We start from the raw sequence: 177,825 nt of genomic DNA on the forward strand, positions 1-177,825 counted from the left end.
GGCGGAACCCACAGGAGAAGGTGGCTCACCAGCGCAGATGCAGTCAAAGGGTGCGAAGAAAGGAGAGCCTGGTAAAGGAGAGGATGAAAGTACGCTCCCGGGTTATGAGGGAGAGGCAGATGACTATAAGTAGTCCCGAAAGGGCGGGGGGCATCTAGCGGCTTTATGATCAGTGCCTTTTGTATCCGGCGGCCCCGTTTCGCTTTTGTAATATCCATACTGATCTCCCTTGCGGGGATTTTATCCCTGCCCTTATTACCAGTAGCCCAGTTCCCTGAAATTACTCCTGCGACTATTAATGTCACTACCAACTATGCAGGCGCCAGCGCGGAGGTGATGCGCGATAGTGTCGCTGTGCCAATTGAGTCACAGGTCAATGGGGTGGAAGGCATGGATTATATGTCTTCTACCAGTGGCAATGATGGCTCCTATAGCCTGACGGTCACTTTTAAATCCGGTTACGACGACGATATTGCTCAGGTAAATGTTCAGAATCGGGTAGAGCAGGCAATGCCTCAACTACCAGAGGATGTAAAACGGGATGGTGTAGTGGTTTCCAAGAAGAGTACTACGCTACTGCTTGTCGTTAATTTATTTTCGCCAGACCAGAAATTCGACGAGCTGTTCCTGGCCAACTATGCGGAAATTTACCTAAAAGATGAGCTGGCCCGTGTTTCGGGAGTGAGCAGTGTTGTTATTTTTGGTTCGCGTAATTATGCCATGCGGTTGTGGTTGGACCCCAATCGTATGGCAGCACTGGATGTTACTGCCCAGGATGTAATCAGTGCGGTGCAGGCCCAGAACGTTCAGGTAGCGGCAGGGCAGATTGGCTCGCCACCTATCCGCAAGGATCAGCAATTTCAGTACAATATTCTGGTGCAGGGACGTCTGGTTAGCCCTCAGGAATTTGAAGATATTACTATCCGCGCCAAGCCCGATGGCGCCATGGTTAAGGTTAAGGATATAGCCAGGGTCGAACTTGGGAGTCAATCCTACTCGTCCTATGGTCAGTTGGATAACGAGCCTTCGGCAGTGATGGGGGTCTATCAATTACCTGATGCAAATGCCTTGGATGTGGCTGAGGGCATTAAAGAGAAGGTGGCGCAGCTCTCTCAACGTTTCCCTGAAGGGCTCACTGCAGAAGTTCTTTATGACACCACTCTCTTTGTGGAGGCCTCGATTAAGGAAGTGGTGCAGACACTGTTTATTGCCTTGATTTTGGTAATACTGGTGGTGTTCCTGTTTTTACAGGACTGGCGCTCCACTCTGATTCCCGCTATCGCCATCCCGGTATCTCTGGTCGGTACCTTCGCTCTGATGCTGGCATTTGGTATGACCATCAATACCATCACCCTGTTTGCGCTGATCCTGGCCATTGGTATTGTGGTGGACGATGCAATTATTGTGGTGGAAAACACCCAACGCCTGATGGGGGAGGGGTTGCCTCCCAAAGAAGCGGCACTGGAATCTATGCGAGAAGTTACCGGGCCGGTGATCGCTACCACCTTGGTGTTGTTTGCCGTATTTGTGCCGGTAATGTTGATGCCGGGTATTACCGGAAAAATGTATCAACAATTTGCCATTACTATTTCTATGGCGGTGGCTATTTCCTCATTAAATGCGCTTACGCTGAGCCCGGCACTGTGTGCCAGTATTCTTAAACCTGGTAAAGATGGAGAAGTTGCCGGAATTAAAGAGACCGGAGCATTTGGTTTCTTTAATAAACTGCTCCATCGCTCCACCAATTTCTATGTGGGCATGGTTAAGGCCTGTGTGAAAATTCCACTGATTGGTATCCTTTCTGTTATCGGGCTTTTTCTTTTTACCGCCTGGTTATTTACCAGTATTCCCACCGGATTTATTCCCGATGAGGACCAGGGCACTTTTATGTTGCATGTGCAGCTGCCGGATGGTTCATCCCTGGAAAGGACTGGACCAGTGGTTGATCAGGTCACGGATATTCTGTTGGAAGAGCCGGCCATGGCCCATGTGGTAGGGGTGCCGGGTTACAACCTGCTCACCAACAGTGCCTCCTCCAATACGGCCATGATGTTTGCGGTGCTGAAACCCTGGGACGAACGAACAAACGAAGAAGATCATCAGTTTGCCCTGATGGATCGCCTGCAGAAAAAACTGGCAGCGATACCCAATGCGCAGATTATGCCTTTCGCAATTCCGCCGTTACCGGGTATAGGTACCGTGGGTGGATTCGAATTTGTACTTGAGGATTTACAGGGGCGCAGTATTCTGGAACTCACCCAGGTTTTATTTGACCTGCTGGGTAACGCTAACCAGCGTCCGGAAATTGCTCAGGCCTTTACCAGCTTCCAGGCCAGCACTCCCCAACTGGAATTAAAACTGGACAAAGAAAAAGCCCATGTGCTCGGAGTGCCCCTGCCGGAAGTCTATTCCACTTTGCAGACATTTCTTGGTGGCTATTACATCAATGATTTCAATCTGTACGGCAAAGTATTCCGGGTGATTGCCCAAGCTGATGCGCAATTTCGCGATGAGGAAGAAAACCTGGCGGGCTTCTACGTGCGTGCCAATAGCGGTGGCCTGGTGCCGGTGACTTCAGTTGCCACTATCACCCCGATCGTCGCTCCGCAAACAATCACCCGCTATAACTTGTACAACAGTATCACTATCAACGGTGCCCCTTCGACCGGTTACTCCAGTGGACAGGCTATGGATGCAATGGAGGAGTTGGCCGAAAACCTGCCAGAAGGGTATGGCTATGAGTGGACAGGGATCAGTTTGCAGGAAATAACTTCGGGTAATCTGGCTCCAATCCTGTTCAGTCTGGCCATTGTGTTTGTATACCTGTTCTTGGTCGCCCAGTATGAAAGCTGGAGTATTCCGATCGCAGTGCTCTTGTGCGTGCCAATCGCTATATGCGGCGCCATGCTGGTGGTTTGGTTGGCTGGCTCTATCAACAACCTCTATACCCAGATTGGTTTGGTCTTACTTATTGGCATGGCGGCTAAAAGTGCCATCCTGATTGTGGAGTTCGCCTGTGTAGAACGGGATAAAGGGAAGTCGATTGCTGATGCGGCTCTCTCTGCCACGCGTCTGCGTTTTCGAGCGGTTCTGATGACGGCTATGTCATTTATCCTCGGAGTGATACCGTTACTGGTGGCCACTGGGGCCGGCGCGGTCAGCCGGGTTTCCCTGGGGTTGGTGGTGTTTGGTGGCATGTTGGCCGCCAGCTTGTTCGCCACCCTGCTGGTTCCGGTCTATTACGCCTTGGTGCAGACAGTGCGGGAGAAGCTAAAAGGCGGTTATACCCCGCAGACTGAACGAAGTGTTGCGGCGGAAAAGTAGGGATGTAGAGGTGTTCGAGCTATATGCGACAAATGGATTATGTGGCAGATAGCTCGGTGTTAACGCCAGAAATGAGTATGATGAAAGTTAGGGAGTACCCAGGTCTTCTGGGGCAGGACAGTGATTTATGCTATCAACGATTGAAAAAAATATATTTCAGCAGATTGAGGAGCTTGAGGCTGGAGTTCCAATAGGGCCGGACCTGTCCGGTCACGCTGCGGTTCTGGTTGCCCTGACCGATGAGCCTGACCCACAGGTAATTCTTACCAAGCGCTCCGCCAATTTGTCCACCCATTCCGGAGAGGTCTCCCTGCCTGGGGGACGTTGGGATGCCACCGACCCGTCGTTGCAATATACCGCTTTGCGCGAGGCAGAGGAGGAAGTTGCCCTGCCGATGAATGCGGTGCGTATGCTCGGTCCCCTGTGGCCGCGTAGAACCAGGTGGCAGGTAAATGTAACCCCATGGGTGGGAGTAATCTCCCCTGATATCGAACTTTCCCCTAATCCGGGTGAGCTGGATGCCGTGTTCCGTGTTCCCCTTTCTTTTTTTATGGCTGATCCCCGTATCCGTACCGATAGAGTGACCATTGATGATCAAGCTATTTATTTGCCGGCTTATCAATACGAGAGTTATGAAATCTGGGGTTTTACTGCTGGGGTGCTTACGGAATTTCTGGTAAGAATACTGGGGGTATCAATTGGGCGTCGCGATGATGTGCCATTGCGTGCATTAAATTAGTCCTGGTTGGTGGGAATAATTTTATAATTTATTTTGGCCTGTTTTATTACTATGTTGGGAGTTTAACCCGGTATCAGCTCACCCTGGTTGTTCCATGCATCCAACAACAAATTTATATGATCGCAGGGTATCCGGATCAGTAATGATAATTGGAAAAACAGGATCTTCCGGCAGGACAACTTCCCTCCCTCGCCGACATTGAAAAAGCCAGTGACCTGCTACCTTGACTAATTGATTCCGGTATTCGGCGGCTACGGCAACAGGATAACCGGATCGAGTCGCTACGATAAACATGGTAGTTGCTTTGCCCGAGGCAGATTGCCCATCTTCTGAACTTTGATGTCAGGGAGAGTATGTAATATGCCGCCCCCCACCTTGTTGTGTATCACTGTGTAGCATTTCAGTTTTTTTCTTCCCGGGGGCATAGGATTGCCGTGTTTGAAGCGACCTTCAGGCGTAAACACTGATGCTTAGCCATGTGTATCATAGCTACTTATCGTTAATGTGTGGCGAGCAAGTAGATCACTCATTGCGAACTTATCTTTGAATAATTGAAGATCATTCATTTTAATAATCGGATGCCTAAAAAAATGGACACCAATGAAAATAACCTGTGTGTCTAATTTTACTGGGATTAACTTTTATAAAGGACATAGTACAAATCAAGGAATAGTGTCGGCCTCCAAGCCAAATTGATAGAGTTCGTTTCCGAAGGAATTTTTCCGTTCACCTTTTCTTCATTTTTTGATTACACCTGATGCTCTAACCAGCTAAATGACTATCAATAACAAAGCTGTTATCTACCCGCCTGAAAGCCTAAGAATTATAGGGTTTTCTGATCAGGGCGCCAACAGAATTACTGGCCGGGTACTGTTAGCCATAGTCAACAGTAGAATGCTGTGCCAATGAGGGGCAAGGATTGGCCGAGTAATACCCGGGACTCGAAAAACGCGTCTTTATGAGCTCTGAGCTGGAATATGCTGTCTCAATATTCTCTATATTGGTGAGCAGTTGTTCCAAATTGGTTTATTCTTGCCTATTGCCAGCAATGAGACAGCTTAAGGATAAGCGAATCATGCGTAAGGATTTTCTAAAAGAAAAGAAAAAAAAACCGTTTATACAAAAAAGTATCAATACTGGAATTTGGCCGATAGAGGAGCGTTGGTCGCGCTGGAAGCAACATCTGGAGGAAATATTACCTTACAACTGCGAGCTAATTCTCAAGCCCCATCACTGCCAGGAGTATGAGGGGGAATTCTCTGGCACCATAAACCCCCTTACTGGAGACTCTTTTGCCCGCGCAATCTTCTCTGGAAACTCTTTTCATCGCAACAATCATCATCTTAGTGATGGCTACGCAGATTACACCGTGGTGTATATACTGTCTGGTCGTGGTGCCATACAGCGTGGTAATCACTTTATTCCAATGAATTCTGGTGGGATTTATCTGGTGGACTTGGGGCAGACTATTATCCATGACTTGATACAGCAAAGTCATGTACTGCTATGTCGTATCCCTAGAAAAAAAATCGAAAAATTTCGAAAGGGCCCTGGTGATAATCAGCCTCTAGTGATTGATAGCAATAGTGGCCCAGGCCTATTACTCAGAAACTATCTTTTGCTCTTGCCAAGAGCCAGACAGCAAAGTTCTTTTGTCTCTCCTGAGACACTATTTAACCCGGTAGCGGAGTTGGCTATTGCCTGTATAGAGGAGAGCCGCGGAAAGGCGGCGGCTGAAGTGGAAACACCGCAACGCTTGAATGTGGTATTTCGCCAGACTTGTCAGCTTATCCAGAAGTACTGTTGTGATGTAGATCTTTCAGCCCAGCAGCTGGCCATATCCTTGAATATTTCCCCTTCCTATCTACACCGTGCCTTGCGTTATCACAATACATCCTACAATAGCTTATTGCGTCGTGCCAGGGTGGAGTCTGCCTCAGCACAACTGGTGGGCTCTGGGCGCAATGCAAGTATGTTGCAGGTTGCCTTAAACAGCGGTTTTAATGGCACCAGCCAGTTTTCACGGGCTTTTAAAGAGGAGATGGGGATCACGGCGTCTGAGTTCGTAAAACAAACTTTCGCTGAGAAGAATGATTTACTCGTATTGGAAGAGTAGCTTTAGAATTTGGGGATTACATCCCAGCGCTATCATAATCTTATCTTAGGTCCCTTGGAGTGCTTTAAGACGGAAGCAAGGGGGGCATCAGCTACCTTTAAGTATGTGAAATATTCCTATGGAAGAAAGCGCAGGCATGCCGGTTCAGAGGACTCAGCTGTATTGTTACCCCACTCATTGGCAAGATTAAGGCATGTTGGGTCGGCACCTGGTGAACTTAGGTCATAGTTCATATTACCCAGTGCGGTGTTTCCTCTAATGATGTTGCTCTCACTACTGGTTTCTTCTATAAGTATGCCAACAGTTTGGTTGCTATTGGCGGTATTTCCCCTAACAATATTATTGGAGCTGTCATCGGCTATTTCTATGCCTTCAGCACCATTATAATTGGCAGTGTTTTGGCTTACTGAGGCATTGTTAGTATCGATTAATATTCCATCCCCGGAATTGTGCTCAGAAGTGTTAAATGAAACTACGCCTCTGGTTCCATCCAGGTCAATACCATCATCACCACTGTATGATATGTAGTTATGTAGTACTGTTGAGTCCTCTCCATCAATTAGTATCCCTTCATCTCCGGCATATTTTATCGTATTGTGTGTAATTAAATTGTAATTTCCATTTGAGTCTATGCCATCATCACCACTATATAACGGGTTTCCAGTGATCGTATTACCTTTGATGATATTGTTGTCACTATTGATCTTTATACCGTCATCCAGGTAGTAATTTTTTATTTCCATATTCAAAATGGAGTGCGAGCCGGAGCCAGAAACAAGGATACCCCCGGGGCAGTTTTCTATAATTCCTCCGCGTACCTGCCGGCCAGTTCCCTCGATTAGTAAGCCAAACTGGTCTTCCATATCTGAATTGCCGGTGCAAGTTATTCCTCCATCCCCCTGTATTTGTAAGTTGCCGGAAGGTCCGCTGACAATTATCGCGTAAGGATTTTCTGATGTTAATTCACAGTGGAGGTTTTCAGTGAGGAAGGCTGTAGTTGTGACGGTTTCATAGCACTCTACAGCGAATGCAGGGGAGACTGAAAGCGCATTGGCTACAACTATGGTAATAGATGAAGGTATGGTATTTAAGTCTATAAGTTTCATCATAATCCCCCTTTAAGTCAAAGTTAAAGTCAATCTATAAGCTGTTGTTCTGGAGTGCTTGTTAAAGCTGAGCTTTAAACCAATTTGGTTTTTGTTGCTTAAGATGTCTTAAATGGTTTTATAAGGCTATGGTCTGGCAATTTTTGTTAATAAACAAATTATATTTTTGAGTATAAGAGGTATTTTAATTATTTTTAATAATATGGGTTGTTTTGAATCTTTGGTGGTATTTTGTGCTCGTTGCTCTTGATGACTTTTATACTATAGGTTCTCCCAATTTATCCCATGCGTCGAGTAAAATATTAATTAATTTTTTTGTATGGTGATCTGCGGTTAGCACTGAAAAATCAGGAGCTTCCGGCAAGCCAAAAGCTTCAGCACGCCTGCATTGAAATAACCAGTTGTTATTGATTTTTATTAACTTGTCATCGTATTGTCCGGCCATGATGGTGCGATAGCCATGACGTGTGGCGGCGATTACGAGGGTGGTTGCTTTCCCTGTAGCGCTTTGCCCATCAGAAGAAATGGTATATAGAGGCGAGGAGGTTATATGTCGAGTTCCAAGCTGGCTGTGTATAATCAGATATTGACGCAGTTTTTCTCGCCCTCTTATCATCAGGTTTCCATTCTCAAAGCGCCCATTTTCTGTAAAGAGCGATGCCCACCCCTCAGCATCATGGTTGTCGGCTGTGAGGGTGTACTGGGCCAGCAAATCTAAGATTGCTAGTTTCTCAATATTTTTCTGTAGATTATCCATCGCAGATGCCAGTTCAAAATTTATCTGTTGGGGTCAGAAGTATATCTTGGGATTAGTTGGTTATTTTTTCGTGAGTTTAATTGATTTTTTACTTGAGTAATTACTGCTGCGTAATTTCTCGTTAAAGTGCAATTCCGATTTTTTTGATTATCGGTTCTCGGGTTTTTGTTAAGCCTTCAAGTGGAGTATATCAGGTAGTTTCTGTTGGGCTATCCGGTATACGTTTTTAGTTTATTAAAATAAAATTGTGTTTGTTATAAATTGGATGTCTGTAATTCTGGATGTGCAACAATTCCGATGTCTTGAAGTCTAAAAGTATATGATTCTCACTGTAACGCTATTTTTGGCGTTAAAAAAGGCTTTTCTGCCTGGTTAGATGAAATTAATTTAATTGACTTTAATTATTAATAGAGGGGATTTTGCTATGAGTCGTGCTACAGATATTGCTGATGATGCAGAAGTAGATGCAAATAATCACCAACAATATACTTGGGGTCCCACCGATAGAAATATTACTACCTGGGGAGGAGGTACGGGACCTCATGCCCTGTTAGGAAGTCCTGCCCAGCCTATCAACTGTTGGAGTTATCCAATACTGCTTGCAATAAGGCGCGGCTACCTCAATAGGCAAGGAGCTTTAAATCTAGTTCAGGATCTCAATCTAAAGTCACCATCACTTAAGCCCTATGCTTTTAATACTAGTGACCTGACAACCATGTGGACTGACTGGAAAGATTTTCCAGGTTCTTTGTGGCGCCCAAGAAGGGGGGACCTTGTATTTTTCCGGTCCTTTATGGGCGGATTACTAAATCACGTAGCTATATCAACTGGGAGAATACACCCAATGCTGGGTCATAGTGAGATTATTAGTTTTGGTGAAGGTAGAAGTACAGGGGGGCTCGCGACAGTAAATCGAACATCAATTGAGCTGGTTATGCAAACCCATCATACAGAGGTAAAATTTATTGCTCCTAGCTGGGATCATTAGCCTGGCTAATGTTGTTGTCTAGTATTTATACGATTGATGATTTCGTTTGAATAAATGGCGACTGAGGAACAAAATTATAAATGTTTCTTGGCTTTGAATCTGGTTAGACTATTAAATAGAGTATAAGCAGAGGTTGTTTGTTTTGAGCAAGCAACCTTTGCTTTTGTTATTCATTTTTATTTTTGAGATCTTTCTGTTGGGCGTATTCCCTTAGGTTGTTCTCAAATTTTTTTGAATGTCAGCCTACAGGTAATGGCGGCGTTTACGAATGATTTATTATGGCAGGTTAAAATAAACCAGTAAGTTGATCATGAGGCAGCCTAAAGCTGATGATTATCTTTATCTGAATATTTCAGTTGGTCTTTCACCGATTTTATAAATCTCTGGACTTTAACAGGAGGCTTCTTTGGGTAAAGGTGCATATAATGTATAGGGGTTGAGCCGACTTCAATCACCCGCTTCAATAGACCTTTTTCGATACTTTGTGATGCAGTAATATCTGGAATTCTGGCAATCCCTAACCCCATCTCCGTCATTTTTAAAATATCATGTAAAGAGTTGCAGCGAATTTTTGGTATGACTCGTATTTTTCTTTTGCTGCCTAACTCATATTTAATCGGGATACCCTGCCAATCATTAGCGATATGTCGCCAATGGATCAATGTGGAGAGGTCCTCTGGTAAACCACCCTGCTCATCCATATAAGTTTTGCTTGCATAGAGACTTTCCCGAAGTATGCCTAGCTTGGATACTTTGGCTGATTGCATATCGAGGCTGCCCACTCGGATTGCAAGGTCTACTTGAGACTCAATCAGGTCTATGGGGGCATCGTTCGCCAGTAATCGTATTCCAAGCTGTGGATGCTGTTCCGCGAATTGTGCAATTGCCGGAACAATAACTGGCTCACAGAGTGCGTGAGGTGCAGTAATCGTCAGCGTGCCTGATAACTTTTCATTGGTGCTTTTTAAGTCTGCCAAGGCGGAGTTATAGATATCCCGGATTTCGCGGCAGTGAGTGTAGAACTGGGTGCCTGCTTCCGTTAAAGAGAGTGCCCGTGTACTTCGGTAGAGCAGCCTTGTACCAAGATCTCCCTCCAGCCGGGTAACCGCTTGGCTAATTGCCGACTTGGTACGGGCAAGGTTATCTGCCGCAGCCGTAAAACTACGGGCTTCTACTACGGCCAGGAATACTTGCATATCCTCAAGATTAGGCTTCATTGTTTAATTTTACTAAACAGTTATTTGATTGAATACCTGTTTATCATAAGGTGGTAGCTGGGGCAATATGCTTGCAGAAACTCAATACTTAGTTTTTGTGAAGAGGAGTCTGATATGAGTAAGGTGCTAATCGAAAAAACTGTAGTAGCCAGCGAGCAATGGAAGTTGTTTTTCAATCAGGGTAATGCTGAAGGCTGTGCGTCTATGTATGAAAAGGATGCCCAAATGGTGGCCAAACCGTTCGGCCTGTTTCAGGGAAGGGAGCAGATACAGGCCTTTTGGGAAAATCTGGTAGCCCAGGGATTCTCAGAAGTGTCCTATCTGGATACTAAAATTGAGGTCGTAGATGATGCTTCAACTGTACTTTCTAGCAATTGGAAAATGAACAAGGCGCAAGGGGTGATCACGCGGGAACTCTGGGTTCTACAGGAGGATGGCACTATGCGCCTGCGCGAGGATCATTTTGAAGCTTTAGACCCGAGTGTGAAGTAAAGGAATATAAGATGAACGAATACTGGAATAGTTTTACACGGGAAAAAACAGACGAACAATACAACCCAACGCTGTGGACCCATCGGTTGCCTACAGAGGAGTTACTACCAGCCCATGTGGCATTCACCGAGAGTCATAGCTCCATTTACCGTCAAAAGGTAAAAGATGGGTTGCAAACTGTTCACTTTGGAGAGGGAGAGTTATTGGGTTCTATGGATGTCTTCAGGCCTGGGAATGTTCCTGAAGATGCCCCCATAGTAATTTATATTCATGGTGGTTGGTGGCAGTGGTTCTCAAAGGAACAGTTTTCCTTTCTAGCTGAATCTTTTAATAAAAAGGGGTTTGCTGTCTACATGCCTGGATACCGTATGGCCCAGGATTGGAATAATGGCCAGCCAATGGAATCCATTGTAAAACAGATGCAGTGTGCGATGGCTACGGTACTTATAGAAGCTGAACAGAGAGGCTCATCGGCAGTTTACCTGGTAGGGCACTCGGCGGGTGGTCAGCTTGTAGCGATGCTTCACCAGACCGATTGGGAACAGTTTGGTGTTTCAAAATCCGCACAGAGCAAATTCAAGGCTGCATTTTCCTTAGCCGGGCTTTTTGATATCCGCCCCCTGGTAAAGAGCTTCGTCAATGACACAATTAAGATGTCGATGGACTCAGCGGAGAGGGTAAGTCCACAGTTAATCCCGCTTAGAGAGGGGAGAAAACTCTGCCCGCTACATCTAATAGTGCCTGAGTTTGATACTCCTGAGTTTTTTCGCCAGACAAAGGAGTATCAGGAAAAACTGCTTAAGTCAGGAATCAACTGCTCTTTTTCTCTGGCTAATAACCGAGATCATCTTAATATTCTTGAACGATTGAATAATGTTGATGACAAAGTTTTAAAATATATGTTAGAAAATATGGATTGCCATGGTTGATTACTTTCAATTGGTTTGGGGTTGATCCAACAGGATAGTTTTAAAGCTTCGAGATCTCTGAGTTATTTTTAAGCGCTTAAATGCCTTTATTAGGTCGATTTATTTTTGGGGAGTATTGATTTCTAAGATGTGATTTGAGTACAACAACCATTCAAGGAGAGAGAAATGCCTTTTACTATGCATCAAAGCAGAAGGTTTGTCCGTGAATTTGAAGCTTGTAATGCTTATAGACAGCAAACAGGTGGGGTGAATGAGTACTTGATTTACAGATTTGACAGTGATGACAGCACCCTCAGTAACATATTCTCGATTGACTACAAAACCCCTGTTCGAAGCTCACCTTTACCTGGAGGAATTTACCCTGCTCAAAGGGGTAGGCTTAATAGCAGTAAGACAAAAGTGACCAAGCCACAAAATTATCAAGGTGGTGGGCATGCTGAAGAAATTTTCTTACGGTCACTGGATAAGTTTACTAGTTATGGGCCGGTAGGGAGAATAGAAATGTATATTTCAAAGATTCCATGTAATTATTCATCTGCAATGATGGTGAATGTAAATGGGTCAAATCATCACGTCCCATCTGGTTGTGGGAATAAGCTTCAAATGATGATCGAAGCCTTTACCAATATAAATTGGTATATTTGTTTTGATAGAGAGTATTCAGGTGCGACTCAAGGGCGTGAAACCAAGCAGAAAATGCTGGTGTTAGATGCAAAGATGAATTGTGAAGTTTACCGCTACAATAATGGCGCGCTGAATCGAGTTTCGGCGAATTAGGAGGGGGAAGCTGTATCACGTTAACTTAAGAGAGTTATCTGTCAATCCAGATGACTTTCTTGGGTGTGCCGAGTGAGTTTATGACTTTTCCTGACCTGTAATATTATATTTTTTATGAGATTCTTACTCTAAAAATATGTATTGGTTATTGGCTTGGCGAAAGTCAAATCTGATAATTAAAATATTATCTGTTTATTGGTAATAGGCAGAGCCTCTCTTTCTCACTAGATAAACACTATTTGCTGCAGGGTAATGTCGTTATAGTCGTTGGTAGCAATATAGAGGTATCGCTAAGCGCCGCTTGCCGCTTTGTGGAGGCGGGCTAAGGGTAGCTATTCTGATGAATTGTGAGCTGGAGGACGAAAATTCGAATAAGCCTTCTTATACTTCCACCGATGCTGACCAGGTTGGGTGTTTGCCGCTGTTTCCAGTGCCTGCTGTCTCCCTGGCATCTGATAACCCCCTCTTTATGCTGCGGATATGATTAATCTGAATATTGGTTGGGTAACCAAGGTATGTGATGCCGCAGTAGGGCGTTCACCCTGCATATCTGGCTGAGCGTCTATATAAGTCTTTCAGTCTATTTATAATAGGCGCCTAATTTTCCTTCCGGAACCAATTATGCCGAGACCTAAGTCCACAGTTCCATTGGATGAGGTGCATTGGGGCGCACTTAAGACCCTGTTTCCCTACCTGCTGGAGTTTCGTAGAGCTGTTGTCCTGGCAATCCTGTGCCTGATTGGAGCCAAGGTCGCAGGGGTTACTCTTCCATTTATTCTTAAGCACATAGTCGATAATTTGGATAAAGCTGGTGGTGTAGCCGAGGCTATTGCGTTGCCGTTGGGGCTTTTGCTGGCCTATGGTGCAGTGCGTTTTTCCAGCACCTTGTTCGGTGAGTTGAGGGATACCATTTTTGGCCGTGTGACCGAGCGTGCCCAGCGCCGGGTAGGGCTGGAGGTATTTCAGCATCTGCACAAGCTGGATTTGGATTTTCACCTGGATAGGCGCACCGGCGGTTTGTCCCGGGATATTGAGCGTGGTAATAGCGGCATCGGCTTTCTGATGCGTTTTATGGTGTTCAATATCGTGCCTACCCTGGTGGAGATTGCTATGGTGGCGGGGCTTCTTTGGTGGAATTACAGCGGTGTGTTCGCCCTGGTAGTTTTGGCGGCGGTCATTATTTATATCGGCTTCTCCGTAGTGGCCACAGAATGGCGCACCCGCTTTGTACGAGCGCTTAATGAGGCGGAGTCACAGGCCAGTAGTCGTGCCGTGGACAGCCTGCTGAATTACGAGACGGTTAAGTACTTTGCCAACGAGCGGCACGAATCCAGCCATTATGATAAGGAGCTTGCAACTTGGGAGCAGGCCCGGCGTAAGAACCGCTTATCCTTGTTTAGTCTGAATACCGGTCAGGCTCTGATTATTGCCAGCGCCATGTGTGCCGCGATGGTGCTGGCAGCGGTTGGGGTAACGAACGGACAGATGACCATCGGTGATTTTGTCCTGGTTAATGCCTTTATGATGCAGATCTTTATCCCGCTTAATTTCCTCGGGTTTGTCTACCGCGAAATGAAGGGAGCCCTGGCAAATATTGAGAAAATGTTCTCGTTGCTGACGGTAAAGCCGGCGGTAGCAGATAAGCTGGAGGCGTCCAAACTACAGGTATTCGAAGGGCGTATCGACTTCGAGCAAGTACGGTTCGGCTACAAGGACAATCGCGAAATTTTGCGTGGAGTAAGCTTCTCAGTGCTGCCACGTCAGAAAGTAGCTATTGTCGGTGCTAGTGGTGCCGGTAAATCAACATTGTTTAAGTTGCTGTTCCGTTTCTATGATGCCGAGGGTGGCAGAGTCTGTATTGATGGCCAGGATATCCGCACTGTTACCCAGGAATCCCTGCGCCGCGCTATTGGCGTGGTGCCACAGGATGCGGTGCTGTTCAACCAGTCAATCAAAGAGAATGTGCGCTACGGCAAGGTAGGTGCCACTGATGAGGAGGTAATGGAGGCGATCCAACACGCGCACCTATCAGACTTTGTCGAGCAATTGCCTAACGGAATGGATACCTTGGTGGGAGAACGCGGCCTGAAACTTTCCGGAGGGGAGAAGCAGCGGGTTGCGATTGCCCGGGCACTGCTCAAAAAACCACCAATCATGATTTTTGATGAAGCGACCTCCTCCCTGGATAGCCGATCAGAGCGTAGCATTGTTGCCTCACTACAGGAGATTGCCCGGGAGCAGACCACTCTCGTCATTGCTCACCGCCTCTCTACGGTTGTAGATGCGGACACCATCCTGGTAATGGATCAGGGCAAGGTTGTTGAGCAGGGTTCCCACAGCCAGTTGCTGGAACAAGGGGGGCATTATGCGATGCTCTGGCAGATGCAGCAGCAGGAGCGTACCGATGAGGTAGAGATTGTCACGCCCTAGGCTCCTATCTTGATAATTGTGCCCAGCCCGACTAATGTGGCGCCGACACAAAAAAACGATAGGCAGAGCGATATGACCATTCCTTTTCAGTCCTCCAAGATCGCTGCCGCACTGTTGGCGATAGCGCTGGTGGGCGGCTGTAGCAAAAACAAAGAGGCCGAAGAAGTCAAAAAAGATGAGGCCGAAGCCCAGATTGTTGAATCTGAGACTGTGAGCCCGCCTCCTGGCCAGACTGTGGAGAATGCAGATAAGCGTTTTGATATCTATGTGCCTGTAGAGCTTACTGCTAACCTCAGCAGCTTGAGCAATAACCAGCGCAAGATGATTGGTTTGCTGATCGACGCCAGCCAGATTATGGATCGCCTGTTTTGGCTGCAGTCCTACGGCCCCGCAGAAGTACTGCTGCCGGAAATCGAAGATAGCCGCGCGCGCAAGTTCGCCGATATTAACTATGGCCCCTGGGATCGTCTAAACGACAACAAACCGTTTATTGTTGGCTATGGCTCTAAACCCCTCGGTGCGAACTTCTATCCAGCGGATATGACGCGTGAGGAGTTTGAGGACTGGGATCAGCCTGGCAAAGATGGCCTCTATTCCCTGGTCCGTCGCAATGATGCCGGCAAGCTGGAGCTGATTCCTTACAACAAAGCGTATAACGCGGAATTGAAAAAAGCCGCTGATATCCTGCGCCAGGCTGCCGCACTGGCTGAGAGCAAGGAGTTTGCACACTACCTGACCATGCGCGCCGATGCGCTGTTGACGGATAATTTCCGCCCCAGTGATATGGCCTGGATGGACATGAAGGAAAATGAGATCGACGTAGTCATCGGTCCCATTGAGAACTACGAAGACCAGATGTTTGCTTACCGCACCGCTTATGAGTCCTATGTATTGTTGAAGGATAAGGAGTGGAGTGAAAAGCTGGCTAAGTTTGCCGCACTGCTGCCTGAGCTTCAGAAAGGCCTGCCAGTTGAAGAGAAGTACAAATCGGAAGAGCCGGGCACTGATTCTGACCTGAATGCTTACGATGTACTTTTCTATGCAGGGCATAGCAATGCTGGTTCCAAGACCATTGCCATCAACTTGCCCAATGATGAAGAAGTGCAGCTGGCCAAGGGCACCCGTCGTTTACAGTTGAAAAATGCCATGCGCGCTAAGTTCGACAAGATTCTGGTGCCTATCAGCGATGTACTGATTGCTCCTGAGCAGCGCAAGCATATTACTTTCCCAGCTTTCTTCGCCAATACCATGTTCCATGAAGTGGCCCATGGCCTCGGGATCAAGAAAACCGTTGATGGTGGTGCGAATGTACGCACTGCATTGAAGGAAACCTCCTCCTCCCTGGAGGAAGGCAAGGCGGATATTCTGGGTCTGTATATGGTCACCCGCCTGCATGAGAAAGGTGAAATCGAAGATGGCGAGCTGATGGATAATTACGTTACCTTCCTCGCCGGGATCTTCCGCAGCGTACGCTTTGGTGCGGCAAGTGCGCATGGTAAGGCGAATATGATGCGCTTCAACTTCTTCAAGGAGCAGGGCGCTTTTACCCGTGATCCTGAGACTGGGCAATACAGTGTAGACTTCGAGAAGATGCAGCAGGCAATGACTAATTTGTCTCGCCTGATCCTTACCATCCAGGGTGACGGTAACTATGAAGAAGCTAAAGCGCTATTGGCCAAGCAGGGCGTGATTGGTCCCGAATTGCAAGGTGACCTGGATCGGTTGTCTGAAGCGAACATTCCTGTAGATGTTACTTTTATCCAGGGGAAAGAGGTACTAGGCCTTAAATAACAGAGTTTTAGGACTGGAATTAAAAGCCCGGCATCGCCGGGCTTTTTTATTCTTTCTTAAAGCAGATCATTGATTTTGAAGTAAAAGCTATTAAATAATTTTTTCTACTTTGATAACAAATGTTATCTAGAGCTTTCAGTGATTCTCTTCTCCCCCAGGCTTTACTTGTAGTTCTCATTAAGCTTGCTCAATCAAGTCAAACCTGTTGCACTTTGGCTTAAATTTGTTGGTACGTTTGTGCCCTTAAACTGATAGAAAATAAATAGCTTTTTGCATTCTTTCGTTGCTAAATAAGCGCCGGTTATTATGAGGTGGAAATTACTAGTCTTCAGTTAGGTGGAGAGAAAGGATGCGCCGTATTTTATACACCGGTACAAAAAATGCCTCTTCTTGGGCATTCCGCGCTTGGCTCGCTATGCGGGAGCTTGGTATTCAATTTGAAGAGCGAGTGGTGGATATAAGAAAGCCCCAGAGGTTCGAAAATCTGCGGCGAATTGGAGAAATATCACCATCTACATCCGTACCAGTGTTGGTTGATGGCGATAACATCATCTTTGACTCTTTGGCAATTATGGAATATGCCAATGAAATAGGTGGGGATGCCCTGCTCCCCGCTGAGCCTTTAGCCAGGGCAAGGGTCCGCTCATTTCTGAGCTGGCAACATGCCGGGTTATCGGGGCTCTGTCCCCGCCTGTCATTTGAAAGTGCTTTTTATCCCAATAAGCGTGAGATGACCTCGGATGAGCATAAGGATACGGAGAGATTATTTTCTGTGTGGGAGTCGGAACTGAAATCCAGTGGTGGCCCTTATCTATGTGGGGAGCTTTCTCTGGCCGATCTGGTACTGGTGCCTACAGTTATTCGGATTTACTCACATTCTCCCCAACTGAATACCTGGCCCCTAACTCACCAATGGATAGTGAAACTGCTGGCAAGAGAGTGTGTGGAAGAGTGGGTGTCCCAAGCCAGGTCTTTACCGCCCGTGATTTTGGACAATTATTGACTGCCAGCACATTGATTAACGAGTTTGGAGCTGGGCTGGCGTTGTTTATTTCGTCAATAACTGGTCACTATTGGAACTGATGCTGGCCTTCCTTTACTGCCCCTTTATATTTTTAGGTACTGATGAACTGGCAGTTACTACCTTTTATCTGTTTATGGCGTTTATAGCTTGTAAAAAGAGGGACGCCGCGTACATTTTGCAGGAAATTCCTCAAATGTGAACCTATAGAAACTCGGTTGTAAAAAGGCGACTAAAATGTCCCTGGGGTAAAGGAAGGTTTGCCCGCTGGAATTGGGCGGCCAATATAAAAATGTTAAGGATAAACATTGGAACAATGAAAATACCAGCCTTGATTCTCGCCTTTGTATTCTGCCAAAGTGTGCAGGCCTCTTGCCAACTGGAGGAGTATGAACGTTTCCTGAATACGCAAAGCCTGGTGATGTTGGAAGCTTCCGTTAAATTGTTCGAAGAAGATAAAGATAAGTTCAAAACAATAAAACCATTCGTGAAGCTGGAAGTCAGGAATAACAAGCTGAAGGTATATATTGCCAGAAAACTGAGTGAGCTGAATCCAGAGGTACTCAATCTAACCGGGCCAATTGCCAATCTGGTTCCCAGTGTGTCGGTGCAAATTATGCCTGACGGGTCCATAAGGGATAAGGTGGATTTGGCGATGTCTGCAGATTCCCACTACCGACAAGAAAAGGCAGCAATGAAGCCTGTAGAACAGTTATATCTGTATCATGAAGGAATGACAGAGTCAGAAAAAAAGCGTTTTCTTGTCGCCAGAAGCTCATTGAGTAAACTTATGGAGACCAATGAGCAATTTGAATTTATGAAGCGTGCATTTACTACTTCGCTTGAAAGTCTTTGTCCCGTTGATTAGTAATCGCTAGTGAACTTTTGGTGATAAGGAAAGCGGTAAATCTCCGGTAATGTTTGAATTAAAAACAATAGCTTTGTTTTTTGTAACTGCACTTGCTGAAATTGCCGGCTGTTATCTTCCTTATCTCTGGATCAAGCAGGGAATGAGTGCTTGGCTTTTGCTACCTGGCGGCATTAGTCTCGCGCTATTTGTCTGGCTGTTAACACTTCACCCGACCGCAGCAGGGCGGGTTTACGCAGCTTATGGCGGTATTTATATCTTTACGTCCATTATGTGGCTATGGTTGGTGAATGGAGTTAAGCCAACTGTCTGGGATATAACCGGTGCCAGTGTGGCAGTGGTGGGGATGAGCATTATTATGTTCTCCCCGCGACAAATGCATTAATATAATGGATTTGCTGTGATAGTATCCGATTTTTTCTTCATAAGAATAAATTTTATATATAAATCAAGTTTCGTTTGTATTCTGGTTAACATATAAATCTTTAAGGAGTTGACGCTTTAGCTGTTTTATGGTTTTCAGTGCTTCTGTTTTTTGCTGTAAAATGGTGCGCTTATCTTTTTATGGTTGTCGTGTTGTTTTGCGTTTTATGCCCGGAATAAAAGTTTTTCTCATAGGCTTATAATTTTTTTAATCTTCCTAATTTACCTGGGGTCGGGCATTCTACTTACCTGGGCCAATTGAAAAATAGTAAATGGTTATAACAGTATCTGTTGGGGATATTGATTGTTTTGGCTGTTGATAATCCAGGTTGTTTTGCTATCTATTTAGGAAAAATTTCCTATGGCCCTTTCTCAAACCTAGGTCAAACTCTCCTTGGCTTTGGGTGTACTCTCCTTTGAAACAATCAATAAATGAAGGGAATCTAATATGAAAAATGTAAGTGTTAATCCTTTAAAAGCAGTACTGCTCACCGTTGCCGGAGCCGCCAGTATTTCGGTGTCGGGTATAGCTTCAGCTGTCAGCTGTGGTGATGTTCTTACATCCGCAACTGTTCTGTCTGAGGATATTCTTTCATGCGCGATAAATCCTGCATTAACATTAAAAGAAGGTGCAAGTCTGGATTTAAATGGTTATACCATTAGTTGTGATACTCCCGTTGGAATAGGAGTAAGGTTAGTTGGAGCAGGCAGGGTTCTTGAGGATACTGCAGGCGGTGGAAGCATTGAGAGTTGTGCCACTGGGGTATCTGCAGAGGGTGATGGTGGCCATTTTATTATGGGAGTAAGTACCACTCTTAATAGTTTGTCCGGAGTTACCCTTTGGAGCACTGGCAACACCTTGGAGGCTTCTTACGCGAATGGCAATACAGGCATGGGTATTCGTCTGATGGGTGACGGAAGCCAGGTGAGAACTACTGAGGCGACAGGAAATACCCTGATGGGAGTAAAAATTGTCGGTAACAATTCATTGTTGAGAGATAATGATACCAGCTCTAATGGGGCGAGTGGCATCGTAGTTGCCGAGGGAAATGGCGGTATTATTGCAGAGAACTTATCAACAGATAATGGTGTAAATGGAATCATGATGCAGCCATTTGCTCAGACAGGATGGCTTATTATCGGGAATGATGCCGCAGGTAATACAGGAAATGATCTTATGGATCAGAATGTTCCTGCCTGCACTGGCAGTGTTTGGGTACTTAATACTTTTGATAATGCAAACGACGCCTGTATTCAGTAGATGTAAAATCTAATCTTTGGATGGGCCTATGTATTGAGATCGTATTTGATATGTAGGTCCATTATACCTAAATTTGACTTTTCATTCGTTAGTGGTTTGACTTGAGATGGCCAGGCCGCGACATTTGACTGCATTTTATGCTTGGTAAATAGTCAGTCTATATTGCACATCCTTTTGTTACGCTCTAAATCTCCACACTTTTATTTTGTAAGCTGGCTGGGTGATTGCGCCATCGTGTTGTATTTTGCCTGATTTTGATAATTCTCTTCAAGGTCTGAATCTACCTGGGTATTTTTTCCTATATTTTCGGTACTTATCTCCTATTGCGCAAGCACGGCCTGGCTACAAAACTCATCACAGCATCAAGCTGTGGCCTTATATAAGAAGTAACTCGTTGTGTGTTTCTACTGTGAGGAAATTTACAAGGATAGTTGCCAGAGTATCGGTACAACTTTTGTTGAGTATTACGCAGGAAACCCCTTTAAGCATTTGGCGTTTGCTTTTGTGCTAGGGCGTGATGTTGATTAGATTCATCTTTAAAGCAGTAACAAGAAGTTTAAGTTTGCTAATTTCATTTCCTAAGGAGATAAACGTGAAAAGATGTACCCCCATAGCAGCCGCTGTTTTGTTCGCTATTGGCAGTCAAGGTGTTTTTGCTGACAATAACACTGCTATTGTTAACCAAAGTGGCAATGCGCACACTAGTGTTGTGGATCAGGTGGACCCAACAGTTACCCATAGCTTGATTTCCCAAACCCAGATTGGCACCAGTAACAGTGCCTTTGGCCAGCAGATAAATAGCACCTCATTTGCTTCTATATTTCAGCTTCAGGATGGGCAGTCAAATACAGCTAATTCTGTTCAGGATTTTGCCACTCTTGGAACGACTGCCGGTATTGCGCAAGTTGGTAACAACAATACCGCAACAACATCTCAGATTACTGCAGAAGCCACTGTAGCGACGATCAACCAGTTTCAGCAAAGTAATACAGCGACAATTATTCAAGCAAATACTTTCGGTGGTACTACTGCGGTAGCTACTCAAGTAGGCACTTCCAATGTAGCCACGATTGGGCAGTTTGTTGTTGTAAGTAGCTCTGCGGATTCAAGTCAAGTTGGTAATACCAATACAGTAAATATCAATCAGTCCAACCTTACAGGTGGATTTATTGATGCGGATCAGTTAGGAAATAATAACTTGTTGAATGCCTCACAGGTTGGCATTGGCCATATTGCCTTTGTTAGACAGGAGCAGGAGTCGAACACTCTGAATCTCTTGCAAACTGGTACTTCTAACTTTGCAAACTCCTTCCAGCTTGGAACCAGTAATACGGGACTCTTAGCCCAGTTTGGAATGATGAATGTTGCAGTTGCTTCGCAGAATGGGCAAAGTAATAATTTTAGTGTGACTCAAACCGGCACTATGGATACTGCAACAGTCGGACAAATTGGTAATAACCATAACAGTACAATAGTACAATAGTTAATCCTTGCCTCAAGAAGTCCCTGGCAATTTTTAGTTTAATTGTTAGGGATTTCTTATTGTTGTGATCTATATTTGATAGCCCATTTCTTGTTGGGCTATTTTTTTACCTGAAAGTAAAGGTTAAGGTTGATTTGGGAAGTTGAGCTCTTTGCTATTTCCTTAAATCCTGGTTGATATGGTTTCTTTAATGTTAGGGTTGAGGGTTTATTTGCTAATGCTTATTGATAGTTGGAAGAAGAGGTTTTAAGAAACAGCTTTGTAGTATATTTTTCTAATCGGGAGGGAGTTCTCTTATAAGGCCTAAAAGGGTAATTTTTTCTGATCATAAACCGAGAATCTGGTTTTTTAATTTCAGTTAATTGTTGAAGCTATTGTTGCTTCATATACTGAATAGGGGGTGAGGCCAGAATGGTGATCTATATTTATAGTTTCCGACACTCACCGTAGTGCTTGCTGTATACTCCTAAGAACAACCTACATTATAAATTGAAGACTGCTACTTAAAGAGATAGTTATACTATTGTGTGCTTGTTTGTAGCCCTGAGGCGGCTTCGAAGAGTTTAGTTATGAGTTTGTTGACTTTGATTTTGTTGGCGTTCTCAAGGTTGCTATTAGCCAGTAAAACTACTCCAATTTTATCAGCTGGGTTATAGAGTAAGTAAGAAAAAGAGCCTGGATCCCTACCATTGTGGCCATTAAGTTTGTGATTTTTTCCATTGTAATTCCATAGAAAATCAAGACCCCAGAAAATGCCGAAACCATCTTCAATTGGTGTCAACATATTAGAAACAGTTTTAGCCTCTAGAATTCTACTGCCCTGTTTTCTTGATACTAATTCACCACCATTCATAATAGTGGCGAGGAATAGTGCCATATCATAGGCGCTACTCCTTAATCCTCCATCTGGCCAGGTTGCAAGGTCGTAGTGTGGTATAGGTGTTAAATTATTTTCGATTGCATAGTGTGGGCTGGCGATATTTCCTGGGATAAAGTCGGGGAGCTTCCAGCTTGTGTTAATCATACCTAAAGGGGTAAATATTTCTCTATCCGCATAGTCAGCGAGAGAAAATCCGCTGGCGAGTTCCACAGTATATCCAGCTAAGGCTGCTCCTATATTAGAATATTCATATGCTTCTCCAGGTGTCTGCGAGAGAAAGTTGTGCTCTGAATCATAAAACTCTCCCTCGCTGTCGAGGTACGCTCCTAAAAAACCGGCCAAGGTGATTGGGCTGTCTTCTGGACAGATTCCAGGCTCTTTGAGGTTCATCAGTTTTGAGTGGGTACCATCTCCATGATTGATATAGTAACTACATTGATATGTGGGGCCATCATTAATGCCAGATCTATGGGTGACAAGATGTTGGAGTGTAATAGGTTGTGAGCCTGGGTTATCAATGTTGAAATAGCCCCCAGCAAGAAGGTTTTGTACTTCCTGATCCAGGCTCAGGATTCCGTCTTCTTGCGCTTTTGCAATCGCTGTTCCCATAACAACTTTACTCACTGATGCTAGCCAAAAGGCCGTATTCCGGGTAACCAGACCACCCTCTTCCAGGCTTTTTACTCCATATCCTTTAGACCATATGATTGGCATTTCAGGCCTGGCAACCAAGGCAATAGCCATGCCGGGAATTTCGATATCCCGCATGGTGTTTTTAACGGCTTCATCAACCTTGGTGTGGTCAAAAATGCGAGGTTTATTTGTATAAGTTACTGTGGAATCAGCTTTAGTGTATTCAGTGTAGTTGCTGGTATCACTAGCATCCATTGCATTTGTAAGCACGGTTATAGATAGACTTGCACAAATAAAAAGATTAGACAGAATTGAAGTTGTCTGTTTTCCTTTCATGGTAAAACCTCCTTGATTTACTTTTCGTTTGGTTACTCCAGTTTTTTACGTCCGCTGTCTATTTTCCTATATTTTTGTTGAAAAAATTGGAATCAAAACAGCGGTTTAATGCTTCGGAAGATTGTTTCTTTCCTGCTATAGAAGAGGTAGCTCTTCCAGGAAGGGTGTTGCCAGTATGTGAATCGCTGACTTAACCTGTGCTGAATAAGATAGGTTTGAAATTATTCTGGCGGATTTATCTATTAATTAGGCGTGACTGCAGGCTTAATAGTAATCGGCGATTAAATTAAGCTAATACCTTGAAGGGGCTGTGTAGAAAAAATGAAAGGTACTTTTTATGGTGATAGTGAAAGCAGCAGCCCTTTTTAGGGCTGCTGCTTCGATGATTAATAAGCTTATGGTTGCTGGTCAATCGGTACCGCGCAGGCTAGATAAACATCCAGCTTGTTATTAATAGAGTTCAGGCCTTTCAGGCTTAGGCGAACCTGATCAAAGTCAGCCTGGGTATTTGCAAGGAGTAGACGGTGATAGTGCGCTCCGTTCACTTTGAAGGGGGCGAGCATATAACCACTTGTAGTCTCGCCAGTGGCTATGCCATCCAGGTAAGTACCGATAACAATGCTGTTCAGTTCGATCTCATCGAGCGGTGAATTGCCATTTTCCACCAGGAAGCCAATCATGTAGCGGCCGCTCTTAATATTGTCGTGATTTATCTGGATATAGGCGCTGCCTCCAGCACCGCTAACTACCTCTATTCTGGCTGCATCGGAGAGTATTCCGTTGGTTACCTTGTCGATAGATGTTACTGAACATCCATCGCAAGGTGAGGTTATGCCGTTGACCAACTCAGCACTCACACCATCCATAACTTCAAGACCTTCGAAAGAGGTACAGGAAAGTACACTATCGAAATCACAGGCATCTCCTACGCCATCATTATCTGAGTCTTCCTGGTGAGGGTTGATGGTTTGTGGACAGTTATCGATATCATTTTCTACACCGTCATAATCCACATCCGGGTCGCAGGCATCTCCCAGACCGTCACCGTCAGTGTCAGTCTGGTTTGGGTTGGGAATAGTGGGGCAGTTATCTGCGCCGTCATCTGAGCCGTCGTTATCCTGGTCATGATCACAGGCATCACCGACACCATCGTTGTCGCTATCTTCCTGCCCACCATTTGGTACTGCTGGACAGTTGTCGACATTATCTTCAATGCCATCTCCATCAACGTCATCATCGCAGGCATCACCAGTACCGTCGTTGTCACTGTCGGTTTGGTCATTTGGAGTCAGAGGGCAGTTATCGAGATCGTTGATTACTCCGTCGCCGTCGCGATCGTTATCACAAACGTCGCCGATATTGTCTCCATCTTGGTCTGCTTGATCGGGATTTGCATCTGCCGGGCAATTGTCCTCACCATCGTCATGGCCATCGTTGTCGCTATCACTGTCCAAGTCACAAGCATCACCAATACCATCGCCGTCCTGGTCCTCCTGCAGTGTATTGCTGACAAGGGGACAGTTATCGACCTCATTTAATATGCCGTCGCCATCTAGGTCGGAATCACAGGCGTCACCAATGCTATCGCCATCGGTATCTGTTTGATCGGAGTTGGGAACAAGCTGGCAGTTATCGGTGAGGTCATCTACGCCGTCATTGTCATCGTCGGAATCGCAAATGTCTCCCTGGCCATCACTATCATTATCCGCTTGATCCTGGTTGGGAATATAGACGCAGTTATCGCTATTGTTGTCGACGGTATCTCCATCGAGATCGCTATCACAGGCGTCGCCTACGGTGTCACCATCCAGGTCTAGCTGGTCGGGGTTGGGTACATTAACGCAGTTGTCGATACTATCTGGAATTAGGTCCCCGTCGCTATCGGTATTGTCGTCACAGGCATCACCGTAGCCATCTCCGTCTGTGTCGGTCTGGTCTTCATTGGGTTCCAGCGGACAGTTATCATTGCTGTTTTCTACACCGTCATTATCGCGGTCGCTGTCACAGATATCTCCGGTGCCGTCATTGTCGGTGTCGGTCTGGTCCTCATTGGCATCTGCGGGGCAGTTGTCGGAGTCATCTTCAATACCGTCAGCATCATCGTCGCTGTCACAGGCATCCCCTTCGCCGTCAGAGTCGATATCACTTTGGTCGGGGTTGCTAATAGAAGGGCAGTTGTCGGTATCATTTTCAGTACCATCATTGTCGAGGTCGGAGTCGCAAGTGTCACCAATACCATCGTTATCCTGGTCATCCTGCGAAGCGTTGGGGACATTTGGACAGTTGTCAGAGTCGTTATCAAAGCCGTCGCCGTCTCTATCGCTATCGCAGGCATCGCCTATGCCGTCTCCATCGGCGTCTTTCTGGTCGGGGTTTGGTGTATGTGGACAATTGTCGGCGCCATCGTCCAGGCCGTCATTGTCACTATCACTATCGGCGTCACAGAGGTCGCCAATGCCATCATTATCCTGATCCGCTTGGTCGGGATTGGCTGTATCCGGACAGTTGTCCAGGCTATTGGTGTAATCGTCGCCATCACGGTCATTATCGCAGGCATCACCGACGCCATCATTGTCTATATCGCCCTGCTCATGATTTGCGTCAGCGGGGCAATTATCGCTGTCATTATTAATTTCATCGCCGTCAAGATCTTCATCACAGGCATTGCCAATGCCATCGCCATCACTATCTGCTTGGTCAGAATTGGCTGTTAGCGGGCAGTTGTCGTCGGAGTCTGAATGGGTATCACCGTCGTCATCGCTATCGCATGCGTCACCATTGCTGTCTTTATCGGTGTCATCCTGGCTGGAATTGCTGATGCTTGGGCAGTTATCCCTGCTGTCTTCAATCCCGTCTCCGTCAGTGTCCACAATACTGGCGCCTGGCAATAGATCTTCGGCAGCATCTCCCCGGCCACCGTCGGATCCACAGGCACTTAAAAATAATATTGAGAGAAAAAATATAATTAGCGGTATTTGGGGCATGGTTAAAGTCTCCGAAAACAAATTTTATTTTTGTTATCTGTCGGAGAAGAAGAGATGGATCTCGTCGGTTAACGTCGGAAAAGTATAAAAATTATTTTCACTAGTTTCCCGGTCTCTACTTCCCTGTAGATAGTTCCGGGGTCGTGCAGATAAATCGCTAATACTTTTGTATGTAACTACGGCACCGGACTTTGTGCCGTTTAATATGCGTTGTTTTGGTGTTGGATGTGTGAAGGTCGATGAAAAAATGGCGGGCTATTTTCTGGTTTATATCTCTTGTAATTTTAAAAAATAAAACTCCGCCATTTGGTTGGGAATGTTCGCGCAGATGTTGTGTTAAACATGTTTAGGCAAAAGTGTCAGGCAGATATAAGAAAAGGACTATGAGTCGAAGATACTTTTAAATTCATGCTTGTATTGTTATTTATGCTTTAGCCTGATTTTTTCCAGTAAGCGAAAAAATTTATGCATTCTCTGCGCAAGTGTTACTGCCGTTATTGCTACTGATATATAAGCCCGCTTCCAATTGAGTGAGACCAGTTAGTCAGCTTTTTAAAAATGGCCAGTTCCGTTTTTGACTAGTTCCATGGGCGTGGAATCCATACACTGGTAGTCAGAAACGGGAGGGGTTTATGAAAATTGATGCTGCAGTTTGCTCCAGTGCGCGACTGGCTCGCGATCGTCGTTTCGATGGACGTTTTTTTACAGCGGTGAAAACCACCGGGATTTTTTGCCGTCCCATCTGCCCCGCACGCCCCCCCCTCGAGCAGAACGTTACTTACTTTGCCACTGCGGCAGAGGCCGCGAGTGCTGGCTTCAGGCCCTGTTTACGCTGCCGGCCAGACTCTGCCCCAGGCAGTCCGGCCTGGGAACTGGTCTCTACCACCGTACAGCGGGCACTGAAGTTGATGCGCAGCGAACGGGAGCCTCATTCAGTGGAACGGCTGGCGGAGCGCCTTGGGGTCAGCAGCCGTTACCTTCGACGTTTGTTTGCTGAGCACTTGGGTGTGAGCCCTTTGTCGGTATGGCAGACTGAGCGGGCGCTTTTTGCCTTTCGTTTATTGCGTGATACCAATTTGCCGGTAGCAGAAATTGCTTATGAATCGGGATTTAACAGCTTGCGTCGATTTAATGGTGTGTTTAAACAGATTTACCAACGCACACCATCCGAGGTGCGCAGGGAGGGCCATAATAGGCGGCTGAAATGTGGTGTTTCTACAAAAGTACGGCTCTATCTCGATTACCGCCCACCATTGGATTGGCAGCAATTGCTGGCATTCCTCCGTACCAGAGCCCTGACGGGGGTAGAGCAGGTAAGGGACTGCGAGTATTTACGCAGTTTTGCGTTGGAGGGGGGGCGTGGAGTGATGCGGGTGACCCACGATCCAGAGAGAAACCGCTTGGTAGTGGAGGTATCCGGGCAGGAGGGTGGTACCGGCTTGTACCTGCTTAATCAGCGTCTTCGTCGATTGTTTGACCTGGATGCTGATACAGCGGAGATCCAGGCAGTGTTAAATGAAGACCCCTTGCTGAAGAGACAGCTGGCACAGCGACCGGGCCTGCGCTTACCCGGAGCCTGGGACCCATTTGAATACGCTTTGCGGGCAATACTTGGGCAGCAAATCAGTGTGGCAGCGGCTACCACGATTGCGGGGCGCCTGGTGGCTCGCTATGGGGAGTCCTTTGTGGATGACTCTGGAGTTGAGAGGTTCCTGTTTCCCACTGCAAAACAACTTGCTGAGGCGGATTTTACCGGCTTGGGGCTGACACGTACCCGGGCCAATACTTTGCGAGAGTTTGTTGACGCAACACTTGATGGCCGGGTTAATTTTGGCGAGCAGTCCTTGGAGGATTGGTGTACGCAGGTCACTGCATTGCCGGGTATCGGCGATTGGACAGCACAATACATTGCCATGCGCGGGCTATCCATGCCGGATGCCTTCCCATCTTCAGACCTGGGAATTTTGCAAGCACTGGGCAGTAAAGGTCTAAAGGCAAAACCAAAAGAAGCCCTGGCGAGGGCTGAAAAGTGGAGGCCCTGGCGGGCTTACGGGGCAATCCTGCTGTGGCAGTCCCTGAAATCTGGAGAGCAGAAATGATTTTTTATGAGAGTTACACCACAGAACTGGGTGAAGTTGCCATAGCGGCCTCTGGTCAGGTAAATGAGGGTGAAGCCAGGGGTATTGTTTCGTTGCAGTTTTACGATAGTGAGCGCCCGCTTCGCGCTGGGCCGGGTTGGAAAAGAGAAACCTCTGATCTTATCGAAAAAGCTGCTCAGCAGTTGCGAGAATATATTGCCGGGAAGCGGAAAAATTTCGATCTGCCCCTGGCCCCGCGGGGGACCGAATTCCAACGGCGAGTATGGGACGCCCTGTTGCAGATTCCCTTTGGTGAGACCCGCAGTTATAGCCAGCAGGCACAGCTCTTAGGGCAGCCTCGTGCTATTCGCGCGGTAGCGCGGGCCAATGGTGCCAACCCGGTAGCGGTGATAATTCCCTGTCACCGGGTAATTGGTGCGAATGGCAGCCTTACCGGTTATGCCGGAGGCCTGCCACTGAAGGCTCGGCTTTTGAAGCTGGAAGGAGCCAACTTTGTAAGTCAGGGTGAGTTGCTTTAGTGCTCGGAAAGTGAAAAGCACAAGTGCCACCTGCTAGCCATAGACCCTTTGGCGCGGGATAATAAGCGGTTCATAATCATATTGAGCCGGAGGCCAAATGCTGTACAGATTGGGGGATAAACAGCCGCAACTGGAAGGTAAGGGCCACTATATCGCGCCTGGTGCCCATGTGATTGGCGATGTGCGTATGCTTGCGAACAGCTCTGTGTGGTTTAATGCGGTGGTGCGTGGTGACTGTGCGCAGATCACCATCGGTGAAAATAGTAATGTGCAGGATGGCTCTGTGCTGCACGCCGATCCGGGTACGCCGTTGACAATCGGTACCGGTGTCACCGTAGGCCATAAAGTGATGCTGCACGGCTGTGATATTGGTGATTACAGCTTGATAGGTATCAACGCCGTGATCTTAAACCGGGCCAAAATCGGTAAGTGCTGTATTATCGGCGCCAATGCGCTGGTGACCGAGGGCACGGTGATTCCCGACTATTCGATGGTTGTGGGTACTCCCGGTAAGGTGATAAAAACTCTCGATCCCGCTGCCTATGCGCTGCTGAAAGCCAGCAGCGATCACTATGCGGCCAACGGTAAATATTTTGCCAGCGAGTTGGCTCTGCTCGAGGCTGAGGATGTCTGAACAATCTGTAAAAACTGCGGTGCCTGAAGAGCACCCGGTTAAGTCCCCCTGTATTTCCGTATGTGCACTCAACGACCAAGATGTTTGCGAGGGTTGCTTTCGCAGTGGTATGGAGATCAGTCGTTGGGGCTCCATGAGCAACGATGAGCGCCGTGCAGTTCTGAAGCTCTGCACCGAGCGAGCGCGGCAAATGGGCCGACTCTGGTAAATCATTGAATGCGCTTTGCGCGGGCCTAGCTCCGCAGGGCCTGGAATCAAACGCGAATATGACCCAACCTTTTGTCCATTTAAGAATCCACTCTGAATTCTCTCTGATTGATGGCCTGGTACGTATTAAGCCGGCAGTTGCACGAGCGCAGGAGCTCGAAATGCCTGCCCTGGCTCTTACCGATCAGTGCAATCTGTATGGCCAGATAAAATTCTACCGGGCCTGCCTCGGGACCGGCATTAAACCTATAACTGCTGCAGATTTCTGGCTCAGTGAGGGCGGCGAGGGTAAGCCTACGCTGATCACCCTCTATGCCATGAACGGCGATGGCTATCGCAATATCACTGAACTGATTTCCCGCGCCTGGATGGAAGGGCAGTACCACGGCAATGCCTATATCAAACGTGAATGGGTGAAAGAGTACAGCGAAGGGGTGCTCATGTTGTCCGGGGCCAAGTACGGCGATGTGGGCCGCGCCCTGGTTGCCGGACGCCGTGCTCAGGCTGAGGAACTGGCCAGTGAATGGGCGGAACTATTCCCTGGTCGCTATTACCTGGAGCTGCAGCGCACTGGTCGCGCCGGGGATGAAGATTACCTGCACGCTGCAGTGGAATTGGCCCGGGCCCTGAATTTACCTGTGGTTGCCACTAACGACGTGCGCTTTATGGAAGAGAGCGAGTTTGAGGCCCATGAAGTGCGTGTATGCATCCATGAAGGCCGTGCTCTTGATGATCCACGCCGTGAGCGCCGTTATTCCGCCGAGCAGTATTTCCGCACATCGGAAGAAATGTGCGAGCTGTTCAGCGATATTCCCGAAGCTTTGCAAAATACTGTAGAGATCGCTAAACGCTGTTCCGCACCGATTCAGCTGGGTAAGTACTTCCTGCCTGAGTACCCGATTCCCGAGGGTATGACTGAAGACCAGTTCTTTGAGAAGGTGTCCTATGAGGGGATGGAGCGGCGACTGGAGAAGATCCTGGATAAGACCGCTGCCGATTACGCCCAGCGGCGCCAAGTGTATGAGGATCGCCTGCGTTTTGAACTGGATATCATCATCCAGATGGGATTCCCCGGCTATTTCCTGATCGTGATGGACTTTATCCAGTGGGCCAAGGACCACGATATCCCGGTGGGGCCGGGGCGTGGTTCCGGTGCAGGCTCCCTGGTGGCCTACTCTCTGGATATTACCGATCTTGACCCGCTGCAATACGATCTGCTGTTTGAGCGATTCCTCAACCCGGAACGGGTTTCGATGCCCGACTTCGATATCGACTTCTGTATGGAGAAGCGCGACCGGGTTATTGGTTATGTAGCGGATAACTACGGCCGCCAGGCGGTGAGCCAGATTATTACTTTCGGCACCATGGCTGCAAAGGCAGTGGTGCGTGATGTGGCGAGGGTGCAGGGCAAGTCCTACGGCCTAGCCGACAAGCTGTCTAAGATGATCCCCCCCGATGTGGGTATGACATTGCAGAAGGCCTACGATCAGGAGGATGTACTCAGGGAGTTCCTGGAAAGTGACGATGAGGGCCAGGAAATCTGGGAGATGGCCCTGCAGCTGGAAGGGGTTTCGCGCAATGTGGGCAAGCACGCCGGTGGTGTGGTTATCGCCCCCACCAAGCTCACTGATTTTGCTCCGCTTTATTGTGATGAGACCGGCGCTGGCCTGGTAACCCAGTTCGATAAAAACGATGTGGAAGATGCCGGCCTGGTGAAGTTCGACTTCCTCGGCCTGCGGACACTGACCATTATCGACTGGGCCAAGCGCATGGTGGATGAGACGCGCGCGCGCGAGGGGTTGGAACCTCTGGATATCGCCGCGCTGCCGCTGGACGATGATGAAACCTTCAAGATGCTCAAGCGGGCAGAAACTACAGCGGTGTTCCAGTTGGAATCCCGGGGTATGAAGGATCTGATCAAGCGCCTACAGCCGGACAACCTGGAAGATATGATCGCCCTGGTGGCCCTGTTCCGTCCGGGTCCGCTGCAATCGGGCATGGTGGACGACTTTATTAACCGGAAGCACGGTCGCGCCCAGGTGGCCTACCCGGATGCCAAATACCAGCATGAAAAGTTAAAGCCGATCCTGGAGCCCACATACGGGGTAATCGTTTACCAGGAACAGGTCATGCAGATCGCCCAGGAGTTGGCGGGGTATACCCTTGGTGGCGCTGACCTGCTGCGCCGGGCAATGGGTAAAAAGAAACCGGAGGAAATGGCCAAACAGAGGGCCACTTTTGAAAATGGGGCAAAAGAGCAAGGAATTGACCCCGAACTTGCGATTAAGATCTTCGACCTGGTAGAGAAGTTCGCGGGTTACGGTTTTAACAAGTCTCACTCGGCAGCTTACGCCTTGGTGTCTTATCAGACTGCCTGGCTGAAAGCGCACTACCCAGCCCAGTTTATGGCTGCGACCATGTCTTCGGATATGGATAAGACCGATAAGGTGGTGACCTTTATCGAAGAGTGCCGTGCCATGGAGCTGGTGTTGGTGCCGCCCGATGTGAACCTGGGTAGCTTCCAGTTCTCGGTGGATATCGACAACCGAATTATCTACGGTCTTGGTGCCATTAAAGGGCTTGGAGAGGGGCCTATCGAGAATATTATCGCGGCGCGGGAGGAGGGTGGGCCCTTTAGTGATCTGTTCGACTTCTGCTCGCGGGTTGATCCTCGCAAGGTAAACAAGCGTGCTCTGGAGGCGTTGGTTCGCTCTGGTGCTCTAGACAGTATTGGGCCGGATACCGGCGGCAATGATGGTCTGGATTATTCTCGTGCGGTGCTGTTTAACGCCCTGGACGAGGCAGTGAAGGCTGCTGAACAGCAAAAGGCCAATGCCAATGCAGGCATGATGGACCTTTTTGGTGAAGTGGTACCCCAGGCATCCGATGGTGATGTTTACGAAGATTTTCGTCGCACCCGTTGCTGGAGTATTCGTGAGCGCCTGGAGGGTGAAAAAAATACTCTGGGACTTTACCTGACGGGCCACCCTATTGATGAGTACGCTGATGAGCTGCAGCACTTGGTTAAGGCGCGCATTGCCGACCTGAAGCCGGGGCGCGAATCGCAAAAAGTGGCGGGGTTGGTTGTCGCTTTGCGAGTGATGAAGACCAAGCGTGGCGACTCCATGGCAATTGTCACCCTGGACGACCGCAGTGGTCGTATTGAGGCGGCTATGTTCAGCGAGGCTTTTGGTGAGCATCGGGAAAAGTTGGCCAAGGATGCGCTTCTGGTGCTGGACGGGCCTGTGGCGAATGATGATTACAGTGGCGGTCTGAAAATGACGGTCAATGGAGTGTCAACTCTGGATGAATTGCGCCAGAGCAGCGTGAGTGGTTTGCGTTTACAGGTTGTCAGTGGCACTGCGACGCCGGGTTTGGCAAAACGATTGGCCTCCTGCTTGCAGCCTTATACCGGTGGTAAATGCAGGGTCAGCCTGGAAGTCGTGCGTCACGATGCGCGAGGTCTCTACCGCCTTCCACCCGAGTGGAATGTTGAGCCGAATGACCAGATGGTTCAGTCCCTGCGAGAGTTGTTGGGAAGAGAGCAGGTGGCGCTTCAATACGCTGAAAGGCGTTAAAGTCCACCGGACTCGACTGGTCGGTTCTGTACAGTTAAGCTATGCCGCTGTGAATGCCCGGTGGCGTTGGAAAGAGTTAAAGGCGCAGATTTCATGAATTTCAACTTTCTCGAGTTTGAGCAGCCAATTGCAGAGCTGGAAAGCAAAATTAAAGAGTTGCAGCTGGTCGGTGACGACAACGAACTGAATATTGCCGAAGAGGTTACCCGGCTGAGGGAAAAAAGCAGAAACCTGACTGAGTCTATCTACTCTGAGCTCACCCCCTGGCAGGTTGTGCAGGTAGCGCGTCACCCACAGCGTCCCTATTCCAAGGACTATATAGAGCGCTTATTTACCGACTGGGATGAGCTGCATGGCGATCGCCACTTTGGCGACGATAAGGCAATTATTGCCGGTATCGCCCGCCTAAACGGCAAACCGGTGGCGGTGATTGGGGAAGAGAAAGGCCGCTCCGTCAATGAAAAAGTTGCGCGCAATTTTGGTATGCCGAAACCAGAGGGTTACCGCAAGGCTCTGCGTATCATGGAAATGGCCGAGCGCTTCAAAATGCCGGTGCTCACCCTGATTGATACCCCGGGAGCTTACCCCGGTATTGATAGTGAAGAGCGCGGTATTAGTGAAGCCATCGCCCAGAATTTAGCTGTGATGTCCCGTTTGCGCACGCCGATTATTTGTACCGTGATTGGTGAAGGCTCTTCAGGTGGTGCATTGGCTATTGGCGTGGGAGACCAGCTCAATATGCTGCAATACTCCACTTACTTTGTGATCTCCCCGGAGGGCTGCGCCAATATTATCTGGAAAACGGTGGAAAAAGCCCCGTTAGCTGCTGAGGCTATGGGGGTGACCTCCAGTGTGCTGGAAGAGCTGGGTATCGTAGATGAAACAATTCCCGAGCCCCTCGGTGGTGCACACCGCGACCCCGATGCCATGGCTTTGAGTCTGAGAGAGCGTCTCGGTGAACAGCTGGATCAGCTGAGCAGTATTCCAATTGATGAATTGTTGGAGAAACGTTATCAGCGCCTGATGAGCTACGGTAATATCGTTTCCTAACCCCTTAAGAAAAGAGTTTTGTGGCCGGCGTCTTACTGGAGAATCGAGGGCCGGCTACAGACCTTCCCCTTCTTTTTTTCCTCTGTTAATGACCCTTAGCTAGCTTCTCAGCTTGCAACTGGGCGTTGTCTTTTGATTGTTTCCCAAGACATTAAGCCGCTGGTTTTGTCTTCCTCCAAACGATCTGCTCCTTAACTTGCTGGTTTCAATTGCTTTTGAGCGCTTTTCTTAAGCAGCTGGGTATGGCTAGCGGAATAGTTACCTGCGTGTCCACATTGCCCCTGTTTTGACCCCCCTTATCGAAAAGACCTGCGGAGTTGATGTAGCTCCATGTTAGAAAGCTGGAAGAATAATGAGTGGTTTGATTGGCAATGATCTCCAGCTATGGGTGGGCGATATTGCTGAGGTCTGTGGAACAATAATTATGGCAATTTTGCAGAGTAATACAGCAACGGATACCGAGCAGTTGCAAACTGGTGAAAAACCTGGAAATAGTTTTGCGTTGGTGGCTTTAACCTCCCTGTTTTTTTTGTGGGGGTTTATTACCTGTTTGAATGATATTCTGATTCCCTACCTCAAAGAAATATTTAGTCTGAGTTATACCCAGGCAATGTTGGTGCAGTTCTGTTTCTTTGGGGCCTATTTCCTGGTTTCCTTACCTGCTGGTTTTTTACTTTCTCGTATCGGTTACCAAAAAGGGATAGTAACTGGGTTAGCTGTTTCGGTAATTGGATGTCTAATATTTATTCCCGCTGGGCGTATGGAAACCTATGCGCTATTTCTGGGGGCGCTTTTTATTTTGGCCTCTGGTATTACCATTTTGCAGGTGTCGGCAAACCCTTATGTCGCTGTGCTAGGTAAAGAGAGTACTGCTGCCAGTCGTTTAACAATGACCCAGGCATTTAATTCTTTGGGAACAACTGTGGCTCCACAATTTGGGGCGCTGTTAATTCTTCCCGCTGCAGGTGTTGCTGCTGGTGCCGTCGGCGCCACTTCCGTAGAAATCCCCTATTTGATATTGGCCGTGGCCCTGGCATTGTTGGCAATTGTATTTGGATACCTGAAACTACCTAATATCGTCAGTGCCAACAGGCTGCCCGAATCTGAAGAGATTTCCGGGTCGGCTTGGAGCCATCGCCACTTGGTACTTGGTGCTGTAGCCATATTTCTTTACGTGGGTGCAGAGGTATCCATTGGTAGCTTTCTGGTGAATTTTATAGCGGAGGACTCTATTGCCGGGTTGGAAGAGTCCGAAGCCGCATTTTATATTTCCCTTTATTGGGGCGGTGCAATGGTGGGACGTTTTGCTGGTGCGCTGGTGATGCACTATATATCTGCCGGAAAAGTGCTGGCTATCTGTTCTATTGGCTCTTGTTTACTTCTAATGATCACGATTACCGGCAGTGGGCATCTCGCAATGTATGCTGTGTTGGCGGTTGGTTTGTGTAACTCCATTATGTTCCCGACAATATTTAGCCTGGCCCTGGCGAAACTGGGCACGGCTACCAGTCAAGGGTCTGGTATTTTATGTCAGGCGATAGTTGGCGGGGCTGTTGTGCCATTGTTGCAAGGAGTACTTGCCGATCAAGTGGGTGTGCAGCTTGCGTTTGTCCTACCGGTTTTTTGTTATCTGTATATCCTTTACTACGGTGTGATCGGACACCATCCAAATAAGTGCGCTTAAGTTGTTTTTATACTCTCATCTGAGCTCGTTTTGCCGGCATTTTATGTCGGCTTTTTTCTGTTCCTAAGAAAAATATTAGGCTTAAGGTTGATTTAGATAAGCGAGCTTAAGCTCCTTGATAAGGTAGGTTTAATGATGTCCATTCGGGTGCATTGATTGGCGGGATTTATCTTTATGTGACATTGATTTTTTATTGAACTCTTGTGCCTCCCTTGACACTAAGCTGGATTAAATTTTTGAGTGAAGCTTCTGGATAAATTTTTTGGTTCCGTGTGGCCGCTTTCTTTCGTGAGAGCTTTGTGAAAAATTTCTTTTTTTTTGATATTTCGTAGGTTGAAGTTCCAATATAAGAGTAAGTCAAGAGTAATTAACCGGGAAGGAAAGATAATTATGAATATCTATGATGCTCGGAAGGCTAGAGTGCAATACCTTTCAACCAAACTGTTTTTCAAGTACTTAAACCAATTGCGCAAGCCGGTTAAGGTGGGTGTTATTTTTTGTGCTGTGTTTTTTCTCGCTGCTAACCATGCCGTGGGTTTGCAGGCGATACAAAATGGAATTGGCGGTATTCAATTTACAGATGAGGGCTCAGCTGAATTTTTTGTTAATGTCGGTAGCTGGGCCGATGTGCATTACCAAGTAAACGGTGGTGTGCAACAAAATGTACGGATGCAACAATCCGGTAACCGCCAAACACTCTTTCTGGATGATTTACATCTGGGTGCCACGGTGAGGTACAGCTTCACCTATTTTGATCAAGAGTGTAATTGTGCTATCGATAGTGATTTACGAGATTATGTTCATGGCGATGGCGATGGCGATGGCGATGGCGATGGCGATGGCGATGAAACTGATGGGCAAAATAGTGATACAGGTATACAAGCCCAAGATGTCAACAGTGCACGGTTTTTTGTAAATGGCCAGGGCTGGGCCGATGTGCACTATACACTCAGTGGCGCTGGTCAATTAAATCACCGTATGACCCAGGCGGGAGGCATAAATAAATTTGATATTACCGGCCTCTCAAATGGTGATGTTGTCCGCTATCGTTTCACCTACTGGGATGTAGATTGTAATTGTGCCAAAGTTACTGAGTGGGCAACTTATACTCACAACGGTGACGGTGACGGTGACGGTGACGGTGACGGTGACGGTGACGGTGACGGTGACGGTGACGGTGACGGCGTAGTTGATAGTGTCGATCTCTGCCCTAATACGCCACAGGAAACATCTGTAGATATCCACGGCTGTCCGCTGGCGGTTGATGTAGCTGAAGTCAGCATAATGAATGGCTTCCTGGTTGGGGGTAGAGGCAGTGAATTTCCCGGCTATGCGCTCTATTTTTTTGATGGCGATTTAGGGTCACCAAATAGTAATTGTAGTATTGAGTGCTCTGATAGCTGGCCTCCATTGTTAGTAAATGATGCGGCAGCTTCAGGTATTTCTGGCCTAGACGTTATTGTACGTGATGATGGTCGTCAACAGGCTGCTTACAATGGCCGTCCTTTATATTTCTTTTCTGGTGATTCCCAACAGGGTGATCAAAATGGTCATGGTGTAGGTGGAACTTGGTGGCTTGCAGAGTTGTTTGATCGCAGTGACATTGTTCCCCTGTTTAACGGTGATACCCCCCTTGAACCTGATACGGTTATCGAAACGGGAGATGCGATCATTACTCGTTTTGCTGATAGAGCCCGGGATAGACATGCCAGGGAAGATCAATTCCAGGCCTATGACCATTACCTTACTTTTTATTGGGAGCACCGCACAGCGCAAGTTGAGATTATCGACCGGGTTGCAAAGGGTGGTAATGATATTACCATCAACGTGATCACAGAGTGGGAGTTGGGCCAACCCGAGTTCCGCGCTTTTTATCGGGGAATCAATACCGTTGCTGAGTACTACCACAATGTCTTTTTAGACCGCGATCCTGAGGATGTAACCCGATATAGCACAACGATCCATTTTAACAGTAAAGAAGGTCGCCCCCTTCAAGCTGGCGATCGTATGGAAATGGAGGTGAGTCAGTTTTTACTTAATCCACCCAATGGCCGGGCCAATTATTATGGATCTACCGTGCTTTATATTGTGGGGCAAGGAGGGTTGGTGCCTTGGGAAGCAAAGGGCACCTTTGGTGACCCCGCCACAGAACATGAGGATTCCTACCCTATCCCTACTAAGGGGTGGTTGGGAGGGGGCACTACTCTCCCCTATCAATATTCAGGTGAAGCAGATAACCATTTTATGCAAATGGCTTCGAATCTTGCTCCGCAAAACGGCCAAATCTTTGTGCGGGGTCGTCGAATTCATCATAGCGATTTTGGTGATGGATCCCACAATGAGAGTAGTGAAAATCCTGGGCTCATTGAGGTTGCCAATAAATTAGGCCCTCAATATATAAACCGATCCTGCGTTAGCTGTCATGAAAAAAATGGCCGGGCCCCATCTGCAACTACCGGCTCTGATCTATCCCAGTATGTAGTCAAAGTGGGTTCTGTTAGCGGAGAAGCGGATCCACTTTTAGGTCATGTATTACAGCCTAAAAATATCAATGGTAGCCCGGAGGCCACAGTTACTCTCAGCGCGTGGGTGGAAAATAACGGCTTACGCCGCCCCGTCTACAAGTTTAGTGGAAATAGCCCTGCGTATTATTCCGTCCGTATTGCTCCACAATTAGTAGGCATGGGTCTATTGGAAGCAATTCCTGAAAGCGCTATCGTGGCCCAAGCGGATCCAGACGATAGTAATGGCGATGGTATTAGTGGTCGTTTGCAGGTTGTCAGTGACCCGCAGAGTGGGGAGCAGCGAATTGGTCGTTTTGGCTGGAAAGCGGCTCAAGCCAGTGTTGCTTCGCAAGTTGCCGCAGCTCTCAATACCGATATGGGAGTAATGACTTCGATATTTCCGCTACCTGATTGCGGTAGCGCCCAATCAGGCTGTGGCGCTGCTGGTAGTGAATTAAATGAACAGAATCTTAGTGACTTAGTCGACTATGTATCACTATTGGGCGTTAGTGCACGCCGAAACCTGAACAACAATACTGTGCTGAAGGGTGAAGAGTTGTTTACTAATGCTGGCTGTAGCAGTTGCCATACGCCTACCGTGGTTACCAGCGCTTATCATCCAAAGGCGGAACTTCGTAACCAAATAATTCACCCTTATACGGATTTATTGCTCCATGATATGGGTCCAGAGTTAGCAGATAATCTTCCGGAGGGGGTAGCTTCAGGTTCTGAGTGGCGAACCCCTCCACTTTGGGGGATTGGGCTGGGAGTCGATGTTAGTGGAGATGAGAGTTATCTTCATGATGGTCGTGCCCGCACCCTTGACGAGGCAATTTTGTGGCATGGGGGAGAGGGGAATAATTCGAGACAAGCTTATGAGCGAATGTCGGCGGATGAGAAGAATGCGTTAATTATGTTCTTGCAATCACTCTAATAAAAATAGCCCCTCTCAAGTAAGAGAGGGGCTATTTTTAGAATATTGCCGGCCCCTATGCTGCTTACCAAGTACTAGAGAGTGCTAGCATACTGTAGTAAGGGAAACCCATATGAATTTGATAATCCTTATATGGCAGTTAACATTGACACCTGGAATGTAAGTTTTTCGAATGATTCGTTTTATAGGTGCGTGTAATCGGAAGTGCTGGAAACTTGACTATATGTGAAAAAGAAATTATTTGTCGTAAAGATATTTCGATTTTATTAACAGATAGAAATACCAGCTAATCCCTGTCGGTATTTCTCGGACTCGAATTATCTTTTGTCAAAAGAATACTAGGAAGCTTGGGGGGCGGCTAAATTTTTGTGCCGATTGGACTCCAGGAACTCTTTGATTGGCAAGCGATAGTTTCTGCTAACCTTTACTTTCGCGCCACTGGTCAAGGTGAGAAAATATTCTCCTTTGGTAAGAACCTTAATGTGCTCAATAAAGTTAAGGTTTACCAGTGTGGAGCGGTGAATACGTTTGAAGTTCTTAGGACACAATTTTTTCTGTAAGTCTTTAATAGTGCTACGCATAACATGTGTCTCTCCTTTTACATGTACGCACATATAATCCCCGGCGGCATCAATCCACTCAATATCCTGCTGGCTCACCATAGTGATACTACCGCGGTCTTTGATGGCCAACCGGTTGGAAGCGTTTTGAGGCAGAGTAGCCCCTCTGTGGGCGTTACCCTGGTTTACAGTATCGTCAATGGAGCGCATCAGCCGGTTTTTCTCTGTCTGATGGCTATGTTTAGTAGAGGTATTCACCAGTTGTAGACGTTGCCGAGCCCGTTCCAGGGCTGTGCGGAGACGCTTACCATCTAACGGCTTGAGTATATAATCTACTGCGTGGACTTCGAAGGCTTTGAGAGCGTATTGATCAAAAGCAGTGGCGAATATAATTTGGGGCATAATGTCTCCCTGCAGGTTATAAACTACATCGAAGCCATTCATTCCCGGCATTTGCACATCCAGCACCAGCAAGTCGGGAGTGTGATCGGATACTGCTTGCAGCGCTTCTCTGCCATTTCGGCAGCAGGCAACAATTTTTATATCGGAAAACTCCTCAAGCATGCTTTTTAACAGCCGGAGGGCCAGGGGTTCATCATCCACTAGCACGACGGTGTAATTATTCATAGGGCTTCTCCCTGTGTCTGGTTTATGGGGGAGGTGGAAATTTCCAGCGGGATATCAATATGCACCATCATCCCGCAACCGGTCTTTTGGAACTGCTTTATTTGGAAGTCTTGTGGATAGAGGCTGGAGAGTCTCTCGCGCACGTTCTTTAATCCAACGCCGGTAGAGGTTGTGTGGCCGTTCTGCTGCTCTGGAGAATCATTCGAGCAGCCTGAATCATTGACTTTCAGTACTAGGCGGTTACCCGACCGGTGGGCGCGAATTGCTATAGTTCCACCTTTTTCATTGGGGGCAATAGCGTATTTAACTGAGTTTTCGACCAAAGGCTGCAGTAGCATACTGGGAACCCGGGCTTTGCGGACTTCTTCATCAATAGCGATATCTACACTGAGCCGATCGACAAACCGGGTCTTCTCAATTTCCAGGTAGAGTAGAACGGCTTCAATTTCCCTTTCTAATTCTACTTTTTGCATTGGCCCTTCTTTTAGGGATAGGCGCAGGAAGTCGCTTAGCCGGATTACCATCTCCCGGGCTTCGTCGGCTTGCTGAAAGCGAATTAAGGCATTAATGGAGTTCAGGGTGTTAAAAAGGAAGTGAGGGTTCAATTGATAACGTAGCATCGTCAGTTGGGCTTCGTTGGCAATAGCTTCCGCCCGGAGTCTACGCAGCTGCTCGCGTTCGTTGACTGCAGCTACATCAAGCATTTTCCTGTGCTCATCCTGCAGGAGCATATAGTATTTCACTCCACAGTACAGGGCGCTCCAGAATAAAAACACAAAGAGTGAGGCGTAATACCAACCCCCGAATTCGGACCAGATAGAATGCTCACCGCTCAGTCGGATATAAGCCTCCATTCGTACCAGTGTCCATATGCCTGAAATTACCGCTACAGCGAGCAGGTAGATGACGGTTCGTACCGCGAGCTCCGAGTCCCAAGCTATATCAAAAATGGGCCTGAGAAATAGCGACAATACAAAAGCAACTGCGCATTGGAACACGGTGTTTGCTGGTTCAAATTTCGGCCATTCAGAAGGGGAGTGCCATAATGTGAGTGAGAGAAATGTAACCAGCAGGATGCCGGCCCAGCTGACCAACTGTAACTTCCAAAACCAGCGAGTCGACTGAACATCAGCGTTAAGTTCTATAGTTTGACGGGGGGAGTACTGCATGATGTCCCGTTTATTTAGTATTGTGAAAATGACGGGATAGGCGCTGATTATTGCGCTTATTATTATCCAATAGATACTACCTTGGCTTGGCGGGCCCCGCCATAGCTGGTGAGCGCCAGCTTTCCGGCTTACCTTTTAATTGGTCCTACTTGTCGCTTTTTGGGGTGATTAGTCAAGTAACTTTCGGCAATCTGGGTCCATAAGGCAAATATACGTGTTGAATGATATTTTTACTGGTTAATACCCTAAGCCCGTTAACCATTTTTAATGGTGATGCGATATTTTAGATTGGAATCAAGGACAAAAGAAGAAAGTCGATGACTGGAATAGGCCATTCTGCTGCATTAATTTTCCCTGTTTATCCTTAAGCGACTAAAAAGGGTTTAGGATAAACAGTTTCATTGCCGATATATAAAGAAGAGATTTGGGGATTGGTTTCTAATGAGCCAGATGTTGCCCGGGTCGAGGCTTCCCTCGAACGATATGGCTGTAAATGGTATTGGTGCTTCGGAACAATCTGCCGTGGCTCCAGGTCCTTTCAATTTGGCCGCCTTGACTTCACTGTTTTTACTTTGGGGCTTTATCACTGGTCTAAATGATGTACTGGTGCCCCACTTCAAAAATGTTTTTGAGCTGAGCTATACCCGCGCAGTACTGGTTCAATTTTATTTTTTTGCTGCCTATTTCCTGGTATCCGTTCCAGCAGGCCTACTATTACGGCGGGTAGGTTACCAGTTAGGGTTAGTACTGGGCTTGTTAGTAGCTTGCGCGGGTTGCCTGATATTTATTCCTGCTGCGCGCCTCCAGATCTATGAAGTTTTCCTGCTGGGATTATTTGTGCTGGCTTCAGGCATTACAGTACTTCAGGTGTCGGCAAATCCCTATGTTATTGCCCTCGGACACAGTAGCACGGCACCCAGTCGATTAAACCTTACCCAGGCATTCAACTCTTTGGGTACCACGTTGGCACCTATAGTTGGCGGAGCTGTTTTTTTTACCGCTTTTTCCATCACTTCTGATCCGGATACAGTGGTTACTCTGACTGACTTCCGTGCGCGGGAGGCAGCCCTGGTAGAGAAGCCATATTTTTGGCTGGCAGTTATCTTGTTGCTGCTTGTGGCTTTCTTTTCCTGGATACGCCTGCCCGTTATTCCAGGGCATCAATTAGCTCCCGGGGCTGAGGCTAATAAAAGTGATGTTTTCTCTATATGGCGCTTTCCGAGATTGACGTTGGGTGCGGTGGCGATTTTTGCCTATGTTGGAGCTGAGGTGGCTATAGGCAGTTTCCTGGTCAGTTTTTTTGGCGAGCCCTCAGTTGCGGAAATGCGCCCCTTAGAGGCTGCACACTTTGTCTCCTATTACTGGGGAGGTGCCATGTTAGGTCGTTTTGCCGGCGCTTTGTTATTGCGATATATACCCGCGAACAAAATGCTTGCAGTCTGTGGGTTAGGGTCGGTTGTTCTGATTGTAGCGGCAATGCTTTTCTCCGGGCTGGTGGCAGTTTGGGCGATTGTTGCTGTAGGTCTGTGTAACTCTATTATGTTTCCAACCATTTTCAGCCTCGCTCTTCGTGGTTTAGGTAGGCATACCAGCCAGGGCAGTGGTGTGTTGTGTATGGCCATTGTCGGAGGAGCGATGATTCCGCTTATGCAGGGTGTCCTGGCTGATAATGCTGGTATTCAACTTTCATTTTTAGTGCCGATGTTGTGCTATTGCTACATCGTTTACTACGGTGCTTTTTCTCCAACTTTACGTGGCGCGGCAGTGGAATAGGGTATGTCTATATTTCCACTTTGTCCGTATTTTGAACCAGTCCATCGGATTTCTATTGGCGCTTCAGGTCAAGTATTGCACTTTGGTTGAATTCATCCTTTTCAGGCGGTTTCTGGTTAGAGTGGGTTGTTAAAAGTTGTCAGATATTTACCTGTTTGTATTTTGGACATTCTGTAATTATCCAGAGCCGATAAATTTATAAAAGTAATAAAATTAGCCTGTTTCCAATTTTCTAAAATTGAGCTTGAAGCCCGCAATACCAGTGGGTAGCTGGAAAATAGTAGCTGGTTAACAAGATAGGAAAACTTGGGAGTTATCTGTGAAATTTAGTAAAAATTTTTCACTGGGTATTGTGCTCTGTGCGTCAGTATTTGCTGGTTGCCAACAGCAGAATAATGAGAGCCAGGCAAGAAAAGGTGAATCCCTGGTAAGTGATGGCGGTGGCAATCTCGAGAACTGGCCTGTACTTGCACCAGCGTTCATACGTGATGAAAAACTGGAAGCGCGTATTAATGAAATAATGTCTCGCATGTCTCTGGAGGAAAAAGTAGGCCAGTTAATTCAGGCGGAAATTCGCCATGTAACCCCAGAAGATGTGAAGAACTATCACTTGGGCTCGGTACTCAATGGTGGCGGTGCCTTCCCGAACAATGACAAGTTTGCTACTCCCCAGGATTGGCTGGCACTCTCGGATGCTTTCTTTGAGGCGTCTATGGACACCTCCGATGGCGGTGTCGCTATTCCTCTGATTTGGGGTTCCGATGCGGTTCACGGTCACAATAATGTAATTGGCGCTACCCTGTTTCCTCACAATATTGGCTTAGGTGCTGCCCGGGATCCAGATTTGATCGAGCGTATCGGTCGTGCGACAGCTCGCGAGGTCGCTGTTACTGGAATTGACTGGACCTTTGCACCAACAGTTGCAGTTGTTCGCGATGATCGCTGGGGACGAACTTACGAAAGCTACTCTGAAGATCCTGTGCTAGTTGCCGATTATGCGAAAGCTATGGTTAATGGGCTACAAGGAATAAAAAGCAGCGTGGGTTTTTTGCGCGGTGAGAACCTGGTAGCCACTGCCAAGCACTTTGTCGGTGATGGTGGTACTACCCGAGGAATAGACCGGGGTGATAATGCGGTACCCGAGCGTGAACTGGCTGAGGTGCACGCGGCTGGTTACCTGACGGCGCTCCCCGCGGGTGTGCAGACTGTGATGGCTTCTTTTAACAGTTGGAATGGTGAGAAGTTGCATGGCCACAAGTATCTGCTGACAGATGTCCTGAAAGGGCGTTTGGGCTTTGATGGCTTTGTTGTAGGCGACTGGAATGGCCACAGCTTTGTGCCAGGTTGTACCTTGGAGAGCTGTGCCGCAGCAATTAATGCCGGTCTGGATATGTTTATGGTTCCGGCAGACTGGAAAGCGCTCTACAAGAATACGCTTACTCAAGCCAAGAGCGGTGAAATTCAGCCTGAGCGTCTAGAAGATGCGGTGCGTCGTATCTTGCGAGTGAAGCTTCGCGCAGGCCTATTTGAGCGTAACATGCCGTTGGCTGGTAAAGGTGGCATTTTAGGAAATAATGAGCATCGCGCGATTGCCCGGGAGGCGGTGCGCAAATCTCTGGTGTTGTTAAAAAACAATGAACAGCTACTGCCGTTGGCTGCCAACCAGAATGTGCTCGTGGTGGGAGACGGGGCGGACAACCTTTCCAAGCAAAGTGGTGGTTGGACTATCTCCTGGCAGGGAACTGGAAATACCCGAGCTGATTTTCCCGGAGCAACCTCGATTTATGAAGGGATTGCTTTGGCAGTAAAAGCGGCTGGTGGTGAAGCTATCCTGAGTGTGGATGGATCTTTCGGGGCTGATACCTTTGCAAATGGCAAGCCACCTGGAGTAGCGATCGTCGTTTATGGTGAGGATCCCTATGCAGAGTGGCACGGAGATATCACCAATATTGAATACCAGCGCGGCGGTAAAAAAGATTTGGCACTACTGAAAAAACTTCGTGAGCAAGAAGTGTCGATAGTCAGTGTTTTCTTGTCTGGACGTCCACTATGGGTGAATAAGGAGCTAAATGTGTCAGATGCCTTTGTAGCGGCGTGGTTGCCGGGCTCAGAGGGCGCGGGTGTAGCAGATGTATTGTTCAGGGGAGAAAATGGTGAGGTGCGCTATGACTTTACTGGCAAACTACCTTTTAGCTGGCCTGTGTATATTAACCAAGCCGTTCTCAATCCTTACCAGGAACACTATGAGCCACTTTTCTCGTTGGGTTATGGTTTAACAGCTAGAGAGGAGTCTCTGGTGAGTAATGAATTGCCTGAAGTCAGTGAAAATTTTGCTGGGGGAGTCCTTGAAGATGCCTGGTTAATGGTTTCCCGTCCCAGGGCTCCCTGGGTATTGAATATCGTTGAAAGGGATTCCAAGACAGTTCCAGTCACGGGTAATTACGCAGCTAGTGACGATGATGAAAATGTCGTTGTTACCTCAATTGACATGTCCTCTCAGGAGGATGCCCGTCTGATCAAGTGGAAAGGTTTACGTCCTGGAGCCGTAGAGTTGTCTGCAGAATATATGCAGAACCTGAATATTTACCTGGAGGAAAAATCTGCTCTTAGCCTAAATATCCGGGTTGACCGGGAGGTGAAAAAGCCGGTATTTGCCGGGATGACTTGTGGTGAGGGCTGTATTGCCAAGGTACCTTTACATTCTGCCTTGAAAACCATGCCTCTGAAAGACTGGACTCGTATCTCTGTGGACCTGCAGTGTTTTGCTAATGCGGGCGCTGACTTTGGAAAAATTTTCAGTGTTTTCCGCTTGGAAAGTGAAGGCGCTATGGAAATTGCGGTGGCCAATGTGAAATTGATTCCAGAAGCGGCAAAAACTGCAACTGTTCAGTGTAAAAGTTAATAGCGAGATATTTGAGGGGGTCAAGTAGGTTCAATAAAATGGACTGGTTCAGGCCAAATCTGAACTACTACAAATAAAAGCTTGATTCCCTTCAGAGATTTTGAAAGCCCGCATTCAACTCTGAGGTGCATCACCCTCTAGGCCGCTGTAGCACTCGCATTGTCTTCCATAATCTGTCGAGGAGTTTTATAACCTCAGTGGTTCAACCATGGAAGATGCACTTTACGAAATTGAATCAACAATTAAATTTGTCAAAGTAACCTTGGGGAGCCGATCCCCAGAGTAAACAACCATCCTTGACAATTTTTCCTGCTAGCCCATTAACCTCCTAAATGCCGTCAAGGCTTTCAGGAAAGCTTTTTCATGTTCTCCAGCTACAAGGAGTATCAGTAAGTCCCTGAGTCAGGGGCGCGTCAGCGCCCCAGGAACATCGGGTTACCACCCTGTGAGAGTGATCAATTGCAGGTTGCAGGACCAATTTCCTCCCAAACTGTGGATGCACCAGGTTCGTCACCCTGGGTCCACCACTTGGCACGGTAACGGGCATCGCCGTGATTTACTTCGTCCCCACCGTTGTAACTGGTCGTTGCATTCCATGGCATTTCGACTTCACTGACCAGTATCCAGTCAGCTGCAGTTATCCCCGGCTCCATCTGGGTCCAGTACTTGGCCTGCCAAACGAGATTCTGATGGCTTACCTGGTCACCGCCCAGGTAAGTGCCCCCCATTTGCCAGGCAGGGTAATTATCTGCGTTGGGGTCGGACTGGTTGCAGCTATCCCCTGTATCGGTCACATTCACCTGCACTGCGGCAGAGACACTGGTGAAGCCATCGCTGACGGTCACTGTCGCGGTGAAAGCAGTATTCGCTTGAACCTGGGGTGCAGTGAAGGTAGCACTGGCACTATCGCCATTGGCTACAGTAAGACCCGGTGCATTCCAGTTGTAAGTAAGCGTATCGCCATTGGGGTCACTAGCATTGGCAGTAACACTGACACTCCCTCCTTCAGCAACAGAGACACTGCCTGGGACGGAAACGACGGGGGGCGCATTATCTCCCTCTGGTAGCAGAGTCACTAAGACATTATCGGTATTCGATAACTCACCATCGCTCACAGTGAGTTCAAATTCCAACTGCGTCTCCATAGTAACCTGCGGAGCGGTAAACTCTGGAGAAGCACTATCCGTACCCTGTAGGGGTACTGTGGGGGTACCGATCTGAGTCCAGGAGTAGGTCAAAACATCACCATCTGGATCACTGGAAGCACTACCATTCAAAGTCACTGAAGTACCGCTCACCACAGACTGATCAACTCCCGCATTGGCTGACGGTGCTCGATTGGCCATGCCATCATCGTGGCCCAGGCTCTCATGCATGGCATTGAGTATGTCACCGTTGTCTGCATCAATTTCCCAGGCAAACAAACCTGCGAGACCATTGCTTCGTGCGTAAGTACCTTTTTGCATGACGGAGGTGACATTGTCATAGGTAATCAGGTCACCGGTATCAGCCTTGAAGATATAGGCGCCCTGAGCAGTACTGTCGTAGTGCTCCTGCCACTCACCGCTGGCAATCTTCCCGGCAATATCACGGTAGTCCACAATGCCGGCTTCCCAGGTGCCTGGAGTCGCTCCGGTCGCTGTTCCTGTCAGGTGATCAGCACCCGTCCAACCGGTAACCCCGGTCCAACCGCGACCATACATTGCAGTACCCAACACCAGCTTTGACGGTGGTACACCTGCGCCGATCAATGTCTGGATACCGGAATGAGCATTGTAGTCATCTGTCGGATTCCAGCTCGGAGCATAAATCGCCGTCTGATGCCCAAGAGTCTCGTTACTCCAGGCTCCGTAGAAGTCATAGGCCATCAAAAACAGATAATCCATGTACTGTTCGACATTCGAGTAATCGACATCTTCGATCTTGTCAGCCCCAGCACCAATAGCAGAAGTGAGCTCGTACTCACGGCCGGTTTCCTGCTCGAGCTGGTCCAGCATTGCGCGCAGTTCTTTCATCAGTAAGCGGTAAGTTTCACCATCGGTATTGGGATCGCCAAGATTAGGGTTCGCGCCCTGGCCACCAGGGTACTCCCAATCAATGTCCACACCGTCAAAGAATTTCCAGGTACGCAGAAACTCCTCTACTGAATCCACAAAGCGGGTACGAAGTTCAGGATCATCAAAGAAGTAGAATGGATCGGATAGGGTCCATCCACCGATCGACGGTAGTACCTTGATATCTGGATAGGCCTGCTTCAACGCCATCAACTGGCCGAAGTTACCCTTGTAGGGATCGGACCAGCTGTGCCCTGCTTGTGATTTCTGCAGTGCCGCAAATGGGTCGTGAATAGCAACTTTGAAATCTTCCCGCCCAGAACAAGAGCGCTGTAGTGCCTGGAAGCTGCCTTCAATGTCCTTGAGGCTGTCGTTGATGCCGTCGCCGCCGCAAATAGGAATAAAGCCGTACAAGATATGGGTGAGGTTATAGGCTGGGATTTTGTCAACCGGGAACTTTCGACCGTACACACCCCACTCTACAAAGTAAGCACCCACAACAGATCCGCTGGTATTAGTGTAAGGCTGGTTATTCTCTCCATCATTGAGCACGATTGGGTCCAAGTGGCTCCCGTCAGTATCAGCTACGACGATGTCAGTTACTTCTGAACTGCTGCAACCGGAGAAGTTACATAGGGCGACCTGCAGTTCGTATCGGCCTCCTTCAGTGATCTGCAATGTGGCAGTTCCGCTCTGGTTGCCGGCGCCATTTACTGGCTGCTCGAATACAACTTGTCCATCGAGCAGATACTGTGCAGTGTCGGCATCGTCGCCTGAAAATTTGGACCAGGACACAGGTATTTCAGCCTGGTCTTTGATGGTCACCAGCTGCTCGTAGGCGGTAGCTGTGTCGTCAACTTCAATAATGGCAAAGCGGGTTTCCATATTGTTAATGGCGGGTACACCGGGGACTGCGAGTGCGGTCGAACTGACTAAAGCAAATATCAATGGAGTTTGCGACCAGGTCAGGAATTTAGGCGTTTGCATAGGGTTTACCTTGAGCAAGTTATTTTTATTGTTGGCCATCGGCAGTTAGGTGATGCGATTGCCAAAATGACACCGCTGTCAAAATATCATCGCTTATGGGGAGTCGCAATGCAGAAAGGGATGAATTGCCACGGGGTAAAGAGAATTCGAATGAAAGTGCCGCCATTGGAGGTGATATGAGACCTGTATCACGAAAAAAACGGAACTTTACGAGAAGATGACTGAGGCAAGACATTGCGCCTTTTCCCAGGGGGGGAGGTTTGATCAACCCGGATCAAGGGGAGAAAACGAGGAGTACTGGTGGGCGACTTTTCTGCATCGAGCAGGAGCTTTACCGGTGGTGATCGTTACGGTTCACCGACCAGCTTGCCAGCCGGTAAGGGAGGTGCAGGAATAACAAAGTTAAGGAACCTCTGATTAACGAAGCATTTTTCTAGAATTAAGCTGAATCACTTATAAAACTCACTTTTTTACGCGCAAACGCTTAATTTTCGCGTACTAGCTCCCTGATTTTTCACCAGAAGTCCTCAATAGGCGAATCACGGGCGCCCCCCCTAGGCAGCCAAGTATTTTTTCCCTATTAGTAAGTAAGTGAAGCCTGCGAACAAGCACAGCCGCTCAGTATTTTTTACCAGTCCTCGATAGCGGACCTTGTCATAACCCAATACCCGCTTGATGTAGCGAAAGGGGTGCTCGACCTTCGCTCTTATCTGCGCCTTGATCTTTTCCGCAAGGCGCGACTGTGGAACTAAAGTGTCCATTTCTTCAAGGAATTTTTCCCTACGGGTCTTGCGGCGCTTATTCAGAGGTTCCTTAAATCAATATCTAATATGGCATAACAACGTCAGTTCGAACTGTTTACGAATATCTTAAGCTCTGTGGAGGGGGTACGCTAAAGAAATCTGCCTAACAGGCCTGTGAGCAAAACACAATTCCTGCATGAATTAATTTAATATGTAGTGTAAATGCTCATAAAAAATAAAAGCATGATTATGTTGGAGGTTGGTAATCTTCTGTTTGTGTATGTTAATCGTTCCTACTCAAACCATTACTTTCCAAGCAGAAGATTACACCTGATTTTGTGATCGGACACCGGGTAACAGCGGGGGTGCCTATAAAAACGATCACGTAGATATAGAAATTACTAAAGATCGTGGCGACGGCTTCAATGTTGGCTGGATTGATCAGGGAGAGTGGCTTGCCTACAAAAATTTACAAATACCCAGCACAGGAAACTACAAAGTTCATATGCGTGTTTCCAGTCCCTCAGGTGCCACAGTATCTGTTGATTTAAACGGTGTGCAATGTATTGGATCGAGCCGTCACCCCCAATACCGGCCGTTGGCTGGCAGAAATGGCTGACTATCGAATTCACCGCCAAAATAGAGGCGGGTAATTATAATTTACGCGTTTATGCAGAGTTTGGAGGTTGGAGTTTCAATTGGATCGAAATAATTGCCATAGACTTTAAGAGTCTTGTGTCGGCCGACGAGCTCAATAGTACCGATAGCAGCAGCTGGAGTTTCTAAACCAATTATGGTGGTTGCGAGATACAGTATTACACTAACGGGCAGAATGTGACGATTCAATATGATCGCGCTGTGGGTTGTAAGGTACTGGCAATCGAAGCCGGATAAGAGGAGCACAACAATTAGAATTGCTGATAGGGGCCGTGACCTTCAACTCCTTTTCCAGTGGAATGGTGGGGGTGGCGACGACGGAATATCGTCGGCTTAATGAAGGTGAAGTCAGTAAAGGAATTTGCTTCTGTTGAGGTGGGTTAGTGGTTTAACGGTTATGGTGGGTCCTCACTTTCTGCCCGGGTAGGTATACTGTTGCGGATTTTACTTCCAGGCTTTCCTGTCAGTGACAATTTCAACTTACCAAAAACGGCTACCAGAGCTTATCCAAGCTTCGCTGCAGTGCTATCCCGCACAGGGGCGTCTTTGGGTGGGGTTCTCTGGTGGCCTCGACTCCACTGTGCTTCTTCACGTATTGCATAAATGTGAGATTCCGGTGCTGGCTGTGCATGTACACCATGGTCTTAGTGAAAGCGCGGACAGCTGGCAGGCCCATTGTCAGGCATTTTCCAATGGGCTAAATATCCCTTTTACAGCGCTTCGCGTGGCAGTAGATAAGAAGGGTGGTGGGCTTGAGCAGGGCGCACGCCTGGCCCGTTATCGTGCCTTTGGCGATGTCATGTCCCCAGGTGATCAAATTTTGCTCGGTCATCATGGGGATGATCAGGCGGAGACCTTCTTGCTTCGCTTACTGCGAGGTGCCGGTGTGCTCGGGCTTGCTGGTATGGCCAAATGGCGCCCATTGGGGAGTGGCGCATCCCTGCTTAGACCTCTGCTTAAGGTTGGTCGGGCTGAACTGGAGGATTGGGCCCGGGAGCATAACCTCAGTTGGATTGATGATGAAAGCAACAGTGATGAAGGCCTGGATCGCAATTTCTTACGTCATCGCATCATGGCTCCGCTTGGTGAGCGCTGGTCGGTTAGGCAGAGGGTTGCTCAGGCTGTGGATAACCTCAGGGAATCCGTCGAGCTGTTACAGGAGTTGGCACTTGCTGACCTGAATACATGTGACCTAAAGCGAGAGCGTTTAGGCGAAAGCCTGTCCCTGAAAGTATTTTCCGCCTTGAGTATGGCGAGACGTAAGAACCTGTTGCGATACTGGGTTCAACGCCAGGGGGGGATGCCACCAGAATCTGTCTCGCTGCAAGAGGCTCTGGCGCAAGTGAGTGGTGCAGCACAGGACGCCCAGTTGGTTGTGCATTTGGGGGGGCAGGTAGTGAGGCGATATCAAGACCGGCTTTACCTGACCCCGAAGCTGGCTCCTCTATCTTCCTGTAAGAATACTCTTTTGGCTTGGGATGGTATTTCCAGCCTTGCGCTGCCAGGAGGGACGGTATTGGAGCCGGTGACAGGGTGGCCGCAGGCAGATTACCTGGTGCGCTATCGCAGCGGTGGAGAACGCGCACTGCCAATAGATCGTACCCATTCCCAAACTCTCAAAAAGATTCTGCAAGAGCGGGGCTTGGAACCCTGGCTGCGCGACAGGGTGCCACTGGTATACAGGGGAGAGGAGTTGGTGGCTGTTGCCGGGCTCTTTTCCTGTAAAGTAAATAGCGATATCCCCGATCGGCCTCCAAGCTGGCGGTTTTTCGATTGAGTGGGAAGGGGTTTTCTGCTACTCTGGCGCCCCGTCTCAAAGGCACCGGGAGAAGCTGGATTATCCGCCCGGGCCAGCCCTGTAAGCTCGACATTCATCGAGCGCTCAACTGACCAAGGTTTTGCATGACGCGCTATATTTTTGTAACTGGTGGCGTGGTTTCCTCGTTGGGGAAAGGTATCGCCTCCGCCTCTCTGGCCGCCATTCTCGAGGCCCGCGGCCTCAAGGTTACCATCCTAAAACTGGACCCTTACATCAACGTAGACCCAGGTACCATGAGCCCCTTCCAGCACGGTGAGGTGTATGTCACCGAGGATGGTGCCGAGACTGACCTGGACCTGGGTCACTATGAACGCTTTATCCGTACCCGGATGTCCAAGCGTAACAACTTCACCACCGGCCGTGTGTACGAGACCGTACTGCGTAAAGAACGTCGTGGTGACTACCTGGGTGGTACCGTACAGGTGATCCCCCACATTACCGACGAGATCAAACGCCGCGTCGTGGAAGGTGGCCGCGATGTCGACGTCGCTATTGTTGAAATCGGTGGCACCGTAGGTGATATCGAATCCCAACCGTTCCTGGAATCTGTGCGTCAGCTGCGTGTGGAAATGGGCACCAACCGCGCCCTGTTGATCCACCTGAGCTATGTGCCTTTTCTTGCCACTGCTGGTGAAACCAAGACCAAGCCGACCCAGCACTCTGTTAAAGAGTTGCGTTCTATCGGCTTGCAGCCGGATATTCTGCTGTGCCGTTCCGAGCGCGAGATCGATGAGGACTCCCGCCGCAAGATTGCACTGTTCACCAATGTTGAAGAGCGCGCTGTGGTACCGCTGCCCGATGCCAAGACCATCTATGGCGTACCGCGTCTTCTGCACAGTTACGGCCTCGACGATATCGTTGTGGAAAAGCTGCAGCTGGAATGCCAGGCTCCAGACCTGTCCGAGTGGGACCAAGTGGTCGATGGCAAGCTGAACCCACAGCACGAAGTGAAAATTGCCATGGTTGGCAAATACATGGAGTTGCTGGATGCCTATAAGTCCCTGATCGAGTCCCTGACCCATGCGGGTATCAAGCATCGCTGCAAAGTGGATATCGACTTTATCAACGCTGAAGACGTTGAGGGCGAGAACGGTATTGACCTGATCAAGGGTGCCGATGCAATCCTGGTTCCCGGTGGATTTGGTGAGCGCGGTTTAGAGGGCAAGCTTGAATCTGTTCGCTACGCCCGTGAAAACAATATTCCTTACCTGGGCATCTGCCTCGGTTTACAATCTGTGGTTATCGAGTTCGCGCGCAATGTGCTCGGCCTCGAAGGTGCCAACAGTACTGAATTCAATACTAAAACCCCGCACCCTGTTATCGGCCTGATCACAGAGTGGATCGATAGCGAAGGCAATATCGAGACGCGCGATGAGCAGTCCGATCTGGGCGGCACCATGCGCCTGGGCGGCCAGGAATGTCGCCTGGCTAAAGACACCAAGGCCCGCGATATCTACGGTGCAGACGTCATCGTAGAGCGCCACCGCCACCGCTACGAAGTGAACAACAACTACGTTGATCGCCTGCAGCAAGCCGGTTTGAAAATTGGCGGCTGGTCTGCAGACGATACCCTGGTAGAAATGGTTGAATTGCCGAACCATCCCTGGTTCGTTGCTTGCCAGTTCCACCCGGAATTTACTTCAACCCCGCGCGACGGCCATCCGCTGTTCGAAAGCTTTGTTGCCGCGGCAATGAAGCAGCGTGAAAACCAGGGTTAATCAGTAATTCCATCCCCGGCGCCTGTGGCTGGGGGTGAGATGACAGGGAGCTGACAGTGAAAACCATTGAAGTCGGAAATATTCAGGTCGCCAACGATAAGCCTTTTGTGCTGTTTGGCGGTATGAATGTACTGGAATCCCGCGACCTGGCGATGCAGGTGGCAGAGCACTATGTAAAAGTCACTGAAAAACTGGGTATTCCCTATGTTTTTAAAGCGTCTTTTGACAAGGCCAATCGCTCTTCCATCAACTCTTATCGCGGACCGGGAATGGAAGAAGGCCTGAAGATTTTTCAGGAAATCAAAGACACCTTTAAGGTCCCCTTGATTACCGATGTCCACGAAGTACACCAGGCTGCTCCGGTTGCCGAAGTCGTGGATATTATCCAGCTGCCGGCCTTCCTGGCCCGTCAGACTGACTTGGTCGCCGCTATGGCAGCGACTGGTGCAGTGATCAACGTCAAAAAGCCCCAGTTTATGAGCCCGCCGCAAGTTAAAAATGTGGTGGAGAAATTTGCTGAGTGCGGCAACGAAAATATTCTTTTGTGTGAGCGCGGTGCCTGCTTTGGCTACGACAACCTGGTTGTCGATATGCTGGGCTTTAGCACCATGATCAATGCCTCCGGCGGTGCGCCGCTGATTTTTGATGTTACCCACTCACTGCAAATGCGCGATCCTTCCGGCGCAGCCTCCGGTGGTCGCCGTGCACAGGTCACTGAGCTGGGCCGCGCAGGTTTGGCTATCGGGATTGCCGGCCTGTTCCTGGAAGCACATCCGAATCCAGACAAAGCATTGTGTGATGGCCCCAGTGCATTGCCATTAGAGAAGCTGGAGCCATTCCTGGCGCAGATGAAAGCGGTAGATGACCTGATCAAAGGTTTTGAGCCGCTGGATACGAAATAAAAAAGAGAGTTTTTTGCGCGCCCTGATCGGGCGCGCGGCACTTTCCCCTCTGCTATTTAGCTTTAGTGCTGTAGCAAAAGTGCATAACGTCTGATTTACGAAAACCTATTTTCAGTAAGTACCAATACGGAGCCCATTGTAAATGAGCAAGATTGTCGCTGTTAAAGCCTTTGAAGTAATGGATTCTCGCGGTAACCCTACCGTTGAAGCCGATGTAATCCTGGAAGACGGTTCCATTGGCTCCGCCTGTGCTCCTTCTGGTGCCTCTACTGGTTCTCGTGAAGCTCTGGAATTACGCGATGGTGATAAGAGCCGTTACCTGGGCAAAGGTGTATTAAAGGCGGTTGAAAATATCAACACCACTATCGCCGATCTGCTCAAAGGTATGGACGCAACTGATCAGCGCACCCTGGATAAAGCGATGATCGATGCCGATGGTACTGAAAACAAAGCCAAGCTGGGTGCCAATGCTATCCTGGCTGTTTCCCTGGCGGCAGCCAAGGCCGCTGCAGCCTCCAAGAAAATTCCACTGTATCAGCATATTGCTGAGGTGAACGGCACCCCCGGTCAATACTCTATGCCGGTGCCGATGATGAATATTCTCAACGGTGGTGAGCACGCTGATAACAATGTGGATATCCAGGAATTTATGGTTCAGCCCGTTAAAGCTGAATCTTTTGCCGAAGCCCTGCGTCAAGGTGCTGAGATCTTCCACTCCCTGAAAAAAGTACTGTCTAGCAACAGCCTGAATACGGCAGTTGGCGATGAAGGTGGCTTTGCTCCGAATCTGCCTTCCAACGAAGCAGCTTTGAAAGTCATTGCTGAAGCGGTAGAAAAAGCCGGTTACACCCTGGGCGATGACATCACCCTGGCTTTGGACTGCGCTTCTTCCGAGTTCTACAAAGATGGCAAGTACGACCTGTCCGGTGAAGGTAAGCAATTCGATAGCGAAGGTTTTGCCAGCTACTTGGCCGAGCTTTCCGCAAACTACCCAATCCTGTCTATTGAAGACGGTATGGACGAAAGCGATTGGGACGGCTGGAAAGTGCTCACCGACAAAATTGGTGACAAAGTACAGCTGGTAGGCGACGATCTGTTCGTAACCAACACCAAGATCCTGAAAGAAGGTATCGAGAAAGGCGTGGGTAACTCTATCCTGATCAAGTTCAACCAGATCGGCTCCCTATCTGAGACTCTGGACGCGATCAAAATGGCAAAAGATGCCGGCTACACCGCAGTGATATCCCACCGTTCCGGTGAAACCGAAGATACCACCATCGCCGACCTGGCTGTTGCTACTGCTGCTGGCCAAATCAAGACGGGCTCCCTGTGTCGCTCCGACCGCGTAGCCAAGTACAACCGTCTGCTGCGTATTGAAGCTGAGCTGAACGGTGCCGCTCCTTACCGTGGCCGTGCTGAATTTAAATAATCAATATTTGAATCGCACATTGATATTGCAGAGGACTTCCTCTGCAATATCTATAATACGAACAAGCGAAATATCGTAATCTCGTATGAAATGGCTGCTGGCAATTCTCACTATCATTCTGCTTACCACCCAATATCGACTTTGGGTTGGTGGAGGCAGTCTCGCCGAAGTTACCCGTCTTAAACGACAACTCGACCAGCAACAGGAAAAAAATGCTGCTCTCGCTCGGGAAAATCGTCAGCTATTGAGGGAAGTAAGGAGCCTCAAAGTGGGCACCGATGGTGTTGAGGCTAAAGCACGCTATGACCTGGGACTCATAAAAGAGGGGGAAACCCTTTTTATCTTCCTGGATTCGGAAGAGGGTAAAAAGTGATTACAGATTATTGGGTGATTGTACCCGCTGCGGGAATTGGCAAACGCATGGGCGCGGATCGGCCAAAGCAATATCTGCCTTTGCTTGGGCAACCCCTGTTATCCCTAACCTTACGTAATATTTTAAGTTGGCCCGGGCTCGCTGGAATTGTCGTAGCCCTTTCTGGTGATGATCAACTCTTCCAGCACTTGAGGGAAGCGGAGCATCCATTCGTGCACACTGTTACCGGTGGTGCTGAGCGTTCTGATTCTGTTCTTGCTGCATTAGAGTTTCTTTCTGAACGGGAATTGGCTGATACCCCTGTGCTGGTTCACGATGCTGCACGCCCCTGCGTGACCCTGGATGACATTAGCGCACTTCTGGATGAGAGTGTTTCCCCTATGGCTCTCCTGGCAAGACCTGCCAGTGATACGGTAAAGCGCGGTCATGAATCCAGTGGTGTGCCCTGTGTGGAGCAAACTCTTGACCGCACACAGATATGGTTGGCACAGACACCCCAGCGCGCCCCATTGGGAGTGTTGTATTCCTGTCTTAATCGCGCGCTGGAGCAAGGTGAAGCGGTGACGGATGAGGCGAGTGCACTTGAGACTTTTGGCCACTCGCCGCAACTTGTTGAGGGGCAGGGCGATAACATTAAAGTGACCCATCCTTCGGACATCATGGTAGCTGAGGCCATACTCCGCCTGCGTTATGCACCCACTGAGGATAAACGATAGTGAGTTTTCGAATTGGTCAGGGCTTTGATGTACATGCATTCTGCCCTGGCGATCATGTTGTGCTTGGTGGGGTAAAAATTCCCCATACGTTTGGCTTACAGGCCCATTCAGATGGGGATGTGCTTTTACACGCCCTAGCAGATGCTCTACTTGGAGCTCTGGCCCTTGGAGATATTGGTTACCACTTTCCTGATACGGATAAACGCTATGCGGGTGCTGATAGTCGCACATTGCTGCGGCATGTCCTGTCCTTGGTTAATAGTAAGGGTTATCGTTTGGTGAATGTGGATACCACCCTGATTGCCCAGGCCCCCAAGATGGCACCATATATCCAGTCCATGCGAGAAAATATTGCCGGGGATTGTGATGTGGATGTTGAGAGCATCAGTGTAAAAGCCACAACCACTGAAAAGCTTGGTTTCACTGGGCGTGGAGAGGGAATTGCTGCTCAGGCTGTGGTATTGCTAGAGAATAGCCATGCCTGAGGCCTGGAACCTAAATTGGCCCCGGGCTTTGGGAGGGGCAGAAATCTCCGCAGATTTCCGTACTGAGCCGGAAGACTTTGTTGTCGATGAGTTGGCCTTTCCAGAACCCTGTGATGATGGCGAGCACGTATACCTGCACATCCGGAAGCGAGGTGCCAACACTGCCTGGGTTTCGAAACAATTGGCCAAACTCGCCGGCGTACGTCAACTGGATGTCAGCTATTTTGGTTTGAAAGATCGGCATGCAGTTACCACCCAGTGGTTTAGCGTGTGGCTTGGACAAAAACCTGAGGCCGATTGGTTGCAGATTAATGGTGATGAGGTTTCTTTACTGCAGACATTTCGCGGTGCCCGCAAGCTACGTCGCGGCGAACATGCCGGTAACCGATTCAAAATTCGCCTGCGCAATATTCGGGGAGATCGCCAAGCTGCAGACAAGGTTCTGGAGCAGGTTAGGGAGGGTATACCGAATTATTTTGGTGAACAGCGCTTTGGTGTTTCTGGCGGTAACCTGGATCTGGCGCGCCAATTGGCGGAAGAAGAAGGTCGATGCCGCAAAAGTGAGAAAGTCTTTGCCATGTCGGCAGCGCGCAGTTGGTTGTTCAACCAGGTTCTGGCGGAGAGGGTTAATTCAAAAAGCTGGTTCAAGTGCCTTGATGGGGAGCCAGAGGCCACTCCCAGTGGTCCCTTGTGGGGGCGCGGACGCAACCCAACTGTAGGTATTGCAGGTGAGCTTGAGGAAAGGGTTCTTGGAGAATGGCAACCCTGGTGCAACTGGCTGGAACATTGTGGCCTAAAGCAGGAGCGTAGACCGCTGGTATTACGTCCGGAGGCTTTTCGCTACCAGTGGTGTGGCGATAACCTGGAACTTGAATTTGCTCTTCCACCAGGCGCGTTCGCAACCGCCTTGCTGAGGGAAGTCGCCAATCTGGTCAATGTGAACTCGGGCACATAAAATTCAGTAATGGAAGCGACGGCTGCGATACAGGGGATGGAATCAAACAGCTTATGGACCGCTTGAGACACGAAGGTTTGGGAATGACTTCCCAGCGTACCCGCAATCGCCTGATACAGCGATTGCGTGAAGAGGGCATCAGTAATGAAGAAGTCCTCAATGTAATGGCATCAACACCGCGACACCTGTTCCTGGATGAGGCTCTGGCCATTCGCGCCTATGAGGATACGGCCCTGCCGATTGGTTACGGGCAGACTATTTCTCAGCCTTACATTGTTGCGCGAATGACAGAGCTACTCTTGAGCCGAGCCAAGTCTTTGCATAGCGTTTTGGAAGTGGGGACGGGTTCCGGGTACCAAACAGCGATTCTCTCTCGTTTGGTGGAACAACTTTATTCTGTAGAGCGTGTCGAACCATTGCTGGAGAAGGCACGTAAGTGTTTGACAGAGCTGGGTCACCATAATGTTGAATACAAACTTAGCAATGGCGGCTTTGGTTGGCCAGAAAAAGGTCCATATGATGCAATCCTGGCTGCGGCAGCACCGGCAGTAGTTCCCGATGAGCTGAAGCAACAGTTGGCACCTGATGGTGTGTTGGTGATTCCTGTTGGTTCAGAGCATCAGTATTTGACGATGGTGACCCGTCGCCAGGATAGTGATCAATTTGATGTGGAAAAATTGGAGGCGGTTCGCTTTGTACCGCTGCTCAGTGGTGTTGTTCGATGAAGTTATATGAAACCCTCAGAGGTCGCTATCCTGGGGTGGTGTTACGAGGTATGGCGATGGGGGCTGCAGATGTGGTCCCCGGGGTTTCTGGGGGAACTATCGCCTTTATTACGGGGATTTACCAGGAGTTACTGGACTCTCTCAGCCGAATAGGCCCACACTGTATCACTCTCCTAAGGAAGGAGGGCGTTGCAGCAACCTGGAAATATATAAACGGTGGTTTCCTGTTGTCCCTGTTTTTGGGAGTGCTGATTAGTATTTTTAGTCTTGCCCGATTAATAAGTGGACTGCTGGAGAATTACCCGATTGTTGTCTGGTCTTTCTTTTTTGGTTTGGTTCTGGCATCCACTGTTCCGGTTATACGAAATATTCCGCGGTGGTCCCCTTCAGTTATAGTTTTTTTGTTCCTGGGCATAGCTTTGGCGGTTACAGTCAGTGAGCTACGTCCGGGAGAAATCCCGGCAACGCCTCTGACATTATTTTTATCTGGAGCTTTGGCTATTTGTGCAATGGCACTTCCGGGTATTTCCGGCGCCTTTATTTTGTTGATGATTGGGATTTACCCCAAGGTGCTTTCCGCCGTTCATGAGTTACAGATAACAAATTTAATTTGTTTTGCCGCAGGTGCAGCCATTGGGTTGATGTTATTTAGTCGATTACTTTCGTGGTTGATGCATAGGTTTGTCGCTCGTACACTGGCTTTTCTTGCTGGAATCTTGCTGGGAAGTTTGAAAATAATTTGGCCTTGGAAACTGCCTATGCCCGGAGAGGCAGAAACGTCCAGTAAGCTGGCACCGCTGTTAACAAATACCACTCCGGCAGATTTTGTGACTCAAACAGGGGATTCGGCACAACTTGGTGGGGCTATTACAGCTGCCCTGGCGGCCATGGTGTTGGTTCTCACAATAGACTTTTTGGGAGGGGCTCATCGGGGAACATCTAGCGCCACACCGCAATAAGATCTGGAAAATCTCGGTATGGCAGCGTTTTATGAAGCGTTCACCGGAATTTTTGGAGCTTTTCTTTAGACACTTTTTCCATAAATGCCGTGGTCTGATGTAAAAAGAGAATAATGGAATGTCATCTTTTGCTACGCTCTAAAGGCCTGTTTTGGCGGAACAATTCCCCCATTTCTGGTCATTTTTTGTTTGGGGTGTTAAAAATATTAGGCATCAGTATCCTGTTATTGCTTCTGGTTTCCTGTGGTAGCCATATGGCTCCCACCAGTTCCCTGAAGCAACCCCCCAGTATCAGGCTCAACTATCACACAGTGAGTAAGGGCGACACCCTCTATTCAATTGCCTGGCGATACGGCAAGGATTTTCGGCAGCTGGCGGCGCTTAATGGCATTAGATCTCCCTATAATATCTATCCTGGTCAGCGGCTTAAACTGACGGGAAAAGTACCTCCAAGTGCCTCCTCAAAGGCTCCCATCGCCGCAAAGAAAACTGTGAGTAAACCGGTTTCCTCAAAGAAGCCAGTCGCGACAGCAAGTAAAAAATCCTTAACGAAAGCTCCTCGACGCCAAATGGCTCAAACCAAGCGCGCAGGCTCTATTCGCTGGCGCTGGCCTGTACAAGGCCAACTGATCAGCCGCTTCCGCTCAGGGGATCCTTTGCGTAAGGGTGTTGATATCGCAGGAGAAAAGGGTGAGTCTGTATTGGCAGCAGCCGATGGCACCGTTATCTACGCGGGAAGTGCATTGAGAGGTTATGGAAAGCTGCTGATCGTTAAGCACAGTGAAGTTTACCTGAGTGCTTATGCCCACAATCACCGTTTGTTGGTGAAAGAGGGCAGCAAAGTCAAAGCTGGGCAACGGATAGCGGAACTGGGTTCGAGTGGTACCGACCGCAACAAGCTCCACTTTGAGATTCGCAAAAACGGTCAGCCAGTAGACCCTCTTGCTTACTTGCCGTAAGCCGGATGGGTGCAGTAAAGCTCTGTAAATAAAAATGGACTTTTAACTAATACCACTTGAGGTAGTCACTGTAATCGTGACGACTGAAGGGTCTGGCCGATTCAGTGGCTGTCGCCATACACTCATGGTGCCTGATTGTATTTTGATCAGCTTCTTGAGTGTTTGGGCGGCTGATATTGGCAAAGTACAAGGAGCAGGGGAAATGGAAGCACAACGGCAAGACCAGTCTTTGGCTGGCCAGGCAGAAGACTTTCCTCCTGAGTTGGCGGTAGAGAATGAAGAGCAGAAACTAAGTAGCAGCGAAGAGAGAGGTAAAGGCCGTACCCGGAGAAATGCGGCAAAAAATAACTCCGTCTCCTCCCCCGGAGAGAAGAGTAGGGTCACCAGATTGGATGGCGACAGCCATTTGCAGAAGAATTTGGATGCTACTCAACTCTATCTGAATGAAATTGGTTTTTCCCCCTTATTGACCGCTGAAGAAGAGGTGTATTACGCACGTAAGGCTCTGCGTGGTGACGCTGCGGCGAGAAAGCGCATGATTGAGAGTAATTTGCGCTTGGTAGTAAAGATTGCTCGTCGTTATGTCAGCCGTGGCCTGGCGCTGCTAGACCTGATCGAAGAGGGTAATTTGGGGCTTATCCGCGCTGTTGAGAAGTTCGACCCTGAGCGGGGTTTCCGCTTTTCTACCTACGCTACCTGGTGGATACGTCAGACAATAGAACGAGCCATTATGAATCAGACTCGGACTATTCGCCTGCCAATTCACGTTGTAAAGGAATTAAATGTGTACCTCCGGGCATCCCGTGAGCTGGCGCAGAAGCTGGATCACGAGCCGTCCGCAGAAGAGATCGCTAATTTATTGGAGAAGCCGGTTGAAGACGTTGAGCGGATGTTAGGGCTCAATGAGCGGGTAACTTCAGTAGATACTCCGATAGGTCCCTCTTCGGAAAAGACACTGGTGGATACGATTCCCGACCAGCAGGAGTCTGATCCGGCTGAGTTACTTCAGGACAGTGATCTCTTTGATAGCATTAATCGCTGGCTCGGGGAGCTTCCCGACAAACAGTGTGAGGTTGTTTCCCGGCGATTTGGGTTGCGTGGCTTTGAAGCGAGCACCCTGGAAGAAGTTGGTAGGGAAATCGGCCTAACGCGTGAGAGGGTGCGCCAGATCCAGGTTGATGCACTTAAGCGCCTGCGTGAAGTCATGGAAAAACAAGGACTTGATGGACTGTCTTTGTTTGGAAACCTATAAACTTGGTCCTTAACCGAGGAAACCCCACGAAGACAATGTATCCGTGGGGTTTCCGTTAGCGATTCAATTTGAGGTTAATAGATTGGGTCTGATCTATTTCCTGACCCAGCGCCCAAGATTGTCCTGGTAATACTCCCCAGGAGAAAGGCGAGCTTCCAGTTTTTCCGCGGCACGGGCCGCTACTTGAGCAATATCGACATTATTGCGTTTGGCAATTTGCGCATAAGAAGTTTTGCGCTTTGCATTGATCTCTTTGACTAACTTCTCAAGCTCCGGGGAGCTAGCGTCTACGATAGCGATATAGCCGCTATTTGCCTCTCCAACCAACCCTTGACTCTTGGCTTCATTGAGTGAGATCGCCATTGCTGGAAGTGCGATGACGAAGCCTACGAGTAACAGGGCCTTCTTTAACATATGCATACGTTGCCTCCTCAAAAAATGCCTTCTTTGTCTTCAAACAAGGTATCTAGGTCCCGATCTACTTTTACCCGGATTTCGTGTTCAATCTTTACGTTTAAGTTTACAGTGATTGGCTCACTGGGAGCCTTTACCGCCACAGTAGGGGTGCACCCTGTGGCAACCATAGCGAACAATAGCCCTATGGAAATCAGCCGGCTGGCTCTCATCTGCTACTCCTTTCCGTACCTTCAGGTACCTTCTATTTGTTGCTGTTACAGCAGTTATCTCAATGTCTGGGCCAGGTTTGCCAACCATATTGGGAGTTACCATATTCCCCATATAGTATTCGCTTAACCTTAACCGGCTCTGAATTAGCCAGTCCCCAATTTCGAAGAGCCTACTTTAATCCAGACCTATTGGTCCAGCTGCTTTTCCAAGGCTTCTGTCAGATCGCGGCTGGCCTGAAGAGAGCGAAGCATGGCTGGAATATTATTCTCAAGATTGAGGTTAATAATCAGATCCCGCTCTGAATCCACGGAATCACTGCGCCCTACAAGCTTTAAGCTTAGCTGCAGGTCACCACTGGGAGGGTACTCCATACTGCCTTCCAGGGTACGGAAATCGTAATCTTCGAGCGCATTCGCAATCAGCTTAAGTTGCGGGTTACCCGCCAGTATCTGAGGGGAAAAAGCTCCGTAATATCTCAGTCGTCCTCCCGGCTCGACTGCTTCCAAATGGCCGTGCTTTACTGTGATGCCGTCGGGGCCAGTTATAATAGGAATCACCAAATCTAGATGTCCGCCAGCTTCAAAGTTTTCTGACTCAGTTTCCTGAGCCAATTGTTCCAAGGACACATTCTTGGCAGACAGGATACTGCTCCGAGTTTTATCGGCCAGATTCCAGGTGAGCGCTTCTGAACGCAGCTCCCCGTCAAGAAATTCAGCTGAGAAATCCCTCAGCGACAGATCCTGCTCCCTGTCCAGAGACAAAGAAAAAAGGACTTTATCCAAAGTGAGTCCTGCATTGATAGATCGTATTGATAGCGGCTGAGGCTTCGGCGTAAACCAATGTTCCTCATCGTTTTCCAGTAGAATTGTCCCTTCTACTCCAGTAGCAAAACTTTCCCCGTAGACTGCAGCAATATTGGTAAGTATTAACTTGAAGGAATTTTTTGGTTGTAAAGGCCAGGATACATTGCCATTGGCAGAAAATGCCCCTGAAACTATATCTAAGGGCAAACCTTGAACTGCCTTGCTGAGGGGGTTATTTGTGGTGAATTCAACCTCTGGTAAGGAAAAATGAATATTACCGGTGGCCTGCTCGATATTATGATACCAATTCGAATCAAGCCTCAAAGCCCCAGCATTGAGCTGGCTTTTTCCCTCAATCTTATCTCCGTTCAGGGAGAAAACCCCAGTGAGGGTTGGTGTCATTGAATAATTTTCAGGAGTAATAACTTTGAGGTTTTTGCTGGAGAAGTTGGCACTTAGCTCAGTGTTTCTTTTGGTAGTTTTTAGGTTAAAATCACTTAAGACCAAATCTCCAGATAACGAAATAGATTCACTGTTAAATGCATCAAGTTGATTTTTCCATTTCGGACTAATACAGCTTGTAGAGAGTGTTTTTATCTCACAGTTCATTAGGGGTTGTTGAATAACACCCTTCTTTAGCTTGAATTCTCCCCCTGTAATTTCTTCAAATGTGGTATTTATCTGCTCAAGTTTAACTTTTCGAATGTCACCGTCCGTTTGGATTTTGATTTTTGCAGAAGAATGAAGCTCCTTTACGACGGTATTTATCGTTTTGTTAATAATGGTTGGTGCCATTAAGTCCAGGTTGAAATCGCATTCAGAAGTCCTATTATAACTGCAATTAAGCTGTCTAATTTGTAAAACAGCTGAGGTGGTTGAACCAGATGCTTGTAATTTTGAATTAACCCCACCATTGCTGATAGAGGCCGCAAAAGTGTTGGTGGCAGATGGCTCCAATATAAGTTGTACCGTATCTACAATCTCTACATCTGCTTGGCTTTGGTCCAATCCGGTGGACTTTAAAAGGGAATTTTTTTCCTGGTTTGATATTGAAGTGTTGAGGTGTATCTCACTGCCAGGGAGAAAGTTGATGCCAATCCTTTCTAGCCAGCTTTGCCACGCCGAGGTTGAGTTGACAGGCTTAAAGAAAATCTCACTCTGAAACTTCAGCTTGCCCCCCAAGTTGGTTACTGTAAATGAGGGAGCAAATATCTTCCGGTGAAGCGATTGTAGTATAGGCTCTGCTGCATCGAGATAAGCAGAACCCTCCGCGTGTAGTTTGGGGCTTTGTGCTTCGTCAGTAGCGGACTCAAATTTCAAGTTGAGCAGGGGTTTATCAGCTTCGTTATCATGTTTAGATGAAACTTCAAATGCACCGGAACCCGTGATGTACTCGAGTAGTAGGGGAGAAAATGATTTAAACTCGATCTCAATAGGCGTTGTGGTTGATAGCCTGGCCGTCGTATTTATGATTGATTTGTCGTTGAAACCTGAAATTTCCAGTGCTTTGCTCTTCACCTGTAGATTGATATTCTGGTAATCCGAAAGGGAAAAGATATTATCAGGGATAAGTGCATTTGCATTTACAGTAAGTCGTCCGCTGGAGTCAATTTCACTTTCTGGAAATAGGTTTAGTAGCCGAGTAGCCCTGATAATTGGAGTAATTACTTCCAGGTTCGAAGTTGCTTCACCATTCAACTGCCAATAGTTACTGCCCTCTTTCGAGATACTCAGTGTCGTATAGGATATTAATTCAGAAGAACCTGGAGTGATACTAGCATTCACAGAAATCTTGTCTGGGGTTAGGTCTAGCTCTAAAGAGATGTGATAGTTATCAAATCCAATAGTCTTATAGGGTAATTCTGCGAGGATGTTGCTGTCTTCTCGGACAATGCTGAGTGGGCCAGCAATAAAGCTGTTATTAATTTCGATTTCCTTCACTAGCACTTTTCCGGGTATATTTTGAGTGATATCCCGGGCGATCTTTTCTAGGGAAAAAATAATTTCTTCTGCGAGCAGATGAGACGTCGGATTCTGTGTGTCCGGTTTGCTTTCCTGATGAGTTAACTTGTCAACTGATAATTCTATTCTCTGGATGTTATCCCGGCTGATAAGTACATGGAATGGGTAGAGTACTTGAACATTATCTAGAGTCAGGTTTTTGCCACTGGTGGATGTCAGTTGAATCCGCTCAATGGAAACTTCCCTGAAACTGATGTTCAGCCCGGATAGTTGCTTGATGACGACTTCACCGGAAAATAAATTGATAAGTTGAGGGGCGACGATATCCTTCTTCCACCAGCTGCCGAATAGCAGCATAGCCAGGATAGTTAAAAACGTAAAAATAAGAATACGGGGCTTTCGCACGCTAAACCTCAAGCTCCAGGAAAGGAGGTAACTTTGTTATCTCGCTTATGGACTGCAGTAGGTGGCATACAATGCAGGACAACTGCTCCCATAAAGTTGGTAAAAGGCTATTTTATCAAACTGGCCGGATAATCATTGGTGCAAACGTTGGATTATTCGTGAATAGGATGGTTCACTCATTCATGGCTGAAAAAATGTGAACAAGCAGTCATGGTGCTTCTACTATGGTCTCCTGCAGTAGCTTCAGGCGCCATAGGCCCTGTTCCTTGACCCAGAGGCTGGATGTAAACAGCCAGGCGGAAACTGGCTTATCTTCGAAGCTGCCCTCAAAAGATGTATACATGGTCATAAGTGCAGTCTTTGCGCTCAGAGGTGTTATTGAGACCTTATAAGAGGAGTGTTTCTTAATATCCAAGGTTCTGAACTTTTCAACAACCTGTCCGGGACCGAGGGCTTCCTTGTAATAGGGAGTAACTATCAATCCGTCTTTAGTCATTATTTCTCTGATGGCATTACCATCATGTTGCATAAAGGCCATTTTGAGAGCTTCCATGCGGGAGTTCAGCTCATCGTCCAGCTTTGCTGCCGAAGCTGGCGTAGCAATGAAAAGCAAAATGCCAACGATAAACAGTAAAGCGATAAGCTTGTTACCCATAATGACCACCTGAGTGAGAAGCAGCCCACCGACCGTTTGTTGCTTTAAAGATAACTGTGAAAGTAAATGGCCGCAAAATTGCTGAATGCTAGTGTCAGGGTGAGAGGCTTCCAAACCAGCCGGCATGGAGAAGGTCTTGTTATTCTGATCTACTGAGTGATAAGTGGGAATACAAGCCCATAAGAAATGCTAATAGTTAGGCTTATTATTTCAACTTGTAATACTGCTTTTTACCCCAATTTATTTATCCCCTTACCGTTCCGATAGGAACATACTTATTGAGGATGTTTCAACAATGCAAGATGCCCAGCCGAAGACTACTTACCTGAAGGACTATCGTGTGCCGGATTACCTGGTGGATAGTACCGACTTGTGCTTCGAACTGGAGCCAAAGGCCACCCTAGTGAAATCCCGTCTCAAAATTCGTAGAAATCCGGAGGCCGAAGAGGGAATACCGCCTTTACTTCTGGATGGAATCGACCTGGAACTGCTGTCTATTGCTATTGACGGCACCATGCTGTCTCCCGCTGACTATCAGGAGTTACCGCAGGGATTGTCGATTATTGTTGAGAAACCAGATTTTCTCCTGGAAATTCACAATCGGATAAACCCTGAGGATAATACATCCTTAGAGGGCCTGTATCTCTCCAACGGTATGTATTGTACGCAATGTGAGGCCGAGGGTTTCAGGAAGATTACCTTCTATCCAGACAGGCCTGATGTAATGTCAAAATTCACAACTACCATTGTGGCCCCAATAGATCATCCTGTGTTGCTTTCCAACGGTAATGAAGTGGATCGGGGCTATATTGAGGACGGACGTCAGTTTGTTACTTGGGAAGACCCTTTTGCCAAACCGGCTTATCTCTTTGCTCTGGTTGCGGGAGATTTACAGCATGTTGATGATACTTTTACCACTTCCAGTGGACGTGAAGTAAAGCTGCAGATTTTTACTGAAGCAAAAAATATCGGCAAATGTGATCATGCGATGCGATCCTTGAAAAGTGCCATGCACTGGGATGAGGAGGTGTATGGTCGGGAATATGATCTCGATATTTTCATGGTTGTTGCAGTTGATCACTTCAATATGGGGGCAATGGAAAATAAAGGGTTGAATATCTTCAATTCTGCCTGTGTTTTAGCCAGCCCGGAAACCGCTACCGACTCGGCATTCCAAAGAATTGAATCAATCGTTGGTCATGAGTATTTTCATAATTGGTCGGGTAATAGGGTTACGTGCCGCGATTGGTTCCAGCTTAGTCTTAAAGAGGGATTTACGGTTTTTCGCGATGCAGAATTTTCCGCTGACTTGAATTCGAGGGCCGTTAAACGTATTGAAGATGTGACCTTGCTGCGTACTAATCAATTTGCGGAAGATGCCGGTCCAATGGCGCACCCTATTCGCCCGGACTCCTATATGGAAATCTCTAACTTCTACACACTTACTGTGTATGAAAAGGGCGCAGAAGTTGTGCGTATGATCCATACGCTTTTAGGAGCGGATGGCTTTCGCAAGGGGAGTGACCTGTACTTTGAGCGGCATGATGGGTGTGCCGTTACCTGTGAAGATTTTATAGTTGCAATGGAAGATGCTAATCAGGTGGATCTCACCCAGTTCCGTCGCTGGTATAGCCAGGCTGGCACGCCAGTCTTGGATGTGACAGATCAATTTGATGAAAGTACGGGTGTATATAGGCTTGTCATTCGCCAGTCTTGCCCTCCTACACCTGAGCAAAAAGACAAACTCCCGTTCCACATTCCCCTTACGGTGGGGTTACTGGACTCAACAGGGAGCGATATCGCGTTGGATAAAGCGGGCTCCACCCAGCTTGTTCTGGAGATCACTGAAAGTGAACAGATGTTTGAGTTTAATGGGCTGAATGAGAAGCCTCTACCTTCCCTTTTACGAAGCTTCTCTGCACCAGTGAAAGTACGCTATGACTATAGTCTTGAGCAGCTTCTATTCCTGATGAGCCATGATTCGGATACTTTTAATCGATGGGATGCTTCTCAAAGATTAGCGTTTAAGGCTATGAATCTGCTTCAGGGTGCATACCAAGAAGGTTTAACTTTAAAACTGTCTCCAGAGCTCATTTTGGCTTATCGGAATATATTGTTGGATAAAGAGCTAGACCCGGCACTGGTTGCGGAAATTATGCTTTTGCCCAGTGAGCACTCCATTGCGGAGGAATCAGTATCTATTGATGCTGAAGCTATTGTCGCTGCAAGAGCTTTTGCTCGTAAATCGCTCTCCTGCGCGCTTATTGATGAGTTAAAAGAACGGTATGCTGAGCTTGATATTGAAAGGCCCTATAGCCCTAATGCCAAGGATATCGCTGAGCGCAGGTTAAAGAATATCTGCTTGGAATACCTCTGTATCACAGAATCTGCGGATGCTCTAGATCTCGCTCAGCGACAATTTGATTCGGCTGGAAATATGACAGACAGAGCAGCGGCGTTAAGTGCATTGATTAACTATGGTAATGATCAATACGCTGAACAAGCCATTCATCAATTTTATGACCGCTGGAAGGAAGATACACAAGTTACTGAGCTTTGGCTTGCACAGCAAGCCTGTAGCGCGAAAAGAGGCACCCTGAATAATATCAAAGCGCTTATGCAGCATCCCGCCTTTGAGTTGAAAAACCCAAATAAAGTGAGGGCAGTAATTGGTGGGTTTGCCAATCGAAATTTCCAACAATTCCACAAAAATGATGGTAGTGGTTTTGAGTTTGTTGCAGACCAGGTTATTGCTTTAGATAAGTTAAACCCCCAGATAGCCTCCAGAGTGGTAATTCCTATCACGCGCTGGAAGAAATATCAGGGGGATTTGGCAGATAAAATGAAAGCTGCACTATTACGAGTGTCAAATTCCGGGGAGCTCTCCAAAGATGTTTATGAAGTGGTGAGTAAGAGTTTAATGAATTAGCCATTAGTCAGAAAAGAGCGGTGGTCGTAATACGGCCCCGCACAAACAGTCACACATAATGTACCTTATGGTTGGTGGTGTGTTTCTTCTTTAGAGATATTTTTGGGTTGCGTTCCGATATGTAGCTATGAACGGCCTTTAAAGAGTAAGCTATATGCGATTACACATTGATGAGATAGGTTTTATTCACTGGTGCTATGCTCTTCTTGTTGGCCATGTTTCCTGAATTCACGTGGGGATTTTCCCGTCCATTTTTTAAAGCTCCTCGAAAAGCTACTGGTGTCATTGAATCCAAGCTTATAGGTAATTGATGTCACGGGTAACTCTTGTTGCTTCAGGTACTGAATAGCCTGGTGTTTACGCGTTTTGTCCAGTATTGCCTGATAGCTGGAACCTTTTTCCTTAAGTTTTCTGTGTAGACTGCGGCAACTGATTCCGATGGTTTTGGCGACAATTTCTTGGGATAGGTCACCGGTAGGCATCAGATCTATTAAAACTTTATTTGTTATATTGATAATGTCATTTTTTCTTAGGCGTGATAGATAATTCGTTAGTGCCTGTTCGTTGATATTAGCCAACTCACTATTTCCTGAGCAGATGTGCCGATCTACAAAATCGCGTTCTAATCGAATTTCACAGGTGCTTGCAGAAAATCCCACTGGGCATCTATACATCATTCGATGGTGTTCAGGGTTGACTGGCTTCGTGCGCGTAAGGTTAATTGCAATCAGATTTTTGTGGATATCCGGGGATATTTTCCTGCATGATTTTATTAACAAGGCGATAAAGGCATCCACTGCATGGATGCTGGGCTCATAATGCAAGTCTTCGACCTTGTGCCAGGAGACTATTACTTCGTGTCGCTCATTGCGAACACTGATTTTCATGGCAGTGCTGACTACCTCTGAGAATCGCGATGACCGCTCCAGGCTTTCTCTGATGGAACTACTGGCCAAGTGAGCATAACTTAGAGCGTGGAGGTTTGTGTGGTTAACATGCTTCACAACCTCTAAACCTATGCAATCATTGCCGGATAAGGACTCTGCCAGATTCCATAATTTTTTCATGTTTTCCAAAGGGATACGTCTATTTGTATCCTCTATGCTACAGGCTGAGATACCGGCCTTTCGCAGGACTTCCCGGGGGGGACAATAAGGTTTTAAAGCCTCAATAATGGGTAAAACCCAGGTTGCAATGGTTGTGTGTCCATTCTCAGCCATTTGCCAGCTTGTCCTAATTGGTCAAGAGTTTGGCCAGTTAAGTAAAGAAGTGCATAGGCCAAACTATTAGCATCAAAATCAGTATTTCTACATTCTTCCAAGATTAGCCTAACAGTCTTGGTATGTTAAGGAAACCTGCTGCTTTTAAAGTAAGTCCCGATACTCATGCGATGGGAACTATGCACAATTTAATTAAAAGAATAGTGGTACTTACTGGTTTATCAGCCTCCGCATTATATGGAAGTGTGAAGGCTGATGAGCCCACCCAGCTTTTCTGGGGAGATATGCATTTACATACCTCTTACTCATTCGATGCCTTTTTAAGTCAAAATTACTCGGCAACACCTGATACTGCTTATCGGTGGGCCAAGGGACAACCGGTTATTCACCCTTATACTCATGCTAAGGTACGAATAGATACACCGCTGGACTTTCTTGTGGTCTCCGATCATGCAGAGGGATTGGGGGTGATGAGGGCGATAGTTAACGAAACAGACCAGCTAAATACAGAATTACCCATTTCCCAATCAATAAAGCGCTGGTTCGCCAAGCAGCATATTCGCTATAAAGTATCTGTGAATGAGGGGATGGATATATTTAATGAGTTGCTGCCGATACAGGCGCTCAACTCGGAGGATGATGCTGATCCAGTACAGGACCCTGCCAATATTGCCCCAGAGCCGGTGCTCGGGGACTTAAATCAAACCCGGGAAACTGCTTGGCATGAAATCATTGATGCAGCCGAGCGTCATTATCAACCTGGTACTTTCACGAGCTTTATAGGTTGGGAGTGGAGTTCAACCCCTACAGGGGCCAACCTGCATCGGGTGGTAGTTTCCCCCAATGGTTCCAAACAGGCTAAGCAATATCTGCCTTTTGGGTCAGACCAGAGTCAATATCCAGAGGAATTATGGCGTTGGTTGGATGAAACGTCAGAGCGAACTGGTAGCGAGTTCATTGCTATCCCCCATAACTCCAATGTGTCCAAAGGGTACATGTTTGCAGAAACCACTCTGCGTGGTGAGCCGATCGACACACAGTATGCACGAACGCGCATGCGCTGGGAGCCCCTGGTTGAGATGACGCAAATAAAAGGGGATTCCGAGACGCACTCACAGCTTTCACCTATGGATCCCTTTGCTGACTTCGAAAATTATCCTTTCTACTTACAAGCTGATCCAGAAGCTTATCGTGTAGCTAAAGGCGACTATGTGCGCTCTGGCTTAAGGGCTGGTTTGGAGATTGGAGAGAAAATAGGGATGAATCCCTATAAGTTTGGATTGATTGGGTCCACCGATTCTCATACCGGTATATCGAGTGCTGAAGAGGGAAACTTCTGGGGTAAATTTGCCCATGATTCAATTCCGGAGGGCAAGCGGAAAAATACTGTCATAGGCGGAACCAAAGCAACTGGTTGGAATATGTCAGCTTCTGGTCTTGCTGCAGTTTGGGCCGAGGAAAATACACGAGAAAGCCTGTTTGCCGCTTTTAAGCGTCGTGAGGTTTATGCAACTACAGGGCCGAGAATTCAAGTGCGTGTTTTTGCAGGTTGGAGTTTCCCAAAGCATGCAATAGATGCAGAAAATATTGCTGAATTGGGTTATTCCCATGGAGTGCCTATGGGGGGGGATTTAACCAGGCCCCAAGCTTCAGATAAGTCGATACAATTACTGATACGTGCTGTTAAAGATCCCAAAGGAGCAAATCTTGATAGAGTCCAAGTTGTAAAGTCATGGCTCGACGAGGGAGGGCACAGCCATGAGCAGATCTTTAACGTAGCCTGGTCTGGCCAGCGGTCCCTGGATAACAGAGGTCAATTACCTCCGGTGGGTGATACTGTTGACCGCGAGACAGGCCTTTATACCAATACCCTGGGTTCTATCGAGTTGTCCACGTTATGGCAGGATCCAGGCTTTGATATGAACCAGAGGGCTTTTTATTATGTTCGTGTTTTACAGATTCCAACGCCGCGTCACTCCCTTTACGATGCGGTGGCAGCAAAAGAAATCAACCATGGAAGAGTTCAGATACCCTCTGAAGGCCCGGCAATTATTCAGGAGCGTGCCTATACCTCACCTATTTGGTATACGCCGTAGCTAATCAATGAATAAAGTCTGATGGTACAGTGAGGCGATCATTGCTTAACCTTATTAGTTTAGTAGTTGTAGAGGTTTTTAGTGGGAGGCTTAAATGCTGAAGAATTTGGGAGGACTGGGTAGAGATCCATTGGTACATTTTTTGGCTATCGCTTTGTTTCTATTTGTTGGTATTGAGCTGGTGGATCCAAAGGCAGGAGCATCGGATCAAACGAATATTCTACATTTGAATGAAGATTTGTTAATTGAATATATTCAATATCAAAAAAAAACATTCAACCCGAGGTTTGCCAGGACTTACTGGCAGAGCTTGGCCCCCTCTGATCGATCAGACTTGATTCATGACTATATTAGGGAGGAAGTGCTTTACCGCGAGGCTATGAATCTTGGCCTTCAGGATAATGATCAGATCATACGTCGTCGCCTTATTCAAAAGCTTGAGTATGTTACAGATGGCTTTATTGGTGATATTAATGTTTCCCGGCAGGATTTAGAGCAGTACTTTTGGCTTCATCAGGAAGAGTACCGGATTGAAGCTTCTGTGACTTTCACTCATGTTTTTTTTGATTCCAGGAATCAATTTAATAACAGTCTAGAGGAGGTAGCTTTACAGACCTTGGATCACCTTTTGGAAAAGTCAGTGGCTTTTGAAAAATCCGCAGGGTATGGAGATAGATTTATATTTCACCGAAATTATGTGGCGCGAACGCGTCAACTGGTAGCTAGTCATATGGGGGAGGATATGACCCGGAAAATATTTCAGTTGCCAATAAACACTTGGTCCGGGCCTTATCAATCCCCTTATGGATTGCATTTAGTATTGGTGGTTGAGAATAATCCCAGTCGCCTGCCAAATTTTCAAGAGGTTGCTCCTCTGGTATTAGAAGACTATCGCCGTCAAAGAATGGATGATATGAGGCGACGTAAGATACAGGAATTGATTGCTCAATATCGAGTTGAATGGGATCTTTCAATACAGGATTTGTCTGCGGATTTTACCTATGTTAAATAGATATTCCTGCAGGTTAAGATTAATTATTTTAATTTTTCTGGTGGGTGGAATCTATGGTCGTCCTGGCTTTGCCCATGAAGGGAGGCCAATTTATATTCAATTGCAGGAGGTCTCAGAAAAAGTCTATAGTTTACGATGGAAGATCCCTCCCGTGATGGAGCCGGGTACTGAGCCCGATATTTACTTAAAGGGTGCAGGCTGTCAAAAAATCTCTGGAGTTGAGGTTCCTCGTCATTCTGCTGTAAAAATGTATCAGTGCCAATCTCTAAGCTTCAATACTATTAAAAGCCCTACTACTGATTTGCAAATATATCTTGCATACCCTGTTGCAAATCCAGTGCTATCTACCTTGATTCACTTTGAAAGGATAAATGGGGATGCTGTCCACCTTTTTAATGGCCCAGGTGTATTGGAAGTAAATCTGCCTGCTGATTTGTCTGCCTGGGAATGTGTGAGGCAGTATATTAAAGCAGGATTTTTACACATTTTAGAAGGTTACGATCACCTGCTTTTTGTTTTGTGTCTGGTTTTTATTGCAAGGGGGCTTCGGGGTGTTTTGATAGCGGTAACTGGCTTTACGCTAGGTCACTCGATCACACTGGGGCTCGCAAGCTTGAATTTCTTTACCATAAGGGTGGATGTTGTAGAAGTATTAATCCCATTAAGTATTATGGTCCTAGCGGCTGAGATTATTAATGCAGGGCATTCTCGTGATAGGAATACTTTGTCTTGGCGATTCCCGGCTATTGTTGCTAGCGGTTTTGGGTTGTTACATGGATTTGGGTTTGCCAGTGCATTGACAGGGCTGGGCCTTCCTCACGACCAAAAATTAGTAGCCTTGATTAGCTTTAATGCTGGTGTCGAGCTTGGTCAATTGGTATTTGTTTTATTTGTGCTTCTTTTGACATATATGGTTAAGTTGATATTTTTAAGATGGGGTTTTTCAGTATACTCACTTCGTGGTTTGATGCCGTCTACATCAGCTGTTTACCCAGTAGGTGTGGTGAGTGGGTATTGGCTGATTGAAAGATCTTTAGAATTGGTTTCTTAGAATTTAAGAATTTTAATTTACATTAAATGTAAGATTTCTATTCGGTTATCCACTTATAGCAAAATTCAGCAATATTTATCCATTTGGATTCTAGCATTAAGTAGTGGCCATAGCCTTCCGCAACATGCAAGGTGGTTTGTGAATTGCATTTCTTGGCGATGAGCCGTGCTGTAGAGGGTGGTATTGCGAGATCTTCAGAGCCTGAGATCATTAGAATAGGGCACTTTATTTTTTCATATTCAATTTTGGTGGTTTTATTTTCATCAAAGATCCAGAAGAATAGTTCAAAAAGCACTCTGCCTGATTCCGGTCCTAAACGATTAAATACAAGGTGCTGGTCAGATAAGTTTAGTTTGTTGAGCCCGAATTTTGCCATTGTTTCAAAGTCGGGTAATAGTATATCCTCCCAGAACTTCCCCGATGCCATAAACATTTTGCCAAGACTGCATTCCTGGCTGGTTGTGGGTGGAATTCCCCAGTTAGTGCTTCCATTCAATAAGATTATTTTTTGCGCTAGGCCCATGGAGGCTATTTTTTGTGCAATAACTCCACCTAAGGAATGTCCAATTAGAATTGGTTTTCTATTCAAATGTATAACAAATTTTGCTATATCCTCTACATAGTCTGTAATGCTTGTTCCGGCAAGGAGTCGATGAGCCGCTTCTGATTTTGGGGTTTCATGGTACCGATAGGCGGGACTATGGCAGTTAAATCCTTTTTGAATAAAGTAGTTATGAAAATTCTCTAAAGTCCAAGGGCCAGCATTAGTACCGTGAATTAGAACAATGGGAGTGTCTATGGCTATTCTCCTGTTTTCTGTTACCGGGAATGTTGAAAGCTTAGCAAGGGAGTATGCTTTTTATTGGATTTTGGATGAGGTAATGTGGCTGTTGGTCAATTGATGTACGTATCGATTGACGTCTATAACCACAAGGAGAGTTTTTAGCTGTTTCGTCATTGAGAACCTAAAAGTACGTAATTTTATTTGTGGGATATTTAGATGATTTCGCATATATCATTGGGCACTAATGACCTTCAGAGAGCTGAGCGCTTTTATGATGCAATTTTAATTGTCATACAGGCTACAAAAACCTATTCATCTGAACGGGTTATATTTTGGGGGTTTCCGAACTCAACAGTAAAATTATCAATTACGGTTCCTTTTGATGGTGAGCCAGCGTTTCATGGCAATGGCACTATGGTGGCTCTTAAGGTGGAAGATGCAGGACTGGTGGATGCCATATTTACTAGGGCAATAGAATTGGGTGCTATTAGTGAGGGCGAACCTGGAGAGAGAAATCAGGGGGCTTACTATGGTGCATATTTCAGAGATTTGGATGGAAACAAAGTTGCTATCTTTTCGCGTTAGTAATTTTTTGAGACACAAAGACGGCCTCTACTCCGACAAAAGTTATATATGGATTTTTTTAAGGATTATTGTTAATGAGCAAAGGGATGTTTCATAAAATGTTGGATGGCAATTTACCTATGCCTAATGCGGCACAAACTCTTGGTGCAAAAATACTGGAGATAGATTGCAAAAACGGAAAGGTAAAGGTTGAGTTTGAGGCGAAAGAGGCTTTTACCAATCCTGTGGGGAATATCCAGGGAGGATTTCTATCCGCCATGCTCGACGATACTATGGGGCCGGCGCTTGCTGTAACCCTTGAGGATAATGAGTTTGCGCCAACTTTAGAGCTGAAAATAAACTTTATTGCACCTGCTGTAATCGGTAAGCTATATGGATGGGGGAGGGTTGTTTCCAAGGGGGCTAGTGTTTGTTTCCTTGAGGGAGAACTTTTCCAGGAGGGAACCTTGATTGCCAGGTCTACTGCTACCGCTCTTATTCGGAATTTCTCTTCCTCCGCCAAAAAACAAGATCACTAGTGTGTGTATCAGGTGAGCTTGTGCCCAGAAAAAGGGGTAGGTATAGATCCGCTAATATATTTTTCTAAACTAGCTGCAGGCTTCGATCTCTGCGATTAAAGTTGTCATTAATTCACTTGCAGGTAAGGCTCTGGCTAATGGGGCGCCCTGGCCTGCCCATTGGACTGAAAAGTCCTCGCTGCCAGCATTGGCTGCTGCGGCGGCAAGTGCTTTACCTGCACTGTAGCATATAGGGTAGTCCGGGCGGGCAGGGGCATTTATATCCAGCTCTCGATAAAAGCGATTGCTGATTCCCCGGGCAGGGCGCCCGGAAATGTTAATGGTAATTGCGGTGTTGTGTGCCCGCTCACTCTGAAGGGATTTGCGAAAGGTATCATTAGCGGCGGATTCAGGGCATAGAACAAAAGCTGTCCCCATCTGCACCGCACTGGCACCGAGGGAAAAAGCTGCCTGGATACCGGCTCCATCCATTATGCCTCCTGCGGCAATAACCGGTAGGCGGTGTTGGCAGCTCAGTAGCCTTACTAGTGCCAAAGTGCCTAGCTCCTCATCAAGCTCTGGTTCGAATACACCTCTGTGACCACCGGCTTCTATACCTTGTGCAATTACGGCGTCAATGCCGGCTTCTTCAATAAGTTGTGCCTCTATAAGATTTGTGGCGGTAGCTAGAAGAGTAATACCTGCATCTTTCAGGGTGTCGATAGTGGATTGCTCTGGTAAGCCAAAATGAAAGCTGACTACGGCTGGCCTCTCTTCCAGAATTACTGACAGCATTTTACTATTACCGATAAAGCTATAGTAGGGCTCATGGAGTTCTTTAGGTGGTGTCGCCTTCAGGGCGGCAAAGTAAGGAGCGAGGTGGGCAAGCCAATCTGCTTCGCGTTTAGCGTCTGCAATAGCTGGCTGATGGCAGAAGAGGTTTACGTTAAATGGGGCGCAGGTTAGTGCCCGGGTTTGGCGGATTTGCTCTGCTGCTTTTTGTGGTGAACTTGCTCCGAGGCCAAGAGCGCCCAGGCCGCCTGCATTAGAAACAGCAGCGGCCAGTTCTGGGCTAGAAACACCTGCCATGGGTGCCTGGAGTATTGGGTGCGGAACTCCCAGTCTTTCCAATAGTGCTTGCGCCATCCCACCGGCCTCTCTGATATTTGTCTTACTACATTAAGGTAGTTTGCGCGCGGTAACTATACCGCGCTGCGGTTATTTCGAGTAGGTGGGGCAGGGCTATTTACAGGTGCAGGTTGAGTCCAATATAGGGACCTTTAATTTCGATATCGCTCTGCAGGTCGTCCAACTCTTCCAGGTCAAGGCTCATTACCCGATAGCCTGCCTCGATAGCCAAATCAATTGCCGGTACGAAATCCCAGCGTACTTTTGCGGTGAGGTCTGTGTGGGTATCACCTCGGTAGGCCGTACCATTACCTTGAGCAATAACCGACCAGCCGGTAAATGGCAGGTCGAAACGCGCCATAGCGTAGGCCATTGGCAAGTAACCGGTGAGGTCGACAGTTTCTGCCTGGGTTTCGCTTACCGCAGTAAATTCTCCGTCATACATGCGCGCAGTCAGGCCTATGTCTAAATTCACCCAGTTATCCAGCACTTCATAGTAGAAGGTGGCATCGGTGTGTGTAAGGGTGAGGTCAGTGGTGATCTCTGAGCCTACCAGGAAGGTTTCATCGTCGAAGGTTACAGAGCCCTCCAATAGTGCGGCACCATCGGTGTCAATCTTGCTGTGGGCTAACAGGATATTGGGGACCAGTGGTATCGGGTGCTCCAGGGCCGCCTGAATAAAGGTAATGTTGTCTTCGCTGAGGGAGAGATTGTCCAAATCATAGTCATCATTGCCAATGCCACCGGTGTAACCTGGGAGCCAGACGCCTGCTGTGGCATCAAAACCAAGTATGGTATCTGCGCTGGCAGTCGTGCAGGCGAGGAGGGCACTGAAAGCAATTGCGGTTTTTTTCATGGACTTCTCTCCGTGATGAATTTGTCGCGGAGTGTACAGATATATTTTTTATGTGCCGCTGTAAGTTGCACATTTTTACAAATCTTTTTGAACGGATAAGCAAAACTGGCGTGTAAAAGCGTCGTGCTGTTGGGGTTCAGCTCTCCGCCTCATTTAGTGTATTGCGATTGGCTCCGTATTCGTCAGCCAAGTCTCACTAAATGAGCTTGTGATATTTTTCCTTTTGCGCTGGTTTAATTGGCTGCTTCAAATAACATTTCTTGTAGGGCACTGGCGGCATTGCTCAAGGTGCGACCGCGATGACTGATGACACCCAGGTTGCGCAGCACCTGCAGTTTCTTCACTGGTAATACAGCGAGGCTTTCATCGACCAGCGTGTGGGGCAGTACACTCCAGCCAAGGCCCACACAGGCCATCATCTTGATAGTCTCCAGGAAGTTGGTCGCTAATTTGGCGCTGAGTTTTAGCCCTTGCGCATCAAACTCGCGTTTAATCAGGCGCCCGGTATAGGTATTGAGGTCCGGCAGTATGGCGGGATAGTCGGCCAGGTCGGCCAGTTCCAGCGCGGGAATTTTTGTCAGGGGGTGTTCTGGAGCGGCTACCACCACACAGGGGTCGGGCCAGATAACCTGTGCATTGAGGTGCGGGTATTCTTTCAGGGCCAGAGTTACAACTGCCAGCTCATACTTGGCTGCCATCAGTGCCTCATAAGCCTGTTCGGAATCCAGGAAATCGATATCGAGGGCCACTTCTGGATAGCGGTTACTGAACTCTCTAAGCACCGGTGGCAAGTGGTGCAGTCCCACATGGTGACTGGTAGCAATGCGCAAGCTGCCGCTCACCGAGTTGCTGAGGGCGCGTAACTCCCGCTCTGCATCACTGATTTCGTTGAGAATATGTCGGGCGCGGGGCAGTAGCACGCGGCCGGCATCAGTCAGCTGTAGACGCCGGCCGATGCGGTTGAATAATGTCGCGCCAAGTTGCTGTTCGAGGGCGGCGAGGCGCTTGCTTACCGCGGGCTGCGTCAGGTGAAGCTGAGTCGCCCCCTCGGAGACAGAGCCTCTCTCAGCAATTGCTAAAAATGCTTTAAGCCATTGAATTTCCAAATTTTTTAGCCTCGTTTTATGGGTTGCGGGAATATTGTTGGCGGTGTATGAAGCGACCCAGCTTACATGCTACTTCAGGATGAGCTTTGAATTCCATTATGGAATACTTGTGATAATAAATATAAATTGGTGTTATTTGTTGCTGCTGGGTAGACTCGTTCTCTAAACAATTGAGAGGACTGGCTGTGGCAGGGCAAACACTCTACGACAAACTGTGGCAAGACCATCTGGTCAAGACCAGTGATGATGGCTCGGCGCTTATTTACATCGACCGTCACTTGATTCACGAAGTGACTTCCCCACAGGCATTTGAGGGCCTTCGACTGGCAGGGCGCAGACCCTGGCGCAAGGATTCCCTAGTGGCGACACCGGATCACAATGTGCCTTCCGAGAGCACGGAGCGCGCCGCAGGCGTGAGCGGTATCCGTGACGATATTTCCCGCATTCAGGTACAAACTCTGGATGAGAACTGCCGGGATTTCGATGTGGTGCAGTTTGGCATTAACGAACCGGGTCAGGGCATTGTGCATGTTATTGGTCCTGAGACCGGGGCGACTCTGCCCGGTATGACCGTGGTATGTGGTGACTCACACACCTCTACCCATGGTGCTCTGGGCGCGCTGGCCCACGGCATAGGCACTTCTGAAGTGGAGCATGTCATGGCCACCCAGTGCCTGACCCAGAAGAAGATGAAAAATATGCTGGTGCGCGTAGACGGCGAACTCCGTCCAGGCGTTACCGCCAAAGATGTGGTGCTGGCGATTATCGGTAAGATCGGCACCGCCGGGGGCACTGGCTATGCGATTGAGTTCGGCGGTGAGGTTATCCGCAACATGTCCATGGAAGGTCGTATGACCGTTTGTAACATGGCGATTGAGGGCGGTGCCCGTGCCGGCATGGTCTCGGTTGACCAGATCACTCTCGACTATGTGAAAGGCAAACCCTACGCGCCAAAAGGTGGGCAGTGGGACAGAGCGGTTGAGGCCTGGAGTCACCTGCATTCCGATGATGACGCCGAGTTTGATGCGGTGGTGGAATTGCGCGGTGAAGATATCGAACCCCAGGTGAGTTGGGGTACTTCACCGGAAATGGTGGCCTCGATCAGTGCCAAAGTGCCAGATCCCTCTGCCGAAAGTGATGCTACCAAGCGTACTGGAATGGAGCGCGCTCTCGACTATATGGGCCTTGAGGCCGGGCAAAAGATTAGTGATATTCGCCTGGATCGGGTATTTATCGGCTCCTGTACAAATTCCCGGATCGAAGATCTGCGCGCTGCTGCTGAAGTGGTCCAAGGCCGGTACAAAGCAGATAGCGTCAAGCAGGTATTGGTTGTACCCGGTTCTCAGGCGGTGAAGGCTCAGGCGGAACAGGAAGGGTTACATGCAATCTTTGAGCAGGCAGGCTTTGAGTGGCGAGAGCCCTCCTGCTCTATGTGCCTTGCTATGAATGCAGATAAGTTGGGGGCTGGTGAACACTGTGCCTCAACCTCTAATCGCAACTTTGAAGGACGTCAGGGCTATGGTGGGCGCACCCACTTGGTGAGCCCCAGTATGGCGGCAGCCGCAGCAATTGCGGGACACTTTGTCGATGTGCGTGAAATGGCGACGGTGCGAGCGGAAGAGGAGATGGCCTGATGAAAGCGTTTACCCAACATGAAGGTCTTGTGGTGCCGATGGACCGGGCCAACGTGGACACCGACCTGATAATTCCCAAGCAATTTCTTAAGTCCATCAAGCGCACCGGGTTTGGCCCCAATTTGTTTGATGAACTGCGCTACCTGGACGAGGGATTCCCTGGGCAGGACTGCTCAAACCGCCCTGTTAATCCAGATTTCCCACTAAATTTCCCGCGTTACCAGGGTGGTTCGGTATTACTTGCGCGCGAGAATTTCGGTTGTGGTTCCAGTCGTGAGCATGCGCCTTGGGCGCTGGATGATCACGGTTTTCGTGCAGTTATCGCCCCCAGTTTCGCCGATATCTTCTTCAATAACTGTTTTAAAAACGGCCTGTTGCCGATTGTATTACCGGAGGAGGTAGTACATCAGTTGTTTGAAGAAACTCATGGGCAGGAAGGATATTCACTGACCATTGATCTGGAGCAGCAGCATGTGCGCAAACCCTGCGGTGAAGTGATTCCCTTTGAGGTAGATGCGTTCCACAAGCACTGCTTGCTTAATGGCCTTGATCACATCGGCCTGACATTGGAGCACTCAGAAGATATTCGTGCTTATGAAGAGGTGCGACGTGAAAAAGCCCCATGGCTTTTTGATGCGGTTCAGTAATTAAAGGAAATTCCTGTGACAAAGAAAGTAATGATTTTGCCGGGCGACGGCATTGGCCCGGAAATTGTTGAGCAGGCGATGGCGGTACTGGAAGTCGCGTCTGGAAAATTTAATTTGGGGCTTAGTTTTGAACAGGGGCTGATTGGGGGTTCCTCAATTGATGCCCATGGTGAGCCCCTCACCGATGAGGTGCTCAAGGCTGCTGGCGAGTGTGATGCAGTATTACTCGGTGCTGTTGGTGGTCCCCAGTGGGATACCCTGGAGAGAGAAATTCGTCCGGAGAAAGGCCTGTTGAAAATCCGCAGTGGCCTCGGCTTATACGCCAATTTGCGCCCGGCAATTCTTTACCCCCAATTAGCAGATGCTTCCTCCCTGAAACCGGAGGTGGTTTCAGGGCTGGATATTTTGATTGTACGTGAGCTGACTGGCGGCATTTACTTTGGTGAGCCTCGGGGTATCCAGACTCTGGAAAATGGCGAACGCCAGGGCTTTAACACCTATGTCTACAGTGAGTCGGAAATTGAGCGTATTGCGCGCAGTGCCTTCGAGGCGGCGCAAAAACGCAGCGGTAAACTCTGCTCTGTGGATAAGGCTAATGTGCTCGAAGTCACTGTACTTTGGAGAGAGGTATTGGATCGTCTGGCACCGGAGTACCCCGATGTTGAACTGTCCCATATGTACGTGGACAACGCTGCGATGCAATTGGTGCGTGCGCCCAAGCAGTTCGACGTAATGGTCACCGGTAATATGTTCGGCGATATTCTCTCAGATGCCGCCGCCATGCTTACGGGCTCCATTGGCATGTTGCCTTCTGCCTCCTTGAATGAAAGTGGTTTTGGCCTTTATGAGCCCTGCCACGGTTCCGCGCCGGATATCGCAGGGCAGGGTATTGCCAATCCATTGGCAACGATTCTGTCCGCTGCGATGATGCTGCGTTACTCCCTCAATATGAGTGAGGCAGCAGAAGCCATTGAGGCCGCGGTGAGCAAGGTGTTGGAGCAGGGGTTGCGCACCGCGGATATTTATACTGAGGGCAGCCAGAAAGTCACCACCGCAGAAATGGGGGCTGCCGTCGTCGCTGCACTTTAATCCCCGATTTCACTATCGCGCCGCTTTCCCGGCGGCGCACTTTGATCACATCACACACAGGATATCGCAATGCAAAAAATTGGTTTTATCGGCTGGCGCGGCATGGTCGGTTCGGTATTACTGGAGCGCATGCGCTCAGAGGATGACTTTGCCCATATCGTTGAACCGGTTTTTTTTTCCACTTCCAATGCGGGTGGAAAGGCACCGGATATTGACCGTGAACTGCCGCCTTTGGGCGATGCCTACGATATCAATGCATTGGCAGAGTTAGATGCGATTGTCAGCTGTCAGGGTGGTGACTATACAAAGGAGGTTTTCTCCCGCCTTCGTGACGCAGGCTGGAATGGCTACTGGATAGATGCCGCCTCGAGTTTACGTATGCAGGACGATGCCGTAATCGTTCTGGATCCGGTTAACCGTGATGTTATCGATCGCGCCATAGAAGCCGGGCAAAAGAATTTTATTGGTGGCAACTGCACCGTTAGCCTGATGTTGATGGCTCTCGGTGGTTTGTTTAAAGCCGGTATGGTGGAGTGGGTTACAGCCATGACCTACCAGGCCGCCAGTGGTGCCGGTGCCCGCAATATGCGGGAGCTCATTGGGCAGATGGGCGCTATTCGCGACGGTGTTAGCGGTGAGCTCGCCGACCCCGCCAGCGCGATTCTGGAAATTGATCGCAAGGTGGCTGCGGATATACGGTCGGTTGAATTTCCCACTGCCGAGTTCGGTGCCCCCCTGGCTGGCAGCCTTCTGCCATGGATTGATACCCAGCTTGAAAATGGCCAAAGCCGTGAAGAGTGGAAAGCTCAGGTTGAAGCGAACAAAATCCTGCAGACAACTGCTCCAATTCCGGTGGATGGTACCTGTGTGCGTATTGGTGCGATGCGCTGCCACAGTCAGGCTTTCACTGTGAAGCTGAAGAAAGACCTGCCTATGGCAGATATTGATCAGTTGATAGGTGCGGCAAATGAATGGGTCAGCGTCGTGCCCAATGATCGCGAGGCTACTTTACAGTCGCTGACTCCCACTGCCGTGACTGGCAAACTGGATATCCCGGTGGGGCGTCTGCGCAAGTTGAGTATGGGGCCTGAGTACTTGAACGCTTTCACTGTGGGGGACCAACTGCTGTGGGGTGCTGCAGAGCCCCTCCGCCGCATACTTCTGATTTTGCTCGGCAAGCTTTAATTGGTACGGCCCTGGATAAGTCCTCAAATGGCAATCTTTTTTGTGCCTATTAATGGAGGACTTTTCGCCAAGCTGTGAACCCCATCGCGTAAAAAGCCGCTACTGGTTGTCATAGCGGCTTTTTCGATTTTCCCTCACAGGTATAATCGCCCCTCATTTTTTCCTTTCCAATTTCAACGAAGTGAATAGCCATGTCCGAAGCCGCCCGCGAACTGGTCATCGTCGGTGTCGATAACGCCGCCTTTGCCCCTCTGCTGGAAATACTGGAGGAGCGGGAAATTATTACCGCTGAACAGCTGAGTTTGCTGGAGACCGAAGACCGGGAAGTGGACCCGCAGGTGTTTGCTAACCGCAATATTCCTGTGCAGTCCCTGGAAAAATTCGCTTTTAATGACCAGCAGGTGGTTCTCCTATTGAGCGCCGGTGATGCTGTTCAAGCCGCCATGGCTGCGGCCGAGCAAAATGATGCCTGGATAGTGGATGCGGCTGCCAATACCCGAGGCGATGAAAGTGCTGTTTTGATCCACCCGATGTTTAACAGTGGGGATCTGGCGAATGCAGATCGTCGCCTAGTTACCCTACCCTGTGCTGGTGCCGCCATGGTCGCGGAGGCCTTGGCCCCCCTGAAGGATAAGTTGCAGGCTATCGAAGTTCAGTTGAGCCAGCCGGTATCTGCGCTGGGGAAGGCTGCGATTGATTCAATGGCCGCACAGACGGCGCGTATGTTTAGTGGACAGGAGGCAGAAATTGATCCGGCGATCGGCCACCGCTTGGCTTTTAATTTGCTAAGCGCTAGCGAGGGGCTGCTCGCCAGTGGTCACACTGTGAGTGAGCTGACCCTGATCCATGATTTGCGCCGCCTGCTTGGCGAGAATGTTGCGGTGGACGCCAACATCAGCACGGTTTCCGTATTTCACGGTCAGCTGGCTAACTTGGGTGTTTCCCTGTTGGAAGATGTTGATTTGGAAAATGCGCGCGCATTGTTGGGCAATGGCGCTCGCCTGCAGTTGGCGGAACAGCCATCAGCAGAAAACGCAGTCGGCAGCGATGTGACAATCATCGGACGCTTGCGCCAAAGTCTACTTAATAAGCGTCAGCTAAATCTTTGTGCAGTATCAGACAACCTGCGAAAAGATGTAGCAATGAACTGTGCACAAATTGCTCACTTGTTGCTAAAAAACTACTGATATTTAATACTTAGCGGCCATAGTGAAGGTGTAATCTTAACTTTGGTCCGGCTGAGAGTGGCGAATTATTCACCACAGTTGGTGGCCGCTTGAAAGGCGGTCAATTAGTCGAACGATTACCGTTCAGTAATGGGGATTTTCTGAAGGCGCGCTTTTCGGAAGCCCTGGGAAGATTCTAACAATAAAGGGAATCGGATATGCGTGTGCGTAAGCTGGCACTTGCAGTTGGTCTAGTCGGTGCACTGGGAAGCAACGCGGCTCTAGCGCTCGGATTGGGTGAGATCAAACTCAACTCCACCCTTAATCAGCCACTTAATGCGGAGATCGGACTGCTGCAAACGCGCGGTCTGAACGACACAGAGATTAAAGTACGCCTCGCGGGGCCGGATGAATTCAATCGTGCCGGGGTGGAGCGCGCCTATTTACTCACTTCACTGCGCTTTGATGTGGATTATTCGGGTGCCAAGCCGGTTATTCGCATAACAAGCCGCGAGCCTATCCGTGAGCCTTTCTTGAATTTCCTGGTGGAGACTCGCTGGCCCAGCGGCCGCCTGCTGCGCGAGTATACCCTGTTGATGGATCTGCCGGCATTTTCGCCGAACACAGCCCAGCAACCGGTGCGTGCTGCTGAACGTGAACGCCAACAAGTCCGTCGGGATACTCCGGTACAGCGTCCCGCTCAACGTCCCCTCCAGCCAGCTCAACAGCCGACGGTTGAGCCGGACAGTGAGTTGGTTGGTGAACCTGCGACGGCGCAGCAGTCTGAGCCGGTTCGGCGCCAGCCGCAACGCGCTTCTTCTGTGGAAGACGCGGGCAGCAACAGCCAGGTTTATGGCCCGGTTTCCTCCGCCGATACTCTGTGGGAGATCGCCTTGGAAAATCGCGTTGGCCGCGAGTTTTCAGTGCAGCAGACCATGCTGGCGATCCAGCGCCTGAACCCTGAAGCCTTTATTAATGACAATATCAACCTGCTGAAAAAGGGCGCTGTTCTGCGCTTGCCCAATGCTGATGACCTGCGCAGCCTAAGCCTTACCGAGGCGATCTCCGAGGTTGCCCAGCAAAATGATTCCTGGCGCCAGCGTACAGGTGCGGAAGACATTGCTGCAGCTGCGCCCCTGGATGCCCGCGCTGTGGTCGAAGAGACCGTAGCCAATGATGTTGTTGAAGGGAGGGTAAGCTTGGCCGCTCCAGGTGATAACGAATCCGTTACTTCCGGTTCTGGCAGTGGAGCAGAAGACAGCGAAGCGCTGGATGGCGACCTGACAGTGGCAGAGGAAGAACTGGATAAATCGCAGCTGGAAAACACCGAGCTGCGCGAGCGCATCGCAGAGCTCGATGAACAGATTGACACCATGGAGGCTCTGGTCGATGTCTCCAATGAAGAGATGCGTGCGGTACAGGCAGCTGCAGAGCAGTCTGATCCTCTGCTTGATCCCAGTGAAATTGACTCTGCAGAAATCGATACCGTGCAGGAAGAGATGCTTGCCGCGAGTGAAGGTGAATCTCTCGATACAGCCGAGCAGCCTGAGGTGGAAACGGCTGCTGTAGAGCCGGAAGCGCGCAATCGCGTAGTTTCGGTCCAGACCAAGTCAGAGCCCACTCTCATGGAGAGGCTCGGCGATAATATGCAGTTCATCGGTATTGGGGCTGCCGGCTTGCTGGTCGGTATTTTTGGCTTCTTTACTTGGCGCCGCCGTAAAGCTGAGCAAGAGGCCGAGCAGCAGCTGGAGCAGGAAATGGCTGCCGAGCGGGCGCCAATAGAGATTCCGATGGAAAACGCGGAACCGGATGAAACCCTGGCCGCTGTTGAAAGCATGGAGGCGGATGATACTTTTGACCTTGGCGATCTTGGGGATGTGGGAACCGATGACCCTATTTCCGAGGCGGAAATTCATTTGTCGCTGGGACAGTATGAAGAGGCTGAGGCCAAGCTGTTACAGGGCCTGGAAAAAGACCCACAAGTGGTGGATGCGCGCCTGATGCTGATGGAGGTGTATGCCCATCATCAGGATGTAGAGAAATTTGACGAGCACTATCTGCAGTTGCTCAGTATTAGCGATGGCCCTGTGGCTGACCGCGCAGCGCGTTTGCGCGAAACCATTGCCGGGGCGCCGGATTTTGAAGCACCGTCAATGGATTTTTCCAGTGAATCCCTGGAAGCGGCGCAGTTGGATGATATCGGTGCAGCCCTGGACCAGGATTTTTCCAGTGCTGAACCGTCAACCCTCCCCGCTGATGATTTCAGCAGTGACACGTCGCTTCTCGATGATCTGACCATGGATCTGTCCCTGGGCGATGAAAAGCCTGTCGGCGCCGATTCCGAACAGGAGTTGTCCCTGGATCTCGACCTGGACACCTCTTTTGATGAGTCGGTTTCTGGTACTGACCCAGCTTCGGACCTGGAAAGCGAATTCAACCTGGATGACCTTGATCTCAATGGCGCACTGGAAAATGATGCGCAGTTGGCTGATAGCGAAACCCCATTGCAGGCAGATAATGATCTAAGCCTCGATGATCTGGATCTGGGTGAGCTGGACCTCGGCGATCTCAATTCAGAAGCTGGTGACCTTGGTGAGCCAACAGTGAAGGAGGCCTCTGGGGATGAGTTAGCGATAGATGCCTTCGATAGCGCTGAGTTGGACCTTGACTCCCTGGAGCTTGAAAGTGACAGTGCGGAGCCAGCCATTGAAAGTGCGGCTGCCGAGGCCTCTGAAGCCAAGGCCGGCGGGTCTATAGGTGGCTTGGACTTCGAGCTGGACCTCTCCATGATGGATGGTGAGGATGAGGTAAAATCGATTATTGAGGAGCCTCAGGCTGAAGAGCCAGCTGCTGAATTGGATCAGGACCTGGATCTTGATGCTATCGATATGGATCTCGCAGACTTGCAGAGCCCCGCAGGTGAAGCCGATTTGTCCCTGGAGGAGTTCTCTGAGGGTGAGCTTGAAATGATTGGTGGAGAGCTCGATTCCGAGTTGGATCTCGACAATATCGATCTCGATGATATTGCCGCGGATCTTTCCTCTCCTGATGAATTGGCAGTGGAAGCTGAAGCGGTTTCCAGTGAATCGGCTGAACTCGATAATAGTGGTGATTTGTCTCTGGAGACGGATCTTGAGCTGGATATGGCCTCGTTGGAAGCAACCGGTGAGGAGTTGTCTCTGGGCGGGGAGTCTATTGAGGAGGAGTTCTCTCTAGAGGATGAGCTTGCCCTGATTGATGAGTCTACTGATGGCGACCTTACTCTTGAGACTGGCGCGGATCTTGGCGAGGGGGCTATAGCCGATGAGCCTGGGCAGCTTGAGGCTATGGCTGAAAAAGAGCAATCTGGAGGAGAGTCTGAGTTTGCCGACTTGGATTTCAACCTGGAAAGTGACCTCAACTCGGAATTGAGCCTGCTCGAAGGCGGCGACGAGATGGGTACCAAGCTGGAATTGGCCCAGGCTTACCTGGATATGGGGGATAAAGAGGGCGCCAAGGATATCCTCAAGGAAGTGGCCCAGGATGGAGGCGGTGAGCATAGGAATCGCGCTGAGGAAATGCTGGAGCGTATGGTGTAAATTTTCTTGGTATTTCGCCTTAGGAAACCTCGCACAGGCTGCGAGGTTTTTTTATTGGGCTGGAGCATTATTTTCCTGTCCGTTAGGGGCATTAATCTGATTGATATTGCTGTCGCTCTGATATCGGGAGGGGCAAAGAGTGGTTTTTCAATATGATGCAGGCCAGAGAACGCGAGTACATTTATAAAACCAATGGAGAGGTTCCAGCGGGTGAGCGGTTGCCGGATGGGCTGCGTAGATTCGCTCTGGGGGTTGAGTATTGCGGTGCGCGATTGCACGGTTTTCAGAAGCAAAAATCAGCTGCGGAGACAGTGCAGGCTCACCTTGAGCGGGCTTTGTCCATTATCGCTGCAGAGCCCATAACGCTGGTCTGTGCTGGGCGTACTGACGCGGGCGTTCACGCCACCAATCAGGTAATTCACTTTGATACTCACGCCCAGCGCCCAGAACGGGCCTGGATACAGGGAGTGAATACCAAGCTGCCAGACTCTGTGCGTGTGCGCTGGTGTCGCAAAATGCTCCCGCAATTCCATGCACGTTTCTCCGCCCATGCGCGCAGTTACCGCTATTTGATCCACAGCGCGCCGACTCGTTCTGCCCACAGCGCAGCGGAAGTTACCTGGACCCAGCACTCCCTGGATCTCGGTGCTATGCGCGAGGGGGCAAACTACCTGATTGGCCGCCATGATTTTACCAGCTTTCGGGCCTCCCAGTGCCAAGCCAAGAGCCCGGTTAGAGAAATTACCCGCCTGGACGTTGCTCGTGTAGGGCAGCTGATCGTTCTGGAAGTAAGTGCCAATGCCTTCCTGCATCATATGGTGCGCAATATAACTGGGGTACTAATGGCTGTGGGGCGCGGAGAGCGGGCACCGATATGGGTAAAAGAGGTGCTGGACCAGCGCGACCGCTCGGCAGGAGGGGTTACAGCACCGCCATTTGGCCTTTATTTGGTGGATGTGCAATACCCGCGGGAGTTCCAACTACCCCAGTGTGAGCCTGGGCCACTTCTGGTGCCTTTGTCTCTGGGAGAGTTACCGGTTGTATGACTGGAATAGTTGAGTAGTAGTCAGAATGGCCTTATAGGTTAGGGTGGCACGCGTTTCACACCTTGCACCAATCTGCTAGTATCGGGAATTCCCTCGTTTTTGCTGGTCGGTCGGCTGGCTTCAGGTTTAGCAATGCAAGTGAAGATTTGTGGCATCACCCGTGCTGAAGATGCCCTTATGGCTGTTGATGCTGGCGCTGATGCGCTGGGACTGGTGTTCTACAAGGCGAGCCCCCGCTATATCGATCCCAAGGCTGCTGCCGCTATCGCCGCTGTAGTTCCTCCCTTTGTTACCTTAACAGGGCTCTTTGTGAATGCTGCACAGGGTGAGGTGGATCAGGCACTGGAGCTCGTGCCTCTTAACCTCCTGCAGTTCCATGGTGAGGAGGGAGCCCGTTACTGTGAACAGTTCCGCCGGCCCTATATAAAGGCCCTCCGAATGAAAGAGGGGTTGGATACCATTGCTGCAATGGAGGAACACCCTAAGTCGCGTGGTTTCCTACTGGACGCCTATCGCCCAGGGGTTCCCGGTGGTACTGGAGAGACCTTTGACTGGGATAGGGTGCCTCAAAGTAGCTCCAGACCCATAGTTCTGGCCGGGGGGTTGAACCCGGATAATGTCGCCAGTGCCATCAAAGCTGCGCACCCGCAAGGCGTGGATGTCAGCGGAGGTGTGGAACAGTCACCGGGTAAAAAAAACCCGCAAAAAGTAGCTGCCTTTATTCGTGCGGCGAAGGGTAGTCAGCTCGGTACCGCAGAGTAAAAATAGGTGGCACATTGAGGTGTCGCCCACCGGTGTTGGCCGGTAAATAAAAGTAGAGCGGAGTATCTACAACAGTAATGACCGGTAATGTTTAAAGTGGTTAGGAGTAGCGCTTTAATCAGTAGGTAAATAGACAGAAGAAATTTTTGTGATCGACGGAGTATGAGTGTGACTAAGCCAGGTGCTATTGATTTTTCCACCTTTCCGGATGCCAGCGGGCATTTTGGTCCGTACGGCGGTCGCTTTGTATCGGAGACACTGATCAGCGCACTGGATGAACTGCAGGCGATGTATAGCCGCTTGAAAGATGATCCGGAGTTTGTCGCTGCTTTTGACTACGATCTTGCGCACTATGTCGGACGGCCATCGCCCCTGTATCTAGCTGAGCGCCTGACAGAGCAGGCCGGTGGAGCGCGTATCTGGCTTAAGCGCGAGGATCTCAACCACACCGGGGCTCACAAGGTAAACAATACCGTAGGCCAGGCACTATTGGCCAAGCACAGCGGAAAAACCCGGGTTATTGCAGAGACCGGTGCGGGTCAGCACGGTGTAGCTTCTGCAACGGTGGCCGCACGTCTGGGATTACAGTGCACGGTTTATATGGGGGCGGAAGATGTTAAACGTCAGTCTCCCAATGTTTACCGTATGAAACTCCTGGGTGCTGAAGTAGTACCGGTGGAATCCGGCTCCAAAACCCTCAAAGACGCCATGAATGAAGCGATGCGTGATTGGGTTACTAATGTCGATAACACTTTCTACATTATTGGAACTGTTGCCGGCCCCCATCCGTATCCGCAATTGGTGCGGGACTTCAATTCCATTATTGGGCGTGAAGCGCGTCGCCAGAGCCTCGAGCATTTTGGCCAGCTGCCCGACGCACTGGTGGCCTGTGTGGGTGGGGGCTCCAATGCCATAGGCCTGTTCCACCCCTTCCTGAATGATGCCGATGTGAAGATGTTTGGTGTGGAGGCCGGTGGTGAGGGCCTGGCTTCCGGTAAGCATGCGGCGCCGCTCAACGATGGTATCCCCGGTGTCCTACACGGCAACCGCACGTACTTGATGGAAGATGAGGATGGCCAGATTATCGAGACTCACTCTGTTTCTGCAGGCCTCGATTATCCGGGTGTTGGACCCGAACACGCCTGGCTTAAAGATATTGGCCGCGTAGAGTACGTCACTGCTGATGACAAAGAGGCGCTCGATGCCTTCCGTCGCCTTACCCGAACCGAAGGTATTCTGCCGGCCCTGGAGTCCAGCCACGCTGTTGCATACGCGATGAAATTGGCTGCCAGCATGCAGCCGGAACAGAATATTGTTGTGAACCTTTCTGGTCGTGGGGACAAGGATATTTTTACCGTTGCCGCTATTGATGACATTGAGGTTTAACTGATTGGCGCCGGCTTGTTGAGGCGGGCAGGTGGCAGAGAATACAGACCAAGTGAGCTGGTGATAGCCAGGAGTAGCTCAGGGAATACACAGTGACAGAACAAAACAGAATTGACCGCCGCTTTTCCAGATTGCGCGGCGAGGGTCGTAAAGCCCTGGTAACTTATATTGTCGCCGGTGATGGTGGCCTGGAGAATACGGTACCGCTAATGCACCAGTTGGTAGCCAGCGGTGCCGACATGATTGAATTGGGGGTGCCTTTTTCAGATCCTATGGCTGAGGGTCCGGTAATCCAGAAGGGACATGAGCGCGCGTTGGCCAGTGGTGCCTCCCTGCGCAAGTGCCTGGCCACGGTGCGTGAATTCCGTCAGGTCGATGAGGAAACGCCAGTAATCCTGATGGGCTATGCCAACCCGATCCAGCGTATGGGGGAGCGGGAGTTTGCCGATGCAGCGCTTGATGCCGGTGTTGATGGGGCGCTTACAGTGGATCTGCCTGCGGAAGAGGCAGGTCCACTCAATAGCTTGTTGGCAGAGCGCAACTTGCGCAATATCTTCCTGCTGACCCCCACCACTACTGAGGAGCGTATTCGCGAGATTACCGGCCTGGCGAGTGGCTTTGTTTACTATGTATCCCTGAAGGGGGTAACAGGTGCAGGCCATCTGGATCTGGATTCAGTGCGCGACAACCTCGAGCATATCCGCCGCTTCACCGACCTGCCACTATGTGTAGGCTTCGGTATTAAAGACGGGGCCTCGGCACGCTCAGTAAGTGCCCACGGAGATGGCGCTGTAGTGGGGAGTGTCCTGGTGACGGCGGTGAATGAGGCGGCAGATCTGGTGGCAGCAAAGGAGAGGGTTGGCGCAATTGTCAGTGAGATGCGCGAGGCTCTCGACCGCTAATCTAGCTTGGTGTTCCGTTACAGGGCTGGCCAGAAAGCCAAAAATAGCGGCTGATCTGGCCGGGTTTGTAATTCTGCTTAGTGTTTTAATTCGTAGCCTGAAACTCACTGGTCGGTAAAATGAGCCGGCCTATTGAAAGTATCCGGATTTGGAAACGAGATGAGCTGGTTAGAAAAAATAGTTCCCGCGGTGATTCGCACCGAGCGCCGCGCAGGTAGCAGCAAGGTTCCGGAAGGCGTCTGGAAGAAGTGCGTCAAGTGCGACGCCATGCTTTACCGCCCGGAGCTGGAGCGCAACCTGGATGTGTGCCCTAAGTGCGACCACCATATTAGGATTGGTGCACGTCGACGGCTGGATATTTTTCTGGATGAAGAGGGGCGTGAAGAGCTGGCCACCGATGTATTACCGGTCGATCGCCTCAAGTTCAAGGATGTAAAAAAATATAAAGACCGCTTGCTGCAGGCGCAAAAATCCACCGGTGAAAAAGATGCCCTTATTGCCATGCAAGGCACTTTGAGGGGGGAGCCCCTGGTGGCGGTGGCATTTGAGTTTGCTTTCCACGGCGGTTCCATGGGTTATGTTGTGGGTGAGCGCTTCACCCGTGCAGCCCAGCGCGCCCTGGAACAGCGCATCCCCCTGGTGTGTTTCTCCGCTACTGGAGGAGCTCGTATGCAGGAAGCCTTGATCTCCCTGATGCAGATGGCCAAGACCTCGGCAGTGCTGGAAAAAATGAAGATGGCCGGGGTGCCCTATATCTCGATCATGACTGACCCCGTTTACGGTGGTGTATCGGCTTCCCTGGCCTTGCTTGGCGATATCAATGCGGCTGAACCCGGTGCCCGTGCTGGTTTTGCCGGCCCCAATATTATCGAGCAGACCATTCGCCAAAAACTACCCAAAGGTTTCCAGCGCAGTGAATTCCTGCTGGAGCACGGGGCGATTGATATGATCATCCCGCGCAGGGATATGCGCTCTACAGTATCGCGCCTGCTGGGCAAACTGAGCGGTAACTGATATTCCATCCCCCGTATCGGCAGCCGGTTACAATACAATCTGGCTGCCCAATTCCTACCAGTGATTTATCCAACTATGTCTTCATTGCAAGATTGGCTCTCCCGCCTTGAGCAGTTGCACCCAACTGAAATTGAGCTTGGCCTGGAACGGGTTTCCAGTGTGGCCGCTACCCTCGGTGTGCAAAAGCCGGCACCTACGGTAATTACGGTGGCAGGCACCAATGGAAAGGGCTCCTGCGTGGCGACAATGGAAGCCCTTCTGTGTGCTGCCGGCCATTCCGTTGGTGCCTATAGTTCCCCACATTTGCTGCGTTTTAATGAGCGGGTGCGGATCAATGGTGTCGAGGTATCTGATCTGGAATTGGTCCGCGCTTTTGAGGCGGTGGAGACTGCTCGCGGTGAAATAAGCCTGACTTATTTTGAGTTCTCGACCCTTGCGGCGCTCTGGCTGTACCAGCGCGCTGGGGTTGAGTTTGCACTATTGGAGGTCGGCCTTGGGGGGCGCCTGGATGCGGTTAACCTGGTGGATGCGGATTTGGCAATTATCACCAGCGTGGCCATTGATCATGAGGATTGGTTGGGAAGCGATAGGGAAGTGATCGGCCGGGAGAAAGCGGGTGTCCTGAGACCGGGAGCCCCGTTTGTCTGTGCAGATAAGAATCCTCCGCAATCCGTGTTGTCTGCGGCAGAAAAACAGGCAAATTCGAGCTATTTTATTGGACGGGATTTCTCTGTTACTCAAAGTGAAGGTGAAGAGAAATACCAGTTTGGCGAACTGCAGCTGACAATACCGCCGATCAGTCTGCCGCGCCCGAGTATTGCTGCAGCAATAACTGCACTGGTGCTACTGGGTGTTCTGCCGGAGGAGGGTGTAGAGAGCGCCCTGGCAAAAATAACCTTACCGGGCCGATGCCAGCAGCTGTTATGGCACAATCGCAATCTGTTACTGGATGTCGGGCATAACCCCGCTGCGGCTGAGCATTTGGCCCGCTGGTTGGATGCGAACCCAGTATCGGGAGAGACCCACGCCCTGGTAGCGGTTATGGCGGATAAGGATCTCATTGGGCTGTTTGCCCCCCTGAGCAACCAGGTGAACCACTGGCACCCAGCGCTTTTGCCCGGAAATGATCGTGCTGCGGGAGCGGATGCACTGCTCAGTGGCCTTGCTGGTGCGGGTGTTGAAGTAACTAAAGTGGATGCCCGCTGTCCAAATGTCGCCGATGGTTTACAGCAGCTGTTAGCGACCACCGGTCCACAGGACAGGTTGCTTGTATTTGGATCCTTCTTTACTGTGGCGGAAGTTCTGCAGCAGATGCGAGATGAGGATAATGGAGAATTGCGAGGATAAGTCTCCCCTTAGGGGACGGCTGAACGATGGCTTCAAGCAGCGTATCGTCGGTGCGCTGGTGTTGGCTGCGCTCGCTGTCATTTTCCTGCCCAGTCTGCTGGACCGGGAGTCGTCAGGCTACATCAGTGAGGTGAGCCAGATTCCAGCGGAACCGGATATACGGCCTATTGAGATTGCCAAGCCTGAGCCTGTTGCCAATGTGGCACCAGCCCCGGCGCCAGGAGAGGCTTTCCAGCCGGAAGTACCTGAGCAGTTTTCCAATCCCAAGGCGGCAACTGTGACTGAAGAGACTACGGCAACGGTCGGTGGGGTACCCGACGATAATACTGTGCCTGATATCCCCGTCCGCTCAGCCCCACAAAAAGGGTCTTCCGCCTTAGTGGATACTCAGGGTCTGCCTGTGGCTTGGGTAGTGCAAGTGGCCTCTTATCGTGATGCCTCCCGTGCGGATCAGCTGCGTATGCGTCTTATGGATGAGGGGTATCGCGCTTATACTCGGGCGGTTGAAACTGATAAGGGGCGTTATGTGAGGGTCTTTGTGGGACCTAACGTGGAGAAAGCGGAAGCCCAGGCTCTGAAATCGAAGCTGGACGCCCTGCTGGAAGCCCAAACCTTGGTACTGCGCTTCAAAGCGTAACAGCAATTGCTATTTGTAATCCCTTTTTAATGGCCCGGTGGACGTTGTTGCCACCGGTGACCCTTGACTTCCAATGCACTTTTATTCGGCAGAAATTCACAGCTGGACCGTCAATCTTCCACGAATACTTGTTCTCTGGGTATTAAATTCCAATCGGTTGGCCTACGGCTTCACGCGCCTAGCCCCTTAAGTTAGAATGCGCGCTCTTCGCGGCAGCAGCCGCCACGCAGGTAGGGTTGAATGAATTGGGCTGACTGGACCATCCTGGCTATTGTGGGTATTTCCACACTCTTCGGCCTTAGCCGGGGTTTTGTGCGTGAGACCCTGTCACTGCTCACCTGGATCGCTGCCTTTATTGTCGCAATGATGTTTCGCGACCAGCTTGCGCCTCTGCTTTCAAATCTCGTCGATACTCCTTCCCTTCAGGTGATTGCCGCTTTTGCCATCCTGTTCTTTGGCACTCTCCTGGCCGGGGCTGTCCTGAATATGATGCTTTCCGCTTTTGTTGAGGCCACCGGTTTATCCGGCACTGACCGTGTGCTGGGTATGGTGTTTGGCTTGGTGCGGGGAGCAATTGTGGTGATGGCACTTTTGATTCTGGCTCCGGCACTGGTGCCGGTGGAGCAGGACAGCTGGTGGAGTGAGTCGGTATTGATTCCCCATTTCCTCGAGTTTGAGGGCAGTGCGCGGGAGCTGGCCAAGTCCGTGAAGGACTTTTTTGTAGAGTTATTTTAATCGGGCGCTAGCACCGCCTTTTCGATCAATAGGGTCAAATATATGTGTGGTATCGTCGGTATCGTCGGTAAGAGTGATGTCAATCTACAGCTCTATGATGGACTCACTCTATTGCAACACAGGGGGCAGGATGCCGCAGGCATCGTAACCTGTGACGATGATCGCCTGAACCAGCAAAGGGCCAATGGCCTGGTGCGCGATGTATTCCGTGCGCGCCATATGGAACGCCTGAAAGGTAATTTTGGTATTGGCCATGTGCGCTACCCTACTGCGGGAGGCTCCGGCCCCGCCCTGGCGCAACCGTTCTATGTGAACTCCCCTTACGGCATTGCCATGGCTCACAATGGCAACCTCACCAATGTACGCAAGGTAATGGACGAAATCTTCCAGCAGGACCTGCGTCATATCAACACTGATTCCGACTCGGAAGTATTGTTGAATGTGTTTGCCCATGAGCTGCACAAGCAGCACAAGTTGCAGCCCAAGGCAGAAGACATCTTTACCGCTATGCGTGCAGTACACAAACGTGTGCGTGGCGCTTATGCCTGTGTGGCCTTGATTGTTGGCTACGGTATCGTCGCTTTCCGCGATCCAAATGGAATTCGCCCACTGGTTTACGGCAAACGCGAGACCGAGAAGGGCACCGAATATATGGTGGCTTCTGAGTCTGTGGCCCTGGATGTACTGGGTTATACCCTGGTGCGGGATGTGGCTCCTGGTGAGGCACTGTATATTGAGCTGGATGGTACCGTGCATTCCGAGCAGTGTGCGGAAAACCCGTCCCTGACCCCCTGTATTTTCGAGCATGTGTATTTCGCCCGCCCGGATTCCATTATGGACGGCGTATCTGTGCACAAAGCGCGTCTGCGTCAGGGTGAGCACCTGGCAGATAAAATTCTGCGCCTGCGTCCGGATCACGATATCGACGTGGTGATTCCAATTCCCGATTCCGCCCGTACTGCCGGCCAGACTGTGGCGCACCGATTGGGGGTTAAATTCCGCGAGGGTATGGTAAAAAACCGCTATATCGGCCGTACCTTTATTATGCCGGGACAGAAGCAGCGCAAGAAGTCTGTGCGCCAGAAGCTGAACGCGATTGAGCTGGAATTCCGCGGCAAAAATGTACTGCTGGTGGATGACTCCATTGTACGCGGTACCACCTGTAAACAGATTATCCAGATGGCCCGTGATGCCGGTGCTGCGAAAGTGTATTTCGCCAGTGCAGCGCCTGCGGTGAAATATCCGAATGTGTACGGTATTGATATGCCATCAGCCAATGAATTGGTGGCCCACGATCGCACCACTGAGGAGATCTGCCAGGAGATCGGTGCAGATTGGTTGGTTTACCAGGATCTGGAAGACCTGGTAGTGAGTTCCAGTGGCGGCAAGCAGAAAATTGAGCAGTTCGATTGCTCTGTATTCGATGGAAACTATGTAACTGGCGATGTGGATGAGGAGTACCTCAATAACCAGCATGTGGCACGTAATGACGATGCCAAGCGCAAGAAGGCCAATACCAGCGCCTTGTAATTGACCTCTGGACCAGCGTCCTCTTCACGGCAGAAGAGGGCGCCATGCACGGCCGTTTCGGTTAAGATGACCGCTTCCAAAAAATACTGACCAGGAAGCGGTATATGTTTGAAGACGACGGTTACGCTCTGGAAACCCTGGCCGTGCGTGCCGGGCAGGTCCGTTCGCCGGAAGGCGAGCACTCTGAGGCCCTCTATCTTACCTCCAGTTACGTTTTCCCCTCCGCTGCGGAAGCCGCCGCACGTTTTGCCGGCGAGAGTTCCGGTAACGTTTATTCCCGCTATACCAACCCCACTGTGCGTATGTTTGAAGAGCGTATTGCCGCGCTAGAGGGCGGTGAGGCAGCTGTGGCGACTTCCAGTGGTATGGCCGCGATCCTCAGTATTTGCATGGCTTTGCTGCAAAGTGGTGATCGGGTAATTTGTTCCCGCAGCGTATTTGGTACTACTACCGCACTGTTTGGGCGCTATATGGAAAAGTTCGGTGTGCGCGTAAGCTACGTGGATCTCACTGATATGGATGCCTGGAAGCAGGCGGTGGACGGCTCTACCAAGCTGTTATTCATGGAGACTCCTTCCAACCCCCTGTGCGAGGTGGCAGATATTCGCGCCCTGGCGGAAGTGGCACATAGTGCCGGTGCTCTGCTGGTGGTGGATAACTGTTTCTGTACCCCGGCACTACAGCGTCCGTTGTCGCTGGGCGCTGATATCGTTGTGCACTCCGCGACAAAATTCCTTGATGGCCAGGGGCGTGCCCTTGGCGGCGTCGCAGTTGGGCGCAAGGAAATTATGGATGAGTTGGTGGTATTTTTGCGCACAGCTGGCCCCAGCATGAGCCCTTTCAATGCCTGGGTATTCCTTAAGGGCTTGGAGACGCTGAAGCTGAGGATGCAGGCCCACTGTACTAATGCACTCGATTTGGCCTGGTGGTTGGATGAGCAGGAGATGGTGGAGAGAGTCAACTACACCGGTTTGCCAAAGCACCCCCAGCACCGGTTGGCTCGGGAGCAACAGGATGCCTTCGGCGCCGTGCTGAGTTTCACTGTGCGCGGTGGCAGGGAACAGGCTTGGAAGGTGATCGACAGTTGCAAAATCCTGTCTTGTACAGCCAATCTCGGTGATGCCAAGAGCACGATCGTGCATCCGGCCACCACCACCCACGGACGCCTGAGCGATGAAGACAAGGCCCGTGCGGGTATCACCGAAAACCTGATTCGCATTTCTGTGGGGCTTGAAAATGTGGAAGATCTCAAGCGTGACCTAATGCGGGGCTTGTCCCAGCTGTAGGTTGCACTTTTTGGCAGTGCCCCTTTCTACCTATGATTAATACGGGGTAGCCAGCTTATTTGCAGCAAAAAGCTGCCGGTGAGTGCTACCCATATTGAGGTTGAGGCCGTGTCCGAGGCCTGAAAAAAACAGAGCAGTAATGGATTTGCCGTGCAAAAAATAGTTTCCGCCATAGTTTCCGATATCGGCAGTGTTCTGCTGGGTAAAGAGCGTCAGGTAAAGTTGGCTTTGGCCTGCCTTTTGTCAAAAGGGCACCTGTTGATTGAGGATTTACCCGGCATGGGTAAGACCACCCTGGCCCACGCCCTGGCTCAGGTGTTGGGGCTTTCCTACAAGCGGGTGCAATTCACCAGTGATATGTTGCCGGCGGATATACTTGGCGTTTCCATTTTTGACAGGGAATCGGGTCAGTTCCATTTTCACGAGGGCCCGGTTTTTAGCCAGGTTCTTTTGGCAGATGAGATCAACCGTTCTTCGCCAAAAACCCAGAGTGCGCTGCTTGAGGCGATGGAAGAGTGCCAAGTCAGTGTGGATGGCGAGACCAGGTTATTGCCACAACCATTTTTTGTAATTGCTACCCAGAATCCACTGCAACAGTCTGGCACTTTCGCTTTACCGGAATCCCAGCTGGACCGCTTCCTGATGCGCATCAGTCTTGGTTATCCGACCAGAGAGGCCGAGCGAGCCCTGTATTTGGGCACCGATCCGCGCCAACAGCTTGCTAAATTAAAGCCGCGTATCGATCTCGCAACCCTGAGAAAGATGCAGAGCCTAGTGGGCCAGGTAAAAACTTCCGACAGTTTATTGAATTACCTTGAACGGCTTGTACTGCATACACGACAGAGCCCGGATTGCGCGGTCGGTTTGTCGCCCCGTGGTGCACTGGCGTTGTTGCGAGCGGCTAAGGCCTGGGCGCTTCTTCACAATCGCGGCCATGTGTTACCTGAGGATATCCAAGCCGTATTGCCCTCTGTGGCGGGGCACCGATTGCAGGGCGAGGGTGGCAATGGCGATCAGTTGGTGGAGCGGCTGGTACGCCAAGTGGATATTATCGCGGCTTGAATGAATGAGTGTTTTACGCAACCCGGCTCGTTTTCTTACAGACCCCTTGCGTGGCGCCATGCAGCGCTGGCTCAGTCGCCGTGCGCCGCGCTCCCGCAGTATCACCCTCAATCACAGTCGTCTTTTTATCTTGCCCACCCGTGCGGGGCTAGGGTTTCTTCTGGTGATTATGCTGCTGTGGTTACTGGGTACTAATTACGAAAATAACCTGGTATTTGCCCTGACTTTCCTGCTTGTCAGTGTATTTGTAGTTTTGCCAGTGCATACCTTCGCCAACTTGACTGGCTTGCGCCTGCAGTTGCTTGGCACAAGCCCGGCTTTTGCTGGCGACTTTGCTGAAGCGCAAATCAATATAAGCCGTGAGGATAAGCGCGAAAGGGAGTGGATACGACTGTGCTGGCCTCCCGAAGAAGGTGCTTACTTGGATCTTTGTGCGCAGGCTAGCGAGGATATTCGCATTTCCATGCCTGTGGTGGAGCGCGGCCGTGTACAGGCCCCGCGTCTGCGAATTGAAAGCCGCTTCCCCCTCGGTTTATTTCGCTGTTGGAGTCGTATCGACCTAGATGTGGAGTTCCTGGTATACCCCCGACCGATATCTGCTGGTCCTCTTCCTTTTGGGGGCGTACAAACAGAGGGAGATTTCGGTGAGGTGCGCCATGGGGGTGATGATTTCAGTGCCCTTAAAGCTTATCAGCCCGGCGATTCCCTGCGGCACGTGGCCTGGAAACAATATGCCGCGGGGCGTGATCTTTACAGCAAGGATTATGAGTGCCGCACTGATGTGCGCCTCTGGCTCGATTGGGCACTGCTCGATGGGCGCGATGTGGAAACCCGTTTGAGCAACTTGTGTTACTGGTGCCTGCAAGCAGAGAAACAAGGCATTGCTTATGGGCTGCGCTTGCCCAGTGTCGCTATCGAGCCTTCCCTGGGGCCGAGCCACCAGCGGGAAGTGCTGCAGGCTCTGGCCCTGTTTCCGAAGTGGGGTAGTTAATGGCCACCACCCAGGATTTGCTGCCCCGCGAGAGCTTACTGTGGATCTTCGCTGCACAGTTTGTTGCTCTTTTACCCCAGTTTACCCAGCTGCCGCTTTGGGTGCCCTTTGCTTGGGCCTTCGCTGTCTATTGGCGCCTAGAAGTTTTTCGAGGTCGTCGAGACCTGCCTGGCCGTACTCTGAAGCTTCTGGTGATTTTTCTGATAATAGCCGGGTTGGCTATGTCCTACCGGCGCTGGTTTGCGCTGGAGCCGATGGTTGCACTGCTGACCGTGTCATTCACCCTGAAAAACCTGGAGCTGGTGAGCCGCCGTGACGCCTTTGTCAGCCTGTTATTGGCTTATTTCGTCGCCGCCACTCTTTTTGTGCGAGAGCAGACTATTCCCTACGCTCTTTACGGTTTGCTCAGTGTTGTTGTGATCACTGCAGCCCTAGCTGCTCAAATGGGTAGCTTTAGTGCTCGCCCGCGTCGGGCCCTGGGGCTTTCCCTGCGACTGCTGGCCCAGGCTACGCCGCTAATGCTGCTGCTGTTTGTGGTGATGCCGCGTCTGGGGCCCTTGTGGTCAGTACCCCAGGACACATCTGCCGGGCGCACTGGGGTCAGCGATTCCATGGCTCCGGGCGACTTTACCCGCCTATCGAAATCCGATAAGCCGGCACTGCGGATCTCATTCGATGGACCCATACCGCCGCCAGAGCAGCGCTATTGGCGCGGTTTGGTGTATTCCGAGTTTGATGGGCGCACCTGGCGTCAGGGCTTTGGTGTCGATCCGCGCAATGGTGGGCGCGTTTACTGGAGGAGTGGTGAGCGGCCGCTGCCTCAGGTGGGGCCACGTTACCGTTATCAAGTGATTCAGGAGGCAAGCCGGACCCCGTGGTTGTTTGCCCTGGCGCGCCCGGTTTCCGATAGCACCGAAGTGGGGGAGACCGAGGATGACCGGCTGGTTAAACGGACTCCTGTTTACAGTCGCTTTGCCTATGAAGTGCGCTCCTGGCCGAGGGATACCGATAGTGTGCAGGCTCCTCTTAGCACCGCCGAACGCCGTCGCAATTTGCAGTTGCCTGTAGAGGGTAACGAGCGCACCCGTAAGTGGGTGGAGAACTTGCGTCGCAGGGGGTTGGGTGCAGAGGAAATTTCCACGCAGCTGTTAGCTCGTTACAACCGCGAATTTACTTATACATTGAGGCCCCCGGCTCTGGGTGTTGATAGTGTTGATGAATTCCTGTTTGGCAGTAAACAGGGCTTTTGTGAGCATTTTGCTGGCAGTTATGTGTTCGCAATGCGCGCTGCAGGTGTACCTGCACGGGTTGTCGCCGGTTATCAGGGTGGTGAGTGGGTAAGGGGTGAGCAATATCTGTTGGTTCGAGAGTACGATGCCCACGCGTGGGCGGAGATCTGGCTGGATGGGCGTGGCTGGCAGCGGGTGGACCCCACTGCGGCAGTAGCGCCTGAGCGGGTGCGCGATGGACTGGAGAGTGCAGCTGGAGAGGAGTTTATGCAGGACTCGCTGCTGCCCCTGCACCGTATTGATGTACTGGTAAAACTTCGACTGCAATGGGACATGATCAACTACCGTTGGTACCAGACGGTAGTGAGCTTCGATAGTGAAAGGCAGCGCGATACTTTGCAGCGTTTGCTGGGTGATGTGTCGCCACTGCGAATGGCGCTGTTGTTTGCTTTACCAACTGTACTGGCATTGCTGGGCGTATTGGCGTGGATCTGGTACAGCGGTCGCAGACGCAAGTTGCCACCGGCGGAGCGGCTATACCGCAAGTTTTGTCGTCGCATGGCGCGCGCAGGGGTAAAACGCGATGCTGGAGAGACGCCGCAGGATTATGCGGAGCGTATCGCCGCGCAAAAGCCGCGTTTGGCAACCCTGGCACAACGGGTTACCGATGCTTTTGAGCGAGCGGCTTATGCCGGTGAGAGTGCGGCTTTGAGTGAGCTGCGTCAGCTGCTGCGTTGGCGATTAGCGTCAGCTGTCAGTCCTGCCCACAAGCGGGAACTGGTGGGGAGCTGAAACTTGACTAACCTCTCACGCAAAATGCCGGCCCGGTTGCAGAAGTTTCTACTGGGTTACAGCGGAACATCGCTGGCAACTGGGTTGCAGGTCATTTTACTGCCTTGGATAGCACTGACTATTGTGGATTTGCCAGCACTGCAGTTGGGCTGGGTGCAAGCGTCGGTATTGCTTCCCAACCTGATATTCCTGTTGTTTGGTGGCGCCCTGGCTGACCGACGCGATCCGGCACTGGTGGCCACACTGGCCTGCCTGGGGCTTGCCCTGTGCCACGGTGGGCTGTTGCTCTACTACTCGTTAAACGTGGTCACACTGCCAGTATTGATGATCTATGGCGTTTGCCTGGGTATTTGCAGCGCGTTCCTGCAGCCTTCACGGGATAACTTGGTACAGCGTAGCGCGCGCAATGAGCAGGGCAGGGCATCAGAAAGCCGCGTTCAGAAAACCGTTACCTGGATGATGTTGGCCCAATATGGTGGACAGGCGGCAGGTATGTTGCTGGCGAGCCGATTTGATCAGTGGGGTTTACAGCCCTTATTAGTTGTTCAGGTAGGGGTGCTATTACTGGCAGCACTCTCCCTGCTGTCCCTGCGCGACGGTGAAACCCGCGTGACGGAGATAGAGAAGCGCCCTCACACTCTGATTCTTGATGGCCTCTCCCAGGCTTGGCGGCATCCGGTCTTACGCGAGTTGACTGCGCTGATGGCGTTCAATGGCTTCGTGCATATCGGTGTATTTCTGGTGGTATTGCCACTACTGGCGGAGGGGTATGGCCGCGGTGCCGGATACTACGCGACCCTGCAACTGGCTTTTGTAGCGGGAACGGTGATCGCCACTGTAACCATGTTGCGCCGGGGACAGGGGCCTGAACCGGGGCGGGGGATTCTTATGTGCCTGCTCTATAGTGCGGCTCTGTTGATCGCCATTAGCCTTGGCCCCACCCAGCTGGGGCTGATCTTGCTTTGCCTGTGCTGGGGAGCAGTTGCGGCCGCCTCTGCCGGTTTGGGGCGCAGTATTGTGCAACTGTTGGCTCCGGCGGAGTACCGCAGCCGGATTATCTCAATTTACCAGTTTGCTCTATTTGGCTCGGCTGCCCTGGGTGCTCTGGCGGCGGGAGTTCTGAGCGAATATGCGGCCCCGTTCTCGACGCTCATGTGGGCCGGTATCTTAAGCCTTGTCGCCTTTGGAATGGTGGCATTGAGTGGTGCTTTACGCCAGTTAAGGGTCAGTGACCCGGAAGTTTAATGCATCGCCTGGCGCTGCCTTTGGGGCGCGATTTGGTCACCATATAGTTGGCATAATCAGCAAGTGTAGATTTTGAGGGTAGGAGGTGAAATTTGGGTCCTGCCAAAACAGTCAACTGGTCTGAGCAGGTGACGCGAAGCAGTCGTGCCCTGGATCTGCCTGAAGGACTATTTAGCCTTGATAACCCTAAGGCTATTGCCTGTTCACTAAAGGCCGCTGCCGAGTCCAGTAAGCGGCGCAAGGCTGATCCCTATCGCTCCGCAATGTCGATGCTGACGTTCTTTATCAATCGTGCAGGGCATCGCCTGCCGGCCAAAAGGCGGCGTATTCTGGAGGCGGCTAAAGATGAATTGCGCGATCTGTATGGGCGTCCGCGCCGGCATTGAACCGGCGGCGGAGAATGGCATCAGGCTATGAAAGCTTTTAGGGCGCCTGGCAGGGCAGGCAACGCACGTAGAGGGCGCGTGGGTCGCGGTAGCTCTGCAGTTCGGCGATTGGCGCCAGCACCGGCTGTACGCTATTTAACCAGGCGCCTAAGGGCAGGTTGGCCTCAAGGCTTGCGGCGATTTGCGCGTCCACATTATCGCTCAGCGCGCGCAAGAACTTCTCACCGGGGCTCAGTTCACGCTGAATCTCTATTACGTCGTATTCTTCGATTTCAGCAAGCTGCGCGGCGTCGGCGATGGCATCGCTGAGATTGCCGAGATCGTCCACCAGTCCCAGTTTCTTGGCCGCGCGGCCAGTCCATACTTGCCCCTGCGCAATCTTGTGTACCTCTTTGGGGGTGCTGCCACGAGCCTCGGCAACAATACGCAGGAAGCGGGCATAGGTATTATCGACGCCCTGTTGCAGGATGCTGGCGGCTGCCGGTGGCAGGGCGCGATCCAGGCGCATGCTGCCAGCCAGGTCTGAGGTGCCAACTCCATCGGTGTAGACGCCGATGTGCTCGAGAGAATCCTCGAATGTTGGGAAGGCGCCAAATACTCCAATAGAGCCGGTGAGAGTGGCCGGAGAGGCCCAGATACGATCACCACCAGTGGCAATCCAGTAGCCCCCTGACGCGGCCAGGCTCCCCATGGATATAACGACAGGTATATCGGCTTCGCGGGTGGCCAGCAGTTCCTGGCGAATGGCTTCAGAAGCAAAGGCGGAGCCGCCGCCGCTGTCGATGCGCAGAACCAGGGCTTCCACTTTCTTTTCACGAGCCTGGGCGATCAACTTACCGAGGCTCTCGCTGCCAATACGCCCCGCAGGAGCCTGGCCGTCAATAATGGCGCCGCTCGCAGTGATGAGGCCAATCTTGTTGGATTCCTTGATTGGCTTTGCAGTCTCGGAAATTTTACGGCTTCGCAGGTAGGTGAGGGCGTCGATGTATTTGTAATCGCGGTCTTTGTTTTCGTCTTCGCCTATTTCTTGCTTCAGCGCTTTCAGGGCCTCAATACGGCTCGCTAGCTGGTCCACCAGTTTGTTGGCAAGTGCGGCATCAGCCCAGCTACCCTCGTTCTGTTGCAACTTTTCCGGCAGCTCACTGATGAAGATATCGAGACTTTCCGCAGGCAGGTTACGCAGACCTGTTACCTGCTCACTATATTCACTCCAGAGTTCATTCAGCCAGCGCTGGTTATTTTCACGGGAGGCTGGGGACATATCATCCCGGGTATAGGGCTCGATAAAGTCTTTGTAATCCCCCACACGAAATACATGGAAGTTTACCTTGAGTTTTTCCAGTGCACTCTTGTAGTAATTGCGGTAGACACCAAAGCCAGTGAGCATCACTGAACCCATTGGGTTCAGGTAGACCGTGTCGGCATGGCTGGCGAGGAAATACTGGGATTGGGTGTAGTTATCCCCCACTGCGTAGATGGGTTTATCGGCGGCTTTAAATCTCTGTAGTGCGGCACCGATTTCATCTAACTTGCTAAGGCTGCCCCCTACCATATGGTCCAGTTCAAGCACCAGCGAGGAGATTCGCTTATCCTTGGCGGCATTATCGATGGCGTCTACTAGATCTTTGACACGCACTTCTGCCGGGCCCCGGTTGCCGCTGAGGAAAATTGGCAGCGTAGCGGGTTGGGTGAGTTCATCCACAAGGAAGCCACTGGGTGCGACACGCAGAGCCGCACCCTGAGGTACCACCAACTGATCGTCTTTCCCAAAAATAGCAATACCGAGAAACAGCAATATCAGGAGAAATACCAAGTTGGTAAATACTCGTCGCAACCAAGTAATGGCGCCACCGATAGCACCAAAAAAACTACGGACAAATCCTTTTTGCTGGTGTAAATCAGTCAAACCTCAAAACTCCTTAGCGCGTCGGGGACCAGGGTAACCCACGCATTTGTGTCTGGAACCAATGGCGGTACGACCGCCGCGGGGTTACTGCATGCGATGCCAGCGACTGCTCATCATTGCAGAGAAGAATAGGATAAGGCTCAGGGCCGCCATTACGCCATCCTGCCAGCCGCGTGTAGGCATCATTACATCGACAATGCTGGTTGTGATGTAAAGGAGCAGGATAAAGCAGAGCCATAGGTAGCTGCGGTAACGCTGTTTGATTAAGCCCGGCAGCACTAACAGCAGTGGCACGGTCTGTATGGTCCACAACAGGATGGAGCCCCCCTCTAAAAACAGGTTTCGCACGGCAATAAGCGCTAGCAGGCCGATATAGCAAAACCAGTTAATTCGCAGCGCAATATGAAGTTTGCGCTTTACCGTATCATTCACGCGCTACCCCCTATTTGGCTGCGGCTTCTAATGTTTGGGACAGTTGGCCGACTCGGGCACCCAATGCCTTGCACAAGGTGATCTCATCATCACTGAGCACGCTACTACGCCCTTTGGCCCAGTGAGATGCACCATAGGGGGTTCCACCGGTTTGGGTACGCATCAGTGCGGCCTCGGAATATGGGATGCCGGTGATCAGCATGCCGTGGTGCAGAAGTGGCAGCATCATGGAAGTTAGGGTGGTCTCCTGGCCGCCATGGAGGCTACCTGTTGCGGTGAATACCCCCGCAGGTTTTCCGGTCAGGCTGCCCTCCAGCCAGATGTCACCAGTCTGGTCGAGGAAATAGCGCAGAGGTGAAGCCATATTGCCGAAGCGGGTAGGGCTGCCCATCAGCAGCCCGGAGCAGTTGCGTAGGTCTTCCAGGGAGCAGTAAGGGGCTCCCTCACTAGGCACTGGTGGTTGGCTGGCTTCTGTATCGGGGGAAACACTGGGCACTGTGCGGAGGCGCGCAGCCACCCCGCTGGATTCAACTCCGCGAGCCAGTTCTTTGGCCATGCGTTCGGTGGCACCGGTGCGGCTGTAGTAGAGAATCAGCACATAGGGTTCTGAATCCGAGGCCATTAAAGCAGCTCCAGCACATTTTCTGGTGGGCGGCCGATAGCGGCTTTGTCACCTTTTACAACAATTGGCCGCTGAATCAGAATTGGGTTCTGTGCCATGGCGTCGATCAGTTGGGCTTCACTCAGGTCGCGATCTTTCAGGTTGAGTTGTTTGTAGGGCTCTTCACCTGTACGTAGCAGGTCCCGTGCACTAATGCCGAGTTTGATAAGGATCTCTTTTAGGTTTTCTGCGCTGGGCGGCGTTTCCAAATAGAGAACTACTTCTGGCTCCACGCCATTTTCCTGCAACAGTTGCAGCGTTTGACGGGATTTTGAGCAGCGGGGGTTGTGGTAAATCGTCCACATTGGGTCGGCATCCTGTTAGTGTTTGGCGTATTCTAACCGAATAACGTTGCGGAGTTCTAAGTGCGGGCTGGCATTGCCTGCTTCTGCTGATAACCGCACATTGCAAGATGGAAAACGGAAACCACCATGAAGGATACGGTGATTCAATGGCGGCGCTTTGCCACTTCGCTGTGGTCGCTGTTTAGTGAAAAAGACTGCCAGAAGAGTGCTGCGGCACTCACCTATATGACCCTGTTTGGCATAGTGCCTTTGGTAACGGTCAGCTACGCGATGCTATCCCTGTTTCCAGATTTTGCCGGTTTGGAGAGCAAGTTTCAGGAACAGGTTTTTTCCCACTTTGTGCCACAAAGTGGTCGAGAGGTGCAGGAATATATCAACAGCTTCTCCGCTCAGGCCCAGCGCCTGACAGGGGTGGGCATCGCCATGTTGATTATTACCGCTGGACTGACCCTGAGAAGTATCGAAGGTACTTTCAACTCCATTTGGGATGTTTCCCGCGGGCGCAGCGGGGTCTCCAGTTTTCTGCTGTATTGGGCCATTCTTAGCCTGGGCCCTATTTTATTGGGTGCCGGCCTCGCCGCCAGTACCTATCTTCTCTCTCAAAAACTGTTTATGGGGGGGGAGGATGGTTTTGGCATGATGGCGGTGGTATTGAGGGTACTGCCTTTTATTTTCACCAGCATTATTTTTACTCTTCTGTTTATTGCCGTCCCCAACTGTTATGTGCCTCTGCGCCATGGTATTGAAGGTGGTGTAATTACCTCGATCGCCTTCGAAATAATGAAGTACTTGTTTGGGTTAATTGTTGCGCGAAGCTCGGTTCAGGCTATCTATGGGGCCTTTGCATTTGTGCCGTTATTCCTGTTATGGATTTACTTGACCTGGATGCTGGTACTGGCTGGTTGCGTACTGGTGCGCACCTTGTCGGTTTACCAGGCGGCAACCCAGGGGCGGCAGCATTCGGATTTGGTGGCGACCCTGATTGTGCTATGGCAACTTTATAAGGGCGGTCGCCATGGTAAACCTTTGCGTGAGCAAGATATTTCTTTAATGGGGATCAAGTTTGGGCAGTGGCGTCGCCTGCGCAATGTACTTCAGGGGCACCGGGTGATAACCCAGACCGAAAGGAATGATTATGTCCTGTTGCGGGACTTGAATTCCGTTTCGCTAATGGAGCTGGCTGGCTGGCTGAGTCCGCACTGGATACCCAGTAGTATCCCCCGTGATCTGGAGGGTTTCCGCTGGTACGCAGATATAGAGCACCGTTTTGCCAATGCGCGGGATTCCGCCAGGGAGCAGCTCAGTATTACGATCGGCGCCCTGTTTTGGGCGGCCAGGCAGAAAGATGAGGAGTCTTGGGCCAGGCACGGTAGCGCCCCTGCAGATACCATCGAGAATAATAATGAACGTGATAGCAATGGCCGCGAGGGAGAGAAGGATGTTTCAGGTAGTAAATCTAAAAAACGTGAAGGGAGTCCTGGGGCTGGCCTTTCTGTGCTTGGCAAGCGGAATAAGCGGCTGTGATAGTGGGGTTAATTTAAAGAGCAGCAGTGGTGCGCTTATTGAGACTGAGGGCAAAATAGTTCTGGTCAACTACTGGGCGGAATGGTGTGCACCCTGTCGAGAGGAGGTGCCTGTGCTCAACCAGCTGGCGCAGGCCAATAGCAATATAGTTGTGGTGGGAGTTAATTTTGATAATCTGCCAGATTCCGTTGTCAGCGAGCAGGCGCAAAAACTGGGAATAGAATTTCCCTTATTATCTACTGAACCAGAGGGCCGATGGGGTCAGCCTAGGCCTGACGTTCTGCCTACAACCCTGGTTATCGGTACCGATGGCAGTTGGAAGGAAACCCTGGTGGGTCCGCAGTCTGCTGAGGACTTTAAAGCGGCACTGCAATAATATAAATCGCGGAACCTACAAATAACTGTATAAAAATATAACTAAAGCAACTATAGGGCGTTGGCGTAACGCTGATAGCATGCCGCCACTTTCCAGTTTGCCCGCTGTGGGATTTTCAGATCATGCATATCAGCTCCTTTGCTCTGCTGTTTTTCTTTGTTGCCTTGCTCTTTGCTTTACATCGCTGGCATAGAGGCCGGAAGTCTCTGGCCCCCGCAGTTTTTGCCGGTCTGCTACTCGGTGTAGTTTTTGGTGCTCTGTTGCAATTATCTCGTGGCTGGGGTGCCGCCCCCGTAGAAGTATTGCCCTGGATCCAGATGCTGGGTAAAAGTTACGTAAACCTGCTGTACATGCTGGTTATGCCGCTTGTACTTACTTCTATCCTTGTTGCGGTAGTGAAAGTTAGTCATACACAGGCGCTTGGCAGAATCAGCGTTTCCGTTTTGGGGGTATTGCTAGGCACAACAGCGATAGCAGCCTTAATCGGCGTAGCCATGGCAGAGCTCTTTGGCCTCTCCGCCGCTGGGCTGGTTGAGGGTTCCCGAGAGGCAGCACGGGTTGAAGTACTCAATGAGAGAATCGGCCGGGTGAGTGATCTCTCCATACCGGAAATTATCAGCACCTTTATTCCGCGTAATATATTTCAGGATTTGACCGGTGCCCGCTCCACCTCTGTGATTTCAGTGGTTATTTTTGCTGTGCTATTGGGGCTTGCGGCCCTGGCTGTGCGTCGAGAGTTCCCGGAAGAGGGCGCGGCAATTGAGCGCTTTGTTCACATTGCCCAAGTGTGGGTGATGAAGCTTGTGCGCCTGGTGATGGCTTTCACTCCATACGGTGTAATGGCACTGGTTGCAGGATTGATTGCAAAGTCCAGTTGGGCTGATATCGCCAATCTGTTTGGGTTTGTGGTGGCCTCTTTTTGTGCGATTGGTCTGATGTTCCTAGTTCATGGGGCACTGTTATTTATAAATGGAGTGAACCCACTGCACTATTTCGCCAAAGTATGGCCGGTGTTGATATTTGCTTTCAGCTCCCGCTCCAGTGCTGCAACAATACCGCTCAACGTGGAAACACAGGTGGAACAGTTGCGTAACTCTCCCGCGATTGCCAATTTTTCCGCATCGTTTGGGGCTACTATTGGGCAGAATGGTTGCGCCGGTATTTATCCTGCGATGCTTGCCACTATGGTGGCGGTACCCATGGGAATTGATGTGTGGGACCCGCTTTGGTTGGGTACCCTGATTGCGGTAGTGGTTATCAGTTCATTTGGGATTGCTGGCGTGGGTGGCGGTGCTACTTTTGCCGCGCTGGTGGTACTTCCAGCCATGGGGCTGCCCGTAACAATTGCCGCATTGTTGATTTCCGTGGAACCACTGATCGATATGGCGCGTACCGCACTGAACGTTAACGGTGCTATGACGGCTGGAACCCTGACACAGCGCTGGCTGGGTGATGAAGTACCCGGAGCTGAAGTGGTAGAAGGGTGAGTAAAATGCCAGTGACTACTGGCATTTGTCTTAAACAGTCTTTATTGAGGGTGAATTACCAGAAAAATCAGGGTTGACTGTCAACCATTTAGTGCAGAGGCCGTTCTAGTCAGTGTTTGGAAAATTTGTTTATTTTTGATCACGGAGCTGGAGCAACTTATGAAACAACTGATAGGACTTCCCCTTCTGGTCGCCAGCCTGGCCCTGCCAACCTCTCTATTTGCCCAAGAGGATAGTATCCGATCCCATGATCACGGCGATCATGTGGAGGAGCGCCTGGATCATAAAGGTGATCGTATTGAAAGCAAGCTGGACAACAAGGGGGATCGTATAGAGGAGCGTCTTGATAACAAGGGCGACCGAATTAATGACCGCCTCGATCAGCGTGCAGAGCGAGCAGCTTCCAATGGCAATGAAAAGTTGGCTGAGAGGCTAGACCGCAAAGGGGATCGTATTGACAACCGCCTGGATCATAAAGGTGAAAGGATCAATGAGGGCCTCGATACGAAAGGCGAGAAAATCAATAGCCGCTTAGATAATAAGGGTGAGCGAATCGATCGCCGTATGGATCAACGAGCAAAACATAAGAAACATAAAAAGAACAAAAACGACTGATGAAGCCCGGTAAAAAATCGTCTTAAAAAAATCGTGACGGGACTGGTTTCGTAAAGAGACCGTGGAAAGTATTTCTGTGCACAAGGACCTCAGCCGGCATTTATGAATCAGTTCCTCGCTCAGGTGGAAAAGCGGGCTTTTACTATGGCAAATTTTGCTGTAGGTAACCGTGATGATGCGTTAGATATTGTTCAAGACTCCATGTTGGCACTGGTCAAGAATTACAGTGGCCGTGAAAGGGCCGAGTGGCGCCCGCTTTTTTTTACCATTCTTAACAACCGCATTACTGACTGGCACCGACACAATAGGAAGTTGTCCCGCTGGCAATTAATCCGGGAAAAGCTTCCTATCAGTGGTGATGACGATGATGATGCATTTGCCACGGAATGGGTTGATATCTGGGGACCGACACCAGATAGCGCATTGATCGGCGAACGCTTATTGCTGGCTATTGATGGTGCAGTAAGCCAGCTGCCATTGCGACAACAGCAGGCATTCCTGTTGCGCTGTGTTGAAGGATTTAATGTGGCAGAAACCGCTCGCGCAATGTCTTGTAGCCAGGGCAGTGTCAAAACCCACTTATCCCGCGCTATGCATAGCCTGCGCAGCCACTTGGAGGAGTTCCAATGATACAGCCGGATAAATCTGTTCTGGAACAGGAGCGGCGGCTAGTGAAAGCTGCTCGAGTGGCGGTCACTCGCCGGGAAGAGGAAATTGATGGGGAAACCCTTTCAAGGTTGAGGCGTGCCAGGGCGGACGCCCTGAAGCAGTCAAAGACCAGGAGTATATCGGGGTATCACTGGCTATGGCTCAGTGGTGCCTGCTCAGTGCTGGTGGTAGCACTGCTTTGGTCAGGCACTGATAATTCCCCGGGTAAAATAGAGCCGTTTATTGCAGGAGACTGGCTGCTGTATGAAGAAGTGGATGTAGAAATGATCGAGGATATGGAATTTTATCAGTGGCTGGCGGAGGAGCTGGATGGGCACTCCTCTTAAGGAGGGTAAGTTTCTTTTTGTTGTCCTCTTGTTGTGTGGGGTGGCGGTAAAAGGTGCGGAGATGGAGCCCCTCGAGGAGGATTTTCTGTTGTTTCTCGGCGAGTGGGTGGATGAGCGGGGAGATGTACTCGTGCCTGAGGAGTCAGAATTATGGCCTGAAAGTCCGCAAAATGAGGTGCGTAGGCAGCGCCATTACGACGAGGGTGGGTCTACCCGTGAGGATCAGTGGGATGAATAACTGGGGCATCTTCTACCTCGTTCAGCTGTGTGGTCTGCTGTTATGTCTCTGGGGAAATATCTCGCTGGCTCAGGAGTGGCAGACCCTCAATGAGGGTGATCGTCAGTTATTGAGGGGATATCAAGATCGCTGGCCCCAAATGAGTGAAACCCAGAGAGCTCAATTGCTGCGAGGCGCCAAACGCTGGCATACAATGAGCTCCCAGCAGCGTAGCCAGGCGCGTGAAAAGTTCGAGAGCTGGCAGGCGTTACCCGAGGATCGTCGCAACCGTCTTCGAGATTCCTACCGCCGCTTTATGGATATGCCAGAGGAGAAGCGCCAGCAAATCCGTGAGGCGCGCAAGAAATTCCGGCAGATGCCCCCGGAGCAGCGCCGCCAGTTGAGGGAGCGCTGGAATAAAGACAAAAGTGGTCAGCGCCAAGCCAGAGGCCGGGAGCTTAATGACTCAGGAGGGCAAAGTGGTCGCAGTGAACGACGTGAGCGAAATGGTCAGCAAGAGCACAGCAACCGGAGTGAGCGGCGCGAACGCAAACAGCAGCGTGAGAGAGATAATCGCCGTGAGCGTTCAGAGAGACCAGAGAGACAGATGCGGCGCGAACAGAGAGAAGGAGGGGAACGTCGCCAGAGGCGAGAGAGGTCGGGGGATTTCTGACGCTTTGTGCCTGCTATTGTGTAATTCAGCGTCTATTCAGATCGATTCGATTAATCTGCTACCCGTTGATAAATAACGGGAGACTGATTGTGCAACCTTTGAAGCAGTTTATCGCAGGCGCAGCCGTGGCCGCTTTGGTTGGCTTAAGTGCTACCGCCAAGGCGGGACCGGCTGGTTATGCAGATCCCTATGGCGCCGATAGTTACGATTTCGCTCGGGTTACGGAAGTTACACCCGTTTATACCGATGTAGAGGTTCACACTCCTCGCACCCAGTGCCGCGATGAGCAAGTGATGTACCGCGAACCTGCATCTCCGGCGGGTACCCTCGTAGGCGGTTTGATTGGTGCTGCAGTGGGCAACAGCCTCGGTGGGCACGGCCATCGCGGCCGCTACCACCACGGTGGTCATCGTGGCGGTGCCACTGTAGCTGGCGCTGTAGTTGGTGCCCTGGTGGGAAGCCAGATCAGTCGTGCCAATGCCCAGACATATTACACCACTGAATCCCGTTGTCGTGTTGTGGACGAATTCAGCTTACGTAGGGAATTAGTCGGATACGATGTGCGCTATCGGTATAATGGTCAGGTTTATCTGACTCGTACAGATTATCATCCTGGAGATAGAATCCGGGTTCGCGTCGCAGTTTCACCGGCACCTTGAGCCGGCGATAGCGCGGCCGAAAAGAGTTTAAGGTGGAAAATTTGGATATCCACAGGAGCCACACCGTGAAACTAAGCCGCGCTTTAATACGGCCTTTTCTCCTTGTCTTCGCACTGTTACCCGGGCTTTGTGCCGCCTCACTGCACGGTTTACCGTCATACGAAAAAGAGGCTTTCAGGTACGAATACCGACGAGCGCAGGCTGGGGAGATTTCTCGTAAACAGGCCGCCTCCATCGTGAAGCAGCGTTATGGCGGCAAAATATTGTCAATCTCTGAGACCCGCAGGCAGGGACAGGCGGTATACCGCGTGAAGGGATTGTCGGATAAGAGTCAGGTTTATGTGGTCTATGTGGACAAGAAAAGCGGTCGCATCTCCCGTTAGCTGGCCGCACCCCCACAAAATAGATCCGCAGTGTAAAGGGATAGAAAATGCGTGCTTTATTGGTCGAAGATGAAGCTTTACTGAGACAGCAGCTGGCGGAGTCCCTGCGTGGTGCCGGTTATACGGTGGATGAAGCCCCGGATGGAGAGGAAGCCCTCTATCTGGGTCGTGAATTCCCCTACGATATCGCGGTGATGGACCTGGGATTGCCCAAAATGGATGGTATTCAGGTGATCCGTACCCTGCGCGGTGAGGAGAAACACTTTCCCATCCTGATTCTAACGGCTCGCGGCCATTGGCAGGAGCGTGTGGCCGGGCTTGAAGCCGGTGGTGATGACTACCTGGTAAAACCTTTTCATACCGAGGAACTATTGGCGCGTCTCAATGCGTTGGTGCGACGTTCCGCAGGTTTCTCCTCCCCCAGCATCAAAGCTGGCCCCATAATGCTGGATACCAGTTCACAAAGGGTCACTGTGAATGAAACGGAGCTGGAGTTGACTTCTTTCGAATACAAGGTGCTTGAGTACTTGATGTTGCACCCGGATGAAGTGGTTTCCAAAACTACCCTCACTGAACATATTTATGAACAGGATTGTGATCGAGACAGCAATGTCATTGAGGTCTTTATAGGACGCCTGCGCAAGAAGTTTGATACAGCAGCGCAACTCAAGCCCATCGAAACCCTGCGTGGGCGTGGCTACCGCTTTGTTGCGCCCCAGTAACTGCCATTCTGAATGCGTTTTTTCTCATTTTGGTTGAATTCCCTCAAAGGCCGGCTTGCCCTGGTTACCAGCCTGGTGCTTGTCGGATTTGTCTTGCTTATTTCTGGTGTGCTCGAACACGCTTATCGCACCTCTCTTGACGAGGCCAAGCAGCGGGAATTACAGCTGTATATCTACACTCTATTAGCACTGGCTGAACCTGAAGGGGAAGGTTTGGTGCTGCCGCCGGAATTACCTGAGCAGCGTTTTAATCAGCCGGACTCCGGCCTGGTTGGCGCAGTCCTGGATGGCGAGGGAGAGATTATCTGGCGCTCTGAGTCGGCATTGGCTATGCCGGATCTGCAATTCAATTCACTGCCCCAAGGGCAGCAGTCCTATATGCAGATTTCCCTGCCCGGGGATGATACAAACTACAGCAGTTTTCGCCAGGGTGTGGCCTGGGGACTTGAGAATGAAAATCCCTTTACCTTCGTTGTTTTGGAAGATGCAGGGCCTCTCAGAGCGCAGGTGGGGCAGTTTCGTTCCACTATGTGGCACTGGCTTGGTGTGGGTGCGCTTTTGTTGATCTTGGCACAGTGGTTGGTTTTGCGCTGGGGTTTTGCACCACTAAATGCACTGGCAGATGCACTGCGGGATATGCAGCAAGGTGGCAGTGACCGACTCGAAGGTAATTTCCCACGGGAACTGCGTCCTCTCACCGATAACCTCAATCTGTTGATTGAAAATGAGCGGCGCCAGCGGGAAAAGACTCGCCATACACTGGCCGATCTGGCTCACAGTCTAAAAACGCCCTTGGCTGTACTCAAGGGGTTAAGCCTGGAAAGTGACAGTAAGGCTGCAGGAAAGACTCTGGTGGATCAGGTTCAGCGCATGGACAGCATTATTAGTTACCAGCTACAGCGGGCAGTAGCCAGCTCCCCCAAATCTATCCTGCGTGGTATCCCAGTTGCGCCCCTGCTGGAAAAAATCCTGGATGCCCTGGAAAAAGTTTATCGAAGTAAACCCAGCCAGGTGCACAGCCAGTGCAGTGAGCGAGCCTTATTTTACGGGGACGAAGGGGACCTGATGGAGTTGCTAGGTAATCTATTGGATAACGCCTATAAATATGGTGAGGGTGAAGTAAAAGTTAATATTAAGAATGCCGATGATGGACGCAAGTTGACAATTCGTGTGGCAGATAACGGCCCTGGCCTTGATAGTAAAAAATGGCAGGAAGTCACCCAGCGTGGGGTGAGAGCCGATCAGCAGCAGCCGGGGCAGGGGATTGGGCTTGCTGTGGTTATGGATATTGTCGAGAGTTACCAAGGGCGCATTAATGCAACGCCCTTATCCGGTGGAGGTACGGAAATTACAGTGGTGCTGTAAATTCCGTATTGAGCCCAGGGACTGTTTATTGTTTAGAACCAGCTATCCTGCATATCAAATGGAATACTGTTACCGCTTTTAAGTAGAGCCATAGATTGCTTAATATTTGGTAGTTCCCACTCAAAGTAAAATTGAGCAGTGTGTATCTTGCCGCGATAGAAGTTTTCATCCTCCAGACTGGGATTATTTTCCAGTGCTTTCTCTGCAATAATGGCTTGGCGCAACCAAATCCAGGCGACCAGTACACAGCCAAACACATCAAGATATAAAGTTGCGTTACTGAGGCCGCGGTCTACGTTTTCTTGCAGTTGCCCGAATAGAGCCATTCCGGTTTCATCGAGTTTTTCCCGTGACTCCTCCAGGGCGTTTGCCATGGACCCCAGGTTATCTTTATCTCGCGCTTGCATTACTGTGTTGCGGATTTCTGCCTGCATTAGCTGATAGGCGGCAAGGTTTTTGGCGGGCACTTTTCGTGCAAGCAGGTCCAGTGCGTGGATTCCCTCAGTACCCTCGTGAATAGCATTCAGGCGGTTGTCCCGATATAGCTGCTCCAGGGGGAATTCGCGGATGTAACCGGCACCACCGAGAACCTGGATGGCCAGTTCGTTGGCTTTCAAGCAATATTTTGAGGGCCAGGATTTTACCACTGGGGTAATCAAGTCCAGCAGGGTGGCCGCTGCCTGGCGTTTTTCCTCCGTAGGTGCTGTATGCTGATCCTCATACAGGGAAGTTGCATAAATACTCAGCCCCAGACCACCTTCGGAATAGGCTTTCTGCAATAAGAGCATACGACGCACATCGGCGTGCTGGATAATGGGAATCTGCTTGGAACTGGGGTTGCGATCGGAGGGAAGCCGGCCCTGTGGGCGCTCTCTGGCGTATTGGAGAGAATAGGCATAGCCTTGATAGCCCAAAACCGAAGCTCCGGCACCAACACTGATGCGGGCTTCGTTCATCATTTGGAACATATATTTTAGGCCTTGGTGCGGTTGACCAATCAGGTAGCCCACTGCCCCCTCATTTTCTCCAAAGCTCAGTACAGTAGAGGTGGTATTGCGGTAGCCCATCTTGTGCAGCAGCCCAGCCAGTTTTACATCGTTGCGCTCGCCGGCCTGACCATTTTGATTGAGGAGGAATTTGGGCACTAGGAAGAGGGAGATTCCCTTTACTCCCGCCGGAGCACCTTTGATCTTCGCCAATACCAAGTGCACGATATTTTCGGTTAGGGACTGGTCGCCCCCTGAAATAAACATTTTCTGTCCGTGAATACGGTAACTACCATCTTCCGATAGTTCTGCACTGGTGCGGATATCAGCCAGGGCGGAGCCCTGATCCGGTTCTGTTAGCGCCATGGTGCCGGCAAAGCGGCCATCCATCATCTGCGGAAGAAATTGAGCTTTGAGTTCATTGCTGGCAAAAGAACGTATCAGGTTGGCAGCACCGATTGTCAGGAATGGGTAACTGGCACTGGCAATATTGGCTGCGCTGATAAAGGCGAGGGAGGTGCGCATTATGATTTCGGGAAGCTGCAAACCGCCCTCTTCGAAGTCGCAATGTGCGGCGAGAAACCCAGCCTCTGCAAAAGCATCCCAGGACTGCTTGGTTTCCTCGATCAGGTGTACCTGTTCTCCATCAAAGCTCGGCTCATTGGCATCCCCCTTAGCGTTGTGATTGGCGAAATATTTTTCTGCAATAGTACGAGCGGTTTTGAGGGTAGCGTCGAAAATCTCGCGGGAGTGTTCCCTATAGCGCGGTCTTTGCAGCAGCGCTTCAGTGTTGAGGAATTCATAGAGGAAAAAATCTGTATCACGCTCTTTGAGCAGTGGATGAGCCATACCTGCCTCGTCAATTATTTTTATAAATCATCGTTGCTTAGGTACGGCGATAGATTAGTCAAGCTACCCTACCGCCATATCAGCATATAAGTAAACGCGCAGTATTGGCACTGGACAATGACTTATTGTGTGATTGCACTTGGCGATATAGTGAGAGGATATGGTCGTGCTATTTAGAGGTGTTTTGGTAAGTGTAGTCTCGGCTTTCAGTGGGTCTCGGTACCACTTTACGCCACAGGGCATCGGCCATTTCAGCCGGTGGTTGTTTGCAACCAGCAGCAATCCATCTGGCAATTGCCTCCGCCACATTAGGCCACTGGATACGTAGTGGTGGCGGTAGGTTGTTAAGCCAGTTAATGATACTTTGAGCGTTAATACACTGAACAATTTTTGCCAGCCCTAACTGATTAAGTGCCTTGGCATTGGCCAGCTGTTCGAATTGGGAGGCCAGTGGGCGGCTGAGAATTGGCTTGCCCAGAGCCAGCGTCTCGGCCAGCAGCTCGAAGCCGCTATTGCAGATAACTGCCCTGGAATTTGCCAGGTCCCGCTGGAATCCAGTGGTGGAAGGCGCTTTGAGACAGATATTCTCAGCAGCAGGCAGGTTCTCAGGTATACCGTATACGATAAACTGGTCATCTACTTTTGAAAGTTCCTCCAGCATCGGGACGGGATGCTCAAAAGGTAGATATACCAGGATATGGCTTCCCGCATCCTGATCGGGTCCTTTTTGTGGTGGAACAATTGGTGGAAGTATGGGGTGTCCAAAATGATGCCAATGTAAACCCAGGCTTTTTTGTGTCGGTGCGAAGATCCGCAATATGTTATGGACGAGCCAATTAAATCTGGGGGCAGGGATCGGGTAGAGAAATGCATACTGGTGGCCGATCCCCACGCTAGCTTTCTTTCGAATTTTAGCTGCCCAGGCAGTTACAGGCTCATAATCACTAATAATTAAATCGAACTCATCGATTGGTAATTCTGAAACTTCTTTTTTAAATTGGAAGAAACCGAGCTTTTGGATTGTCTCAAAGGTTTTTAATTTCCCTTCTCGATGTATAAATGTTAAACCTCTCCGCCACCAATAATCTCCAAAAATTTCCATGCCAAATAAATTTTCTTTTGGTCTACCGGAAAATAGCCATTGGATTTCCAGCTCGGGGTATTTTTGCAGCGCCATTGCCAATGTGCGTGAGCGGGCAATATGGCCATTACCTGTAGCTTGCACACCATAAAGTATCTTCATGAGAAAGTTACGCTCGTGGTTATTGCAACACAGGTACCGAGCAGGGCTCCAGCACAAATATCTGAGGGAAAATGCACGCCTAGGCCGACCCGTGCTACGCCGACGCCCATGGCCCAGATATAACCAAAGCCCCACAGAGGACTGAACTCAAGCGTTAAAAAAGTAATAAGCATGAAAGCAGCGGAAGTATGACCTGAGGGCAGGCTGAATTTATCGTGTGCGATGATGATGGGACGCATGCCGGGTATGGCTTGTGGGGGGCGCCTGCGTCGGGCTGTATTCTTGATGGCCCAATACAGAGATCTTTCGACTGCAACGCCGGTTAGGGCTGCAATAAAAAGCTGTGTGGCTGTATTATAAATAATGTGGCTGATGAGTACGGTTACGGATAGCCAGCCATCACCGGATTTTGACATCCACAGGTAACGCCTGCGCGAACTGGGTTGTGATGCCCTTTCCATCATATATAGGACCAGGGACACATCGACACTCTTCAGATTCATGGATAAGTCTCGCATGCAGCCAACATAGGAATTGATTATTGCACGGAGTTGACCGAATTATGTCGCAATAGTGAAATCTCAAAAATTGGAAAATCTGGTGACTTGGCGGCGGGCTCTTTAAATTTGGTGGGACTTCACCTTGCGCTAAAAAAACTAGAATAAATGAACGCTTAAAAGCGTAAAAAGACAGGTTTTCCCGGCAGGTAAAAGAATTACCCGCCTGGAGAGAGGTTTTTGGTTAAGAAATTTTGATTTCTATATTACTGGAACCAGGTAGGTTTTCCACTAGCTCTGGCCCACATAGCATTGATGGCGTGAAATAGCCGCCTTTTCCCGAGTAAGTGAGGAGAAACTCCATAACTGCCAGTGAACCGGATACTGTAACATCGTATCCATTGGCGGTGATGACACGCCCCACTTTTCGCTCTCCACGGCGGTCGTTGCGCACCTCACCCCAGACCCAGGTCTTCTGTTCCTTGCGGCGTTCCTCATTGGGTCCGCGCACTGATTTATCGACCTTGGATTTCAGCCAATTCTGCACCCATTGGGTGCCCAACAGCCAGCGGATACTATTCAGGCGCTTCAATTTCTTCGCCCTTTTGGGGCTCATGGGAATATATGCCTCTATATTTGGAATACCGGTGGAGTAAAAGGCGGTTGCGACATCTCCCCATGGAATGGAAACTGCAAACTTACTGCCGCGGCCAAAGTCTATCTCTCGTGTCAGCTGGCCATGGCCGACTGTCTCAATCTTCCCCTTGCGGCGTATGGCACCACCAACGCCTAGACTCTCGATTGAGGTTTTCGCAGTGCCGGGGCTCAAACCTGAATCAGAGTCGAACCCCAATGCCAGGTGCGTGGCAGAGGGCATCTTTTTGTGTAGTGCCGCCGCCAGGCAGTCGGTGGGGACTACATCAAATCCTGTGCCTGGGCAAAGCACTACTCCGGCGGTCTCAGCCTCAGCTCCTAGGCTATGGGCTGCCTCATATACCGCGATTTCGCCGGTAATATCCTGGTAGTGGGTTTTTGAGCGAATACATGCCCGCATCATCGGCTCTGCGGTTGATGAAAATGGACCGGCACAGTGAATTACCAGATATACATCCTGCAGGCTGCGCTCCAGGGTTTCAGTGGCTTCAAGGCTAACTGCTATTGCAGGCAGGTTGAGCTGGTCTGCGACGGACTGGAGCTTCTGGGGGTTGCGTCCGGCCAGGATAGGGTGATAACCCTGTGCTACGGCTGCTCTGGCGATTAGTTCGCCTGTATAACCATTAGCGCCATAGATCATGATGTTTTTATTGTCCACAGAGTATCCTTATTATGTGGCGTAGCTGGTTATTACCCAATTAACTGGCACCCCAGCGAAATAGTTTGTTATTTTGGGTTTTGGGCTTAGGCCCGGGTGACTTGAGGGTATATTGAGCGAGCTCCCTGGTGCAATTCGCGAAATTGTTCCGCCCTTCAAATAGCGGTTGCAGATTATGCGCCCGCCCGTTGACTCTCAACCAATTCGAAAGGCTTCTCCAGTGCGAATCGAGGTATGATTTTACCGTCTTTTTCTGGGGTTTCTGTGAACATTGACAGTGGTTTTGCCCACACACCGTAGTCTCCATATAGAGCGCGGTAAGTAACCAGTTTCTCCCCAGTTTTACTGTGAGTGGCGACATATAGGGCCCCGTAAAGGTTTCCTTTGTGGTGGCGATAGAGGCCGCGCTTCATTTTGGAATTACCTGTTAACTCATATGGTGGGGAGACAGTTGCAGTTGCTCAATTCGGCTGCCATGCAGAATGGCGATGCCAGAGTAACGGTGCTCCCCAGTGGAAGTGAATTCAAATTCATAGCTGCGCTGCAGGCTGATATGGCCATGTTTGTTGCGCTTGAGACGGGTTTTTACCAGCATAACGGTATCGTCGAGTAACTGGACACCCAGCTGCTTGCAGTGGTTGGATGCTGCGCGTTTGACTTGCTCCTTGGCTGCCATATTCGCCCAGATATACCAGACAATGGTTGCCAGAAGCAGGAACCAGAAGATATCAGTTAATGAGTAATACATTGCTCTACAGTTGCTATGATCGCTTTGCGCAAGAATAACATCGAAGGAGTCGAAATGTCTGGAACCATACTGATTACTGGAACTAACCGCGGTATTGGCCTGGAGATTTGTGCCCAGTTTGCCAATGATGGCTGGAAGGTTTACGCCTGTTGTAGGGATCTCGATCGGGCCAGCGAACTCAAGACCCTGCAAGGGCAGTATTCAAACCTCTATCCCATTCAGCTAGATGTGACAGATTATTCACAGATGATATCCCTGGCAAAAGCGATCGAGGGAGAGCCTATAGATATCCTGTTCAATAATGCCGGTTATTACGGTCCCAAAGGGGTGGCTTTTGGGCAGGTGGATCTCACTGAGTGGCGCCGGGTGCTGGAGTCCAACACTATCGCCCCCTATATGATGGCGGAGACTTTCTGCGACAATGTGGCGGCCAGTGAACACAAGCTGATAGCGATGATGAGCAGTAAGGTGGGCAGTATCGCCGATAATCGATCTGGCGGAGGGTATATCTATCGAACCTCCAAAACGGCCCTTAACCAGATCGTGAAAAGCTTGTCGATTGACTTGAAGGAGCGAGGTATCACGGTAGTAGCTCTGCACCCAGGGTGGGTAAAAACTGCGATGGGTGGTCCAGGAGCCCTTATATCTGCTGAGGATAGTGTCAGCGGCCTGAAAAAGATCCTTTTACAGGCAAACCAGGCCGATAGTGGTCACTTCTACAATTACGATGGTAGCCAGATTCCCTGGTGATAGCCGGGTATGGGTTACTGGCCTTTCTCTCGACCCCTCCCCCGTAGATGTCCTGATGTCTACTCGTACTGAGATTTATCCCGAGCACGCTTAGAGGTGATTTAGTGGCGCTTGATTTCCCTGTTTGCAAAATTAGGCAAGGATAGGGAAGGAGTTAGCTACCACCTTGTTCATTAAAACGGTAAAAATATCCACGAATATGGAGGGTGGGCGTTTCCCTCGATTTATGCGAATAGGAACGACGGCGGCATTTTAGGCAAGGACTGTGCGGTCAAATATGAGAGTGGCGGAGTGGAACTGATGAATGGGGCTGTAGATAGCACCGGCGGTGGATATACCCTTTCCCAAAAACGGCAGTTAAAAGGTATACGCCTGCTACTGGGATTATCGTTAGCTGCTGGAGCGGCGCTTTTAGGGGGGATGCCTATTTGGGTGGCTATGTTAGGTGTCATTGCCTATCACTCACGCGGTAAGAATCTACAGGCCGGGGCTTACAACTTGGCTTGTGCGGTTACCGGCCTGGGCCTGGGATTTGCTGCCCAGGTGGTAGTGGCTAAATGGCAGTTACAACCTCACTTTGCAGCCCTTCCCATAGCTTTGCTATTTGCGGCAATCGGTGCTTGGGCAATGGGCCGGGTAACGGGCGTGAGTAATATTTCCGGCTACGCGATCGGCATTTTGATTGGGTTTACAGCTCAGGTGAAAATATCACTGGATAGTTACTTTATTTTGATTGCAGCAATATCGATCGGTGCCGTTATGTCGGGGGTGGTCGATAGGCTTTGGCCCGGACGCCACAGCTTGTAATGGGAAGTGGATGTGAGTACCACAGAACAAAGATTTTATTAGCAGCTTTTTTATTTGGATCGAATGGGAGTTGGGCGAACAGGTAAGAAGCAATCATTGGTGTAATCCCGTTTTTTTAATAGTGAAGTGGGAGTATATTGCTTAGAGGTAGTTGCAATGTTCAAACGAGTTATGTTTACAGTGGCGATGGTTTTCGTTACAGCTCTGGCCTTTACTGACCCTGCAGCCTCCGGCTCTGAAGCTGACTTAAAATATCTACAATATTGATAGAATTCAGTCATTGGCATTAATCTATATGTTGCCTTAATTTGATGCACAGGGGGTGCTTAAATGGAAGAAAAATTCTGGTTGGATAAATGGCAGAAAAATGAAATAGGTTTCCACGAAAAGTCTGGTAACCCCATGCTGGCTCAATATTTTACTGCGCTATCACTGAAAAAAGGCAGTCGTATATTCCTGCCTTTATGTGGTAAAACTGGGGATATAGCTTGGCTGAGAGCTCAGGGATGTGCCATCGCCGGTGCAGAACTTAGTGAAGTGGCTGTGCAGCAACTTTTCGAAGAGCTTGAACTGACTCCAAAGATAGAAAAAGAAAATAACCTCAAGTGCTACAGTGCCGAAAAAATTAAGATTTTTGTAGGTGATATATTTTCCCTGACAGGAGATGCCCTTGGCTCTGTGGAAGCGATATATGATCGAGCCGCTTTGGTAGCATTGCCCGAAGAGATGCGTAAGCGCTATACCCAGCACCTGATGACAATAACAGGGGTTGCCTCACAGCTATTAATATCCTTCGAGTATGAGCAGTCGCAGTTAGCTGGCCCTCCTTTTGCGATCGGCTCCCGGCAGATCTTTGGCTATTATGATGCAAATTATCACCTGGAGATGCTTGGCCATCGGCAGGTTCCCGGTGGCCTGAAAGGTTTGGTGCCCGCTGAAGAGGTTGCCTGGCTACTGACTCGACGCTAATGCCTGTTACAGGTGTAACTTATTGCTACTTAAGCTTTCTGCCGGAGTAAGTCGCTTAATTTCCTATCTCCTGCTCGCCCTCCTTGAATAACACCATCGGTGGAAGGGTGCCGGCGATCAGGGCTTCCTTCTTTTGCTTGGGCCATTTCTTGATGGTCATTTCCAATTTGAGTGCCGCTGACTTACCTGGCACCCCTATCTGGTACTCAAGTTTGAGAGGGCCCTTACCCCGCAAAGCTTTAGCCGCTCTGGGACCGTTGGAACTGTGCTCTGTAAATCGCCGTTGAACATCCATTGTGATCCCCGTATAAAGAGAACCTTTGGAAGTACGGATCAAATAGACATACCAACTGTTCATTTAGTGGATTACCAGAAAAAGGTATTAAAATAGTTCAAAATAGTATCTGCTGATCTCCAGGCTGAGGTGGGCGGCAGAACTGGCTGCAGTCTAGCGATAGTCGACGATGATTCAATCCCAATTTCTTGATGGCAATAATAAAGCGTTGACGGAGTAGTTGGGCAAAAATACCAGTACCAGTGCGGCGCTGGGAAAATTCACTTTGGTAGTCACGCCCACCTCGGCTTTGCTGTACCAAGCTCATGACATGCCCAGCCTTTAGTGGGTAGTGAGCAGAAAGCCACTCTCGAAAAAGGGGCGCCACTTCATGGGGCAGTCGTAAAAGGATATAGGCTGCTCGCGTTGCTCCCGCATCATGACCGGCCTTCAGGATTTTTTCCAGTTCATTATCATTGAGAGCTGGGATCATAGGTGCTGCCATTACCGCGGTAGGTATTCCTGTAGTACTTAGTTGCTCAATAATACGCAAGCGGGCTGCCGGCCCAGCGGTACGAGGCTCCAGCTTTCTCTTTAGCTCGTTATTTAAAGTGGTCACGCTTATTGCGATTTGGGCCAAGTTGTCCTGCGCCATTTCTGCAAGAATGGGAAGATCCCGAAGTATGAGCTGTCCCTTGGTGACAATAGTTACCGGTTGGTTAAACTTTTGCATAACCTCCAAAAGAGAGCGAGTGATTTTTTTATCTTTCTCCAGGGGTTGATAGGGATCTGTATTTGCTCCCAGAGCAATTGGGCTACATTGATACCCCGGCTTACGTAGAGCCTGCTCTAATAGGTCTGCAGCATTAGGTTTGAAAAATATTTTGCTCTCAAAATCCAGTCCCGGCGACAGGTCCATATAGGCATGAGCGGGACGAGCGTAGCAATATATACAACCATGCTCACAGCCTCGGTAGGGGTTAATTGATTGAGTGAAGGGGATATCCGGTGACTGATTAGTGGCGATAATAGATTTTGCCTTCTCCTCAATAGCCGTTGTTATCAAGCGCTCTATAGGTTCCAGGTCCACTTGCCATCCGTCACTTTCATAAGTACTTGAATGGCTGGCAAATCGCCCGGTAATATTACTGGCAGCTCCGCGACCTTTGTGTAAGCGCAGAGGGTTGTTGGAATCTGTCATTTTACAATGGGAGAGGGTGCTGGATGTATGTACAGTATAGATTGATTTGTTGAAATTGGGAATAGCCAGAAAGAAACTTGGTTTAAACAGCTTTTGTCGTTTGGCGACAATGACATAGATGATAAAAATTTTGGCCGAAATGAGCGAATTAAGGTAAATTTCTAATCAAGAGTAAGTTGAATTAAGCATGTTTATTGGTGAAATCCAAAAGTTTCTTGATCCAACAATGTGGATCACCAATAAATATTAGCAGAGAATAAGCTGGCGCCCGCCCTGAAGAGTTTTACAAAGCGGGGTAGCAGATGTATCTATCCATTGGTTTCAGTAATGGTTTTGGGCATATATTTGGCAGGTACTGTAAGCCCTGGTCGCTCATCATCCCAAATCATATTCGTAATTTTCCATGATTTTCCATCATGGTAAAGCTGAATACTGTTGATCCCCCTCTTTAGAAACTGGGTTCTTTCCTCATCTTTCCAGGCTTCATAGGTACTAAAGGCGTGGGCAATATTACCGAAAATTTCAATAATATTTTGAATTTCATCCTCGTAAAAGGCCCGCTCGCCTATCAGCTCCTGAAAGTTATCAGGGTAGTCTTGGATATCCATTACCAGTGATTGTGGTTCGCCATTACTGTCTGCTGAGGTGCGGATTACCTTTGCATAGGAAGTGAACAGGTTCTGTTGCCTCTTCCAATCCCGCTTATAACCCGCAGGGCCAGAAATTACCTTGTAGAGTTCCCTTAAAAGTTCTTGGATTTGAATTTTTGCGTCCATTGCTTTGTTCTTTTCATGTTATTTTTAGATATGTAAGAAAGCTATAATCCCATTTAACTTATACGAAAGTAAACCTCAATTACTGCTTTTATTTTTTATAAAACACTGGGTAGTTGATTTAGGGGGGGTAACCAGGATAGGATTTTCCACCCCTTCTCTGTATTCGCCAGAGTGTAGGTACTACAGATATGATCAAGTAGGGAGTAATGTGATGTGTAGCGCTTAAGTAAGGCTGAAGTAATGGTTAGGTTCTCGCGACTAAACTGAGTTTGAAAATTGACTATTTCAGACTTTGCATAACCGCTCTTCTCAAGTGCGAAACGGATATCCGCTAGGATAGCCTCCACTTCAGCTGCACTGCTGGGTGAAAATATCTTTGGGTCGAAAATAAAGTGAGGAGTTTGTACTAAGTAGCGGCTTGCTGAGCTCTCAATTTTCCCTGATGAAAAGTTATCAATAAAACCTGTAAGGTAGTCTTCATCTGAGGTTTTTGCATAAGTATGTAAACTCGTACAAAGCAGAAATATTACTAATTTTTTGAATATGTTCAACTTTCTACCTTTAGATTTTGTTGATTGAAATCTTTGCTATCTAAAAATGTATTTTTTCTGCCGGCAAGTATCGCGATATTAGTGGCTCATCGATAGAGTTGCTTGCGAATAATAATTTAGTGTTGGCTGTGGAGTAAATGTGTATTTGATAATGGCAATGTTTGATTGTTCTTTGATGATATCTGGTGAGTCTGATCCTGTATGTATTGTTCGTGCTACGTCATTTTTAACATGGGCAATAGTTGGCTTTAATTTAATGGCATGGCAATCAGATATGTTTTTTATAAGGTTTGGATGACTATTTCCAGAATTTTACATATCTTGCTTTGAAGGGGCTGCTTCTGTGATCTAAAAGTAGCTATCAAAAAGCGGATTTTCCGTAAAGCAGATCGGTTTAGTTATAGGTGCCAAGTTGGAGTCAGAGCTTGTTCCTAGCATAACTAGTTGTTTATTCTTATTTATTATTAGCCGTTTCTGGGTGCGTTCTGAGAATCGAACTATTGATAGCGCTTGGAAAGGCTGGAAAATTGTGGATATATGGAAGGGTGCCGCGCTTTCTCTTTCCTATACTTCTTGGGCAAAGACCTCCCCGCCGGGAAGAGTTCACAATGCAAAAAGCAAAGCCTTTTCGAAAGCTTGGGGCTCAAGAAGCTCTTGATGTACATTTGACCAGCGAGTCAAACGGTGCGGTTCAACTGGTAACTTTCTTTCGGGTATGTAACACACTGAATATAGATAAGTTAATAAAGGGGGTAGAGTATCTACATAATTTCCATCCTATGCTCCATTCACGGATCAAGAGGATTCCATATGCCCATTGGTTCTGCGATGTGAGATTTGAAGATATTTCTATTGAAATCAAGAAGCATACACCACCTTTAAATTATGAAAAGGAGTTCAAGCGATTAGGAGGTAGCATTCTTGACTTGAATAAATTTACTTATTGCCTGACTGTTTATCTCGATAGGCAAGGAAGTGTGAAGTGGGTTGCTTTTGTTTTTAGCCATGCTGCTGTAGATGGGCGTTCAGCATTGATCTTAATTCGTGATTTAGATAGGTATTTGAGAGGGTATCAAACAGAGAAGTCCTTTCCCTCGATAATGCACAAGCCAGTGGAGGAATATGTTAGCTTAAGAAAACGTCTTAAAGGTTCAAATTTGCGAGTTAACGACAGTGTTTATACGCCAGTAAAGTGGCCAGTGGAGGAGGCAGCTCACGCCTCGCGGCGAAGTGGATGCTCTATTTATCGAGTCCTCCCAAAAGAATCTCTCGAACGTTTACAATCATTTCTAAAAAAAGAGAAGATATTAATTACATCTTTTTATAGTGCGATAGCCATTCTCGCTGCCCGGTCACTACCGAGTTTTTCTTCCGCAGCAGAGTTGATGCTGCCTATAGATGCACAATGCTTATGTAAATCTCTGATAAGCAAAGATGTTGTGGGGGAGTGCACAACATCTTTAACTTTATCACTCTCGCCAGAGGATACGAGTCTTGATTTGTTAAGTCTAGCAAGCTTAATTCAAAAAAAAGTTTATGTGCACTTGAGAAGTGGTGCATTTTCTGATCTTGCCCTGGAGCCGGATTGTAATCCTACAGAGATCGTAAAGATAGCTAAAGAGCTTGCCTCTGAAAAGGACTGTTTTTTTTCCGGTATTTGTGTTTCCAATATGGGAGATGTACAGGAATTTGTGGGCCCTTTGATATTCTTTGATTTTGGCTTGATTATGACTGTTCAGACCCATGGGGCTCATCCGATAATGGTTCTGACTTATACAATAAATGGGCAAGGGGTATTTGTTTTCGGGTATTGTGAGCCACTGGTTAGTAGAAAAAGTGCTGTAAATTATGTGAAAAAATATATGAAGTTACTTGGGGAGGTGTTTGATGGTTAAGGTTTTAATACAGATTAGCCTTTAATTAATTTTTTAAAGATCTACTGTTTGCAGAAGCAAGCCCAGCAGTATTTTCCGCTCAGTAATAATTTTTTGTTGACTTAGTAGCGAGTGTTATAATTTTCTAACTGGGAGCGTATTTGTGGCAGCTAAACAATTCTCCAGAGTGCTGGGTGCAGAATAGGCTATTTTTACGGAGCTGGCACGAAGAACTTGTGGTGGGACTTTAGTTGTATCTTTCATAAAGGTTTTAACTGCGCTGAGCGTTGAGCAGTTATGCTCTGGATTCGCCAAAATTGATAAAGTTTATCCGCTTTTGCAGGCAAGGGTTGAGCCATGAGAGCAGTTAATCTGGCGTTGTGATGTGCCCTTTGAGTCAATTCTTATTGAATTGGTTAAACTGGATAATCCCCTTGACTTTGAGCGAGAGTTTCATCGTAGTGGAGAAATGGGGCTGGATGTTGACAAATGTACCTATACGCTCTCCTTCTACATTGATTCTAAAGAAAAGGTAGAGTGAATTATCCTTGATAAGCAGCCATGCGGCCTTAGATAGTTGTTCTGTAATGACATTATTTTGTGTCTTGGATTTCTACTTTAGGGATGAAGTGACTTTTAATTTAGATGGTCGGCCCCTGTATGGTGCGGTCGAGAATTACTTTGAACCATCAAAGTATTTTACAAGCCAGGAGCCTTCGGTAGTAAAGGATGAACTATTTAAATGGCTTGTAGAAGAATCAGCTTTTTCTCCCGAACGTCAGGGCCGGGCTGTTTATCAGAATTTTACAACGAGGGATCTTGCGACTCTAGTCGACATGGGGAAGAAACATAAAGTGAGACCTAAAGCGTTATTTTGTGCGGTTGCTATTCAGTCTTCCCGCATTCTGCCGAATCACAGGGATTGGATAAAAGTTTTATTGCCTTTAGATGTGAGAGAACTATATGGTGCTCATATAGGATTGAGTGCTGTCGGTGCTTTCTCTGCTGTGACTACACTCGAAGTAATGCCGGATATTGATGTGGAAGATACCTGGCAGTTGGCAAGATACTTACAAGTGGAACTTGACCGTTAAGCTGAGACAGGAGAATCCCGTAAATTTGGTATCCCCAAAGACTATGAGCTGAGGGATGTCATCGGTTGTATACGGGAATATGAAGACAAAAACCCTATTTTTGCTGAGGGGCTATGTGTTTCCAATGTAGGAAGTATGAAGCCTCTAGGCACAGAAATGAATTACTTTGAGATTGTTACTGCTATTCCACTTCAAACTCATGGTGCTCATCCGATCCCACTACTAACTTATTCCACCGTAAGAAATTCGGTTTTCATATGCTCTTACTGTGAGCCACTCATAAAGAAACCAGGTGTTTTGCTATTTGTAGATAGATATATAAATACATTAAGGAAGTTATTGAAAATGGAAAAACTAACGTAGTGCCTGCGTGAATATGAAGAAAGTTAATATTCCATATGTTTATGCGGTGGGTATGCCCTTTGCAGTACTTATTGCCTCCACTTCGCCTAATTCCTCCCCTTTTCCTATACTGGTTGAGTAACTTCGCTGGACTACAAGATTCAATCAATGTAGGGCTCAAATATGCAGACAGAGCCACCTTCCCGAAAGCTGGATGCCCATAAAGCGTTGTTTTTGGCCTTGACTATATGGTCAATAGTTGGCGCCCAGGTTATTGTCTTTATCCGGGTATGGGAGGCAGTGGGTATTAAACTCTTGCACCGAGGTATCGCTTATCTACACCTGTTTCCCCCGATGTTGGAAGCCTGGGTTGAGAAGGGGGTAAAGCCCTCGTGGTGTTGCAATGTTGAATTTGGGGGGATTCTTTTTGAGGTGTATCTTGGAAGGTATGCCTGCCTGGTAACCCTTTATATAAATAAAGAAGCGGAAGTTGAATGGATCGTGGTAGCGCCCTGCCATGGAGCTATTGATGGCCGCTCCATTATGGCTCTGTTTTGTTATCTGGATGTTTTTTTGGTTGATGGCTTTTATCCAGAGCCGGCCTCTCTGCCTTTGCCAAAGCCTGTTGAAGAATTACTTAGGGCTGTGGGTCACGTTAGTAGTGATACTTTATTTTACCGGAGTAGGAAAGAGGTAATGTGGCCACCAGTAGAACAGCTGGCTGCAGTTGAAAAGCGTACTAGCCATGCCATATCCCGGGCCCCACCCACAGAAGTGAATGAGTGTCTTGCTGCATTTGGAGAAAGGCACCATATAAATCATACGGCTATCTATTGTGCAATTGCGGTAATATCTGATCACACCTTACCCAGCCACCGCCCATGGGTAGAAATTCTCTTACCAATGCGTGCTCGAGGAATGTACCAGCCGATAATTGATATTCATGTTGTTTGGGGGAGGGTGCCGCCACAACCGCTTCGGAAGTTCCTTCTGAGTCTGTTTCAGGGGATATTATGAAGCTCGCAGGCTATTTTCAATCAGGTTCTAATCAAAAGTGTCGACGGCAGGGACCGAGGGCATTTACATTTGAAACGAATTATCAACAGCAAGATATCCTTCAAATAGCCAAAGTGTGTGCTTCAGAAAAACCAGTATTTCTCTCAGCAATTTGTGTTGTGAATGGAGGCAATATGTGTGGTACCGAGGAAGGATTATGTTATTTTGAGTTTGAAGCAGAAATATTAGCACAGAATCACCGTACCCAACCCGTTACGGTAATTTCCTATACCGCCGAATGCCTGTCGGTATTCGTTGTTGGATATTGCAAATTTTTAATCAGTAAACAGAGCGCTTGTAGGTTTGTAGATCAATATATGGAATTAGTCGAGGATTTAGTGGAAAGGACTTAATACCATAGAAACCTATCTTGAATACAGTCGGAGGTTTTTAATTCTGAATTGCTGGTTGATCCTGATCATCGCTGGGAGAGTAAATTTGTGAACGATGTGGTTGTCATTGTCGGGCAGGGGCTTTATTTGGCTGCAGCAGCTGTTCTTGGCTTAGGTATTGCCCGTATCTTAAGGATCGATAACACACTCGGGTGCCTGGTGGCTGGGGTACTGGCGGGATTATTGCTACCAGTGATTGATTATGATACTGGCTTGCGCGCTACCAGTCTCCGTGAGTTGGTTTTCTTTGTGATTCTGCCTGTTTTAATTTTCGAATCGGCTTGGCAGCTTGAGCCGAAAATACTGAAGCGTTGGATTGGTCCGATTCTTCTATTTTCTACTTTGGGTCTTGTAGTCTGTGCCTTTCTTATTGCTGTAATTACTTACTATGGAATCGGGCACCCAGAAGGCTTCCCCTGGATTGCCGCCCTGCTTACCGGAGCGATACTTGCAGCTACTGATCCGGTATCAGTGGTCAATAAACTTCGCCAGGAAAAAACCGGTGAGGATTTATTAACCCTCGTAGAGGGTGAAAGCCTTTTTAATGATGCTGCCGCTGTAGTCCTGTACTCACTGGTTTTAGGGCTGGCCACTTATTCTATTGTTGGCGCAACTGGTATGGGAGCAGAAGCCCCCTCTCTGGGTGTGGGTCCCGTGACGCTGTATTTTTGTATGATATTTTTTGGTGGAGTGGCAGTTGGGCTTGTTTTTGGGTTGTTTACTACTCTGGTTATTTTATTTCTCAGGTCTCCCAGTGCCTCTCTAATGACTTTGGTCGTTGCTGCTTTTGCTAGTTTTTACCTGGCTGAGAGCATATTGCATGTATCGGGTATTATCTCGGTGATGACTTGTGCAATTGTTGCCAGGGCCTGTCTGCGCAAACAGAGTAAGACGTTTCTTGCCGACGCGGAGCCCACCTGGGAGTGGTTGGGATTACTATTTACCGCGATCATTTTTGTGATTATGGGGCTGGTGATTACCTTTGAGATGTTTACCCATCAATGGCTGGCTATGATGATTGCCACAGCAGCAGCTTTAGGAGCACGGGCTTTGTCAGTGGTTTTGGTGACCCCTTTGACGAGGTTCGTTGGCCCACCCATCCCAAAATCCTGGCGCCTATTAATGAGCTGGGGGGGGCTGCGTGGTGTAATCGCTGTTGCATTAGTGCTATCACTACCTGTCGAACTTCCCTACTGGTGGACGATCCAGTCTATGGTATTCGGCGTTGTCCTATTTTCACTACTGGTTCAGGGTACAACCAGCGGGCGTCTGATACATAAATTAAAGTTATAGATATGAAAGTTATGGATATGGCTTTTGTGTCTTTTGTTTACGGGATGGATCGGGCAGAAAGCCAGTAAGAATTACTGAGAAAGAAATACTGAAAATATCGAGGAAACACGACAGAATCAGGAGGGAGTGCTGTTTTGATGAAGGGCTTAGGGTTGGGCTGCGGGTTGCCCCGCAGCCTGGGCAGGGTTATTTCCAGTTAAGGATAACCTTGCCGGACTCTCCGGAGCCCATAGTATCGAAGCCTTTCTGGAAGTCATCGATATGGAACTGATGGGTAATAACCGGAGTTAAGTCCAGGCCGGACTGGATCAGGCTGGCCATTTTATACCAGGTTTCGAACATCTCGCGGCCGTAGATACCCTTAATGATCAGGCCTTTGAATATTACCTGGCTCCAGTCAATGGCCATCTCGCCAGCGGGAATTCCCAGCATGGCAATTTTGCCACCGTGGTTCATGGCAGCGAGCATATCGCGGAAGGCCGCGGGTACACCGGACATTTCCAGGCCCACATCGAAGCCTTCACTCATGCCCAGTTCAGCCATCACATCGCTGAGGCTTTCCTCCGCAACGTTCACTGCACGGGTTGCGCCCATTTTACGGGCCAGATCCAGGCGATACTCATTGATATCAGTGATTACCACATGGCGTGCGCCAACATGTTTAGCTACAGCAGCAGCCATAATGCCGATGGGGCCGGCTCCGGTAATCAACACATCCTCACCGACAAGATCGAATGACAGAGCGGTGTGTACGGCGTTACCCAATGGGTCGAAGATAGAGGCCAAATCGTCGGAAATATTATCCGGGATTTTGAAGGCATTTAATGCAGGAATAACCAGGTACTCGGCAAAGGCGCCCTGGCGGTCCACGCCTACTCCATAGGTGTTGCGGCATAGATGGCGGCGACCGGCGCGGCAGTTGCGGCAGTGCCCGCAGGTAATATGGCCTTCGCCGGAAACTCGATCACCCACCTGGAAGCCCGCGACTTCCTGGCCCATACCAACTACTTCTCCTACGTACTCATGCCCCACTACCATGGGGACCGGGATGGTTTTTTGCGACCAATCATCCCAGTTATAGATATGCATGTCGGTACCACAAATGGCGGTTTTGTGGATTTTGATCAGAAGGTCGTTATGGCCGGGCTCAGGAATTTCCACGTCTGTGAGCCAGATTCCCACTTCAGACTTCAGTTTCGATAGTGCTTTCATTGTCATTAAAACTACAAATAGAAAGGCGCGGCGGAACCATGCAAAGGGTGAGTCCTGATATGGCGCTCTGCCGCGATCAATTGGGCGTTAAATAATTTTCAGTTCACGGCCTACTTCAATAAAGGCATCGATACACTGGTCGAGTTGTTCACGAGTGTGTGCCGCCGACATCTGAGTGCGGATGCGCGCCTGGCCTTTGGGTACTACCGGGTAGAAGAAACCCACCACATAGATGCCGCGCTCCAGCATCTTGTCGGCCATCTTCTGAGCCAGTGCGGCATCGCCAATCATTACCGGGATAATTGGATGGTCGGCGCCGGCCAGGGTAAAGCCAGCTTCAGACATGCGCTTGCGGAAATAGGCGGAGTTATCGCGCAGTTTCTCACGCAACTCACCACCTTCCATCAACATATCCAGCACCTTTAGTGAGGCGGTAACAATTGCTGGGGCCACGGAATTGGAAAAAAGATAGGGGCGCGAACGCTGGCGCAGCATATCGATGATTTCCTTGCGGCCAGAGGTGAAGCCGCCGGAAGCGCCGCCCAGGGCCTTGCCCAAGGTGCCGGTAATAATATCGATGCGATTGATAACATCGCAGTACTCATGAGTGCCGCGACCGTGCTCACCGAGGAAACCTACCGCGTGGGAGTCGTCCACCATCACCAGGGCGTTGTAGCGATCGGCCAGATCGCAGATGGCTTTTAGGTCGGCGATTACGCCGTCCATGGAAAAGACACCATCAGTGGCGATCAGCTTGGTCTTGGCGCCCTCGGCGTCAGCTGCCTGTAGCTGTTTTTCCAGTTCCGCCATATTGTTGTTGGCGTAGCGGTAGCGCTTGGCCTTACACAGACGTACACCGTCGATAATCGAGGCGTGGTTCAGGGCATCAGAGATAATTGCATCTTCCGGGCCTAGTAATGTTTCGAACAGGCCGCCATTGGCATCAAAGCAAGAGGTGTAAAGGATAGTATCTTCAGTGTGCAGAAACTCGGATAGGCGAGACTCCAGGGCCTTGTGGATGTCCTGGGTACCGCAAATAAAACGCACAGATGCCATGCCGAAGCCGTACTGGTCGAGGCCTTCTTTCGCAGCTTCGATAAGATCTGGATGATTGGCCAGGCCCAGATAGTTATTGGCGCAGAAATTCAGTACCTGGGTGTCGTTGTTCACCTGGATCTCAGCGGCCTGTTGGGAGGTAATAATACGCTCGCGCTTGTAGAGGCCGTCGGCATCAATTTGTTTCAGTTCATCGCGCAGGTGCTCAAAGAATTGTTCTGGCTTTGACATGGTATTGTTTTTAGCTCCTGTCCGGTGCTCGTGGCACTTAGTGATTGGCGCTAAGCAGGTTGGCGCCTGTGTATTCTAGTTTATCCCGCCAGTTCACACGCCTTGTGGGCAGTGATCGGCTGCTCGCTGGCGCGGCAACTGGTGGCGAATTTTAATGCCTCTTCCGCAGTGTCGAACAGCAGTTGCCACAACAATTGCCGATCGGCCCGTCTCACTGCCCTAACCGCCGTACGGTTTCGCTGGTTGGCGATCTGAATTTCTATAACGTCTTTACTGGATAGCGGTGTTTCGGACATGGTCCCTCCAACAATAAAATTTGGAGGGCTGACGTGGAAGCGGCGAATGGGTATTCGCTAATCCGGTTGGATTGCTCTTGTAGAGCCCCATCCTCCCCGCTGGCATTGGTGTGCCGGCAGAGAGAGAACCACCTTGCCCCGGTCGGCAGGTTGGCGTTGGCGTCAGCCACTCTCGTGATGTGCGGGCAAAGATAGCTGGGAGGGGATTGGCAGTCAACTATGCCGCCCCCGTTTGGGGGCGGTGCAGAAGTTTATGCGGGCAGTTGCACGGATTTCAGTTCGATAAACTCGCCGAGCCCGGCATCGCCAAATTCGCGTCCATTGCCCGAGCGCTTGTAACCGCCGAAGGGAGCATCGTAGTTAAACTCGCCCCCATTAACGAAGCAGAGTCCCGCCTCGATACGGCGTACCAGAGGCATGGCACTATCCGCATCCTTGGCCCAAACGCCGCTGGATAGGCCGTATTCGGTATCGTTGGCAATGGAGATGGCCTCGTCCATATCCTTGTATGGGATCAGGCAGGTTACGGGACCGAAGATCTCCTCGCGCGCGATGCTCATATCGTTGTGTACATCGGCAAATACAGTGGGCTTAACATAGAAGCCTTTTTCCAGGTTCTCCGGTGTCTCGGCACCACCAGTGACCATGCGCGCACCTTCATCAATACCCCGCTGGATATAACCACGAACGATTTCACGTTGGCGTGCAGAAGAGAGCGGCCCCATAAAGGCGTCTTCTCCGGTGCCCATGGTGATTCCTTCGGCCACTTGCTGGGCAATTTCCACCGCTTCTTCATAGCGCTCAGCAGGTACCAGCATACGGGTCAGGGCTGTGCAGGTCTGGCCGCTGTTGATAAATACATCTTCGCAGCCCCAGCGTACAGCAGCTTCCAGGTCTGCATCGGGGGTGATAATCAGCGGTGATTTACCGCCCAGCTCCTGGGTTACACGTTTTACCGTGGGCGCCGCAGCCTTGGCTACTTCAACGCCGGCGCGGGTAGAGCCGGTGAAAGACACCATATCGATGCCAGGGTGGGATGAAAGTGCCGCACCCACTACCGAGCCAGCACCGGGCACCAGGTTGAAGACGCCGGCGGGTACTCCGGCCTCATCAATAATTTCTGCCATGATAAAGTCCTGCAGAGGGGTAATCTCGGCAGGTTTGGTGATCATGGTGCAGCCGGCGGCCAGCGCTGGTGCCACTTTGCCGACGAACTGGTGCAGCGGATAGTTCCAGGGGGTAATAAAACCACACACGCCCACAGGCTCGCGGAATAAAATTGAATGGGCCGCTTTCTCGGTTTTTTCCATCTCGGAAGTGCGCTCAGCGTAAAAGCGCATGGCGTAGATAGGGCCGTCGACGTGTAGCCAGCGAGCGATATGTTCGGGGCATCCGAGAGTTTGGGAAATTGCGAAAGTCAGTTCTTCTTTGCGTTTTTCCATTCCGTCAGCGATGGCGTTGAGCAGTTCGCGGCGTTTCTGTGCGGTACTGTTACGCCAGCTGTGAAAAGCCGTTCTGGCGGCGGTTACGGCCAGATCCACATCTTCGGCAGAGCCCTCTGAAACTTCGCAGATTAACGCTTCGGTGGCAGGGTTGATCACAGGGTGTGATCCTGCACCCAGGGGCTCACGCCACTGGCCATCAATAAACAGCTTTCCGGTTTGCAGTTTGCTGAGATCTGTCATGTCACGCTTCCATTTATTCTGCGCCTGAAGGCGCGCTGATTTCTATCAGGGTTGGAGTTTTTCGGCTAAAGGCTGCACTTACCGCTTCTGTCAGCTGGCCGGGTTGATTGATTCGGCACCCCTCTGCACCAAAGGCTTTGGCGAGGGCGACAAAGTCTGGGGTGCGCAGGTTTACACCTTCCTGGGGCACTTCAGCGGCGTCCATAAAATCACGGATTTCTCCGTAACCGGAATTGTTCCACACCAGTATCGGCAGCGGCAGTTGTTGTTCCACAGCCACTGCCAGTTCCCCCAGGGTAAACATCAGCCCTCCATCGCCAATCAGCGCTACCACGTCGCGCTCACTGGATAACTTGGCGCCAATAGCCGCGGGCAATGCAAAGCCCAGGGTGCCGTAGCCTGTGGTACAGGTAACGTGGCTGCGCGGATGATAGAGGGGCAGTGCGTGGTTAGTGTTATAGGCCAATTGGGTGGAATCTGTCACCAGGATGCCGTTATCCGGCAGGGACTCACGCAGGGCTTTTACCCAGGGGAGGCGTTTCTCAGAGCCATCCCACCACTCTTTGCGACAGTCCTGTAGTAATTGGGCAACCTCTTGTTCGGATTGCTCTTTAGCATTTCCGCTGCGTTGGACCAGAGCGGTATTTAATTGCTGTAGGCTTTCTGCTGCATCGGCGCAGATGGCCAGATCGGGGGTGGCGTTACAAACAAGTTGTGCAGCATCTATATCGATTCGGATTAACTTACCGGAAAAGGTGTAGTCTTCCCGGACCAGATTGCGGTCTGTCTCGGAAAGTTCGGTGCCCACTGCCAGTACGATATCCGCATTTTCCACCCGCTTGCGCACGCAATCGAAGCTCAGGTTGGCACCGCCGCACAATGGGTGGCGTTCGTCCACTACGCCTTTGGCAGCCAGTGACAGGAAAACTGGAGCGGCAACTTTTTCGGCAATTTGTGTAGCTGCCTCACCTGCAGACTGAGCCCCTCCGCCCAAAAGAATAACGGGGCTCTGCGCATTTTGCAGCCAATGAGTGGCAGTGGCGATAGCGGTGCTGTTGGCGCCTGGGGCCATAGCTGCTGGAGCGGCGTGATAATCCTCTATTTGGCCAGGCATGGGTGCCGGGAACAGGTCGATGGGAATTTCAATATGTACTGGCCCTGGGCGGCTGGATCGCAGTAGCTGGAAAGCCTTCGCCATTACTTCCGGCAGTTGTCCGGCCTGAGTCAGGGAATGTTGCCAGATACAAAAGCCGCGGCTGGCATCACTTTGCCGAGGCAGTTCGTGAAGGCGCCCACGGCCCATGCCCAGATCTTCGCGGCGATTAACTGCGGAGATAACCAGCATGGGGATGGAGTCGGAGTAGGCCTGTGCCATTGCGGTGGCGGCGTTGGTGAGGCCGGGGCCGGTGATCAAAAAACATACGCCGAGTTTGCCGCTTGCGCGTGCGTAACCGTCCGCCATAAAAGCAGCACCCTGTTCATGGCGCGGAGTGATATGTATCAGGTCGCTGCCTGGCAGGCCGCGATACAGTTCGATTGTGTGTACACCAGGAATGCCGAAGACTTTTTCCACCTGGTATTCGCGCAACAGGCGCATCAGCACCTGGGCACATGTGGGTGCAGAGGACATAACCACCGTTTTCCTTATTCGTGTAAAAATGCAGTGAGCCTAGCCGCCCGCCAAATGCCACGCAAGCGCCCGCAGAGTCTGCATCTGCGAGATGAAAATCGCAGGAAAATTGAGATTCCCCCTGCGTCGCGACAGGAAACTTTGTACGGCTGTCGCGCTTTCATTTACCGTTGGCGGGATGGAAGGGGAGCAGATTTGACGAGTTACTCGCGGAAAAATACCTTTGCCACAACTCGCCAGATACACTATTGAGCAATAGCAACTTAGGAAGTAACACCATGGAAATCGATCAGTGGCGCCGAGAATACCTACTCGGCGGTTTACGTCGTTCTGAGCTGAAGCCTACGCCTCTGGAGCAGTTTCGACAATGGTTGGAGGAGGTCGTTAAAGCGGGCCTTAAAGATCCTACTGCGATGTGCCTGGCCACTGCGGATGCTGCGGGCCAGCCATCTCAGCGGATCGTTCTGCTGAAAGGTTTTGATGAACGCGGTTTTGTGTTTTACACCAACCTGCAGAGCAAAAAAGCCAGGGACATGGCCGATAATCCGCAAGTATCACTTTTGTTCCCATGGCATTTATTGGAGCGTCAGATCATTGTCTATGGTCAGGTTCAGCCGGTATCCAGGGAGGATGCTATAGCTTACTTCCAGTCCCGACCACTGGACAGCCAGCTGGCCGCATGGGCTTCTCACCAAAGCCAGCCCCTGTCTTCCCGCGAAGAGCTGCAAAAGCAGTTTGAAGAAGAAAAAGCCCGCTTTGATGGCGGTGAGGTTCCTTTGCCTGAATTCTGGGGTGGCTACCGGGTTGTGCCGCATTCCGTGGAATTCTGGCAAGGGGGAGCAAATCGCCTGCACGATCGTTTTGTTTACTGTGCTGATGATAGCGGCAGCTGGTCGGTTCAGCGCCTTTCCCCCTGAATAACTCCTATCAATTTCTCGGCTGTAGTTCGTTAGCGGACTGCACCTTTCCCTTCCCTGAGTAGCAAAATAAATGAAAGCGGCTTATTACCGCTTTCATTTTCTGTGTTAAAAACTCGCTTTCGTTCGCTTGCACCAGCTGGCTATTAATATGCCTGGCCGCTTAGAATATTGCGCAATAAACAAAGTAGAAAACCGGTTGCAAAAACTGTGGGTTCGATTTTTTTGCTTACTTAGCCTTTAAAAATAGGTAGAGAGAATTATGGCCATTATTGGGATTGATCTGGGAACCACTAATAGCGCTTGTGGGGTATTGACAGACGATGGAGTGAAACTGGTTCCCAATCGCCTTGGAGAGACCTTGACCCCATCAGTTGTCAGTTTAGATGAGGCTGGCAAACTGGTCGTAGGAAAAACTGCAAAAGAACGCTTGATCAATCACAGCGATACCACTGTTGCTGCCTTTAAGCGTTTAATGGGCACCGATCATAAAATTAAGCTAGGCCGTCAGCAGTTTAGTGCAACTGAACTCTCTTCATTGGTTTTACGTTCCCTGAAAGAAGATGCTGAGGCTTTCCTGAATAAAGAAATTACCGAGGCTGTGATTAGTGTGCCAGCCTATTTCAATGATAACCAACGCCAAGCAACAAAACAGGCTGGGGAATTAGCCGGCCTGAAGGTAGAACGCCTGATCAATGAGCCCACTGCGGCAGCTATAGCCTACGGTTTGCATGATAAACGTGAAGGTAATTTTCTTATTTTGGATCTGGGCGGCGGTACCTTCGATGTCTCCATCCTGGAATTCTTCGATGGCATTATGGAGGTACATGCCAGTGCCGGGGATAACTACCTTGGCGGTGAGGATTTTGTCGAAGCGATGATCGACAGTGTTCTGGAAGAATTAAAACTGAAAAAATCCTCACTGAAACCTCGCGAACTGCAGAACCTGTATATGCAGATGGAAACGGCCAAGCGCCGTATCAGCCAGCAGACAGGGCAGTTACTTAAATTAAACCTTAGTGGTCGTGAAGTTGAGTGGAAAGTGACTTCCGAATGGTTTGAGAGACTCAGCACTCCGCTGCTGCTGAGAGCCAAGCGCCCGATTGAGCGCGCCATGCGCGATGCCGATTTGCCGTCTGCTAAAATTGACGAAGTGGTACTGGTGGGTGGCTCCACCCGCCTGGCCCTGTTCCGCTCTATGGTGGGGCGTATGTTTGGCCGCTTACCCTCCTGCCACCTGAACCCGGATACCGTTGTCGCCATGGGAGCGGCTATTCAAGCCGGGCTCAAGGAAAAAAATTCCGCGTTGGATGATATTGTTCTCACCGATGTATGCCCCTACACCCTGGGTACCGGCATAGTGAACGAAGACAGCCCGCAGCTGGGCAATTACTTCCTGCCGATTATTGAGCGCAACACCGTGGTGCCGGTGAGTATCGTACGAAGCGTCTGCACTGCCCGCGATGATCAGAACGAAGTTTGTATCGATATTTACCAGGGGGAAAATCGCCTGGTAAAGAAAAATGTTTATCTGGGCGAACTCACGGTACCGGTACCCAAGAAACCCAGGGGCGAGGAAGTTGTGGAAGTCCGCTATAGCTACGATATGAACGGTTTGCTGGAAGTGGATATCACCGTCGTTTCCACCGGTAAAACATTTAATAAGTTAGTGGAATTTACGCCGGGCGCCCTGAATGAACAGGATAGAGTCCAAGCCCTGGAAAAACTGGCCAAGCTCAAATTTCACCCCCGTGAAGATGAAGAAAACCGGGCGCTGCTCGCCCGTGGTGAACGCTTGTACGAAGCGAGCCTCGGCGAGCAGCGCGACCATATTTCTAAATTACTCGCAAGCTTCGACCGGGTTTTGGATAAACAAAACCTAGTGGAGATTAGCAAGACGCGTGCCGAACTCACTGAAATATTTGATAAGCTCGACGGTGAGGACTGGATTTAATGAGCCCCTGGGAGATACTCGAGCTAGCGCCCTGTGATGATGCGCGGGCGATCAAGCGTGCCTATGCAAAAAAACTGAAGCATACCCGCCCGGATGAAAAGCCAGAAGAGTTTCAGCAGTTACACAGCGCCTATAAATGGGCGCTGAAAGCTGCCGAGCGTCAAAAAGAAGAGAATGAGGAAAGTAAGGAGTCGCAAAGTACTGAAGCTATTGCGGAAATTACCAATGCTGAGCAGGCTACACTTTCCCCTGAGGTCGCGCAATTACAGGGGCACGTAGAGCCGCAAGTACAACAAGGTAGTGAACTGAATCATCAAGATCACTCCCCAGTCTCCCCAGAAGCTATTGAACAAGCCCCATCAGAAGTCTCTCATGACCTTAACCAAGTCCAGGGCCAGGAAACTGGGGGTGAGATACAGCGGGAGACCGCTACAGAGAAATATACTGAAGAGCAGCATTCTGAAGGTAGGGATGCACAAGAAAATCCTATTGAAGAGGGTGTTACTGAGCAAGATCCACAGCGAGCACAGCGAATTACCGAGTACCATCAAGTACTGGATCAAGTGGATAGGCTGCTGAAAGAGCCCAGTAAATTCAATGTAAAAGAGAATTGGCGGTTTCTCACCGATACACCTTATATGCTCGATGAGGAATATAACTGGAATCTGGGTCTCACAATTTTCGAGCGTTTTGCCAGAATAAATTTGCAGGCAGGTGAGTGTGCCTCTAAAGATAAAAAACAAATACAGATTTCCAACAATATTATTCAGTATTGCAATAACCTGTTCGACTGGAATGGTAATGCCCCCTATTTATACGGCGCTTTGGATGAATCTCTTTGTGACTGCATTTTCAATTCACTACAAAGCGAAGAAGTTACTGTGGACCCTGCCCAAGGGCTTCGAGGTGGGCGCAAGCTGATCCGGCAGAAAGCTATCCAGCCGGAAGAAACCTACGATCAATACTATTTTGGCCACCTGCTGGCTCGAGGCGTAGCGGTCTTACTGGATTTATTGTTGTTGTACGTCGCTGTCGGTTTTATCGCCTCCATTGTAATTATGAAGGTTTACGATATGCCAGAAGGTGCCGCCACAACCATAGCGTTGGGAATCTGTTGCCTGGCCTATCTGCTGATGGCCTGGATTGCAGAGAGCTCCCACTTTCAGGCAACGCCGGGTAAATATTTGATGGGCTACAAAGTCACCAACAAAAAATTTGAGCGAATAGGCTATGGCCACGGCCTTTGGCGCCTACTGAGTTTCACCCTCACCCTACCGTTGGGTAAGATCGGTTGGTTGATTAACTGCTTCCTAGGTGGAAACCTGATGCACGACCGCCTCAGCTCAAGCCATGTCATCAATATGCGTAAATCCCGTGAGGAGCATTTGCGAAAATTAAGAGGGTAGGATTTTGAAAGATAGGAAGTCTATAGATGAACAGATGGTGTCTTTGATATATTTGCGCCTTCAGAGCTATGGTTCAAACAGCTCACAAATTTGGAGTTCTCACGAGTTTTTATAATGAGTAAGTTTTTACATTCTGCAAAGTGGTTATTAGGTAGCTTGGTTTTACTGAGTGGGCAAACTCTCTCTTACGATGTGGGGAGTAGTCCTGTTGAGTATCTTCGTACCTATAAAGGGTATGCTGTTGCTACTCTTACAAATGAGGGGCCTAACCCCAATGGATGCACTGCAACTTATAAGAATTGGGGGGCTGGCAGGTATGTCGCCATTGAGTTTGACACAGAAGAAGGGCAGGAGATGTATAGTGCCTTATTGGCTGCCTACTTAAGCGGTAACAAGGTAGCATTTGGGGCTTATGATGGTAAAGACCGTTGTAAGATGTGGAATGGAACGAATACTATTCCGGTTGCATATCGAATAGATATTCTTCGCAAATAGTTATAAATCCAAAAAATTATCGTCTACGCATAGATGATTATATTATAGCCCTAATAAAAGAGAGGCGGTGTAAAGACAGAACCGCCTCTCTTTTTAGTGCTACTTTTACAATGTAAAATATGGTAACCCCTTATTGTTTAAAGAGTGCTATGTTTATATGGGTTTTATTCTATCCAGTTTTTAATTGGGATTAATTAAGCATGATTTTCCATGCAGACTTAAGATATATATTGTAATGAATTTATTTGCCATTTGCGTAGCTAAAGTAACGGATAATATTTAATCCACCACTTGCTTGTTGGCTATAAAAGTCAATTGGGGCGAATTTAAGAAGCAGCCATTTGTTATTGCAAAGAGCGAATTTTAATTATAGGTAACTGCTTTCAGAACTCCTCTAGTATGAATTCAGATAAACAGAACTTATCTTTGGATATTGATTAGGCTGCCCACCGCATCCACTTACCCAGAAATTTACTTTTTTGCCATCTAGTTTAAGTGGGGGTTTATAAGTCCCCTAACATACTAAATAGTTATAGGATTTTTTTGCTTTTAGTAATCAATATATCTTTTTAATTGTTATTTAATGTTGAAGAGTGGTTTCAGTTGAAGAATTGGATTTCATCCAGTGATTTATTTGAAATTTTTTAAGGGCATCTTTGGTGTCCTTATTTTCCTATCGCCTATTCCAATAGCTTTAAGGCAAGTTAGGTGGGATTGAATGAAAGTGCACTATGTCACTTATGACAGTTAAGTTCTTTTTTTCGTTTCTCTTGCTCTATCGCTACTCTATTTTTGTACTGAATCATAAAGTCCCGCAATATTAAATCCAATTGATTCCTTATTGCCCTTATGTTTTTTAGGGTGGAGAAATTGATGCTTGACTTTCAACAGAGTGAATATAGGATTCGCCATCCGGCAGTCTATTGGTAAGCTATGTTTCATCCCTTGGAAGATAGATTCTTTTAGTTGTAGGTGTTAGTGATTAGGTAATACAAGCATAAATCTTTGGGGTTAAGAATTTTTGCTTACTAAAAAAGGTAGTGGAGTTATGGGGTTGTGGTTAAGGCTTAGCCTTTGGTTATTTTTATGTGTCAGTGAAGTGGTAATAGCCTCGCAGATTTTACCTGCGTCTCAGCATGCTTCAGATATTAAGCTGATAACAAGCACTGAAGATGGCAGTGTTGAAAATCTTATTATCAGGCCTCCTAACGATTCGGGGATTTCTGTTAACCGGTTTTCTACTTTCTCAGTATCGAATAAATCACTAAAGATTCTTAATTTACCTGAATTCTCCGGTTCAACGAGCTTGCCAGCCACATTAATTGTTATTCAGTCTAACAATCTGTCCCTGGCTAACAATATAGAGCTGGTTGGAGAGCCAGCAGATGTACTTTTCATTACAGATAGCAGTAGCTCCACAGTATCTTGCTCTGGGTGTAGTTTTGCCAACTTTCAACGTATCTCCCTAGCCGCTGGCGCCCTCAGTAAAAGTTTATCCGATAGCACCAGTAATATCGGTGATATTAAACTGTTAGGAACGATTAATATCAACCAGCTTTCGGCTCCAGGTGCGCTGTCAGTCGATGTCATGGGGCGTTATATGAGCCTCAATGGTGAAATTAATACACATCAGAACGTCTCCTTAACATCTGGTGGGGATTACATTAGTGATACGTCGGGTCGCTTAACCACAGGTGGTGGGGCGGTTAACCTGTACTTGGGTAACTATTCACTGAGGTATGAATCCCGAGAGATTACCAATATCCCCTCGCAAGCAAAGCCCTCTTCCTACACAACCTTGAATGGCACTATTCGTTCTACATCTGTTACGGCCACAATGGCTAATACTTGGTACAGAATTGCAACGAATATTGATACCAGTAGTAATCTCATCTACTCAACGAGCTATCAAGATACTCATGTGATCAATGAAGAATCGATACTGATACAGAGTTTTAGTTCGCCATTGATTATCAACAGTAAATTGGCATCTGATAACAGTGTTACACTGCAATCTTATGACAGCTTAATCATAAACGAGAATGCAGAAATCAATGCACATACACTATCGGTGCTTGCAAAAAATCAGATTATTAATGATGCGAATATATTAACTACCAAAACAGAAATTGCCGCCAATGATGTATTCAATAAAGGGGAAATCGAGGGGCTGTCTGGAGTAGATATCTCAGTTGTTGATAATCTGCTTAATTCCTTTGGTGGAATCATCCGGGGTAATCTGGTTAATTTAAAATCCGATAAAGGTTTGATTCGCAATGGTTCCAGAACGCCATTCTTGAGTGAATATAATCAATATAATAACTTGCTGAGCTGGGATATAAACAATATTAGCCCTGCTGAGTTGGGTACTTTTTTTGCGCTAGGGTTAGATGCTAATGAAGCGCAGGGTAAACAAAAAGCTGATACTCTTGCAGCCAATATCTTATCTAATAAACTAACTATTAAAGGCAAAGCCTTCGAAAATATTAACCCCTACTATGTGTATAAAGCACCAGGGGATGACTGGTCTACAGGCGTGCCATTAAATGCGGCACTAGCTAATCAGGTTTTGGTTTCTGCGGAAACTCAGTTCTTTATTAAGGCTGATAACTATGTAGTTAATTCCTCTGCTGTTATGCGCTTGAATCAACCAGGCGCTGTCTATATTGATACGAATCTATTAACTAATGAACGTTATCGCTCCCAAGTACTTATTGAACGAGAGTCTGATAAGTGGGAAGAAAATTTTTATTACTATTCTCCACCAGGTCTAATTCATACTGTTGGCGACTTTAATCTCAAAGCAAATACAGGTTTTATCAATAACACCGCCTTCTTCGAGGTTTTTGGCAATGCCACGCTGGATACTCCTAAACTAAAAGAATTGGGTATAGCAATTTCACAGGTTTCTTATACTACCTATACTACCGTTTATCACACATGTTTACAGAAGGGGCGAAATGGGGTTTGTACTGAGCCGGGTGAACCCAAAACTGTTGAGACAACCATTGTCCGTGTCAATCAGGATGAGAAAGAATCACTCTTTCATGTGGAAGGTAATTTCATTGGTCCTAAGACGACGGTGAATTTTTCTAAGCATGATCCCATTGCTTATTATCAAAATCTTGCAATTGCTGATTATAAATCACGGGAATTCTACATACCCTACGGTGACAAACAGCAATACAATAAAAATGGAGTCCCATTTTACAGTATATATACAAGCACTGCTCAAGATGAGATCAGAATTACTCAAACTAGGTGCATTGTAAATCAGCAGGATCCTGTTGATGATTCTTGTGTTTCAGGGGTAATTAAAACTGAGTCGATTACAGATGTCGTAATTGCTTACATGGAAAAGATTAAGAATGCCGTTCTAAGCTTTTTCGATCAAGAGTTTGACTGGTGGGACTAGGTTTTAGGGAAGTATGATAATGAATACAGAAAAAAAGACAGAAAGGTCTAGTTACACCAAGTGGCAGCGTCTCATAGCTTCCGTGGTGACTTTCTTTTTCTCTATGCAGCTATGTATGCCTGCTATGGCTGGTGTTGCTGGGATTATAGAATCTGCACTTATTGAAGCTGAGCTGAATGCCAATCATCTATTTCAGCGAGAAAATAACAACGAATATCAATTTAAGTCCGCTGACTATTTGGATACAAACGCCCATCAAACAGATGTAAATATAGAGAGCTTTTTTAAACGTTTAAAAGAAAGCAGCAAGGAAAATCTACCTGCGCCCTTGATGATACCCATTGGGGTAGGCGATATTACGGTTATTCTGCCTCACTACCCATTAATTAAGCGGGTGGGTACAAACTTTGTCCAGAGTCGTTATATTCGTTCACAAGTCTATGCCCAGCTCGGCAGGAATCTGATTAATACGCAGGTCTACGGCACAGAACGCGAGCAAATTAGCAAGTTATATGATAACGCATATAACTATGCACTCGTTTCCGGGAAAATATTTGGCGAACCTCTTGGGCTATCTGCCAGTCAGATTACAACCGATATGATTTGGCCAGAAGTGCGCTATATCAATGGTGAGAATGTTCTGGTTCCTATCCTCTATTTGAAGTCTTCCACCATAGATGCACAAAAAGTTACCGGTGATGAAAATGAATTTGGCGGTAGTCTTGTTGAGCTTGGCGGACTACAAATAGACAACACCGATGTTACCCTCCGCAGAGCTTCATTCCTAAAGATTGCTGAGAACTTGGTTAATAACCAGGGTAACTTAATCGCCGAAGATGATCTAAAAATAGTTGCAGGAGGTTCCCTGCAGAATATTTCCGGATTGATTTCAAGTGAAGGAGACTTGCTTATTGGTGCGCACTCTATTGAAAACCGCACTATTGTTCACCGTTACAACCTAGGACAATTTCAATCTGAACGGTTTGGTCCTGTAGCAGAAATTAATGCTGAAGGCGATATCTACTTTAAAACCAGCTCCGATATTATATTACAAGGATCTGTAGTCTCTGCAGGAGAATCCATACGATTCGAAGCGGGTGGTGATATCTATATCGGCAGTCAGCAAATCACCAACCGTCGAGAAGGGTCTTCTGGAGGGATATCTTATCGCAGTTCCTCAATTGCTCACTTGGCCTCCAAGCTTTCAGCCAGCGATACCATTGCACTGATAGCACAGGGAAATATTCTAATTGATGCTTCTGAGATTATTAGCGATAGCGGTCATATTGAGATATTGTCTGGTCTCGGTATTACCATAGAAGACAATCTGAACGTCAGGGAATCTTATAGAAAAGGGAAATATGGTAAGCGAAAGATTGAAGAATCTATTTATCAGACGGTAGCAATACGCTCACTTCTGGATGCTGGCGAAGGTATTCGACTGCATAGTGAGTATGGAGATATCACCCTCCGCGCAGCTGATATATCCAGTGAAGATGGCACGAAAATTCAGGCCAAAAACGGCGGTGTCAACCTGTTGATGACAACAGAGACAGACCAGTATAGCTACACCTCAATTAAAAAGGGTTTATTTACTGTATCGGTTAAGTCTGAAGGTCACGTTATTGAAAAAGCTGTCACCAATTCAATTGTTGGTGGTCTTGCAGTTAAAGCCTTTTCCACCGTAAACGTGGAATATGAAGGTGACCGCTCCTTATCGATGGATGAACAAATTGCTCAGCTTTCCAAAATGGAAGGACTGGAGTGGATGGGATATGTACGCTCTGAATTTCCAAATGCTGACTGGACAGCTATTGAACTTCAGTACGAAGAGTGGAATGAATCCAGCACTAGTATTTCACCAGCTTTTGCTGCTGTGATTTCAATAGCTATGGCTATTGCCTCTGGAGGATCAAGCCTTACTGCATCATCCTGGATGCAGGCCGCAGTTGCCGCAGGTACCGCTACTCTTGAGACTCAATTAGTTATTGCACTAGCAAATGGAATTGTCGATGGCGATATTGCTGGATCAATGGAGAATTTAGCATCCTCAGAGACCTTTAAAGGGCTGGCTGTTGCTATGGTGACTGCAGGTGTTTTACATCAGGTTGATACCACTTTCTTTGGAGCGGATACGAATGCCATAAATAAAGGTAAAGAAGCCTTTGATGCCGCGATAGCGATCAATCCTAGTGATATCGCTGCTGCGGATAAAGCTTTCCAGGCTGCCTTCGATGCGGCAGCAGCACAAAGTGTTTTGTCACCTTTGCAGCAGGTTGCTCAGGCTGTGACTCATGCTGCAGTTAGAGCAGGAATACAAACAGGAGTTTATGATTCTGACTTTGAGGATACTTTTACTCAGTCACTGATGCAGAATGGGATCAACCGTCTTGGTGCCCATATGGCAAAAAAAATTGGGCAAGCTTGGGATCCTAAGGATACTAATACGGAGATAAGTAACTGGGATACGGCGATGAAGTATATCGCACATGCGGGTTCCGGTTGTGTTATTGGTGTACTTACTGCAGAGAATTCTGGCCAGCAAAATGCCTCTGATGGTTGTGTAAGTGGTGGAGCTGGTGCAGTTATTGGAGAATTTACCGCCACTGTCTATAGGGAAAGAACTAAGCCTCAGGTTGATAAAGCGAATACTGCAATCAATAACCTATTTAAAAAATATGGTGACGATGTAGCAGATTATGAGAGTAGGGGTTATTCTCGTGAGCAGATTGCAGATATTTTCCGTTATGAATACGGGTTAGGTGCAATTGAGCAGCAAATTACAGAGTTAAAAGAGCAAGGAGTAGATTTAGCTCGATTCTCTGCTGGACTTTCTGTATTTCTAGCGGGTGCGGAAGCGGCGGGTGTTAATACGGCAGCGGATGTTGGCGCTATCACTGCTGAGAATAATGCACTCTTCATATTCTTAATCCCAGTTATTTTAAAAGCAATTGACCTTGCACTACTTGGTGTCGATTTATACCCGATATACGAGGCCTATCGTGATGGAGGAGTCGATGCAGGTAATCAAGCTTTAGCTGATTATATTATTGTTAATGGTACTACCAATTTAGTTCTTACTCTGTTCCCTGGAGGAAAAATTGGTAATAAGCTCATTTCTAAGATGGATGAGAATGAGCTTTTCCAAGCAATTAAAGTCTGGGGGGAGCAGCTTGGAAATGTTGCCAAAGAAACAGGAGATGCATTTTTAACCCTCCTTGGTGAGAAAAGTGAGTTAGCTCTTGAGGGGCTTAAGGGATATATTCTCAGAAGAGAGTTGCGAGATGATAAAGAGGGACTTGAATTAAATGGCGGTAAAGTAGATACAGAGAAATATTTAGATGGGCTGACAGACTTCTACGAACGGAAGGGTGATCTTTATATTAGTAAAAAGGGCGAGGGAGTTGCATATAGAGATACTGGAGTTTTAGAAGATGGCAAACCGGTTTTACAAAGTGAGAAGGGATCTTATTACTTCTATGTAGATGAAAATGGTGTTCAAGTTCCCACTAGTTCGCCATTTGCAGCCAATGTCGATAAGTACCGCATATTTCATAATAAGCAGGTTGATGCTATTTTTATTGAATATGGAAAAATACCGAATATTAAAGTTCAAAAAGAAGTGACTGTTCAGTATGACAACGAGGGGCACGAATATCATGGTATGATCGCGCGGGCAGATCTTTCAGTGACCGGTGGCGGAAGAGATGGAGCTATTGATGTACCCGATGATTTTGAGTTATATGATCTAAATGGCAATCATATACCTGGAGGAAAGATCCAGCTTGACTCAGAGGGACGTGCACTTCTCGAAGTTAAGACAGGGAATGCAACATTAACGTCAAACCAAAAAGTAGTTTATGATGCATGTACCTCCGGCCAGGCAAGTGCATGTGGTGCTAATGCTGATGAAGGCGGGTTCAGAGGACAGATGGATGAGATATTTGTTTATATTCTAAGGTCAACAAAATCTCCACATGATTAAAGGCAGGTCTACCATGACTTTTAAAAAAGAAATCTTGGAGGCCGCCAAGGGAAAGGCGACCAAACTCCCAGATTGGCAGTTTGTTTCTAATAGGTTTAGATCTCGTCCAGTGAAATTTTGTGATCTATTAATAGCACCCTTTTGGAATTTTAGTGGTTCTCCTGCTTGGGTAACAACCCAGCCGGCTGCAGGTGTTTATATTAAAGAGGTGGAAGATATTTCATCTCATCTTTCAGGTCTTCCTCTGAGACGAACTGCTACCTTTTCAAGGAGAATTAGAATAGATGACCTAAAGAACCCTTTTAATCTAACAGTTTATGCTAAAGATTTCGGAAGCCAGGGAGAAGCTGTGGCGCAAGTTATGCGTGACCTGGATAATATAATCGAGTTTGGGCAGGCGTACTTAAGAAAGCAATATTGTCTAGACAGCAAAGAGTCGTTTTACCTAAGTGTACCTGAAGAAACACGTGGTATCTGGGCTACACACTATTGTATTGTGCGTGGATTGCTTGGAGATACGGATTATATAAAACGGGTGCTTCGCAAAGAAATTGATCCCGAGGGTCATCAAGAGCTAGAGCTTATTGGCAAGGTTTTGGATTATTTTTCTTGAGTTTAAAATGGGGGCAAGGTTCGTCTTGCCCTTAAACTCACTACATAAAAAGCTTTACGCATCTTTAGCCAAATTCACATATTAAAATTTGGTTTTATTTAATTGGCATTTGAGCTAATTTTATATTTAATCGAGTATCAGTCATAATTTTAAGAAGGCATTCCAATGAATATCAAACTGTTGGGCTATCATTCAGGTTTTGCTCTCTGTAATGCTTTATATATAGGTAGCGTCACTAAAGAAGAGGAATTGCTTGTTCCTTTTTGTTGTTTTTTTGATGCTGAACAAAGTGTGATTACTCCTTTCGAAGCAGAGTCACAAGCTTTAGCAGATCAGAAAGCCCGTGCGGCTATAGCGAAAGAAGAAAAAGATTGGACAGGATGGTGCTATGCACGTGAAGGAAAGGTGAACCTTCAAGGTGGAGGTAAATCTGATGCTTATGTGATCGAAGCAAAATTAAAGGAAATGAAGCAGCCTTTAAGCCTGATCCAGCTCTTTGAATACCCATTTAAGCCTGTGAGCCGACTTATTGTTAGTGCTCCTAACGATTTTCGTGAAGTATTTGCAAATAATCTTCCTGCATTTAGAGAAGCATTTATTCAAGGGGCTAGATCTCACAAGCTGGGTGGTGAGAATTGGAAAGAGTGGGAGTCCACAGTTTTTACTGGTTAAGACTGTTTAGAAGAAGATGGTTGTTGTTTAGAGAAAAAATGAAAGATTTCGGAAAAGTATTGTTCTTAATTATTTTCTTTGTACCTTTGCTAGGTCGAGCCGAATGGACTCCCTATTCAAAAATTTCCTATATGAAAGTCCACGATGCTGGAGTTGAAATTAGATTGCAAAATTTCACCAATACCAGCTCAGAAATAAACTGTAAAAGTGATGTGGATTTTCATCTTACTGTTGAGGATACAAAACTATTTGATACAAAGCTCTCATTCTTACTGTCTGCGTATATGGCAAAGGAAACCGTTAGCTTTAGCTATTATGAGTGCAATAATACGGGCTCCAAAATACTGCTGTCTTCAGTTATGTTTCCTGAGTAGAAAAAATAGTAATGGTACCGTGTCCAATAAATTTGCCTTGCCCAGGACATAATCGATCTGAATGATTCTGAGTTTGTTAACGGTCGAGGCTTTGAGTTAGTAGAATGGGACGATCTATTTTTATTTGGTTTCGTTCCCTTGCGCATATAAGCCGGCATTCAAAAAGTGAGAGGCCTAGTTGAATGCCAGTTTGTTTAGTGGGTAGATTGTATTGTTTTAAGCTCGACCTAATTTAAAAAGTTAAACGGCAAATCGATGGCTATATATTTTCTATGGCATAACAGAGAGATTCCTCAAATCTGCAACATTGTGGTAAGTTGTACAGTCATCGCTACTCTTCAAAGTAACAGTCTGCTGGACGGCGAGGGCGCTTAAAAGCAGGCTGAGATATATTTTGCCCTCTTCATTGGTACTATCATTAGCATCTTTGTTTATACCGTCAAATGCAAAACTATAGTTTGTATTGGTTGAACAGGAAACCTCTCCTGAAGGTGCTCCCTGAACTTTAACAAAAATTCTACCCTGATACTGTGGCCCAGTGTGAATTTGATTTAACTTTCCTGTAAAAGTGAACTCAGCGAGGCATATAGTAGGTAAAAAAATAAGTAGTAAGGCTAAAAATGTTTTCATTTTAAATACTATTGAATAATTGGGTGAGGGTATTTTTCTTTACGGTAAAACACTAAGTGATTATATTCGATTTTCCTATGTTAGTAAATTCTTCGATTGTTAGTAATAATGTATGCTTTTTGGGGGTAAGGCATATTATGCTTTCACTTCACTCTTTAGACGTTTGTTTGATTAGACCTTTTGATCTTATATGCAATAATTAAATTGTACAATTATGATCCCTGAAAAGCTTAAGTGAGACTGATTTTTTCAAATTAAAAAATTGAGGGTAAATGAAAGGCTACAATATCAGGTTTTTTTCAGTAGAGCACTATCGCAGTTTTTGGAATCTATCGATTACGCCTCAGGTATAATTTATAATTAGTTTTGACATTCAAGGTTAACAGATTTTAAGGCTATACCTATACGTCATTAGGTTAAAATCTTATAATTTCTAGCAGTTGATCGATTGTTGTAAATTGAGAGTTAAATTTTGAGGTGTTGATGAGATTTTTAAGTGCTTTGAGCTTTACTATGGTCCTTTTAGCTGTAGATGTGCTGGCTCTAGGGGATGCTAACGAATCGACAGTGCGCTATATCGAGGTGTTTTCGAGTGCCTCCTCTAGAGATGGCGAAGTGGTTGTGAAGTTGGACGCTGAAACTGAGAGTTGTCATCAGTATTGGATAAAGTCGGAAGAGAGTGTAGGCCAAAAAAACTCAGTGGCTTCTATCTTGGCGTCACTCCATGCCAAATCTACAGTGCGGATTGTTGGTGATACTGACAGCCTTTGGAGTGGAAGCAGCGCCTTTAAGACCTGTGAGATTATTTCATTGCGTGTTCTGTAAAGGTTTTTGTAGTTTGAAAACTGGTAATGTCTTCTAGCTAGAGCAGCCCCACTTTTGCTTGGTACAATATTGGTAACTAGCTCCTCTTAGGGGGCGCACTCTGCGGTGTGAGAAGCTTGTATTAGGTGGCCGCATTTATTATGCGGCCTTTTAAAATGATCGTATGATAAGCAGAGTGACCTTTAGTTACTTGGCTCACAACAATATTTCAGATCTCTTGCCCTGATATTGGATTGTCTCTACTCCATAAATAGTTTTTTTGATGCTCTCTTCTGCTAATTCTTCATCTGTCTTTTGTTGAGTTGTAATATACTGATTTATCGGCATTTCTTATGGGGTGTCGCAATAAAGTGAGAAGGTTAAGCTCGGTAAAGAGAAATGGGGCCCTTCTTATATGTGAGGCGAAGAATTCCTACCTTATTGTTATTTTGCTCTGTCTTAGCCCCCATTTCGTCTCGAAGTTCGTATTTTGTTGGTATTTTTGTAATATAAGCGTCTTCAAGTTTTAACTCTGTTAGCTTTCCATTAATTTTATTTAGTCAATGCCTTGGATATTAATACATCTTGTTGAGTTTTAGTTCCAAGTCGGTGAATATATATTTAATCCATTATGGTTATAGTTCCTCCTTGCCATTTTTATTTTTTGTCTGTTAGATATTTGGTAATCAAATCAAGTACAAAGGGCAGGTGCTAAGTGGTGATGCAAAATTACACTTTTAGGTTTCTGGTAGCGACTTATCCATACCATTAATTCTGTTTCTACATGGCGGCTCGGGAGATGTGGAGTTGGGGTTGGTTCTATTTCAGATGACTGCTGAACGGGCGCTCAAAGATAAGTATTTAGTGGCTTATCTTCAAGAAATAGAGGCCGGCAAGTCTCTTGAGGTGAGTGACGATACATTAACGATAAAGAGTAATATTTAAGGTATGCGTAATGTTATCTCTTTTCTAAAGGAGCACTATAAGACGGATAAGGTTACTTTAATTGGCCACTCTTGGGGCGGGGGGCTTGCAGCTCTCTAGGCTAGTGAGCATCCTGAGACATTGGAGAGGCTGGTGTTTATCTCTTCCTCCCAGGATGCGCATAAGCAGGTAGAAATCAGCTTAGAAGCAACCCTGCAATGGGGGGAGAAGGACGGCAACCAGTTAGCAATACAGGAGTACAACAATATCATGAGTCTCCCTCTGAGTATTATCCGCTTCTTTCTAATTGGGTGAGTCGCGCGAATGGTGGTAACGCAAATGGGACTGATATTCGAGATTTTCTAGCAGCTGAAAAGATTAGTGAGAGATTTCCTGGGTGGCAGGAACGGCGTGGAAGTCTGGCTGACAAGATGCACGATGAGCTTCAGGCCATGAGCGTAAAGGGGGGTATCGATCATTTACAGGTTCCTGCTCTATTTGTTGTCGGTGAGAATGATTCCATTACCACGCCTTCACAGGTAAAGGCAGATTATAAAAGGTATAAAGGGAGTAAATCTTTCTCGGTACTAAAAGATAGTCATCACTTGCCCCTTAAGGACGCAGCGGAAAGTCTGAAGAAGACTATGTTAGTATTTTTAGAGGCCGGGGAGTATATTAGTGAAGAGCATTAGTGACGGATAGCAAGCTAGGCGAGTAGTCAGGGCCCAGTAGCGTTTTCCTGCTATAGGGCCGGCAGGTTCGCGGTTAAAAAGAATACTTCCGTGGTAGCACCTTGGTTTTAAAAACCTGCTCTATCCCCTTATCGTAGCCTGGATTCACAACAGTATCGTGGTTTTCACCCTTAATGACTCGCTTGCGTAGAGACAAATTTTCATAGTCGCGGGACTTGAGTCGCTGGGCCAGGTCCCTAAAGTCTTGAACACCACAAACCTCTCCTTCTTCTAAGCAGACCTCCTCTCCACCGATAAACATATACACGCTTTTCGATAAGTCAGTCTGGCGTTCAGCGTAGGCAAGCTCACTCTCTAGGATTTGCTTATTGGCCCACCAGATACTCGGGCTGCCGATCACATAGCGGTCGAAGCTATCGGTGTGATTGAAGAGGGCGTGGAGGGCTAACAGTCCGCCGAGGGAGTGGCCAGCCAGTGTTTCGTCGCTTTCATCTCCCTTGAACGAATTATTGATGAAGGGCTTAAGCTCGTTCTCCAAAAATTCCAGAAACTGATTTGCACCACCACCCAGGGTATTACCCCTGATTTCTCCAGGTACCGGAGTAAAATCCGTTAAGCGCAAAGTGAAGTTGGAGCTGTCCAAGGGGTGTGAGATACCTACAAGGATCACCGGCGGAAGCTTGGTATTACCCTGCTCATCGGGAACTTGTTCATGGATCAGGTTCGGTGCCACCATGGGGAAGTTCATATAACCATCGGTCATATAAATCACTGGGTATCTGGTATTGTCTTCGGGATTAAAGGAGAGCGGCAGTAGCACATCAATAACAAATCCACGCCCCAATAAATCGGAATGGAAGTTGTAAGAGAGAATGCCCTGGCGGGTAAATGTTGTAGGTTCAGCAGTGCCGGCTTGCACTAACTGAGTGGCCAAAACCATTAAGCCTATAAACAATATTTTAATTATTTTCATCTTTATCCCTTAATGAGCCACGCTTTAGTGTGCTCAGCCGCGTCAGTGGGCGGTCAAGACTGACAAGCCTATCAGATCGGATACGACACTAGCTACCTTGCGCTGTGCCAACAGTCGCAAAGATGAGTATATAAGTTGGAAAGGGAGTTGTGGGGCGCAGTTTGGCGGGTGGAGTGGCGCCAGGAATATTCCCCTGGCGCTTCCTCATCCTGTGAGGGAGGATTTGGTTATCTAACAGCTGGGGCAAAGTACCTGGGCCATACGCAGAGAGCCCACCTCGCCAGAGCGGCCGGCGAATTTTGGTGGGACTATAAAAGAGCGGATGTTGCCTTGGGATACCTGGGGTAAATAACCACTTGCCAGGTTGAGAAACTTGTGGTGAATGTGTGCAAATAGGCACGCTTGTTCCATAAAGCCACCACTGAGGATGATTCGCTCCGGTGAGTAGCAGCTGGTCAGGTTCACGCACATAGTGGCCAGATATCCGGCCTGAGGTCCCAGGCGGCATGGTCCCTGTCTATACTCTGGCCGCGCAGGCCCCAGCGGGATTCAATGCGGGGCCGCAGGCGAGGCCTTCCAGACAATTGCCATGGAATGGGCTGTGGCCTGGATAGGGATCTCTTTATCAGTCCTGTGGCATCAACATATGGCCGATTTCCGAGAGCATGGCGCCGGTTACCATCCACTATTACCCGGCGCAGATACCGGTGCCGATGGTAATAAATAAACTCTTTACATCTATAGCGTAGCGGCCCTGCACAGGTGTTCTCCTAACGCTGCGCCACTGACATCAGTGTCAAAAGCCACAAGGATAGAGAGGGCTTTCTTCAGTTGGCCAGCCATGTTGGTGTTGGCCCACCCGCTTTTAGGGAGGGTAGTGATATATCTGTAGTGTTTGGATTGTGGATCCAGATCTTCTGGTCCAAAACTTGCGATATCCAGTGCAGGCATAGAGCCATGAGGTTGGGTGCCGGCGTGGAAAAATTTGGTTACCTTGCCCTTTCCTTTACTCTATTCGGCCCGGCGGCGATTGCATAATTTAACTTTGTACCGCCGGCTTCTATACCTCCAAGCAAGGTATTCACTGCTTTGCCTTGCACTTCCATCCGTATCTGCTCCGCAGTCTGGATAATGTATTCAATGGAATTATTAACCGGTTTGTCTTAACAGGTGACACCGTTAGGGGAGTGATTGCACTGCGGTTAGTTTTTGCTAAAGAAAAAGACCGGATGCCAACAGAGAAGTTGAGCTTTCGCTGTTTGCACGAGGCTCTAAATGGACTGTAAGCGAATTCCGGGAATAGGGAAGACAACGATCAAAAAGCGAAATGAAGCTGACACTCGTGGAGCGGCTGCTAATAGTCGTATTAACAATGTGGATACAAAATGCTCGAATATGAATCCTTGCTTTTTTCTGGCGAGAAAAACTAACAAGTAGCTCTCTTTTGTGTCGCCAAGGGTTAAGGCCAGTGTTTTCAAACTGGCCAAAGGTCATTTTTAATTTTGAATAGAATAATCTTTAATGGCTATATTCCGCCCTCGGGTGTAAGTTCCCTAACTACCGAAGTTGGATTTATCCGATGTGCCGCAAACACTTTTAAAGATAGCATGGCAGACATAAAGCCCAATACAAAAAGAGCGCTGAATAACATGCCTCCGGTAATCACTGTTGCAAGACCCCGATAAATCGCGGCGCTGTCTCCTGGACTGAGTACTAACGGAAGGTTGCCAAAAATACAGGTTGTGGTCGTTAACATTATCGGACGAATGCGCAAGCTCACAGCACTTTTAATGGCATCAAATTGATGCATGCCTTTATTAATAGAACTTTGGAATTGATTCACTAAAAGTATCGCATTATTCACTACCAATCCCATCAGAATTACGAATCCGATCATCGTAATCACATCTAGATTTTGCATTACAAACAGGTTGAGTAGACGAAGACTGAGCATGCCCCCGGCAAAGGAGAGTGGAATTGCAAATAAAACAGCCAAAGCTAATTTAAGGGACCTGAGAGCAAAGTACATAAGTAATGCAAGAATCAACAAAGCTACACAAAAGATCTGAAAGAACTCCTGCAGAAATAATTTCAACTCGTTGGCACTGCCCCGAAATTGGGTGTGCAGGTCTCCATACTGGCTCTTATTAAGAAAGGCCAAAACGCTTCGATCTACCTGCTCAGTAAAATCCTTCATGGCAACACCCGTTGGTGGGGTCAGATTGAGGGAGGTACTTACTTCCTGGCCGACACGAAGAATGCTGTCTGGAGCTTGCGTAATCTGTGCTGACGTTAACTGCCTCAAAGGAATCAGGCCCTGCCCAGCAATCATAATTTCTGTATTTAAGAGCTGCTCAAGGTTGGCTGGTTCTTTGGCTTTAAAGTAGAAGGGAAGGGTATTGGTGCCTGTGTAAAAATTACCGATATAAATGCCATCAGTAAGTGCCATCAAATGACGATTAAACTCCGGTAATGTCATTCCCATACGAATCAGTTGATCCTGGTTGGGCTCAAATTCAATACGCAATCCACGATTGCTCAATGCGCTCCCTTCAAGAATTTGTGCGCCAGGAAACTCTGAACGAAGATGTTCTAATAAGTCGCGCCCAGCTGCTTGAAGAACCGGTAGTTCAGCTCCTTTGATATCCAGTTGGCTTACACGGCTATTGGGCATTGCAAACCGGAGAAGGCCCCCTTGCTGCGTATGAATTCTGGTACCTATCAGTCCGGAGACAATATCCTTGTCAATCCATTTCTTAAATGCTTCGAAATCCCAGTCCCCTTGGGTATAAATGTAAAGGTGACACATGGTTGGATAACAGAGTGTGCCATAAGTAACTATTTGCTCTTCGAATCTCCCTTTTCCTTGTTCAATGCGATCCATAATTACCTGACCGACTTCGCGCTCAACAACTTCAACCGCCATAGGGCCTTCAAAGTTTATAAAGGTTGAAATCATCGCCTGTTTGGGGTCTGGAAGCACATCGACTGAGGGCGAACTGAGATAAGTCACTAATAAGGCAACAGGTAACCCAAGCACTAAAACGCAGTTACGAAAAGTGACTCGACCAATTGGTATCACTGATATAGCAGTCCAGCGTTGTAATATTCTATTAAGGGATTGAGTTCTTCCTTTTGGATTGACCTGCGGTGAGTCTTTTAGAAGATGTCGTGCCAATGCTGGCAAGAGCAGGAGGGCAAATAACAATGATGCAATAAGTGCGCTGGAAATGGTATAAGCTAGATCTGTAAAAAGTTGCCCCGTGGCTGACTGCATCGCCAGGATAGGTAAGAAGACGATGACACTCGATATCGTAGATGCTGTCAAGGCACCGGTAACCTCCTTAGTCCCTTGCCTGATACTGGTTAGCAAGCTAGCTCCCTGGCCGCGTAAACGCTGGATATTCTCGATAACAATAATGGCGGCATCTACCATCAAGCCAATCGAGAGTGCAATACCTGCTAGTGAGATAACATTTATGCTTCTTCCGCCCAGATACAGACCCAAAATTACCAGTGCAATACAAGCTGGTATGCTAGTGAAAATCAATACGAGTGTTCTAAAGTCTCGCAAGAACCAATACAAAATAATGCAGGCGAGAAAAGCTCCCAGGATCAAGCTGCTATAGACTAATTGCAATGAGTTGCGAATGCTTTTGGAATCATCGCGGCTGATCGCCACTTCCATTCCCAATCTACCGAGTTCTCCCTCGTTTAGATCTGATATTAATGTTTTGATCATATCGATGGTATTCAAAACATTAATATCCTCAGTAGGCATTAAATAGAAATAGAAAGAGCGGTTGCCTTCTAAAGCAAAATAATTCCAGTCGGAGGCCATTCTATTTTTTACTTTTGCAACGTCACCTAGGCGAATAATATGTGGCCCCCTGGTAGCAATTGGTAGTTTCTCAATATCAGCAATAGGGATCTGGCCTTTAAAGTGAAGGGCGTATTCTCTTGATCCGATAGTTAAATTACCGCCAGAGCGGTCAACCAAGTCACTCAAGCGAGACTGCACTTCATTAATGGTGAGTGATGCCTGAGTCAGGCCCCTGGGATCGAATTCGATATCTATCCTTTGCTCAATAGGTGTGCCGGCTACAGTAACGGAGGCTACGCCTGGAATCTTACTAAACGCAGGTTGAACATGATCTCGGAATGCCTGGGAAAGCTCCTGTTCAGTGGCCTGGTTAGTGGAATAAAGAAAGAAACTGGCCAAGGTTGCTCCGGCACCATTACTAAAATTATAAAGGCGGGGAGCAGATACTTGGCTAGGCCAGTTGGGTACCTGGTTAAGCCGGGATAGAACGTCAATATACATCTGTTCCATATCGGCATTTGAATGAAAGGTAATCAATGTCCAGGCAAACCCGTTGCTAATGGTGGTCTGGATTTCCTCCAGAAAGCCAAGGCTGGAGAGCTCCTGCTCCAATGGGGCGACAAGTGCCTGTTCTATTTCCATAGCTGTCTTGCCCGGCCAAGAGGTAGCAAGAGCTATTTGCGGTCTGTCTATATTTGGTAGTAGCGTATTTGGAATTTTGACCCCATAAAATACACCTAGGCAAATAAGAAGAAGGCCGCAACTGATAATAACCGGACTATATTTTTCAATAATATTCATGAGTCACGGTCCACCGGTACTACTTCTTGACCTGCTTGCAGGTTCCCATTACCGAGAACTACAAGCTGATCGCCGGGCTGAATCTCTGAGATAACAATAAAATGATCAGCAAGTGTATCCAGGATTTCAACTTCGACTTTACGAACTTTGTTTTCCAGTCCTAATGCCCATGTATGGTACTTTCCCCCCTCTAATAGCACTGCATCGGAAGGTAACTTGGTAATATTGCCTGCTTTTTCTCGAGGCCCTGTAGGAGTGAGCATGGCGATCTGGAAACGTTGGCCCACCAACAGAGACTCAAAGTGCTTCCCGTGGCCATCGAAGTATAGGGACAGATTCTGAGTGTCCCCGTCCATGGTTCGACCGATGTTTTTTAGGGAAAGCGGCTCTCCATCGTAACGAAATTCGTTCTTTTGAATAGCTAAATTCATTCCTACTTGATCCCTGGGTACCAAGCACTCCAGTTGTTTCTCATTCAAGGGAAGAAGCTGGAGAATCCGTTGTCCCTGAGTGAGTCTCTCACCAGGATGTGCCTCGACTTGTAAAACCTGGCTGTCTCTGGAGGCAAAGTGCTTCAGTCGCTCGAACCTATACTGATCTATTTCAAGTTGTTGCTTAAGTCTTTGCTTGCTCAGCCTGAAAGTACTGGCATTAAGTTTAAGGTCATTGAGTTGAGAGGGGGAAACCATTTGAGCCTCGCGAAGAGGCATAAGTCTGGCTAGTTCCTCCTCAGCATGAGAAAGCTGACGTTCTGCAATTTCCAGGTCTGTTTTCAGGATATCCATACCTCTGGACAGGTAAAATCCATCCTGTTCTGCGACCAGCTCCCCTGCCTTGACAATAGATCCTACAGGCTTTACTGATTTCAGTTCGGCTTCAGCATGACTGGAAATTTGTGTTAGGGGTGGAGAGTTGACTGTGCAATAAATTATTGACCGCGTAGCTTGAAGCCATTCTTGTGCAGGTTGTATCCTGACTTTCTGCAGATCTGAAGCGTAACACTGTGATTGATATAGTACAGTTGAAAAGGATAGCGAGACCATAACGGCTGCTACTTTGATAGTCTTTTTCATCCTTGATCGCTTTCTTATTTTTTATGGCAAATAATTGACGAAAATCGATTTGCTAAGCAACTTGATGTTGTGTGAGGGGACTAAGACTGTATTTTACTAGTAGAGTCAGCAAGGCGAATGAGATCAGTTGAGAGATAGAAGAGACAAGATAATTAGTTTACTTGGTGTACTCCCTATAAATGAGGAATATCTGCAGAGAAGAGCGCCAAGGCTTTATTTATCTTCTATCTTAATAGGTCTTTTCCCGGTAGCATTCGTAGTGGCTGAAGCTTACAGATGCTTTTGCCATATATGCGGACAAGAAAAGTGAGACTATCGTATCATATGCCTCGGGTTCACCTTTCACTAATATGAAAGTTTTAGTATCAGGGCATCACATTTCAGTGTCGACGTTTTCGAAGCATTTCAGCTGGATATCTAATCCCCAGCTATGAATCATTAAATAGTCAATTCGTGCTTCCGGGGTCCAAAAGACTGGCTGGATACTAGCAGCCAAGGCACGAAGGAGAATAGCTGATACTATAGTTTTTATTTGCGCATCCTTGTAAAAAAGCCAGCGACAACTTGTGGCTGGCTGGTTCCTTAGTGTTTTTATAATAATAAATAGCAAATTAATTGGAGGGGGTCGAAGCCTCTATTGCTGTCGTAGTTGGCAAGGAAAAGAACTGTATGTGTGCCTAAGCATGTTTAATAGTGCACACTTGCATAGTCTTGTCCGCTCCATAAATAGAGTTTCTATTTTTCCAATACTATTCTTTGCGACTCCCTAATCCTAATTCTGCGATTTTTCTGCCGCTCCCCTCTAATTCTTACGCGCTCTCCAGACTTCATTCCCTTTTCTTTTAATTCTTTTGCATCGACAAAATAATATCGACCGGTGCTCTCATCCTTGATAGAGAATCTATGGTCAATTTCTCCAGTTTCAAAGTTTTCGGAAATTTCTTCTTCCAATATACCAGTTACGGTTTCCTCAGCTTGGGAATAAGTGGTTAAGGAAATTAATATAATTATAGTTACGAAATATTTCATGGTCTTGCCCTCATTTGCTAGTTGCTGTAGTTAACAGCAATAGTGGCGCTGTTATTACTGCTGTCCTTGGATTTAAGCTCAATGGTGACCCCAGCAGATGAGTCACTAAATTGATCGCCAGTAGTGGTAAGGGTTGCCACTTGATTAGCGGTTCCGTCATTTAAATAATGAATTGTTACCGCATTTGCATGGTGAGGATAGGGGTTCAAAACATTATGGGGAATATGGTATTCCACGTAATAGTGATTTTCTCCATTTGTACTGCCGTTACTTTCAACTTTTAAAAGTTGCGGTAGAGAGCTATTGAGTTCACCTGCAGTGAGCTCTACGGCCTGCACTACATAATCGGCATTGTTGCCAGCAGACTGCCTGATGGTTGTAGTATATCCAGGGAAGCTCTCATACCAGCCCATAAATTCTCTATGGGCACTACCGAATAACCGTGACTTCCAGCTGTTACCCATAAAGGCACCATTAGCTCCGTATTCGCTTTCGCCTTGGTCATTGGTATCGCCATCGTTATTGTCATCGTTACCGGCGTGGCTAAGTCCAATATTGTGGCCCAACTCATGCCCCATCACTAGTTGATCGGTATCTGCGGTAATGATGCTCCATCCCCCCCGTACCGAAGCAACTCCTGTACCAACCAAGCCAGCATTATTTGCGGCTCGGGGAAAAATAAATACACGGTGTCTCCAGTCATTGAGATTCACAGGGCGGCTATTGGAATCTACAAAATTATTTTGAATCCAGGTGGTAGCGTTATCTCTCCAGGTATAGCCACCATCTGAATATTGACCATCCTGTGAGGAGCCAGAGCGAGCCTGGGCATTCCCAACACTTAGTACGCCCCCACTTTGACTATCGGGGATGCTATAAACAAAGCAATCAATTGAGCTACTCTCATTATTGTCTTCTCCATAACAGTACTGTGCGAGTGACTGGTCGCTAATGAGATGGCGCTTAAATTTCAGTTGGCCGAAGGAGTTTTCTTTGTAAGTATTGTCCAGAGAATCCGTATCATTGAATGTCATATTGGCGAGTTGTGAAATACTAACGTCGTCAGTGACAGCGGCATCTGAAAAATTCATCAGAATAAAAACTATGCTATTTTCGGTAGCTTCAATAGTTTGTATTGCAAAGGTAATGGAGTGTTGATCTCCGTTTGTTAATTGAATAGAGATGGTGTCTTCTACAGATTGACCATTGTTGAGACTGGATGTATTGCTATTTAGCTGGTACTCCCAGTTCCCGCTATCATATAGTTTAAAGCTACCGTATTGACCTTCGATAGTGGACGCTTGGAAACCAGGGCTTTTGCTATCAGTGCCCTCCAGCTCCAAAGTACCCTCTGCATACTCATTGGTACCTACAACCAAGGTGGCCAAGGGGTTAGCTGGATTGAATGTGTATTCACCAGTATCCGAATTCCCCCCATTTGTTCCGGTATCCGACCCTGTATTTGAGCCGCTGTCAGCTTGAGGGGTATCTGTACTTTCCCCTCCACTGGAGCCGCCGCCACAAGCGGCCAAGAGGGCGGATAAGGTGATTGCGGTAAATATCTTAAGTGAACCGTGCATTGCTCTCTCTACTTATCTGTATATGCGTGGTAGCTGATGAAAATAGATATCTGGTGGACCGTCGTTATTTGGTACGGTTCCTGTGATTTGGCTGATTGATAACTTAGTAAGGTCAATTAGTCACCTTACGCAATAAACCAGTCTTCTTGTTGAGTGTTTAGGAGCTTTGTGGGGCATTAGTAACAGGTTTCGGGTGTTACTTTTCTACATCACATCCAATCTTGTTTTTATCTATTGGCGACATTGCTGAAGTGCTATTAAGTGGAATGAGGCTGGGTGGAGGAAGGGGTAGCAGTGTTTCTTTTTTGGTTTGTTTGTGCTTCTTGTGACTTACTTTTTTAGCAGGACGAAAGGGTTGCCCCGTTGGCCTGATTATCCGTTATTAGTTTGTTGACAGGCAGCAGGTCATAAGTGAGAGAACTCAAGATCCGCATAGCAGCCTTATTATTGGTGTATTTGGATTTGGTGAGATGCAATTTAGCAAATGCTGACAGGGAGTAGCACTATATTATTGTGCTGCGGGTATCTCACTGGTGGTTCTTAGAATCTAGAGTGCTAATGAAGTTTATCGTGTTCTTCGCTTCTACATTGGTAACTTGAGGTTGTTCTGCCGTAGCTTGAGAGAGTATTTGTTTACTTCTAATTACAAGTGGAGGCTAGGTACTTGGTGTTTTAAAGATTGGAAATCGCCTGTTAAATTTAGGGATGACGTTGTTAGGCTGGCTTCCGTTGATAATTTTTGGTCGAAATAGGTTTACTTTTTGTTGTGATCCTCAATTTTAATTGATGGTGGATGCCTGCTCATAAAAGGAGGGTCCTAGACTGTAAGAATATATTTTAATGATAGGGAATCACTTTTTTCTGGAGTTGATTTTTTGCTGCCATAGGTGCTGTTTTTTCATGGTTTCTAGTATTGGGGGTTATGCAATCAACCAGTGAGTTTAGTAATTTAATGAAAGTACGTGGATGACCTGGAAAAGCGATGCTGTGGCAGTCGATGCAATATAATAGCTGCCCCAAACACGAATTTTTGGTGTTTTGATGTATATATTTTCTTATTTGTTAGTTTCTAATAAGGTCTTTTGAGGTGAGGATTTATATGGGATGGGGTTGCTTAAACAATAAACAATAAACAATAAACAATATAGAGGATTTAGAGTAGAAAAATAGAGCCTGTCAATTCATTATAAACTGTCTTATTGGTTGATTTTTTCCGCGAAAAGGCGCTTGTTATTAGCTGTAATTGGAGGAGTATTGACGCTCGGCTATACTGCCGATCCCACCTAATTCTTGAAATAGGTGGGAGAGAACTATAGTTTGCATAATAAGAGTATTTTTGCTGTGTCCAAGAGTTTTAGTGCACTTTCCAGTGCCTGGTTGTCTGGATTATTTTTTCTTTGGCTACCTGCTCTGGCCCTGGCTGGCGTATCGGGTCCCTCATCCAGTTCTACAGGAAAATTTACGTTAACATTAACTGGAACCCCTGAGTATCTTACCGAGTATAAAAATGGTTCTCGGGTGAGAGATATTGCAGTCAGTGGAAGTTCTGCATCAATCACTGTTTCATCAACAGGGACTTATAGGTATGACGCCTGGAGTAGGCTTTGTTTGATTTGGGGGTTTGGGGGTCGCTGTGAGGAATGGGATATTGAGAAAATTTCCTTCGGCAGCCATACGGTTAAAGTTACTCTCGAACCCAACGCTACTCCCCCGGGATCTATTTCTCTCCCATCTACTAGTACATCAGGCAATATTAGAGTGCAGTGGGGCGCTGCTTCCGTAAAACCAAAAAGTTATGAACTTTGGCGAAAAATTGAAGGTAGTACCACTTGGAAGATGGTTTACTCGGGCTCTGCCCTTTATAAGGACTTTTCTGACCTGATAACTGGAAAGTATGAGTTTCGGGCTCGTGCTTGCATCTCTGGTTGTAGCAGCTATACATCTTCAAAGAGTATTACGGTGGTTAGAACCCCACATTCAATTGGGGTGCCAGTAACAAATCTTTACGGCAGTATTGCTGTGTCGTGGTCTTCCGTTTACGCTGCGGAAAAATATATTCTTCAGGAACAAAAAGACGGCGGAGCCTGGACTCAGGTTTACAATGGTATAGGGACGTCCAATACTTTAACTGGTCGCAGTACCGGTAGTTATCTATATCGTGTTGCCGCGATCAAGGGCGGTATTACTGGTGCATTTAAATACTCTACTACTGTTACTGTAGTCAGATCTCCACTCTCTATTAGCGTGCCTGTTGCGAGTGCCAATGGCATTTTGGCAATATCTTGGGCGGCAGTTTCTGGAGCGGACAAATATATACTTCAGGAACAAAAAAATGGCGGCTCTTGGACTCAAGTCTACAGTGGTAGCGGAACGCAAAAAACGTTAACTGGTCGTGGTAGTGGCAGCTACAGTTACCGCGTTGCCGCAGTAAAGGGTAGTACCACTGGCCTCTATAAGCAGTCCTCCACGGTTACGGTAATTAGTATCCCTCAATCGATTACAGTACCAGCATCGAGCACTACTGGCAGTGTGACTGTATCTTGGTCGCAAGTTGCCGGTGCGGACAAATATGTTTTACAGGAGCAAAAAAACAACGGCTCCTGGACTCAGGTCTACAGTGGTAGCGGAACGCAAACAACCTTAAGCGGGCGGGGCAGTGACAGCTACATCTATCGGGTTGCCGCGGTCAAAGGCAGTGTCACCACGGCTTTTAAAAGTTCCTCGACGGTCATAGTATCTCGCCCCCCCGCTGTGCCAGGGAACCTCACGCTACCGGGTAGTTCAACTGGTGCCTATAGCGTCAGTTGGAGCCCGGTTACCGGAGCGGCAAGATATATATTGGCTCAGTCCGGTAATGCTTCTGGCAGCTGGAGTTTGGCCGGAACCAGTAAACCTTTTAGCCAGAGCAGTAACGGAAATTATTCCTATCGGGTTAGAGCTTGTAAGACGTATGGTGGTGTTGAGGCCTGCAGTGGCTGGTCGAGTAGCAAGACTGTTGCTGTCAGCCTGCCAGTTTTGGCGATTCAGTCAATTAACGGCGGGTCTGTCAAATTATCTTGGAATATCGACGCGCAGGCACAAAGGATAACCCTGAAGCGAGGTTCCACCACTATTTATGACTCTGGCTGGAAAGAATCAGTAAGTAAGCAGGGTACGTTTACCGATTCCATAAGCACCAGTGGTAGTTACTCTTACTTCCTCACCACCTGGTACTGTTCCGTTGGGATTCCCGGCGGAGGCTGCCAAGAAGGCGAGCCATTAAATAATTTTGGCCCGGAGACAGCCAATATTATTTTGAAGCCAGGCCCATCAAGTTTACTTGCAAGCGTATCCAGTAGTTATGACGGTTCTGTGGGATTAACCTCCAATAGCTCTGGCCCTATCGAGTCGGTGCGTTGGCAAAAAAGAAAAGCGGAAAGCGACTGGCCGGCAGATAGTTCCTACGGCTCTGCTGGGAGCAGTACCTTTTCCGTAACCGGGCTTACCGATGGTAATTGGGAGTTCCGCAGTAAAAATTGTAATTCCTCTGGCTGTAGTAATAGTTGGAGTACATCGGTTGGACTGCTGGTACGGAATCAACCCATACCTACGGCCCCGGCGCTGGATACCATTACTAACAGTTCTACCGGTACACTTAAATTGAACTGGAGTGACCGCTCTGCCCAGCAAGTTTACAGGTACAAGCTCTACGAAGGCGGCAAGCTACTTGAAGAATTAACCACGAGCTCTGCGAGTCCAGCGCCTCTCTCTGGCACCACGCTTCAGCGAGATGATGGCAGTTACAGTTACTACCTGATAGCTTGTAATCTGCGTGCTTGCTCCACAGCCAGCAATGCTCAATCTGTTATCGTCGCTAAAACTCCAGGTGCACCCAAATCCCCTAATCTATCGACAACTTTCTCGCGCACCGGCGAGGTTGATCTCACTTGGGGTAGTGCTAGTGGCACGATAGTGCACTATGAGATTATTGCCGGTACCGCATCGTCGGCAGAGGGGCCAGTAAGTTGGGATGAAAACGCACCGAGTAAACATACAGACCTAACGCGTTTGAGCAAAAAGCTGTCGTTGGAGAATGGCTTCTTCGCCTATCAGGTGCGCGCCTGCAACCAGGTATCGACTTTTAGTAGCTGCTCAAATACGGTTGCCACGGATATTGTTCAGGTTGACCAGACCCCACCACCTGTAATCGTGGCGGTGCCCCCTTACAAAGCCTCGGCACTATCTACTACCGACCCTAGTGTGTTGGCCTCCGATCGCGTCGGCATCTTGCCCGGGGAATTCCGTGTGAATGAATCCGGCGCGGCGACTTATACCATTCCGCTGCAGGTGGGCCCTTCATCCGGTGGCAGTACCCCGGCGCTCAGTGTGACTTACAGCAGCTCCGGCAGTAACGGCCCTCTCGGGGCCGGTTGGGGAATTAGTGGATTGTCCGCTATTAGCGCCTGCCGTAGAACTTTTGAAGAGGGCGGTGCCAATGGCAGCGTCTTCGATCGATTCTGTTTGGATGGCCAGCGGTTGAAACTAGTGTCGGGTCAGTACGGCAGCCTCGGCAGCGAGTACCGTACAAGCCTGGACAGCTTTGTGCGGGTACGGCTGGTTTCCAGTCCGGCAGGTAACGGCCAGGGTTTTGAAGTGTACCGCAAGGATGGCTCTATCTCTTATTACGGTATGCATGAGGATGCACAGCAGGAGAAGACCTGGTATCTGAATACCCAGGAGGATAGTGTTGGCAACCGTATCGAATACACCTACCTGAAAGACACCGCGCTCGGGGAGCACCTGATAGAGGCGGTCGATTACTCTGCGAATGGTCACGATGCAACGCTGAATCGGATTCAGTTCCACTACGATACCAGCCGCAGCGATAAACGCTACGGATACAGTTTCGGACAGAAAACGGCATCAACCCGCAGGCTCACCGCAATTACATCCACTGCGGACTCGATGGAGTTGCGCAGCTACAACTTCAGCTACCAGGAAAGCGCTACTGGCCGTTTACTGCTCGAAGAGGTTGAGGAGTGTGTGCTGGGTAACTGTCGCAAGCCCACGATATTTACTTATGCCCAGTTTGCCGGAGCGGGCATGGTGAGTGCGGCTGCTAATCCTAATATCTTCCACTCCGGTTACGAGGGTGGCAAATATGGAGATGTCAACGGTGACGGACTCACAGATCTGGTGTTTATCCGTTACGACGGCAGTCATGGCAAACGCTATCTCCGTGTTGCCCTGGGCACTGCCGAGGGGGAGTTGGCCCTGCAATCCGAACAGATGCGTATCCGCGCCAATGAGCGCAAGGAATGGCATCTGTTGGACTACAACAACGATGGTAAGGATGACCTGCTCCACGCGCCGATAGATGACACCGGCACCCACTGGGCCGTGAATTTGTCTAATGGTAGCGGATTTAGCAGCACTGATAACCCCACGGCAATCAGCTATCAGAAAGATCAGCTGGGTCAGATGCACGACTTTAATGCCGACGGCTTGCCGGACTTCCTGTCATTTACTCACGCTGTGGGCCTTCCTTCAGTGAGTGATACGCCCACCATGAAAATCCGTGAGCTGCAGCGCAGCAGTAGCGGAACACTCTCCTTCAAAAGCTCTGAGACGACTCGCAGCTTATCCCTGCCCACGGTCAGCGCTCCCGGAGGAGTGTCCTCAGCAAACTTCCTACGCACCACTCGAGTGAAACTGCGTAATACGGATATGGTGGCCGATTTCAATGGTGACGGTATTGCCGATCTGACTGCGATAATGCAGACAGATTGGACTTGTATCGAGGCACCGAGCGACTGCAACAATCAAAGTCATGTGACCGACAATCACTTCGTTGTACTGATGTCAGAGGGCGATAATAGCCACAGGGCGGTATTCCATCGTGCACTCAACGGAGAGATAGCACAGGTGGATGATGCCGAGCACCGGATCGCGGATCTCAATGGCGATAGTCTGCCAGACATGTTATTCCGCTCCAGCGCAGACTGGGATTGGGGCGTATATTACTTTACTGGTGAAGGGTTTATCTCCACGGGAACACTTCCAGGGGCCGTGGACGATAAAATCCAGCTATATGACTGGGATATGGATGGCCTGGTGGACATTCTCTATCCCAATGCCAACGATAAAGAAAACAACGAATACCAGTACCTCTATGTGCTGCCCAACCATTCCAATGGTTTTGGCAGCGCCATTGATACTGGCTTGCTGTTCGGCGCCGATACCAATGATCACAGCCATTTGGTGATGGATTTGACTGGTGATGGGCGACCTGAAATAGTCGAGAACTGTGCGAACCGCGATGAGCAGGAAAATCATTGCGATGATATGCGCAATCACTCAGGCTTTTTTAGTGGTCTAGGCGCTACAGATAAATATGTGCGTGTCTTTAAGCCCAAACATGCCGACAAGCCGGTGGATGTTCTTGAGTCTGTAGTGAATGGCTTTGGGGTGAAGACGGAAATCCGCTACGCGCGCCTGAATGATACCAGCACTCGTGTCTACACACGTAAACTGGGTTCTTTCAAACTGAACTACGGGCGCAGTTCACCGGTATTCGATCTCTACTCACCGATGTACGTGGTACAGAAAGTAATCTCCGATGCGCCGGCGGCCAATGACAATAACAATACGGTTGAGGCCCATTACCACTATGCCGGTGGGCGCATGCAGAGCGGTGGGCGCGGCTTTCTCGGTTTTGAATCGGTCACCACCTATGACCCGCAAAACCAAGTGAAGACCACCACTCACTACCGCCAGGATTATCCCTTTATTGGTATGCCTTCACAGACGGCCAAGGTGATTGAGTCCAATGCCAGTAATATCAAAACCCCGGCTACCTGTGAGGGTAGTGGACTCACCCTGATCAGCTGCTCTATCAATACCTTGGAATCCATAGCACCGGTATCGGGCAAAACGGTAATGCCCTATATCAGCCAAGCGGAGGACAAATCTTACAGCCTGAGCGGGAGTTACCTTGGCAAGGTGGTAACAACCACCAACTACACCGCAGCCAATGATATTCAATATGGCAATGTCAGCTCGGTAACTGTGAAGCACTATGATGCTTCTAATAACTTGGTGCAGAGCAAATCTACAAGTAACACATACGACAATGTGGTGAGCAGTGACCGCTGGCATTTGGCGCGCTTGCGTGAGAGCAGCGTCACCACCCAGCGATATGGTGCTCTGGTAGCACCGCAAATCACGCGAACCGCTCATTTTGATTACGATAACCAGACTGGCCTGTTAACCGATGAGTGGGTAGCTAAAGGTAGCGCACAAGAGTTACACACCCACTATGAGCACGACCGCTTCGGCAATCGTGTTGCATCCACGGTAACCAATGCGCAGGGCGAAAGCCGTACCAGTCGCACGGGTTTTGACGGCTATGGCCGCTACGCATTAAATCGGGTTAATGAACTCAAACAGACTGCCGAGCAAGCTCTGGAGATGGACCCCTTCGGCCAACCGCAGCGCGTACTGGATATCGGCGGTGTGGAAACGCACTATGCCTATTCCCCGTTCGGCAATCGCTATTTTGAACACCACGAGACCGGCAGCCATGCTACTACCTTGAGCACACTCTGTGCTGACAGTGGTGGCTGCCCCACAATAGCCGGTGTGCCAGCTCACTTTAAAGTGACCACAGCCGGTATCGATCAGAGCCAGAGCGTGATGTACCACGATCGACTGGGTCGAGAGATCCGCAAACAGACTCAGGATTTCCATGGTAATCCAGTGTTTGTCGATACCCAGTATGATGAACAGTCCCGCGTTAAAAAGGTTTCCGACCCTTATGGCAACGGCGGCTCTCCACGCTGGACCATTTACTCCTACGATATTCTCGGTCGCACCACTAATGTGGATAGCCCCAGTGGCCAGTGTGACAGCACAATCACTTATAATGGCCTCACGGAAACTGCCACGAACTGTGCCCAGCAAAGTAAAGTAACCGAGAAAAACGTCCTCGGTGAGTTGGCTCAGGTTACCGACAATATCGGCGGCAAACTGCAGTACAGCTACTATGCCGATGGCAACCTCAAACAGGTGCGTACCCTTAACAGCGGTGGCGGTGAAACTTCAGCGACCAACATTGAGTACGATAATCTCGGCCGCAAGACCCGCATGGTAGACCCGGATAAGGGCACCTGGACCTACGGTTACACCGGCTTTGGTGAACTGGCCTGGCAAAAAGATGCCAAGGGGCAGGGCACCGCCATGAGCTATGACGCCCTCGGCCGTATGGTGACTCGCGCTGATTACACCAGCTTCGATAGCAATAGCCAAACGGGCACTCTGCAGAACTTCAGCCGCTGGTACTACGACCAGGATCCCGGCTGTGATTCCAAATTCCGCTTCGAAGGCAAACTGGTGGCTGTAGCCCAGGCCCCTGTCGCTATTGCCGCCGGTTGCAATGCCAATCTGGAGGATGTCAATTACCTCAAGCTGCTGCAATACGATACCTACGGTCGTCTGGGTGAAACGAATACCGGGCTCGGTGTACTCGATGGTGAAGGGGATTTTTATGAAAAAGTCACCTACGACCAATACAGCCGCGTTAGCCGCAGTTTCGACGCCAGCAATCAGCAGGTGGGCGATAATGGGGATTATTTACGCGGTGTAGAAACTGTCTACAACAACTATGGCTTTAAAGTGGGTGTGCGCGATGTAACCGCCCCCGCAGACAGTGGTTACTATTACCGGGTTAAGCGCATGAATCTGCGTGGCCAGGTGGAAGAAGTGTTGCTAGGTAACGGCCTCACCACTACCTATGCCTACGATCCACAACATCACCGCCTCACCAGTATCTTAACGGATATCAATCCCGGTGTGGGTCAGGTGCAGAACCTGCATTACGATTGGAATACTATCGGCAATCTGCTCTCTAAAACCGACCTCAGTGGCGATGGCAGCTACCGCAAGGACCTGCAGGAACGTTTTGAGTACGACGGCCTCAACCGCCTGCGCTATGCGCGCCTCTATCTGGCCGACAGCCAAACTGCCACCCAGGAGGTGCGCTACGATGATGCCGGCAATATCACCTATAAAACGGGCGTCGGTAGCTATGAGTACAGTGGCCCACGCCCTCATGCCGTAACCAAAGCCGGCAATACCAGCTATCACTACGACGACAACGGCAATATGAGTAGCGACTCAGGCAGTCGTACGCTGGATTACACCGTCTTTGATAAACCCAGCCTGATTAGTAAAGGCGGCCACGATACGCGCTTCTCCTACGGCCCGGACCGCAGCCGTTTCAAGCGGGTGGATGACAACGGCAAAGGCACAGTGACCACCTTGCAGATCGGCAGCGTCGAGAAAGTGATTGA

Annotated in this window: 144 protein-coding genes, 2 pseudogenes and 1 riboswitch (1 of these 147 only partly in view); of the genes and pseudogenes, 102 read left to right on the forward strand and 44 right to left on the reverse strand. The window is 48.7% G+C overall.

Annotated features, from left to right (window positions below; translation table 11 throughout):
- From G367_RS0103405 to G367_RS0103420, 4 genes are all read left to right on the forward strand, one after another.
- Window positions 1-133, forward strand: the 3' portion of a protein-coding gene (locus G367_RS0103405; RefSeq protein ID WP_020411693.1) for an efflux RND transporter periplasmic adaptor subunit. It extends 1,145 nt beyond the left edge of the window; the window shows 133 of its 1,278 coding nt (coding positions 1,146-1,278); the start codon falls outside the window, past its left edge; the stop codon is at window positions 131-133.
- A gap of 32 nt (window positions 134-165) precedes the next feature.
- Window positions 166-3,324 carry an efflux RND transporter permease subunit gene (locus G367_RS0103410; protein ID WP_020411694.1) on the forward strand — a complete coding sequence of 1,053 codons (3,159 nt, stop codon included), beginning with the start codon at window positions 166-168 and terminating at the stop codon, window positions 3,322-3,324.
- A gap of 127 nt (window positions 3,325-3,451) precedes the next feature.
- Window positions 3,452-4,063 carry an NUDIX hydrolase gene (locus tag G367_RS0103415; RefSeq protein ID WP_020411695.1) on the forward strand — a complete coding sequence of 204 codons (612 nt, stop codon included), beginning with the start codon at window positions 3,452-3,454 and terminating at the stop codon, window positions 4,061-4,063.
- Between the two features lie 1,075 nt (window positions 4,064-5,138).
- A complete protein-coding gene (locus G367_RS0103420; protein WP_040628111.1) occupies window positions 5,139-6,179 on the forward strand; it encodes a helix-turn-helix transcriptional regulator in 1,041 nt (346 codons plus the stop codon).
- Between the two features lie 116 nt (window positions 6,180-6,295).
- On the opposite strand, the gene G367_RS0103425 is transcribed toward G367_RS0103420, so the two are convergent.
- Together G367_RS0103425 and G367_RS22990 are read right to left on the reverse strand one after the other, a co-directional pair.
- A complete protein-coding gene (locus G367_RS0103425; protein ID WP_083922663.1) occupies window positions 6,296-7,288 on the reverse strand; it encodes a right-handed parallel beta-helix repeat-containing protein in 993 nt (330 codons plus the stop codon).
- A gap of 253 nt (window positions 7,289-7,541) precedes the next feature.
- Window positions 7,542-8,042 carry a nuclear transport factor 2 family protein gene (locus G367_RS22990; RefSeq protein ID WP_020411698.1) on the reverse strand — a complete coding sequence of 167 codons (501 nt, stop codon included), beginning with the start codon at window positions 8,040-8,042 and terminating at the stop codon, window positions 7,542-7,544.
- A gap of 424 nt (window positions 8,043-8,466) precedes the next feature.
- On the opposite strand from G367_RS22990, the gene G367_RS0103435 reads away from it, so the two are divergent.
- A complete protein-coding gene (locus tag G367_RS0103435) occupies window positions 8,467-9,030 on the forward strand; it encodes a hypothetical protein (RefSeq protein WP_020411699.1) in 564 nt (187 codons plus the stop codon).
- A gap of 320 nt (window positions 9,031-9,350) precedes the next feature.
- Here the strand turns inward: G367_RS0103435 and G367_RS0103440 are convergent, their stop codons facing one another.
- A complete protein-coding gene (locus tag G367_RS0103440; RefSeq protein WP_020411700.1) occupies window positions 9,351-10,247 on the reverse strand; it encodes a LysR family transcriptional regulator in 897 nt (298 codons plus the stop codon).
- A 114-nt stretch (window positions 10,248-10,361) separates the two neighbouring features.
- Here G367_RS0103440 and G367_RS0103445 point away from each other — a divergent pair, with 114 nt between their 5' ends.
- The 10 genes from G367_RS0103445 (at window position 10,362) to G367_RS0103500 (ending at window position 21,722) form a co-directional block, all read left to right on the forward strand.
- Window positions 10,362-10,739, forward strand: a complete 378-nt coding sequence (locus G367_RS0103445) for a YybH family protein (RefSeq protein ID WP_020411701.1) — start codon at window positions 10,362-10,364, stop codon at window positions 10,737-10,739.
- 11 nt (window positions 10,740-10,750) lie between these two features.
- A complete protein-coding gene (locus G367_RS0103450) occupies window positions 10,751-11,668 on the forward strand; it encodes an alpha/beta hydrolase (protein WP_020411702.1) in 918 nt (305 codons plus the stop codon).
- Window positions 11,669-11,833: 165 nt separating this feature from the next.
- The gene (locus G367_RS0103455; protein WP_020411703.1) at window positions 11,834-12,445 is read left to right on the forward strand and encodes a hypothetical protein; all 612 of its coding nucleotides are present in this window, start codon (window positions 11,834-11,836) and stop codon (window positions 12,443-12,445) included.
- A gap of 621 nt (window positions 12,446-13,066) precedes the next feature.
- Entirely contained in the window at window positions 13,067-14,875 is a 1,809-nt protein-coding gene (locus tag G367_RS0103465; RefSeq protein ID WP_020411705.1) for an ABCB family ABC transporter ATP-binding protein/permease, read from the forward strand.
- A 72-nt stretch (window positions 14,876-14,947) separates the two neighbouring features.
- A complete protein-coding gene (locus G367_RS0103470) occupies window positions 14,948-16,666 on the forward strand; it encodes a DUF8614 domain-containing protein (RefSeq protein WP_020411706.1) in 1,719 nt (572 codons plus the stop codon).
- A gap of 349 nt (window positions 16,667-17,015) precedes the next feature.
- Entirely contained in the window at window positions 17,016-17,669 is a 654-nt protein-coding gene (locus G367_RS0103475) for a glutathione S-transferase family protein (RefSeq protein WP_020411707.1), read from the forward strand.
- A 334-nt stretch (window positions 17,670-18,003) separates the two neighbouring features.
- Complete coding sequence (locus G367_RS0103485; RefSeq protein ID WP_020411709.1) at window positions 18,004-18,555, forward strand: hypothetical protein; 552 nt, start codon at window positions 18,004-18,006, stop codon at window positions 18,553-18,555.
- A gap of 49 nt (window positions 18,556-18,604) precedes the next feature.
- A complete protein-coding gene (locus G367_RS0103490; RefSeq protein WP_020411710.1) occupies window positions 18,605-18,940 on the forward strand; it encodes a YnfA family protein in 336 nt (111 codons plus the stop codon).
- Window positions 18,941-19,426: 486 nt separating this feature from the next.
- Window positions 19,427-20,239, forward strand: a complete 813-nt coding sequence (locus tag G367_RS0103495) for a right-handed parallel beta-helix repeat-containing protein (RefSeq protein ID WP_020411711.1) — start codon at window positions 19,427-19,429, stop codon at window positions 20,237-20,239.
- 517 nt (window positions 20,240-20,756) lie between these two features.
- Window positions 20,757-21,722, forward strand: coding sequence for a hypothetical protein (locus G367_RS0103500; protein WP_157533315.1), 966 nt, complete (start codon window positions 20,757-20,759; stop codon window positions 21,720-21,722).
- A 520-nt stretch (window positions 21,723-22,242) separates the two neighbouring features.
- On the opposite strand, the gene G367_RS0103505 is transcribed toward G367_RS0103500, so the two are convergent.
- A complete protein-coding gene (locus tag G367_RS0103505; protein ID WP_020411713.1) occupies window positions 22,243-23,571 on the reverse strand; it encodes a serine hydrolase domain-containing protein in 1,329 nt (442 codons plus the stop codon).
- A 395-nt stretch (window positions 23,572-23,966) separates the two neighbouring features.
- Window positions 23,967-26,555, reverse strand: a complete 2,589-nt coding sequence (locus G367_RS22995; protein WP_020411714.1) for a thrombospondin type 3 repeat-containing protein — start codon at window positions 26,553-26,555, stop codon at window positions 23,967-23,969.
- A gap of 632 nt (window positions 26,556-27,187) precedes the next feature.
- Here G367_RS22995 and G367_RS0103515 point away from each other — a divergent pair.
- The 8 genes from G367_RS0103515 to G367_RS24865 all read left to right on the forward strand — a co-directional run bounded on the left by G367_RS0103515 (window position 27,188) and on the right by G367_RS24865 (window position 39,763).
- Entirely contained in the window at window positions 27,188-28,654 is a 1,467-nt protein-coding gene (locus tag G367_RS0103515) for a DNA-3-methyladenine glycosylase 2 family protein (RefSeq protein ID WP_020411715.1), read from the forward strand.
- The gene (locus G367_RS0103520; RefSeq protein WP_020411716.1) at window positions 28,651-29,172 is read left to right on the forward strand and encodes a methylated-DNA--[protein]-cysteine S-methyltransferase; all 522 of its coding nucleotides are present in this window, start codon (window positions 28,651-28,653) and stop codon (window positions 29,170-29,172) included. Before G367_RS0103515 ends, G367_RS0103520 begins: the two co-directional genes overlap by 4 nt.
- A 97-nt stretch (window positions 29,173-29,269) precedes the next feature.
- A complete protein-coding gene (locus G367_RS0103525; protein WP_020411717.1) occupies window positions 29,270-29,806 on the forward strand; it encodes a gamma carbonic anhydrase family protein in 537 nt (178 codons plus the stop codon).
- Window positions 29,799-30,014: a DUF1289 domain-containing protein gene (locus G367_RS0103530; RefSeq protein ID WP_020411718.1), complete on the forward strand. Its 216-nt coding sequence runs from the start codon at window positions 29,799-29,801 to the stop codon at window positions 30,012-30,014. The genes G367_RS0103525 and G367_RS0103530 overlap by 8 nt, the downstream gene beginning before the upstream one ends.
- Window positions 30,015-30,072: 58 nt before the next feature.
- On the forward strand, window positions 30,073-33,591 hold the full coding sequence (gene dnaE / locus G367_RS0103535) for a DNA polymerase III subunit alpha (RefSeq protein WP_020411719.1): 3,519 nt from the start codon (window positions 30,073-30,075) through the stop codon (window positions 33,589-33,591).
- A 93-nt stretch (window positions 33,592-33,684) separates the two neighbouring features.
- Window positions 33,685-34,641, forward strand: coding sequence for an acetyl-CoA carboxylase carboxyltransferase subunit alpha (locus tag G367_RS0103540; RefSeq protein ID WP_020411720.1), 957 nt, complete (start codon window positions 33,685-33,687; stop codon window positions 34,639-34,641).
- 352 nt (window positions 34,642-34,993) lie between these two features.
- Window positions 34,994-36,325, forward strand: coding sequence for a sugar MFS transporter (locus tag G367_RS0103545; RefSeq protein ID WP_020411721.1), 1,332 nt, complete (start codon window positions 34,994-34,996; stop codon window positions 36,323-36,325).
- 390 nt (window positions 36,326-36,715) lie between these two features.
- Complete coding sequence (locus G367_RS24865; protein ID WP_051089464.1) at window positions 36,716-39,763, forward strand: di-heme oxidoredictase family protein; 3,048 nt, start codon at window positions 36,716-36,718, stop codon at window positions 39,761-39,763.
- A 338-nt stretch (window positions 39,764-40,101) separates the two neighbouring features.
- Here the strand turns inward: G367_RS24865 and G367_RS0103555 are convergent, their stop codons facing one another.
- Complete coding sequence (locus G367_RS0103555) at window positions 40,102-40,950, reverse strand: LytR/AlgR family response regulator transcription factor (protein ID WP_020411722.1); 849 nt, start codon at window positions 40,948-40,950, stop codon at window positions 40,102-40,104.
- On the reverse strand, window positions 40,947-42,119 hold the full coding sequence (locus G367_RS0103560) for a sensor histidine kinase (protein WP_020411723.1): 1,173 nt from the start codon (window positions 42,117-42,119) through the stop codon (window positions 40,947-40,949). The genes G367_RS0103555 and G367_RS0103560 overlap by 4 nt, the downstream gene beginning before the upstream one ends.
- A 441-nt stretch (window positions 42,120-42,560) precedes the next feature.
- On the opposite strand from G367_RS0103560, the gene G367_RS0103565 reads away from it, so the two are divergent.
- On the forward strand, window positions 42,561-43,892 hold the full coding sequence (locus tag G367_RS0103565; protein WP_020411724.1) for a sugar MFS transporter: 1,332 nt from the start codon (window positions 42,561-42,563) through the stop codon (window positions 43,890-43,892).
- Between the two features lie 319 nt (window positions 43,893-44,211).
- A complete protein-coding gene (locus G367_RS0103570) occupies window positions 44,212-46,794 on the forward strand; it encodes a glycoside hydrolase family 3 protein (RefSeq protein ID WP_020411725.1) in 2,583 nt (860 codons plus the stop codon).
- Window positions 46,795-47,249: 455 nt separating this feature from the next.
- On the opposite strand, the gene G367_RS0103575 is transcribed toward G367_RS0103570, so the two are convergent.
- Window positions 47,250-49,835 carry a glycosyl hydrolase family 18 protein gene (locus G367_RS0103575; protein WP_051089467.1) on the reverse strand — a complete coding sequence of 862 codons (2,586 nt, stop codon included), beginning with the start codon at window positions 49,833-49,835 and terminating at the stop codon, window positions 47,250-47,252.
- A 217-nt stretch (window positions 49,836-50,052) separates the two neighbouring features.
- Here G367_RS0103575 and G367_RS25960 point away from each other — a divergent pair, with 217 nt between their 5' ends.
- A complete protein-coding gene (locus G367_RS25960; RefSeq protein WP_157533316.1) occupies window positions 50,053-50,232 on the forward strand; it encodes a hypothetical protein in 180 nt (59 codons plus the stop codon).
- A gap of 157 nt (window positions 50,233-50,389) precedes the next feature.
- On the opposite strand, the gene G367_RS0103580 is transcribed toward G367_RS25960, so the two are convergent.
- A complete protein-coding gene (locus tag G367_RS0103580) occupies window positions 50,390-50,596 on the reverse strand; it encodes a transposase (RefSeq protein ID WP_020411727.1) in 207 nt (68 codons plus the stop codon).
- Between the two features lie 370 nt (window positions 50,597-50,966).
- Between G367_RS0103580 and G367_RS27050 the strand changes: the two are divergent.
- The 13 genes and pseudogenes from G367_RS27050 to rpoS all read left to right on the forward strand — a co-directional run.
- Window positions 50,967-51,197: pseudogene (locus tag G367_RS27050) on the forward strand (carbohydrate-binding protein); the annotation flags it as partial.
- A gap of 504 nt (window positions 51,198-51,701) precedes the next feature.
- Window positions 51,702-53,012, forward strand: coding sequence for a tRNA lysidine(34) synthetase TilS (tilS, locus tag G367_RS23005; RefSeq protein WP_245556649.1), 1,311 nt, complete (start codon window positions 51,702-51,704; stop codon window positions 53,010-53,012).
- Window positions 53,013-53,137: 125 nt separating this feature from the next.
- Complete coding sequence (locus G367_RS0103595; RefSeq protein ID WP_020411729.1) at window positions 53,138-54,772, forward strand: CTP synthase; 1,635 nt, start codon at window positions 53,138-53,140, stop codon at window positions 54,770-54,772.
- A 56-nt stretch (window positions 54,773-54,828) separates the two neighbouring features.
- Window positions 54,829-55,674, forward strand: a complete 846-nt coding sequence (kdsA, locus tag G367_RS0103600) for a 3-deoxy-8-phosphooctulonate synthase (protein WP_020411730.1) — start codon at window positions 54,829-54,831, stop codon at window positions 55,672-55,674.
- Between the two features lie 142 nt (window positions 55,675-55,816).
- On the forward strand, window positions 55,817-57,103 hold the full coding sequence (gene eno / locus G367_RS0103605; protein WP_020411731.1) for a phosphopyruvate hydratase: 1,287 nt from the start codon (window positions 55,817-55,819) through the stop codon (window positions 57,101-57,103).
- Window positions 57,104-57,188: 85 nt separating this feature from the next.
- Window positions 57,189-57,476 carry an FtsB family cell division protein gene (locus G367_RS0103610; protein ID WP_020411732.1) on the forward strand — a complete coding sequence of 96 codons (288 nt, stop codon included), beginning with the start codon at window positions 57,189-57,191 and terminating at the stop codon, window positions 57,474-57,476.
- On the forward strand, window positions 57,473-58,192 hold the full coding sequence (gene ispD / locus G367_RS0103615; protein ID WP_020411733.1) for a 2-C-methyl-D-erythritol 4-phosphate cytidylyltransferase: 720 nt from the start codon (window positions 57,473-57,475) through the stop codon (window positions 58,190-58,192). Before G367_RS0103610 ends, ispD begins: the two co-directional genes overlap by 4 nt.
- Entirely contained in the window at window positions 58,192-58,677 is a 486-nt protein-coding gene (ispF, locus tag G367_RS0103620) for a 2-C-methyl-D-erythritol 2,4-cyclodiphosphate synthase (RefSeq protein WP_020411734.1), read from the forward strand. The genes ispD and ispF overlap by 1 nt, the downstream gene beginning before the upstream one ends.
- Window positions 58,670-59,632, forward strand: a complete 963-nt coding sequence (truD, locus tag G367_RS0103625; protein WP_020411735.1) for a tRNA pseudouridine(13) synthase TruD — start codon at window positions 58,670-58,672, stop codon at window positions 59,630-59,632. Before ispF ends, truD begins: the two co-directional genes overlap by 8 nt.
- Before the next feature lie 53 nt (window positions 59,633-59,685).
- A complete protein-coding gene (locus tag G367_RS0103630; RefSeq protein WP_020411736.1) occupies window positions 59,686-60,357 on the forward strand; it encodes a protein-L-isoaspartate(D-aspartate) O-methyltransferase in 672 nt (223 codons plus the stop codon).
- A complete protein-coding gene (locus G367_RS0103635; protein ID WP_020411737.1) occupies window positions 60,354-61,316 on the forward strand; it encodes a DUF368 domain-containing protein in 963 nt (320 codons plus the stop codon). The genes G367_RS0103630 and G367_RS0103635 overlap by 4 nt, the downstream gene beginning before the upstream one ends.
- 185 nt (window positions 61,317-61,501) lie before the next feature.
- The gene (locus G367_RS0103640) at window positions 61,502-62,275 is read left to right on the forward strand and encodes a peptidoglycan DD-metalloendopeptidase family protein (RefSeq protein ID WP_026304911.1); all 774 of its coding nucleotides are present in this window, start codon (window positions 61,502-61,504) and stop codon (window positions 62,273-62,275) included.
- Window positions 62,276-62,477: 202 nt separating this feature from the next.
- A complete protein-coding gene (rpoS, locus tag G367_RS0103645) occupies window positions 62,478-63,527 on the forward strand; it encodes an RNA polymerase sigma factor RpoS (RefSeq protein WP_040628155.1) in 1,050 nt (349 codons plus the stop codon).
- 93 nt (window positions 63,528-63,620) lie between these two features.
- On the opposite strand, the gene G367_RS0103650 is transcribed toward rpoS, so the two are convergent.
- The 4 genes from G367_RS0103650 to G367_RS0103665 all read right to left on the reverse strand — a co-directional run bounded on the left by G367_RS0103650 (window position 63,621) and on the right by G367_RS0103665 (window position 67,979).
- On the reverse strand, window positions 63,621-63,947 hold the full coding sequence (locus G367_RS0103650) for a YdbL family probable chaperone protein (protein WP_020411740.1): 327 nt from the start codon (window positions 63,945-63,947) through the stop codon (window positions 63,621-63,623).
- Window positions 63,948-63,958: 11 nt separating this feature from the next.
- Window positions 63,959-64,153, reverse strand: a complete 195-nt coding sequence (locus G367_RS0103655; RefSeq protein WP_020411741.1) for a YnbE family lipoprotein — start codon at window positions 64,151-64,153, stop codon at window positions 63,959-63,961.
- Between the two features lie 186 nt (window positions 64,154-64,339).
- Window positions 64,340-67,276 (reverse strand): intermembrane phospholipid transport protein YdbH family protein, encoded by a 2,937-nt coding sequence (locus G367_RS0103660; RefSeq protein WP_157533317.1) that lies wholly within the window; start codon window positions 67,274-67,276, stop codon window positions 64,340-64,342.
- 256 nt (window positions 67,277-67,532) lie between these two features.
- Window positions 67,533-67,979: a nuclear transport factor 2 family protein gene (locus G367_RS0103665; RefSeq protein ID WP_157533318.1), complete on the reverse strand. Its 447-nt coding sequence runs from the start codon at window positions 67,977-67,979 to the stop codon at window positions 67,533-67,535.
- Between the two features lie 295 nt (window positions 67,980-68,274).
- On the opposite strand from G367_RS0103665, the gene pepN reads away from it, so the two are divergent.
- Window positions 68,275-70,908, forward strand: a complete 2,634-nt coding sequence (gene pepN, locus G367_RS0103670) for an aminopeptidase N (RefSeq protein ID WP_020411744.1) — start codon at window positions 68,275-68,277, stop codon at window positions 70,906-70,908.
- A 182-nt stretch (window positions 70,909-71,090) separates the two neighbouring features.
- On the opposite strand, the gene G367_RS0103675 is transcribed toward pepN, so the two are convergent.
- Window positions 71,091-72,128, reverse strand: coding sequence for an AraC family transcriptional regulator (locus G367_RS0103675; RefSeq protein WP_020411745.1), 1,038 nt, complete (start codon window positions 72,126-72,128; stop codon window positions 71,091-71,093).
- Between the two features lie 122 nt (window positions 72,129-72,250).
- Between G367_RS0103675 and G367_RS0103680 the strand changes: the two genes are divergently transcribed.
- The 3 genes from G367_RS0103680 to G367_RS23010 all read left to right on the forward strand — a co-directional run bounded on the left by G367_RS0103680 (window position 72,251) and on the right by G367_RS23010 (window position 76,287).
- On the forward strand, window positions 72,251-74,224 hold the full coding sequence (locus tag G367_RS0103680) for a DUF3604 domain-containing protein (RefSeq protein ID WP_245556650.1): 1,974 nt from the start codon (window positions 72,251-72,253) through the stop codon (window positions 74,222-74,224).
- Window positions 74,225-74,318: 94 nt separating this feature from the next.
- Window positions 74,319-75,236 carry a peptidylprolyl isomerase gene (locus G367_RS0103685; protein WP_020411747.1) on the forward strand — a complete coding sequence of 306 codons (918 nt, stop codon included), beginning with the start codon at window positions 74,319-74,321 and terminating at the stop codon, window positions 75,234-75,236.
- Window positions 75,226-76,287 carry a HupE/UreJ family protein gene (locus tag G367_RS23010; protein WP_020411748.1) on the forward strand — a complete coding sequence of 354 codons (1,062 nt, stop codon included), beginning with the start codon at window positions 75,226-75,228 and terminating at the stop codon, window positions 76,285-76,287. Before G367_RS0103685 ends, G367_RS23010 begins: the two co-directional genes overlap by 11 nt.
- Window positions 76,288-76,324: 37 nt before the next feature.
- Here G367_RS23010 and G367_RS0103695 read toward each other — a convergent pair whose 3' ends face one another.
- Complete coding sequence (locus G367_RS0103695) at window positions 76,325-77,092, reverse strand: alpha/beta hydrolase (RefSeq protein ID WP_211214881.1); 768 nt, start codon at window positions 77,090-77,092, stop codon at window positions 76,325-76,327.
- 195 nt (window positions 77,093-77,287) lie between these two features.
- Between G367_RS0103695 and G367_RS0103705 the strand changes: the two genes are divergently transcribed.
- Both G367_RS0103705 and G367_RS23015 read left to right on the forward strand, forming a co-directional pair.
- Window positions 77,288-77,656, forward strand: coding sequence for a VOC family protein (locus tag G367_RS0103705; RefSeq protein WP_020411751.1), 369 nt, complete (start codon window positions 77,288-77,290; stop codon window positions 77,654-77,656).
- 74 nt (window positions 77,657-77,730) lie between these two features.
- Window positions 77,731-78,174: a PaaI family thioesterase gene (locus tag G367_RS23015; RefSeq protein ID WP_020411752.1), complete on the forward strand. Its 444-nt coding sequence runs from the start codon at window positions 77,731-77,733 to the stop codon at window positions 78,172-78,174.
- A gap of 69 nt (window positions 78,175-78,243) precedes the next feature.
- Here G367_RS23015 and G367_RS0103715 read toward each other — a convergent pair whose 3' ends face one another.
- The 3 genes from G367_RS0103715 to G367_RS0103725 all read right to left on the reverse strand — a co-directional run bounded on the left by G367_RS0103715 (window position 78,244) and on the right by G367_RS0103725 (window position 81,243).
- On the reverse strand, window positions 78,244-79,299 hold the full coding sequence (locus tag G367_RS0103715; RefSeq protein ID WP_020411753.1) for an NAD(P)H-dependent flavin oxidoreductase: 1,056 nt from the start codon (window positions 79,297-79,299) through the stop codon (window positions 78,244-78,246).
- A gap of 100 nt (window positions 79,300-79,399) precedes the next feature.
- Window positions 79,400-80,137: a TIGR04219 family outer membrane beta-barrel protein gene (locus G367_RS0103720; RefSeq protein WP_020411754.1), complete on the reverse strand. Its 738-nt coding sequence runs from the start codon at window positions 80,135-80,137 to the stop codon at window positions 79,400-79,402.
- 233 nt (window positions 80,138-80,370) lie between these two features.
- On the reverse strand, window positions 80,371-81,243 hold the full coding sequence (locus G367_RS0103725; protein WP_020411755.1) for a LysR family transcriptional regulator: 873 nt from the start codon (window positions 81,241-81,243) through the stop codon (window positions 80,371-80,373).
- A gap of 185 nt (window positions 81,244-81,428) precedes the next feature.
- Between G367_RS0103725 and leuC the strand changes: the two genes are divergently transcribed.
- From leuC to G367_RS0103835, 21 genes are all read left to right on the forward strand, one after another.
- The gene (leuC, locus tag G367_RS0103730; protein ID WP_020411756.1) at window positions 81,429-82,877 is read left to right on the forward strand and encodes a 3-isopropylmalate dehydratase large subunit; all 1,449 of its coding nucleotides are present in this window, start codon (window positions 81,429-81,431) and stop codon (window positions 82,875-82,877) included.
- The gene (gene leuD / locus G367_RS0103735; protein WP_020411757.1) at window positions 82,877-83,524 is read left to right on the forward strand and encodes a 3-isopropylmalate dehydratase small subunit; all 648 of its coding nucleotides are present in this window, start codon (window positions 82,877-82,879) and stop codon (window positions 83,522-83,524) included. Before leuC ends, leuD begins: the two co-directional genes overlap by 1 nt.
- Before the next feature lie 30 nt (window positions 83,525-83,554).
- The gene (gene leuB, locus G367_RS0103740) at window positions 83,555-84,613 is read left to right on the forward strand and encodes a 3-isopropylmalate dehydrogenase (protein WP_425411203.1); all 1,059 of its coding nucleotides are present in this window, start codon (window positions 83,555-83,557) and stop codon (window positions 84,611-84,613) included.
- A gap of 69 nt (window positions 84,614-84,682) precedes the next feature.
- Window positions 84,683-85,798 (forward strand): aspartate-semialdehyde dehydrogenase, encoded by a 1,116-nt coding sequence (gene asd / locus G367_RS0103745; RefSeq protein WP_020411759.1) that lies wholly within the window; start codon window positions 84,683-84,685, stop codon window positions 85,796-85,798.
- A 191-nt stretch (window positions 85,799-85,989) separates the two neighbouring features.
- A complete protein-coding gene (locus G367_RS0103750; protein ID WP_020411760.1) occupies window positions 85,990-86,985 on the forward strand; it encodes an Asd/ArgC dimerization domain-containing protein in 996 nt (331 codons plus the stop codon).
- 197 nt (window positions 86,986-87,182) lie between these two features.
- Window positions 87,183-90,542 carry a motility hub landmark protein FimV gene (locus G367_RS0103755; protein ID WP_020411761.1) on the forward strand — a complete coding sequence of 1,120 codons (3,360 nt, stop codon included), beginning with the start codon at window positions 87,183-87,185 and terminating at the stop codon, window positions 90,540-90,542.
- A gap of 152 nt (window positions 90,543-90,694) precedes the next feature.
- Complete coding sequence (gene truA, locus G367_RS0103760; protein WP_020411762.1) at window positions 90,695-91,588, forward strand: tRNA pseudouridine(38-40) synthase TruA; 894 nt, start codon at window positions 90,695-90,697, stop codon at window positions 91,586-91,588.
- Between the two features lie 132 nt (window positions 91,589-91,720).
- Window positions 91,721-92,350 carry a phosphoribosylanthranilate isomerase gene (locus G367_RS0103765; protein ID WP_040628161.1) on the forward strand — a complete coding sequence of 210 codons (630 nt, stop codon included), beginning with the start codon at window positions 91,721-91,723 and terminating at the stop codon, window positions 92,348-92,350.
- Between the two features lie 162 nt (window positions 92,351-92,512).
- Complete coding sequence (gene trpB, locus G367_RS0103770; protein ID WP_020411764.1) at window positions 92,513-93,736, forward strand: tryptophan synthase subunit beta; 1,224 nt, start codon at window positions 92,513-92,515, stop codon at window positions 93,734-93,736.
- A 92-nt stretch (window positions 93,737-93,828) separates the two neighbouring features.
- Window positions 93,829-94,638, forward strand: a complete 810-nt coding sequence (trpA, locus tag G367_RS0103775; RefSeq protein WP_020411765.1) for a tryptophan synthase subunit alpha — start codon at window positions 93,829-93,831, stop codon at window positions 94,636-94,638.
- Window positions 94,639-94,797: 159 nt separating this feature from the next.
- A complete protein-coding gene (gene accD, locus G367_RS0103780; RefSeq protein ID WP_020411766.1) occupies window positions 94,798-95,652 on the forward strand; it encodes an acetyl-CoA carboxylase, carboxyltransferase subunit beta in 855 nt (284 codons plus the stop codon).
- Between the two features lie 75 nt (window positions 95,653-95,727).
- Window positions 95,728-96,999 carry a bifunctional tetrahydrofolate synthase/dihydrofolate synthase gene (gene folC / locus G367_RS0103785; RefSeq protein ID WP_020411767.1) on the forward strand — a complete coding sequence of 424 codons (1,272 nt, stop codon included), beginning with the start codon at window positions 95,728-95,730 and terminating at the stop codon, window positions 96,997-96,999.
- Entirely contained in the window at window positions 96,980-97,636 is a 657-nt protein-coding gene (locus G367_RS0103790) for an SPOR domain-containing protein (protein ID WP_020411768.1), read from the forward strand. Before folC ends, G367_RS0103790 begins: the two co-directional genes overlap by 20 nt.
- A gap of 240 nt (window positions 97,637-97,876) precedes the next feature.
- Complete coding sequence (locus G367_RS0103795) at window positions 97,877-98,371, forward strand: CvpA family protein (RefSeq protein WP_020411769.1); 495 nt, start codon at window positions 97,877-97,879, stop codon at window positions 98,369-98,371.
- A 42-nt stretch (window positions 98,372-98,413) separates the two neighbouring features.
- The gene (purF, locus tag G367_RS0103800; RefSeq protein ID WP_020411770.1) at window positions 98,414-99,901 is read left to right on the forward strand and encodes an amidophosphoribosyltransferase; all 1,488 of its coding nucleotides are present in this window, start codon (window positions 98,414-98,416) and stop codon (window positions 99,899-99,901) included.
- A gap of 104 nt (window positions 99,902-100,005) precedes the next feature.
- The gene (locus G367_RS0103805; RefSeq protein WP_020411771.1) at window positions 100,006-101,187 is read left to right on the forward strand and encodes an O-succinylhomoserine sulfhydrylase; all 1,182 of its coding nucleotides are present in this window, start codon (window positions 100,006-100,008) and stop codon (window positions 101,185-101,187) included.
- Window positions 101,188-101,337: 150 nt separating this feature from the next.
- On the forward strand, window positions 101,338-102,249 hold the full coding sequence (locus G367_RS0103815; RefSeq protein ID WP_020411773.1) for an AAA family ATPase: 912 nt from the start codon (window positions 101,338-101,340) through the stop codon (window positions 102,247-102,249).
- Between the two features lie 4 nt (window positions 102,250-102,253).
- Window positions 102,254-103,240, forward strand: coding sequence for a DUF58 domain-containing protein (locus tag G367_RS0103820; protein ID WP_020411774.1), 987 nt, complete (start codon window positions 102,254-102,256; stop codon window positions 103,238-103,240).
- The gene (locus tag G367_RS0103825) at window positions 103,240-105,261 is read left to right on the forward strand and encodes a transglutaminase TgpA family protein (protein ID WP_020411775.1); all 2,022 of its coding nucleotides are present in this window, start codon (window positions 103,240-103,242) and stop codon (window positions 105,259-105,261) included. Before G367_RS0103820 ends, G367_RS0103825 begins: the two co-directional genes overlap by 1 nt.
- A 3-nt stretch (window positions 105,262-105,264) precedes the next feature.
- A complete protein-coding gene (locus G367_RS0103830) occupies window positions 105,265-106,506 on the forward strand; it encodes an MFS transporter (protein WP_245556651.1) in 1,242 nt (413 codons plus the stop codon).
- Between the two features lie 92 nt (window positions 106,507-106,598).
- Window positions 106,599-106,892, forward strand: coding sequence for a DUF3175 domain-containing protein (locus G367_RS0103835; RefSeq protein WP_020411777.1), 294 nt, complete (start codon window positions 106,599-106,601; stop codon window positions 106,890-106,892).
- A 37-nt stretch (window positions 106,893-106,929) separates the two neighbouring features.
- On the opposite strand, the gene sppA is transcribed toward G367_RS0103835, so the two are convergent.
- From sppA to arsC, 4 genes are all read right to left on the reverse strand, one after another.
- The gene (gene sppA, locus G367_RS0103840; RefSeq protein WP_020411778.1) at window positions 106,930-108,798 is read right to left on the reverse strand and encodes a signal peptide peptidase SppA; all 1,869 of its coding nucleotides are present in this window, start codon (window positions 108,796-108,798) and stop codon (window positions 106,930-106,932) included.
- 84 nt (window positions 108,799-108,882) lie between these two features.
- Window positions 108,883-109,230: a DUF2069 domain-containing protein gene (locus G367_RS0103845; protein ID WP_020411779.1), complete on the reverse strand. Its 348-nt coding sequence runs from the start codon at window positions 109,228-109,230 to the stop codon at window positions 108,883-108,885.
- A 10-nt stretch (window positions 109,231-109,240) separates the two neighbouring features.
- Window positions 109,241-109,852: an NAD(P)H:quinone oxidoreductase gene (gene wrbA, locus G367_RS0103850; RefSeq protein WP_020411780.1), complete on the reverse strand. Its 612-nt coding sequence runs from the start codon at window positions 109,850-109,852 to the stop codon at window positions 109,241-109,243.
- Window positions 109,852-110,196: an arsenate reductase (glutaredoxin) gene (gene arsC, locus G367_RS0103855; RefSeq protein ID WP_020411781.1), complete on the reverse strand. Its 345-nt coding sequence runs from the start codon at window positions 110,194-110,196 to the stop codon at window positions 109,852-109,854. The genes wrbA and arsC overlap by 1 nt, the downstream gene beginning before the upstream one ends.
- Before the next feature lie 126 nt (window positions 110,197-110,322).
- Here arsC and G367_RS23020 point away from each other — a divergent pair, with 126 nt between their 5' ends.
- The 12 genes from G367_RS23020 to G367_RS0103915 all read left to right on the forward strand — a co-directional run bounded on the left by G367_RS23020 (window position 110,323) and on the right by G367_RS0103915 (window position 119,212).
- A complete protein-coding gene (locus tag G367_RS23020) occupies window positions 110,323-111,720 on the forward strand; it encodes a YihY family inner membrane protein (RefSeq protein ID WP_020411782.1) in 1,398 nt (465 codons plus the stop codon).
- Window positions 111,695-112,096: a TlpA family protein disulfide reductase gene (locus tag G367_RS26415; RefSeq protein WP_020411783.1), complete on the forward strand. Its 402-nt coding sequence runs from the start codon at window positions 111,695-111,697 to the stop codon at window positions 112,094-112,096. The genes G367_RS23020 and G367_RS26415 overlap by 26 nt, the downstream gene beginning before the upstream one ends.
- Before the next feature lie 122 nt (window positions 112,097-112,218).
- A complete protein-coding gene (locus G367_RS0103870; RefSeq protein WP_020411784.1) occupies window positions 112,219-113,583 on the forward strand; it encodes an L-cystine transporter in 1,365 nt (454 codons plus the stop codon).
- Between the two features lie 159 nt (window positions 113,584-113,742).
- Window positions 113,743-114,198, forward strand: a complete 456-nt coding sequence (locus tag G367_RS23025; RefSeq protein ID WP_020411785.1) for a hypothetical protein — start codon at window positions 113,743-113,745, stop codon at window positions 114,196-114,198.
- 102 nt (window positions 114,199-114,300) lie between these two features.
- Window positions 114,301-114,828, forward strand: a complete 528-nt coding sequence (locus G367_RS0103880; RefSeq protein WP_020411786.1) for an RNA polymerase sigma factor — start codon at window positions 114,301-114,303, stop codon at window positions 114,826-114,828.
- Complete coding sequence (locus tag G367_RS0103885) at window positions 114,825-115,193, forward strand: hypothetical protein (protein ID WP_020411787.1); 369 nt, start codon at window positions 114,825-114,827, stop codon at window positions 115,191-115,193. The genes G367_RS0103880 and G367_RS0103885 overlap by 4 nt, the downstream gene beginning before the upstream one ends.
- The gene (locus G367_RS26420; RefSeq protein ID WP_020411788.1) at window positions 115,177-115,431 is read left to right on the forward strand and encodes a hypothetical protein; all 255 of its coding nucleotides are present in this window, start codon (window positions 115,177-115,179) and stop codon (window positions 115,429-115,431) included. Before G367_RS0103885 ends, G367_RS26420 begins: the two co-directional genes overlap by 17 nt.
- Window positions 115,424-116,083, forward strand: coding sequence for a DUF3106 domain-containing protein (locus G367_RS0103895; RefSeq protein WP_020411789.1), 660 nt, complete (start codon window positions 115,424-115,426; stop codon window positions 116,081-116,083). Before G367_RS26420 ends, G367_RS0103895 begins: the two co-directional genes overlap by 8 nt.
- An 89-nt stretch (window positions 116,084-116,172) precedes the next feature.
- Complete coding sequence (locus tag G367_RS0103900) at window positions 116,173-116,742, forward strand: glycine zipper 2TM domain-containing protein (RefSeq protein WP_020411790.1); 570 nt, start codon at window positions 116,173-116,175, stop codon at window positions 116,740-116,742.
- Between the two features lie 41 nt (window positions 116,743-116,783).
- Complete coding sequence (locus G367_RS23030) at window positions 116,784-117,125, forward strand: PepSY domain-containing protein (protein WP_169337093.1); 342 nt, start codon at window positions 116,784-116,786, stop codon at window positions 117,123-117,125.
- A 47-nt stretch (window positions 117,126-117,172) separates the two neighbouring features.
- Window positions 117,173-117,847, forward strand: a complete 675-nt coding sequence (locus G367_RS0103910; RefSeq protein ID WP_020411792.1) for a response regulator transcription factor — start codon at window positions 117,173-117,175, stop codon at window positions 117,845-117,847.
- A gap of 12 nt (window positions 117,848-117,859) precedes the next feature.
- Window positions 117,860-119,212 (forward strand): ATP-binding protein, encoded by a 1,353-nt coding sequence (locus G367_RS0103915; protein WP_020411793.1) that lies wholly within the window; start codon window positions 117,860-117,862, stop codon window positions 119,210-119,212.
- A gap of 32 nt (window positions 119,213-119,244) precedes the next feature.
- On the opposite strand, the gene G367_RS0103920 is transcribed toward G367_RS0103915, so the two are convergent.
- The 6 genes from G367_RS0103920 to G367_RS0103945 all read right to left on the reverse strand — a co-directional run bounded on the left by G367_RS0103920 (window position 119,245) and on the right by G367_RS0103945 (window position 124,847).
- Complete coding sequence (locus G367_RS0103920; protein WP_020411794.1) at window positions 119,245-121,047, reverse strand: acyl-CoA dehydrogenase; 1,803 nt, start codon at window positions 121,045-121,047, stop codon at window positions 119,245-119,247.
- Between the two features lie 169 nt (window positions 121,048-121,216).
- The gene (locus tag G367_RS0103925; RefSeq protein ID WP_020411795.1) at window positions 121,217-122,290 is read right to left on the reverse strand and encodes an MJ1255/VC2487 family glycosyltransferase; all 1,074 of its coding nucleotides are present in this window, start codon (window positions 122,288-122,290) and stop codon (window positions 121,217-121,219) included.
- Complete coding sequence (locus tag G367_RS0103930) at window positions 122,287-122,793, reverse strand: phosphatase PAP2 family protein (RefSeq protein WP_020411796.1); 507 nt, start codon at window positions 122,791-122,793, stop codon at window positions 122,287-122,289. Before G367_RS0103930 ends, G367_RS0103925 begins: the two co-directional genes overlap by 4 nt.
- 238 nt (window positions 122,794-123,031) lie before the next feature.
- The gene (locus G367_RS0103935) at window positions 123,032-124,099 is read right to left on the reverse strand and encodes a saccharopine dehydrogenase family protein (RefSeq protein ID WP_020411797.1); all 1,068 of its coding nucleotides are present in this window, start codon (window positions 124,097-124,099) and stop codon (window positions 123,032-123,034) included.
- A gap of 173 nt (window positions 124,100-124,272) precedes the next feature.
- Entirely contained in the window at window positions 124,273-124,512 is a 240-nt protein-coding gene (locus tag G367_RS0103940; protein ID WP_020411798.1) for a DUF1653 domain-containing protein, read from the reverse strand.
- A 14-nt stretch (window positions 124,513-124,526) separates the two neighbouring features.
- Window positions 124,527-124,847, reverse strand: coding sequence for a DUF3301 domain-containing protein (locus G367_RS0103945; protein ID WP_020411799.1), 321 nt, complete (start codon window positions 124,845-124,847; stop codon window positions 124,527-124,529).
- Window positions 124,848-124,901: 54 nt separating this feature from the next.
- Here G367_RS0103945 and G367_RS0103950 point away from each other — a divergent pair, with 54 nt between their 5' ends.
- From G367_RS0103950 to tmpT, 3 genes are all read left to right on the forward strand, one after another.
- The gene (locus G367_RS0103950) at window positions 124,902-125,597 is read left to right on the forward strand and encodes an SDR family oxidoreductase (protein WP_026304914.1); all 696 of its coding nucleotides are present in this window, start codon (window positions 124,902-124,904) and stop codon (window positions 125,595-125,597) included.
- A gap of 300 nt (window positions 125,598-125,897) precedes the next feature.
- On the forward strand, window positions 125,898-126,404 hold the full coding sequence (locus G367_RS0103955) for a DUF1097 family protein (RefSeq protein ID WP_020411801.1): 507 nt from the start codon (window positions 125,898-125,900) through the stop codon (window positions 126,402-126,404).
- Window positions 126,405-126,734: 330 nt separating this feature from the next.
- Complete coding sequence (tmpT, locus tag G367_RS0103965; protein WP_020411803.1) at window positions 126,735-127,373, forward strand: thiopurine S-methyltransferase; 639 nt, start codon at window positions 126,735-126,737, stop codon at window positions 127,371-127,373.
- Between the two features lie 55 nt (window positions 127,374-127,428).
- On the opposite strand, the gene G367_RS23035 is transcribed toward tmpT, so the two are convergent.
- From G367_RS23035 to G367_RS23040, 3 genes are all read right to left on the reverse strand, one after another.
- Window positions 127,429-127,731 carry a GIY-YIG nuclease family protein gene (locus G367_RS23035; RefSeq protein WP_051089466.1) on the reverse strand — a complete coding sequence of 101 codons (303 nt, stop codon included), beginning with the start codon at window positions 127,729-127,731 and terminating at the stop codon, window positions 127,429-127,431.
- A gap of 34 nt (window positions 127,732-127,765) precedes the next feature.
- Window positions 127,766-128,848, reverse strand: a complete 1,083-nt coding sequence (locus tag G367_RS0103975; protein WP_020411805.1) for a PA0069 family radical SAM protein — start codon at window positions 128,846-128,848, stop codon at window positions 127,766-127,768.
- A gap of 308 nt (window positions 128,849-129,156) precedes the next feature.
- Window positions 129,157-129,624 (reverse strand): hypothetical protein, encoded by a 468-nt coding sequence (locus tag G367_RS23040; protein ID WP_020411806.1) that lies wholly within the window; start codon window positions 129,622-129,624, stop codon window positions 129,157-129,159.
- A 1,159-nt stretch (window positions 129,625-130,783) separates the two neighbouring features.
- Here G367_RS23040 and G367_RS0103990 point away from each other — a divergent pair.
- From G367_RS0103990 to G367_RS0104015, 6 genes are all read left to right on the forward strand, one after another.
- Entirely contained in the window at window positions 130,784-132,070 is a 1,287-nt protein-coding gene (locus tag G367_RS0103990; RefSeq protein ID WP_020411808.1) for a condensation domain-containing protein, read from the forward strand.
- Window positions 132,071-132,434: 364 nt separating this feature from the next.
- A complete protein-coding gene (locus G367_RS25965) occupies window positions 132,435-132,590 on the forward strand; it encodes a hypothetical protein (RefSeq protein WP_020411809.1) in 156 nt (51 codons plus the stop codon).
- Between the two features lie 46 nt (window positions 132,591-132,636).
- A complete protein-coding gene (locus tag G367_RS0104000) occupies window positions 132,637-133,143 on the forward strand; it encodes a hypothetical protein (protein ID WP_020411810.1) in 507 nt (168 codons plus the stop codon).
- 525 nt (window positions 133,144-133,668) lie between these two features.
- Window positions 133,669-134,502, forward strand: a complete 834-nt coding sequence (locus G367_RS0104005; protein WP_020411811.1) for a hypothetical protein — start codon at window positions 133,669-133,671, stop codon at window positions 134,500-134,502.
- On the forward strand, window positions 134,499-134,894 hold the full coding sequence (locus tag G367_RS0104010; protein WP_020411812.1) for a hypothetical protein: 396 nt from the start codon (window positions 134,499-134,501) through the stop codon (window positions 134,892-134,894). The genes G367_RS0104005 and G367_RS0104010 overlap by 4 nt, the downstream gene beginning before the upstream one ends.
- 87 nt (window positions 134,895-134,981) lie before the next feature.
- Window positions 134,982-136,226 carry a cation:proton antiporter gene (locus G367_RS0104015; protein ID WP_157533322.1) on the forward strand — a complete coding sequence of 415 codons (1,245 nt, stop codon included), beginning with the start codon at window positions 134,982-134,984 and terminating at the stop codon, window positions 136,224-136,226.
- A gap of 186 nt (window positions 136,227-136,412) precedes the next feature.
- On the opposite strand, the gene tdh is transcribed toward G367_RS0104015, so the two are convergent.
- The 5 genes from tdh to G367_RS0104040 all read right to left on the reverse strand — a co-directional run bounded on the left by tdh (window position 136,413) and on the right by G367_RS0104040 (window position 142,336).
- Window positions 136,413-137,438 (reverse strand): L-threonine 3-dehydrogenase, zinc-binding type, encoded by a 1,026-nt coding sequence (gene tdh, locus G367_RS0104020; protein ID WP_157533334.1) that lies wholly within the window; start codon window positions 137,436-137,438, stop codon window positions 136,413-136,415.
- 87 nt (window positions 137,439-137,525) lie between these two features.
- On the reverse strand, window positions 137,526-138,725 hold the full coding sequence (locus G367_RS0104025; RefSeq protein WP_020411815.1) for a glycine C-acetyltransferase: 1,200 nt from the start codon (window positions 138,723-138,725) through the stop codon (window positions 137,526-137,528).
- Between the two features lie 80 nt (window positions 138,726-138,805).
- On the reverse strand, window positions 138,806-139,021 hold the full coding sequence (locus G367_RS0104030) for a hypothetical protein (protein ID WP_020411816.1): 216 nt from the start codon (window positions 139,019-139,021) through the stop codon (window positions 138,806-138,808).
- Window positions 139,022-139,078: 57 nt separating this feature from the next.
- Window positions 139,079-139,207: riboswitch (SAM-I-IV-variant riboswitch) on the reverse strand.
- A gap of 65 nt (window positions 139,208-139,272) precedes the next feature.
- The gene (locus G367_RS0104035) at window positions 139,273-140,706 is read right to left on the reverse strand and encodes an aldehyde dehydrogenase family protein (RefSeq protein WP_020411817.1); all 1,434 of its coding nucleotides are present in this window, start codon (window positions 140,704-140,706) and stop codon (window positions 139,273-139,275) included.
- Window positions 140,707-140,719: 13 nt separating this feature from the next.
- Window positions 140,720-142,336 (reverse strand): 5-guanidino-2-oxopentanoate decarboxylase, encoded by a 1,617-nt coding sequence (locus G367_RS0104040; RefSeq protein ID WP_020411818.1) that lies wholly within the window; start codon window positions 142,334-142,336, stop codon window positions 140,720-140,722.
- 278 nt (window positions 142,337-142,614) lie between these two features.
- On the opposite strand from G367_RS0104040, the gene pdxH reads away from it, so the two are divergent.
- From pdxH to G367_RS0104085, 9 genes are all read left to right on the forward strand, one after another.
- Complete coding sequence (gene pdxH, locus G367_RS0104045; RefSeq protein ID WP_020411819.1) at window positions 142,615-143,253, forward strand: pyridoxamine 5'-phosphate oxidase; 639 nt, start codon at window positions 142,615-142,617, stop codon at window positions 143,251-143,253.
- A 262-nt stretch (window positions 143,254-143,515) separates the two neighbouring features.
- Window positions 143,516-145,207, forward strand: a complete 1,692-nt coding sequence (locus G367_RS0104050) for a molecular chaperone HscC (RefSeq protein WP_020411820.1) — start codon at window positions 143,516-143,518, stop codon at window positions 145,205-145,207.
- Complete coding sequence (locus G367_RS0104055; RefSeq protein WP_020411821.1) at window positions 145,207-146,613, forward strand: RDD family protein; 1,407 nt, start codon at window positions 145,207-145,209, stop codon at window positions 146,611-146,613. The genes G367_RS0104050 and G367_RS0104055 overlap by 1 nt, the downstream gene beginning before the upstream one ends.
- 114 nt (window positions 146,614-146,727) lie before the next feature.
- Window positions 146,728-147,108 carry a hypothetical protein gene (locus tag G367_RS0104060; protein ID WP_020411822.1) on the forward strand — a complete coding sequence of 127 codons (381 nt, stop codon included), beginning with the start codon at window positions 146,728-146,730 and terminating at the stop codon, window positions 147,106-147,108.
- Window positions 147,109-148,129: 1,021 nt separating this feature from the next.
- On the forward strand, window positions 148,130-150,523 hold the full coding sequence (locus G367_RS0104065) for a hypothetical protein (RefSeq protein WP_157533323.1): 2,394 nt from the start codon (window positions 148,130-148,132) through the stop codon (window positions 150,521-150,523).
- A gap of 13 nt (window positions 150,524-150,536) precedes the next feature.
- Window positions 150,537-154,508 (forward strand): DUF637 domain-containing protein, encoded by a 3,972-nt coding sequence (locus G367_RS0104070; protein ID WP_083922670.1) that lies wholly within the window; start codon window positions 150,537-150,539, stop codon window positions 154,506-154,508.
- A 13-nt stretch (window positions 154,509-154,521) separates the two neighbouring features.
- Window positions 154,522-155,121: a hypothetical protein gene (locus G367_RS0104075; RefSeq protein WP_026304915.1), complete on the forward strand. Its 600-nt coding sequence runs from the start codon at window positions 154,522-154,524 to the stop codon at window positions 155,119-155,121.
- 165 nt (window positions 155,122-155,286) lie between these two features.
- A complete protein-coding gene (locus G367_RS23045) occupies window positions 155,287-155,793 on the forward strand; it encodes a hypothetical protein (RefSeq protein WP_020411826.1) in 507 nt (168 codons plus the stop codon).
- Window positions 155,794-155,831: 38 nt separating this feature from the next.
- The gene (locus G367_RS0104085; protein ID WP_020411827.1) at window positions 155,832-156,167 is read left to right on the forward strand and encodes a hypothetical protein; all 336 of its coding nucleotides are present in this window, start codon (window positions 155,832-155,834) and stop codon (window positions 156,165-156,167) included.
- Window positions 156,168-156,437: 270 nt separating this feature from the next.
- Here G367_RS0104085 and G367_RS0104090 read toward each other — a convergent pair whose 3' ends face one another.
- Window positions 156,438-156,797 carry a hypothetical protein gene (locus tag G367_RS0104090; RefSeq protein WP_020411828.1) on the reverse strand — a complete coding sequence of 120 codons (360 nt, stop codon included), beginning with the start codon at window positions 156,795-156,797 and terminating at the stop codon, window positions 156,438-156,440.
- 483 nt (window positions 156,798-157,280) lie between these two features.
- Between G367_RS0104090 and G367_RS0104095 the strand changes: the two genes are divergently transcribed.
- From G367_RS0104095 to G367_RS26430, 4 genes are all read left to right on the forward strand, one after another.
- Window positions 157,281-157,622, forward strand: coding sequence for a hypothetical protein (locus G367_RS0104095; protein WP_020411829.1), 342 nt, complete (start codon window positions 157,281-157,283; stop codon window positions 157,620-157,622).
- A 927-nt stretch (window positions 157,623-158,549) separates the two neighbouring features.
- A complete protein-coding gene (locus tag G367_RS27055) occupies window positions 158,550-158,645 on the forward strand; it encodes an alpha/beta fold hydrolase (RefSeq protein ID WP_157533324.1) in 96 nt (31 codons plus the stop codon).
- Between the two features lie 33 nt (window positions 158,646-158,678).
- Window positions 158,679-158,840, forward strand: a complete 162-nt coding sequence (locus G367_RS26425) for a hypothetical protein (RefSeq protein WP_020411831.1) — start codon at window positions 158,679-158,681, stop codon at window positions 158,838-158,840.
- A gap of 116 nt (window positions 158,841-158,956) precedes the next feature.
- Window positions 158,957-159,217 carry an alpha/beta fold hydrolase gene (locus tag G367_RS26430; RefSeq protein WP_169337094.1) on the forward strand — a complete coding sequence of 87 codons (261 nt, stop codon included), beginning with the start codon at window positions 158,957-158,959 and terminating at the stop codon, window positions 159,215-159,217.
- 73 nt (window positions 159,218-159,290) lie between these two features.
- On the opposite strand, the gene G367_RS0104115 is transcribed toward G367_RS26430, so the two are convergent.
- Together G367_RS0104115 and G367_RS24870 are read right to left on the reverse strand one after the other, a co-directional pair.
- On the reverse strand, window positions 159,291-160,190 hold the full coding sequence (locus G367_RS0104115) for an alpha/beta hydrolase (protein ID WP_020411833.1): 900 nt from the start codon (window positions 160,188-160,190) through the stop codon (window positions 159,291-159,293).
- Window positions 160,191-160,421: 231 nt separating this feature from the next.
- Window positions 160,422-160,661, reverse strand: a complete 240-nt coding sequence (locus tag G367_RS24870) for a hypothetical protein (RefSeq protein ID WP_026304916.1) — start codon at window positions 160,659-160,661, stop codon at window positions 160,422-160,424.
- 130 nt (window positions 160,662-160,791) lie between these two features.
- Here G367_RS24870 and G367_RS26920 point away from each other — a divergent pair, with 130 nt between their 5' ends.
- Entirely contained in the window at window positions 160,792-160,917 is a 126-nt protein-coding gene (locus G367_RS26920; protein ID WP_281164171.1) for a hypothetical protein, read from the forward strand.
- Between the two features lie 11 nt (window positions 160,918-160,928).
- On the opposite strand, the pseudogene G367_RS27060 reads toward G367_RS26920, so the two are convergent.
- From G367_RS27060 to G367_RS0104160, 5 genes and pseudogenes are all read right to left on the reverse strand, one after another.
- Window positions 160,929-161,162, reverse strand: a pseudogene (locus tag G367_RS27060) (ROK family protein); the annotation flags it as partial.
- Between the two features lie 553 nt (window positions 161,163-161,715).
- Window positions 161,716-164,814 (reverse strand): efflux RND transporter permease subunit, encoded by a 3,099-nt coding sequence (locus G367_RS0104140; RefSeq protein WP_020411838.1) that lies wholly within the window; start codon window positions 164,812-164,814, stop codon window positions 161,716-161,718.
- Window positions 164,811-165,887, reverse strand: a complete 1,077-nt coding sequence (locus G367_RS0104145; RefSeq protein ID WP_020411839.1) for an efflux RND transporter periplasmic adaptor subunit — start codon at window positions 165,885-165,887, stop codon at window positions 164,811-164,813. Before G367_RS0104145 ends, G367_RS0104140 begins: the two co-directional genes overlap by 4 nt.
- A gap of 735 nt (window positions 165,888-166,622) precedes the next feature.
- A complete protein-coding gene (locus G367_RS0104155; RefSeq protein ID WP_020411841.1) occupies window positions 166,623-166,916 on the reverse strand; it encodes a hypothetical protein in 294 nt (97 codons plus the stop codon).
- A gap of 17 nt (window positions 166,917-166,933) precedes the next feature.
- Window positions 166,934-168,496: a VCBS domain-containing protein gene (locus tag G367_RS0104160; protein ID WP_020411842.1), complete on the reverse strand. Its 1,563-nt coding sequence runs from the start codon at window positions 168,494-168,496 to the stop codon at window positions 166,934-166,936.
- Between the two features lie 1,341 nt (window positions 168,497-169,837).
- Between G367_RS0104160 and G367_RS23055 the strand changes: the two genes are divergently transcribed.
- Window positions 169,838-177,825, forward strand: a 7,988-nt coding sequence (locus G367_RS23055) for a toxin TcdB middle/N-terminal domain-containing protein (RefSeq protein WP_157533326.1), incomplete at its 3' end; no start/stop codon positions are given.

Origin of the sequence: Microbulbifer variabilis ATCC 700307 (assembly GCF_000380565.1) — a bacterium.
Lineage (GTDB): Bacteria > Pseudomonadota > Gammaproteobacteria > Pseudomonadales > Cellvibrionaceae > Microbulbifer > Microbulbifer variabilis.

What these genes read in the sequence shown, in the direction of transcription:
- G367_RS0103765 (WP_040628161.1), top strand. Translation starts at nt 91,721, where the DNA reads ATGCAAGTGAAGATTTGTGGCATCACCCGTGCTGAAGATGCCCTTATG.
- G367_RS0103715 (WP_020411753.1), bottom strand. Translation starts at nt 79,299, where the DNA reads ATGGCGCAAGCACTATTGGAAAGACTGGGAGTTCCGCACCCAATACTC.
- pepN (WP_020411744.1), top strand. Translation starts at nt 68,275, where the DNA reads ATGCAAGATGCCCAGCCGAAGACTACTTACCTGAAGGACTATCGTGTG.
- G367_RS0103465 (WP_020411705.1), top strand. Translation starts at nt 13,067, where the DNA reads ATGCCGAGACCTAAGTCCACAGTTCCATTGGATGAGGTGCATTGGGGC.
- G367_RS25960 (WP_157533316.1), top strand. Translation starts at nt 50,053, where the DNA reads ATGACTGAGGCAAGACATTGCGCCTTTTCCCAGGGGGGGAGGTTTGAT.
- G367_RS0103795 (WP_020411769.1), top strand. Translation starts at nt 97,877, where the DNA reads ATGAATTGGGCTGACTGGACCATCCTGGCTATTGTGGGTATTTCCACA.
- G367_RS0103485 (WP_020411709.1), top strand. Translation starts at nt 18,004, where the DNA reads ATGAAAATACCAGCCTTGATTCTCGCCTTTGTATTCTGCCAAAGTGTG.
- G367_RS0104160 (WP_020411842.1), bottom strand. Translation starts at nt 168,496, where the DNA reads ATGCACGGTTCACTTAAGATATTTACCGCAATCACCTTATCCGCCCTC.
- G367_RS0103925 (WP_020411795.1), bottom strand. Translation starts at nt 122,290, where the DNA reads ATGAAGATACTTTATGGTGTGCAAGCTACAGGTAATGGCCATATTGCC.
- G367_RS0104095 (WP_020411829.1), top strand. Translation starts at nt 157,281, where the DNA reads ATGAGATTTTTAAGTGCTTTGAGCTTTACTATGGTCCTTTTAGCTGTA.
- G367_RS0104060 (WP_020411822.1), top strand. Translation starts at nt 146,728, where the DNA reads ATGAGTAAGTTTTTACATTCTGCAAAGTGGTTATTAGGTAGCTTGGTT.
- G367_RS0103990 (WP_020411808.1), top strand. Translation starts at nt 130,784, where the DNA reads ATGCAAAAAGCAAAGCCTTTTCGAAAGCTTGGGGCTCAAGAAGCTCTT.
- G367_RS0103750 (WP_020411760.1), top strand. Translation starts at nt 85,990, where the DNA reads ATGTCCGAAGCCGCCCGCGAACTGGTCATCGTCGGTGTCGATAACGCC.
- G367_RS0103445 (WP_020411701.1), top strand. Translation starts at nt 10,362, where the DNA reads ATGAGTAAGGTGCTAATCGAAAAAACTGTAGTAGCCAGCGAGCAATGG.
- G367_RS0104070 (WP_083922670.1), top strand. Translation starts at nt 150,537, where the DNA reads ATGATAATGAATACAGAAAAAAAGACAGAAAGGTCTAGTTACACCAAG.
- G367_RS0103415 (WP_020411695.1), top strand. Translation starts at nt 3,452, where the DNA reads ATGCTATCAACGATTGAAAAAAATATATTTCAGCAGATTGAGGAGCTT.
- G367_RS0103950 (WP_026304914.1), top strand. Translation starts at nt 124,902, where the DNA reads ATGTCTGGAACCATACTGATTACTGGAACTAACCGCGGTATTGGCCTG.
- G367_RS0104085 (WP_020411827.1), top strand. Translation starts at nt 155,832, where the DNA reads ATGAAAGATTTCGGAAAAGTATTGTTCTTAATTATTTTCTTTGTACCT.
- G367_RS0103530 (WP_020411718.1), top strand. Translation starts at nt 29,799, where the DNA reads ATGTCTGAACAATCTGTAAAAACTGCGGTGCCTGAAGAGCACCCGGTT.
- G367_RS0103580 (WP_020411727.1), bottom strand. Translation starts at nt 50,596, where the DNA reads ATGGACACTTTAGTTCCACAGTCGCGCCTTGCGGAAAAGATCAAGGCG.
- tdh (WP_157533334.1), bottom strand. Translation starts at nt 137,438, where the DNA reads ATGAAAGCACTATCGAAACTGAAGTCTGAAGTGGGAATCTGGCTCACA.
- G367_RS0103790 (WP_020411768.1), top strand. Translation starts at nt 96,980, where the DNA reads ATGGAGAATTGCGAGGATAAGTCTCCCCTTAGGGGACGGCTGAACGAT.
- G367_RS23040 (WP_020411806.1), bottom strand. Translation starts at nt 129,624, where the DNA reads ATGGACGCAAAAATTCAAATCCAAGAACTTTTAAGGGAACTCTACAAG.
- accD (WP_020411766.1), top strand. Translation starts at nt 94,798, where the DNA reads ATGAGCTGGTTAGAAAAAATAGTTCCCGCGGTGATTCGCACCGAGCGC.
- G367_RS0103630 (WP_020411736.1), top strand. Translation starts at nt 59,686, where the DNA reads ATGGACCGCTTGAGACACGAAGGTTTGGGAATGACTTCCCAGCGTACC.
- G367_RS0103420 (WP_040628111.1), top strand. Translation starts at nt 5,139, where the DNA reads ATGCGTAAGGATTTTCTAAAAGAAAAGAAAAAAAAACCGTTTATACAA.
- G367_RS0103515 (WP_020411715.1), top strand. Translation starts at nt 27,188, where the DNA reads ATGAAAATTGATGCTGCAGTTTGCTCCAGTGCGCGACTGGCTCGCGAT.
- G367_RS0103450 (WP_020411702.1), top strand. Translation starts at nt 10,751, where the DNA reads ATGAACGAATACTGGAATAGTTTTACACGGGAAAAAACAGACGAACAA.
- G367_RS0103505 (WP_020411713.1), bottom strand. Translation starts at nt 23,571, where the DNA reads ATGAAAGGAAAACAGACAACTTCAATTCTGTCTAATCTTTTTATTTGT.
- G367_RS0103660 (WP_157533317.1), bottom strand. Translation starts at nt 67,276, where the DNA reads ATGCTGCTATTCGGCAGCTGGTGGAAGAAGGATATCGTCGCCCCTCAA.
- G367_RS27055 (WP_157533324.1), top strand. Translation starts at nt 158,550, where the DNA reads ATGCGTAATGTTATCTCTTTTCTAAAGGAGCACTATAAGACGGATAAG.
- G367_RS0103755 (WP_020411761.1), top strand. Translation starts at nt 87,183, where the DNA reads ATGCGTGTGCGTAAGCTGGCACTTGCAGTTGGTCTAGTCGGTGCACTG.
- G367_RS0103520 (WP_020411716.1), top strand. Translation starts at nt 28,651, where the DNA reads ATGATTTTTTATGAGAGTTACACCACAGAACTGGGTGAAGTTGCCATA.
- G367_RS0103940 (WP_020411798.1), bottom strand. Translation starts at nt 124,512, where the DNA reads ATGAAGCGCGGCCTCTATCGCCACCACAAAGGAAACCTTTACGGGGCC.
- G367_RS23020 (WP_020411782.1), top strand. Translation starts at nt 110,323, where the DNA reads ATGAAGGATACGGTGATTCAATGGCGGCGCTTTGCCACTTCGCTGTGG.
- G367_RS0103560 (WP_020411723.1), bottom strand. Translation starts at nt 42,119, where the DNA reads ATGCAGTACTCCCCCCGTCAAACTATAGAACTTAACGCTGATGTTCAG.
- G367_RS26430 (WP_169337094.1), top strand. Translation starts at nt 158,957, where the DNA reads ATGCACGATGAGCTTCAGGCCATGAGCGTAAAGGGGGGTATCGATCAT.
- G367_RS0104050 (WP_020411820.1), top strand. Translation starts at nt 143,516, where the DNA reads ATGGCCATTATTGGGATTGATCTGGGAACCACTAATAGCGCTTGTGGG.
- G367_RS0104115 (WP_020411833.1), bottom strand. Translation starts at nt 160,190, where the DNA reads ATGAAAATAATTAAAATATTGTTTATAGGCTTAATGGTTTTGGCCACT.
- G367_RS24870 (WP_026304916.1), bottom strand. Translation starts at nt 160,661, where the DNA reads ATGTGCGTGAACCTGACCAGCTGCTACTCACCGGAGCGAATCATCCTC.
- G367_RS0103495 (WP_020411711.1), top strand. Translation starts at nt 19,427, where the DNA reads ATGAAAAATGTAAGTGTTAATCCTTTAAAAGCAGTACTGCTCACCGTT.
- G367_RS0104145 (WP_020411839.1), bottom strand. Translation starts at nt 165,887, where the DNA reads ATGAAAAAGACTATCAAAGTAGCAGCCGTTATGGTCTCGCTATCCTTT.
- truD (WP_020411735.1), top strand. Translation starts at nt 58,670, where the DNA reads ATGCCTGAGGCCTGGAACCTAAATTGGCCCCGGGCTTTGGGAGGGGCA.
- G367_RS0103565 (WP_020411724.1), top strand. Translation starts at nt 42,561, where the DNA reads ATGAGCCAGATGTTGCCCGGGTCGAGGCTTCCCTCGAACGATATGGCT.
- G367_RS0104090 (WP_020411828.1), bottom strand. Translation starts at nt 156,797, where the DNA reads ATGAAAACATTTTTAGCCTTACTACTTATTTTTTTACCTACTATATGC.
- G367_RS0103575 (WP_051089467.1), bottom strand. Translation starts at nt 49,835, where the DNA reads ATGCAAACGCCTAAATTCCTGACCTGGTCGCAAACTCCATTGATATTT.
- G367_RS0104000 (WP_020411810.1), top strand. Translation starts at nt 132,637, where the DNA reads ATGACATTATTTTGTGTCTTGGATTTCTACTTTAGGGATGAAGTGACT.
- eno (WP_020411731.1), top strand. Translation starts at nt 55,817, where the DNA reads ATGAGCAAGATTGTCGCTGTTAAAGCCTTTGAAGTAATGGATTCTCGC.
- G367_RS0103525 (WP_020411717.1), top strand. Translation starts at nt 29,270, where the DNA reads ATGCTGTACAGATTGGGGGATAAACAGCCGCAACTGGAAGGTAAGGGC.
- G367_RS0103545 (WP_020411721.1), top strand. Translation starts at nt 34,994, where the DNA reads ATGAGTGGTTTGATTGGCAATGATCTCCAGCTATGGGTGGGCGATATT.
- G367_RS23025 (WP_020411785.1), top strand. Translation starts at nt 113,743, where the DNA reads ATGAAACAACTGATAGGACTTCCCCTTCTGGTCGCCAGCCTGGCCCTG.
- G367_RS0104010 (WP_020411812.1), top strand. Translation starts at nt 134,499, where the DNA reads ATGAAGCTCGCAGGCTATTTTCAATCAGGTTCTAATCAAAAGTGTCGA.
- trpB (WP_020411764.1), top strand. Translation starts at nt 92,513, where the DNA reads ATGAGTGTGACTAAGCCAGGTGCTATTGATTTTTCCACCTTTCCGGAT.
- leuB (WP_425411203.1), top strand. Translation starts at nt 83,555, where the DNA reads ATGATTTTGCCGGGCGACGGCATTGGCCCGGAAATTGTTGAGCAGGCG.
- G367_RS0103870 (WP_020411784.1), top strand. Translation starts at nt 112,219, where the DNA reads ATGCATATCAGCTCCTTTGCTCTGCTGTTTTTCTTTGTTGCCTTGCTC.
- G367_RS0103880 (WP_020411786.1), top strand. Translation starts at nt 114,301, where the DNA reads ATGAATCAGTTCCTCGCTCAGGTGGAAAAGCGGGCTTTTACTATGGCA.
- G367_RS0104075 (WP_026304915.1), top strand. Translation starts at nt 154,522, where the DNA reads ATGACTTTTAAAAAAGAAATCTTGGAGGCCGCCAAGGGAAAGGCGACC.
- dnaE (WP_020411719.1), top strand. Translation starts at nt 30,073, where the DNA reads ATGACCCAACCTTTTGTCCATTTAAGAATCCACTCTGAATTCTCTCTG.
- G367_RS0103410 (WP_020411694.1), top strand. Translation starts at nt 166, where the DNA reads ATGATCAGTGCCTTTTGTATCCGGCGGCCCCGTTTCGCTTTTGTAATA.
- G367_RS23010 (WP_020411748.1), top strand. Translation starts at nt 75,226, where the DNA reads ATGTTAAATAGATATTCCTGCAGGTTAAGATTAATTATTTTAATTTTT.
- G367_RS0104140 (WP_020411838.1), bottom strand. Translation starts at nt 164,814, where the DNA reads ATGAATATTATTGAAAAATATAGTCCGGTTATTATCAGTTGCGGCCTT.
- G367_RS0103825 (WP_020411775.1), top strand. Translation starts at nt 103,240, where the DNA reads ATGGCCACCACCCAGGATTTGCTGCCCCGCGAGAGCTTACTGTGGATC.
- G367_RS0103475 (WP_020411707.1), top strand. Translation starts at nt 17,016, where the DNA reads ATGCGCCGTATTTTATACACCGGTACAAAAAATGCCTCTTCTTGGGCA.
- purF (WP_020411770.1), top strand. Translation starts at nt 98,414, where the DNA reads ATGTGTGGTATCGTCGGTATCGTCGGTAAGAGTGATGTCAATCTACAG.
- G367_RS0103455 (WP_020411703.1), top strand. Translation starts at nt 11,834, where the DNA reads ATGCCTTTTACTATGCATCAAAGCAGAAGGTTTGTCCGTGAATTTGAA.
- arsC (WP_020411781.1), bottom strand. Translation starts at nt 110,196, where the DNA reads ATGTGGACGATTTACCACAACCCCCGCTGCTCAAAATCCCGTCAAACG.
- truA (WP_020411762.1), top strand. Translation starts at nt 90,695, where the DNA reads ATGATGCAGGCCAGAGAACGCGAGTACATTTATAAAACCAATGGAGAG.
- rpoS (WP_040628155.1), top strand. Translation starts at nt 62,478, where the DNA reads ATGGAAGCACAACGGCAAGACCAGTCTTTGGCTGGCCAGGCAGAAGAC.
- G367_RS0103885 (WP_020411787.1), top strand. Translation starts at nt 114,825, where the DNA reads ATGATACAGCCGGATAAATCTGTTCTGGAACAGGAGCGGCGGCTAGTG.
- G367_RS0104040 (WP_020411818.1), bottom strand. Translation starts at nt 142,336, where the DNA reads ATGTCCTCTGCACCCACATGTGCCCAGGTGCTGATGCGCCTGTTGCGC.
- folC (WP_020411767.1), top strand. Translation starts at nt 95,728, where the DNA reads ATGTCTTCATTGCAAGATTGGCTCTCCCGCCTTGAGCAGTTGCACCCA.
- G367_RS0103440 (WP_020411700.1), bottom strand. Translation starts at nt 10,247, where the DNA reads ATGAAGCCTAATCTTGAGGATATGCAAGTATTCCTGGCCGTAGTAGAA.
- G367_RS0103705 (WP_020411751.1), top strand. Translation starts at nt 77,288, where the DNA reads ATGATTTCGCATATATCATTGGGCACTAATGACCTTCAGAGAGCTGAG.
- G367_RS0104035 (WP_020411817.1), bottom strand. Translation starts at nt 140,706, where the DNA reads ATGACAGATCTCAGCAAACTGCAAACCGGAAAGCTGTTTATTGATGGC.
- G367_RS23035 (WP_051089466.1), bottom strand. Translation starts at nt 127,731, where the DNA reads ATGAACAGTTGGTATGTCTATTTGATCCGTACTTCCAAAGGTTCTCTT.
- G367_RS0103680 (WP_245556650.1), top strand. Translation starts at nt 72,251, where the DNA reads ATGTTAAGGAAACCTGCTGCTTTTAAAGTAAGTCCCGATACTCATGCG.
- G367_RS0103675 (WP_020411745.1), bottom strand. Translation starts at nt 72,128, where the DNA reads ATGGCTGAGAATGGACACACAACCATTGCAACCTGGGTTTTACCCATT.
- G367_RS0104005 (WP_020411811.1), top strand. Translation starts at nt 133,669, where the DNA reads ATGCAGACAGAGCCACCTTCCCGAAAGCTGGATGCCCATAAAGCGTTG.
- leuD (WP_020411757.1), top strand. Translation starts at nt 82,877, where the DNA reads ATGAAAGCGTTTACCCAACATGAAGGTCTTGTGGTGCCGATGGACCGG.
- pdxH (WP_020411819.1), top strand. Translation starts at nt 142,615, where the DNA reads ATGGAAATCGATCAGTGGCGCCGAGAATACCTACTCGGCGGTTTACGT.
- wrbA (WP_020411780.1), bottom strand. Translation starts at nt 109,852, where the DNA reads ATGGCCTCGGATTCAGAACCCTATGTGCTGATTCTCTACTACAGCCGC.
- G367_RS0103820 (WP_020411774.1), top strand. Translation starts at nt 102,254, where the DNA reads ATGAGTGTTTTACGCAACCCGGCTCGTTTTCTTACAGACCCCTTGCGT.
- G367_RS0104030 (WP_020411816.1), bottom strand. Translation starts at nt 139,021, where the DNA reads ATGTCCGAAACACCGCTATCCAGTAAAGACGTTATAGAAATTCAGATC.
- G367_RS0103915 (WP_020411793.1), top strand. Translation starts at nt 117,860, where the DNA reads ATGCGTTTTTTCTCATTTTGGTTGAATTCCCTCAAAGGCCGGCTTGCC.
- G367_RS26420 (WP_020411788.1), top strand. Translation starts at nt 115,177, where the DNA reads ATGGGCACTCCTCTTAAGGAGGGTAAGTTTCTTTTTGTTGTCCTCTTG.
- G367_RS0103425 (WP_083922663.1), bottom strand. Translation starts at nt 7,288, where the DNA reads ATGATGAAACTTATAGACTTAAATACCATACCTTCATCTATTACCATA.
- G367_RS0103955 (WP_020411801.1), top strand. Translation starts at nt 125,898, where the DNA reads ATGAATGGGGCTGTAGATAGCACCGGCGGTGGATATACCCTTTCCCAA.
- G367_RS0103470 (WP_020411706.1), top strand. Translation starts at nt 14,948, where the DNA reads ATGACCATTCCTTTTCAGTCCTCCAAGATCGCTGCCGCACTGTTGGCG.
- G367_RS23015 (WP_020411752.1), top strand. Translation starts at nt 77,731, where the DNA reads ATGAGCAAAGGGATGTTTCATAAAATGTTGGATGGCAATTTACCTATG.
- G367_RS0103920 (WP_020411794.1), bottom strand. Translation starts at nt 121,047, where the DNA reads ATGGCTCATCCACTGCTCAAAGAGCGTGATACAGATTTTTTCCTCTAT.
- G367_RS0104055 (WP_020411821.1), top strand. Translation starts at nt 145,207, where the DNA reads ATGAGCCCCTGGGAGATACTCGAGCTAGCGCCCTGTGATGATGCGCGG.
- G367_RS0103805 (WP_020411771.1), top strand. Translation starts at nt 100,006, where the DNA reads ATGTTTGAAGACGACGGTTACGCTCTGGAAACCCTGGCCGTGCGTGCC.
- G367_RS0103720 (WP_020411754.1), bottom strand. Translation starts at nt 80,137, where the DNA reads ATGAAAAAAACCGCAATTGCTTTCAGTGCCCTCCTCGCCTGCACGACT.
- asd (WP_020411759.1), top strand. Translation starts at nt 84,683, where the DNA reads ATGCAAAAAATTGGTTTTATCGGCTGGCGCGGCATGGTCGGTTCGGTA.
- G367_RS0103435 (WP_020411699.1), top strand. Translation starts at nt 8,467, where the DNA reads ATGAGTCGTGCTACAGATATTGCTGATGATGCAGAAGTAGATGCAAAT.
- G367_RS0103665 (WP_157533318.1), bottom strand. Translation starts at nt 67,979, where the DNA reads ATGGGTAACAAGCTTATCGCTTTACTGTTTATCGTTGGCATTTTGCTT.
- G367_RS0104155 (WP_020411841.1), bottom strand. Translation starts at nt 166,916, where the DNA reads ATGAAATATTTCGTAACTATAATTATATTAATTTCCTTAACCACTTAT.
- G367_RS0103595 (WP_020411729.1), top strand. Translation starts at nt 53,138, where the DNA reads ATGACGCGCTATATTTTTGTAACTGGTGGCGTGGTTTCCTCGTTGGGG.
- G367_RS0103610 (WP_020411732.1), top strand. Translation starts at nt 57,189, where the DNA reads ATGAAATGGCTGCTGGCAATTCTCACTATCATTCTGCTTACCACCCAA.
- G367_RS22995 (WP_020411714.1), bottom strand. Translation starts at nt 26,555, where the DNA reads ATGCCCCAAATACCGCTAATTATATTTTTTCTCTCAATATTATTTTTA.
- G367_RS0103555 (WP_020411722.1), bottom strand. Translation starts at nt 40,950, where the DNA reads ATGAATAATTACACCGTCGTGCTAGTGGATGATGAACCCCTGGCCCTC.
- G367_RS22990 (WP_020411698.1), bottom strand. Translation starts at nt 8,042, where the DNA reads ATGGATAATCTACAGAAAAATATTGAGAAACTAGCAATCTTAGATTTG.
- G367_RS0104025 (WP_020411815.1), bottom strand. Translation starts at nt 138,725, where the DNA reads ATGTCAAAGCCAGAACAATTCTTTGAGCACCTGCGCGATGAACTGAAA.
- G367_RS0103685 (WP_020411747.1), top strand. Translation starts at nt 74,319, where the DNA reads ATGCTGAAGAATTTGGGAGGACTGGGTAGAGATCCATTGGTACATTTT.
- G367_RS0103895 (WP_020411789.1), top strand. Translation starts at nt 115,424, where the DNA reads ATGAATAACTGGGGCATCTTCTACCTCGTTCAGCTGTGTGGTCTGCTG.
- G367_RS0103490 (WP_020411710.1), top strand. Translation starts at nt 18,605, where the DNA reads ATGTTTGAATTAAAAACAATAGCTTTGTTTTTTGTAACTGCACTTGCT.
- G367_RS0103910 (WP_020411792.1), top strand. Translation starts at nt 117,173, where the DNA reads ATGCGTGCTTTATTGGTCGAAGATGAAGCTTTACTGAGACAGCAGCTG.
- G367_RS23045 (WP_020411826.1), top strand. Translation starts at nt 155,287, where the DNA reads ATGAATATCAAACTGTTGGGCTATCATTCAGGTTTTGCTCTCTGTAAT.
- G367_RS0103945 (WP_020411799.1), bottom strand. Translation starts at nt 124,847, where the DNA reads ATGTATTACTCATTAACTGATATCTTCTGGTTCCTGCTTCTGGCAACC.
- tmpT (WP_020411803.1), top strand. Translation starts at nt 126,735, where the DNA reads ATGGAAGAAAAATTCTGGTTGGATAAATGGCAGAAAAATGAAATAGGT.
- G367_RS0103655 (WP_020411741.1), bottom strand. Translation starts at nt 64,153, where the DNA reads ATGAGAGCCAGCCGGCTGATTTCCATAGGGCTATTGTTCGCTATGGTT.
- G367_RS0103500 (WP_157533315.1), top strand. Translation starts at nt 20,757, where the DNA reads ATGTTGATTAGATTCATCTTTAAAGCAGTAACAAGAAGTTTAAGTTTG.
- G367_RS24865 (WP_051089464.1), top strand. Translation starts at nt 36,716, where the DNA reads ATGAATATCTATGATGCTCGGAAGGCTAGAGTGCAATACCTTTCAACC.
- G367_RS0103650 (WP_020411740.1), bottom strand. Translation starts at nt 63,947, where the DNA reads ATGCATATGTTAAAGAAGGCCCTGTTACTCGTAGGCTTCGTCATCGCA.
- G367_RS0103635 (WP_020411737.1), top strand. Translation starts at nt 60,354, where the DNA reads ATGAAGTTATATGAAACCCTCAGAGGTCGCTATCCTGGGGTGGTGTTA.
- G367_RS0103975 (WP_020411805.1), bottom strand. Translation starts at nt 128,848, where the DNA reads ATGACAGATTCCAACAACCCTCTGCGCTTACACAAAGGTCGCGGAGCT.
- G367_RS0103930 (WP_020411796.1), bottom strand. Translation starts at nt 122,793, where the DNA reads ATGAATCTGAAGAGTGTCGATGTGTCCCTGGTCCTATATATGATGGAA.
- G367_RS0103540 (WP_020411720.1), top strand. Translation starts at nt 33,685, where the DNA reads ATGAATTTCAACTTTCTCGAGTTTGAGCAGCCAATTGCAGAGCTGGAA.